Consider the following 230,686-nt stretch of genomic DNA (forward strand, 5'->3'; position numbering starts at 1 on the left):
AACATACCAAAAAGACTAAACAACCATGCCACACCTGCACCGATACCAACTAGTGTAAACATATTGAGATTCCAACTGATTATGCTACGATAAGCGCGCTCAAAGAACATCCAGGTGGCGTAGAAGACCACTGGCACCGATAAGACCAGTTGCACCCAATTCCACGATTTTTGATCCATTATATCGTACAATGGATTGTTAGGTATCATCTCACTCATCGCTATAATAAAAATAGGTAAGGTGAATCCTAGCGCTAACCAGAATTTATGAGCTAGTTTTTTATAAGTTTTCTCTTCTGCAGTAAGGTCTGGCTCCATAGGTACGAGATCCATACCACAGATAGGGCAGTCGCCAGCCTCATTCTCCACAACTTCTGGGTGCATAGGGCAGGTCCATTGCTCACTATTTGTAGCATTAAGATTTTGCTCTTCTACTAGATCCATTCCACAAACTGGACAGTCGCCTGATTGCTCATAGGTTTTATCACCTTCACAATGCATAGGACAGTAAAAAACACCTGTTCCATGACCATTTGTTGATTTCTTTTTTTCCTGTGAGTTTTCTACAGGTTGCTCACCTAATAAATGAATAGAGTAGTGGCTGCCTTCTTTTTGCATAGCAGCTTGCAACTTTTCTATAGAGATTTCTTGATCATATTCCAGAGTAGCTTCAGCATTTTCTAAGTTTACAGAAGCCGTGGTAACACCTTCTATTTTAGAAAGTGTTTGTTCTACATGATTGCGACAACCGTTGCAAGTCATGCCGTGTATGTGATAGGATTTTTTCATGAATTCAGTTTTATAAATGAATTACTGCATTAGATTATTTTAATCTATTCCTTTACTTAATTTCTCTTTGTACTATACCACATTTAAGCATCTGACTGCCATAATATGGATTGCGTATTTCTTTACTATCACTAAGCCAATTTGTCCCTCCATTATACATAGGACAGTGCTGCTCATAGAGAGGTTGTTCTGTACCAGTAATAGCAATCATATCTGTGATATTTTTACTTAATTCTTTAAAATACTCTCGTTGAGTTTTAATGTCTTTTTCAGAAATATGGATAGCGTTTTTAATAGCCTTACTCAACACTTCTTTTAGTCCATCTTGCTTATTTTCAATACTAATAGAATTATTGAAGTCATTTAATGAATTAGATAAGTATTCACTGTGAATAGTAGCTTTGTCTTTATCATCTTTTACTAAGGCGTCCTTCAAATTGAAGTAATTCTTTAAAATGTTTTCTGAGCTTATATTTTTCTCTGGTGTAGTCTCTTTACGCTCTGTTTCTACAGTTGCATTCTCTTCTGTTTTCTTGCAAGAAACAGTGAATATTAAGGTTGCTATAAGAGCTATTTTTACTAAGTTAATTTGTATTGTATTCAATTTATTTTCTTTTAAGTAGTGTAATAAATAAGAGTATAAAATTATCCTATTTATGAAGATTACTATATCATAATTATGGTTAGAATCTACATAATTTGGTCCAGTGGGTTTCTATCATTTTTTTGCAATTTCTTATAATCTGTAAGACTCATACCGGTTTCTGATTTAAACTGACGGCTCAAATGGTTAGAATTACTATAATTGAGTAGCTCACTTATCTCTGTAAAGTTATTTTCTTGTAGCTGTATCAACTCTTTTACCTTTTCCATTTTAAGTTTAATGAAGTATTTCTCAATCGTGATGTGTTCTTGACTAGAAAACAACTTACTTATTTTAGAATATTCTTTATTCAGCTTTTGTTCTAAAAACCTTGAAAGGGTAGAGTCTAACTGTAATGGTAGCTTTTTTAAAAGTTCTATTAATTCTTTTTTAATCTCTTCTACCAATTGTTTTTCTGGTGCGAGTAAAACCTCAAAACCGTTTTCTTCTATAACCTTAGTTATGCTTTTAAACTGCATCGAATCTGTTTCTTGATAGATGATAGAGCCTAATTCTATATGGAGCAGTTCTATACCTAATCGTCTTATATCGTTCTCTATTACTTTGATACAGCGATTACAAACCATGTTTTTGATGAATAACTTCTTTTCCATTGCTTAGTTCATTAAATAGTTAATCACAGCAGATTGTACGTAATAGTTCTCTATCGCATTTACTTGCTCTATTTGAAATTTTAATTTTAATTCTTGAATATCGAGAACGTCTTTAAAATCTATAGTTCCGGTTTCATAGTTTTTAATGAGAATTTCTTCGGCATCGCGAGCTTGTTTTAGGTTTTTATCTATAGTTTCATAAGCTATACGGGCTTGGTTGCGTTGTGATCTAGCTCTAGCAAAAGCCGTATTTAATACATTTAAACGTTCTTGTTTCTCAAACTCTATTTCTTGCTGTCGCAATTCATTTTGCTTAGAAATGGACTTGTATCGTTTATTAAATATAGGAATAGAAACAGTAACCATAGGCATAAAAACATCTTTACCATTATCTACGATATTTAAATCTGCTCGCTCGCTAACTGGCAAGTAATCAAATCCTACACCTATAGAAGGCAATCCCTCGCGCTTATTCAAAACTTCTGACTGTACCACAGATTCATATAGTTTGTCATACTTTAAAATTTCAGGATTCACATCTATAGCACTATCTACTAGTTCTATGTCTACTAGAGGCATGCTCATTACCTCAGTTATCTCTATAGTTTCTGTATCTTCTTTATTCAGTAAATTATTAAACAGCGACTGTGACGCTTTAAAATCTTCTTCTAGAATATCGATTTGTTGTTGTAATTCATTGATACGTATTTGTAGCCTCAATACATCTACAGCACTAGCTTTACCGACGGTTACAGATGTTAATGCTAGTTGCTCATATGCGTTTAAAAGCTGTATGTTTTTACCGAGTGCGGCTTGTTTTGCTCTTATGGAATACAGCTGGTAATAAGTCTGTGAGACAGATAGCGCCAGTTTACGCTTTGCAATGGTTATCTCCACATAATCAGCATCTGCTAGTGAGGTGGCATAGTTCTCTCTAGCGGTTATCGTGCCGAACCATGGCAACATCTGTTTCACACCTATACGTGCTCTTTGTGCACCGACACGTGTTTCTGTCTCGCTTACAAAATAGCCTAAACTTACCTCTGTATTAGGTATCCAGTCTGCCTCATTCACTTTCTCTTGCGATATATTATGTCGCATTTCAACGGCTCTTATTTCTAGATTATTAGCCTGTGCTTCTTTAATAAAAGTTTGTAATTGTTGCGCTTTCGCGAAAGCGGAAACCAAAAAAACATAAAAAACTATACTATTATATCTCATTTTTTGATCTTTTAAGTTGGTATTCTTTTTTCCAGCTATACAAAACCGGAACTAGAAAATAAGAGGTAACATCGATTATCATACCTCCAAAAATAGGGATGGCCATAGGTATCATAATATCGCTTCCTTTACCAGTAGAAGTAAGTACAGGCAGTAATGCGAGTATGGTCGTTACCGTGGTCATTAAACATGGTCTGATGCGTTTACCTGCCGCAAGTAAGGTGGCATTTCTTATTTCTTTTTTATCCGTAGGTTGCTCTTTATCAAATGTTTGTGTTAGATAAGTCGCCATAACCACACCGTCATCTGTTGCGATACCAAAAAGGGCAATAAATCCTACCCAAACGGCTACACTTAAGTGAATCGTTTTCATATTAAATAGATCGCGCATATTCTCACCGAAGAGGTTAAAGTTGAAAAACCAGTCCTGACCATACAACCATATCATGATAAAACCACCTGCAAAAGCTACGGCGATACCAGTAAAAACCATAAGTGATGTAGCGACAGATTTAAACTGAAAATAAAGAATGATAAAGATTATAATCAGGGCTAGTGGCACCACAACAGCTAGTGTTTTCTCAGCCCTTAACTGATTCTCATAAGTACCAGTAAAACTATAACTTATACCTTGTGGCACGATAAGATCACCGCTAGCGATGTGTTTTTGAATCAGCTCTTGAGCATTTTCGACCACATCAACTTCGGCAAAATTGCTTAATTTATCAAAGAGTACATATCCTATCAAGAAAGTATCTTCACTCTTAATAACCTGTGGTCCTTGCTCATATCGTATTTCTACAAACTCACTCAATGGTACCGGACTGCCTTTATCTACAGGGACATAAATACCTTTTAAATCTTCTGGTGTGGTTCTCAGTTCTCGAGGATAACGCACGCGCACCGCATAACGTTCTCGACCTTCTACCGTTTGTGTAAGTGGCATGCCACCGACAGCGACCTCTAGAATTTCTTGAACATCGCTCACTGATATACCATAACGGGCTAGTTGTTCTCTTTTTATATCGATGAGTAAATATGGTTTACCAACTATACGATCTGCAAAAACGGCTTGTTCCTTAACACCAGTGACTTGTTTTAGTATGCTCTCTAATTCTACACCAAATTTTTCTATCGTTTTTAAATCAGGCCCTTTTACCTTAATTCCCATAGGAGCACGCATACCAGTTTGTAACATAATAAGTCGCGTCTCGATAGGTTGCAACTTAGGCGCAGAGGTTACACCAGGTAATTTAGTAACCTTGATAATCTCGTTCCATATATCGTCAGGATTATTGATTTCTGGTCGCCAGTTGCGGTAGTACTCACCATCTTCATCTTCTATAAGGTCTTCTCTTTGAGCTGTTGTTCTTAGAACTGCACGATCATAACTTGCTCCTTTATCAATAGGTCGATTAGGGTTGATAATCAGTTGGTTATTTTTAAGAACATAAAAACCATCTTCATTTACTCGGTAACGCTGTCGTTCACCTTGTGCATTACGCATAAACTCAGACTTGTACTGAATCATGTTCTCGTACATAGAAAGCGGTGCAGGATCTAGTGCAGACTCTGTTCTACCAGATTTACCTACCACAGTTTCTATTTCTGGAATACTGGCTACAGCCATATCTAGCTGCTGTAACACACGTTTATTCTCTTCTACACCAGCATGAGGTAGGGAAGTGGGCATCAATAAAAAAGAGCCCTCATTAAGTGCCGGCATGAACTCCTTACTGGTATCACGCATTATCAAAACACCTAGCGTCAGTACGGTAAGTGGTATAATTAAAAACAATATTTTATTTGCGAGTGCCCATTTTAAAATATGCTCATAATATCTTCTTAGTAGTGTAAAAGCTCCTAAAAGTCCAAAACAAATAAGAGAAACAAATACTAAATTGAGTCCTATGTTGCGGTCAAATCCTAGAGGTCTCCAATAATTTGCTAATAAAAACACGATAGCGATGGCTGCTATGGCGATGTTTATGTAGTTAGCACGCTTTCGCGAAAGCGTACCCAACAAAGACCACAGTGCTACAATTGAAAAACCTATCAGTACTAGCCCTAACCAATAACCATAAACGATAGATGTGATACCTAAAAGTAATAAAAGTGCATTGATCACTAATTTGAATCGGTTTCCGATAGTAGTTTTTCTAAACAAAAACGCAGCAAACGGCGGTATTAAAAATAGGGCAACGATAAGAGATGCAGTAAGCGCCATGGTTTTAGTAAATGCGAGTGGGCGGAATAGTTTTCCCTCGGCACCTATCATGGTAAATACTGGTACAAAGCTAATTATGGTAGTTAAAACAGCAGTGAGTATCGCGCCAGAAACCTCTGATGTGGCGTTATAAATAACCTCATTAATAGTAAAAGGAGTACCATCTTCACTGACACGTAGTTTTTCATCATGTAGATGACGTATCATATTTTCGGCAAGTATGACGCCTACATCTACCATAGTACCTATCGCTATGGCTATACCAGAAAGTGCAACGATGTTTGCGTCTACATGAAACAATTTCATAGCTACAAAAACCATAAGAACGGCTACAGGCAATAAACCAGAGATAAGTATGGACGCTCGCAGATTAAACACCATGATTATAATGACTAAAATGGTAATTAATATCTCTATAGTAAGAGCCTCGCTCAAGGTATGTAAAGTCTCTTTAATCAATACAGTACGGTCGTAAAAAGGAACGATGGTAAGCTGTGAAACTCTACCGTCTGACAGGGTTTTAGTTGGTAATCCAGAACTAAGTTCTGCTATTTGGGCTTTTACATTATTGATAACCTCTAATGGATTTGCTCCATAACGTGCGATGACCACGCCGCCTACCACTTCGGCACCTTCTTTATCTAGAATACCGCGTCTAGCGGCTGGTCCTAAATGAACGTTTGCAATGTCTTTAATGCGCAACGATGTAAAACCTTTGGAATCCACAACAGCACTTTCTATATCGCTTATGGATTTTATATAACCTAGACCACGTACCAGATATTCTGCCTGATTAATCTCTAGAGTTTGCGCGCCTATATCTTTATTACTTTCCTTAACGGCTTTTACGACAGCAGCCATTGTAATATCGTACTGACGCATTTTTTCTGGATTGATATCTATTTGATATTCTTGTACATAACCGCCTATTGAGGCTACTTCAGAAACTCCACTAGCTGATGATAAACCGAATTTCACATAATAATCCTGTATGCTACGTAACTCGTGTAAATCCCAACCACCGGTAACATTACCGTCTTTATCACGACCTTCTAGAGTGTACCAAAAGATCTGTCCTAATCCAGTTGCATCTGGTCCTAAAGTAGGGTTAACGCCTTCTGGTAAGAGGTTAGACGGTAACGAATTGAGCTTTTCTAGAATGCGACTGCGTGACCAGTAAAACTCTGCATCTTCTTCAAATATGATGTAGATACTAGAGAAGCCGAACATAGAAGAACTACGTATGGTCTTTACTCCAGGAATACCTTGCAGTGAAGAGGTGAGTGGATAGGTGATTTGGTCTTCTATATCTTGTGGAGAACGACCTTCCCACTTTGTATAAACTATTTGCTGGTTCTCACCTATATCTGGAATAGCATCTACCGCTACAGGGTCAGATGGTAAGAAACCTAAATCCCAATTAAAAGGTGCGTTAATAGTACCCCAGCCCACAAATAGGCAAAGAAGTAATACAGCTATTAATTTGTTTTCTATAAGAAATTTAATCGCCTTATTAAGCATAAGTATTGATTATTAGAATGTTGAAAAGATATATGTCTAATAATGACACATGTATTTATAACCCAATACAGCAAAAGCAGTTTTGAGTTAGATTTTCAAAAAACTAATTAATCAGATTAAAAAAGACTGGTGCAGGACTTGCACATCTCGCTTAGGAATAGGAGGCGAGTAGGGAATAAAAGGAACCTCGAGTGAAGCAGTACTTTCAAAAACACTTAAATAAGAATAGGTAAATGAGGCAATGAACAATTGCTGATTAAAAGTGATTTTATCTAAAGATATTGTAAGATCTTCCTGACCTTGTTTGATCACTTCATGATCTGTACAACATGATTTTTTTTGAGCTGTAGGTAATTCACAATCTGCCATGACAGCCATAGCTTTTTCCATACCGCAAGATTTTACTTTACTTGCAAATGAAAAATCTACCAACGTATCTCCACAATAATGCATGTCCACAGTAAATGACATCGTAGTAAATAGAACTACGCAAGTCATAAATATGGCAAGTGCTTTATGTGTAAATTGTTTCATTATCACAAATTTACTCAATTTCTAACTATCATTAAGCCAATTAACAAATAGATAATAAATAAGCTGATTTGTTTTAAAATTGAAATCCTAGAATCGCATCGTAATGTAGATTGTAATGCTAATTAAATCATTTTTAATCTTACGATTAATAATCAAAGCTTATTATTTCTAAATAACGCGCTTATTACTGTTCTAGGGAAAAGTATTCTAGACATTACTGCTTACTATTATTAATATGATAGAAAGTGATTGTTTGCTAAATCAGATGGTTTAAATGTGAATGCTCATAATGGGTAACAAATAATAGTGGAGTATGAATTGAGAGAAGCAAGTTGTTAATTATTCTATTTGACATAATATATATTATGGTTCAAATTGAATAATTAGATGAAAGAGTGCTTTCTATACTTATTACTACCAGATTACCCTTGTTACTCTATTTATTAGAATTAAAAAATAAAGCCATTCATTTGGTTATTCTGTATTCTTATGCATTCAAAATAAAATACACGATTCTCAGAGACTTGAAATTAGTAAATTTTATAACTGGATTCGTTCCTGTAAAATCTCAATCAACTCATTAGAACCATATTTGTAAATATCTTTAATATCCAGCACGGTTATTTTATGCAGATTCATAGTTATTCATTGGATACATATTACTGATATAATCCTCTGCAGTTTTAGAACGATCTTTGTTTGCTGAACAGATAAACAATATATTTTTCATAGCTAAGAACTTTTTCGCATGCCAAATATATTTACTTCATATGGTGATCTGATTACAAAACGTTAGTTAATCGGATTTATATTTCTAGCATAACTACTATTGTAAACAAAAAAAAGGAGAATAATTTTCATTATTCTCCCTGGGGCTAATTCAGTATGTGATCTAATTCATATCAATAATACCAACAACTTCATAGGCTCTGGTCCCATCATATTGTATCTTTTCATAAAGCACATTTGCGTACTCATAATAAGTTTCACCATCTAGAACTACTTTCTCATAATCGTCTGGTAATTCATATACTATAGTTCCTATTTCAGGTTCTATTACTTCATATTCATTATCAACTTGAGTATAAAAAATTCCATTTACATTGTAATAATAATGGTTATTAAAACGTACTGTTCTATAATTAGCAGGTAATACATTTATTCTAAAACCAACTTTAGGCGCTATTACAATATATCGACCTCTAGACTGTGTATAATATTTATTATTAGAGTAATAATAATTTTGACCATTGTGACGCACTACTGTTCTATTAGGTACGTTTCTAACAGAAATCACTTTCTTTTTGGGTGTTTTATAAGTAACTCTATTGCTAGCTATTCTACCTTTAGTAGATCTACTAGGTGTCGTTACTGTTCTCGTTTTAGTAATCGTAGTGGTTGTTTTTCTATTGTCTTTTTTAATAGTAGTACTTCGCGATTGAGCATTGACTTGAACAGTCATTGCTAGTAAAAAAGCGATAGGAACAATATATATTTTAGTAATTGATTTCATGACTTTCTATTTATGTGATTAAACTTTGCTATACTTCACTTATATGACGCACATCAAGCAGAAAGGTTTAAAATACCCTATCACATACATTTGTTAAAATCTCCTATCACTATTAAAATATTTTCAGACCATTAGAAAAATTAGGCATAAAAAAAGGCACACTATTACGTGTACCTTTATTGTAAATAATAATGAAAATATTATTTCAGTAAACCTAGTAATCCTGTTAATTCTGTTAGGTTTAAACTAGAGTTATTATCCTTATCTAAAACATTGAAGTTTTCAGAAACAGATCCTATTGCCTCTGTAGAACTTATTGCCTCATCTTTATTTGCATCTAACAAAGTAAAAAGACTAGAAATTTGCTGTACTGTAGAGTTAGAACTTAAAGAACTTAACAATGTTGCCGCTTGCGATATGCTAGAAGTGTTCATATTCTTAACGCTGTTACAACTAGTCATTGATGCTACTACTATTATTGCTAATGCTACTTTTTTCATGATGTATTTTTATTTATAACCGTAAAGGTAATACCACACTTGATTCAAAACTAAACGAGAAATACATGTGTTTTAACAATCGTTAAAACACCTATTTAAAGGTTGTAATGCGTTTTTACAACTGCTTTTTAACTATTACAATAAAAGTTTTTCCATCCACTACTCCATTCCGTTCGCATCAACCATAGCTTAATAATTAGATTAAATTGATCTCATTTTACCCTTACTTTTAGGAGAGAATTTTTATGTTTTGATAAAATACATCGTTCATAATTCAATTATATGTTTACATTTGTGATGTAAACTTTAGGAGTAGCTATTAAATTAGTTTGAGAAAAATCCTTAGAACCTGATTTGGTTAATACCAACGTAGGGAAAAGTTATCAGCTTGTTGTATGCACAACACTGCACCTTTTCTATTCTCAAAACTTTTATCGTTTATAACATTACTCACATAAAGTAATTTATATCTCATGATAAACATAAAAGTAAATAACACTTTTCATAAAATTCAACCTAATAGCACTGTACAAATGGTACTCACCACACTCGCTATACCGGTTAATGGAATTGCTGTAGCTATAAATCAAGACATTATTACGAATACAGATTGGGATAAAAAAATCTTAATCGACGGCGATCAAATTCTTGTAATAACTGCCACTCAAGGTGGTTAGTTGTCATTCAACAACTTATAGCTACTCACCTCCTACACATCAAAAATCTAACCTACTGTAAGCATAATTACTCATAGTCCATAACCTTATTACCATGAAGAGCAAAGACACCGCACCCAAACAAGACGGAATAACTAGACATCCATTTCCTAATTCTACAAAAGTGTATGTACCAGGAAAAATCCATCCTCAAATCAAGGTTGCCATGCGAGAAATTGCATTGAGTGACACGATAGACTCGATGACCAAAAAGAAAACACCTAATGAACCAGTCACCGTTTACGACACTTCCGGTCCCTACACAGATCCTAATAAAGAAATCGATGTTCATAAAGGAATAGAAAGAATACGTGAACAATGGATTTTAGATAGAAACAACGTAGAGCAATTAGAAGAATTCTCATCAGAGTATTGCAACGCGCGTTTAAATGATAAAAGCCTGGATCACATGCGTTTCTCTTTATTAAAGAAACCATTAAGAGCCAAAAATGGTGAAAACGTTACCCAATTGCATTATGCCAAAAAAGGAATCATTACTCCAGAGATGGAATACATCGCCATACGTGAAAACCAGCGTATAGATGAGATGACCGAAATTAGAAAACAGCACAAAGGAGAACATTTTGGCGCTTCTATTCCAGATAAAATTACAGCAGAATTTGTACGCTCTGAAGTAGCAAGAGGTCGTGCCGTAATCCCTTCTAACATCAACCATCCAGAGGCCGAACCTATGATACTAGGTAGAAACTTCTTAGTAAAAATCAATGCAAACATTGGTAATTCTGCCGTGACCTCTTCTATAGAAGAAGAAGTAGAAAAAGCCGTTTGGGCATGTCGCTGGGGTGCAGATAATATTATGGATTTATCTACCGGAGAAAACATCCATGAAACTCGAGAGTGGATTATCCGTAATTCTCCTGTTCCTATAGGTACTGTACCTATATATCAGGCACTTGAAAAAGTAAATGGAGTTGCCGAAAATCTAACTTGGGAAATTTTCCGTGATACACTAATAGAACAAGCTGAGCAAGGTGTGGATTATTTTACCATACATGCTGGTGTATTACTGCGTTACATTCCTATGACCGCAAAACGTGTTACCGGTATCGTCTCTCGTGGCGGTTCTATCATGGCAAAATGGTGCTTGGCACATCATAAAGAAAGTTTTTTATACACCCATTTTGAAGACATTTGTGAGATCTTAAAACAATATGATGTTGCCTTCTCTCTAGGAGATGGATTACGTCCAGGTTCTGTGGCAGATGCTAATGACGAAGCTCAATTTGCAGAATTAGAAACCCTAGGTGAGTTAACCCAAATTGCTCGCAAGCACGAGGTGCAGTGTTTTATAGAAGGTCCAGGCCACGTACCTATGCACATGATTAAGGAGAATATGGAAAAGCAAATTGAGGTTTGTGATGAGGCTCCATTTTACACTCTAGGTCCTTTAACCACAGACATCGCACCAGGTTACGATCACATTACTTCAGGTATCGGTGCTGCTATGATTGGTTGGTTTGGTTGTGCTATGTTGTGCTACGTCACACCAAAGGAACACTTAGGTTTACCTAATAAAGAAGACGTGCGTGTAGGTGTTGTTACCTATAAACTGGCTGCCCATGCTGCAGATTTAGCCAAAGGTCATCCAGGTTCTCAACACCGTGATAATGCATTAAGTAAAGCACGTTTTGAATTTAGATGGTACGATCAATTTAATCTAGGTCTTGATCCAGAACGCGCCCTTGAATATCACGATGAAACCCTACCTGCCGATGGTGCAAAGGTGGCGCATTTCTGTTCTATGTGCGGTCCTAAATTCTGTTCTATGAAAATATCTCAAGAGGTTAGAGATTTTGCTGCCGTTAATGATATCGTGGATAACGAGGTCATCGCTAGAGGAATGGAAGAAAAATCTAAAGAGTTTAAAGAAAAAGGATCTGAGGTATATCTATAATATTTTAAGGGAGTTCCCACGCTTTAAACTAAAAAGCGTGGGCGGGCTTTCCGTTATATCTTTTGCCAAAAAAGCAAAAGGATGCCACTGCAATCCCTAACTCAAATAACACTTCTTAACTATGATAATTCTTATTGCTCCAGAAAATGATATTTCAAACGAAATTGAAATATTGAACCAGTTGTTTGAAGAAGGTTTAATGTATTATCACCTGAGAAAACCAGCAAAAAATTACCAAGAACACGTTGCATACATAAATATGATTGATAAGGAGTATCACAACAGAATTGTAGTGCATAATCATCATGAATTGATCAATGAGTTTAACTTAAAGGGAATTCATTTTCAGGAACAGAAAAGAATAGATCATATCGATACTCCTAGTCAGTACTTTAAAAATTTGAGCCTTTATGGAAAAACGATAAGCTCTTCTTTTCATGAATCAGAGGTTTTAGAGGCCTGTAAGTTTGAATTTGATTATCATTTATTAAGTCCTGTTTTCTCTTCTATTTCAAAACAAGGTTATGAAGGCCGCGGTTTTAATGTGAATTCCATCGATAAAACCATCATAGGCATGGGCGGTATAAATACAGAAACCATAGAAGAAACTTTGCAGTTAGGTTTTAAAGGTATAGGTGTTTTGGGCGGCGTGTGGAATACCGAAAATCCATTAGAGAGTTTTAAAAGAATTAAAAAGCAATTTGAGAAATCAAGCTTAAAATAGATACACTGATTGCGTTAAGGATAGAACGGCATGTCTGAGCTCTTTTTGTGATTTTTCTTCACAAAAAAGCGAGTAGTGATAGCCTGGTCCTTTAGGGAACGCCTTAATAATGAGTTGTGAACTCTAAAATAAGAAACCACGTGAACGATAAAAACTACATATTAACCATTGCAGGCTTAGATCCTTCTAGTGGTGCAGGAATTACCTCAGATTTAAAAACGTTTGAGGCACATAATTTTTACGGTTTATCAGTTTGTACGGCGGTAACTGTTCAAAACGATGTCTCATTTAAAAAATGTATTTGGATAGAAAGAGATGATATTTTAAACCAATTAGAAACGCTCTTAGAACGGTTTACCATAACAGCGGTGAAAATAGGAGTCGTTAAATCTTGGGATGTTTTATTAGAAATATTAACGGTTTTGAGAGCGTACAATTCTAGTATACTTATAGTTTTAGATCCCATTTTAAAAGCCAGTGCTGGATTTACTTTTCACGATTCTCAAAATCTACATGTACTTGAAAAAGTTTTAGAAAAGTGTGATTTTATAACTCCTAATTATGAGGAAATACAAGAGTTATTTCCAGATAAATCAATTGAGGATACTATAAAATTTATTACTCAAAGAACCAATATCTATTTAAAAGGTGGTCATAGAATGGATAAAAAAGGTTGGGATGAAGTGTATTATGATGTAGATAAAAAGCTGGTCCTACCTCCTATTTCTACCGGAGTTGTTTTTGAGAAACATGGTAGCGGTTGTGTTTTATCATCTGCTCTAGCGTCCTATTTATCAAAAGGTTTATCAATAGAAGAAGCCTGTACGAACACTAAACGATACATAGAACAATTTTTAACTTCTAACGAGACTTTATTAGGTACTCATAATTATGAAAATTCATGATCGATACATTACAATATATCACGCAAGGTATTGCACCGCAAGATCATGTAGAAAATATACGTAAAGCATGTTTAAATGGTATTACCTGGGTGCAATTGCGTATAAAAAATACAGAATATAGAACTGTTTTAAAAACAGCAATAGAAGCTAGAAAAATCACTAATGAATTTGGGGTTAAATTGATTATAAACGATCATTATAAAATCGCAAAAGAGGTACAAGCAGACGGCGTACATCTAGGTAAAACAGATACTTGTCCACTAATAGCACGTCAGTATTTAGGTAATGATTTTATCATAGGTGGTACAGCAAATACTCTAGAAGACTGCCGTATCCTTCTAGATAAAAAAGTGGATTATATAGGTTTAGGACCTTATCAGTTTACAGAAACTAAAAGGAATTTAAGTCCAGTTCTAGGTGTTAAGGGTTATCGAGATATAGTTAAAGAATTGAAAACCAAAACACCTATAATCGCTATAGGTGGTATTGCTATTAATGATGTAGCTCCTATTCTAAAAACAGGTGTTTATGGTATAGCTGTTTCTGGAGTGATAACGAGTAACATGTCTAGTATAAAAGAGTTTCAGGATGTTTTAAAGGCCACGTATTTACCAGAATAAACGTGCGAATAGAAAGTCAAAATTTTAAAAAGAAAAAATGAACAACCTACTAAAGATTGCCGATAAAGAATTTAGTTCTCGTTTATTTACAGGAACAGGAAAATTTAGCTCTTCACAAATAATGAAAGAGGCATTACTAGCTTCTCAAAGTGAATTGATAACCGTTGCTTTAAAAAGAGTCGATGTTCAAAATGAAAATGACGATATTCTATCTCATTTAAATCATAAACATATCAACTTACTGCCTAACACATCTGGAGTTAGAACTGCCAAAGAAGCCATTTTTGCTGCAAAATTATCTAGAGAAGCGTTAGGAACAAATTGGGTGAAATTAGAAATACATCCAGATCCAAGATATTTATTACCAGACCCTATAGAAACATTAAAAGCGGCAGAAGAATTAGTAAAGTTAGGTTTTGTCGTGATGCCTTACATTCATGCAGATCCTGTTTTGTGCAAACGTCTAGAAGATATAGGTGTGCAATGTGTCATGCCTCTAGGTGCTCCTATAGGAAGCAATAAAGGATTAAAAACTCAAGATTTTCTAGAGATAATTATAGAACAATCTAATGTGCCGGTAATAGTTGATGCTGGTATAGGCGCACCATCACATGCAGCATATGCGATGGAATTAGGTGCAGATGCTGTTCTAGTAAACACAGCGATTGCAGTATCTCAAGATCCAATTAAAATGGCTGTGGCTTTTAAAATGGCGGTTGAAGCTGGTAGAATGGCATACGAAGCAAAACTTGCACCTATAAGTAAAAAGGCTGCTGCAAGTAGTCCATTAACTAGTTTCTTAAATTAAAGTATGAGTCATTTTAAAGATTTATTTGACACCTATAATTGGGATATTACTCTAAAGAGCATTTATGATAAAACGGCTCTAGAGGTGAGCGCTGCTTTATCAAAAGATAAACTGGATATGGAAGATTTTAAAGCACTACTTTCTCCAGCCGCACAACCTTTTATTGAAGAGATGGCACAAAAAAGCCAACTCTTAACTAAAAAACGTTTTGGCAATACCATGCAAATGTACGTGCCTATGTATCTAAGTAATGAGTGTCAAAATATCTGTACCTATTGCGGATTTAGTATGACTAACAAAATCCCTAGAAGGACGTTAACCGATGCTGAAATTTTAAAAGAAGTAGCTTTTCTAAAAGCAAAAGGCTACGATCATATTTTATTGGTTACTGGAGAAGCAAATAGAACTGTAGGTGTTGAGTATTTAAAGAATGCTATTCAATTGATACGTGCTCAATTTTCAAATATTACTATTGAAGTCCAGCCTTTAGATCAAGATGAATATGAGTTGTTGGTAGAAAATGGGCTGTATGCAGTGCTCGTATATCAAGAGACTTATCACAGAGAGGAGTATAAAAAACACCATCCCAAAGGGAGAAAATCTAATTTTGATTATCGATTAGACACTCCAGACAGATTAGGGAAAGCTGGTATTCATAAAATAGGATTGGGTGCTTTATTTGGCCTAGAGGACTGGCGTGCCGATAGTTTTTTTACCGCTTTACATTTAAAATATTTACAGAAAACTTATTGGAAAACGAAGTACTCGATTTCTTTTCCAAGATTGCGACCACACTCTGGTGGTTTAGAACCTAAAGTAGAAATGACAGATGCCGATTTAGTCCAATTAATATGTGCTTTTAGGCTGTTTGATGAAGATATAGAGCTATCGATGTCTACCAGAGAAAGTGAGCTGTTTAGAGATCATATCGTAGAACTAGGTATTACATCTATTAGTGCAGAATCTAAGACCAATCCTGGTGGTTATTCTGTAGAGCCGCAATCATTAGAACAATTTGAAATATCTGATGAAAGAAGTACAGAAGAAATCGTTTCTATGCTTAAAAGTAAAGACCTAGAAGTGGTATGGAAAGATTGGGAACAATTTGAAAACGCATCAACATCATGAGTCTAACTAGAGAAGAGAGAAAACAATACGACCGTCACATATTACTTGATGAAATAGGCGAAAAAGGACAGCTGAAATTAAAAAAAGCGAGAGTCTTAGTCATAGGTGCAGGTGGATTAGGTTGTGCTATTTTACAATATCTAACTGCTGCAGGAGTCGGAACAATAGGTGTAATAGACGATGATGTGATAGAACAAAGCAATCTACAACGTCAGATTTTATATACTATAGATGATGTAGGAAAATCTAAAGCATTAACAGCAATAAAGCGTTTATCAAGGTTAAATCCATTTATTAATTTCCATCTATTTCAAGAAAAATTGAATTCAAAAAATGCGATTGAATTATTTAATGATTATGACATTATAGTAGATGGCAGTGATAATTTCCCTACTCGTTATCTAGCTAACGATGCAGCTGTAATAACTAATAAACCTCTAGTTTATGGAGCTATTTTTAAATTTGAAGGTCAAGTAAGTGTATTCAATTATAAAGGCAGTGCAACATATAGGTGTTTATATCCAACATCACCTGATCCAAAAGATTCACCTAATTGCTCAGAAATAGGTGTTCTAGGTGTGCTACCTGGAATTATAGGTAGTTTACAAGCCAATGAAGTTATTAAGATGGTGTGCGGCATAGGTAACGTGTTATCTAACCAACTATTAACCTATAATATGCTCACCATGCAACAAATGGTATTGACTTATAAAAAGAACACTTCTATAGAAATCAATGAATTAAATCCTGATTATAATTATGCTTGCGGTATAAAAGTCGATGATTATGGGATTACTAAAAATCAATTAAAAGCACTTCATGAAAATTATGATTTATTAGATGTAAGAGAACTTCATGAAAGAGAATTACATCATATAGGCGGTCACCATATACCATTAAGTGAGTTAGAAAAAAGAAGTTCAGAAATAACTACTGATCGAGACCTCGTAGTGTATTGTAAATCTGGAATACGCAGTAAAAAAGCCGTTCAAATACTGAAACAAATTGGGTTTAAAAACACATTGTTTTACCTGAACGACTCTATATTTTAATTTATTGATTTAAAAATGATTAACAGACATCAAGTAAACTACTTATTTATATAAATAATTATTTCAAATCATTTAACCATCTTGGGATTAATGATGGTTTAAGAATTCATAAAATCAATAATATCTTGTTCTATAATTTGTGGGTTTGCACCTTCACTACTTGCGACTAACGCTCCTACTGCACAAGCATAATTAATAGCTTTTTGTGGTAGATTTTCTTTAAGTAACTTACTGATTAAAGTTGCCAAAAAGGAATCTCCAGCACCTACGGTATCCACGACTTCTACTTGATAACCACTGTTATAATAGAAGCTATCATTATAATATAAAATAGCACCGTGACGTCCTTTTGTAACACAAATAGTTTTTGTGTTGGTAAAGTCTGCAATGAATTTAATATTCTGTTCTAAAGAGTGCGTTTTTGAGTCGAGCAACTCTCCTATTTCAAAAATCTCATCATCATTAAATTTAATGAAATTTGCTTGTTCCATTAAATGAGTTAAAACCTCTTTTGTGTAATATGGCTCTCTTAAGTTTACATCAAATATTTTATACGAAGCTATTTTTAAAAGCTCGTATAAGGTATGTCTAGACGTTTCATCTCTTGCAGCCAAACTACCGTAGATAAAAGCATCAGCGTTTTCGGTCAGTTTCTCGTTTTCTTCAGTCAACTGGATTTTATCCCAAGCTCTAGGATACATAATATCGTAAGAAGCAGAACCTTTCTGGTTAAGCATTACCTTTACTTTTCCTGTTTTTAACTCTTTATGAACTTGGATATGATCAGCATTTACACCTTGTTCTACTGTGTATTCTTTTATTTCGCTACCTTTTTTATCATCTCCTATACTGCTGATAACAGAAACTGAATTACCTAAAGATTGTAAACGCAAGGCAACGTTTAAGGGAGCTCCACCTATTTTTTTATGTGTAGGAAAAACGTCCCAAAGCACTTCACCATAACAAACTATATTCTTCATTTCCATCTGTTTAATTCTTAGCGTTTAAGTTGATCACAGATTGCTCTACTCCATTCTTTGTAATATCTTGATATGCTTTTGTAAATGCATCTTTAAAAATAGTAGAAGAAGATAAATTTCCAAAAATAGACTCTAGCGTTAAAAAGCTAGCAGGCTCTATAACAGAAGCAACAGCTTTTTCATGAAGCTGTGATTTCATCGCATCCTTTATTACTAATTCCTTTCCATTTTCATCCTTACCTAGACTATAAATAGCCCATGCTGCTACTACAAAAGCTGCAAGCTCCACCGATCCTTTTTCAACTAACTGTGCTTTTACAGTAGGTAAAATGAAGATGGGAAACTTTGCTGAACTCTCTGAACAAATACGATCGATTTGATCTTTAATGTTGATATTTCCAAAGCGTTCTATTAACGAGTCTTTATATTCTTTTAAATTAATCCCTTCTAGATCGCCTAATGTAGGAGTCACCTCTATATCCATATAGTTATGCAAAAATGTACTGATATTAGAGTTAGAAACAGACTCATCTATGGTATCATATCCTATTAATGCTCCCAGAATCCCTAACACAGAATGCCCTGCATTAAGCAAACTCAATTTCATTTTTTCGTAAGGTTCTACATTTTCTACAAATTGCGCACCTACAGTCTCCCATGCCGGTCTACCTTCTATAAAATCATCTTCTATGACCCATTGCTTAAAAGGTTCACAAACTACAGGCCATGCATCTTGTACCCCTGTGGTTTCTTTTAAATTAGTAATATCACTAGCAGCTGTTGCAGGAGTAATTCTATCTACCATTGCATTAGGGAAAGATACATGAGACTCTATCCAGTCTACTAACTCTGGAACTGCTTTAGCCACATAACTCAATAACATTCTTTTAGTCATGTGACCATTTCCTTGAATATTATCACATGACTGAATAGTACAACCTTTTAAACCACGCTCTTTTCTTAATTTTAATGCTTGTGTTAAATAACCAAATATTGTTTTAGGAGCATCAGGATTCTCTAAATCATGTTGTATGGATGGAGTACTAAAATCAAATTCTTTGGTAGCCTCATTATAATTATAACCACCTTCTGTAATGGTCAATGATATAATTTTAACCTCTGGACTGGCCATTTTTTCTATTACAGCAAGCGTATTCTCTGGTGCATAAAGATATTCTACTATAGAGCCTATAACTCTAGTAGTTTGTGTACCATCTAGTTCTTTAACTATTAATGTGTACAATCCATTTTGATTCTTTAAGGTTTGATAAATTTTAGTATCAAATTCTAGTAATGCAATTCCGCAAATTCCCCAGTCAGAAGCTGAAGGATCATGCAATAATTGATCGGTATAAAACGCTTCATGAGATCTGTGAAAACCACCTATACCTACATGTACAATTCCTGTTTTAACCTTTGTTCTATCGTATGTGGGTACAGCGATACTTTCTGAAATTTTTGAAAGGTTCACTGTATTAAGTTGATAATTTTTCATCTGAATAGTTTAATTATTTGCTTTCAAATCTTTGAAGTAAAACGGCAAATATGATAATCGCTCCTTTTACCACTTGTTGAGGATAAGAAGGAACATTTAATAGGTTAAGAATATTACTGATAAGTCCTAAAATTAGAACTCCCATAAGCGTATTTATAGCAGTACCTCTACCACCATTTAAGCTAGCACCACCTATAACTACTGCCGCAATAGCATCTAGCTCCCAAGACATTCCCATATTAGGAGATCCTAAATTTGTTCTAGAAGCAACTATAATAGCAGCTGTCGCAGCTAGCGCTCCAGATATAGCATAAACTAAAAACTTATATTTATTTACCTTAATACCTGATAATCGAGAAGCCTCTTCATTACTACCTATAGCTATGATCAAACGACCAAAAACATTATAACGAAGCATCACCATAGCAGCGATAACGATTAGAAAAAATACAATCGCAATATTAGGTACTCCTAACGTAGAATTGTTTGCAAAGTCAGACATAAAAACACCACCTGCCGTTTTAAAAGTTACTGGTGATCCTTTAGAATAAATAAAACCTAAACCTCTAGCTATAGTCATTAACGCTAGTGTGGCTACAAAAGGAGCCATTTTTTGATAGGCGACTAGATAACCTGAAATACTACCTAAACTAAAACCAATAACTATGGTTAGTAATATAGCTAGTGGCAAGACGACTAGATTAACCAATATGGCAAAAGTTACTGCCAGCAATGCGACCAGCGAGCCTACAGATAAATCAATACCACCAGTAAGAATTACGATTAACATACCGATACTAATAATACCTATTCCAGATACTTGCTTGAGTAAATTAGTAATATTTGCCGATGTGAAGAACACATCAGAAATTAATGCTGAAAATATAACGAGTAAAATAAAAATGAATACCGTATTATATTTGACTAAAAACTTAAGAATCCCACCAGGACTGCTCAGTTGTTCTTTTAATGTTAAAGCCATAACGTGAATTTTATATAGTTTGAGTTTGTTGTTTTAATCGTTTACCTATAGAGTAACGCAGTATATTTTCTTCTGTAAATTGGTCTTTTTGTAGCTCTCCATAAATAGTACCTTGATGCATCACTAGAATACGGTCTGAGATTCCCATAATCTCTGGCATGTCAGACGATATAACCACTACTCCTACTCCTTTTTTTGCCACTTCATTGATGAGATTATAGATTTCGATTTTTGCTCCGACATCTACACCACGAGTAGGCTCATCTATAAATATCACTTTACTATCGATACTCAGCCATTTTGCTAATGCCACTTTTTGTTGATTTCCACCACTTAAATTTTTAACGTTAACCTCAGAACTTGGTGTTTTAATGTTTAATTTTTCAATAAGGCCTAATACCTTTTTGTACTCGTTTTCTACATTAATAAAACCTAATTTACCAGAGATAGATTTAAAGCTCGTGACGCTTATATTACGTCTTATAGAAAGCGGTAAAAACACTCCTTCTTCCTTTCTATCTTCTGATACAAAACCTATTTGAAAAGCTGCAGCATCAACTGGAGATTTAGTTTTAATCTCTTTACCGTCTAGGATTAATGTTCCTGATTTCTTTTTATCTGCTCCAAAAATTAATTTTGCAGTTTCTGTTCTCCCACTACCACCTAAACCAGCAATTCCTAACACTTCTCCAGGTCGTACACAAAAAGAAACATCATGTACAATAGTATCTCTAGCTGTTAGGTTTTTAACTTGAAAAACAGGCTCGGTTCCTATTTCTACATTTCTAGCAGGAAATAAATCTTTTAAATCACGTCCTATCATTAATCTGATAATACCATCTGTATCGGTCTCTGATATAGGCATACTTCCTGTATCTACTCCATCTCTAAGAACTGTGACAGAGTCTGCTATTTTGATAATTTCGTCTAGATGGTGTGATATGTAAATGATAGAAATTCCTTTCTCTTTTAATCTAAACAGATTATCAAATAACTTTTTAGTATCGGTAGGATCAAATACCGTTGTTGGTTCGTCTAACACCAGTACTTTAGTGTCTTCTGAAAGTGCTTTTGCTATCTCGACCACTTGCTTTTGCACAATGCTTAGATCTCTCACTTTCGCGGAAGCGTCAATCGTAAAGCCTAATGAATCTAATAACTCTTGGGCATCTTTAGTGATCTTATCCCAATTCATCCAGAATTTGCTAGCACCTAGTTTGTGTAAATAAACATTTTCTGCTACCGAGAGATCGTTTACAAGAGATAGCTCTTGATAGACCACACTTATTCCTAAAACCTGACCTTCATGAGTGTTTTTAGGATTAATCTCTTGTCCATTTAAACGTACCGTACCGGTATCCTTGTGATGGACACCACTCAAAATCTTGATCAATGTCGATTTACCAGCGCCATTCTCTCCTAGTAAAGCATGGATCTCTCCTGGCTTTACTTTTAAATTCACATCTTTAAGAACAGACACCACACCAAAACTTTTTGATATTCCTGTCATTTCTAGACGATAGTCGTTTTCTGAATTTTTCATAACCATACTAGTTAGACATTAAAATAATGCATTGGGATTATAGTACTGCGCTGCATTTTCTTTGGTAATGAGCAATGGAACAGTAAAAGATTTTTTAGGGAAATCTCTTTTACCGTTCATGTATTCCATTGCGTATTTTACAGAGTTGATACCTATTTGAACTGGACTATTCATAGCTGTACAACCATAAAAGTCCGTTTCCATGATGTATTTAATGGCTTCTTTCTGACCATCTGCACCAGCGACTATTAAAATATCATCTGTTTTACCTGCTTGGGCTATAGCTTTTATGGCACCTAGAACACAAACATCTGATTCTGTTATTACTACGTTTACATCTGGATGAGCAACGAGAATGTCTTCCATAGCTTTTAAACCACCTGCATAAGACCATTCTGTATAAGCTTGTGTCTTTATATTAAGATCTATTTTACCTTGTGTTCTCAGTTGCTCTTCTGTAATACCTTGTAACAAGCCTTGTTTACGTGTTCTACCTACTGGGTTACCAGCGTTACCACTCAATAAAGCAATATTCATTTCTTTATTTCTCATTTCCTTTGCCAGCCACTCTCCAGCAAGTTCACCATTTGCTAGATTATTGGATTGTATGGTAGTTACAACGTTTGCGCTATCGTCTATAGAACTGTCTATAATAAACACAGGTATTCCAGCTTTAGTAGCGATGTTAGTGATCCCCACCAGTGCATCAGGATCCTTTGGATTTAACAATAAAGCATCTACACCTTTAGTAATAAGATCTTCGACAGCAGCTATTTGTTTAGTAATATCGTCCTGACCGTCGGCAGATAAGAATATCATTCCATTCTTCTCTGTAGTAGATTTAATACTTTGTAATAACGCCTGATAATATGGAGCATTTAAAGATGGTGTACAATAGCCTATTTTCTTACCTGTTAGATCCAGCTCACTATCAAAAATATCTCCTGTAGATTCCTGACTACTTGAATCTGTTGTGGTACCTGCATCTAGATGTTCTACACAGCTAGAAAAAGTCGTACAAAAAACGACCAATACTGCTGGTAAAAACAAGCTCTTAAAAGCAGACTTTAAGTTTATATTTTTCATGATTTAAATATTTGAATAAATAATAAATTCTTAGTATAAATTAATGATTTTCATTTTATTACTATAAATATAAGGACTATTTCACACTTTAAAACAGCGTGATATCCAGTTGTAAAACAGTTCTTTCTTGCTCAGGATTCCACATAGCTGTTACTGCCACAGGCACTTGATATTCTAGTACAGAAAACCTCTTGCTGTAGGTTGCACCTACATTAATAATATTACCTGAACTCTCTGTGTAGAAGGTTTTATCTGTAAAGAAAGACCAGGCACCACCAGCAAAAACAGATAAGTCAGCTGTCTCATTTTGCCATACTTTACTACTTACCTCAAAGTATTGCGTCCACGAGTTCTTTAAATTCCCATCTTCTTCTATCTCAAAATCTCCAGAACCACCATTTATAATAGTGGCTAGATATAATAAGGTATTAGGAGTTACATTATAACCGAAGTTGACATCTACAAAGTTGTACCCTTGCGTTCTATCATAACTCCAGTAACTTAATTCATCACCACGTTCTTCTACACCAGTATAGTTATTATGAGAAACAGCCTCTATAAAAAACCGATCAGAAAAACGGTATTTGGTATAAATAGAAAATTCTCTATAATAAGCGCTTTCATTCTCTCCAGTAGTAATGTTCTCTACATCTACAGAAGAAAAACTCGCACCACCCCAAACACCAAATGTAAATTTCTTATTTCTAGTATTGTATTCTAGACTCGTAGCAAACAGCGCACCTGGATGTACGACAAATCCATGCCAGGTATGCATGTTCTTTAAATGACCACTTATACTAAAAGGTTCATAACTGTCCATCTCATTATCTACCGTACTCATTTCTTTTTCTACCACTTCATTCTCTACGGTAGTAACATCTTGTGCTTGTACATTAAACACTCCTGCAAACAACATCATGCTTATAGAAACTAGAATAAAAGACCTTTTATAAAAGGATTGCTTTTTACACGCTTTCGTTTCCATCAATTGATTATTATCTAACATAATTAAGCTTTTTAATGAGACATATTTTATAAACGTCTTTTTTACGTTTGTTTTTCAAATGTATTACAATTAATGGATTAAACACTATAATATTTAAATATTTGTGTAGTATTTTATCACATAACTGCGTTATATTGATAAAATAGAGCGTAAAATGACAAAATCGTAAATTAAAAATTACCGTTTAAATGACGTTTAATAGCATTTCAAAAAAGATAATGTATATATTGCGATAACTTAGTCTTATAAATAACTTAAGAATATGAACTCAAAAAAAATAGATAACATATCGGTAGATTGTGTTGTTTTCGGCTATGATATAAATGCAAAATCATTAAACGTCTTATTGATTAAGCGTTATCTAGAATCAAAAACTACACAAGAGGTTCTTGTAAACGATCATGTTCTTACCGGTTACCATGTACATAAAGAAGAGACACTCGACCAGACCGCAACACGTGTTCTTAAAGAATTAACTGGACTTACAGACCAGTATAAAAAGCAATTTAAAGCATTTGGTAATCCAGATCGTTTAACTAGTAAGAAAGACTTGTTATGGATAGAAAACGAAGGTTTTAACTCTAGAACCATAACCATAGCCTATTATTTTCTATTAAAAACAGAAGATGTAGATCTTGAAAATAACCCATACAGTGCTACCTGGTTTCCTGTAACAGCATTGCCAGAACTAGGTTTTGACCATGAAAAGATAATTCTAGAAGCCTATAAAGATCTTAAAGTAAAATGCCTGTCAGAGCCTATTATCTTTAAATTATTACCAGATAAATTTACTATCAACGAGGTACAAGATCTCTACCAGTCTATATTAGGTATAGAAATAGACAACCGTAATTTCAGAAGAAAACTCATCAATAAAAAGTACATTATCGCACTAGATGAAAAACAAGTAGGTGTTTCTAAAAAACCAGCTCAACTTTACATGTTCAGTAAAGATGTCTATGATAAGGTATTTGAAAAAAATTACTTGATCAGCATTTAAAAACGAGTTATTAACACGCTTTTGTTATCATTTATTTAATCTTTTAACTTTTAAAAATATAAGGGCGCTGTAAATCTTTTATTTTTGTTTATTCCAAATAAGCACTAAACAGCCCATAATGATCCCCAAACTACATTACCGTTCTCAAGCAAGTTCTACCATAGACCACCTACAAAACATTCAAAAAGCATGTAGCTGTGGTGTAGAATTAGTACAACTGGACTTAGATCACATACCTGTAAAAGATCATTTGAACCTGGCCGAAGAGGTTATAAAAATAACCGCACATTTTCAAACCAGGCTAGTCATAAAGACCCATTATAAAATTGCACACGAGATTAAGGCAGACGGTATTTTTCTAGAACCTCAAGACCACAGCATTGAACATGCTAGAAATCATCTCTATACATGGCAAACGATAGGCGCTACAGCGCATACCTTGCAAGACTGTGAAAACCTTATATCTAAAGATGTAGATTACATCGCATTAGGACCATATAAAGCTATAAACGACTCTACTATAACACCTTTAGGAATAAATGGTTACACTGCAATAGTAGACACATTAGAAACCTCTACTCCTATTCTAGGTTACGGTAACGTCACCACAGAAGATGTAAACGATATACTTGAGACAGGAGTCTCTGGATTATTAGTTGCACAAGGTTTACATGCCGATTTTAACAGCATTAAAAAATTCAACCAACTCTTAGGAGCATCTGTGGTAGAGGAAATGCGCCATTCTTTTAAATAATTACTTCATACTCAAAGTACACAACACAGTTTTAAAAAGGTAATACCTTCTATGTATAGAATAAGGTAGTTAATAACCTGCCTAGTAATGACTATCCCATTTAATGACTTACTATTTTTACTATTAAGTAATAATCAGTAACTCATTAAATGTGCACTTCATTTATTTCATTTTATACCCATTAAAACAGCCGTATCCATTAACTTTGAATAGAAGATGAAATCCGTTGGGTTTTATGATATTACCTTAAAAGCAGATCTTATGAAAAATAGTATTTTTATTATAGGCATCCTGATACTTTGCGCCAGTTGTTCTACCTCAAAAATGACCACTGCCTCATGGAAATCAGACGATTTTGATAACCAGACCATCGATAAGATATTAGTATATGCTAATACCGATGACCAGAAACTGCAAAAAGAATTTGAAGACCAAACCGCCCAAATTCTAATCAAAGAAGGCATTTTTACCTATAAAATGCACGATATCTTTCCAGACATCGTCTATAAAGAAGTAAGAACCCAAGAAGAAATAGCTGCCTTTGTAGAAGACTGCAAAGAAAAACAAATCAGTAAAATTCTTTTTGCGACAAAAAAATCACAGACCGTAGATACCGTAATGAGTAAATCACTACACAATTACATGAACGGTTTACATACATTAAGTCTAGAGCGTTATAATGACGATGAGCCAGAGTACGACACAAAACAAGTAACTACCTATGTCATAGAAGCTGCGGTTTATGATATTAATGAACCGTCACAAAATGCTCCCATTGCAACCACCAGCGTTACCGCAACAGACCCAAAATCTTTAGATAAAATAAAAGACCAATTACTTAAATCTATTAAACAACTCTTTAATAAGTAAACCAGTCCCCCTTTTTCCATTTACTTAAAGCAATAGAACCCCTATATTTCTATGGGCGTTTCCCTAAAAAGGGTCCCGCTTTCCACTATATCTTTTGTTTTAAAAAGAAAAACAAAAGGATGCCGTTGCAATCGGTAACGCGAGTAGAAAAAAAGCAATCTATACACTAGATAGTAGATCTTATATAACCAGCAAAGTACCATAAAAATGAGCGACTCCTTACCCATTAGTATAGACACTATAGTAGTAAAAGATCTCGATGGTAACGTGCTAAATCTCATGCAAGAGCACAAAAACCAAGTGCAGTTATTACTTATCTATAACAATGACTGTCTAGGCTGCACAGGTCGCGCCATACCACTCGCCTATGAGTTTCAACTGCAATATCCCAGTATACAAGTAGCCGCTATACACAGCGATTTTAAAAAACGCGAGGGAAACAAAGAAAACATAAAAAGCATATTTACCACCGGCCAGATTCCCTTCCCTATTTACATAGACCAACACCACAAAGTCTACGACCAGTTTAAAGCAGAAGGCACACCACAGTGGTTATTAATTACCAAAACTGGTGATTTGTTCCGTTCTGTATTTGGATCACAGGATAACGCTAAGAACCGTTTGTTCTATGCATTGGAGAGTTTGGTGGGTTAACCCTTACGGTTTCCCGCAATAAAGCCAGATATTTTTCCCTCTTTCGCGAAAGCGGAACTGTAGAGAACAAAGAACTTTTAAAATTTTAAAATCTCTAAACTGCTAGAAGCAAACGACCTAAAGGGACGTGATTCAATTTGTGAATATCTATTCGGTTTTTTAAAGATTTGGGTTGTTGTGCTAGGGTATATTTGGCACCCATAAAAACAAAAAAGATGAGCGCAACCTGGTACGAATGTAAAGTGAAATATAGAAAATTTGATGAAGCGTCAGGAACACAAAAGATAAAGACAGAACCGTTTCTAGTAGATGCGATTTCTTATACAGAGGCTGAGAGTAGAATCACTCATGAAATGGCGGCTTACCTGCCAGAGAGTGAAGAGATTAAGATTACTAATATTAAGGTGGCAAACTTTGCAGAGATCCACCCTTTTGAGAATACGGATAGATGGTTCAAGTCGCGTGTGTCTCTTATCGCCTTTGACGAAGAAAGCGGTAAGGAACGTAAGACTAATTTATATTTACTAGTGCAAGCTAACGATGTAAAAGAGGCTTATGACAACACGGTAAGCACGATGGCAGACACGATGGGAGAATACACGATTCCTGCAATTTCAGAGTCGCCTATTATGGACGTATTTCCATATTTTACTGGAGAAGAGAATGATATGGAGCGCTTAAAGGCTTTTGTCGCATTAAAAGATTCTACTCCAGAACCGGTAGGAATTATCGATGCACAACTGGACCATGATGATGTTCTCGCTGCTGCCGAAGAGGAATAACTTATTCTATTTAAAATAGTATACCACATATGTAATTGCAGTATTTTATAAATTACTGATGTTTAAAATCCCTTAGAAATGAAAGAATCATTTTTAAGGGATTTTTTTTATGTAATTAGATCTTAAACACTCCATTATCAGGATAAGATAATCGTGATTTAATAGAGTCGCTATAAATAACCTTGTTAAAGAATGTGCTATCTATTTTATGATGCCTAATTTTGTACACTCTTTGAGGTTTTAGCGTTTTTATACCCTACGCTAGAATTATTAAAAACAGCCTTATTATGTATGCAAAACACTTTTTATACGATTATCTAATTGAGATGGGCATGTCGGTCACTTATGCTAGATATATCAATATGATCGCGCTACTTATCGCTTTATTGATAGTAGCATTACTCGTAGATTATATAGTGAAAAGAATTATTGTAAATCTGTTTACCCAGTTTACAATTAAGACTAAAACAAAGTTTGATAATTTCTTGGTTACTAACAAAGTACCCAAAAATGTGGCGCACATTATACCGCTTATTCTTGGTCTAGAGTTTATACCAGTAGTCTTTGCCGATTTTCCATATTTTGAGAATATGGTAGAAAAGGGTTTTAAGGTTTTTGCCATAATTCTTACCCTATGGATCGCACGTAGTTTATTGAGTGCACTCAAGGATTATTTTAAAACACTATCTAGATTAAAGGATAAACCTATAGATAGCTACATACAGGTATTTATGATTTTTGCTTGGGTAATCGGTATATTTTCTGCTTTTGCGATTATCACTGGTATAGAATTCATAAAATTCATGACCACACTGGGTGCGGCGTCTGCTATAATCATACTTGTTTTTAGAGATACGATATTAGGTTTTGTAGCCAGTATACAGGTTTCTATTAATGATATGGTGCGTATAAGCGACTGGATTACTTTTGAAAAATACGGTGCAGACGGTACGGTGGTAGAGATTAATCTATCTACGGTAAAGGTGCAAAACTTTGATAAAACCATTACAACTATTCCTACTTATGCGCTCATATCTGACTCGTTTAAAAACTGGCGAGGCATGGAAAACTCTCCTGGTAGACGTATAAAAAGAGCCTTAAACATTAAGTTAGATAGCATCACTTATCTATCTAAAGATGACGTAGATACCTTAAAAAAAATAGATCTAATTTCTAGTTATGTAGAAAAGCGCCAGGCAGATATCGACAGCTATAATGAGAAAAATAATATCAATAAAGAACTGCCCTTGAATGGACGCAATATGACTAACATAGGCGTTTTTAGAAAATACATAGAGACCTATATTGAGAACCATTCTGGTATCAATAAAGACATGATGATTATGGTGCGACAGCTCGCTCCTACTAGTCAGGGCATGCCGCTAGAGATCTATGCCTTCAGTAGTGATAAGAGATGGGAAAACTATGAATACATCATGGCAGACATCTTTGACCATACCATTGCAGCTGTTCCTTATTTTAATCTAGAACTCTTTGAAGAACCGAGTAATTCTAGTTTTAAGAATCTTAAACCGTTTTCTTAATTACAGTATAGCATATAGATTTTTGTGTGTTCCGCTTTCGCGAAAGCGGAATTTACATTCACACACCTAGACTTTATTACATCATTTTGATAATTCTTAAAGTGATGGCTGTATAGATTCTTACTTCTAGCATCACTCCTTTTCTATCATTTACTTGTCAGCACGCCACTAATATCTTGCTATAAGCTTATTTTAACATAATAGACCTCTTATTATAAAAGTTATGATAAACCCATGTTGAGATATTGTTAAACGGTATTCTTACGGCGTTCTTGTTGCCTATCTTTAAGAAAAGACAAGATATTATGAAAAAGGAAACCACAAAAACAGAAAAAGAATTAACCTACAATCCAGAAATAACGCAGCACGATAAAGATCTATTAAATCAGGACAATGCTAACTTGCACAGCGATAATAATGCAGACCAGCAACTCATCGATAGAAAAGAAAAAGTAGATTTTACAGGTGGTGATCTAGATATACCTGGTAGAACTGCAGCCCAAAAAGGCAACGGTACACCAGCCTTAAATGATGAGGAGAACAAATTACACAGTCAGGGCGGTGACCGTCATAATAATCTAGAAAGAGATGACGCTGCTAGATAGTAAACGTCCCTAATTTTTAAATAAAAAAAGCTTTCTACAGAGAACTGTTAGAAAGCTTTTTTATGCATTCGTATTAAAGCTATCTATACTATACTTAGTTTTTAATAAGGTCAAATGATAATTTAATACCTTGAATAATCATACCTGTACCTATTATCGCGATAATAAGTCCCATAATTTTACCAATTACAGATATTACGTTATTTCCTACTATTCTCACAATTAGATCACTCAATTTAAAGGTGAAATAAGTAAGCAAACTCATAAAACCAAAAATAGCGATCACTAAAATAATTTGTAACATCTCAACTTTAGACACAAAATTCATCGCGGTAACGATAGTACCGGGACCTGCAAGAATAGGAATAGCAAGTGGTGATACGGCTATGTTCTCATCTATGTTTACATTATCAATGCTTTTAACACTAGACTGCTTAGACTGCAGCATGTCAAAACCTATGAAGAATATCAAAATACCACCAGTAATTTTAAAGGCAGGAATACTGATGTTGAACAATTCAAAAATAAATTTACCTAGAAGAACAAACACGGTCACAATAATAAAAGCAATGATGTTTGCTCTTCTATTAATGTCGAGTTTTGTTTTTTTATCTGCTCCTTGAGTAAGCGATAAAAAAACGGTCATGTTAGATATAGGATTAGTTATCGCAAAAAAACCTGTAAATACAGTGATACAAAAGGTTATCATGTTATCCATACTATTAAATCTTAATTATTTCATGTCGTAAATACGAGGCGGCAATATTAGATATATTACCGCTAACTATAACACAATTAAGAGTTTATAATGCATTTTATGATATCAATTCAATTTGCCTATTTTACTTGAAGATACCACAATTTAAGAAGGAGTTTTAAGCCAATTCTTTCATTATTTCTGAAAATAACTCATAAGATCTTATTCGGTCATTTGTGTCATAAATATTAGTAACAGCAATTAATTCATCTACCCCAGTTTTTTCAATAAAGTCTTTTACTTGTGCTTTAACTTTACTCTTACTACCTATAAAAGAATACTTCAACATTTGATGTACTTGAGGATGTTTTAATAGCTCTCTAAATTCATCATTCATATCTGTCCCAGGTTGTACATAATCACGGTTACCAGTGAAGATTCCTACTATCATGCGTATTAATGAGGTGGACATTCTTTCTGCTTCTTCGTCAGTGTCTGCTATAATAATGTTGACACCTGCCATTACATAAGGTTTTTTTAGATCTTGTGATGGTGTAAACTCATTGCGATAGATCTGTATAGCCTCCATTAAATGAGTTGTAGCAAAATGACTTGCAAAAGCATAAGGCAACCCTTTTCTAGCCGCAAGGTGTGCACTGTCTGTACTAGAACCGAGTATATAAATAGGTACGTCTACACCTTCGGCAACGGTAGCTCTTACTTGCGCAGTGGCATTTTCTTTAGAAAAATAAGTTTGTATTTTTTCTAATTCGGATGGAAAAGAGTGCGCTGCCTGCATGAAATCAGATCGTATAGCTTGTGCGGTTTCTCTATCGGTACCTGGTGCTCTACCCAGTCCTAGATCTATACGATTAGGATATAAAGATGCTAGCGTGCCGAATTGCTCTGCAACGATAAGTGGCGAGTGATTGGGCAACATGATACCTCCAGAACCTACACGCAAAGTATTGGTACTTTGTGCTACATACCCTATCAATATAGATGTGGCACTACTAGCAATATTAGAAGCATTATGATGCTCTGCCAGCCAGTAGCGCGTATAACCGTATAATTCTGCATGTTGAGCCAGTCTCAAAGCATTGTTATAGGTTTCTTTAAGTGTATGACCTTGAGAAACTAATGCCAGGTCTAGAATGGAATATAAAACAGGTTTTGTATTCATAAAATATAAGTTGCTCAGTGATCAACTATCCAGTAAAAGAAATATTGTAATGTATCTATAAAACTAAAATCATTCTTATAAGAGGTATAAGCAAAATTAGGATTTCCAACTTACAATTTCTTCTAGTTCTCTTCTAGTTTTTGGGTGTTCTGGATCTGCTTTTCTATAACCGAATGCAGTCATAAATGATAAGCCATATTTATTGATATCTACACCAAATTTATCTTGTAATAAAGCCTCTGCTTTTTCTTGATGAAAACCTTCTATAGGACAAGAATCGATACCGATCAATGCTGCAGCAGTCATCATGTTACCTAATGCGATATAAGTCTGTTTTGACGACCAGTCGAATAATTTCTTATCTGTATTAAGGTTAAAATCACGTTCTTGAAATTCTCTATAAAACTTAGAATACATCTCCATCACATCTTCTGGCAGTTGCTTAACATCTTTCATCATACGTGTGATATAATCTGCATCATGTTTTATCATAGGTGCTTTCATACTTAGTCCTAAAACAAAATGACTAGCCGTATCTAATTTTAAAGGAGCACCCCAAGCCACAGGTTTTAATAATTCACGTAGCTCTTTATTTTGGACAACTATAAAATGCCATGGTTCAAAACCAAACGAACTAGGTGATAGTTGTGCGGTTTTAAGAATAAACTCCATATCTTCATTAGATACTATTTTAGAAGCATCAAATTCTTTTGTTGCATGTCTATAACGGAATGCGTTGAGTATTTCTTCTTTTGAAATGTTAGGTGCGTTCATGAATTTAAAATTTGCTATTTATACAGGCACAAAGATATTAGTACCAACAAGCTTAATTAAGGTATTAATAAAGGATATATAGGTACAAATCAAGGTTAATCACCTATATAATAGATAACCATAGAGGGAATTGATTAAATTTGATCAAAATACCAGATAAATGAATGTTATAGAAACATATAAACCTTTTGAAATACAAGAAATAGAATTAACAGAATGGAAGTCTCGCCCTGTTAAAAATAATTTCTTTGAACTGGTACTTATAAAATCTGGAGAAGGCACCCAATGCATTAATTACAACCTCTCACCTTATCATAAAAACAGCCTGTTTCTATTACCACCTTTGAAATGCCATTCTTTTACGGTAGAGAAACCTACCACATTTGTCTTTTTAAAATTTACAGATTCCTTTTTCAAGGATATAGGGAAAATTAATATTGATAGAAATGAATGGTTTAAAGAAGCATCTTTTATTCTATCTAATTATAATCAGTTGCCAGGTGATATAATTAAAGACGAAATAGATAGAAAACATCTCGAGAGTATTGTACAAATTATACTAGCCGAGTCGAGAAACTATGGATCTACTTCTATTAACCTAATAACTAGTTTAATGACTAGTATACTAGAAATTTTAATAAGAAATATAAAAAAAGGAACTTACAGCGAAGTTTCAGATAACACTACAGATCAAAGAATCACAAAAATGCTTAACTACATCAATGAGAACATTGATAAAACAGAACTTTTAAAAGTTGATCACCTCGCTAGTGTATTTATGATGTCACCTACCTATGTTAGTGAGTATTTTAAAAAACAAGTAAATATGTCCTTAAGAGAATATATTATTAAAGCAAAACTCAAACTTGTAGAGATACGTCTTCTTAACTCTAACTTTACACTTACTCAAATAGCAGATGATCTAGGTTTTACAGACATAAGCCATTTATCAAAAACCTTTAAACGTTATACAGGTATATCTATAAGAGAATTTAAAAGAAATGGCGAGTATATGTTGTTAAAACGAGCTCGATGTAATGGTTAAAAGACCTTTAAAAAAATCTATCTTATAAAATTTCAGTAAATTACAATTTTCCTGTAAATATTAAAAAAACCATATACAGAAATGGAAGTATGCTCAGGAATATCCAGAATGATTGCTTAGACAGCTTACGTTTATACCTATTCATTAACAAGCCTGTATTAACCAGTGACCAGAATACGGTAGCAAAAAGTATGATTATAGAAATAAGGTTTAATTTACCGTAGGTAAGAGTCCCCTCATAAGAAGGAGCTATATATCCACACACTGTACCCACAGATAAAATTAGTAGGATAAGAAGGGTAAGTTTCTTGAAAATATTAAGATTTTGAAACCAAGTCATTTATTAAATAAGTTAATTGAAAGATAAGTTTTGTTTAACAAAAGGTAAAAATATTTCATTCTTTTGAGAACATTTTACGGTTTCCCTCATTTAACAAAAAACTAGTTAAAAAACATCAAAATTCACCTTTCAACGTCTAATAATTTGTTAAAACGACCTGTGACACTTCTTTGAGTATGTAGAAATAAGTAAGAATTGACAAAATTCCCATCACAAAAATAGAATGACTTAAAAAAAAAAAACGAGAACCTATTACTAGATTCTCGTTTTCTAAAAAATATGTTTTGGAAAAACTACTCTCCTGGCATAGGTACTACAACACCATTTTCTGGTTGTGCATAGAATGCAGCTGGAGTTTCTACAAACTCAACATTTGTAATAGATGCTACACCTATCTCATTAGTATAACCTTCTTCTTTACTCCAGTTACGGAAAGACCATTTAGACGCAAATGGCACACCATCTACAACAGTAAGTTCTTCATATTTTGCAAAATGAGGCTCTTCTTCTGCAGCTTCAACACCTTTTCCATAACTAACAATGTATGCAACACCGTCAAGTACGTTTGTTTTAGGATCTTTATATACCACATACCAGTCTTCTGACGTGTCTCCTACTCCATTCTCAAAAGATAATCTAGAAGTTGGATATTGTGTATCTCCATAAGTAAGCATTTCTTCACTAGACCACTGTGTACCTGGATCATTTAATTTATAAGGCATGGCAAAGAAATAAGACCATGTAAAAATGTGAAATCTAGTCATAGGGTTTGCAGCTAACTCTTCATTACTTGCATATACCTTATCTCCATCAAAAACGATTACACTACCGTCTTTGTTATCTATGCGTACCATAGAACCATCTGTCTTTTGAGTAATTTTACCATCTAATAAAGTATTACCACCAAAGGCAACCGTAAAATCATAAGCTACCGCATCATTAGATAGAAAAGCTTCTTTCTTATGTGCTAATTCTATACTGTTAGTAAACGCTGTGATTTCTGATTGTGCTTCTGGCATCTCTGTAGTTGCAGCAGGTGCTTCAACCATTTCTTTTACCTCTTTTTCTTCTTTACAACTAGTAAGAATGCTTATAGCCGCTAGTAGGAATAAAACTTTTTTCATGGATATTATGTATTTGATTTATTTAAGAATACAAAAGACTAAGTTATTTGTCACATAATGAGCTATTAGGCTGTTAAACTTGTGCTAAGAAATATAGGCCGCTATGTGCATCTTAAATTTGGTCAACTGTATCAAAAAACTATCTTCGCGGCATGTGGATGTATTTAGGTCTTTTGGCCGCTTTATTTTTAGGCTTACATAACTTATGTAAGAAGCATGCCGTACAAGGAAATGAGGTTTTCCCTGTGTTATTAGGCACCATAACAGCTGGATTTCTTTTTATAGTACCGTTTTATATAGGTTCTATTTTCTATCCAGATATTACTAGAGAACTAGGTTTTTATATAGAAACTATTCCATGGACCACGCACGGTTTTATACTTATAAAATCTATGATCATGGCATCTTCCTGGATACTCGCTTACCAGGCATTAAAACACTTACCACTTACCATAGTCACTCCTATACGCTCTGCAGGGCCTTTTTTTACCTTTATAGGTGCCATTGTTATTTATAAAGAAGCACCTAACAACTGGCAGTGGTTGGGCTTTTTTATGATTATTCTATCGGTGATTATGTATTCACAAATAGGTAAAAAAGAAGGCATACATTTTAAAAGTAACAAATGGATTTTTGCCATAATAGGCGCTACTTTTCTAGGTGCATCTAGTGGTTTATATGATAAATTCCTGATTCAAGGGCTTTTACTCAATCCGCAAACGTTGCAATTCTGGTTCTGTTTTTACACCATATTAATATTGCTGGTTATATTATCCATAACGTGGTTTCCATATGCTAGTAAAAGAAAAGCTTTCAAATTTCGCTGGACCATTCCTGCAGTAGGAATCCTATTACAAACAGCAGACTACTTCTACTTTAAAGCACTTCAAGATCCAGATGCTTTGATCATGTTATTAAGTGCCATAAAACGCAGTCAGATAATCATAGCTGTTGTTTTGGGAGGTATTTTATTTAAAGAAAAGAATAAACGCAAAAAACTGATTCCTCTAGCAGGCATCATGATAGGCGTGTTTTTGATTTTGTATTCTTAGAAAGGTCTTTTGGCATTTTGTTTGTTCTATCCGTTTAAATCTAGTTAAATGAGCAACCTAACCAAATTATCCATAGCTTTTTTTATAGTATTATTTTATCCAGCACTTTGTCAAGCACAAAAAACTTTAGATAGTTTATTCTATAAGATTCCTTTAGAATCTAGTAGAGATTCTATTTATTCTTATTTGAAAAATAGTCAGTTCAAATCCTTTTCAAAAAATGAAACTATTCTTAGCAATGGCAAAGAAATCAAAATTTACTCTGGTTATAAAACAAATAAAAATTCATTAAGTGACTATCAAGAACTCTACTTGTCATCAGGAACTAGCAGCGTGGAAGGAGGCAAATTCATCAATAATTTACTTACTATAAAAACCTTATACTACTTCCCTACTAAAGCAAATGCAAGCGCTTTTTATAAAGATAAAACAGAATACCTCAGAGATATATTCTCAAACCCATCTTATTTCTATACAATGAGAGAAAACGATATTAATACAGGCTTTTATAATCGATTTATTAACGAGAAAAACAACATTGAAGTTCTTTTGAAATATCAAAATAAAGATGGTGAAATAGTAGTTGAATTAGAATATCAAAGACATGAGGGTAAACCTACTCTTCAAAAAAAGTATAGGCCTAAAGAATCATTAATAACAGAAAAGTTAGATAGAAAGGATGTTTATGAAATATTAACAGTAAGTGAAATTCCAAAAACAACTAAGTGTTTTACTAAAAATGATAATTCCATATTGTGTTTAAGAAAAAGTATTGCAAATCAAGTAAATCGAGATCTAGATATTTATAAGTTCCTACAAGGTGATCAAAGAAAAAAAGTTAACCTTAGTTTTATCATTAAAAGTAATGGTCAACTTATTAATATCAAAGTTCAACATCAAAATAAAGATCTCGTAGAAGCTATAAAACATAGCATTAATAAAATAACCATTGAAGAGCCTGCTTACAAAGATGGGAAAGCTGTTAATTTTTATCACTCGATGTCTTTAACGTACATAATTCAACATTAAAGAAAATTTCAATTAATCATGTTCCGCTTTCGCGAAAGCGTACACCATCACCATTATTTCTAAGCAAATACTGAGAACTTCAGTAAATTTGCATCATTAATTCAGACATTTATACCTATTAAAACATGATCAACAACATACCATGTCCTTCTTGTGCTACGCCTATACTTGTAAACACAGAAGAATTTTTAAAAGGCACCACTTTTGCATGTTCTAATTGTGATGTAAAGTTAGGCATAGAAGAAAAAACAGATTTAGATCAAGAGAAACTAGATCTATTCAAGAAGTTTACCAAAACTAAAAAGGAAAGAACGTCTGTCATTCCATGTCCAGATTGTGGTGCAGCCATTACCTTTTACGAGAGAGATTTAAAAAAAGGTGAAACCATCTCCTGCTCCAGTTGCAATGCTAGCGTTGCTTTATAACTTAAAAGAAACTGCGAGATTCTTAATTATGTTGAGAGTTTATTGTTCAAAACTCTCTTCTCGACCATCACTATGTAGTGCAAATCTGCCTTTAGTTCGATCATGTACTTGCTCTTGTTGAGGCCACGGCCAGCCACCGAATTGTGTCTCTTGATAATCTGCAAAGGCTTCTCTTATTTCTTGTTGTGTATTCATGACAAATGGCCCGTGCTGCGCCACCGGTTCATTAATAGGTTTACCCTGTAAAACAAGTATATAAGAGTCTGATGTGCTATTTGTTATCTCTAAATCTACAGCGGCATTTACTTCTATAGAGTGATTTTCATACACCGCAGTTCCAGCGATATGGATAGCTGTCCCACGATAATAATATAAAGTCCTTGTAGTTGTACTCGATTTTGCTTTGGGCAGTGTATAAGTTGCACCAGCTTCCATCTTTATAGTTACCACAAGCACTTCGTTATCTTCATGCGCTGCCCATGAATCTGGTGTAGGATCTAGCGCACGCAATTGATTGATCTCTCCAGCGATAAGATCTACCGTTGTGATTTTATCCTGACTATCTCTATAATTAATAGTCGGAATATTCTCTTTCCACAGCATTTTAAAATGTGGCGGCACCATTTTACTTGCTCGAGGTAAATTGAGCCATACTTGAAACATCTCTAGTGTATTCTCCTTATCTTCTTGTAATAAGGGAAACATCTCACTGTGTAATATACCTTTTCCGGCAGTCATCCATTGAACATCTCCTGCGCCAAAACGACCTGCACCACCTAATGAGTCAGAATGATCTACAAAACCTTCTTTATTTATAGTTATGGTTTCAAAACCACGATGTGGATGGTATGGGAAACCAGGCACATTACTACCATGGTACATTCTATAACCGTCTTTAATTGTAAAATCATTGCCTATATTTCTACCAGCTTTTTCTCTTTCAGGAACACCTAGATCTGCATTACCTGCCGGATAATAGTCTCTGTGATGAGCACAAAATAAGAATGGATCTTGCGTTTTCCATGGAAAACCTAGTGGTGAAATGTTTTTTATTACAGTAGACATATACGTTTCTATTATTTATCATCTTCATTAAAGACACGTAAAAATGGGCCAAAGAAATTTAAAAAACACTTATAGAATCCATAAAATTACAGAAGGTTTGTTGTGGTATTCGCTTTCGCGAAAGCGGAAACATAACATTATTAAATTTAAAATCAATTGTTAGCCGTTTACCAGAAAGAAATTACACTTAATAAAATAGACTTAAAATACTACCTCTCTAAAGAGGTTTTAATGAAATCCTCTTATCTTTGATATGGAATAAGATTTAATATTCTTAATGCAACAAATTAAACAACATCTTGAGGGCATCGCGCACATTACAGATAAGGATTGGGAATTCTTTATCTCAAAATTGACGCATCGATTAATACCTAAAAAGACTGTTTTTTTGGGTTTAAATGAGGTAGAAAATCACATTTCTTTTATTCAATCTGGTGTGGTGCGTCTTTTTATACCTAAGGATGATACAGAAAAGGAAATCACTTTTGGCTTTAGTTTTAAAAACCAATTTGTGAGTGCTTATGATTCTTTTCTTACCAGACAGCCTTCTTCTTATCAATTACAAGCACTTACAGAAACAAGTATTTTAAGCATTACCTACGACGATTTACAAGACGTTTACAAAAACACACAGATAGGAAATCTAATAGGTAGATTAACTGCAGAACGTCTTTTCTTACTTAAATCTAGTAGAGAACAAAATTTACTAAACCTCACAGCAGAAGAACGTTACCTTAAGCTATTTAAAGAAAGACCTGAGCTACTAAGAATTATGCCTCTCAAATATATAAGTTCTTATATAGGTGTAACCGCACAGGCTTTGAGCCGTATTAGAAAACGAATTTCTTGATCTAGGTTCATAGTTTAAGAACACAACTGCTTTTACCTTTGTAAAAAAAATAGATTATGGCAGTTATACTTCTAGTACTGGTACTATGGTACGGTGGGCTTTTCTTTCAATCCTTCTTTTTACATAGATATGCAGCGCATCAAGTTTTTACAATGTCTAAAACCATGGAACGCATCACTTTTGTACTTACATGGATTTTTCAAGGCTCTAGTTATCTAAGTGCTTATGGATATGGAATCATGCACAGAATGCATCATGCTTTTACAGACACAGAAAAAGATCCACACTCACCATCTTATGATGATAATATGTTTGCGATGATGTGGAAAACAAAGACTACGTATCAAGACATTAATAAAAATCGAGTTCCAGTTGAGGCTAGATTTACTAAGAATGTACCACAATGGAAAGCGTTTGACTCTTTTGCAAGTTCTCGTTTTTCTAGATTGTTATGGATCACGCTTTACATATTATTCTTTGCATACTTTGCTACAGCATGGTGGCAGTGGTTATTATTACCTATCACTTTTATGATGGCACCTATACATGGTGTGATTATCAACTGGTTCGGTCATATATATGGCTATGTTAACTTTAAAATGAAGAATACTAGTAAAAATCTTTTTAGATTTGATTTCTTAATGATGGGTGAAGGATATCACAATAATCACCATAAATATGCAAATAGAGCTAATTTTGGTGTGAAATGGTATGAAATTGATGTAACTTACCTCATTATTAGATTACTGAATACTGTAGGTATTATTCAATTAAAAAGAACAGGACATTAAAGCACAGCCCTTTTTTTTTTAAGAAGAGGAATCCTCTCTACGGTATCCAAACCTGTAGGGGGATTTTGTGCTTAAATTAAAGTTGACCGAGAGCAACCAGATCATTTACGTAATTCTTTAATCAGAATTGTGATTGCTTACTTACTAAAACCAAGCTCTTTTCAACTAAAAAAGCCAAGTCTAACGACTTGGCTTTTTAATTTAATAACGATATCTATAACTTCTTATCCTATTATATAAACAACAAAATAAGAGTAAGCACTAGCCCTGCTGCGGCAAATATGATTCCTTTTCTAAATATCTGAGTACCTGGCATGAACATCCAGAAGGCCGATATAACAAAGAATAAAAGCGATACACCAAAGAAAATATTAAGAAAGAACAATGGCTCTCCTGATTTTGCTTTATGAAAATGCGTCATTTTATCAAGTATGTAAGGAAGTTCTTTTTTTACAAAACTAGCTTCTCCAGTAATGCTATTATAACTACCACCTTTAAAGTAGTAAACGCCGGCTTCTTCCTTACTTATTTTAAGATTTTTGATTTTGAGAGCAGGTCCTACCTTATCCTTAGATAAACGAGCTTCTACTGTTTTCTCAATTTTAATTTCGTTCTTTAATGCATCTGTATCTCTGAAGATCAAAGCGACTCCACTAATAGCATAAACGGCCATGATTCCTGCCAAAAAGAAGCCTAAGTGCCTGTGTAATTCGCGCATTTTTTGAGATGTCTTTCTGCCCATAATAAAGTATTGTCTAGATTTATGTTAAATGACAAATCTAATGGACTAAAAAAGAAAATGACGCACTTTTTTATAAAAAAATATGGATCAAAAATAAATGAACCAAAAACAGCTCACAAAAATTATGAGTTAGTACCACTACTGTAATTATAGTATGCCTAGCATGAAATAGAATCGATGAAATACTCTTTGCGATACCTTATAACTACAGCCCATACAGACCACTGTAGACATATAAAAACAGTTGTTCACCCTGATACACAATTGATTAATAACTATTAAAATTTGTTTTCTCATAATCATTTACTAGTTAAAGTTTGAAAAAACAGATGAATTCGTAATTATTATACGAATAAATCAATAATTTGGTAACAACCTTTAAATCAATTATCAAATGAAAAAACTATCCTTATTAGTTCTATCCATTTTCATTTTTACAGCTTGTAATAATGAAGAGGCAGACTTTCAGGCAGAAACACCAGTAAGTAGTAAAACCCTCACCATTCAAGAAGTGAATCAATACATATCTGACCAGTTGCAACAATCTGGAGATGTAGACTGGACACATGCACCTGCAAACGTACTATACAGTGCCATAATGCATGGTGATGGTATTCTTAGTTTAGGTTATGGACAGCCAGGTGAGCATTTTGCACAAGTAAAAACAACAGACCTAATTGCAGCAAAACAAAACGCTATCTCTATTGCTGCTAATAAAGAAGGAATCAATAAAACAGAAGATTTCCTTATTGCCGATGATGAATTACTTAACTCTATTGAACTTAAAATCAATAATTTAGAAACTGTAATCGCTTTACAAGCTGCTAACAACATACGTTATATAGATCCTATAGGTTATGGTTTATATGTAGATCCTAATGGAGTCGTTTTAAAATCTAGTTCTGGCTGTGATCAAAGCGGACAAAGTATCAATAGCAATGACTATACAGTTATATCACCTAACGCATGGAAACCATGGAATTACAACATACACAACATAGACGATGCCTGGAATTATAGTACAGGTGCTGGTGTTACCGTAGGACTTATCGATACAGGAATAAGTGCAAATCAAAGATTATTAGGTAGTGATTTTAATGACGGCGCTTCTTCTGGACGTAGTATTCAAAAATTCGGAACCTTTATAGATTCTAACTGGTGGTGGAGCAATAATACAGATGGACCTAATGATCGTTGTGGTCATGGAACGACTATGGCGTCTACTATAGCCAGCCCACGTAATAATGACGCAATGCCAGTAGGTGTAGCTTATAACTCTAACATGGTAGCCTATCGCGGTACAGAAGATGTTCTTTTAAACGACTATCATGAACGTAAAGGTGTAAGTAACGCTCTCAAGGCTCTAGGTAACCGCAGCGATGTAAAAATAATCTCTATGTCTATAGGTTATGTATGGAGCATAGGTAATGTAAAAGATGCTGTAAAATATGCCTACTCTCGCAACAAGATGATAGTTGCCGCAGGTGGTACGTCTACATCACTTACTAGCTGGTACGGTGTTATTTTTCCTGCAAGTATGAGTGAGACAGTTGCCGTTACTGGATTAAAAGATAATGGATATAACCGTTGCGATATTTGTCATGAAGGTAGCGAGATAGATTTTACAATTATCATGCAACGTGCTAGTGACGAGTCTAGAACTGTACCTACTTTAGGGTTCAATAATGGGACACGTAAATACGTAGGTGGTAGCTCTGTCGCGACCGCTACAACGGCAGGAATCGCTGCGCTAATATGGAGCAAAAATCCTAGCTGGTCTAGAGAGCAAGTTTTAAATAAAATGAAGCAGTCTAGTGAGTTCTATCCTAGTCGTAATTCAAGATTTGGTTATGGAAATATAGATGCTTTACAAGCAGTTCAATAGATCAATTAATTATTAACTTAAAAGCCTTTATCTTATTGAAGATAAAGGCTTTTTGAATTTTAAAAACTAAGTATAGACATTGCCTATAGTACAAGAATATGTTAAATTACAGCGTGTCTAAGATCTCTTTTGGGTCGGCACGGAGCTTGTAATCTTCTTCTATAAAATGGTACTCAATAATACCATTTTTTCCTATTACATAAGTAGCTGCAAGAGGTAATTCTTGGCTAGCATTTCCCTGCGTTCCATCTAGATCAATACCGAATTTTTTATACAGTCCTTGTAGGTCTTCTGGAAGTGTAAAAACCAGATTCATGGCTCTAGCTAGTTCATTATTTTTATCAGTAAGAATGTCAAATGTGAGCTCATTCTTCTCGTGAGTAGTCATAGAATTATCTGGAGTCTCTGGAGTAATTGCGATAAGCCTCGCTCCTTTTTCTTCCATCTCTGGTAAAAAATGTTGCAGTGCTTTTAATTCTAGATTACAATAGGGACACCATCCACCACGGTAAAATGAAAGTACTACTTTGTCAGTTTTTAAAATCTCGTTGACATCTACCAGTTCGTTATTTTGATTAGGTAATTGAATTGCTGGTATTTTATCTCCTGTCTTCAGAGATTTAGAAACGATATGAGACGCTTTAAGCTCTTCAATACCCTTAGACATGATTTCTTGTGATTCTCCTGGATGACGTGATGCGCTACCTTCTGCTAGAGACTGTAATTGTGCTATAAGATTCATTTTATTTCCTTTTTTATGGTTACCCAATATTAAAAGATAAATCTCACAGAAGTGTATATTCCTAATTAAAGAAAACCTAAATTTTAGATTTTAGGCGGTAATAGTTGTGTAATCTTAATAAACACTCCTCGCTCCTATTTCTTATTGCGTTTTGCTTTGCGTGCTTTTTTCTCTCTGTATTCCTTAATACGTTGCGCTCTTGCAGACAGTTGTATGCTGTCATAAGACTCTGGCAGGTTATTCTCATACTCCTTCCAGTTTTTACGAGCCTTAAAGTAGTCAAATTCTATCGCCGCTTCTTGGTCTTCTAACTTATCGTCTGTAATGCTGTTTAATAAGATATCTTCTATGTAAAAGTCTTCTATAACAGCCTCAGGACTGTATTCTTCTTTTAACGAGATATCAAAAAGGCTCGCTGTTTTATCAAACCAGAAAGCACTCCAGCCACTACGCAGTCTTCTCAAAAGCGCATAAGCGGTGTCACCGGTCTGTCTATGAATGAGTTTTATGAGTATTTGTCCTTCGGTTTTTGTTAGTTTCTTAAGTTCGGCAGTAAATTCTTCTTCTATGTATTTTTCTACCATTTTAGAGTATTTCTTCTTTTGGTTTTTAGTCCTAAGAGAAGACAGTCGTTGATCTAGAACAGTAAGTCGTTCTGCCGCAAGTTTTGCATACGGCCACACTTTTAATACTTTACGTTTTAAAATCAGGTATTTAATTCGCTCGTATCTGCTCTCAAATTTTAGATCTTGTAAGAGAAGGACACTATTTAATTCTATCGCATTGATAGAATCTCCATCTACATAAAAATACTCGGCAGGAGATTTTATGATCGAGTCCTTTGATACAGGCTGTGGTGATGGTGTCTGTTGCGCTTTCGCGAAAGCGAGACCACAAAAAACCATTAATAAAACGATAACCTTATTCATCATATCCATTTACACACTAAAAGTATTCCAAAAATAAGAAACCCTATAATATACAAGCGTTTTTGAGCATAGATTATTATCTTCACGTTCTAAAATTTATCACATGGCTGAAAAAAGCATTTTAAATAAAAAATCTCTCGACTTTCTTGAAAAATACCTAAATACGGCCTCTCCTACTGGTTATGAATGGAACGGTCAAAAGGTGTGGATGGACTACTTGAAACCATATGTAGATGAGTTTATTACTGATAATTATGGTACCGCAGTAGGTGTTATTAATCCTGATGCAAAGTTTAAAGTCGTTATAGAAGGACATGCTGACGAGATCTCGTGGTATGTAAATTACATTACAGATGATGGTCTTATATACGTAGTGCGCAACGGTGGTTCTGACCATCAAATAGCACCATCTAAAAAGGTAAACATTCATACTAAGAAAGGAATTGTGACTGGAGTCTTCGGATGGCCGGCAATTCACACACGTTCTCGTGCCAAAGAACAACCGCCTAAACCTGACAACATCTTTATAGATACTGGTTGTGAGACTAAGGAAGAGGTGCTAGAACTAGGTGTAGATGTAGGTTGTGTAATCACGTATCCAGATGAGTTTTTTGTGTTGAACAAAAACAAATTTGTATGTCGTGCGCTAGATAACCGTATGGGTGGTTTTATGATAGCCGAGGTGGCTCGTTTATTAAAGGAAAATAAGCAAGAATTAGATTTCGGTCTATATGTAACTAATTCTGTACAAGAAGAGATAGGATTGCGTGGTGCAGAGATGATTACTCAAACCATAAAACCTAATGTTGCGATTGTTACCGATGTGACTCACGATACTACCACACCTATGATTGATAAAAAATCAAATGGTGATGCAGCTATAGGAAAAGGACCTGTCCTGGCCTATGCTCCTGCTATACAGAATAACCTGCGCAACCTAATTATGGACGCGGCAGATGCTAAGGATATCCCTTACCAGCGTCGTGCAACATCACGTTCTACTGGTACGGATACAGATGCCTTTGCTTATTCTAACGGTGGTGTACCTAGTGCGCTTATCTCATTACCTTTACGTTACATGCATACTACGGTAGAAATGGTACATAGAGATGACGTTGAGAATGTCATTAAGATGATTTATGAATCTTTATTGAAAATTGAGAACAATCATGATTTTAATTACTTCTCTAATAAGAATGAAGGTTTATACTAAATCATAAAAGATCTTTTAAGTAAATAATTACTTAAATAGATTGTAATTACAAATCCCTACTGGCGCTAGCCAGTAGGGATTTGTTTTTTAAGGAGTTAGAAAGTTAAGTATTGTGGTTAAATGTTGATAACTGTGCTTTCTATTATAATTAGATTACCGTAGTTTTAAGGCTTGTTAATTAATTATAAAATTAATTAACTCTGCGAAACCCTATCAGTATGATTGAATCCATAAGACATTTTTTTAATTTACTATTTGATAATTCTAGATCTTGGACATTCAGAGCTGCTGCCGGAATTTCAATTATCGGTTTTCTAATTTTAACGGATCTAGTATTAAATTTCACTTATAACCTACATACAAATAACAAAATAAATCAATTAGAAAAAATACAAACTATCAAAAAAGAATATAAAACTGATTCATTGAAACTTCAAAAAATCATTCTTTTAGAAAATATAATAATTGATAAAGAACATTACACTGAGTTTATAAATCGTAATTTATCATATATAAATATCCAAACAGATATAAAAAACGAAAATAGAAATGAGATAATACTTGCATCTGAATCACCTTACTCTCTATTTTGGATGTCATTCTCATCAAATTATTTGATAGCAATAATATTACCTTTTTTAATTTTCTTACCGCTTTACAACAAAGAAAGCAGAAGCGGTAAAGGAATTTTAGGGTGGTTTGCTTCGTTAATAATGATAGGATTAATGACAGTTTTAATTACTTGGATTTCATATCAAATTCCATTGATTTGGAATAATCCAGTTTATAATTACATTCTGAACTTTTTAATACACACAATTTTTTGGTTCACAATCATCAAGTTTAGTTCAAATAAAAAAAATGACACAAATTAACCCTGATTAATATCTTAAAATAAGAAATTATACAATAACAAGACATGCTGTTTTGTTTCGATTCTGTAAAAGGATTGGTAAATTAACTAACACTATTTTAAATTAACACTTCACTACCCAAAAATGAAACCCTTACTCCTATTACTATTTATATCCAACTTTGCTTGTGCTCAATACTGGGGCGGCCAAGAAATTAAAGAAAGTCAATTGGAAAATTGGATTCCAAAATTTGTATTAAAATATGCCGGTTCTTATCATTTTGGTGAAAGTGAAAGTGAATCTGAATTACATTTATATTTCAGTAGAGATGTTATCATAGGTCAGGTGCATAATGCCTATTGGGAAGAAAAAAAGGTATTATCTCGCAAGCGTAATTTTATCAATCTTACTCATATCGAAATAGACAAGAAAGGGAATTTTACCAGCGACCAGTATCATGGTAAGTTTGTGACTTTTACTAATGAGTCTGGAGAGGTCTACAAAGCCTTAAAAATAGATAACCCATGGACCAGTTGGATAGAAGACAGCGCATATGAAATAGGAACCAAAACAAGGTTAGTTTTTGAAAACATCTATTACGGTAACTATCCAAAATCTTCTTACAGAAAATTAGAACCCAATGAATTGAAAAAGATGTCTAAAAATGAGTTGGCCATTATGCGAAATGAAATATATGCTCGATATGGGTATATCTTTATTAAAAATGGCAAGATGGATCAATATTTCAGAAAGCAAGACTGGTACCATGCAGAGCATAAGAATGTAGATCGCTTTTTGAATGAAATTGAAATATATAATATTCAATTAATTAAGAGTCTGGAATAGGGATATAAAATACCAATAACCAGAATTCAATAAAACAATTCCATACCAACCACTCTATTATGAAAACCACCCAACTAAGATATTTATTCACATTTTGTATTCTATTAATAGCAGTACAAAATGGTATCTCTCAAAATATTTACGATAACAAATTAGGAGATTGTGATACCTCAAGATTTGGACTAGAAAGTAAAGTAGAACAGGCAAAAATAGAAGACTCTAAAATCATAGATGCTATTAAGAACAGCCTTAATGAAAAAGCTTTTCAAAAACTAAGAGGTGTATTAAAATTACAAATTATCGTCTATACTGATGGCTCTTCTTGTCTATTCAGTTATGAGAATGAGACCAATTTAAAAGCAAGTGAGTTAGATATAGACTACATAAAAACTGCTGTAGATACTGATTTAGTATGGAATAAAGTAGAAGAAAATGTAACCGCCTTAATAGAAATGAATTTTAAAAAGCGTAAAACAGTAATTAGAAGAATGGGGATTCATGGCGATCTAGGATGGCATATACTTAAAAAGTAAAACATGCCTTTTCTAGGACAGCAAGGGTTTGGGATATTATTAGATCGCTTTATAGAATTCTCTAGTATTAGTGGTCTTGTGGGCGGTTCTTTACTCTTTTTTTGTGCGGTGACTCTTTGGGTTTTTGAGAATGACCTAATGATTAACATACTGCTCATATCAGGTATAATCATAGGGTTATCATTAATATTATGTAAGTTTCTTGAAAAAAGTAAAGATCAAGACCTTCCCTAGTTCTAAGATTGTTTGATTTCTTTAAAGAACTTGTTATAATTCTAATATAGATTTAATCAAGTCGTTATTTAGTATCTCATCAATAATTTTTGATGCCTGTATAGGTGTTTGTGCAGGGTGGCTTTGAAATACTCTCTTATTCAACTCTTCTACCGTATCTGTAAATGGTATTGCTGTATTTTTAGACATCTCTTTTATAGTAGACTTAAATCTCGTGTTAAAATTAAGATTATCAGGATCTACCTTTCCTTCTTTAATGTAACCTCTCATTTTTTTAGAACATCTACAAGGGTTCTTCACATTAACGAGACCACACTTTTTATTCATCCAGTTGTATAGCTCCTGCCTGGTTCTCATTAATTTGATTCTAAAGTTACCTGGTGTAATACCTAAAATCTCACCACCTAGATTATGATCTATATCAAACATTTCTCCTAGGATGTAAATCATGCGTTGTTCCTTAGATAAACAGAGCAACATACCTGTAGTACAATTAATTCTTATCTCTTCAATAGAATCTTTAAATTCCTTTTGTTCTTGGTCGTTTAATTCAAAACTAGGTACAGAATCTATAGAGTTAAAATAACTCTCAAAGCTCACTAATTTTAATTTTGTATTTTGTTTTTTACTATTCAAAAAATGGTTCACGGTAATGCGGTACAACCATGTAGTAAATTTACTTTTACCTTTAAATTGAGAAAGAACCGTAATTACCTTTATAAAAACCTCTTGAGTTAAATCTTCAGCATCTTGTGTATTACCAGCCATTTTAAGAGCTAGATTATATACAAACATCTGGTGTCTAATAATTAAGCCTTGTAACGCTTTTTTATCTCCATCTATCGATAGTTCTACAAGTTGTGTATCGGTATAGTCGGAATAATTACCTGATAAAAGATCCTTCATAATTTGAATTTTAAAAGCCTCATTTCAAACAAATTGAAACAAGGCTTAATTTAAGAAATAATAAATTCTCTACAATTATATAGAGTTAATTCCACCTTGTACAGCAATTTCTTCACCGATGATATAAGAAGAATCATCAGATGCTAAAAACAATACTGCTTTTGCTACCTCTTCTGGATCGCCAAAACGCTTTAAAGCTGTTTGTGCTGTAATAGCCTCTGCAGCTCCAGTAAGAACATCATCTGGTAAACCGATTTTACCCCAAAATGGAGTACCGATAGGTCCAGGACTTACTGCATTCACTCGTATTCCTCTAGGAGCAAGCTCTGCAGACGCAACACGTACCACAGATCTAAGAGCTGCTTTACTAGCACTTAATAAACTACTACCACCGAAACCAACTTCGTTTAAATAAGAAGTAGTCATAATAACAGACGCCTTATCATTTAAGCTTTTGATACCTTTTTGTAAAGTGAAGTAAGAACCTTTAAAGTTCACATCCATCATATCATCAAAAAAAGCTTCATCAGTATCTTCTACAGGAGCCAGTTTTCCTTTACCTACATTTACAAATAGAGTATCTACTCCACCAAATTTTGATGTTGTTTCAGAAAACAATCTTTCTAAATCTGCGTGATTTGTTACATCTCCTTTAACAGCATGACTGTTTGGACCTAGCTGTTCTACAGCAGCATCTAGCGCCTCTTGACCTCTACTGAAGATAACTACTTTAGCGCCATTATTAATAAATTCTTGAGCCGTTGCAAGACCTATTCCACTTGCTCCACCTGTAATTACTGCTACTTTACCTTCTAATTTTCCCATTGTTCTATTTTTTTTAAATATTTTAAACATATTAATAGTGTATCTATAACTTGGACAACAGATAAATGGACGTGTTACAAAACTATTTTTAAAACAATGATTAAAGACAATAGATGATTCTAAAAATATGTAAGATAGAATGCTATTCTCACTGGCTTGTAAAAGAGACTAACCATTGCTCAACATATGACTATCATTACATTCTATAACTTAAAGGAGAAATTAAAAAACTGAATTCTAAGTCATTTATTTAAGAATAAAAAAGTGGCAAATTATATTTAATAATTTTAAAAACTATCTGAATAAAAAGTAGATTTAATGTTATTCACTCTATTAATTGACGCAAATCTAGCCTTGCGTGATGAGCTTATTAAAAAAGCTAGGTTGAATAAGGATATAAAAGATTAATTATGGGCAAATGAGGTTAAAGAATTTGGAATTATTTTTTATAACATGCACTTTATCGTAAAAAAATAAAAATATCTAGTTATTAAAATATTCTTGTATATCTTTTAACTTCATTAAAGTATTTCTTTTGACGAAAAAGCTACTCCTTATCTTACTAATATTTTGCTATAGCGCATCTACTTTTTCTCAAAACAGTACAAGTAAGGTTGCAGATAGTGTGAACGTTTTAATTTCCTTATCTAAGAATAAAAATATAAGTGGTAACTATAAAGATGGATTGAAATTTGCAACTTCAGCAGTGCAACATGCAAATAAAACTACGGATAAACTATTGCAAGCACGGGCTTATGTGAGTCTAGCTAACACCTATCAAGCCATTAATGATAGTGATAATGCAAAAGAGTATTACCAAATAGCACTAGACAAAAAAACAGATGACTATTTTGTAAATGTAGCCTCACTTAATGGATTAGGTAATATATATTCAATAGATAAGAGTACAGCAGATAAAGCTGCAGGTTATTTTGAAAGATCGATATCATACACTCTAGAAGCAGGAAAAAATGAACATTCATTTTACACCTACTATAACATAGCTGGTATGTATTTAAATTTTAAAAATCCAGACAAAGCATATCCTTTTATTCTTAAAGCTAATGAGCTACTACCTAGAATTGAAAAAGAAAACCCTTTGCATCCATTATTGCAAAATTTAAACTTTGCTATTTATCACAACCAAAAAAGAGATCATAGCCTTGCACTTAAATATATTAATAAAGCTCTTAAAATAGCAGAAGAACATGCGCTTAATAAAGAACTCATAGATATATATGATTTCAAAAGCGAAATACATGAAGCGTTAGGAGCTTATGACCTGGCCTTAGCAAGTCTTAAGAAAATGCATTATTATAAAGATCTAGACTTTAATACAGAAAAAAGTCTTCAGGTAGAAGAAGTAACAGCAGATTTTAAGGTTAATGAATTTAAAGAAAAAGCTGAAGCCTCTCAATTAAAGGCTAATTTTATTACCGTAGTGGGAATCGGTACGTTACTATTTCTAAGTACTTCCTTTCTTATTTTTTACAACTATAAGAAGCAATTGTCTTATCAAAAACTTGAAAAAAAGAATAAAGCACTTGTACGAGCTAAGAATGAAGCTGAACATGCTAATAAATTAACATCAGACCTATTAATAAATATTAGCCACGATTTAAGAACACCGTTGTATGGAATTATGGGTATTACCGGAATGCTTATTGAAAACCCATCAATAATAAATACAAAAAAAGGGCTTTTAAATTCTCTAAAATTTTCTGGAGACCATTTAAAAGTCGTTATAAATAATATTCTTAAAATTAAGGAGGTAGAATCTAATAAAATCAGTTTAAAAGTAGCTAAAACCAATTTACACGATTTATTAAGAAACATAGTAAATTCATTAAATTATCTAGCCGATCAACAAGAAACTCAATTAACACTTGATATTTCAGATGACATATTAGAACACTATATTATAGATGGTAATAGTCTATCAGAAGTAATCACTAAACTCATTGATAATGCTATAAAGCATACTACAAATGGTGCTGTTACCTTTTCCATAAAATTGATAAATAAAGAGGCTACAAAGCATTATATTGAATTTAAAGTTTCTGACACAGGATCAGGGATTTCAAAAGAGGATCTGTCTATAATTTTTGATAATTTTAATCAAGGTAATCTAGAAGAAAATACTTCTTATGGAATAGGTTTAGGACTACCCATTGTAAAGTCTCTAATAAAGATGATGGGCAGCAAATTATATGTTAAGAGTGATGTAGGTATAGGATCTGAATTCTCTTTTATACTAGAATGTGAAGTTCCAAATGGAGAAACCGCACGATATACTAGTACAGAACATAAAAGTCTACAAATATTAGTTGTCGAGGATAATAAAATCAATCAAATAGTAACTCAAAAACTAATAAATTTGCTAGGGCATGACTGTACCATTGCCATCAACGGACAAGAAGCTCTAAAAGAATTTAACAGTAACTATTTTGACTTAATCCTAATGGATCTCAACATGCCTATTATGAATGGGTTTGAAGCCTCAAAAGCAATTACTACACAAAACAAAAATATTCCAATAATAGCGTTAACAGCATTACAAATCAGTGAAGTAAAAGAGCGATGCAATAATGTTGGAATACTAGATATTATCAATAAACCTATAGATAAAGAAACTTTAAAAGCTATTATACAGAGTGTTTACAGTTAACATACCTAAACGATAACTTTTAAATTACAAAAATTATAAATCAATACTCGTTGTATCATTAGCTTCATTTATTCTTGTGATAATTCTAGACAGATTGATTCAAACTCTTAAATTTACAGCCTGATAGTAAATGATAGAATTACATTGCAAGAAGAATTAAAACAGCATAGAAACCAGTGTTATACTTGCATGAGGCCAGTAAGCACTTGCATTTGTGACTTTATCAAACCGTTAACAACTAATACTCGTTTTGTTATCTTAATGCACCCTAAAGAGTATAAGAAACAGAAAAACGGTACCGGTCACATGACCCACCTACAACTAGAGAATGCAGAAATCATAGTAGGTGTTGATTTTAATAAGCATCAACGTGTTAATGAAATTCTTTCAGATCAAAATAACGCTTCTTTCCTACTCTATCCTGGTAAACAAAGTTTCAACTTATCCACCAGTAATAGTACAGAAATGAATGATTTTATGGGACAGCATCCCTATCTATTTATATTAGATGGTACCTGGCCCTGTGCTCGTAAAATGCTTAAACTGAGTAAGAACTTACAACAGCTTAAAAGAGTGAGCTTCGACAATACTATTAAATCAAAGTTTATCATCAAGCAGCAACCAGAACCTCTATGCTTAAGTACGATTGAATCTGTTTACACAGTAATTAATTTGCTTAAAACTAACAATTTAGAAAATTGTGATACGAGTAAGTTTCTCGTTCCGTTTGAAAAAATGATTGAATATCAAATGGAATATTTCCTTAACCCAAATAGTAAGAACTATTCTCGAACAGCAAGCAAAAAGATCGCTCCTAAAAATCAATACAAAAAGAATACACAAAGAAGTACTATTCTAGAGTCGTAGTTTTCAACAAGAAATTTATAATACAAATACTTCTTTTTACTCATTAAAAACTAAACCAATTTAGGACACTGCCTTTAGAATACATAGTACTAACTCAAATATCGAGTAATACAAAACACTATAAGAGATAGATGTTTAATTCGCTTTCGCGAAAGCGATAACACATTACCACATAGGCAATTGTATTATACTTGTCTATTGTAGTACTTTAAGAATTTTAATAAGTTGTATATTTTCTCATAATATCTAAAACCTTAACAAATGAAAAAGAACATTTTATCGTTACTAACTCTCTTTGCCATTTTTCCAGTTATACAAGCACAAGAAATCCCCTTAGAACAATTAGAAACACAATCGATTAGTAATTCTAAGATGAATTCTAAATCTATTTTAGAAAATGAAATAGAAGGAATTCATGTGGATCACGTCGCTTTAGGAGATGAGAAAACTCAAGTAGATACATACCAAGAAGGTTATAGAACCATTTATTTATTCATGAAAGGATCAGGAAAAGTCATTGCGGCAGATAAAAGCTATGAAATTGTGCCTGAGACTATATTTTTACCTAATGCTATTGATCATATTAAAATAGAAACGACACCTAGTGAAACGTTGCACTATTTAAAGATAACCAGTAAATTAACGGATCAAGATATAATGGACTTAAAAGAATTCCCTAAAGAGAATACTGAAAATGTATATTATGCAAAATTCACCGATTGTAAATCTTATACAGAGCCTATTAAAAGTCCTAATACAGTAAGTCGTACTATTTTACCTAATAAAATTATTCCTAGAATAGCTATGGGAACCGTGCAAACTACTGGTCCTGATAAAGTAGGTGCTCATGAACACCCTATGTTAGAACAATTATTCTTAGGTTTAACTGATAATGATTGTACCGTGTATGCAGACGATGCTCAAGTAGATTTTCCAGAATACTCTGTTTTACACATTCCTCTAGGCTCCAGCCACTCTGTAACAGTAGAAGAAGATAAAGTTTTATATTATGTGTGGATGGACTTTTTTAAAGATAAGAAAGGTGAAGAATGGTTAAAAACTCACAATCAAGATGAGGATAAGGACCACAAAAAAAAGAAGTAAGATTCTATTATTTTGTTTTAATTAAAAAATCTCCCAAAAACAACAAGTTGTTTTTGGGAGATTTTTTTAATCTGAGATATCTATAACTAATTATCTTACAAATAGCTGTACTCTATCTACTGGTGTAGAGTTAGAAGGAAGACCTCCATTCCAGGAGTTAACACTACCTATAGAATAAAACCAGTTACCACTGTTAACTGTTCCATCTAGATAGGTATTACCACCAGATGATTCAAGTCCACCCCATCCATTGTTAGTCATAGAAATATTTATAGGTGTGTAACCAGTTACAGGACTTGTACTAGATGCTCCACTTCTAGGGTCAAATGTTTGGCTCCAGTGATTAGTTAAATTTAACGTTGGGTAATGCAATCTAAATTCATAACCTGCTGCAGATTTGACTTCATCTAGTTTGCTTAAAATAGAATATTTGTTTGTGGATAATCCTGGAGAGGCTACATTAAACTCATTTGCTTGAGCATCATTTGAAAAATAACCTCCAGCTGTATTATGAGCAAATACTAAAGTCCAACCACCGCCATCGTTAGTCATATCACAATAACAATCATAAGATGGGTTACTACCAGCACCATCAGGATCTATCGTATAAACACCGTCAGTTCTAGCGCCAGCATTATAATAAGCGAGACAGGATTCAAACACATTAGTCACAGTAGTACTTGCATTACAACTAGCGCCGCGCCCCATTAAGGTAACTGTAAAATTATCTGTTTGTTCATTTATAGGAGTACCAGTACCGTTTAATGTAATCGTATTTAAACCTATAGAAGTAAATGCTCCAGATGCAGAAAAGCTATATCCATTCACAGTATTGGTAGTAATGGTATAAGGTTCTATCACATTAACAAATACGTCTACCGTTAGTGTATTACTAGGATTTAAAGGACTTCCCGCTTGGTAACCTCCATTTATACTAGTAGAAGAACAATCTAATGAGTTAATAGGCATTTCTCCTAAACATCCAGACCAAGAAGAGCCTTTATAGTATTGAAAACAATTACTGTCTAGATTATAAATAAAAAGACCTTCGGCAGGAGATAGAATATTATCCCTTTGTACTTCAGTCATTCTAGGTAATAAAACACCTTGATCTGTAGATTCTATATGTAATGCACTAGAAGCATCTGGAGCCGCAGTTCCTATACCTACTTGTGAAAAACCAACATTAAAACTAATCAGAACAATTATTAATACGCAATGAAACTTGAGCATAGAATTTAACTTAATATTAATAGTATTACCCTACAATTATAAGTCATTAAATCATTTAACTTTAGATAATTAATAAGAAATTTTAATAATAATCAGATTCCTTCATGCAACCACTTATAAACCGTTTTAAATAGTATAAATTATGCTGTATTTAATCGATAAATGCAGTATTTACACGTATTAACAAAGCAGCATGTACTTATTTTAAACGCTTTTGTTTCATTAAAGAGCTCCATATTTAAATTAAAATTAAACACTATATACCTACTTAGATGTTCTAGAACGCAACAAGTGTTTTACCTTTGTAGGAAGAACTTATTTTATGTCCCTTACCCATCGCATACTTTTTGAAGACAATCATCTTATAGCGATTAATAAACAATCTGGTGATCTAGTTCAAGGAGATAAAACTGGAGATGAAATACTGCCAGATTTAATTAAAGACTATATCGCAAAGAAATATGATAAACCAGGCGCTGTATTTTTAGGCGTTGTACATAGGCTAGATAGACCTACTAGTGGTGTAGTGATATTTGCTCGTACCTCAAAAGCATTGCCTAGAATGAATAAACTTTTTTCTGAGCATAAAACAGAAAAAACTTACTGGGCGATTATAGAAGGTAAAGCTCCTAATAAAACCGCTCGACTAGAGCATTACCTCGTGCGCAATCCTAAACAGAATAAAAGTTATGCTCACGACCACGAAGTGCCTAATTCAAAAAAGGCTGTACTTTCCTATACTGTAATTAAAGAATTAGATCGTTACACCTTATTAGAAGTTAAATTAGAAACTGGTAGACACCACCAAATAAGATCTCAATTAAGCAAGATAGGTTGTGTTATCAAAGGTGATTTAAAATATGGAGCAAAACGCAGCAACAAAGATGGCAGCATACACCTACATGCTAGGTTTTTAGAATTTATCCATCCGGTAAAAAAAGAAGCTGTAAAAATTACCGCACCAGTAAATGTTAAAGACCCTATCTGGAAAGCTGTTTCAAAGCTTTAATTCTTATGTTTTCTTAATAGTTAACATTTTACGTTGATTATTACTTAGCTTTACTTTTCATAGTCACAAAATATGAATGCAAAGCAACTCCATAAATCACAACTAGACTTTTTTAAAACTCGTAAAACGGTAGATGTATCTTATCGCATTAAGAGTTTACAGCTTCTCAAAAAAGCCATAGAAAGTCGAGAAAAAGAGATCTATAAAGCACTTGCAACCGATCTTTCTAAGAGTGAATTTGAAGCTTTTCTTACCGAGTACAATGTTATCTTAGGAGAACTTAAAAGCTACATTAAGAAAACTCGTAAACTATCTCAACCTAAAAAGGTTAGACCTTCTATACTCAACTTTCCATCTAGGTCTAGAAGATATCCAGAACCTTATGGTAATACATTAATTATCTCACCGTGGAACTATCCATTTCAACTCGCATTAGGCCCATTAATAGGTGCGGTAGCTGCTGGTAACACAGTGGTGTTAAAACCGAGCGAATTCACCACTGCTACCTCTCAATTATTAAGTGATATTATAGAAGAAGCTTTTGTAAAAGAGCATGTTTGTGTTGCTCTAGGTGATGCTACCGTAGCACAAGAATTAACTGCTTTGCCATGGAATTACATCTTTTTTACAGGTAGTCCGGCCGTAGGTAAAAAAATATATCAGGCCGCGGCAAAACACCTCACTCCTGTGACTCTAGAATTAGGTGGTAAAAATCCATGTGTCATAGATAGTACTGCGCATTTAAAAGTTGCTGCAAAACGTATCGTCTGGGCAAAATTCTTAAATGCAGGACAGACTTGCATTGCTCCAGATTACTTACTCGTGCACAAAGATGTAAAAGAAGAACTGGTGGGTGAGATTAAAAAACAAATTCATCAATTCTTTGGAGCCGATGTAAAAAGCTCTCCAGACCTGCCTAGAATCATAAGAAACGATCAGTTTGATAGACTCATGGAAATGTTAGAAAATGAAACTATTCTACAAGGTGGTGATAATGACAGGGCATCGTTATACCTCACTCCTACTTTGATAGATGAGCCTAGTCGTGAGAGTAAGGTGATGCAACAAGAAATTTTTGGTCCTATTTTACCTGTCATCAGTTATGAAAACAAAGAAGACCTTGAACAGTGGATAGATAGTTATGAAAAACCTCTAGGTGCTTATTGTTTTACCAGCAATTCTAAATTTGAGAAATGGTTTTTGAACAGATTTTCCTTTGGCGGTGGTGTTATCAACGACAGTATCGTTCAGTTTATAAATGACCGCCTTCCCTTTGGTGGCGTCGGTAACAGTGGTATGGGATCGTACCATGGAGAAAAAACGTTTGAAACTTTTTCACATTATAAGAGTGTTGTACATCGTGGCACCTGGATAGATTTACCTTTAAAATATGCACCATATCAAGGGAAATTGAAAACTATAAAAAAATTACTTCAGTGGTTATAATCTTAATCGCAGCATTCACAAAATGGTCATAAAGTGTCGTTAAGATGTTGTTAGCACGCTTTCGCGAAAGCGGAACCACAACTATCTTTAAGGAAAAAAGACATGATTAAGGAAGGGTCTATGGTAAAGTGGAAATGGGGAAACGGTACCGCAACAGGTAAAGTAGAGTCTACGTTTTCTAAGAAAGTAACGAGAAAGATCGATGGAAATGAAGTCACTAGAAATGGTGAAGAAGGAAACAAAGCTCTTTATATTAAACAGGAAGATGGTGATAGTGTTTTAAAACTAGAAAGTGAAGTAGAACGTGCCGATTAATCATTTTAAATGACTAAATTTAACAATTTAATATTCCCATTTTGGATCTATCTTTAATTACATCACAACAATTGCTAGCGTCTAGCGCACAAAGCCTTTTGGGCTTGCTATTTATAGCGAGTTTTTTTGTGGTCGCCTGGTTGTGGTTTTTAAAAAGTCAACGCTCAAATACCGACGCTCCTAAGAGCTCTGTTTCTATAAAAATAGATAGAAACGGAAAATATAGATACGAAGCAGTACCTAATTCTGGTAATAGCAATCTTAAATTTTGGATTAAAATAATTATTGCAATTATGGCACTTGCTTTTTTATGGATTCCTATAAAATCGTTTATCAATCCGCAGTATTAAATTATGGCACAGTTAATTAAAATTTACGAGGATAATCCTAATCAAAAAGAACTAGAACGTATAGTTAAAGCAATGCGCGCTGGTGCTCTAGTTATATATCCTACAGATACTGTCTATGGTCTAGGGTGTGATATTACTAATAAACCTGCCTTAGAAAAAATTGCTAGAATTAAAGGTGTGAAACTAGAAAAGGCTAACTTTTCTTTTATCTGTGAAGACTTAAGTAATCTAAGTGATTATGTAAGCCAGATAGACTCTCATACTTTTAAAATATTAAAGCGCAACCTGCCAGGTCCTTATACCTTTATTTTACCAGGTAATAACAATTTACCGACTGTTTTTAAGAAAAAGAAAACGGTAGGAATACGTGTGCCGGATAATAATATTGCTATAGAATTAGTAAAACTATTAGGCAATCCTATTATCTCTACTTCTATTAAAGATGAAGATGAAGTGGTAGAATACACTACAGACCCTAGTCTTATTGCAGAGAAATGGGATAACCTAGTGGACTATGTTATAGATGGCGGTTATGGTGGTAACATAGGTTCTACTATCGTAGACCTTACTGAAGATGAGCCAATAATCATACGTGAAGGAAAAGGATCTATAGATTTATAAACCTTGATTTCTAGATTTCATAAGACAGAGTTTTATACTAGTATTCTAATTTTTGCGATTAGCATTATTACTTATATGTATGTTTTATCAGAAACTATACATTTAAGAGAGTCTACAATGGATATCAATATTCATGACACCTATTACCTTTTTTCTTCTATTGATTTCTTTACTCTATTCTTATTTTCGGAATTATTTCAAGTTTGATAATTTTTATTTTAAGCTTGAAAAAATTTAAAGCTTTTTCATTACTATCATTAATATTTACAGTTTGTTTTTCTTTATTTGTCTATTCTACTTTATCAAATTTTGTATACTCAACAATTTATTTGCCTGATCTTCCAAAACGGTATTACATAAATACAGTTTTTCCAGAAGAAAATAACTTTAGGTTACTTATTATCATCTCTTTACTTATCTCTTTTCTTTCTTTATTGATTTTAATAGTTTGTAAACTCCTGAGAGTTAAAAAGAAGGTTAATTAATTCCTGTTTACTTTACTCACAAAGCTTTCTTATTTCACACTTTCTTATTAGAATGGTATCTATTTAATCTCTAATTTTAGAAGAAATAAAAACACTATAATAATGTCTTATTTAGAAAAAGAAACTGCACAACAAGATGCTAACGTAAGTATCTATTTTGAAGATCACGGTAGCGGACAACCTATAATTTTAATACATGGATGGCCTTTAAGTGGCGCACAATGGGAATATCAAGTACCTGTACTAGTAGATGCTGGTTATCGTGTAATTACTTATGACCGTAGAGGTTTTGGTCGTTCTTCTAGACCATATAATGGTTATGATTATAACACTATGGCTAGCGACCTACATGACTTAATTGAACAATTAGATCTAGATAACGTTATTCTTGCTGGTTTTTCTATGGCAGGTGGTGAGCTGGCTCAATATGTAGATACTTATGGAACTAGTAAAATAGATAAATTGATCTTTATAAGCTCTATCGCTCCTTACCTACTCAAAACAGATGACAACCCTAGCGGTGCTCCTGACGAGGTATTTAAAGGAATGGAAGATAATGTGAGAAAAGATCGAGCTGGATTCTTAAAAGGTTTTGGTAATGGGTTTGTGAACTATGACGATAATAAAGATCGCATTTCTCAAGGTCAGCTGGACTATAATTTCCAGATAGCAGCTGGTGCAAGTCCTAAAGGCTCGCTGGATTGCATCAACGCATTCGGTAGAACAGATCTTCGTCAGGCACTAGAAAAAATAGATGTCCCTACCCTATTTATACATGGTGATGCCGATAATATTGTACCTATAGAACCTAGTTCTAAACAAGGACACGAGATAGTAAAAGACTCAAAATTAGAAATTATCAAAGGTGCTCCACATGGACTTTATGTTACTCATAAAGGAGAACTTAATCAACTGCTATTAGATTTTATCAAATAACATTTTTTAAAAATCTAAAACTTCATAGCGCTCTAGAGATTTTTCTAGAGCGTTTATTTTTTGCTCTATTTTATTGAAAAAACGTGCACGCTCTTTAGAATTAGAATGTGATAAGGAAGTAGCCTGTTTCAACTGGTGTTTAAAATATCCTTCAATGCGGTGCAACATATTACTAGCCGTAAATCTTATGTAACCCAACATGGTCATAGTGACAAAGCCAGCCACAGGCTTGCCATGCTTATAAGCAATAGAATTATTGGTCATTATTAATAATTCATGATAGTGTATGTCATAACGATCTGTAAGCAGTTCTTTTTGCTTTAAAGCAATTAGGTTTTTAATGTCTTTACACAATATTCTAGCGTCTTCTAGTCGTAACATTCCTGCGGTAAGAAAATAATCGATCTGCTTGAGACTGCTAGTTACTGTAGTATCATTCCATATTTCACACACCTCAAATCGTTCAATGAGTTGTGCTATTTCCTTCATCGCCGACTTCATTTCCATAGTCAGGTGAAAGTTCTCATATTTAGTTTCCATAAATGTAGGATCCATAAGTTGCAACCACACATAAATTTTAAACCTAGCCAGTTCACTATTATCAAAATGATGGTACACAGGAATATCCTTTGCACTGTACTCAAAACGCACACCATCTTTACCTAGTTGCGTGAGGTTCTTGACTGTTTCTACTAGATATTCTTCCATACTCTTAATAGAATTCACATGAGTAGTAGCCTCGCCTAGTGCACTTAATTTTACATCTTGCACCATGATATTATCCAGTGAGAACTGCCCTGTTTTTGCCAGTTCCATAGCTTCATCTGCTGTTAATTTTGCTTTACCTTGAATACGTCTATAGGCAGCATCATAACTTATATCTAAGACATTTGCTACTTGTTGTATAAAAGATGTTTGGTCAGTTACGCTTTCGCGAAAGCGATTAATAATTAAGTCTTGTTTTTTCATTTTGCGTTATTCACAAATTAAAAGTACGAAATACTTATTTAACGCAAATCTTGTTTTAAAAAACACAATAGATTTGGAATATAATAAAAAAACTACCTATTATGAATATTCCTAAAGTGCTCATTCTATTCCGTTTATTACTTGCTCCCATTATTTTAGGACTTGCCTATTTTATAGGTGACGATTCTAAAACAACCATAATAGTGCTCATGTATCTAGGGTTGATCTCTGACATTCTAGATGGTATAGTAGCAAGAAAACAAGGTGTTTCCAGTACTAGTTTAAGAAGAATGGATAGTCAGACAGATATGGTGTTTTGGCTTTCTATAGGATTTGCCACGTGGATACTCTATCCACAACTTATTGCAAATAATTACGTTTCTATATATGTAATTCTTGCTATGGAGATTGCATGCTACGTGATAAGTCTGGTTAAATTTAAAAAGGAAACTTGTACACATGCATTTCTATCAAAATTGTGGGGTATTACTTTACTCGTTGCTTTTACATCGTTGATAGGTTTTAATCATTCAGGAATTCCCTTTGCACTAGCTATAGTCATGGGACTTATATCGCATATAGATAGAATACTTATCACTATCATACTTCCTAAATGGACGCATGATATACCGAGTGCATACCATGCTTACTTGATAAGAAAGGGTATCGATTTTAAAAGAAATGATTTATTAAACGGCTAACTAAAACCTATAATTATGAAAAACCTAGTACAACAATATTATGCCATATTTGAAGAAAAGGTATCTACTACTACATTTACACAACTGTGGATTATGCTACAAAAAAATATAGGCACAAGTTACTTAGACTTAAAGCTAGACGAATTGTGCAACACAAAGAGAAAACAATTACTCTCTTTAATGCCTAGCCACATAAAGGTAGGAAAAGAGTCGGTTTTGAGTATTCAATTAACCAATTCTAAAATTGAAGAATTGAGAATGGTTTTATTAACCTCTGGACTTTCTTTACTTAAATTAATTAGAATACCTGTAACTATGAAAGAGCAAGAACTCGCGATACCACCACAAATAATGAGAGATCTATTCTAGAGTTTCTGCTTGCAGTTCTCCTAAGAACTCGTAGAATTCTTCTTTAAATCGTTCATGCTTCTGACCAGTTGCCAGTCCATTATAACCGGTGTGTATACGTCTCACTTTACCAGATTTATCTATATAAATACTGGTAGGGTATGATAATACATGGTTAAGCATTGGCAACTTTTCATTTGCTGTTTTCTTATCTGTAGAACCATATTGAGCTAATAAAATAGGATACGTAACGTTCTCTGCCTTAATCAGTCTTTTTATAGATTGCATAGCAGCTTTTTCGGTAGGTGCATATTCAAATGCTAAACCTATAAATTTTACATTAGGGTTTTGAGAGTTGATATATTCTTGAAAAAATCTAGTCTCTTCTAGACAGTTAGGACACCAGCTACCTAATAACTGCACTACAACAACCTGATCTTTAAATTCTGCATCTTGTAAGCTAACTTGCTTTCCATTTACATCTTTAAAACTAAAATCTACAGAATCATACCCTTCTTTTAAATAAGTAAGCGTTGTAGCATCTGGTAGATTATAATCGTTATTAAGAACTGCAGTAAATGGTTCTTTCCAGTGATTACCACTATAAAAATATCCTTCTAGAACACTGTCTTTTACAGCTGCTTCAAATAGAAAAGCATGAGCACCGTCAAAAGTGGATAACTTTAAAGTATCATTTAACACAGCACCTTCAAGAAATCTATAATCTCCTGTAGTAGTTTCAAAAGTACCTGTTACATTATTTCCTTCTTGAGTAAAAACACCTTTTGCAATGTAACGATCTGACTCACTGTCTGGACTGAAAACAGTTTCATAGCTACCAGATAAAAAGGAAGATGTTGTAGCATCTTCAATCGACGCAAAACGATAATCTTTTCCTGCAGTCATTGTAAATGGTACTACTCTATCTAGACTAGGTTTAACGTGTTCTCCTGTTATTAACTCATTAGATTGAAATTTACCTTTAAAGTATCCTTCAAAAACTGGAGGTTTTATAAAAATAGAGTCTCCTTCTATGGTGATCTCTGTAACGATAATTTCTTCATTTGCATTAAACATCGTTAAGGTATGGTCTTCATTTACCTTTAATTGTACCGGTAATTCTTTGTCATTACCTAAATCAAAGGTTAGTCTCCAGTTGCCAGGAGATAATGATAAAGCTACGGCTTGGGTAGACTCTTCTTTACAAGAGGAAAGTAGTATAACGAGCGAAAGAAATAGTAATTTTTTCATACTGCAAGTTTATTGCATAATTATCACGTAATTATTACGATTCAATTTATTAATATTTATTTAGTAAATCGGCTATATTTTAAGAACTTCGCCACATGGAGCATCGACACTTTTTAATCTACAAACCTTATAAAATGCTTAGTCAGTTTATGACTAACGACAGGCATCAAAAAAACAAGAAGTTTTTAGGAGAGCTATTTGATTTCCCGACAGATAGCATGGCTGTAGGCAGATTAGATGAAACTAGTGAAGGCCTATTAATGATTACTACAGACGGCAAATTAAGCAGTCATATTAATAAACACGGTAAGGTAGAAAAAGAATACTATGCACAGGTAGATGGTATTATTACAAAAGAGGCAATTGAAAAAATGACCTCAGGAATCGAGATAAGCATAAATGGCTCTATTTACTTAACCAAAGAATGTCAGGCAAAAATAGTAGTACAAACCCCTGATTTACCAGCAACGTTACAACGTGTACGAGACGATCGCCACGGTCCTACTTCTTGGGTTTCTGTGACTTTAAAAGAAGGAAAATTTAGACAGGTACGTAAGATGTGCGCTGCAGTAGGATTTCCTGTATTGCGACTTGCTCGTGTACGCATAGGAGCATTTACCTTAGAAAATCTTAATAAAAAAACTGTTGTGGAAATTACCGACCTATTATAGTTTTCCTAACGAGAGGATCTACTTCTTTCCATGGATTTGTAATTGATCTCCATTCAGAAACAGTGTTTTTTAATCCATTCATAGCCATTGCAGTAGATTTTATTTCATAACTCAAATTGGGATCAAATCGCATATTACCACCACATTCCCAATAACCTATTTCAAAATTGCCTTGATAGGGCTTCAAATAAGTTCTATACATTTCTCCTTTTGAATTTCTTATAGTAACCTCATACCAGACCTTATAACTCAAGAGAAAATAATTAGGCTCCAAGCCTACCAAAAGTGTAAAACCTATTGAAGATGATTGCTTTAATTCCTTTGCACCTACTATCTCTTTGTAATCTAAATGTAAATCTTTGTGTACACTATAATCCTTTGCAGAGTCTACAATAAAAAATTTACCTTTCCATCTTTTTTTTTCAAACCATTCATCAGGTAAGTCAGGAAATTTTTCATCATTATATTTAAACTGAGAATAAAAAAAATACTTGGTTCCCATTTTTAATGGACAGTCAGGCTTTAATAGTATTTGAGCATGTAAATTTATTCTTGTAGAATCAAAAATAAGTAGGTCGATTATTTCACCTTGTTCAGATCTCAAGGAGTAATCAAAATTATTAATAGAAAATAGGCTCTTCTCAGTTTCCATTCCATTTTGTAGCATAAATAATTGATCTACATCAATATTATGATTTTCAGGAAATAACTGTGTAGTACTTATTCCGCACTCCATTCCTAAAGATAAAAATGGAATAAAAAATAAAATTACTACTAAAGCCTTACTCATTCTTCAAAATAATCAAAGTAGCTTTTACACCAGACGCAAGGTTCCATATGTTTTGTTGTACTACTTTACCTTTAGTATCCATCACTTTAAACTCTGCTGTGTTGGGACCAGAAGACCCTTGGTTTAAGGCTTCAATTTCTATTTTATTGAATCCATCTTTAAGAGGTATACTAACTCCTTGATAGACATTTCTTAGGTATATTTTTTCCACAAGAATCTTATCATCTTGCCATATACGCACTAGATCTCCATCTTCAAATTGGTGATCTCTACAAACAAGCCTAAGTAATTTCTCACCGGTTCTTATTTCGCCTAGAAAAGTATCACTTCTAAAACCTGCACCTACCGGAGCATCTTTTTTAAATTTTTGCTTTTGATACTTAATACCTGGATCTACAAGATCGGTCTCTTGACGCATTTTGATCTCATTATTTTCTTTGGGTCTGGTATATGTTTTCGTCTCCTTCTTTTCTGGAAACAACATAGAACCTCCTGTAGTAGTTTGCGGTACTGGTTCTATAGTACGTGGAGCTGTGTTAGGAATCTCTTGTGCAAAAGAATACCCTGTAGATAAAATAAATATGAATGCAATAACCTTTCTCATACCTGCAAGTTATCAAATTCCCTGCCTAAAATGATCACAGAGAAGTTATTTTAAGTTAAAATGTCGTGATAACTCGTTGTTTTTAAGCAAGATTTAAACAAATGAAATTTATTATTAATTATCTATTCTGGTTACGCTTTCGCGAAAGCGTAACCTAAAACAGAAAAATTATAGCTTTTAAATTTTAATCTAATCGCTTGATTTTGGCACCTATTGCACGCAGTCTGCTATCTATGTTTTGATAACCACGATCGATTTGTTCAATGTTGTGGATGGTACTTGTCCCTTTTGCACTTAAAGCAGCGATAAGTAAAGAAATACCAGCTCTAATATCTGGGCTAGTCATAGTGGTAGCCTTTAATTGAGATTCAAAATCATAACCTATTACACTCGCTCTATGTGGATCGCAAAGAATAATTTTTGCTCCCATATCGATCAATTTATCCACAAAGAATAAACGACTTTCAAACATTTTCTGGTGTATCAATACACTACCTCTAGCCTGTGTTGCCACTACTAGAACGATACTCAATAAATCTGGAGTAAAACCTGGCCATGGAGCGTCAGAAATGGTAAGAATAGAACCATCGATGTAATTCTGGATTTCATAACCATCATTGTGTGCAGGAATAAAAATATCATCTCCACGACGTTCTATAGTAATTCCTAGTTTTCTGAAAGTTGCTGGAATGATACCCAACTCGTCATAAGCTACATTTTTGATGGTAACCTCTGACTTAGTCATCGCAGCAAGACCTATCCAGCTACCTATTTCAATCATATCAGGTAGAATGCGGTGTGTTGTACCACCTAATTTTTCCACACCTTCTATTATCAGCATGTTAGAACCTATACCAGAGATATTTGCACCCATGCGCACTAGCATGTTACATAGTTGCTGTAAATAAGGCTCACATGCAGCGTTGTAAATAGTTGTTTTTCCTTTGGCAAGAACTGCTGCCATAACAATATTTGCTGTACCTGTAACTGATGCCTCATCTAGTAGCATATACGCTCCATGAAGCTCGTCTGCCTCTACACCATAGAAATATTCTTCTTTGTTGTATCTGAATTTTGCTCCTAGTTTAATGAAACCTTCAAAGTGTGTGTCTAGACGACGACGTCCTATTTTATCACCACCTGGACGTGGAATATATCCTTTTCCAAAACGTGCTAATAATGGACCTACTAACATGATAGAACCACGTAGTCCACGACCTTGTATTTTATACTCTTCGGACTGTAACCAGTCTAGATTTATATTATCTGCTTGAAAAGTGTAAGATTCTGGACCATTTTTAGTCACTTTTACACCTAGGTTATTCAATAAAGCAATCAGTTTATTAACGTCGATAATGTTCGGAACATTATTAATCTCTACTGGCTGGTCTGTTAGTAAAACGGCACAAAGTATTTGAAGTGCTTCATTTTTAGCTCCTTGTGGTTGTATATCACCTTTTAATTGATGTCCACCTTCTATTATAAATGTTCCCATGTATTTCTTTAATTGTAATTTTTAAAAATAACGAACTCGCCGAAGTTTTTAAAACATTATGAAGGTTATAATTCATAATTAATGAACATGCTAGATTCTTACCTTAATATCTATTTTAAAAGCGGTTTATATCTCTTAAAATAGTATAGAATTATATTTTACATTTGTTACCAACCAAATCCAACCTTAGTGAAAACCATTACCTTATCCATTGCCTTTTTACTTACGGCTTTATTCTCAATAGCTCAAGTAGAAACGGGAATTGCACCCAACTGGCTAGAAAAAGTAACTTACAGCCCTACTCCAGATGTTAATTATGATGATTTAAATCAAGGAACCTTAACCTTACTTTCCGATCACCAAGTAAACATACCTAAACAGGAGTCCTATACAAAATATGCTACTAAAATATTTGAAAATGTAGGCGTACAACAAGCATCTACCATAAATGTAAGTTATGACCCTAAGTATCAAACCTTAAAATTCCATTCTATAAAAGTCCTTAGAGATGGAGAAGTTATCGATAAATTAAAGCCGGATAATTTTCAATTAATGCGCCGTGAATCTGATGCAGAAAATTATATGTACGACGGTACAATGTCTGCCGTTATGAATATATCTGACGTTAGGTCAGATGATATAGTGGAATACAGTTATACTATTAAAGGTTTTAACCCTATTCATAAAAACAAATTTTCTGACTCTTATTACCTCAATAGTTATGAACCTATAGGTAAAATGTCTATCACATTACTATCAGAAAATGAGTTACATATTAAAGGTATCAACAACCCTAGTGAGCCACAAATCACTACTGTTAATGGTTTAAAAAAATACCACTGGAATAATGAAAACACAAAAACAGTTACTTATGAAGATTACAGTCCTAACTGGAAAATAGATTACCAACTAGTAATTGTTAGTGATTATGATTCATGGAAAGACGTGGTAAAATGGGGAATAGATACTTTTACCTTAAAAGAAAAACCAAATAAAGAATTATTAAAAACAATTAATAACATCAAACAAGAAAATTCTACTGATGGAGAGAAAATAGCTGCTACTTTAAATTTTGTTCAAGATGATATCAGGTATCTAGGTCTTGAAGACGGTATAGGAGCCTATAAACCTTTTATGCCTAATCAGGTCATTGAGCAGCGCTTTGGTGACTGTAAAGATAAAAGTTTACTCATGTCTTCTATGCTCAATGAAATGGGAATAGAAGCCTATCCTATGTTAGTTAGTAGTTTTTTAAAGCAATCTATCACAGAGTTTCTTCCATCACCTATTTTCTTTGATCACTGTGTAGTAAAAGTTATTGATGCTGCAGGAACAGATTTATACTATGACCCTACCATTAGTAATCAAGGTGGTGTTTATGATAAAACACATTTCCCAGATTACCAGTATGGACTGGTTATTAAACCAGAAAACACAGACTTAGATCAAATTACGAGTCATTCTAAGAACACTGTAGAGGTTTATGATGTCTATGAACTAGAAGAAACTGGCAAAGGAGCTACTTTAAAAGTTAAAACTGTCTTCTATGACTATGAGGCAGATGCTATGCGAGGATACTTTAAAAACAATAGTATCAATACGATAACCAAAGAGTATAAAAACTATTATTCTAACTATTATTACAATATTGAGTCTACTAAAAAACCAGAGTTTAAAGACGATTTAGAGCTCAATAAATTTGAAGTAACCGAAGAATACAAGATCGATAGTCTATGGAGACCTATGCCAGAAAAAGAAGGTTATATCATGGCACATTTTACACCTTCTAGCATAGAAGGTATTTTATATACTCCTAATAAGGAAGAGCGCAATGATCCTTTAGATTTATATTACCCATCAACTAAGCAACATAAAATCAAAGTGATATTAGGCTCTCGATGGGATGTGAATAACGAGCAAGAAGAATTTAACTGTACTGCTTTTGACTATAAATGGGATGTAAAATATAACAAGCGTAAAAACGAAATAGACCTTACCTACTTATTGAAGTACAAAAAAGACCATATCAACCCATCTGAATTTAAGGAATATTCAAAACAAGTAAATAAAGTAAATGAAACCCTAGGTTACCAGATATACATCCCTTCTAGCATGGCTGTAGGAAATAGTTTCATTAATAAAGCTAGTAAATCTTCTAATACAGTAGAGACTTTTATGATCATGCTTTTAGTTCTATTTGTAATCATTGTTATCATCTTATTAATAGTCTGGTACAGTCAGCGTAATAAGAAACATATCGACCCTTTTTATTAATATTAACCCTTTACATTTTTCGACTATTCATTCTGTATAAATAATAAATAGAAAAATATCTGATTAAGTACAAACTTAAAAAGGCTGAAAACTATACCGTATAGTTTTCAGCCTTTTTATATATCAACTATTTAAAGTTCGTAGTAATTAAATTACTTAATACTGCTCCTCATCATTAGGAAAATCTACAGCCTTAACATCCTTAACGTAATTAGCAACAGCATTACCCATCTCTTCATAAAGATTTAAATAGCGTCGTAAAAAACGTGGGTTAAACTCATGTGTCATACCGAACATGTCGTGAGATACAAGAACCTGTCCATCTACACCAGCGCCTGCCCCTATACCTATTACAGGAATAGTAAGCTGCTCTGCTACCTTTTGTGCAAGTGCAGCAGGTACCTTTTCTAATACTAGAGCAAAACAACCCCATCTTTCTAACGCTAGCGCATCTTGTACTAGTTTTTCAGCCTCTTCAGCTTCTTTAGCTCTTACCGTGTACGTACCAAATTTATAAATAGATTGTGGCGTTAGACCTAGATGTCCCATAACCGGTATACCAGCATGTAGAATACGTTTAATAGATTCTTTTACCTCGCTACCACCTTCTAACTTCACACTATGGCCACCACTCTCTTTCATAATACGTATCGCACTACGTAAAGCCTCTTTAGGGTCACTTTGATAACTACCGAATGGTAAATCTACCACAACCAGTGCACGCTCCACAGCTCTCACCACACTACTCGCATGATAAATCATCTGGTCCAGCGTTATAGGTAACGTAGTCTCATGTCCAGCCATTACATTACTCGCACTATCACCTACCAGAATAACATCTATACCAGCACTATCGATAATCTTTGCCATGGTATAGTCATAAGCCGTTAACATCGAGATCTTCTCGTTGTTTGCTTTCATTTCAGTAAGTGATTTTACAGTCACTCTTTTATATTGCTTCTTTGCAGTAGACATAAAACTTGTTTTAAGTGTAGCAAAAGTACTAATATTACAGCTCAATTAAATTGTAAGATTATGAGACATCTATTTATTATTGTTTTCGTTCTCGCTTTCGCGAAAGCTAACTCTCAAAAAACTGTACCACAAGACACTACACAAGTAGAAATTAAAGAAGAAATAAAAACACCTACCGCTGTAGATGCCGTAAAAAGCTTTTTTAAGAATTTTCATGCCCGCGATACTACCGCATTGAAAGAATCGATGCTTCTAGATATCCAACTCACGTCTATGACCATAAAAGGAGAAGAACGTAAAATAAGTACTACAGGAACCTCTCTTTTCTTAAAAAATCTAGCCGCAATACCAGACAGCATTCCATTTGAAGAGCGACTTATCGAGCTTAGTTATGACAGCGATTCTCAAATAGCGACCGTTACCGCTACCTATGAGTTCTATTATAATGAATTTCTATCCCACATAGGTACAAATAAGTTCACGCTGTTTTTTATAGACGACAAATGGGTGATCGTAGGTATTGCTGATACTCGTATTTATGGGTCGTAGATAAATTTAAACTTAAACCTAAACTTAAGTTGAAGCTGAAAATTACTTTGCAAACAGATTCAAGGCTTCATTCCTTAGAACATTTTGTAAAGCTCTTTTATTACTTGCAGCAATGCGCATTGCAAATGCTCAGATAGTTCAAACGTATCACAGATGCGCTCGACTTAGTAAAAATTAAAAATGTATTTATGATTGATTAATTTCAGGAGGTAATTATAAAAATATCTAAATACAGTATTTCCCTTCAGATGAAGGGAAAAAAGTTAAGTAGCTTGCTACTAACGAAAAGGGTTTGACACGTTGCTTGTTGATAATCCAAGTGCTTTAACTTCACAACCCAAACAATCTTTATTTCTTAATAAACTTCAAGGTTTCCTGACCTTGATCGCTTTTTACAACAAGAAAATAAACACCTTGATTTAATTTTGCAATAGAAATAGGTGCTTCAAAATCAGTTGTTGACTCATCATATTGAGATTGCAGCCTTCCTTGGACATCATATATCACAAGCGAATTAATCGTGAAAGAAGCATCAAGACTTATAAAGTCTTGAGATGGATTAGGAGATAGTAAGATGCTATTTTCAGAATGTTCATCCACACTTGCGGTATTTGAAATAGTTACTGTCTCTGTATTCGTGATTATAGGAAAGTTGAAGTCAAAATAGATTTCGGCTGTGTTATCAAAGCTATCACCTACTGCTAGCGTATTCAATGTTTTGATTTTGAATAGTACATAACCATCATTAGTCGCATCGTTAAAATCTAAGTTGATGTCGTCAAAGTGAAATTCTATTTCGTTACCGTTTGTAATGCTCGCATAATACTCATGACTAGAACTGAGCGGTACAAAACTATCTAAATCAAACTTTGAAGTATCAATGACATCTTTAACTCTTACATTGATGGCACGTGCCGTACCAGTATTTTCAAAACGTATCATATAATCCAAGTACTCGCCTATCATGTCTGGCTCTATCCTATTGCCTTGTAGACAAGTTTTATCATTAGGATCGTAGCTGTTCACAAGGGTTTGATACAATTGATCCGTATTATTTAATAAATTCACGTCTGCTCCAGTAAGATAAGTCGATGCGCTGAAATTTATAACATCTCCTCCATTAAGCGGAAAAGTAGGATGCGTAGGCGGATTTAAATTGAAACTTATTTCATAGGTTAAGCTTTGTAAAGGCTGTAAAGAATAATCCCAGCTCAAACTATTTGCGGTTGAAGCGGTAACCGAAGGAACGGCTGTCAATAGATTCATTACATCGTTAGGATAAGTAAATAGAAGAGCATCTGAAACAGGTACTGTTCCTTGGTTCATTACTGTAATTTCATAACTAACATCAAATCCTGGTCTTGCTTGAAACAATGGTATAATACTTACCGCAATATCTTCCTCTATAGCTGTAGGTGTTAAACAAAAGTCTTGTGTAGCACTATTTGTAGCATTAGGAAAATTAATGGTTGCAGACGCTGGTAAAGCCGAAATACTGGAATTTAAAAACACACTGCTTACATTGAATATACCATCAGGAACGTAAAGTGTATAATCACCATTTACATCAGTAACCGCATAAAAATCAATTCCTGAAGAAGCATCTGTAGCAGTAATTAGTAAACCGGTAGCTCCAGGATCTGAAGTCGTACAGCCATTCAAATCAATGTCATAAGAAACATTTCCTGAGATAGAATTATAATTTCCAGGAACTAATAATGGACCAACAAATGTAGACGACTCACTACCGCAAATAGATCTCACATAAAATTCATATTGAACACCAGGAGTTAAACCTGATATAATCATATTGTTTGCCGCTGTGGCAATTATAACTCCGCCAGAACCTTGTGTATAGGGAGCAACACCGAATTCAACTTCCCATAATGTGGCTGATCCAGTACTCTGCCAGTTCAATTGGACAGAAGTACCTGTAAAATTTGAGTACTCAAATTGAGTTGCTGGTATACACTGAGATTGTGTAAATTGAAATCCGAACGTAATAAGAACTAAAAGGAAAAATCTAGACATGGTGGTTGTTTAATTGTTTTTAAAGATAAGAAATCATTTCACAATCAATCTATTAGAAATAAAAAAAGCGCAAATCATAAGATTTGCGCTTTTTAAAATTTAATAATATCTGTTACTGATTCCCTAAAATGATAGGTAAACCACCGCTCTCGCCACCACCTACAACGATGACTTTAGAATTAGGAGATTCAGCTAGTTTTAAAGTTGCCTCGATTCCTTTTTCTGTAAGAATCTTATCTGTTAAAGAGGCGCTTAAAATTTTGTTTGCAACCGCTTTACCTTCGGCATCAATCTTTTGTCTTTGAGCTTCTTTTGTTGCTCTAGCAAGTCTGAACTCGTATTCTAACGCTTCTTGTTCTTGTTCTAGTTTACGCTCGATAGCGGCCTTAATTTTAGCTGGTAATGTAACATCCTTTACAAGAACTTCACTTACTATAATGTATTGAGAAGCGAGTTTATTTTGTACTTCTTCTAGAATTTCGTTTTGTATCACATCGCGCTTACTAGAGTACAATTGTTCTGGTGTGTAACGTCCTACCACACTTCTTGCAGCAGCACTTATACCTGGTATTAAGATATCGTCTTTGTAAGTACGACCCTTTTCTTGATGTAAATAAGGTAATTTTAAATACTCTGGCTTATACCATACCGTTGCATCTACCGTTACTTCTAGTCCATTTACAGATAGAACTTTCATTTGATCAGAAACAGAAAGTTGTCTTACTGGATAAATAATCATATCATTCCATGGGGCAATGATATGAAAACCTTCTCCATAAGTATTCTCTCTATCGATACCACTATTTAAAGTTTGAAACAAAACTCCTGCCTGCCCAGATTCTATTACTACCGAACTTTTAATAATGACGATAATAAGTAATACAACGCCTGCTAATGCAAACACTACTGCCTTGGGTAATTTTTCCATAATTCTATTTTTTTAAACTAATCCGTTATATTTTCTTAAAAACCATTCTAAACCGAGCAATAATAGGATAATACCTAGTAAATACTGCCAGTCTATGAGGCTGCTCTGTTTAATCGTTGCTCTCTCGATGGTTTGTAATAAAGGGTCGTTATTTAATTTATTAATTAACTGATTAACTTGTCCTTGATACATCACGTTAGACGGACCGACTAATTTTTTCATACCAGCATCGCTAGCATTTACTTGTTGTTTTTCTATATCGTATTCTAGAATACTAAAAGAGCCCGACCTAGATAATTGATCATTTTCTACTTTTACCGTAAATGTGTAATCACCAGCATTTAAACCACTTAAATCTACCGAGTACGAGTTACCACTCAATACAAATGGTCTTGTGACACTTTCCTTAGATTCCTTATTTTTTAAAACTATATTTAAGATTCCATTATCTTCAAACTCATAGTTTTTATCTAGGTATTGAGCATTAATTTCTATCGCTTTATTCTGATAATAAAATGTCTCATAAGTAACCTCTAGTCTATTGCGTTTTTTATTACTCGCAAGGTATTGCACCTGACTGCTCACAAGATCATCAAAGTTTTTAAAGTCTTTATTATTTAAAAAACTTTGAGCTCTCCACCTCCATAAACCACTTGCTAGAGTCACCGCATGTTTAGTTTCTCCATTTTCATACGTAAACCATATAGGTTGTGTAGTCGCAATACTACCTATTTGCTTATAGAAAAGAACATCTATATTAGTATTAAATTTAATATCACCGAATGGTACCGCCACAGGTGGATAATCTTCAAAATTGAGTTGATCTAAATTAAATGTTGCGTAAGAATCATTGAGTATAGGTTGTGCGTCATCATACTCGTTATCTGTTTCTATTTGAAATGCTTTATTATTAGCATTGAGATAACCTAAATCTGGATCTGGTCCAGTAATTACCCAAGTATTTTTATTCAATGCAGCTTGTTGTGAGTACGCTTTCGCGAAAGCGGAACCTACACCATACATCACAACCAAATTATAATCATTAAGATCATAAGATTGAGATGTGTTTTTAATAGTCACTTTACGTTGCTGGTTAGACTCAATAGCCTTTTTTAAATTACCGATATCAGGATGCATGATATCACTTAATATCAACACATTAGTTTGTTGATCGATCACCTCTACGGCAAAGCTGCGGTAATTATTCTTAGTATTTTTTTCACTAGATAGTGTTGCAATGGCAGCAACCATAGACTGTGTCCCTACTGAAGTACTGGTCAAATTAAAACTAGCAATAGCAGACCTGTGCGTAGCATCAAAGTTAAACGACTCTTTATATAAGGTCTTATTTCCTTGAGTAATGGTAAAATTGCGTGTCACATTTTCATTTCCTTGATAAGAGATAAACACCTCTACTGGGAACTCGTTATCTAGATAAGAATATCTATTAACGTTTATGTTGGTAATTTGTAAATCGGCATATTGGGTGGTATCACCGTAAATAATAGGATATAAACTAGTCTTAGCATCTAACTTAGAGTATTCATAGCTGTTACCGGTAGTCTGGTTACCATCGGTAAGTACCACTATAGCTTTATTTCTATTTTTGAATAGTTCTTGTGGTTGTGTAATAGCTTTACCTAAATCGGTATCAGCCTTATTAAATCCTAAGGAGTCTATGGGTTTTATATCTTCAGAAAATTGGAAAACCTGAATATCAAATTTGGATTGTAGATCTTCATTTTCTAGTAATAGATCGAGATCATTTTTAATCGTGCTTTTAGCTTCTAAATAATCTACAGATTTAGAATCGTCTACCATAACGATAAGTTGTGGTAATAAAGACTCATAAGTTTTTGAGTCAAATCGAGGGGCAATAAATAACAATAGAATACAAAAAACCGTGAGAAAGCGCAATAACGCAAACCACGGTTTTTTCTTAGTATTCTTAGTCTTACTTATGTAACCGTATTGAAAAAGAGCTATTAAGGCAGCTACTACTGCAGCAATAATCATTAAAATTACGGTCATGAAATAATTCTTTTATTATGTTAGCATTCCGCCATCCACGTTAAGTGTCTGACCTGTAACGTATGCAGATAAATCACTAGCTAGAAAAACACAAGCGTTTGCAACGTCTTCTGGAGTACCACCACGTTTAAGTGGAATGGCATCTCTCCAGCTTTGTACTGTTTCTTCATTAAGAGCACCAGTCATTTCAGTTTCTATAAATCCTGGGGCTATCGAGTTACAACGTATATTACGAGAACCTAATTCTAGTGCTACAGATTTACTAAAACCTATGATACCAGCTTTACTGGCAGCATAGTTAGTCTGTCCAGCATTACCTTTGACACCTACTACACTACTCATGTTAATAATGCTACCTTTACGTTGCTTTAACATGGTACGTTGTACAGCTTTAGTCATGTTAAAAACAGACTTAAGATTTACTTCTATCACTTTATCAAAGTCGTCTTCACTAATTCTCATTAATAAATTATCCTTAGTGATACCTGCGTTATTGATAAGTACATCTATACTATCAAAATCTTTACTAACAGCATCTACTAATTCTTGAGATTGTGTAAAATCGGCAGCGTTACTTTTGTACGCTTTTGCCTTTACACCAGCAGCAGTAAGTTCTTTTTCTAATTCTAGAGCTGGACCTTCAGAACTGGCATATGTGAAAGCTATATTTGCGCCATGTTGTGCAAATACTTGTGCAATCCCTTTACCTATACCACGACTGGCACCGGTAATGATTACGTTTTTACCTTCTAATAATTTCATAAGTAGTTGGTTTAATATAAAAAGCCAAAATAATTATTATCCACGAAATGAATAATAATTATTCTGGCTCAATAAAATTTATGCTAAAACTTCAGCAACTTTTTTACCTATTTCAGCTGGAGAATCTACTACGTGGATTCCACATTCTTTCATAATAGCTTTTTTAGCTTGAGCAGTATCTTCAGAACCACCTACTATAGCACCAGCGTGTCCCATAGTACGACCTGCAGGAGCAGTTTCACCAGCAATAAAACCTATAACAGGTTTTTTGTTACCAGTTTCTTTGATCCATTTTGCAGCATCAGCTTCTAACTGTCCACCTATTTCACCTATCATAACGATAGCTTCAGTTTCTGGGTCATTCATGAAAAGCTCTACAGCTTCTTTAGTCGTAGTACCTATGATTGGGTCACCACCTATACCTATAGCAGTAGAAATACCATAACCTTGTTTTACAACCTGGTCAGATGCTTCATAAGTAAGTGTACCTGATTTAGAAACGATACCTACTTTTCCTTTTTTGAATACAAAACCTGGCATGATACCTACTTTTGCTTCACCTGGAGTAATTACACCTGGACAGTTAGGACCTACTAAACGACAATTTTTATCTTTAATATAATCTGCAGCTTTAACCATATCTGCTACTGGAATACCTTCAGTAATTGTAATAATTACTTTAATTCCTGCATCAGCAGCTTCTTTAATAGCATCAGCTGCAAAAGCTGGCGGTACAAAGATGATTGTTACATCTGCTCCTGCTTTCTCAACAGCTTCTTGTACGGTGTTAAAAACTGGTTTTCCTAAATGTTCTTGTCCTCCTTTACCTGGAGTAACACCACCTACTACATTCGTTCCATAGTCGATCATCTGACCTGCGTGGAATGTACCTTCACTACCAGTGAAACCTTGTACTATTATTTTAGAATCTTTGTTTACTAAAACGCTCATTTATATATATTTAAGTTGAGTTTCTATTTATATTTTATTAACTAGTATGACTAGTCTGGTATACTTCTATGATTTTATTTTCTGAAAGCCTAAAGATAGAGATAAAATAGCCTACTGGTATTTCTTCTTGAGGATTTTCTAGTGTTTTTACGAACACTGTAAATCGAGCCACTACTTCGTCCTTTTCACTTAACAAATGTGACACCTCAGATCTTGTACTTACATAAGAAGAAGATACTGCTTCTGTAAGTCTTAGATAATCTTTATAATCAAATTCTCTATATCCAGAACTGGCGTGCCAGTGCATGATAAAATCTGGATGTATGAATTCGCCAAATTCTTTGGGATCTACAAAAACATCTGAATCTAAAAAGCCTTTTACTATTTTCTTAGCTGCTGCTGACATCTATTTATTTTTGATAAAGTTAGGTAACATTCTTATAGCAGCCAGCTCTCTAAACTTTACTTTAGCATTTGAAGCTGGTGAGCCGAAAAGTACATCACCTGGTTGAACATCTTTTGAGACACCACTTTGTGCCATTATCTCGCATCCTTTGCCTAATCGTATGTCACTACGTATACCTACCTGACCCCATATTTTGACTTCATCTTCTATCACCACACAACCAGAAATACCGGTCTGACTGGCTACTAGAACATGCTTACCTAATGTGGTATCATGACCTATATGTACTTGGTTATCGATTTTACTTCCATAACCTATAGTAGTATCACCACTGACACCACGATCTATAGTACATAAACCACCTATTTCTACATGATCATCTATGACCACGCGTCCATTACTTAGTAGTTTATCATAACCTTCTGGTCTACGTTTGTAATAGAAAGCATCTGCTCCTAAAACTGTTCCAGAATGTATAATAACATTATCTCCTATAATACATCTATCATTTATCGACACATTACTGTGTATGATACAGTTTTTACCTACTACAACATCGTTACCTAAAAAGGCATTAGGCTGCACAATCGTTCCTTCTCCTATAATAGGTGGATTGGATTCCGCTTTCGCGAAAGCCGAAAAAGGAGCAAAATATTGTGTTAACTTATTAAAATCTCTAAACGGATCGTCAGAAATAAGTAAAGCCTTACCGTCTGGGCAGTCTACTTCTTTGTTAATTAATACTATGGTAGCCGCACTTTCTAGCGCCTTATCATAGTATTTAGGGTGATCCACAAAAACAATATCACCAGCTGTAACCACGTGAATTTCATTCATACCTTGAACAGGAAATGAAGCATCACCGACGTATTTACAATCGATGATTGTAGCAATTTCAGAAAGCGGATATGTTTTAGTGAACTTCACTTATTTTTTCATTCTTTCGTGATAGTTCCCTTTTTCAGTATCAATTCTAATGATGTCACCTTCGTTGATAAAAAGTGGTACCATAACCTCTGCTCCAGTTTCTACTGTTGCAGGTTTTGATGCATTAGTAGCTGTGTTACCTTTTAAACCAGGCTCTGTAGCTGTTACCTCCAACACTACATATTGAGGCATGTCTACAGATAATGGAGAATCATCTTCTGTATTGATTTGAATTTTAACAACCTCACCTTCTTTAAGTAAACCAGGCGCATCTAGTACAGATTCTTGAAGCTGTATTTGCTCATAAGTCTCTGTATTCATGAAGTGATATCCTTCTTGATCTTGATAAAGAAATTGAAAAGCTTGTGTTTCTACACGTATATCTTCAATCTTGTGTCCTGCAGAAAAAGTATTATCTATAACCTTACCTGTGGTGATAGATTTTAATTTTGTTCTTACAAAAGCAGGTCCTTTTCCAGGTTTTACATGAAGAAACTCTACTATTTTATAAATATCGTGATTATAATGAATACATAATCCCTTTCTAATGTCGCTTGTACTTGCCATATCTTATTGTTTGCTGATGTATCCTCTCATGATACCTCGCTTTGTGTTTTTAATAAATTCTAATATTTCATCACGCTCTGGAGTTGCGCTCATCTCTGCCTCAATGATTTCTACACCTTGGGAGACGTTATAATTTTTTTGATATAAAATTCTGTAAATATCTTGAATTTCGCGTATTTTTTCAAGGTCAAACCCTCTTCTACGCAATCCTACAGAATTGATACCCACATAACTTAAAGGTTCACGACCTGCTTTTACAAATGGTGGTACATCTTTACGTACCAAAGAACCACCTGTTACAAAGGCATGACTACCTATCTGACAGAATTGTTGCACTGCTGCCATACCTGCTAATACAACATAGTCTCCTACAGTAATATGTCCTGCTAGAGTACTGTTGTTAGAAAATATACAGTTATCACCTACGATACAATCATGAGCAATATGGCAATATGCCATAATCCAACAATTCTTACCGATTACGGTTTTCATTCTATCTGAAGTACCTCTATTAATAGTAACACACTCTCTAATAGTAGTGTTATCTCCTATTATTGTTACTGTATCTTCATCTTCAAACTTCTTGTCCTGAGGGATGGCACTTATTACGGCACCAGGAAAAATACTTACATTTTTCCCAATACGAGCACCTTCCATTATGGTCACGTTTGATCCTATCCATGTGCCTTCACCTATAACTACATCGTTATGAATGGTAGTAAAAGGCTCTATGACTACATTTTTGGCGATTTTAGCGCCTGGATGTACGTATGCTAGTGGTTGATTCATTATTTAACTTTTGAAATTTGTGCCATCAACTCAGCCTCGGCACAAAGAATACCATTTGCATAAGCATAAGCTTGCATGTGACAAATACCTCTTCTTATAGGAGATATTAAATCACATTTAAATATAAGTGTATCACCAGGAGATACTTTTCTTTTAAACTTAACATTATCCATTTTCATAAAGAAAGTTAGATAGTTCTCTGGATCTGGTACGGTACTTAAAACTAAAATACCACCAGTTTGTGCCATTGCTTCTACTATAAGAACACCTGGCATAACTGGTTGTCCTGGAAAGTGTCCTACGAAGAATGGCTCATTCATCGTTACATTTTTTAAACCTACAACATGACTGTCCGATAGTTCAAAAATCTTATCGATTAAAAGAAATGGTGGTCTATGTGGTAAAACCTCCATTATTTTTACAACATCCATAAGTGGTTCTTGATTGATATCCACTTGTGGCACGTTATCTTTAATATCTTTTTTAATGATTTTAGCTAACTTTTTGGCAAATTGAGTATTCACAAAATGTCCAGGTTTAGTAGCTATTACCTTACCTCTAATTCTATAACCGGTAAGAGCAAGATCACCTATCACATCAAGTAATTTATGACGTGCCGCTTCATTAGGATGATGCAGTTCTAGGTTATCTAGAATTCCATTAGGTCTAATGGTAATGTTATCTTTATTAAATGCTTTTTTAAGGCTCTCTGTAGTTTTTTCAGAAAGTTCTTTATCTACATAAACGATAGCATTGTTAAGATCGCCACCTTTTATAAGACCATGTTCTAAAAGCATTTCTATTTCATGAAGAAAACTAAATGTTCTAGAACTAGAGATTTCTTCTTTAAAATCTGAAATTTTGTTTAGAGTCGCATTTTGAGTACCTAATACTTTAGTACCAAAATCAACCATAGCTGTAATCTGGTAAGAGTCTGAAGGCATGATCATGATCTCGCTCCCAGTCTCTTCATCTTTATAAGAGATGATGTCTTTGATTACATATTCTTCTCTAAATTGCTCTTGTTCAATTTTACCTGCTTTTTCTAGAGCTTCAATAAAGAATTTTGAAGAACCATCCATAATAGGTGGTTCACTACTGTCTATCTCTATTAAACAGTTATCTATTTCTAGACCTACTAATGCCGCCAGTACATGTTCACAAGTGTTTATTTGCACACCTCTTTTATCTAGTGTAGTACCTCTTTTAGTATCTGTCACGTATGCTGCAGATGCTTCAATAATGGGACTTCCTTCTAGATCTACACGTTGAAATGCATAACCATGATTCTCTGGGGCTGCCTTAAAAACTAACGTTACTTCTTTACCTGTGTGTAATCCTACACCAGATAAGGTCACTTCATTTTTAATCGTGGTCTGCTTAAATTCTGTTACCGTCATTTATGCTATTATTTTTTTTCAAGAGTTGAAATTCTTGATTCTATTTTTCTAAAATTCTTAAATAAAACGTAAGACCTATTCCAGTCACCAAAATCAAATGCTGGCGAACCTTGTACGGTCTCTCCTTCTTTTAATCTTCTGCCTATACCGCTTTGCGCCTGTATATTTACAAAGTCTTCTATAACTATGTGTCCAGCTATACCTACCTGACCACCTATTTTACAATTCTTACCTATTTTAGTAGAACCTGCTATACCGGTTTGTGCTGCGATCACTGTATTCTCACCTATCTCTACATTGTGCGCTACCTGAATTTGATTATCCAGCTTTACACCTGCTTTTATAATAGTACTTCCTAAAGTAGCTCTATCTATAGTAGTAAGAGCACCCACGTCTACGTTATCTTCTAAAACAACATTCCCTATTTGAGGTACTTTTTTAAAAGTACCATCTTTATTAGGTGCGAAACCAAAACCATCTGCGCCTATAACGCAACCTGAATTTATCACCACATTCTTACCCATTACTGTGTCAGACATAATGTTTGCACCTGCATGGATAATAGAATTATCACCTATAGTCACGCTGCTACCTATATTAACGTTAGAAAATATCTTTACATTATCACCGATTTTGACATTTGCGCCTACGTAACTAAAAGCCGCAAGATACAAGCCATCACCATAAGTTGCCGTTTCATCAATAAAACTAGGTTGTTCAATGCCTTGTTTATTCATTTTGGCCATTTGGTAAAACTCTAAAAGTTTTGAAAATGCATTATAGGAGTCCTCCACCCTTATCAAAGAACATGATACAGGTTGCTCTACAATAAAGTCTTTATTAACTATTACTGCACTCGCTTCTGTCGTATATAAGTAAGGTGTATACTTTGCATTTGATAAAAAGCTCAAACTACCAGTGGTACCTTCTTCTATTTTGGACAGTTTACTGACCTCTACACTTGAATCACCTTCAATAGTTCCTTCAAGGATTTCGGCTATTTGTTTAATGTTAAATTTCATTACCGCAAAAGTACTAATTTATATCAATCTTGTAGCTTAGGATAGCAACAGTAATATTTTCTTACTTCTTTAAGTAATGCTTTAAAGCTATCTTCTTTACCAGCCTTGATTAATTCTGTCAATTTTCCTTTTTTATTTAATATTTGAATAGGTTTCGCTTTCGCGTAAGCGAGATTAACAACAACACCAGAGAAAACAAAATAAGACGCTTCATGCGCAGAAAGATTGCGATAGGACATCAGGTTTTTAAGATGTTTAGCAACCTTGTTTTCTGAAATAGGCTTATTACTGAATTTAATTTTTAACAATTGTCTGTTTAAAATCATATGACAAAGTTCACTAAGAACAAAATCTTCATGATCTTTACCCAATTTCAATGTTGCAATAATATCAGAATCGTCGAGTGAAGCAAATCTTTCTAGATCATTTGTATTATTTACAAAATCTACCTGATCCGTTTTAATGAAGTATTCTAGATTTTTAGGCAGCTCTACCGGTATATTCTTTTCAATCAACTCTTTGATACGTTTAATAACAGATTGTAATAAATGCTCTGCTCCTATACCTGTCTTGTGAAGATACACCTGCCAGTACATTAATCTACGTCCTGATAAAAAGTTCTCTACACTATAAAGTCCCTTTTCTTCTACCACTAACTGGTCATTCACAACGTTTAACATGGTTATTAATCGCTGGCTATTTATATTACCCTCGGCAACACCTGTATAAAAACTATCCCTTTTGAGATAGTCTAGCCTATCCATGTCTAGCTGACTAGAAATTAATTCTAACATAAAAGGACGATGATATTCTCCCTTAAATATTTGAATAGCAAGAGTTAAACTACCGTTAAATTCATTATTCAAATGATTCATGAAATAGGACGACAATTCTTCATGAGTGACACCATTAACTATTTGATATTCTAGTGCGTGAGAAAATGGCCCATGTCCTATGTCATGCAATAAAATGGCTTTATAGAGCGCGTCTTCCTCTGCATCTGATATCTCAACAGACTTAGATCTAAGTACTTGTACTGCTTTTTGCATAAGATGCATACAGCCCAGTGCATGATGAAATCTAGTATGGTGCGCACCTGGGTAAACCAAGTAACTTAACCCCATTTGTGTTATCCTGCGCAAGCGCTGAAAGTAGGGATGCTCTACTATTTTAAAGATCTCTTCTGAAGGAATCGAAATAAATCCGTAAATAGGATCGTTTAATATTTTAAGTTTGTTCTGTAGTTTCAAAGGAACAGCTATTTAAACACAAATATAATAATATGGCAGAGATCAAAATACTATGGGTAGACGATGAAGTTGATTTACTCAAACCTCATATAATATTTTTAGAGAAAAAAGGATATACTATAGACACAAGAGTCAGTGGTACTGAAGCGTTAGAAGCGATAGAAGAAAATAGATATGATTTAATTTTTCTAGATGAAAATATGCCTGGTCTTACTGGATTGGAGACTTTACATGAAATAAAAGAGAAGCAAGCGCAACTTCCTGTCATCATGATCACTAAAAGTGAAGAAGAATATATCATGGAAGAAGCAATAGGTTCTAAAATTGCAGATTATTTGATTAAGCCTGTAAACCCTAATCAAATATTACTTGCCGTTAAGAAGAATCTAGATCATTCTAGACTGGTTAACGATAAAACAACCAGCGACTACCAGAGAGAATTCCGTAAGATAGCTATGAACATGTCCATGATTAATAGTTATGAAGAATGGGTACAATTGTATCAAAGATTAATTTATTGGGAAATAGAACTGGAAGATGTAGATGATTCTGGAATGTTCGACATACTAACTGCTCAGAAGAACGAGGCAAATCAGCAGTTCTGTAAATTTATTGATAAGAACTATCCAGACTGGTTTGATGGTCATGAGAGTAACCCTACCTTGAGTCATGATTTGTTTAAAAAGAGAGTTGTTCCACATCTTAAAGAAAAAGAGCCGGTTTTACTGGTAGTAGTGGATAACCTGAGGTACGATCAATTTAAGGTTTTTGAAAATTTAATTAATAACCATTACAAAAAACTGGAAGAGGAAGCCTACTGCTCTATTCTACCTACCGCTACTCAATATGCTAGAAATGCTATTTTTTCTGGATTAATGCCAGAAGACATGAAAAAACGTCATCCAGACTTATGGCTAGACGATACAGATGATGGCGGAAAAAACATGCATGAGAACGCTTTTCTTATCGCACAATTAAAAAGACTAGGCTTAAACATTAAGCACCAATACCACAAAATAACTAATGAAAACAATGGTCGCAAACTAGCAGATAACTTTAAGTCTCAAAAAGACAACGACCTAACTGTGGTCGTTTATAATTTTGTAGACATGCTATCTCATTCTAAAACAGAGATGGAAGTAATTAAAGAGTTAGCAAGTAATGATAAGAGTTACCGCTCATTAACATTGAGCTGGTTTAAAAACTCTCCCCTACTAGATATTATACAAAGAGGACAAGAATTAGGTTTTAAACTTATTCTTACTACCGACCACGGTACTATTAATGTAACTTCACCTAGCAAAGTTATAGGTGATAAGAATACAAGTTTGAATTTAAGGTATAAAACAGGTCGTAGTTTATCCTATGAATCAAAAGACGTACTAGCCGCAACAGACCCTAGCTCTATCAAGCTACCTAAAATAAATATGAGCAGCAGTTTCATTTTTGCTAAAGGTGATTTATTCTTTGCCTATCCTAATAACTATAACCATTATGTAAGTTATTATAGAAACACTTATCAGCATGGTGGTGTTTCACTAGAAGAGATGTTGATACCGTTTGCTGTTTATGAACCTAGATAGAAGAAAATGAAATATAAATTAGAAGAAATAGATCGTATCGCACGAGAGATTTTAAAAAGATCAAAATCAAAAGTAATTTTATTTGACGCACCTATGGGAGCAGGTAAAACTACATTGATAAAATCCGTTTGTCGAGAGCTAGGTGTAGAGGGAGAAATCACCTCTCCGACCTTTAGTATCGTTAATCAGCACTCTGGAAGAGAAAATAAAATTTATCATTTTGATTTATATCGAATAGAAAATACTAATCAATTGTTTGATATCGGTTTTGAAGATTATCTAGAAAATGATGCATTTTGTCTGATCGAATGGCCAGAAATATCGATTTCATTATTATCTGATTATCAGAAGGTAAAAATAAATATATTAGACCCTGAGACTAGAGAAATCACTTTTATTGATTAAAAAACTGTTAAAACAATGTAACTTTCGTAAGTAATTAACTACCCCTTTCATCTAAAATAGGTGTTAGATAGAATAAAAAAGTGATTGAACGAAAAAACAAAAAAAAGCTATTACCTTTTTGGATATCGTTTGTAAATTGCTGTCACTTATTTACTTAAACCCTACATTATGAACAACAAGTCAATCAAAGCGTTAGCATTATTAGCAATTTTCAGTGTTTCTCTAGCTGGTGCAGCTGTACAGTTTCAACCAGAATCAACTAAAGAAACTAAATCGAAAAAAATCGAAAGAAGTTACATGGCCAAATTTAAAGTTCCTAAGCACGGATAAAATTTAATTTGGATCATAAGTATAAAGCTCACTACATTTACTTGCAGTGAGCTTTTTAAATTTAACACATTTATGTCCATAAAGAAAACATTTCAAAGAGGTAAAGGTAGCATTGCTGTAGGTAGTATGGTAGCGATAAGTATGGCTATTTTACCTTATGCTTTCTACTATTATGAGGCTCTACCAGACTGGTTATGGGATTTAAGTTTCTTTAAAGCATTATCAAAATCATTTGATGGTAATAGATTAATGGCATCATGGACATTTTTTCAAAAACTAGTACCTTTAGTATTATTACTTCTTTGGTTTTTAACTTGTAAACACTGGTGGTATCATACTATATTAATACCTATTAGCTTATACGTGTTCCAAATTTATAGTCTTTTAGATTTTTCAAATAATTATATAGACTCTGGAGAACTTTACTTTGTAGTCCCAGTTGTTATTTTTTCTCTGTCCTTGACATATTTAGCACGTTTAAAAATATTCGATAAAATACATGGTATCGATATAAGTGAAATAGAAGAAAGTGTCAAAAAACCTAGTGATCGCTGGTTCAAATAATAAATAATTTATTCTCATGCCTACTATCTCTACACCTTTTACTAAGGACCAACTCATACCGCAGGAAGAACGTCTTGAAATTAAGCGTACTAAAAAGGAGTTGTTTATAGGTATACCGAAGGAAACGCAACATCAAGAAAAAAGAATATGCTTAACTCCTGATGCCGTTGCCGCTATTTGTGCACATGGACATCGTATTATCATAGAAAAAGGAGCTGGAACTGCTAGTAATTTCTCTGACAAAGATTATAGCAACGCCGGAGCAAAAATCACTACAGATACCGCAAAAGTATTCTCCTGCCCTACTATTTTAAAGGTAGCACCTCCATCTCTAGAAGAGATAAAATTAATGAAACCGCAAACGGTTTTAATATCTGCTTTACAATTAAAAACACGCGATCAAAATTACTTTAATAAACTAGCTGAAAAGAAGATAACAGCTCTAGCCTATGAATTTATAACAGATGATGAAGGCAGATTTACTGCAGTTAATGCATTAAGTGAAATATCTGGTATCGCCTCGATTCTTCTAGCGTCAGAGCTTTTATCTACAGGAGAAAATAGTACAGGTCATCTCTTTGGCAATATTACAGGTGTACCGCCCGTAGACGTCGTAATACTGGGTGCTGGTGTAGTAGGAGAATTTGCTGCTAGAACTGCCTTAGGATTAGGCGCTAGTGTAAAATTATTTGATAATTCTATATCTAAGTTACGTAACGTACAAAATAATATAAGCCAGCAGCTTTACACATCTACTATACAGCCTAAGTATCTTTCTAAAGCGTTAAGACGTTGCGATGTTGCCATAGGAGCATTAAGCGGCGAGAATAGAACACCAGTGGTCGTATCCCAACCTATGGTAGAAAACATGAAAAAAGGTGCCATAATTATAGATGTAAGTATAGATATGGGAGGTTGTTTTGAGACCAGTGAAATTACTAGTCATGCACAACCTACCTTTAACAAATTAGGCGTTACTCATTACTGTGTTCCTAATATTCCCGCTAGATACTCAAAAACAGCCAGCATTGCGTTAAGTAACATATTCACACCGTATATACTCAACATGGCAGACGATGGCGGTATAGAGCATGCCATACGTATGGATAAAGGTCTTAAATGTGGTATTTATCTATATCACGGTATTGTAACTAATAAATCTGTAGGTGAATGGTATAATTTGCCATATAGCGACGTAAATTTGTTGATCTTTTAAACGAAGTATGAAATTTATACAAAGACTTGGATTTTACGGTGGTGGTTTTGCTATAGGAATAGTATTCTTACTCTTTTTTCTAACAGGAAAACGCACACAATGTACCTGGTTACCAGAAGATCGTGTTATCAACGACATACGTAAAAAGAATGCCATAAGATTCTCTCCAGAAATACGCACAATGTTAACCGATCGTAAACTAGATACACTTACCATTCAACTAATTTTAAAATATGGTAAAGTAGATTTTTCTAAATCAAATACCGATACCATACCCTGTAATTTCTACCACATCTCTGGTAGAGAAGAACTAGCAAACACTAGTTTATGGGTTAGAAATTGTGAACGATTTGTAAGAGTAGAAAAAGTTCTTAGTCAGTAAATGAATTAAGACTAAGAAATTCCTCTTCTTTTCATTTCTTGTTTTATTAAAGTAAGCTCTCTACCAGTCTGCCCTGCTACAGAGGTGTTTTCTTGTGCTCTTCTTATTAAGTAAGGCATCACATCTTCTATAGGACCGAATGGCAATATCTTAAACGTATTATGACCCAAAGCCGCAAGATTAAAGGTTAAGTTATCACTCATACCGTATAACTGACCGAACCACACATCTGTAGTATTAGGTTCAATTTCGTTCTCTGTGAGCACCTTCATAGCGTTTAAAGTACTCAGCTCATTATGAGTACCTATGCATAATTTAATAACATCTAGTCTATCTAGAATAAAATGCATCACGTTATTAAACATCTCGTCAGTTGCTTCTTTACTTTCACAAATAGGACTAGGATAGTTTTCCTGAGCAGCTCTATGACGTTCTTTTTCCATATAAGCACCACGTACTATTTTTGCCCCTACTATGTAATTATGAGCCTTTGCATGTTCATAAAGCTCCATAATATACTCTAATCTATCATGACGGTAACACTGCACTGTATTATAGATATAAGCTTTACCATGGTTATATTTTTGCATCATCTCACCGATCAACTCATCTGCTGCATCCTGCATCCATGTTTCTTCACCGTCAAAAAGTAAAGAAATATCATTATCCACCGCTGTTTTACACAATAAATCTACTCGGTTATATATGCGCTCCCACTCGGCTTGTTCATCTGGAGTTAGTACTTGATTCTCTGTTATTTTTTGCCATATGTAAAAACGTCCTATTCCAGTAGGCTTTACTACTTCAAAGGGTAAGGCATTATTCTCACTAGCCATATGAATTAAGGTAAGCTTCTTCCCTACCACTGCGTCAAAATCGGCCTCGTTCTCTTTTCCTTCTACAGAATAATCTAGAATTGAACTCACCCCTTTTTCAAACATTTTACCAACTAAAGGCATACACTCTTCGTCTGTCGTACCACCGCAAAATTGTTGAAAAACAGTATCTCGTATAATACCTTTTACAGGTAAGTGCCATTTTAAGGCAAGCATGGTGGCCTTAGAACCCAAATTCACTAACCAGGGTTTTGACATAGAACTGAATATAAAATGTGCTTTCTTTAGATCTTTATCAGATTTTAAAGAAAAGGCATTTGCCGTATTGTTAAAAGGATTTTCATTCATGTGGCAAATATAATTCCGAAATCGATTTAGTTAATCATATAGATGGTACTTTTGATAATTCTTAGTAAAGAGATTAAATAATTATTTATATTTCGCTTTCGCGAAAGCGGAATCACCACAATATCACAATACTATCATTAAATGAATTCTATAACAAACTCATCTTACAGCATACATTTTAAGGAAGAATCTTATATACAACTCAATAAATTTATAGCAAAGAAGAAACCTAGCTGTATTTTTATTCTTGTAGACGAGAATACGATGCAAAATTGCTATCCGGTTTTAATGCCTCAAATAGAAACTGAAGCACGTATAGAAATCATAGAAGTAGATGCTGGTGAAGAATTTAAAAACATAGAAACATGCACTGGTGTATGGAACGCAATGATAGAACTGGGCTGCGATAGAAATAGTCTAATGATTAATTTAGGTGGTGGCGTCATTACAGACCTAGGTGGTTTTATAGCCGCAACTATTAAAAGAGGGATTTCTTTTATTCACATACCTACTACTGTTTTAGGAATGGTAGATGCAGCTATAGGTGGAAAAAATGGTGTGGACATAGGACATCTTAAAAATCAAATAGGTGTTATTGTACCACCAGTTATGACTTTAATAGATTCTACTTATTTAAATACTCTGGATAATAGACAGTTGCTCAATGGTTCTATCGAGATGTTTAAACACGGACTCATTGCAGACCGTGATTACTGGAAAAACATGAAAGACGTAGGTGCAGATTATTATTCTGTAACGTTTGATAAACTTATCCATCAAAGTGCAGTTATTAAAAGTGATGTAGTAAAAAGCGACCCTTTTGAAAAAGGACCACGCAAAGCACTTAATTATGGTCATACTATAGGTCACGCTATAGAATCTTTCTGTTTATCGAGTGATAGTCATGACTCTCTATTACATGGAGAAGCGATTGCAGCTGGACTGTATCTAGAATCTTACCTAAGTAATTTACACGCAGGCCTGTCTGACACGGATTTTGCCGAAATTGGAGACTGGTATAAAAGGCTGAAAATGAATCTTAACTTTAGCCCGCAGGATATTGAGAACATGCTAGAGTTAATGACTCATGATAAAAAGAATGTAAATGGCGAGATACGTTTTGTTCTTATAGACACAATAGGTTCTTTTATAACCGACCAGACAGTACCAGAAATAGATGTTATCAAAAGTTTCAGCCTGCTCTAAAGTTTAACAATAACTTCATTTTACAGCTTAGTAAATTATCAAAAATGATATAATTTAGATTTACCTAAAATGATATGGTAATGAGAAATATTATTGTTGATTATAAAAAACTAACTCCAGAGCTTCTTGCTTTACTTGTAGAGAAATACCCTGATGGCTATGGTGATGACGATGTGATTACTTTTAAGAATCATAAATATGAAACCATAGAAGCTGTAGAAGTTCTTACAGAAGATACCAAGTATCTCGTAAAGATTTCAAAACGTTTATCCATGCAAATGGAATCCTTTGACGAAGAAGACTATTCTGATAGAGAGATGTCAGACCCTGATGCGTTACCAGAAATAACCGCTGACGATCTTAAAAAAGTTGAAGAAAACCTCTAAAAATTATTTAATAAAAAAGATCTCTTTTTATTAGATTTGGAAAACTAATTCTAAAATGGAGAATAAAAAACATTATAGAAAATCTTTACTGATCATAATTCTATTTAGTTTTTTATTAGGTAGCCTTTTTTACATGAGTGATATCAATTTTCAATTAGAATACTTCAATTGGAAACAATATATGGGTATGATGTTCATTATGGGTGTTCCTATTACTATAACCGGAATCATTACTATCTATATGTCTAGAAAAGCATTGATAAATAGAAAACAAGATGACACTATTAAATAGCTAGTAATTTTCTTAAATGATTAGAACGCATAAAAAATCCCCTTAAGGCTATCGCTTTAAGGGGATTTTTAATAATATCTATATGATAATTACTTAGCTAGTACAGCCTGTACTTTATCTGCAGCTTCTTGAAATTCAACAGCACTCTGTACATCCATACCACTGTTGTCTATTAATTCCTTAGCGATTTCTGCATTAGTACCTTGTAATCTCACGATCAATGGTACATTCATAGCATCACCCATATTTTTATAAGCATCTACGATACCTTGCGCTACACGGTCACATCTTACAATACCACCAAAGATATTTACAAGAATAGCCTCTACTTTATCATCTTTAAGAATGATACGGAAAGCTTCTTCAACACGTTTAGCATCTGCAGTACCACCTACATCTAAGAAGTTTGCAGGTTCTCCACCAGCTTGTTTGATAAGGTCCATTGTTGCCATAGCAAGTCCAGCACCATTTACCATACAACCTACGTTACCATCTAGATCTACGTAGTTTAATCCTACCTCTCTAGCTTCTACTTCCGTTGCATTTTCTTCTCTAACATCTCTTAATGCCTCAAGATCTTTGTGACGGAATAAAGCATTTTCATCTAGAGTGATTTTACAATCTACTGCGATGATAGTATTATTAGAAGCTTTAAGAACTGGGTTGATTTCAAACAAAGCAGAATCTGACCCTAAGTAAGCATTGTATAAAGAGTTAACAAACTTTGTCATTTCTTTAAACGCTTTACCGCTTAATCCTAAGTTAAAAGCAATACGTCTTGCTTGAAAACCTTGAAGACCATGTGCAGGATCGATAGTTTCTGTAAAGATTAAATGCGGAGTTTCCTCAGCTACAGTTTCTATATCCATTCCACCTTCTGTAGAATACATGATCATATTTTTACCTTGTCCACGATCTAAAAGTACAGACATATAGAATTCTTCTATTTCTGCCTCTCCTGGTTCGTATACATCTTCTGCAACAAGAACTTGGTGAACTCTTTTACCTTCAGCCGTAGTCTGAGGAGTAACAAGGTCCATTCCTATAATCTGTCCAGAGATTTCTTTTACTTGATCAAGGTTTTTTGCTAGCTTTACACCACCACCTTTACCACGTCCACCTGCGTGTACTTGTGCTTTGATAACGTGCCATCCAGTACCAGTTTCTTCAGTTAATTCTTTTGCAGCAGCTACTGCCTCGTCTGCAGTTGTTGCTACTTTACCTCTTTGTATAGTTACACCATAACTAGCGAGAATTTCTTTTCCTTGATATTCGTGAAGATTCATAAATGTTCTTTAATGTTCAATTTAAGTCTAGCAAAAGTAAGAAAGTGAACCTTGAATTTGAAACAAATCCTTCTAAAAGAATTCTTATTTTATAGATATTCCTCAATTATGCACAAGTATCTTATAATAAATGGAATTTTTAAGAAAATATTGACTTTTAATTCCTCTAGTCTATTACTTTTGTGGGCTTAATTTTTTAACATGAATAATCAAGATTTATTAAACATAGCCCGAGAACACGGTAGTCCGGTTTATGTCTATGATGCAGAGGTCATTGTAGCACAGTATCAACGTTTAGTTTCTGCCTTTGATAAGGCTAAGAATCTAAGAATACATTATGCTGTAAAAGCGCTGTCTAACATCTCTATCTTGAAACTTTTTAAACAGTTAGGCGCTGGACTCGATACCGTGAGTCTACAAGAGGTAGAATTAGGTCTGGCCGCTGGTGTAGACCCTAAGAAAATTATTTTTACTCCTAACGGTGTATCACTAGAAGAAATAGAAAAGGTTGCAGAAAAAGGTGTACAAATAAACATCGATAACCTTTCTATACTAGAACAATTCGGTTCTAAACATCCTAACACACCAGTTTGTGTAAGGATAAATCCACACGTTATGGCTGGTGGAAATGCAAATATTTCTGTGGGTCACATCGATAGTAAATTTGGTATATCCATTCATCAAATACCACACATCCTACGTATAGTAGAAAACACAGGTATGAATGTAAATGGTGTGCACATGCATACTGGTAGCGATATTCTAGATATAGGTGTATTTCTATATGCAACAGAAATTCTTTTTGAAACTGCTGCAAAATTTAAGGATTTAGAATTCATAGATTTTGGTAGTGGATTTAAAGTACCTTATAAAGAAGGTGATGTTTCTACAGATATTGAAGATCTAGGAGCTCAATTAAGTGAGCGTTTTAATAAATTTTGTAAAGAATACGGCCGTGATATTACCATGGCTTTTGAACCAGGAAAGTTTTTAGTTAGTGAATCTGGTCAGTTTCTTGCACAGGTCAATGTTGTAAAACAAACCACATCTACTGTCTTTGCAGGGATAGACTCTGGATTTAATCATTTAATAAGACCTATGTTATATGGTTCTTACCATGGTATAAGAAATATTTCTAACCCAGATGGTAAGAATAGATTCTACAGCATTGTGGGATATATTTGTGAAACAGACACATTTGCAAACAACCGCCAGATATCTGAAATTACTGAAGGTGATATTCTTTCATTCTCTAACGCTGGTGCTTATTGTTACTCCATGGCTAGTAATTACAACTCTAGATATAGACCTGCCGAGGTACTTTGGTACAATGGTAAATCACACGTTATTAGAGAGCGTGAGACCATGGCAGACATTCTGAAAGGACAGGTTCAGGTTAACTTTGAAGAATCTGTTACAGAATAACGTTACAGTTTCATTTATACTATTAAAGCTCGGTTCATAGAATCGAGCTTTTTTTGTGTTCCGCTTTCGCGAAAGCGGAATTATAACAACTAAAATTCAATTAAATACATACCAAATCGCACTACCTTTTAAAAGTTTGTATAAAAAAAGTCTGTGTTATTGTAAACACAGACCTTTTAATTCATCAAGCGAGTTAATCGTTTATTTAATAATTACCTTTTTAGTAACTACTCCTAGATTGGTATTCATTTTTATAAGATAATTACCACTAGCTATTTGTGATACATCCAATTTAAGGACACCCACTTTTCCAGTCATGTCATATGTTCTCACTTGCTGGCCCAGCATATTGATTAAGTATAAATCACTTATTTCTATTTCTACAGGCTTTTTAATGTGCACCTCAGTAACATGATTAGGAGTAAACACCACAAGATCTGTTTCATCTAGTTGTTCTAATTCATTGCTCAAAGTTTCTGGTAATGTAAACACTACAGAAAACCTGTCTTCATAAATACCAGCAGTTAATACCGGACTTGTGTAATCGCCGTTCATTAAGTTTACATACGTATTTAAAACATTATCCCTAATAAAAATATTTTGAGTAGGTAATACATTAAGTAAGTCATCTATGGTAATACTAAAGTTACTATCATCTTTTAATTTAATAAATAACGGTAACTCTGCTCCGTTCTCAATAGATGGCACTCCTTGTATGGTAAGTTTATCTGTGTTTACTATCCAGGACATATCATCTATTTGCTCATCTAACAGTCTACCATCATAACCTCTATCTACTTGATAAGTAGTCAAAGAATCTACCGTAAGCAATAGCTGTCTGTGAATTAAGTTAGAAGAGTCAAAACCTAATCTTATCTTTAATCTAGTATCTCTTGATGTGTTGATAGCACCATCGCTAAGAATAGGGTCACTACCTGGTGCAGCTACAAATATACTCTCTCCGTCAGATTCTTTTTCAAATTCTCGTTGGCCGTTTCTAAATCTAATTTGTCCACCATCGTTAATACCAGTTACAAAGAACCCCTGACCTACTGGTATGTATCGTTTAGGCAATTTAGTCGGGACACCACCTTGATTTACATCTGGATTAGAAGTTCCAAAAGTCGCATTACCTACACCTCCAGAATAGTTATAAGTGGCATAACCACCTTGATAACTGGCTAAAATATGAGTGTTACCACCCCAATGTTCCCAAAAATAAACTGTTCCATCTGTATCTGGATTATCTGAAATAAAATCATGAGCATCCAAAGCACTAGGATATGGATTACCGATTAAATAATCATTTCCACTATCTATGTCAAGGTTTATATCTCCATTATTAGGCTTACCTACAAAAATGTAATTTTGCGTAGAACCTGAGGCTCCGGTTCCTTTCATAGTCCAACCTTCTCCTGCTAGCTGTATCACTGTAGGACCAGCATACTCCCAGTTTGCATAGGTATTACTAGTAGTATTACCATATTTATACAACCATCTACCTGAAATGGTAGCAGCAACTGATGCGGTACCAGGTGCACCATCTCTAACTCCTGTACCAGTAAAGGTTATATCTCTAGGATTATCGATTAAAGTACCATCTTTAAGAACACTAGCAATATCAAAACCATTATTGTTAACTCCATCAGTAATAATACTCACTGGTGATGTCCAATAGTTATAATCATACGTATTAGAGGTACCTTGTTGATCTATTTCTATCTTACCTGTAGTAGATGGTATCAAATCACTATCTGTACTTTGAACTAGTTGAGACTCTCCTTGTAAATCGATAAAGCCATCTAAAGTCAAAATATGAGAAACAATTATTGCTCTATCATTATCTGTAGATAACTTACCTGTACTGCTTACATCTAATCCTAGAAACTTATAGTTCTTATTATCGGCAACCATTTCATGATCTACTTCTACTATATTCCAATTAATTACTTTGTTAACGCCATTAATAACTCTTCTTGCACCTGGTACAAAATTAACACTACCATTAACCCAACTACTATCATTATTCCAATTACCGTCTGTAGCAGTAATATATGGTAATGGCGCTGTTTGCTCATTAATACTAAAATTATCTGGCTGTATTAAACTACCTCTATGTCCATTACCAGACGCATCATTTAAGTGAGTACCTATATAAGTATTCATATTAAAATAAGCCTCTAGATCTGTCCATAACATACCAGAGATATCATTTCTAGTTATAGTTTCTGGTATGACAGAACCTTTTATCCCTGTGCCGCTTTTCTCTAGTTCCTGATTCATTATAAAGCGTAATTCTCTTTGAGTAATACTATTTGAAAATATTCTAATTTCATCTAGACTACCTGAAAAATTATCTACGATAGTATTCTTATCTACATATCTAGATCCGATACAAAATCTTGAATCATTATTTATAGGACTAAGAATATCTTGAGTAATGTCTAAAACGCCATCTATATAAATGTTTGCTGTGCTTCCTGCATAGGTAAAGGTTACATATCTCCATACATTGTTAGAAAGTGCTGTATTTGACATTATGGTAGAAACACCATTATGCGTCATAGCAACACGATTATCATCAGTAAGATAGAAATGATACCCATCTACACCGTTTGCTCTTTTAGAAACAATGGTTTTATTAGTATTACTATCGTTAGACCCATTAGTATTAACCCAAGCAGATATAGAATAATTACCAGTAAATTCAACCTCGTCATCCATTGCTACATAATCATCAGAACCGTCGAACAAGATATCTCTAGGCTCAATTACTTCATGCGCTACACCGAATTTCACGAATTTCACATCATCAAAATCATGATAAGCCTCTTGATTTGCGCCTACAGTCTTTAAAAACTTAGTTTCAATATTTGTGGTAAAATCTTTATCGTCTGCAATAATCATAACATAAGCATCATTACCAACTAATGCCGGTAAAGAAGCTAAACCTGCAGTGGAAACAGAAATTTTAACCTCTGGTATATCGTTAGCATTTTGTGAAATTTCCTTAAACTTCCAGGTACGTTCTGTTACATCTGTAAATGTAGTTACTAGGCTAGGACCCAAATTTACTTCTAGAGGACTAGGTAAAGCACTTAACGTAGATAAAGTACTACCCCACATTAAGAAATCTCCACTATCCTGAAAAGTATTAGGATTATTATTATTTGTGTCATAGATATCACCTAACCCTATAGTAATAAACGTATTTGGGTCTACACTTTTAGCCTGCTTCTGGTTTAATAAAGAACAAGAATCAAAACCTATTCCAGCAACATTATAAGTAAATCCATTATCTGTACTAGCATTCCACAAAGAATTACCATCAGAATCAAAATATGCTCCAGGTACGTGAGGCAAACCTATAGCCGCAACTGGAAACAAGCCCAATGTAATTCCATATTTTACCGCTAGATAAGACTCTAAGCGTCTTCTATCTATATCTGATTTACGTTCTGAAAATGACATTATTTCTAACACATCTCCGGTAAAACTAGGTCCAAAAAATTCAGATCTACCTATCCAATATCTAGAGTTAAGTATATCAGAAAATTTAGCCTTATTAACTTCTTGCATTAATGCTGGACTCAAGGTCGTACCTAAATCTACACCGTCTAAAAACAGATCCATACCATCTCCTGCCGCATTAAGTCTTGCGTTAAATATTACAGGTCGATCATAATTTAAAGCTGGATGAATTATGGCTCTACCATACCCAGTATTAGCTCCTTGATTATACGCTGCGATATCTGGTGTCTGGTTTCCCATACCATCAGTAAATCTAACACTAGTATTATTAATGGAAACACCAGTAATATCTTCACTACCTATGTCTTCAAGATAATCATCCCCTAGAAACACATCTTCAGTAGGTCTAGATGCATTGATTCCTGCGGTAGGATTAATAACTATATAAATATCTCTGTTATAAAAACCAGATTTACCAAACATGGAATTAGAACCATCAAAAGATACAACAGGATTGAAATTTACGTTTTTTGTAGGATTATCGTTATAAGTAGGTCTCTCCACACCTGTAGCCGTAGCACTAGTCCACTCACTACTAATATTTGCTGCAGGGTCTAATGAAGAAATATTTGTCCACTGATCTATTTTATCACCGTCATTCAATCCTGTTAGAGTTCTAGTATTTAACCATAACTCAAGATTCTGACCTATTCCTAATCCACAATCTGAATAATTTTTTGTCAACTTATTGAATCCAGTAATTTTAAAATTATCAAATGCAAAACCATCTACTAAATAAGATGTATTATCTGCAGCAAAATAAAATTTAAATCTAATATTATTTTTATCATCAAAACCTTGTGAAGGTAAGTCGATGGACGCAGTTACCCATCCTCCACTATTTACCGTCCATCCACCAAATCCAGGTAAGACACCATTATCTCTTGATATGTACCAATTAGTCGCTTCGTCATTTTCTTTACCCAAGGTTTGATATGTAACACCGCCATCAGTACTATATAAGAGGGTTACGCCCTCTTGTCTAGAATTAAAAACCTCTAAATACATATCAAAGGACAAAGTCAACTTGTCATAACCAGTTAAATCAATGACAGGAGAAATAGCTTCAGCACGATCATTTGGTTCAAAAGTTCTATTAGATGAAAATGTTTTTTGTAAAAAAAAATATTGTCCAGCTCCAAAAGCTGTTAGGTCTGCACCTCTTACCCAGTTTCCATTTGGCGCTGTATTAGTTTCAGTCCATGCATTGTCTCCTAACCCTGTAGTAAAATCTGCATTAAAAACAGTGATTTGTCCATATGCAGGCATAGTAAGAATTATTATCAATCCTAGTAGAAATTTTTTCTTTTTATTGAGTAATTTTTTAATCATATCCCTATACTTTTAAGTACGACAACAAGTATAAATAATCGATGTAATACAAAAAAGCTTTTCATTATGCTATGCATACATAATAATTAACTATGTTTCATAATCTACTGTATCACAGATACATGAGTTAAACATAATTTTAAAAAATCAGATTAAGACACGTTTTTTATCGGTAAAATGAATATTAGTTAAGTTTTTAAACGATAAAATCTAGTATTATTCTTCCTTATTTCAGTTAATAAACAGAACGTATGACCTTTAAAACGTTAAGTGAACGACATAACGTTATAATTATCGATGAAATACATAGTGATTAATAGATTATAAATATAAATCTATGATTAATCAGAATTATTCTTTAAATCGATCCATTTAGAAAGATATTTGTAACGAGAATTTGAATGAAAATTTAGCATTTTTATAAAAAAATCATCCTTACTTGATAAAGCATTATTAACATTTGTTAAACTAGATATTTTAAATAATAACGCTTTCGCGAAAGCGGAATGGGAATAATTATTTTCTAAAATCTTTGAAGAACTATCGCTTAACTCTTGCCATTTTCTAAGATTTTGATACAAGCTTATCACTTTACCTACATAAGCATCTATATCGTCCTCGGTAAAACCAAATTCTTGCTTACCATTAAACATTCCTTCGGCTGCTATTTGTGACATTGCTACTGGTGTAGCGGCATGCAAAGCGTCAAATATCTTACCCTTCAAACCTGCACCAAAACGTAATGGAGCTAATAACAATCGATATTCCTGCAGTGTTTTAATAGCATTTGTTGCAAAACCTTTAACTATAAAACCTTGCTTAAGGTTGTGTAATTGTTCTATGCTTTGATTTTGATAAGCACCGTAAATATGTACTTCTACATCTGGTAATTGCTTTCTAATCTGTGGCCATATCTCAGTTTTAAGATACAAGATAGAATCATAATTAGGTTGATGGAGAGAATTACCTATCATCACAAAATTAGATCTCTCGTTAAAAGATTTAGGTAAAGAGATTTTTAATTTATCATCCTTATATAAGAAAGGAATGTAAACTAGTTTATTTACCGGTATGTCAAAACTGTTTATCAAAACATCATGCTCTACCTTTGATATGATTATACTAAGATCACAGCGATAAATAGCTGCAATTTCTCTTATGGCAGCATCATTATAAAAACTAACATCAGTCCCGTTTTTAACAGCTACTTCCCTAGCCTTTCTTAAAAAATGTAAATCTTCTGTATCTAGAATATGTAAAGTATCTGGACTGTTATCTTTTACTCGCCAGCTGTATTGCTCTTCGGTCATGAAGCGATCATATAACACTATATCAGGTCTTAATTCCTTTATATATTGATCAAAACTAGAGTCATTAAGCAAGATCTCTTTTTCAATAATATCTAAGGCTCCTAAATCTACAGAATATGCCGATTTAAATCCTGCGCAACTAAAAATAACTTGATAACCATCTTCTTGAAAAACCTCTAGTAACTGTAGTATTCTATATCCTGCAGCAGTGGTTTGCGGTTCTGGCCAGTTTTTACCTATTACTAGTAGTTTTTTCATTTTACAAAGTTAGTTCTTAAGGAGAACTAGTGCGATAAAAGTTAAAATGTATATTTTCAAATTTACATTCTAGAGCTCAAAATCAATGAAATAACGATTTCTATTCTTTATTGTTGAAAAGCAAGCTACCTAAAAGAAGATTATTGATAAAAATCCGCTGTAAAATATTTACTTTAGCGTTTTAAAATCATAAAGATTCCATGGGTAAAATAATTGCTATAGCAAATCAAAAAGGTGGCGTAGGTAAAACAACTACAGCAGTTAATCTTGCAGCATGTCTAGGAGTATTAGAAAAGAAAGTATTGTTAATAGATGCAGATCCGCAGGCTAATGCTACTTCTGGACTAGGCTTAGACGTTGAAGAAATAGAACAAGGTACTTACCAACTTATTGAAAACTCTGTCCCTGCCGCAGACCTAGTGTTACAAACAGAATCTCCTAATGTAGATATTATACCTGCTCATATAGATCTAGTGGCTATAGAAATAGAACTAGTAGACAAAGAGAGTCGTGAATACATGATGCGTACAGCACTTGCTAGCATTCAAGATAACTATGACTATATTATTATAGACTGTGCTCCTTCACTAGGATTATTAACTTTAAATGCCCTTACTGCTAGTAATTCTGTTCTTATACCTATTCAATGTGAATACTTTGCACTAGAAGGTCTAGGTAAATTATTAAACACAGTAAAAAGTGTACAGAAAATCCATAATACAAATTTAGATATAGAAGGTCTATTACTAACTATGTACGACAGCAGGTTAAGGCTTTCTAATCAGGTAGTAGAAGAAGTAAATCAACATTTTGAAGGATTAACTTTTAAGACAATCATTCAACGTAATGTGCGTTTAAGTGAAGCACCTTCTTATGGTGAGAGCATTATTAATTATGACGCATCTAGTAAAGGATCTGAGAATTACCTGAGCCTTGCTAATGAACTTATACAGAAAAACGCTTAAGCAAAATGGCCAAAGCAACTAAAAAACAAGCGCTAGGAAGAGGATTATCTGCTCTTTTAAAAGACCCTAGCAACGATATTAAATCTACTGCAGATAAAAATGCAGATAAGATAGTAGGTAACGTGATCGATCTTCCATTGAAGGATATCGACATGAACCCTTTTCAACCTAGAACTAGTTTTAATGAAGAGCAACTTAAAGAGCTGGCTTCTTCTATTAAAGAACTAGGTGTTATACAACCTATTACAGTACGTAAGAAAGGTTTTGGTAAATATGAACTAGTTTCTGGAGAACGTAGATGTCGTGCCTCTAAGTTATTAGGACTAGAAACTGTACCAGCATATGTACGCCTAGCAAACGATCAAGAATCACTAGAAATGGCACTGGTAGAAAATATCCAGCGTCAGGATTTAGATCCTATTGAAATAGCTCTTTCTTATCAAAGATTAATTGAAGAAATAGATCTTACACAAGAGCAAATGAGTGAGCGTGTAGGAAAATCTAGAAGTGCTATTGCAAACTACTTGCGCCTTTTAAAGTTAGACCCTATCATTCAGACAGGTATGAGAGATGGTTTTATCTCTATGGGACATGGACGTGCTTTAATCACTATAGACAGTCTGGACCAACAGCTAGATATATATCAAAAGGTATTGAGCGATGGTCTTTCTGTAAGAGAAACTGAAAAAATGGTTAAGGAGTCTAAAACGGACTCGCTTCCGAGAAAGCAGACTAAAACGAAGTCGCTGCCAGAAAATATCTCTCAAAAAACATCTGAGCTTAATTCTTTACTAGACACAAAAGTTACTACGACTATGTCAAGCAGTGGTAAAGGAAAAATTACTATTAACTATGCTTCTAAAGCAGACTTTGAACGCATTGTAAAGTTAATCAATGAGTAAATACATAATTTACATAATACTTTTTATAGGCCTTGCTGGATTTGCACAAACACAGCCAGATCCTAACCCTAATTTTGGTCCCTTGCTAGTGGCACAGGATAGTGTTGCCACTGTATATGATGCAAACCGACCTGCAAAAGCTGCTTTTTATAGCGCTATTGTTCCAGGTTTAGGTCAGGCATACAATAAGAAGTATTGGAAAGTACCTCTTGCCCTAGCTGCAGTAGGTATTCCTATTTATGTGTATACAGTTAATGATAAAGAATACAATCGTTTAAGAGATGCTTTTAGAATACGTCTGGCAGGTGGTACAAATGATGAGTTCTCTAATGCAGACGGAACTCCCATAATAACTACAGAAGGGCTAGAAAGAGCGCAAAGAACCTCACAACGTAATAAAGAATTAAGCCTTTTAATTACAGCAGGTCTATATGTATTGCAAATAATTGATGCAAACGTAGACGGGCATTTGAGCCAGTTTAGTGTAGATCGTAATTTAACTTTTCTACCTTATATGGATTACAACACACTAGCCATAGGTAACACCTACGGATTTAATCTCACCTATAATTTTTAATATGAAAATTGCATTATTAGGATATGGTAAAATGGGTAAAACCATTGAAAAAATAGCTCTAGAAAGAGGACATACTGTGGTTACTAGAATAGGTCGCAATGACTCTATGGAAGACATCACAAAGGCAGATGTTATTATAGAGTTTACTAGTCCAGAAAGCGTAATGAATAACCTCAAATATCTTATTCCTACTCAAATACCTATTATTTGCGGTACTACTGGGTGGAATGAAAATTTAGGCGAGGTAACTGATATGATTAAAGAACATAAATCAAGTATGGTTTATGCGTCTAACTTTAGTCTAGGAGTTAATATTTTCTTTGAACTTAATAAAAAACTTGCCGCAATGATGAGTCAGTTCAAAGAATATGATGTTAAGATGCAAGAAATCCATCATACGGAAAAGAAAGATGCGCCTAGTGGTACGGCTATAACTTTATTTGAAGGACTAGCAAAAAGCGTAAGCAAAGAAAACTGGCATTTAGGAACAGATCTCAAAGAAGATTCTGTTTCAATTGAAGCTTTGAGAGAAGAAGATGTCAAAGGAACTCACAGCGTTATCTATCAAAACGAAATAGATAGTATAGAAATAACTCACACCGCACATACTAGAGATGGTTTTGCATTAGGTAGTGTTATAGCTGCAGAGTGGATTATTAATAAAAAAGGAATTTACACCATGAAAGATGTTTTAGGGTTATAATAATCTCTACAACTATCTATCATACTACAATATAACAATATGAATTGGACAGAATGGTTAATCGTATTTATCTTAATCCAGTTAATTCACGGATTAGGAACCTGGAAAATGTATGTCGCTGCAGGTTTTAAAGCATGGCAAGCATTTGTACCTGTATATAATGCGGTTACATTAATGAAAATAATGAATAGACCATGGTGGTGGACTATTTTACTTTTCTTACCGGTAGTAAACCTTTTAATGTTTATAGTTATATGGGTAGATACCTTGAGGTCCTTTGGTTACAATAAAGCGATAGATACGACTCTAGGAGTGGTGACTTTTGGTTTTTATATCTATTACATCAACTACACGCAACCACTTAATTATATACATGATAGAAGTTTAGACCCTAGAACTAGTGCTGGAGAATGGACTAATTCTATTCTATTTGCAGTAATAGCAGCAACTATAGTTCACACCTATGTAATGCAACCATTTATTATTCCTACTTCTTCATTAGAAAAAACATTGCTTACAGGTGATTTCCTTTTTGTAAGTAAATTCCATTACGGTGCTAGATTACCTATGACTCCTATCGCCGCACCTATGGTACACGATACCATTCCTGTGTTAGGAGTAAAAAGCTATCTAGCAAGACCACAGTTACCATACACTAGAATACCTGGTTTTCAAAAAATAGAACGCAATGACATCGTGGTATTTAACTATCCTACAGATACCATTAATTCTTATCCTAACGACGATGGTAAATACCATTACAAACCTATTGATAAGAAATCTAATTATGTAAAGAGATGTGTTGCTATAGCTGGTGATACCATGTCTATGAAAGATGGTGTTATATACATTAATGGTGAAGAACTTATTTTACCAGAACGTGCCAGACCACAGCATATTTATAGCGTAATCACAACAAGATTAGATCTTATGGCAGATCAAGCTTATATGATCGAGAAATATGATATAACTGAAAACATATATCAGCCAGATAGAGATGTTAATCCTAACAAACTACAATTAACAGCAACAGATAAAGCCATCGAGCAGCTTACTAAAGATGGTATTATCACGTCTGCCGAAATGCGTAATCAAGAACTAGCAACACCTTATCGCAAAGATTTAAGAGACCGCAATGACATATCTACTATATACAATAAGCCCAATGCTTTTCCATATGATGGTAGATTATCTAACAATAATGATGACCGCGATCCATTTTTAATTCCTGCCGAAGGTATGACCGTAGACATAGACTACAAAAACATCTCTTACTTTGAGAGAATCATTGAAGTTTATGAAGGTAGTGAGATGAATATCTTTAACGATATAACTCTTAAAGGAAATAAAGTGTTACTAAATGGCCAGCCTCTTACCTCTTATACATTTAAGCAAGATTATTACTGGCTCATGGGTGATAATCGTGATAATAGTCTAGATAGTAGATTCTGGGGTTATGTACCATTTAATCACGTAGTTGGTAAACCAGTATTTGTGTGGATGAGTTATGACGGTAATAAATCATTTACGTCTGCATTTAGGTTTGAAAGAATGTTTACTACAGTAAATGGATCTGGACAGCCTACTTCTTACTTAGTTTATTTCTTAGTAATATTAGGTGGTTACTTTGTGGTTAAAAAGATCATGAGTAATAAGAAGAAGAATCAGGAAAACTCTTAATAATCTATGGCTATGAATGATTTGATTATTCATCCCTCCTACTTTGTGGATGTCATTACACTCATTCATATACATCATGCTCAGAATATTATTCTCGAGCAGCAGGATAGTTATGTAAAACAAACTTATAGAAACAGATGTTATATTGCTGCAGCAAATGGTAAACTAGCACTTAACATTCCTATTGTTCATCAAAAAAAAGGACATTCTGTACTGTACAGTTCGATAGAAATAGATAATTCACAAGCCTGGGCTTCTACGCATTTAAAGAGTATAAAGAGTGCTTATTACAGTAGTCCCTATTTTGAATATTATCAAGACGACCTAGAAGAATTATTTAAGGAAATACCATCTTCATTATTAGAGTGGAATATAAAAACCCTTCATTTTTTGATGCACCATCTTCAAATAGATCGCACTATAAATAGAGTTGTTAATTATGAGGATAACGCACTTGCAAAAAGACTCATTACGGCCAAAGGTGATGCCTTATTTCAACTAGACTCATACATTCAGGTATTTCAAGAAAAGCATGGTTTTACACAACCATTAAGTGGCTTAGATCTATTATTTAATCTAGGACCTGCAGCTGGTAGATATCTTAAAAAACAATACCATAAATTATAAATGGATAACAGTCTAGCAAGATTTAAAAACTTTTATAGCACTGCTACCCTATGGTCAGGAACATTATTAGGCCTTGATCAATTTCATTTCTCCAGTCTCAAATTTGACCATTTAAAAGAGAAAGATTCTATTGATTTACCTATAATACCTCAAAAAACAGTTTTAGGTAAAAGAGCTGAACATTTTTTTAAATTCTGTATTGAGCAGTCTAGTAACTATAACTTACTAGTGTCCAATCAACAAGTTTTTAAAGGTAAAATTACCATAGGTGAACTGGATTACATCGTACAAGAAAAACGCAGTAAACAAATTATTCATGTAGAATTAGTTTACAAATTTTATATCTATGATATCGATAAAGATGTACGTGATAAAGACCCAATAAGACAAGAGCTTAGTAAGTATCAAGGGCCTAATGGAAAGGATAATTTAGTCCGTAAAATCGACCACCTTAAAAACCACCAGTTACCCTTACTTTACAATGAGCATACACAAGATATATTAGATCAATTTGACCTGGACGTTCATAAAATGCATCAGGAGGTCTGTTTTATAGCGCATGTGTTTATTCCTCATAGGCTATGGAATCATTCCTTTAAGTACATTAATAAAGCTAGTATTGTGGGATATTACTTTAAGTATTCCGCTTTCGCGAAAGCGGAAACATCAAACATCTATTTCTTACCTAAAAAGTATGAGTGGAAAATGAAACCTCAAGAGTTAGAGGAATCTTTTACATTTCTTCAAATTTTAGAACTAACTACAGCCAGTCTATCACGTGGATTTGCACCGTTAATATGGATGCAATTAGAAGACAGCACCTTTGAGCGATTCTTTGTGATAAAGTAAAACTCGCTGCATAGAGTTCTACTATATTTTAATCACTCACACCTATTTGTGATTTCATAAACACATTTTAACTCAATATTCAAAACATGAGTTGTTATGTCTAACTACCTTTATATCATCATAAAACCATAAAATAGTCTTCTATATTTTTAATTAATCTTAGAATTCAAATCGATAGTGGTAAAGTAGCGTCTTCTATTAGATGTCAGTGATATAATGTTTAAAAAACTAAAATAACCAAGAAATGAATTATTTAAATTTTGATTTAGAAAAAGCAAAAAACACCAGTAAAGAACTTAATATACTCCTAGCAGATTATCACCTATACTACCAGAAATTGAGAAATTACCACTGGAATATAGTAGGTCGTTCTTTCTTTGATCTTCATGTAAAATTTGAAGAAATGTACAACGACGCGATTTTAAAAATTGATGAAGTTGCAGAGCGTATATTGACCTTAAGATACCAACCTACTTCTAACTACAGTGATTATTTAAAATTATCTAACTTAAAAGAAACTAAGTCAGAACTTACCGATATAGAAATGGTGAACAACCTGATTGAAGATCATGGAAGTATTCTTACACAAATGGCAAAAGTGGTAGAAACTGCCGGAGAATGTGAAGACGAGGGTACTATTGATTTAATAGGCGCTTATATCAGAGAGTTAGAAACTACAACGTGGATGTTAGACGCATGGAGAATGAATACAGAGAGTACTAGAAAGTCTGTATAACTCTCAATTAACACATAAAAAAGTCCCTTTTTATTGCAAAAAGGGACTTTTTTATGTTTAAGAATTAGTTTCTTCTTCTTCTATTATTGTTGTTATTATTATTACTGCGACCACCTTTTTTATGATGACGATGGTTTTTATTACTAACACGATTACTACTCGTGTTACGGTAAATCAAAGACTTAGATTCTAGAAGATCTTCTTCTTTGGCAGCAAGGTTAATCTCTCCATTACTTAATTCAAACAAATGTTTGAAAATAACAGCATCATCTACAGAGTCTTTATTCCAGTTAAGGAAAGATTTCTTCATGTGATTTGCTATTATATAACTTAAAGCCTCTCGCTTCTCTCCTTTCTCCCATCCTAAAGCGATGTTAATCATGCTCTGGATATTATTTCCATAAAACCTATAACGAGGTCTTTTTTGAGGATAAGTCATTCTCGCTGGTCTCGCTGCAAGAACTTCCTTATCTGGAATAGGATAAGGTGAGTCTACATCTAGATCAAAATTTGCAATTACAAATAATTGATCCCACAGTTTATGTTGAAAATCTGCTACATCTCTTAAATGTGGATTTAGATTTCCCATCACACCTATAATGGCAGTTGCCATACGGTTGCGTTCTTCCTTAGTTTCTAGCGCTCTACAGTGCTCAACTAGTTTTTGAATATGTCTTCCATATTCAGGTATAACGAGCTGGTTACGCTCTGTATTATATTCTAGTGATGATATCAAATTGAAAATGTATTACTTGTTGTGAAGTGTTGCAAAATACATAAAAAGTTGTAATTAATCTACTTAAAGTGATATAACACCTTCTACAGTACTTACCTCTTTGTATTTTTCTATAACAGCATCAGGATCTTTTAACTTTACCATGATAGAAACACTTGTATAAGTTCCTTTACTAGATTCTTTAGTTTTAATCACAGCACCTGTATTATCAAATATATCTTCTATCTCTTTAATTTGCGTCCCTTGAGACGGAACTATAAATTTATATAGATATTTTGCTGGCCATGAACTGGTATCAGCAAGTTGTAGTTTCAACTTTGCGTAAAATTCTTCAGATTTTTTTCCTTCCATCATATCGATGCAAATATAATTCATGATAGACACGATTACTAAGCATAGATTTAGTTATTTTGTACTTTATGGAAAAGTTGAAAAGAATCTTAATAATAGGTGGTCCAGGATCTGGTAAAACTAGTGTCCTTAAAACGATAGAACTTAATGGTTTTAAAGTCCATCATGAAATATCTAGAGAAGTAACCGCAAAGGCTCAAGAAGAAGGCATCGATCAATTATTTTTAACAGACCCTTTTGCTTTTAGTAATCAACTACTTGCTGGCCGTATCATTCAATATAACGAGGCAGTAAATGGAATAAACTTTTATGACAGAGGCATTCCAGACGTACCTTCTTATCATGTATTTACCGGTGATGATATCCCAGATGAATACATGACTGCATGTGACGACCACAGGTACGACCAGGTGTTTTTTCTACCACCATGGGAAGAAATCTATGAAAGCGATGCAGAGCGTTATGAAAGCTATGAAGAAGCGGTCGTATTAGGTGATATTCTTAAACGCTTTTACACTAAATTAAACTATACTCTTATAGAAGTGCCTAAACTAGACATAGAAGGCAGGTTTAACTTTATAAAGAACCATTTATAATATTGATCAACAAATCGTTAGACATATTAAACACGGTTTACGGTTATGAGAACTTTAAACCTTTACAAAAGGACATAATCTCTAACGTATTAGATGGTAAAGACACGCTTGCTCTATTACCTACAGCTGGCGGTAAATCTATTTGTTATCAAATACCAGGCATACAATTAGATGGAATATGTATAGTTATTTCGCCTCTTGTTGCATTGATAAAAGACCAGGTAGACCAACTTAAAAAACGCAATATAAAAGCGGTAGGTATTACAGGTGGTATATCCTATCAAGATCTAGATAATGTTTTAGATAACTGTATTTATGGCAGTTATGATTTTCTATACTTAAGTCCAGAGCGTTTACAGCAGTCATTAGTAAAAGAACGCATTCTTAAAATGAATGTGAACCTTATCGCTGTGGATGAGGCACACTGTATTAGTGAATGGGGACATGATTTTAGACCTGCATATCGAGAGATACATATATTAAAAGAATTACATCCCAGAGTACCTGTTATAGCTGTTACCGCTACAGCAACTCCTACCGTAGAAAAAGATATTATAGAAACCCTAGAATTTGATAATTATAGAGTTTTTAAATCTAGTTATGAGCGAAGTAATATAGATTATCATATCCATAAAACTGGTGATAAAAGAAGCTCACTCAATAGTTTTTATGCGACACATCCAGGTAGTAGCATTACCTATGTAAGAAGTAGAAAAAATGCTGTAGAATACACGCAACAGCTGCTACATAATGGTATTACAGCAGGATTTTACCACGGCGGTTTAAACAATAAGTTAAGAGCAAAAACATCAGATCAATGGCTTCATAATCAGTTGCAAGTCATGGTAGCGACTAACGCCTTCGGTATGGGAATAGATAAACCAGACGTGCGTACTGTAGTCCATATGCAATTACCAGATAGTATAGAAAGTTACTATCAAGAAACAGGTAGAGCCGGTAGAGATGGATTACCTAGCATAGCCTACAGCATTTATAATCGCAACGACCTCGAGCATGCTTATAATCAGTTTATAAAATCACAGCCTACTCCTACTTACCTCAAGTTTATATACCGCAAATTATCTAATTATTTGAGAATAGCACTAGGAGAAGGTGAACAAGAAACACATCCTTTATCATTTTCACAATTTTGCAGTACCTATCAATTAAACGGTATGCAAGCCTACAGCGCATTAACCGCATTAGAGCGATTTAGTGTCATAAGTCTTTCTCAAGGTTACCATAGACGGTCTAGTGTCCGCTTTCGCGAAAGCGGAAAACAAATCATGTACTTTGCTCAAAACAGGCCTGTCGTTAATGCTATCATACAGTCCATATTGCGCACCTATGGTAGTAGTGCAAATCAGGTCCTACAAATCAATGCAGCATTAATTGCAACGAGAAGTAATACTAGTGAGAACGAAGTTTACGAGACCTTACAATTATTACATGATCAAGAATTAATAGAAGCCACTATTACTAACACAGATCTACAAATAACCTATTTAATACCTAGAGATGACGAGCGAGTAATCAACAGTTTTTCTAAAGAACTAGAACGACAGAATGAATTGCGACTGGATAAGTTAAAAGCACTCGTAAGATTGATAACTAATACAGACACCTGTATTAATAGTATGTTACTAGCTTATTTTGGAGAAAAACCAACCTCTAACTGTGGTAAATGTAGCAACTGTTTAAAAGATAAATCACTTACATCTATACCACAAAAAGTATGGCATGTTTTACAAAAAGAACCTCTAGATATAGTAGAGATAGAACGACTTATTAAACAGCCCAAATCAATAATCATAACAGAAATAAAATCATTATTAGAAAGCGGTAAAGTAACCGTAACTAATGATAATAAATACCTATTAAATGGATAAATCATTGAGAATTGTATTTTTTGGAACTCCAGAATTTGCAACTGGAGTTTTAGATACTTTAAATAAATCACACCATACTATAGTAGCTGTAGTTACCGCGCCAGATAAACCTGCCGGTAGAGGTAGAAAAATTAACCAAAGTGACGTAAAAAAGTACGCCGTAGAAAACGAGCTACCAGTTTTACAACCTACTAATTTAAAATCAGAAGATTTTTTAAAAGAATTAGCATCTTACAATGCAGACCTGCAGGTTATTGTAGCTTTTAGAATGTTACCACAGGCCGTGTGGAAAATGCCAGAACTAGGTACCTTTAATCTACATGCTAGTTTATTACCTCAATATCGAGGTGCTGCACCTATAAATTGGGCTATTATCAACCAAGAAAAGAAAACTGGTGTCACCACTTTCTTTATCGATGAAAAAATAGATACCGGTGCTATCATTGCAAATCAAGAAACTGATATAGCACCACTAGAAGATGTAGGCTCACTTTATGGCCGTTTAATGGCTATGGGTGCTTCATTAAGTTTAGAAACAGTAAATAATATAGCGGCAGGAACCATAACTACTACTATACAAAAAGACTCGCAGGACTTAAAAGATGCACCAAAATTAAATAACAGCAATACTTTAATTGATTTTAAACAACCTGCAAGCACAGTAGATGCACTTGTAAGAGGTTTATATCCATATCCTGTTGCAAAGGCAACCTTAATTAATAAAGAAGCTATGGTGGTTAAGATTCATAAATCTACCGTAATAGAAAAAGACCATAAAATGACTCCTGGTAGTTTTGTAATAGAAGAAGGAAAAATGGTGATAGCATGTGGTAAATACATGATAGAGATAGATGAGATACAAATACCTAATAAAAAGCGTATGAAAGTAAAAGATCTACTCAATGGATATACATTTGATCCTGATGCTAGATTTGACGTGGCTTAAGCGCATTTACCTTCTAAAAGCATATAGTTATTAACAATCTGTCGGTTTTATGAACAAATCATCGAGTTTTACGCTCTAATCCTTGTGTGGTCGCATATTCCGTATAAATTTGTTTCACGTTTTAGTTTAACCAACATTAATTTAAATTCAATTATGAACAAGACAGATTTAATCGAAGGAATGGCAGAGCATGCTGGAATTTCAAAAGCAGCAGCAAAAAAAGCATTAGAATCATTTTTAGGAAATGTAGAACAGTCTCTTAAAAAAGGAGATAGAGTATCTCTAGTAGGATTCGGTTCTTTCTCAGTTTCTAAAAGAGCTGCACGTGAAGGTAGAAACCCACAAACTGGTAAAACTATTAAGATCGCTGCAAAGAAAGTTGTAAAATTCAAAGCAGGTAGTGATTTACAAAAAGCTGTAAACTAATTTTAAATTAGTTTAAACATTTAAAAGTCCCGACTTAACTAGTTTAAGCTCGGGACTTTTCTTTTTAACCTACTTTTTTGATTAATTATCACTAGATACATTCTAAATTGATAAAATTAGTAGGAAATTGGTAAATTTTTATTAAGTTTATTTTAACTAATTAAACTCTATGAAAAATGTAATTCCAGAAAAAGGAAATCTTTTGGTTTCAGAACCGTCTGTTATCGGTGATGATTCATTCTCAAGGTCGGTTATATTACTTACTGAGTTTAATACAGAAGGTGTGGTGGGTTTTATACTTAATAAACCACTAGACTGTACTCTTGATCAATTGATACCTGAAATCTCATTAAAACTAGAAGTCTATCAGGGCGGCCCAGTAGAAACAGATAATCTATATTTCTTACACAACATTCCAGACCTTATACCAGAATCTCATTTAATAGAAGATGGTATATACTGGGGCGGTGATTTTCACGCTGTAAGTGATCTTTTAAAAAAAGGGATTATTACTGGTGAAGAAATAAAGTTCTTTCTAGGCTATTCTGGTTGGGAACGCTCTCAACTAGAAAATGAATTAGACTCTCATTCTTGGGTAGTGGTAGAAAATACAGACAGTAAAGACCTACTATCTGACAATATGCATGATATCTGGAAGAAGAAAATGAAAAACCTAGGTGGTGCTTATGAATTATGGTCTAACGCGCCAGAAAACCCTTCTTACAATTAATGAAAGAAGGTGTCGTTAAGTAATTCTGTTAATTCATTTGCCGTATCCAGGCTATATTCTTTTTTACGATATTTAGTAATGCTTTGAACACCTTTAACCATATTAGTAACAAAGATTTCATCTGCTCTTTGTAATTCAAATGGTGTGATAGTTTCTTCTACAAATTGATAATTAAGCATTTTCTTAAGTTGCTTAATTATTTGAGCTCTCATTATTCCTGTTAAACAACCATCAGAAATAGGTGGTGTTTTAATGACATCACCTTTACGTAAGAATACATTTCCAGATATGGCCTCTACAATCATTTTATTTTGATTGAGTAATAACAAATCATCATAGCTATTCTCTTTGGCAAAAATACCAGCTAGAATATTGATCGCTTTATTAGTAGATTTCAAATTGCTAAGCATAGACGCATAGACTAGATGATCTTTGAATAAGTCTACCTCTTTCTTTCCATCATTTATGTATGCATGTTCTAATGGAGTACAAGAAATAGAATAGTTAACACCGAGATCTTCTGGCGTGTAAAGTCCACCAGATTTTCTCCAAATTGTGATTCTTACTCTAGCGTGATTTTTTTCTAGACCTTCGTTAGTTAAAAGTTCTAAAATACTTTCTTCTAAAAACTCTGGTGTAAAAAAATCCGGAATATCCATACGCAAAATGCGCATGCTAGACATTAATCTAAAATAATGATCTTCAAATAATAATGCTACGCCATTATAACATCTTAATGTTTCAAACACACCATCACCATAAAAGGTACCTCTATTATCAAAAGGAATTAATGCGTCTTGTTCTTCTAAAAATTCTTGATTAACTATTACCATAAAAAAAAGCCCTGTATTTCAGGGCTCAAAATTAATTCTTAATTATCTATTATCTGGATCCTATGACCTTTTTTAGAGCACTAATTTGATTTTCCCAGAACATTTTTTGTTCTTCTACCTCGTCATCATCATCACCGAAATCAGTAATCATTAAGGAAACATCTTTAGTTATTTCATCAACTTGAATTCTGAGTTCAAAGAACTTTTCAGTATCCTCATCATAATCCCATTGAAAACGAGCTCTTTCTCCCGCTACTCTTTTAATTATTTTTGCTACTTCCTCTTGTCCGTCCCAAATAAATTTGAAATATTCTCCACGACTATTTACATTATCAGCAAACCATTCAGACATTCCAGAAGGAGTCGCAACGTGTTGATATAATAAAGTAGGTGAAGCTTGTATAGGAAACTCTAGGTCAAATTTGATTGGTTCTTGCATTTAATAAACTTTTGTGGCAATATAAGGCTTAATTTGTTTCATTAAAAAACAAATTAATCTAAATTTTTAATGAATAACATTTGGATTTCAAAAATTAATTAATGTATATTTGCAGCCGCTTAAAAACGGTAACGTAATTAAGTAAAATGGCGTGGTAGCTCAGTTGGTTAGAGCGCAGCACTCATAATGCTGAGGTCGGCGGATCGTGCCCGCCCCACGCTACAAATCCCTTACTATTTTTAGTAAGGGATTTTTTTATTTATATACTCTTCTTCCCTACTTAATTTTACCAGCAACTAGATTAGATTTTAGACTTCCTACAATTAAAAAAGAATTTTAAAGTTGAACATTACAACATTTACCTATTGATAAAATAAATTAAATACTTAAATATGGTTATCAATACATTGTTTCTTTAAGATTCTTCCACTCCTATTTAATACATACCTCATCATAGCATCAATTTAGATCAATATCTCTTTTTACATATGTTAACCTCCTAAAAAGAATCTATATTTTATCATAAATTCCATTTAACAGTGTATAGTTCTAACAATTAGTACATTTAAACCGATTAAACAACAATTTATCGATACAACCGTACTACTAACATTCGACGAATGGTAAAATAAATGGGTAATTCATCGATATTATTGCTAAAATACGATTTATATCGATAAATGACATTTAAATTCGTGTACCCTGAATTCAATTTTAAGTACACATGAAAAAAATTACCCAACCTGAACAAAACTATTCTCTTGTATTTATTTTATTCTTTCTAATAAGCGTTTCTAGCATAGCACAAACTAGTAGAGTCACTCTGGATATCAATTGGCCCACAAATTCTGGTCAAAATTACGTATTGGTGTATGATCCAGCTGGAACTGAATTAGGTAGATACTGTAATCCTACTAACTGTTATAACGGAGCCAATAGATCATACTCAACGACTATCGACTTTGGGTGCCTTCCTGACGCAAACAATTATAGAATTAGACTTTTTGATAGATTCAATAACGGATGGGGAACCAGCTCTGTTACTGTGAATTCTGGCGGAAGCCCTGTTTTAACTTCTACAATAACTGGTGGTCAAAGTGGCGCGTCCTTTTTCTTCAATGTTTCTGGTGGTGGTTGTGGTGCACCTACTCCAGAAATAGATATCATAGGTAACGGATTAAGCATTTCTAATAATGACAGCACTCCAGATACTGCAGACTCGACCGACTTCGGTATTGCAGATGGATCAACTTCCTTATCAAAAACATTTACTATTGAAAATACTGGAACTGGACCACTTACCTTGTCAGGAGCTCCTGTAACCATTAGTGGTGTTAATGCTGGAGACTTTGCTGTAACATCACAACCTTTAAATAGTATACCTGCAGGATCTTCTAGTGATTTTACCATTGAATTCTCGCGTAGCGTTCCTGGATTAAGTCACGCCACCATAGAATTAAATTCTAATGATGCTGATGAAGGTACTTACAACTTTAGTATAACAGCTAGCTCTGCTGGACCAGTATCTACTCTTTATTATGAAAATTTTGATGCTGGGACTGGTGGATGGACTTCTACTTCTATTAGTGGTTTTGAATTTAGCCTTGGTACCGTTTTTAATGAAAAAGGTGAAGGAGATTATTGGTATACTGATAACTGGAACAACTTCCCTTCTAACGCTAGCGCTACCGTAACGAGCCCTATAATATCCACATTAGGTTATACAGATTTAAAATTCTGGATAGATTTCAGGACTAATACTAACGACGGTGATGACGGTATGAGAGTACAATATAGTAGTAATGGTGGTGCTACCTGGAATACTTTGGGGACAGATTCATCTGGCGAGAACTGGTATAATTCTGGAGATGTAGATGGTTTTGCAAATAATGCAGACGGCTGGACTGGTGATAATTCAAATTTAGATAACTCATTAAGTAGATTTGAAGAAGCTAGCCATGACCTACCTACTATTGCAGCTAATAATCCTAATTTGAGATTTAGAATAGCATTTGCAAGTGATGGTTCTAATACAGATGATGGGGTCCTTTTTGACAATATTATTATTACTGGACGCAAAATTATTACAGACACCGCACCTGACGGTCCAGCAGATGTTAACGATAATCTTACTCTGTGGTTAAGATCACAAGATATTGCATCTACCGACGGTACTCTGTTGCCATTATGGGAGGATCAAGCTCTCGATAACGATGCATTTGAAGTCCCTGCCAGCGCACCTGTTTTTGCTAATAACGTCACCAACAATATTAACTTTAACTCTACTGTTGCATTTGATAGATCTCAACAACAACATTTAAGAGGTAAAGGAGGTTTTAACTCTAACGATTACTGGATAGTGGTTAGAAGTACCATAGATATGACAGGAGCGCTAGCTGGTGAGACCATGTTACTAGGCGCAAAATATGCACCTATTAATCCAGCAAAAGATCCTTCTGGATTAGGATGGGGACCTGTATCTGCTCGTTATGATGATGAGGTGATTGCTCATAGTGTTGGAACAGTATCTGAAAATGACCCAGCAGATGGTAGTTATGGAAGAGCACTATCTGATGCTTCAGGAACTTTTGATGATGTACATATTCTGAATGTGAAAAACAACCCTGCAAATAACCAAACTGAAATTTATTTAAACGGTCGTAAAATCGATAATCAGACAGGTGTAACACAAGTGACAAGACAGACATTAAATTTTAGTGGTTTTTCAAATAAACCTTTTTATATAGCTGCTGGTAGATATCAATTAAACGGTCTTCCTTTTGAAACACACCTCAACGGTGAGATTACAGAAGTTTTCAGTTATCGCGATAGAAAGTCAGAATTAGTACAACAAAGAATCTATTCATATCTAGCTATTAAAAATGGGGTTTCTCTTCATCAACCTAGTAGTACACTAGATGATCATAGAGCTGACTGGGATTATCTAGATTCTGATGATAATGTTATATGGGATTATAGCTCAAACACACAATTTAATTATGATGTTGCTGCCATAGCTCGCGACGATAAATCTGAATTATTTCAAAAACAATCTAAAAGCGAGAACTCTACAAGTATAGTAGCAATAGGTCTAGATAAGGTGGAAGATTTAGGTTCTCAAAATTTAGAAGTATTTGAAAATGACAAGGACTTCCTTTTCTGGGGACACAATGGTCAGGATTTGAACGCATATGCTACAGTTATAAATCACGACTTAGGAATTGCAAATTCGGTATCTACTAGTCTCACCAGGGTAAATCGCATATGGAAAATAGAAGAAAAGACTGCTACTGACATTGCTACAACAGAAGTAAGAGTAGCTACTTCTGATTTTTCAGGTTTACCAGCACTAACCGCCAATAGAGAATATGTATTAATAGTAGCAGACGATGCTAATTTCACAACTAACCTAGAAACTCGATTTTTCTCCAATGATGGGTCTTATGAAAGAGCGTCATATAATTTTGACGGAATCAAATACTTCACATTAGGTATTACCGATGTAAAATATGACGATAGAAGTGTTTCTTTTGATGGTGTAGACGACCATATCATCATCGATAATCCACAAGGTTTAGGTAGTAACTTCTCTGCAAGTGCGTGGGTACTTAGTGCAGGACTCAACAGTACTAATACAGAAAGAACTATCGTTGCAAAAAGAGCAGATGGTACTGGTTTTCAATTATCTCTTAAGAATGACAACCGTATTTCCCTAAGATGGAATGGAAGTACCTTACAAGAAATGGTATCTAATACTGCTTTGAGTGATGGTGTATGGAGACATATAGGTTTCTCTTATGATGGGACTACTGCAAAAATTTATATAGATGGTGTTGTAGATATTCAAGAACCCTTCTCTACTCCTTTACCAGATGGAAACCTATTAGGCATAGGTGCTAGAATAGATGAAGATGAAACTGCTCATGATCATTTTAATGGAGAAATAGACGAAATTAGAATGTGGGATATTGCACTAAGTCAAAATCAAATACGATTTATCATGAACCAAGAGCTACAAGAAAATTCAAATCTTGTTGCTGGTAAAACCATACCTACTACCATTACTAAGAATGATATATCTGGATTAAACTGGAATGATCTTACTGCTTACTATAGTATGAACAGCTTTATAGGAACAGCATTAAATGATGAGTCAGTAAACAAAGGATATGGTAGAATGGCAAATGAAAATTATTTTGAATTAAGAAATCAAACGGCGCCATTACCTTACATCAGTGGTGCTGATGGAGTATGGGAAAATACTTCTAGTTGGGAAAACGGCTCTCTTCTCTATACACCTGGTAGTACGAGAGTAATAAATGGAGTCGTTGAAAAGATAAATTGGAACATTGTTAGGACTAAAGACGAAGTAACTATTTCTAATACAGATATAATTCTATTAGGCTTATTTGTAGAAAGTAAAGAAATGAACGTAGATAATGATCATGGTTTAACCATAACTCATGTTCTAGATCTTCAAAGCTCTATAGATTTAAAAGGAGAATCACAATTAGTACAATTAACTAACAGTGATTTATTAGAATCTACAACAGGTTATATAGAAAGAGATCAACAAGGAACAGGTATAACATATGATTATAATTACTGGAGTTCTCCTGTAAGCATTACAACTGTTAACAGCAACAATAATGGATATACTCTAGATAACGTACTTAAAGACGGTACTCTAGTAAATACCCCACGAGATCTCAATTGGACAGGAACTGGAGTAAGAGATGGTATTCCTGGAGACGCTACAACAGCAGCAACTATTTCTGGTAGATGGTTATATAAATACAGTAATTTAACCAGTAATACTTATTCTAACTGGCAGTATGCCGGACCTAATGGGGCTATTAACTCAGGAGAAGGATGGACTATGAAGGGAACAGGATCTGCTACAGAACAGAATTATGTATTTGTAGGTAAACCTAATAATGGAGATATAGATCTTCCTATTAATGCTGGTAATGATTACTTAATAGGTAATCCCTACCCTAGCGCACTAGATGCACATGAATTTATATCAGATAATCCTAATCTAGATGGTACCTTATACTTTTGGGAACACTGGGGTGGAAACACACACATACTAGCTAGATACCAAGGTGGATATGCGATGTACAACTACTCTGGTGGTGTTGCAAATGCAACGATAGGAACCTCTAATCCTGATGTGAACCAAGGAGGTATTCCTACTAAACGTCCAGAACGTTTTGTACCTGTAGCGCAAGGTTTCTTTGTAACAGGTATAACAGACGGTACCATAAGATTTAGAAATGACCAAAGAAACTTTGTAACAGAAGCCTCAGGTAATAGTTTATTTGTCGCTGCACCTGGAGCAAGTTCTGGTAACGTGGCTTATGATGATTACAACGGTATTAATGACCCTAGACCTAAGATAAGATTAGGTTTTGATAGTCCTAGTACGATTCACAGACAGCTATTACTTACCATAGATGCAAATGCTTCTATGAGTTATGATAATGCTTTCGACGGTGTTCAAATAGATGAACAAATAGATGACATGGCATTTATTTTAGGAAATCAAAACCTTTCCATTCAAGGAATTAATGCTATGGATCCTCTCGTAGAATTACCTCTTATGGTAAAACTAGATGCCGCAGGAAGTATTACTATAAAACTAGATGATATTAAAAATGTAGAATCAACGCAAAAAATATTCTTGAAAGACGCTGTATTAAATACCTATACTGATTTAATGAATGGAGATTACCACAGCCCGATCCTTGCTGCTGGTGTAAACTCTACACGTTACTCTATAGTATTTAACGATCCAGTAACTTTGAGTAATGAAGATGTTGTATTACAAGAAAATGATCTTATCGTTTACACGCCTGCAGGTACAGAAACTCTCAATGTAAAGAAAGGACAAGAGATTCTAGTAGAAACTTTAACCCTTACTAACATGTTAGGACAGCAAGTAAAAACATGGGACGTTACCGCCCAGGATGGTATCATATCCGTGCCAGTAGCTAACCTAGCAAGCGGTAATTACATCATTGTACTAGACACTAACTTTGGTTTACAATCTCGCAAAGTGATTATTAAATAAAGAAATAGCCTGCTATATAATGACAAAAGCCTTTGATTAATTTCAAAGGCTTTTGTTTATATAAAAAATTTACTATTTTAAGAAAGTCTAGAGATAATCTCTTCTGGAGTTAATTGTAGTTGTTCACCACTAGCCATATTCTTCAAATTTAGCTTTCCATCATTTATTTCATTCTCACCAGCTAGAATCACATAAGGTATGGCATTACGGTCTGCATAGCTCATTTGTTTCTTCATTTTTGCACTATCTGGATAGAGCTCTGTTTTAATTCCGCTTTCGCGAAAGCGAGATAACCATCCAGCACAATATTGCGCTTCAGACTTACCGAAGTTAATAAACAACACCTCTACTCCTGCTCTAACAGAGTCTGGGAATAGATTTAATTGTTCTATCACTAAATAAATACGGTCCAGTCCAAAACTGATACCTACACCACTCACATCTTTTAAACCAAATATACCAGTAAGATCATCATAACGACCACCACCGCCTATACTTCCCATAGCAACACCTTCTGGCGCGGCAACTTCAAAAATACAGCCTGTGTAATAATTAAGTCCACGTGCAAGTGTGATGTCTAGATCTAGAACGGCACTTTTTAATGGCATTTGAGTGATAGAGGAATTTATAAATTCTAATTCTTCAATACCCTTAAGCCCTATTTCAGAATCTTTAAGCAATTCCTTCATGCTTGCAATCTTCTCTGCATAGCTACCGGTAAGTGAAAAAACAGGATCTAAAAGATCGATCGCTTTTTGATCGATTCCCTTGGAAAGCATCTCTTCTTGTACCTTCTCCTTACCTATCTTATCTAGTTTATCTAGAGCTACAGTAAAATCTATCAACTTATCCTCAGCTCCCATCACCTCTGCAATACCAGCAAGAACTTTACGGTTGTTTATTTTTATAGTGCACGCTTTAAGATCTAGATCTGTAAAAACGGCATCATATAATTGTACCAGTTCTACTTCTTGTAATAAAGAATTACTTCCTACCACGTCTGCATCACATTGTGTAAACTCTCTAAAACGCCCTTTCTGTGGTCTATCTGCACGCCATACATTTTGCATTTGGTAACGCTTAAATGGGAATGTGATATCATTTTGATGTTGTACTACATACCTAGCAAATGGTACGGTAAGATCATAACGCAGTGCTTTTTCAGAAATTTGAGAAGTCAGCTGGTTTTCTTTTCCTGTTTCTAAAAGTTCTGGACTAGCTTTTTTAAGATACTCACCACTATTTAAAATTTTAAATATAAGACGGTCACCTTCTTCTCCATATTTACCCATTAAGGTATCAGAGTTCTCAAAACTAGGTGTTTCTATAGGCATGAATCCATACAACTCAAAATGATGCTGAATTTTATTCATGATGTACTGTCTGCGCTGTACTTCTAGTGGACTAAAATCTCTTGTACCTTTAGGAATGGATGGTTTCTTTGCCATAATAATATTTAAGAATGCAAATATAAACAGTTATCTCATGCTTGTTCATAAACTAATTTTAATAAAAAGATAATTTATACCTAGATCTTGTAACTTTCTATCGATTTATAAGTCTTACTTCCATGTTAGGATTACTACGCCAAAATATAAGCATCGCACAACAGAGCATTAAAGGCCAGTTGTTGCGTACCATACTTACCATTATCATTATAGCCATAGGTATAACTGCCCTAGTAGGTATACTTAGTTCTGTAAATGCATTATCCTCTACCCTTTCCAATGGATTTTCTGGAATAGGGACTAATACGTTTTACATACAGCGGTATGCACAAACTTTTCAACGACGTGGTGGTAACAAGCGTACTGTTGTTAATCCTATTATAACTTATAGAGAGGTTAAGGAATTTGAAGAATTATATGATCCAGCTTATACACAGGTAGGACTTTCTTTTCAGGCCACTAGCGCCGCAGAGGTAAAAAGTGAAGACCGTAAAACAAAACCTAACGTAATCGTTGCAGGCGTTAACGAGCATTATGCAGAAAATGCAGGGATTAAACTAGGAGAAGGACGTATGTTCTCTTCTCTAGATATTAAAAACAAATCAAAAGTCTGTATCATAGGTAGTGATATGGAAGAAGAACTTTTTCAAGGTTTTAACCCTATAGGAAAGACATTAAGTATAAGAGGTAATAAATTTACTGTAGTAGGTATTCTAGAAGCAAAGGGTTCTACCTTTGGTAACAATGTTGATTTACGTGTATTAATACCTATCGATGTTGCCCGTGGTATTTACACCTCTCCTAACATTAATTATGATTTAAGTGTTAAGGTGTTTGATCAGAATCTTATGGATACTGCAAAGGATCAGGCTCTTGTTCTTATGCGTAATATTAGAGGTCTATCTCCTGTAGAGTCTACTAACTTTGGTGTTATACAAAGTGACCAATTAATGAGTCAGTTAGATGATCTAAAAGGTATTTTAAATTTTGCCGCTATTATAATAAGTGTCATTACCATCTTTGGCTCTTCTATTGCATTAATGAATATCATGCTGGTTTCTGTAACAGAGCGTACCAGGGAAATAGGTGTAAGAAAAGCTCTAGGTGCAAAACGTAGTACCATCTCATGGCAATTTTTTATTGAGACCTTTTTAATAAGTCAGTATGGTAGCTTTTTAGGTATTTTACTAGGTATGTTAATAGGTTTTCTAGTCTCTTCTGGATTTGAAATACCGTTTGAAATACCGTGGAGTGCGATTATTGCAGCAACCATAGTATCAATCGCCATAGCTATAGCATCTGGTCTTATACCTGCTATTAAAGCTGCAAGACTTGACCCTATCGAGTCATTGCGTTATGAATAACATTATTACAACCTATTATAAATCTCCTGTAGGTGAATTAATTCTAGGCGTCTATAAAGATCAATTGTGCCTAGGAGACTGGCGCTACAGAAAACAACGCAACCAGATAGACACTCGTGTTCAAAGTATTTTAAACTCTAACTATAAAGAAGGGCAACACTCACTTCTAGATATTACTATAAAACAATTAGACCTCTATTTTAAAGGCGATCTTCAAATATTTGATATACCGCTTTTACTTCTCGGTACAGATTTTCAAAAAAAGGTATGGAAATCTCTACAGACTATTCCTTATGGAGAAACTTGTAGTTATGTTACGCTTTCGCGAAAGCTGAATAACGAAAAAGCTATACGTGCAGTAGCAGGTGCAAATGGAGCAAATGCCATTTCTATAATTATACCATGTCACCGCATTATAGGTGCAGATGGATCGTTAACTGGATATGCAGGTGGGTTACCTGCCAAAAAAAAACTCCTTCACATGGAAGGAGTTGATTTATCAAATGGGCAACAAAGCCTATTTTAAATTTCTAATCTTCTTTAGAAGTTTTCTTTACAAATTGCGTTAATAAAACCACTTGTGTAGGCCCTACCTTACCTTCTATCTGGTTTGCGTTATCATGCACTAAAGAGATATTACGTACCGCTGTACCTCGCTTTGCGATAAGACTAGAACCTTTAACCGGTAAATCTTTAATGATTACGATACTATCACCTCTTTGAAGGATATTTCCATTCACATCTTTATGAATGATTTTAGGACCACGGTGTATACCATCCTCGGCCCATTGTTTAGTACTGTCTTCTAGATACATCATATCAATAAGGTCTACAGGCCATCCATGAGGTCTTAATTGATCTAACATACGGTAAACAACTACTTGTACAGCAGGTACTGGACTCCACATAGAGTCATTAAGCGCTCGCCAGTGATTTGCGTCTACTAGAGATTCATCTTCTAATTGTGTTCTACAAGTCTCACAAGCTAGAATAGCTGTGTCTTTAACATTCTTAGGAGAATCTGGTACTTGATAAGTATCGAGGTTAACCTTTACTTCTAGTGTATCTGTTGCAGCACAAAGCTCACAAGCGTTTCCTGATCGGTCTTCTAACTGTTTACGTAAATCTGACATAGCTATTTTTTGGTATTTGCAATATTACATATTCTCTGAGAGGTACACCTATTTATAGTAAGGTTAATTACCTTGTTTTTAATCTTAATATACATGAAATAGTACTGACTTTGTAGGATCTTAAAAAATGAGACGATAAAATACCTTTTAATAGGTAATCCTTAATAACTCCCTTTTTAATATATTTAAATTTTAAAACATCAAATAGAAAGTTCTTAAATGCGTTTTAAGAAATGAAAACCAAATTTATTCCCATGCAAAAATTGTTATCGCTCTTACTATTTTGTACCATTACTTTTACCGCACAAGCCCAAGACGACACTATTTCTGAACAGATTAAAACAGAAAGAGATGTTGAACTTAATAAACTACAGAAGGAATTAAATAATAACCAATTCAAAATCACTAATTTAACCGAGCAATTATCGCAAATAAGTGGTAAACAATATGGTCGCAAATTAGACTTGCAAGAACAGATACAGAAGGAACTAGATAACCGAATTAAAATACTAGAAGAAAGTCCTAAAGTAAAGATTAAATCTAACGGACAACTTGCTTTTACTGAACTTATCAAAATTCAAAAAGATATACAACCTGCAAAGTTATATTTATCCTCAAATGGGTTTTATACCAAACTAGGTAAATTTGATAATCTACAAGGCTACTCAGAATTTACAGCATGGAAGTCTGAGTATGATAAATGGTATGTAAAGAAAAAAGGAGACAACGCTACACTCGATTTTATTAATAGAACCGTCTCTTTGATAAGTGATTCTACTAATGACATCCCACTTTTTGGTTCTATTTCACAGTCGGTAACCTCTGGAATCACATTAATTTTATCACAGTTAAAAGGTAGAGACAAAGACCTTATAGAAAAAACACCGAGAGTTTTAATGCTCTTAAACTCTATTGGTCAATTTGAATCTGAAAAATCTATACTCGACAATGAATGGAAAACTATAGACAGCGAGTTAAAAGAACTACAGTCAGAATATGAAGCGCTAGTAGATAAGCAAATTGCTTTTTACAATATAGATAGAACTAAGTACAAGACTTTCCTAACAGCCACTCTAGACTCAGATATCGATGCTTTTAAGTTGTACAGTAGAGATAAAATATTATTGAAATTAAATACCTTAGAAAACGGTAATAATCAAAACTGGATGGGTAATGTAGAAACTTACATGTACCAGGTACAATCTATAAGAATACGCTTTGGAGAGCTTACTGGTCGCATGCTCAACAATATTGAGAAGTATGAAAAGCTATTTATTAAATTCTCTAATGAAGATAATTTCTCCAAAGAATTTGTAAAAAGAGCCAAAGAATTAAGAGAGGACTTAAAACTTGTAAAAGAAAATTTTATCTTACAATTTAAGCCTACTAAATACATTGAAGACTCTGCAGTGATGTATATTAAGAGATAAGATAAACGTACTTATTGCATTATTTGTGGTAATTCCGCTTTCGCGAAAGCGGAACAGTAAAACAACTTCTCGTTATTTAAAGATTAATAAGCATCATGTCTATCATAAAAACGATGGGCATGAGCTTTTATATAATATTTGAAAAGATCTTGTATAGAATGCACCACTTCTGGATAAACTATTCCAGACGTTTCATTACAGTAAATTTTTGCCACATGTGTCGTTAATACTAAAGAATTTAATGAATTTGCAGTTACGTATCTCGAGAAGTAACCATTTCCTTCAAAAACATCGTTTATCTTACACACTATTTTTTGATCTATAGGTAACGACATTCCATCTAAAATATCCTGCCATTGCGTTATAGCGGTGCCATACTTTTCTTTATCTACATTACTAGTACCTATGTTAAAAACAGGCACTACTCTATCCCATCTCTTATAATTATAAGAATGTAAATCATAAAAAACCGTACTCCCGAATAGTTCTTCTAGCTTTACCATAAGGGTGAGCACTACTTTATAAAAATTATCATGTTTACGGATGGATCTATCATGTTGATCTGAATTTAACGGTTTTCTCCAAACATTTTTTCCCCAAGCTGTTTCATAAATAGCATCTTGTGGGTGTCTGTTTAAGTCATACTCAAATCTACTATCTAGAGCTATTAAAGTTATAGGTAAACCAGCTATCATCTGCCCAGTACTAGGGTCTTCTTCATACCAGCGCTCCTGAATATTGAGTAAGCAATTATCTCTCAAATCTTGTGAAAAATGATGGCCGTTATTAATCGCAGCACAAGCATATGGTACGTAGTCATCTATCTTTATTGAAAAAGAATAATCATCTACTACGGCATGGAATATTTCTTCGTTTTCAATTCGTTCTATGATTTCAAGAATAGATAATTTAACCATGTAATGAGATGCTATGAGGGTTTTAAATATATATTAACTAATAAATGGTCTCACTTTTACAAAAAAGCAACAGACCGATAAATAATGATATAAGTAAAATTAACCCTTTTAAGGATTTGTTTTCATAAGACGCATTAAATCTAAGAAGGAATTAACATAATTCATGAATAATCATTTCTTTCTCATAAAATACGATTAGAAAAAAGAATTTGGGTTAATTACCTAATACTTCTATGTTGTCTATGTAAAAGAATTCATCACCAGCCCAATTTTGAAATTGAACTCTTATCACTAAAGAAGAACCACTTAAACCGGTAAAAACAACGGTGTCATTTGGGAAATATGGAGCACTACCAGCACCACCGCTTACATAATAAGGTAGCAATGTATGATTTGCATTACCATTACCGTTAAAGTCAGTTATGGTAACAAAAGGACCATTATCTACTGAATAAGATACGTTGACATAGTCATTTACCATATTGGTATCGTCAGTTGCATGTAGAGAGGGATTATATTCTAGTGTACCTGATCCACTAATGTCTAGGCTAAAAGAAATATTTGAATACCCAGTAATATCTATAGACTGCGTATCAAACTGTATAGGTCCATTAGTATCATTTGCTTCTAAAACACCAGATTGAGTTTCTACATAATCTGATGACGCTAGGCTCCCCAAAACATCATTGAGAATCCATTTAGACACTGACGAAGGATAATCACCTGAACCACCAGAACTATTAATACCTGTGCCATCTACATAACTTTCAAAGTCTTCAGAATAAAGTATGACTGGGTCTAAATTTAAACAGTTGATTTTTTGCCACACATTTTGAATTCCGTCATAAATTTCTAAACAACGAACTCCACTAGGGTACGTCACAAAAAGTAGAGTACCTTCTGACTCAATAGTCGTTAAAACTAAATTTTTCTGTGCTTCTAGTATGCTCGGAATTAACAAACCGCCAAAATTGATGGTGTTATTACTATCAATATCTAAGACAGTTGAAGGGTGAGGTGAATCTGTATTCACTCCAACCTGAGCTGAGATTATGAAAGGTATAAGGATAAAAAGAGTTTTAAAATATTTCATTATTGATAAAGTCTAAAGTTATCAAAAGCGGCAAGGTCACTACCACCATTAAATCTACCGTACATAACAACACTAAAGGTGGTCACTGTCGCAGGAATATTAACAGTAATCGTTCCTTGTAAGTCAGTATCACAACCAGCGCAAATATTTATCTCACCCTGACTTACTCCATCATAAAATAACTCGTAGCCATATCGGTCTGCTCCAGCGTTTAAATCTTGTGATTCATAATCAAAACTAAAAATAGGATTAATTGCGCCAGAAACATCTACATCTGCAAATGTTAATGTATGTAGAAAACTACCACCTCCATTAGTATTATCAAGGTCCCGCATACCCCAGAAATTATTATTTAAAGTAGATATAGAGGTCATAGAATTTACAATATCCCAGACATCCTCACCCACATGATATGCAGTAGGAGAAACGGTGTATCCCCAATTAACATTAGAGTCAAAATCTTGATTCATTTCCACAAATAATGGTATCTCATCATCAATTATTGTAAATGTAGTAGAAGCATTAGTGCCTATCTCTGCACTTATTCCTCCACTTATATTTTGTAAATCTAAGATTACAGTTTCATCTCCCTCTGACAATAAATCATTAGTAATAAAAAAATCAACTTGTTGAGAGCTAGAACTACCAGCAGGAAAGATTAAGGTTATAGGAAAGGTCAATGACGTACCTAGTCCATCAGTATCATAATCAGTACCGTTAACAGCAGTTGAAGATCCATTTAAAACAACCTCTACTGATGTAGCTGTCATACTAGACGGATTTATTATATCCACATCTATAGAACCTACAAGTCCGTCTTCAGTCTCAGAATAAGCAATACTATTAAATTGAACCTGAGTAGCACTATCGTCATCGTTCATTGTAATAGTATGAGATGCATTAGTACCTATTATCGTATTAATTCCTCCTGACTGATTCTGCATATCAAGAATCAAAATTTCATCTATAGCATTTTCATCATCTGCATAGGAGTATACATCAAAGCTTATCGTTGTTGCACCTGCTGGTACAGTAACCGTAAAAGGATAAGAAGTTACAGTATTGCTATTATTATCTATGTCATAATCGACACCTAATATACCTATCGTACTACTAGAATTAAGGTTCAGTTCTACAACAGTATCTACAGAAGGACTTGGGTTTATTACATTTACAGTAATAGTAGTGACATCATCTTCTAACAAATTAGTAGATACAGATGCAAAATCAATTTCTGTCTGTTTAAATTCAATCTCTCTATAATCACTTAACGTTTCTACACCAGGACTAGCTCCAGAACTTGCATAAGGAGTAATACCTAAAGCGATAAAGAAACCACCATCTGCAGCTACAGTTGTATAATTAAGACTAGTAGCACCAACTATAGCAACCTGATTAGTTCCACTCACGTCATCTGCACGATACCATTGAAAGACAGAACCTGATTCTGAATCATTTTCTCCATCACTGTAAGAATAACTACCATTTAAACTTTCACCTACTTCTAAAACTCCTGTATAATCAACACTCGATGCTTCTGGCACTTCATTCATACAGTACCAATTCATCCATTGACTTCTTGTTTCATCAAATATCTGAACGCAACGTATGTTTCCATCCTTAAGATATATCATCAAACCGTCAGGTATAGGTGTTGCTATAGTTGCTCTTTGAGCGATGGTAACAGTCGGTAATTTTAAACCTCCATAAACACCACTTTCTATTTCAGAATTAATATCTAGAACAGCGGCTAGATCTGGAGTTGCGGTACCTATTCCTACCTGTGCCATTAATAAATGAGACAGTAATAAGGTACTAATTAGTATTAATCTATTCATTCTATGCGCTTTAAGAACTATAAATATAGCTTTTAAAACTCAATAATACATGAACTATATGTTACCTTATTAATAAATAATTAACAGAGCGTTAACAAAAATACTAAGAGGATACTTCGTCTAGATGATCATCCCAATCTTTTACTTTAGGTTTACCAAATTTACCAAGTGACTTTGCTACTACTGACGCGACTGTTGCGTCACCAGTGACATTTACTGTTGTACGCAACATGTCGAGAGGTCTATCTACTGCAAAAATTAATGCTAAAGCAACTGGTAATAAGTCGCTAGGGAAATCAATTGATTCTAGCACGATTACTAACATAACCATTCCAGCACCTGGTACGGCAGCACTACCTATAGAAGCTAGCAAGGCAGTTAAGACAATTGTTAACTGTGCACTCAAAGATAGATCAATACCCAAGGCCTGACACACAAATACGGCTGCAACTGCCTGATAAAGACTCGTACCATCCATATTAATGGTGGCTCCTACCGGTAGCACAAAACTAGCAACCTCTTTCTCCACACCCATATGCTCTTCTACACGTTCCATAGTAACTGGTAATGTAGCCGCACTCGAACTAGTTGAAAAGGCAAGTAATTGTGCTGGTGCAATTTGTTTTAAGAACCACAATGGAGATTTTTTAACGTAAAGCGCAAAAATCACACAGTACACCACTATCATTAATACTAGACCAGCCACTACAGTAAGTGCATAATAAAGTAAAGCAAGAAGCACCTCTGGATCGTCTGACGTTACTACTACTGTCGCTAATAATGCAAATACAGCAAATGGAGCAAAAAGCATGATAAGATCTACCATTTTAAGAACAACATCATTTAAACTATCAAAAAAGTCTTTTAATGGTTGTGCTCTTTTCTCTCCTATTAATAGCATAGAAATCCCTAAGAATATTGCAAAGAAAATTACTTGCAACATGAGACTATTGTTAGACATCGCAGCAACGGCATTGCTAGGTACCATATCAACCAGCGCTTGCAATGGCCCAGCATCTTTTTGAGCTGCAGCAGTCGCTAGTTTTCCTTGAATATTTGAATTACCCTCATACGTAGCACTCAGATTGTCTATAGTTTGTTGAGAAATTCCTTCTCCTGGTTCAAAAACGTTTACCAACACAAGACCTATAGAAATAGCTATTACCGTGGTTGCAATATATATAACCACAGTACGCAATCCCATATTACGGAATTTTGCAATATCCTTAAGGTCGGATATTCCTTTTATAAGAGATGCCAGAATTAATGGTACAGCTATTAATTTAAGAAGGTTGACAAAGATTTTACCAAAAGGTTCTATCCAGTCACCTACGAACTCTTTTCCCCAATCCACTTGAGTCATTACAAACCCAAATGCGATTCCGAGAATCATTCCTATTAATATCTGCCAGTGTAATGCTAATTTCTTCATGTAAAGACGTCTTCTTTTTTTCTATGTGGTGTAATATACTTAAAGTTTTTGTGGTGTTTCCGCTTTCGCGAAAGCGAAACTAAAACTATCTTAATCTAACAATTTGATTATCTGCTTTCTAAGCAAAATAACGAGTAGTCCTATGAGTAAATAAAAAATATCATAGGTAATGTCATAAGTGACTGATCCTGAATAAAAGTCGTTTAAATATAAATCGTTAGTGCTGTGGGAAACATCACTTTGAAACTTTTTAAATACCCAATGCAAGAAATCTGGAAGTACATCAATGATATTCATCATTCCCAAAGTGAACAAAATCACTTCAAATATTTTTTCTGTTTTCACAGCTCCTAGTGTGATCTGTGTAGTATCAAAACCTTTATCCAATTTTAAAACAGTTATAAGCTGGTCTACAAACACAAAAAAAACAAAGTAAATAGCTATACTGACTAACAATAAGGATGCAGCCATTAATAAAATACTCATTGTGTTTTCACTTTCTATAATAGGAAATACTAATGAAAACAAACTGATAAACACGTAGAATAAACTTACTACCCCTATACTTTTAAATACTAATCTAAATAAATCTCGTACCGACATATTAAATTTTTGATGTACGTGCTCTCAAAAAATGATCTGCAAGAACTAAGGCTGCCATAGCTTCTACAATAACTACAGCTCTAGGCACCACACATGGGTCGTGCCTACCTTTACCTTGCATCTCTACTATATCACCATTAGAATTAATGGTTTCTTGTGATTGCATAATAGTTGCTACTGGTTTAAAAGCTACTCTAAAATAGATGTCCATACCATTAGAAATACCACCTTGTATACCACCACTTAAATTAGTTTTGGTCGTACCGTCTGTATTATAGAGGTCGTTATGCTCACTACCTTTCATTTTTGCACCGCAAAAACCACTACCGTACTCAAAACCTTTTACCGCATTTATGGATAGCATCGCTTTTCCTAAATCTGCATGTAGTTTATCAAAGGCTGGTTCTCCTAATCCTGCCGGTACTCCTTGCACAACGCAAGTTATAGTACCACCTATGGTATCTCCTTCTTTTCTTATTTGGAGTATTCTTTCTTCCATAGCTTTTGCAGTAACTGGGTCTGCACAGCGTACGATATTGTTTTCAATTTCTGAAAAGTCAAGTGCTTGATAAGGTTTATCAATAAAAATATCACCTACACTACTAGTAAAAGCTGTCACTTTAATTTGTGAAAGCATTTGTTTTGCGATAGCACCTGCTACTACTCTACTAGCCGTTTCTCTAGCACTGCTGCGACCACCACCGCGATAATCACGATGTCCATATTTATCTTCATACACCTTATCTGCATGACTAGGTCTAAAAGTATCTTTTATATGGGAATAGTCTTTTGATTTTTGGTTCTCATTTACAATCTGAAAACCTATAGGAGTTCCTGTAGTTTTCCCTTCAAATATTCCCGAATAAAACTGCACCGTATCGCTTTCTTTGCGTTGTGTAACAATTTTACTTTGTCCTGGTTTGCGTCTATCTAGATCGTATTGAATTGCTTCTAGATCTATATCTATTCCTGCTGGGCAACCATCTATAACACCACCTATTGCAGCGCCATGTGATTCTCCATATGTTGTAACGGTAAAGTTTTTACCAAAGGTATTTCCTGCCATGTGAGCAAATATAATGCATCAATAGCATTAGCTTTGTAGGTAACATTCAATTTTACATGTAAAATATCTTTATGAAAAACATTCTATTTATAATTGTCGCTGCGATACTTCTACTACCGTCTTGTAAATCTAAAAAAGTAGCAACAGTAAATGAGGTTGTATTTTCTAATTATTCAAAGGCAAAAATGGCTTTATCTTCAGGAGAAGTTGATTTAGGTACAGATCTTATAGACAAAGCCATTCAAGAAAATAACCCAACAGAATTAGAAGAATTGTATTACCTAAGAGGTTTTATCTTACACGCTTATGGTAAAACTGAAGACGCTAGAACTTATTATCAAAAGGTTTTAGACATAAATACCACTTATTCCTCTTACTCTAAAAAAGCACAAATACTTCTAGACCTAACTTATGAAGAAGAAGCTTATAAAAAATCAAAGATGGAAGAAGATGAAAAAGAAAGCAACCATGATGATAAACCTATAAATATTGAAGATTTTCAAGTGATAGAAAAACAACCTAGGTTTGAAAGTTGTCCAGATACTACAAATACAGAAATTCAACGATGTACTAATCGCACATTACAAAGACACATAAGTAGGAATTATGACAGTTCTATAGGAAAACAATTTGGAGTCCAAAAAAGAACAAGAACCTATGTACTATACTCGGTTAATGAAGAAGGTATAATATCACACGTAAGAGCACGAGGTTCTAACAAATTCTTAGCTTTGGAAGCAAAAAGAGTCGTTTATAGCATCCCTAAAATGATACCTGGTTTACAAAAAGGAGAACCTGTGTCGGTGCCATATAGCATACCAGTGACCTACGCACCTTATTAATTAAGATAAACAGTTAATAAATTAGGATGAAAACCACATGAAATAAAAGCTACACTACTTTTAACTTAATGCTTGCTAAATCTAATATATTTGAAAAAAAATAATAGAAAATGAAAAAAATACTTATAATCGCAACGCTTCTAGTAGGATCAATAGGTTATGCTCAAAGCTCATCCTTAGAAGCATTATCGATCGACAACGTTGATCAAGCACCATTATTTGATAACTGTAAAATAGAAGATTCTAAAAACTGTTTTTCAACTAGCATTACAAGTTTTATCAATAAAAACATTAATAAAGATCTTGCTAAACAAAGTAACCTTTTAGGAAAGCAACGAGTTGTATCTCAATTTTCAATAAATGAAGAAGGTCGTATAGAAGGTATTTCTTCTGTGTCTACTCAAGACATTTTGAAAAAAGAAATGAGTCGTGTTTTAAACATGTTGCCTACTTTAAAGCCTGCTATGAAAAATGGTAAAGCAGTAACGGTAAGTTATAGTGTACCAGTAGAGTTTGCTTCAAAACTAGACTTCCCCATCTCAGCTCCTAATCCTAATAAAGTTCAAAACAACTAATTATGTTCAACAAAATCCTATTTGCTTTTTGCTTAATAGCTTTCATATCATGTGATTCTAGCGATGATAATGACGGCAACATGACTAACACAGACTTTAATTATTTTCCACTGTCTGTTACAAATACATGGGATTTTGAAATAACAACAGGTACAGACACACCTTCTAACGAATCCCTTACGGTAGAGACAGTCTCTGGTACAGAGTTCACACTTACATCAGATCCCACTGATCCTGCAGGATTCATGACACGTATTTTAAGTGGTGGAGCTTTAAAGGATGAAAACGGTACTTTAATAGGCAATGGAAACATTGACTTCGGCTTACAAGGTTTAAGTAATTTTAATGTAGCTATTGTAAATGGTACCTTATATGATCAAAATGCAAACGTTAACACTGAGCTGTTCTCAACAACTGGTACTACCTCACAAACAGTAGATGTTTATGATCTAGATATCACGTATCAAGTTAGAACTGTACAACAGGCAGATGTAGCTCAAATGGTAGTAGAAGGTGTTACTTATAGCGATATTATACACTCACAACTTATTATCAACGCAACAATATCTACAGATGTAACAATAGGTAATTTTACTCAACAAGTACCTTTATTAGATCCTCAAGACGTTATAGTTGTAGATAATTACTGGTCAAAGGACATAGGTTTAATAAAATCAGATAATCAACTAGATTATGAATTAAGAGATTATTCAACTTTAGGTCTTACGTTACCAGTACCACAAAGTGCTAGTATTTTAACAACTCAAAATTTAACGACTTACACAGTTCAATAAATCAGTTAATTTTTATAAAAAAGTGCTTTTGTCGATAAAAGACAAAAGCACTTTTTTTATGCTTTATAAGAAAAGATTAAGTAGGAAATTGATATAAAGCAAAAAACGTCCTTACAATTAAGTAAGAACGTTTTTGTGAGCCCGATAGGATTCGAACCTATGACCGCCTCCTTAGAAGGGAGGTGCTCTATCCAGCTGAGCTACGAGCCCTAATGCTTAAATTATCTCTAAGCGGTTGCAAATATAATACTATTTTATAAAGTGCAACAATAAAAATGAAAAATAAAAATGACTTAATTCGCATAGGTTAATAACTACTTGAATTACTTAATTTTGCATCTATGAATTTTTTGAAAAATATTTTTACGTTAGTGCTATTATTGGCTGTTTCCAGTCTTTATTCGCAAAATTTCAAGCCAGATTCTTATACAGCTGTAGATGTAGAAGAAATGAATACATGGCAATTACTTAAATACGATGGTCTTAATGCACTTAATGGTGTTGGTTACTCTTATCTGAGACCTTTTAATTGGCAAAAAAATGACTTCTATAGAGCTGGAGCCACTGGATTATTAGTTGGTGGTCTTTATACATTTGATAATGAGTCCAGCGATTATTTTAGAAGACAAGAAAAGGATGTACCAGAATTGATCAAAGATTTTGGTTGGTATTTTGGTAGTCCGCAAAACAATTATGGTGTTACTGCTGGTATTTATGCTTACGGATTAATAACTAAAGACCCAGAATGGAGACGTACTGGTGTCTTAATGATATCTAGCGCAACAGCTGGTGGACTTTTACAACAAATATTAAAGACATTAACAGGAAGAGCTAGACCAGAAACGGATCTAGGGAGAAATGAATTTAGACCATTTTCAGGAGAGTCTGGTTTTAGATCATTTCCATCTGGGCACACTGTACTTGCATTTACCACAGCTTATGCCCTAGCAAAACATTTTGATAATCCATTTGTAAAAGCTGGTATTTATACGGTAGGTCTCATATCGCCAGTATCTAGATTATGGGCAGGAGCACACTTTTTAACAGACGTAGTTCTTAGTATGGCTATTACTATTGCTACTGTAGAAGCTGTAGACAGGTACTTAGATACTAGAAATGGTTATGGTGAGAAAAGGTACGGTACAGGTAAAACTGGCCAGAATCCAAAAAAAATGGTGTTTAACATAACAGCCACCACGAACACTTTAGGTGTAACTTTAAATTTTTAAACGTTTAACATCTCAATTATTTAGTTAAACGATTTTGGATTAACTTTGAATCATATATCAATATTATGGCGCCATATAGAGTTTTTGAAGAGTATAACATTAAGATCACCGAAGAGATTCAGGACAAGTATCGCGACGTTATTAAAGAAATAGGAGAAGATGTAACTCGAGAAGGGCTTGTTAAAACTCCAGAAAGAGCTGCCAAAGCAATGCAGTTTCTAACGTCTGGTTATGATATAGACCCAGCTGAAATCCTTAAAGGAGCTATGTTTGCAGAGGATTACAACGACATGGTAATCATTAAAGATATAGAGTTATATTCTTTATGCGAGCACCACATGCTGCCTTTCTTTGGTAAAGCACACATCGCTTATATACCTAATGGACATATCGTAGGGCTTTCTAAGATACCTCGTATAGTAGACGTGTTTGCACGTAGATTACAAGTTCAAGAAAGACTTACTCACGACATATTAGAGTGCATAGATAAAACATTAAAGCCGCAAGGAGTAGCTGTAGTTATAGAAGCTTCTCATATGTGTATGATGATGCGCGGCGTACAAAAACAAAACAGCGTTACCACCACTAGTGGTTTCAGAGGCCAATTTGAAAAAGTAGAAACACGTAGCGAGTTTATGAACCTAATTAGCTCAAAATTACACTAAAACCTCTTTTTGGAACGTTATTTGACTATACACTAGTATTAAATTCAAATATATGTTTCAATCAAAACGTTCAAAATTAATTGCTAGTATTGTATTAGACCTAATTGGTATGGCATCTGTACCACTAGGGTTTACTGAAATACTGGATTTAGGTTGGGCACCCATTGCAGGTTATTTAATGACCAAATTATATCCAGGTAAATCTGGAGTAACAGCTGGGGTACTTACAACCATAGAAGAATTAATGCCAGGTATGGACGTGATTCCATCATTTACCATAATGTGGTGTTATACTTACCTGATCAAATCAGGTGTAGAAAAAGAAGAAAACGTCATAGATGTAGATCATTCATAAAAAAAAAGCTCCATAAAGGAGCTTTTTTTTATTTTACACTGCGAGCTCTTTAAAGCCATCCATTAATTTCTTAATCTTAGGATCTATAATCACCTGACAGTATCGTTGATCACGATTATTATTGTAATAATCATTATGCCCTTCTTCGGCTAGATAAAACTCAGTTGCAGGTGCTATTTCAGTAACAATAGGATCGTCAAATGTAGAAGATGCATCGAGTTCTCTAACCAGCTCTTTAGCTATTTTCTCTTGCTCTTCATTTACATATAGAATAGCACTTCTATATTGTGTACCTACATCATATTGTTGCCTATTTAAAGTAGTAGGATCATGAGTAGCCATAAATACTTGTAATAATTCTTTAAATGAAACTATATCATTGTTATAAGTTATTTCAATAGCCTCTGCATGACCAGTTCTTCCCTGCATCACCTCTCTATATGGAGGGTTTTTAATAAAACCACCACAAAAACCAGATCGCACCTGCTCCACTCCTTTCACTCTTTGAAAAACGGCTTCGGTACACCAAAAACATCCACCTGCTAAAATCGCTTTTTCCATCATCCTTTTTTTATTTACAATTTACAACCGAGAGCTCAATTTTTACTTTAATTAACAAGTCTTTAATGAATTCATTTTTTGTAGTCCTTAGATTTGCTTTTTGTTTAAATTTTATGAGTAAAATTCATTATTTTTTCTTTGCAATCCTTTTTTATTCCGCTTTCGCGAAAGCGCAATCATCTACAGCAACCTCAGACTCTCTAGTAGTTAAGAGAAAAACGTACCATGCCACAAGGGTTACAACTACACCTGTTATTGATGGGAATCCATTTGAAAGTTTTTGGGACCCTATTCCTGTAGGAAATAATTTTATAATGACAGAACCTACTAATGGTTTAAAGGAAAGAGATACTCATAAGACAGAGTTTAAAATAGCCTACGATGATAACGCTTTATATGTTGCTGGCTTTTTATATGATAATGATGCACAAAATATTGCGAGACAGTTCTCTCAAAGAGATGATGTAAACGCACAAGCAGACCTTTTTGGATTCTTTATAAATACCTATAACAATCAGATTAACCAGACTAGGTTTTATGCAACTAGTGCAAACGCTCTAGGTGATGCCATTGCCGAGGGAGATCGTGAGGATTTTAGTTACAACGTAGTTTTTCAATCAGAAACGAGTATTAATGAACGTGGATGGTATGTAGAAATGAAAATCCCTTATCGCACCCTACGTTTTCCAGAGGTAGATATTCAAAACTGGAGTTTTCAAATATTTAGAAAAATACGTTCTATTAATGAAGAATACACTTATAACTTTCTAGACATAACAAAAGGTGTAGGCACACAATATGATGCTTTACTTACTGGTGTAGAAAAAATCGATCCGCCGTTGAGGTTAAACTTGTATCCTTATGCTTCTATTATTCACGATAATTTTGATGGTAATTCTACCACAGAATACAGCGCTGGAATGGACCTTAAATACGGTATAAATGATGCCTTTACCCTAGATGCGACACTTATCCCTGACTTTGGACAGGTTGCGTTTGATCAGGTAAGGCTTAATTTAGGACCATTTGAACAAGCCTTTGGGGAGAACAGAGCATTTTTTAATGAAGGTACAGACCTTTTTAATAAAGGAGGCATATTCTTCTCACGTAGAATAGGAAAAAGACCTAGTGGATCTGGCAATCTAAATTTACAAGAAGATGAGTCTGTGGTTGAAAACCCTAGTAAAGCACAATTGCTTAACGCTATCAAAATTACAGGAAGAACTAAAGGTAGACTAGGTGTAGGTTTTCTAAATGCCATTACCGAAAAAACTGAAGCCATAGTAAACAACGATCTCGACGGTACTACTCGTAAAGTGGTAACAGAGGCGCTTACTAACTATAACATGTTAGTACTGGACCAACAGTTCAGTGCAAATAGCTCTATCTCTCTAGCTAATGCGAGCACCATAAGAAATGGAAGTTTTACTGATGCAAACGTGACCGCTATTGTCCTAAATCACAACGATAAAAAAGCAGCAAATAATTATGGTACTGAGTTAAAAATGAGCAATCGTTTTACACCTACCGGAACAGATACAGGTTATCAAGCTCAAGCTACATGGGAACGCACAACTGGTAAATGGAGGCCCTTTTTAGGTTATTATTATACCGGTAAAAACTGGGATCCTAACGACCTAGGTATAAACTTTGAAACCAACTCTAGCATTTTTGCAGGGAATCTAGATTACGTTCAATTTACCCCACAAGGTATTTTTAACAGATATGAATTAAGAACGAGAGTTAGACACCGTAGACAGGCCAGTCCAGATTTACATTTAAACAGTCAGCTTACCTTTAACCCTTTCTTTTTCACACGTGAGCGTCTTGCCTTCGGTGCTACATTTGATATTACAACTAGAAATTTAAATCAATTTGAATCTAGAATTCCAGATCAAATTGTGCGTTATAATTCTTCTTACTATACAAGCGGTTTTATCTCTACAGATTATCGTAAGAAACTCGCACTAGATATGAGCATATCTAGATTTAAAAGATTTAACGACCTAGAACACAGTTATGATTTTGATCTAAGTCCTAGGTATAGATTCTCTGACAAATTTTTACTTATCTATAATTTTAATTGGGATAAGAGCGATAATAGATTAAGCTATGTAACCATAGATAACGATCAGGCCATAATGAGTAGAAGAAACACACACTCTGTGGAAAATAGAATTTCAGGGACGTATAACTTTAATAACAAGCAAGCATTGAGTCTTTCTTTTAGAAATTTCTGGTCTAAGGCTAGATTTAATCGTGATTTTCTAGAACTACAATCAGACGGTACAAGTGAAGAAAGCGATTATGCTCTAGACGAAGGTGTAAATCCAGATGCAAATTTTAATATTTGGAATCTAGATCTATCCTATTCTTGGAGATTTGCACCTGGTAGTGAAGCTACATTATTATACCGCAATAGTATCTTTAATCAAAATGATCAAGGAACCATTTCTTATCAAGAAAGTCTAGACGATTTATTAAAGCAACCTACTAGAAATAATGTATCGTTGAGAGTTACGTATTTCTTAGACTTTAATAATGCAAAAAAATGGTTTAAAGCATAAAAATCCATTACTTTGTACTTATGATTAAAGCAACACAGATTTATAAAAGTTTTGGAGATTTACAAGTATTAAAAGGTGTAGATCTAGAGATAAAAACAGGAGAGATAGCTAGTGTTGTAGGTAGCTCTGGTGCAGGTAAAACAACACTACTGCACATATTAGGTACACTAGAACAACCAGATTTTAAACCAGGTAGTAGCCTAGAAATAGACGGCACTGACATTATAAAATTAAAAGGAAAACAACTCAGTAAATTTAGAAATAATTCTCTAGGCTTTATATTTCAATTTCATCAATTATTACCAGAGTTTACGGCATTGGAGAACGTATGCATTCCAGCATATATAGCAAATACCGATAAGGCTGCCGCAGAGAAAAGAGCCAAAGAACTTCTATCCTATTTAAAACTATCTGATAGATTTAATCATAAACCTGGAGCACTTTCTGGTGGTGAACAACAACGCGTGGCAGTAGCTAGAGCGTTGATCAATAATCCTAAAGTTATTTTTGCAGACGAGCCTACAGGTAATCTAGACAGTGCAACTGCAAATGATCTTCACCAACTCATATTTCAACTGAGAGAAGAATTTAATCAGACTTTTGTAATCGTCACACATAACGATGAACTTGCAAACCTTGCAGATCGTAAACTAGTAATGAGCGATGGTAAATTTTTATAAATGAATCGTAAAGAACTTAAAGAATTTCTAGATATAAAAGTCGAGCAATACAACACGCCAGATTTTATACCGCACGATCCTATTCAAATTCCTCATCTTTTTACCGATAAGAAAGATATAGAAATTGCTGGCTTTTTAGTCGCTACCATCGCATGGGGAAATCGTAAATCCATAATCAACAATTCTAACAAATTGATGGAATTGATGGATCATTCTCCAGCAGATTTTATAAAGAATCATGAAGAAAATGATCTCGATAGATTTGACGGTTTTGTCCACCGCACTTTTAATAGTGAGGACTGCAAGACCTTTATGCGATCTCTACAACATATTGAGAGTAAGTATGATGGTTTAGAGCACGCTTTCGCGAAAGCGTATCTAGAACAAAACAATTTACAAAAAGCCATCTCACAATTTAAAACCATCTTCTTTGAGGTAGATCATTTGCAACGTACACAAAAACACGTGAGTGATCCCATGAAAAATAGCAGTGCAAAAAGGATCAACATGTACCTGAGATGGATGGTTAGAAAAGATAACGCAGGTGTTGATTTTGGGATCTGGGATTCTATACCTATGAGCGCACTTTCATTACCACTAGATGTACACACTGGTAATGTAGCTCGTAAACTCAAGTTATTGAAACGCAAACAAAACGACGCAAAATCTGTCGCAGAGTTAGATAAAGTATTGCGCAAGTTTGATCCAGTAGATCCTATAAAATATGATTTTGCATTATTCGGCCTAGGAGCATTTAAAGAATTGTAGGAAAAAAGAATTTATTTTCATCATATTTTTAATTAATAAGACTAACTTTGATGGAATCTGTTTAATCTAATCATATGGTAACTGCTCCTTTACATCCTAAAGAAGATGAACGTATTGCATATTTGGAGTCGTTTCATATAGAAACAGATCGTGAAAAAGTACTGGACGAATTAACCGAACTAGCCTGTAAACTTACTAAGGTACCTAAAAGCCTTATCTCTATAGTAGATAAAAACGAGGTGTGGTTTAAATCACAAAATGGTTTAAAATTAGACAGTACTCCTAGAGAATTAAGTTTCTGCTCTCATGCCACAAGTATGGATGACGATAACTTTTTTTACATAGAAGACGCTAGTAAACATAAAGATTTTAAAGACCATCCTTATGTTAATGTAGAAAATGGAGTTAAATTTTATGCCGGTGTACAACTTAAAGATAGCAACAACTTACCACTAGGTACTCTTTGCGTTCTAGATGATAAACCTCATAGTCTAGATGATTCTCAAAAACAGTCCTTAATCATGATAGCAGATCTGGTTATGAGACAGCTAGAACTCAACAAACGCAATACTGATCTCTCAGAAAAAACTCGATTATTAGAAGAGAATAACGAGATGCTTAGAAATTTTGCTCACGTAGTTTCTCACGACATGAAAATGCCACTTGCAAATATGATACTTACTAGTGATGTGATGTCTCATAAATACAGCGATATTTTAGATGCAGATGGTAAGCGATATTTGAAAACGATAAAAGACTCTGCTTTTTCTATGAGTCATTATGTAGATAATATATTGAGCCATTATGAAAGTGATCAACTAGCTATAGAAGAAAAAGATCAATTTGATATTTACTCCATTATTGAAAAAGTAGAAGAGTTGCTAGGTCGTAAAGATGATATTCAAATAGTATTTCCAGAAGATAATCTGGTTATATATAGTAATAGTGCTGCCATAGAACAAATACTTCTTAACCTTATAGGCAATAGTATTAAGTACAACAACAGTGACCTTATAAAAATTCAAATTCTAGCTACAGAAACGCCTAAATATTATCGTGTTGCTGTAAAGGATAACGGTATAGGGATTCCTAAGGATAAGCAAAAAGACATCTTTAAATTATTCACTACTCTTAATAAAACAGACCGTAGTGGTAAAAAAGGTAATGGTATAGGGCTTTCTACTGTTAAATTACTAGTCGATAAACTAGGCGGTGTTATTAAATGTGATTCTCAAATTAACTGTGGAACTACCTTTATATTTACCGTAAGAAAATAGAGGCTTTTTTAAGCAAAGGCAGTATCTTTGATATTGCAATTTCTATAGATGTTATTTAAAAACCCAATAATTCTTTACGGCCTATTTTTTCTAATAGTTCCTATTATTGTTCATCTTTTTCAACTGAGAAAATTCAGTAAAGTCTCTTTTACTAATGTTGCTTTTCTTAAACCGCTTATTTCTCAGACTAGAAAAAGTCGTCAACTTAAAAAATGGCTTACTTTACTAGCTAGATGTGCTGCTGTTGCTTGTATAGTTATAGCATTTGCCCAACCTTTTTTACCTGGTAGTAAAACTGCTACACAAGAAAAACAGACTGCTATCTACCTAGATAACTCCTACTCCATGCAGTTAAATGGAAAAAATGGAGAGTTATATAAAAATGCAACCAGCCAGCTATTAGAAAAATTACCTGCAGACAAAGTCTTTACACTTTTTACTAATGATAAGGTATTTGCACATACTAACAGACAGCAAATTACTAACGAGTTGCTTAGTAACAACTACTCTAGCACTGTCCTTTCATTTGATCAAATACAGCTTAAGGCTGCTTCTTTACTAGACGATAAAAACGCGGTCAAGGAAATAATTCTTATATCTGATTTTCAAAACAGTACGGCAACTGATTTTCCTGACACACTTAAAAATGTAAAAAGAGAACTGGTTAAATTAGAACCTCAAGAAATCAATAATATTTCTATAGACACTGCATTTATAGTTAGCCAGGCTAGTAACAGTATTAAAATACAAGTAGACCTTAGATCTAATTATAAAATAGAGCAACCAGTTACCGTATCTCTAGATAACAATAACATTCTACTAGCAAAAACATCTACCGTATTAGAAAATAATAAAGGGACTGTGATTTTTGAAATTGAAGCTAATGAGCCTATTACAGGAAGAATATATCTAGAAGATCAAGGTCTTACATTTGATAATGAACTTTTTATAAGCACCGGTCCTAAAAAGAAAATCAAGGTATTGAGCATCAATGGTGCCGACTCTAATTTTTTAGACAGACTGTATAGTGATGAGCAATTTGATTACACCAGTGTTAAGGAAAGAGATATCAACTATAATTTAATTAAAGAACAGAACATCGTTATTCTTAATGAAGTAATCAATGTACCAGCTAGTCTAAGTAAAGAGATCAACTCATTAACTAACAAAGGTGGCTATCTAGTACTAATACCGTCAGATAAAGCAACGGCTAATTATACTTCTATAGGTTTACCTGGTATAGAGTTTAATGAGATTTCAAAAAAAATAACCACCATTAATTTTAATCATCCATTATTTAAAGGTGTTTTTAATAAACGTATATCTAACTTTCAATATCCTAATGTAAATAGTGTCCTAAAAAGTACTAACGCACTAGACCCTATTTTAAAGTATGGAGATGGCAGTAGCTTTTTATATAAAAATCAAAATACTTATGTATTTACTACTAGCTTAAATGTAGAGAACAGTAATTTTCAAAACTCTCCACTTATTGTTCCTGTTTTTTACAACATGGCTATTAACGCGTTACCAGTCCCACAACTGTACTATGAACTAGATAATAATAATGAGATTGCTATTAATATCGCTGTTAATCAAGATGATATTTTGAATCTTTCTAATGAGTCTACTCAAATCATACCTAGACAGCAAGCGTATGATAATTATGTTTTACTTACCGCTGGTAAAGAACTATCACTTTCTGGTAATTACAATGTGACGGTTAAAAATGAAAACATTTCTACCTTAAGTTTTAACACAGCTAGGGCAGAAAATGAACTAAAATATTACTCTGATGCAGATTTAGGTAACAACCTATCAGAATCTATAGACGATTTGCTGTATAAGCTCAATCAAGAAGAGAATATTCTTTCCTTGTGGAAATACTTTGTTATGGGAGCATTATTCTTCCTTATTTGTGAACTATTGATATTAAAGTTTGTAAAATGATATTATTAAAGAACGCTACAATTATAGACGCTACTTCTACCCTAAATGGTAAAAAGCGAGATGTCCTTATCAAAAATGGTAAGATTGAAAAAATAGCATCGTCTATAGAAAATAGTGACGCAAAAATCATTCAAAAAGACAACCTACATCTTTCTATAGGATGGATAGATACTAGTGTGAGTTTAGGAGAACCAGGATTTGAAGAAAGACAGACACTCAAAAATGGTATCAAGGCTGCCGCTGCAGGTGGTTTTACAACTATAATGCTCAACCCAAACAATCAGCCTAATCCACAAGATCAATCTGGTGTCATGTATTTAAAAAATGTTACGGCAAATCAAGCAGTGAGCATTTTACCTGTAGGGTCTTTTACACTTCATCAAGATGGAGAACACCTTGCAGAATTGTATGATATGCAAAAAGCAGGAGCCGTTTCATTTTATGACTACAAACATGAGGTGACTAATGCAAATCTTCTTAAAGTAGGACTTCAATACACTTCTTCTTTTAACGGTGTCGTACAGTCTTATCCTCAAAATAAAGACATTGCTGGAAAAGGAATGGTAAATGAAGACTTAGTAAGTACCAACCTAGGTCTCAAATCCATGCCCAGTCTAGCCGAAGAGTTACAAATAGCCCGAGATTTGAGAATAGCAGCCTATACAAAAGGTAGATTGCACATCCCTACCGTAAGTACTACCGAAGGTTTAAAACTAATCAAGGAATATAAAAAGTCTTCTAAAAATGTAAGCTGTAGTGTTTCCATACATCATCTTACTTTATCCAGTAATGAATTAGAAAGCTTTGATGCCAACTTCAAATTACAACCACCACTAAGAGATGATAAAGAAGTAAAGCAACTACAGAAATTCCTTAATTCTGACGTGATAGATGTAGTGACCAGCGACCACATGCCGCTAACTATAGAACATAAAGATCTAGAATTTGATAGAGCAACTGCAGGTACAATTGGAATGGAAAGTGCCTTTGGCGCTTTAAATAACTTAATTGCCACAGATAAAGCTGTAGAATTATTAACTAACGGTTATGCGGTCTTTAATCAAAATAGACCACAAATAGAAGAAGGACAGATAGCAAACCTTACTATTTTTGAACCAGATACGAGTTATACCTTTGAAAAAAGCAACATTATATCTACATCAAAAAACTCGGCTTTTTTAGGTAAAACTATGAAAGGAAAAGTAATAGGAATTATCAATAATAAAAAAGCCCTCTGGAATGAGTAAAAACCCACCAGCAAAAAATCTAGCGATACTAGCTTATGCCAGCGCTATATTTCTATACATTCATTTTATAGTATTCGTTGCCGTTTTCGGAATTGCCGTTATTCTTAATTACAATAAAGGAAACAAATTTACCAGCTTTCATATTAGACAAATGTTCGGTATAGGGATTATTGCAGTAATCATTTCTGTATTTTCTGGAGCCATACCAGAAGACCAACTATTACTACCGTTAATTATCATAACCATGATGGTTTTACTAGCACTATTAGGTCTAGTAAGCGCATTGCGCAATCAACAAGATTTATTACCATACATAGGAAAGTACTTCCAAGAATGGTTCAACTTTATTAAATAAAAACAGTGAATACTTCTCTTACTTTACAACATATCACACGTCCTGCACGCAAAGAAAACGCTCCTTTACTCCTACTACTTCATGGTTATGGTAGTAATGAAGAAGATCTATTCTCATTTGCGCCAGAGATAAGTGAAGATATTTTTATAGTATCTGCACGCGCACCATATGACATGCAACCACAAGGCGCCGCGTGGTATGCCATTAATTTTGACGCTGCTGGTGGTAAATTTAGTGATAACGATCAGGCTAGAGAGAGCATGATGAAAATCAATACTTTTCTAGAAGAATTAAAAACAACCTACTCTATCGACCCTAATAATATGAACGTGTTAGGCTTTAGTCAGGGCGCGATACTTTCTTATGGACTCAGCCTTTCCCAACCAGGCTTATTCCGCAATGTTGTGGCGATGAGTGGTTATATTAATGAAGATATTATTGCAGGTAGAGATGGATTAGGAGTACGCTTTCGCGAAAGCGAGATCAAAACCAACTATTTCATATCACATGGAACCGTAGATCAAGTTGTGCCTTATGAATGGGCAAAAAAAGCACCATTGCTTATGGAGGAAATAGGTGCGGAATATGTTTTTAAAGACTACCCAATAGGTCACGGTGTTTCTAGAGATAATTTCTATGACATGAAGGAGTGGCTCGAAACTAGAATTTTGAAAAGTTAAGTGATAATTACTAAAAGCAATGAGATATTGAGATGACCGAATTTAAAGCAACAGGAAATAAAAATGATAAATTAAAATGGGTTATCTATATCGTATTAGGTATAAGCCTTTTAATATTTATTTTTAAATATCCTGAATGGCATCTTATCTTCAAACTTATAATTTCAATTCCTATAATAATTAATTTATTATTTGATTTTTCTTATTTAAATAAAGAAAAGCATATCATATCTGAATTGAATTTTACCGATACCGAAATTGTAATTAGAGAAAAAAAATCAATTACCATTAAATATTCTGATTTAAAGTACTCAATTAGAAAAAGGAAGTTCGATAAACAAAAAACAGAAATTGAATTAAAAGCTAAAAAGTTTTTAAAATACAAAACGATAGGCAGGATACATATTAAGAATTGGGACCATATATTTCAAATTGAAAAAGAACTAGAAAATAATCGCGTCTTAAGAACTGAATGGAAACCTAAGACCCTTTGGGGTAAATATTGGGGCATTTTTATTGACTTACTTTTCTTTGCAACCGGGCAAGATGATCTAGGAATGCTTGAATATCAAGAACGTTCTGAAAAGGAAGCTACAGAAAACCCCATTGAAAAAGAAAACAATTTTTAAAATTTAACAATGAACAATTCCATAAAATCACGTCAGCAAATTCTAGATAAATTAGGAATTGTTTCACTTAACGATATGCAGCAACAGGCGCATAGCGCAATCACAAACCACAGAGATACTGTGATTATCTCTCCTACTGGTACTGGAAAAACCCTAGCGTTTTTACTGCCAGTTATAGAGTTATTAAATCCATCGATTACAGAAGTACAAGCCTTAATTCTGGTACCTTCTCGTGAGCTTGCTATACAAATAGAGCAAGTTATAAGAGAAATGGGAACTGGTTATAAAGCAAATGCTATCTATGGAGGCCGTGCTGGAGCAAAGGACAGAGAAGATTTATCACATACTCCTGCCATTCTAGTAGGAACTCCTGGTAGAATAGCCGACCATTTACGACGTGAGACTTTCGACCCATCTTTTATCAAAACGTTGATTCTAGACGAATTTGATAAATCTCTTGAGACCGGTTTTGAAAAAGAGATGAAAGAAATAGTATACGCACTACCTCATATAGGGCGTAACATATTAACTTCTGCAACTTTTAAAGCTGAGGTACCTTCATTTGTCGGTCTACAAGATCCACAGGTTTTAAAATTTGAAAAGAAAACCGATAGTGTTCTACAAATTAAAACTCTAGCATCTGATTCTAAAAATAGATTCTTAAATCTAGAACAAATCATTGCTCGTACTAATAAAGGTAACGGTATTATATTCTGCAATTTTAAGGATTCTATTGAAGAGGTAAGCGAATTTCTTAATGGAAAAAACATATCTCACTCTGTATTTTATGGTGGTCTAGAGCAAAGAGACCGTGAACGTGCTTTGATAAAATTTAGAAATGGTACGCACCAGTTATTACTAGCAACAGATCTTGCGGCTCGTGGTATCGATGTACCAGAATTAGATTTTATTATCCACTTTGAATTGCCTTTTCACAAAGAAGAGTTTACACATAGAAACGGTCGTACCGCTAGAATGCATGCAGACGGTACCGCTTATATCTTACACAATAAGAAATATAAACTACCAGATTACATAGAAAATAGTACTCCATTAGAATATTCAGAACGCTTAAAAGTAGACCAAGTACAAAAATGGGAAACCCTATTTATTTCTGGTGGTAGAAAGGATAAAATATCAAAAGGAGATATTGCAGGTTTATTCTTTAAACAAGGTAATCTAGATAAAAATGAGTTGGGTAATATCGAGTTGAAACAGGACTGTGCTTTTGTAGCCGTTCCTTTTGAAAAAGCATACCAACTTTGTCAAGATCTAAATAATTCTAAAATTAAGAAGCGTAAAGTGCGTATTTATAGGCTGGTTTAAAAGATCTAATAGATAACCATATTTAATTAGTACTGAGAAAACGGATTTGTAAATAGTAAGTCAAAACAATTAAAAACACTCCCATAAATCCATTGTGGAATCTATCTAGTGCTACAATTCTTTTTTTGATTCTAAAAAGACGTAAGAAATTATCGAGTATCGATGGTAATCCCTTATAAGTAGCGTAAAAAAAATACAAACTGAATAGAATAAAAAGTATCTGTAAAAGTCTGTAATTCATAAATGGATTTTAAATACCTACCTACTTCCTATTTCTATCATACAAAACTGAAGATACCGTTTCCATGGTTACATTTTTATCTACGTCAAAGTCGTAGCGTATAAGCACATCACCCCAGCGATCGTTATCAGTAAAGTTAGCCAGTACCCATTTATGATTGATAAATTTTGTGTCTATAATTCTAAAACCACGACCTTGTCCTTCATATGGTACCAAAGGGTTGCCATTAGGTTTTACGTTTAGATCTAAAAGCTCTTCACCTATTATATATTCCACCTCTTCTGGTGTAAGTCCTATGTTGTATAAGTAATTCTCAGCTTCTGGGTTTCCTTTAAGAGAAAAAACAGAATTCTCATAATCTACTTTGTACGGTACAGACTCTGCTTCTTTTCTAGCTTGGTCTTTTTTATAAACCTCAGTTCTCAGACTTTTTACTTGACTTTCTAGTTTTTCTTGATACTTTCTACCATTTACATAGATAACTAGTGCTATAAGTGACGCAAAGATGAACAGGTATAAATAAATGCTTTTTTTCAATGTGATATAATTTGAAGGTTATCGTATGCCAAAAATACATTTTCAGGAAGTGTTTTCTCTACTTCTTCATGAAAACCTAAGTGATGGCTTATGTGTGTAAAGTAAGTACGTTTAGGTTGCAATTCCCTTACTAATTCTAATGCTTCTTCTAGATTAAGATGTGTTGCATGCTCTTCTTCTCTCAACATATTGAGAATAAGAACGTCTAGATTTTTAAGTTTCGCTTTTTCGCCTTGAGCGATAGTCTTAACATCTGTCATGTAAGCAAAATTGCCTATTCTAAATCCATGAACAGGTATATATCCATGGTCTGCAAGAACTGGCGTTACCTGAATACCATCTATAAGGAAAGGCTCATTTTCAAATTCATGAACATCTAGGGTTGCTACACCTGGATATTTATTTACCGTAGTAAAAATATAACTGAAACGCTCTTGCAACGCTTTATGAACGCGTGCTGTCATGTGGCATTGTAAATTACCTTGTCTAAAATAAAAAGGTCTTAAATCATCTAGCCCAGCGGTATGGTCTGCATGTTCATGAGTAAAAAGCAGTGCGTCTATACTAGAAATACCTTGAGTAAGCATTTGCTGACGGAAATCTGGACCACAATCTATTATAAATCGTTTATCATTTACCTCTACCATCGCACTTACCCTAAGACGCTTGTCCTTAGAATCATTACTTAAACACACTGGATGTGAGCTACCTATAACAGGAATACCTTGTGAAGTACCTGTTCCTAAAACCGTAATTTTTACTTCCATAATTGTTTTATAAAAGTATTGATATTTTTTCATTTAAGTACGGCTGTTTGCTACCTTTGTGAGAACAGCAAAAGATATATAATGGGAATTACCTTACCAGGAGATCATGATTTTGAATCAGTTCCGTCTATAAAGAATAAAGTTTTAAGAATTAACCTGAACCGTAACATTTACGGAACCTTTGCTGAAATAGGCGCTGGACAGGAAACCGTACGACAGTTTTTTAGAGCTGGTGGTGCCTCTGGTACTATTGCAAAAGCGATGAGTGCTTATGATAAGGACTTTTCTGACTCCATTTATGGTGTACAAGATGACGGCCGTTATGTAACAGAATCTCGTTTAAAGAAGATGTTACAACACGAGTCTAATCTTATAGAAGAAAGACTATCGAGAGAAAAACATCCAGAAAAATTATTCTTTACCTATGCAAATACGGTAGCAACTATAGATTTTGCAAAGCGTTATTTAGGTCACGGATGGGTAGGAATAAGATTCCAAGCCTCTCCAGAAGAAGAGTATTCTGAGATTATTCTTCATGTTCGTTTTAAAGAACGTGATGCACGTCTACAACAAATAACACTAGGTATTTTAGGTACTAACCTTATATATGGTGCTTTTTATAAGCACGATAACCCTAGAAAATTATTAGAATATTTATACGATCATATCGATAAGGATAAGATTGAGATAGATATGATTAACTTTTCTGGCCCACGATTTAAGCAAGTTGATAATCGTTTAATGAGTTTACAACTTCTTAAACACGGTATGACAGAGGCGGTAATGTTCGGCCCAGATGGTAATAATATTTTAAGTGCGCGTATTCTTTATAAAAAGAATGTACTGGCGTTGCGTGGTAGTTTCCGCCCGGTGACTAAGGTGAACATGGATATGTTTGAAACCGCACGTCGCAGATTCTTAAAATCTGGAACTGTAAAAGAAGAAAATGTAGAAACCATTTTTGAAATTACTCTTTCTAACTTAAGGTCTCAAGGAGAAATAGATGAAGAAGATTTCATGCACAGAGCAGAATTGTTATGTTCTCTAGGACAAACAGTTATGATATCTAACTTTAAGGAATACTATAAGCTAGTAGAATACTTTAATAACTATACAAAAGCACGTATAGGACTGGTAATGGGTGTTAATAATCTAGTAGAAATATTTGATACAAAATACTACACTCATTTAAGTGGTGGTATTCTAGAGGCCTTTGGAAAACTATTCTTTAAAGACCTGAGAGTATACTTATACCCTATGCTAGATAAAGAAACTGGCGAACTTACTACCAGTGAAAATCTAAAAGTACACCCACGTATGAAGGAACTTTATAAGTTCTTTAAATACAACGGTAAACTTAAAGATCTAGAAGACTACAATCCTGAAATACTTCACATATTCTCTAGAGAAGTATTGCGCATGATAGATGCAAATGAAGACGGATGGAAAGAAATGCTTCCTGAAGGTATACCAGCATTGATGGAAAAAGAGAACCTCTTTGGCTGCAACAATAAAGTAACTTCTCATAAAGATACCGACTCTCACGTAGAAGACGCACCTTTATAGTACAAGTAACTTTTAAATATAAACCCCAAATGGTTGATGAAATTCAACTATTTGGGGTTTTATTATTTTAATGAAACTACATTAATAAGTTATTAGCCTTATAAAATCTGAGCTGCGTGATCTTTAGTTTTCACTTTACCTATCACATCGGTAATCACGCCATTTTCATCAATAACAAAAGTAGTGCGGTGAATACCGTCGTATTCTTTACCCATAAACTTTTTAGGTCCCCAAACTTGAAATGCGTTTAACAACTTGTGATCTTCGTCTGCAAGAAGGTCATAGGGTAGTTCATATTTAGTTTGAAAATTCTTCTGTCTCTTAGGACTGTCTGCACTTGCTCCTAGTATTTCATAACCGCTTGCGCGAAAACGATCTACATTATCCCTTAAATTACACGCCTCGGCCGTGCAACCTGGCGTACTTGCTTTAGGGTAGAAGAATAAAACCAATTTCTTACCTGAGAAGTCAGACAAAGAAACTGTTTTCTCATCTTGATTAATAACCGAAAAATCTGGAGCCTTATCTCCTACTTTTAATGAAGTCATATCGTATTTTTGAATGAATTAAAGCATAAAGATAGGAATGAACAAATCAGAAAAAGTTGAATTTATCATAAATAAATTAGCAGAGTTATATCCAGAAATTCCTATACCGCTAGATCACACGAGCCCTTATACCTTATTAATAGCGGTTTTAATGAGTGCTCAAAGTACAGATGTACGTGTTAATCAAATAACTCCACTCCTATTTGACCGTGCAGATAATCCTTATGATATGGTAAAATTATCTGTCGACGAGATACGTGAGATCATAAAACCAGTAGGACTATCACCTATGAAAGCAAAAGGCATACATGGACTGTCTCAAATTTTAATTGATAAACACAATGGTATAGTACCTAGAACTTATGAAGAGCTAGAAGAATTCCCTGCAGTAGGACATAAAACTGCAGCTGTTGTTATGGCACAATCCTTTGGGATCCCTACATTTCCAGTAGACACACACATTCACCGATTAATGTACCGCTGGAATCTTACGAACGGTAAAAACGTAGTCCAAACAGAAAAAGATGCTAAACGTCTCTTCCCAGAAGAAGTATGGAACGACCTACATCTCCAAATTATCTGGTACGGTCGTGAATATAGTCCCGCTCGCGGTTGGGATCTAGAAAAAGATATCATCACAAAAACTGTTGGTAGAAAGACTGTTCTTGATGAGTATTATAAGAAGTTGAAGAAGTGATGTATAAAAACATATTTTTCACTTTCTTTCCCAAAGTATATTTAGTCTTCTTAGCTTTTGGAATAAGTTTAATCTGGTATCAACATGGTCAGGAAGATATCGGAAAGGTGATTGTTTTTGTTATTTTATTACTGGTATTTTATAAAATAGGTATTGTTATTCATGAACTAGGTCACCTATTAGCGGCTTATATGGTTAACTTAACTCCTAAGAGACTTATATTAGGGCGAGGTCATGAAGTTTTAAGATTTAATAGATCTGGAGTAATGTATCAACTGAATTCAAATTTAAACTCTGGGATTGTTTTATCGGTATATAAAAATCTTGATTTTTACAAAATAAAGAATGTGATTTATGCTTTTGGTGGTCCGGGCATCAATTTAATTATAACCGCGATTATTTTATTCTTCTACGGATTCAAATTTCCAGAATATTTAATTGATGTGAGCATATGGCATTTATTTGCTCTTTCTAATTTCATACTAGCTGTAATAAATCTAATTCCGATTTCATCAAATAGTTTAATTGGTGAAACTAGTTCTGATGGGCTAAGTATAATTCAAGTGATTTTCAATAAAAGACCTAAAGATCTAGGTGCCATAAATGAATATATTCAACTTTTAGATGCTCAAGAATTGTTGGCAACAAATAAATTTAAAGAAGCATTAGAGCTGTACAATTTACATCTAGCAAAATACAAGAATGACGCTATCTTCAATTTAAACAGATCAATAGCATATTTTAATCTTAAAGAAATTGATACAGCAATTGAAATCTTAGAAGAAAACAAATCAAATATTACGGAAATAGAAAATGACTTGCAAAAAGCTTTATTTTACAATGCACTTGCTTGGTTTCACTTAATTAATGATGAATCAACAAAAGCAGATGAATATTCTAAACTTGCCATTAATATAACTTCTGAAAACACTTATATTAAAGGAACGAGGAGTCAAGTTTTACTTTCTCTAGGCAATTACAAAGATGTTGAATCTATCGTTAAAAGTAACTTTAATAAGGATTACACAAACTCAGCTACTTTAAGTGCAGCTACTTGCTTGTACGAAGTAAATTACTATAAGAAACACTTCAATAATTCAAAAATGTATCTAACATTTATTGAGAAAAATAAGGAACATATGAACTTTGACATAGAAATATTGTTTGAACAAGCGAAATGTAGAGTAAATCAATTTGACAATAATAAATAGTCCTAAACTAGCGCTCTCCTATCTCTATGATCAAAGTAAAATCAAAGTCACCTATCATCTCTTTACCAACTTAAAAGTAAAATTCTCCTGCAGCAGTCTATTTAATTTGTCGATATGATCTAAAAAGAAAAAAAACACCCTTTGCCTATCGGCATTTCCCTCAAGGGAAAATCATAATCTCTAGCTATAGTAAAAGGTAAATGTAATGCCAAAACCACCGTTTTCACTACGAGGAAAAATAAGAATGGGGTGTTTCCAATATTTAAATTAAATTTTGGTGAAAAAAAACACCCTTTGCCTATCGGCATTTCCCTCAAGGGAAAATCATAATCACTAGCTATAGTAAAATTAAATGCAATGCCTAAACTATCGTTTTCATTTAGAGAAAATAAGAGTTGGATGTTTGGTATATAGATATATACCTACAAAGCAATTACCTACCTCACTTTCGCGAAAGCGAAAACACGACAAATAAAAAAATCCACTTTCAAAAAATTGAAAATGGATTTTTCTGTTTTTAAAACAAAAGCTAGCACTAGGCTCATAATGCTAGTTGTTAAATGTCTCAAACGTCATATTCTTGTATTGAGTAACATTTAATGCTTTGGAGAAACTGAGTAAAAAGTTGATAGTTTCTTTTTTGGGTCCTGTTGGTTTCACTGGTTCAGGTAATGATTCATTGTAAAGTTTTGCCATGTGCAAGTAAGTTTATTTTTGAATTAAACGCACTTTTCAAAACTATATTATAAGAAATGACCAGAAAATGTTAATTATCTTGTTAATACGATATTATGCTTATCAATAACTTTACGTAAGTTAATTAACGCATATCGCATTCTCCCTAAGGCTGTGTTGATACTCACGTCTGTAGAGGCCGCTATTTCTTTAAAGGACATCTCTTTAAAGATGCGCATGGTAAGTACTTCTTTTTGATCTTCTGGCAGTTCTTCTACCAGACGTCTTACGTCTTCATGTACCTGACTGGTAATCATGTCAAATTCCATGCTCTCTTCTCCATCGCTTATTACATCAAAAATATCAAAGTCATTACGAGATTGAAATTTAGGCATGCGTTTATTGCGACGGAAATGGTCGATGACTAGATTATGCGCAATACGCATCACCCAAGGAAGAAATTTACCTTCTTCATTGTACTTACCTTTTTTAAGGGTACGTATTACTTTTATAAATGTATCTTGAAATATATCTTCAGTAATGTCGCGATCCATTACTTTAGAAAAAATAAAACTGTATATTCTTTGCTTGTGACGTACGATAAGAGTTTCTAATCCCTTTTCATTACCTTCCATATACTGCCTTACCAACGCAGCATCTTGTACATTTTCTAATTTCATATTATAACAACTTAAGTGACCTCAGATAGAGCCTTAGATCAGATTTTTTAAAGTAGTGTTATAGTATAAGCAGTATGTTTAGAAATTGTTACCGGGATAAATATACCAACATTTATTCCACAAATACAAAAAGTGACAACATTTTTTAACATTTTTATTGCAATAAACGATTTTTTGAAGGACAAAGTCCCTCTTATCTTTGTAGTTATGCCAGAAACAAAATTGTTTGCCGATATAGACCAGTTAAGCCCTAAAGAGAATATTCTTATTAAAGGCGCACAACTACACAACTTAAAAGATTTAGATGCTGTTATCCCTAGAAATAAACTCGTTGTAATAACCGGTTTATCTGGTAGCGGTAAGTCTTCTCTAGCTTTTGACACGCTATATGCAGAAGGTCAACGTCGTTATGTAGAAAGTCTTTCTTCTTATGCAAGACAATTTTTAGGTCGTTTAAATAAGCCTAAAGTAGAATATATTAAAGGTATTGCACCTGCCATCGCTATTGAGCAAAAGGTAAATTCTACTAACCCTAGATCTACCGTAGGAACTACTACTGAGATTTATGATTATTTAAAATTATTATTTGCTCGTATAGGACGTACCTACTCACCTATCTCTGGTGACGAGGTGAAAAAAGACACTGTAACAGACGTTGTTAATTATGTAAAACAACAGGACGAAGGTTCTAAATTGCTATTAACTACCAGACTTATAGTTAAAGGTAAACGTGATATTGCTGCACAACTGCAGGTACTCTTACAACAAGGTTTTACACGTATAAAAATAAACGACAGCGTCCATAGAATAGACGAAGAAGATTTGACTTATTCTAAAAAAGACGAAGTAAAAATAGTCATAGACCGTATAATTGTACGAGATAATGAAGATTTCTATAATCGACTAGCAGACGCTATTGATACTGCTTTCTTTGAAGGAAAAGGAGTTGCCTTTATAGAACACATGGACGGCAGCAAAGTGCGCGAGTTTACTAATAAATTTGAACTAGACGGCATAGAATTTCTAGAACCTAATCCGCATTTGTTTAGTTTTAATAATCCTTATGGCGCCTGTCCTAGATGTGAGGGTTATGGAGATGTAATAGGTATAGATGCAGACCTGGTGATTCCTAACACCGCACTATCTATATATGAACAGGCTGTTTTCCCATGGCGTGGTGATAGCATGTCTTTTTATAACAACCAGCTTATAAACAGCGCTAGCAAGTTTGACTTCCCTATTCACAGACCATGGTTTGAGCTTACTGAAAAGCAAAAACGACTGGTCTGGGATGGAAACAAATACTTTGAAGGTATTCATTCCTTTTTTGAAGAACTAGAAGCAAAAGCTTACAAGATCCAGAATCGTGTCATGTTATCTCGATACCGTGGCAAGACTAAATGTAGCAACTGTAATGGCGCTAGATTAAGAAAAGAAGCTGACTATGTAAAAATAGCTGACACTACCATAACAGATCTGGTAACGTTACCTATTAAAGAGTTGGTCTTATTCTTTAAAGATTTACAATTAAACGATCACGATCAACAAATTGCAAAACGTTTACTTATTGAGATCAATAATAGACTTGCTTTTTTATCTGACGTGGGGCTAGATTACTTAACCCTTAATCGTAAATCTAATAGTCTTTCTGGTGGAGAATCTCAACGTATCAATCTAGCGACATCATTAGGTAGTAGTCTGGTAGGTAGTATGTATATTCTGGACGAACCTAGTATAGGACTGCATCCACGAGACACAAAACGATTGATTAAAGTACTCAAGAATTTACGTGATTTAGGGAATACGGTCATCGTCGTGGAGCATGATGAAGAAATAATGCAAGCCGCAGACCAAATTATAGATATAGGTCCAGAGGCTGGTACTCATGGTGGTGAAGTGGTTGCTGCAGGAACACTGGACGAGATCTTAAAATCTGACAGTCTTACTGCAAAGTATTTGAATGGATCTATGGAGATTCCGCTTCCGCGAAAGCGAAGACCTAACAAGTATTATATAGATATAAAAGGTGCGAGACAGAATAACCTGCAGAATATAGATGTGCGTTTCCCACTAGGTGTTTTAACTATGGTAACCGGTGTTTCTGGTAGTGGAAAATCAACTCTGGTAAAACAAATTCTATATCCAGCAATCTTAAAAAAACTAGGTGGTTATGGAAAAAAAGCAGGACAATTTACAGAGATATCTGGTAAGTTTGAAAACGTAAAAACGGTAGAATTTATAGATCAAAACCCTATAGGTCGCAGCTCTAGATCTAATCCTGTAACCTATATAAAAGCTTATGATGACATACGTAATCTATTTGCAAATGAGAAAGTTGCAAAAATAAGAAACTATAAGCCTAAACACTTTTCTTTTAACGTAGATGGCGGTAGATGTGAAACTTGTAAAGGAGATGGTGAAGTAACTATCGAGATGCAATTCATGGCAGATGTTACTCTTAAATGTGAAACCTGTAATGGAAAACGTTTTAAGAAAGAGATTCTAGAAGTGAAGTTTTTTGATAAGAATATAGATGATGTTCTCAACTTAACTATTAACGATGCAATAGCGTTTTTTAACACCAATAAAGAAGCTAAAATCACAAGAAAACTACAACCTTTACAGGACGTAGGATTAGGATATGTAACCTTAGGACAAAGCTCTTCTACCCTATCTGGTGGAGAAGCTCAACGTATTAAGTTAGCTAGTTTTTTAGTAAAAGGAACTACTAGTGATAAAACCTTATTCATCTTTGACGAGCCTACTACTGGACTTCATTTCCATGATATCAATAAATTATTAGATAGTTTTAATGCATTAATAGAAAAGGGACACTCTGTAATTGTGATAGAACACAACATGGATCTGGTAAAATGTGCTGACTATGTTATAGACCTAGGTCCAGAAGGCGGTAAACTAGGTGGTAAATTAGTCGCCGCAGGAACACCTGAAGAAGTGGCTAAGATTAAAGACAGCTATACCGCTCCTTACCTGGCAGAAAAATTATAATTAAACAGACTCTCGCGCTATATAAATGAGTGCGATTTATTCAGTTTAAACTTATTACATTTGATTAAGTCTGCATTCTAAAGTCATATTCATGAGAAAACCTAATATAAGATTGCGTCGTAAAGCGACACCTAAGTCTAGAACTAACGTATTCCAGCCACCTGGAACCATTTCTTATGTAGGAGAAGATAGGACTGGCGAAGTTAGCGCAGAGACTATTCTGTATGATGAGACCCATTTTTCTAAGCAAAATGGTATATTCTTAGATCAATTAAAGGAAAATCGTGTTAATTGGTTTAATGTAGATGGAGTACATGATATCGCTATATTAGAAAAGATAGGTAGTAAATTTCATTTACACCATTTACTACTAGAAGACATAGCAAACACTACGCAACGTCCTAAAACTGAATTTTACGGAAACTATATATATCAATGCATTAAGATGATTTCTTATGATGCAGAGAATCATGAACTTAATGAAGAACAAGTAAGCTTGATACTTACTGAAGACGCTGTTATTACTTTTCAAGAGAAGACAGGAGATGTATTTGAAAACATCAGAGACCGCATAGAAAACAGTCGTGGTCGCATAAGATCTGTTAAAAGCGATTATTTATTCTATGCTCTTATAGACAGTATAATAGATCACTACTTCATAGCTGTTGAACAAATAGGAGAATATCTCGATCAACTAGAAGACGAAATTTTTGATAACCCTCAAAAAGATTCCCTGAATAAAGCACAAAAGAATAAAAGGATGCTGCTTCAATTGCGTCGTGCTATTTTTCCTTTAAGAGAATCTATTTCTAGGTTGCTTAAAGAAGACAGCGCCCTGATAGAATCTAAAACACATGCTTATTTTCAAGATGCCTATGATCACTGTATTCAAATTATAGAAACCGTAGAATCTTATAGAGAAATAAATGCTGGATTACGTGACATGTACCTATCTAGTGTAAGTCATAAGATGAATCAAATCATGCAGGTACTTACTATTATGTCTTCTATATTTATACCACTTACTTTTCTAGCAGGTATTTATGGAATGAATCTACCTGACATGCCAGAAATGGGATGGGAAAATGCTTATAGTTATTTCTGGATTGCTTGTGGAGTCATATTCTTCTCATTACTGGGCTTTTTTAAGTGGAAAAAATGGCTTTAGACTTATTTAAATCTGTAAAATCTGTTTTTGCAGCCTTCATCCTACTCTTAATTTTAAGTTGTGAAAATCAACCACAAGAAATAGAGATTGCTTTAAACGACATTTCTTTAAGCGGTAACACAATTGCAGTAGGGTTCGATAATGAACCAACTAGAAGTTCCCAAATAATACCGATACAAGACAAAATCTATAAATATGTCGATGCACCTTCTGGTTTAAATTTTAGAGATGCGCCTAAGGGGAAATTACTTGGCAAATTTCCTGATAATTATAGATTAGAAATTCTTGAAATGACAGATGTTTCCAGCATTGTTAAAGATGGGAATAAAGAAATCTCTGGCACATGGGTAAAGGTTACCACTGGTCGTGTAATGGGTTATGTATTTGATGGTTTTTTATCAGATAACTATAAAGAGATAGCATATGAAAACAACATTAATGATCTCTCTATTCTCACCATGGATAGTTATCAAAAGAAGAATGATGAAACTATTCCATTTATATCCTTGACAGACGGTTATTGGTCTAATCGTTTTCCTAAAGTTCTAGAAGAATATCAAAATGAATCGAGCATAAATAATGACGAAAAGCAAAACGAAATCTATTACCATATAAAAGGTGAAGAAAGAATTACTTTTTTAAACAATAGAGAGATAGACGAATCAGATTTTTTATTCATTTATAACTATCAAACAGATCAATTAAAACAATTTAAAGTAAAAGATGTACCTCTTTTTACTCATGAAAGTATTTATGGTGGTGGTGATTATCTTACCGGTTTTAACCTAGAAGGATTAATAGAAACTAACAACTACTCCTATTATAATTCTTTTGCACATGTAGGCAAAGAAAACCCCTTCCTGACAAATTCATTAAGTAGCATCAATTGGAAAGCTATAAATACAAGCAAAGTGCCTAAAATCGAATTGGCCTATGGAGAATTTTTTAAATCTACTCAATACGATATAAAAGTAGCCTATCACTATGTAATAGATAACAACGATTACTACTACACACGTAATAGCTTTGACAATGGAACTTACACGGCAGACTACATATTTGCATTATCTCCATCTAAACAGGTCCTATACATGACAGAAGTAACTGACAGTGAAAGTCACAGTCCTTCTCTTTACCTTGAAGAAAACATGGAACTGCCAAAAGAGCCGAATCATTACGCTGGCAGATTATTTAAAGATAAACCACCTGTTATTTTCGGACTTTACTATACTAGTTTTGGTTGTCCATTTATCGCATTTTTAGACGATAAAGAACGTATTATTTATATACAATGTGATAATAGACATTAAAGGTTAAAGAAATAAATCATTATTGATAATGAAAGACCTCAAATTTTTAGAATATGACAATAAACGTAAAAATATATTATGCGCGCATAACACTTTGGCACAGGTATTGCTTTATTAGTTATGAAGGTTAACAAGAGTAATTTTCAAAAAGTTTTTTGGTTGGTTAGTAAGAATTCCTGAGTTGTCATCTTGATAGCTCGGGATTCTTCATTTTATGACAATTTGTATTTTATGTCCAAAACAAATCCATACCAATAACCATTTAAATAATAACTACTTTTGATATATGAAGCAAATAATCACCATAACCTTACTCCTATTATTTATAAGCTGTAAAACAGATTCAAAAAAACCTGTCGTAGAAAAATCTGTAAAAACTGAAGAGGTAAAGAAAGAACTTATTTTTCCTGATGACTTTTTAGGCATTTATAAAGGTAATCTAGTAAACACAACCAGTAATGGATTAGAAGATATTCCCATGGAATTTCATTTACTTGCTACAACTGACAGTTTAAAATATGATTATAAAATATTTTACGGTACAGAACGAGAAGAAAGAGCCTACACTCTTATACAAACAGGAAATAAGAATATCTATGAGCTAGACGAGAACAATGGTATTATTTTGCCTATAGCACAATCACGCAACACCTTATTTAGTACCTATGAAGTGGCTGGTAATTTAATAAACAATAGTGAGGTATTTTATAAAGACCGTATGGACTTTATGATAACCATGTCTAGCTTAGAAAACAAAGAAGAAACAGGAGAATCTGCTGGTTATAAAGTAAACAGTTATCCTATTTTAGTCATGCAGCAGGCTACACTTTATAAAGTCGAAGTTGAGTTACATAATGGTAAGTAATATTTAATGACGTAGAATTGAACTTGATCTTTTGAAGATTAATATTTTAAAAGCAAAATTAAAGTTAGATTTTTAGCATTATAAATTTATTAACCATAGAAAAATTAAAACATGACTAACTATAGAGCATGGGCATTTAGATTATTTTTATATCTAGTCATTATAAATATAATTGCAACCATAATTGTAATAAATAATGATTTTACTATTATAAATAAACTTTCAAACATTTTAAATATTACATCTATTCTAGCTATGTTTTTTTTATTTACTGGAATAATTCTCACCATAATTATGGTTATTAAAAAAGAAGCAAAGGACTATAAATATTATGTTTCTGTAATCGGTTATCCTTTATTGATTTTATTTCACTTATCGTCGTTGCTATAAATTCATGAAACTCTACTAAAATATTAACCATAAAAAAAAGTCCTGTTAACACAGGACTTTTTTTTATAAATATAATCAAGTTATCGCTTATGCAAACGCAGCAGCAACACTAGCACTTAATCTTTTATAAACACCACTATCTAGACGCTCACGTATACCTTCAAAGGCAGTTAACGTCTCTTCTATGTCTGCCATAGTGTGTGATGCAGTAGGAATTAACCTCAATAAGATTAACCCTTTAGGTATAACTGGATATACAACTATAGAACAAAAGACACCAAAGTTTTCACGTAAATCTTTTACTAGAGCCATAGCTTCAGGAATACTACCTTTAAGATAAACTGGTGTTACACACGATTGTGTAGTACCTATATCAAAACCACGATCTTTAAGTCCACTCTGTAATGCATTTACGTTTTCCCATAGCTTTTCTTTAAGCTCTGGCATAGTACGTAACATATCTAGACGTTTCAATGCTCCTACTACAAGTTGTGATTGTAGAGACTTTGCAAACATTTGAGAACGTAAATTGTATTTTAAGTAATCAATTATTTCTTTATCAGCTGCAATAAAAGCGCCCGTACTAGCAAGAGATTTTGCAAATGTTGCAAAATACACATCTATTTGATCTTGTACACCTTGCTCTTCACCTGCTCCAGCACCAGTTTTACCTAGTGTACCAAAACCGTGAGCATCATCTACAAACAGTCTAAAGTTGTACTTTTCTTTAAGAGCTACTATTTCTTTTAATTTTCCTTGCTCTCCACGCATACCAAAAACACCTTCAGAAATCACAAGAATTCCTCCACCAGTTTGTTCTGCTATTTTAGTAGCACGTTGAAGGTTCTTCTCGATGCTTTCTAAATCATTATGCTTATAAGTAAAACGCTTACCATGATGTAAACGTACACCATCAATAATACACGCGTGTGCATCTACATCGTAAACTATAACGTCATCTTTAGAAACTAAAGCGTCTACAGTAGACACCATTCCTTGATAACCAAAATTCAATAAATAAGCAGCTTCTTTGTCTACAAATTCTGCAAGCTCATTTTGTAGTTGTTCATGAAGATCAGTATGACCACTCATCATACGTGCTCCCATAGGGTAAGCACTTCCATACTCAGCACCAGCCTCTGCATCTACCTTTCTTACCTCTGGATGATTTGCTAATCCTAAATAATCGTTAACACTCCAAGTAATTACTTCTCTACCGTTAAATTGCATACGGTTAGAAATAGGTCCTTCTAACTTAGGAAACACAAAATATCCTTCAGCTACACTCGCCCATTTCCCTAGCGGTCCTTTGTCCTTGTATATTTTATCAAATAAATCTTTCATATCACTAATTAAGCTCACAAAGATACGACTTTCGCAGCAATTCATCTATAGATTATGCATGCATAGTATTTTGTGATTTGTTAATAATGTGTTGAAGAATATACAGTTAGAAGTGGATCTCGCTTTCGCGAAAGCGTAATAAAAAATAAAACCCTAATCGTTTATAGATTAGGGTTTTAAATTATAAAATATTAAAAAGACTACTTAATGTACTCTATATGTTGTTGATCTGCAGTAGATTTTGAATCAAAAAAGCCTTGATCTTGCATCCACTCATCATTATAAATTTTACTCATGTAACGAGATCCGTGATCTGGAAAAATAATTACCACATTAGAATTCTCATCAAAAACACCTTCGGCAGCTAGTTGTTTAGTTGCTTGTAATGCAGCACCACTTGTATACCCTACAAATAGACCTTCAGTTTGGGATATAAAACGTGCCGTATGAGCAGCCTCTTCATCCTTCACCTTTGTAAAACTATCGATAGCATCAAAATCTGTCGCAGTTGGGATTAAGTTTTTACCTAATCCTTCTATACGGTAAGGATAAATTTCATCCTTATCAAATTCTTGAGTTTCATGATATTTTTTAAGAACACTACCGTAAGCATCAACTCCTAAGATTTGAATATCAGGATTTTGTTCTTTTAAAAAACGTGCCGTACCAGATATAGTACCACCTGTACCACTACAGGCTACTAGATGTGTAATCTCTCCAGCAGTCTGGTTCCATATTTCTGGACCAGTAGATAAGTAATGAGCCTCCATATTCAACTCATTAAAATACTGATTGATATAGATGCTGTTCTTAATTTCATCATGCAAGCGCTTTGCTACTTGATAATAACTACGTGGGTCGTCTGCACTTACATTTGCTGGACACACATAAACTTTGGCACCCATAGACTTTAACATGTCTATTTTATCTGCACTAGATTTTGAACTTACTGCTAGAATACAGTCGTATCCTTTTATGCGGCTTACCATTGCGATACTAAAACCTGTATTACCAGATGTTGTTTCTATTATAGTATCTCCAGGTTTAAGAATTCCCTTGCGCTCTGCCTCTTCAATAATATGAAGAGCGATACGATCTTTTGAAGAATGTCCTGGATTGAAAGCCTCTACTTTGGCGTAATAATTACCTGGAAAATTTTCTACTGTTTTAGAAAGTTTTATAAGAGGTGTCTCTCCTATTAATTCCAGTACATTATTGTACGCTTTGATATTGTCGCTCATATATAGGGTTTTGTTAAGAACCTGTACTGCGTTAGACTACAATTTTAGGAAAAGGTTGCATCCTAACTTTACAGAACCTGCTCTTTTGCACTTTAAATTTTAGCACAAAAACTTTGCAAATTTACACAAAAAAAAACTAGTTGTTAATATTTTCTAAATCTAATAAAAAAGCAAAATCTATAGCAACCTCTTTTAAAGCATCATATCGCCCTGATGCTCCACTATGACCACTAGAAAGATCTGTTTTAAATAACAATAAATGATCGTCCTTTTTAAGTTCTCTTAGCTTTGCAACCCATTTTGCAGGTTCCCAGTACTGTACTTGTGAGTCGTGGTAACCTGTTGTTACTAACATGTTAGGATATGACTGCGCAATCACTTGATCATATGGAGAGTAGCTTAACATATACTCATAACTATCTTTATTATTAGGATTTCCCCACTCGTCATACTCACCTGTAGTAAGTGGTATACTGTCATCTAACATGGTAGTTACTACGTCTACAAATGGTACCGCACTTAAAATACCGTTATAAAGTCCTGGTGCCATATTAATAATTGCTCCCATAAGAAGCCCTCCTGCACTACCGCCTGAAGCGTATAAGTGTTGTGAAGTTGTATATTTTTCTTCTATTAAAAATTTACTACAGGCTATAAAATCTGTAAAAGTATTGCGCTTTTCAAACATTTTACCTGTTTCATACCATTCACGCCCTAGATATTCTCCACCACGTATGTGTGCGATAGCAAATACAAAACCACGGTCTAATAAACTTAATCTGGATATTGAAAAATAAGGATCTATCGTACTTCCATAACTACCGTATCCATATTGCAATAAAGGATTACCGTCTGGATTTTTCTTATCTTTTCTGTACACTAAACTGATAGGCACTTTTACACCATCTACTGCAGTAGCCCATACACGCTCAGACACATAGTTATCTGGATTAAAGTTAGGGTCTTCTATAGGTTGTGTTTTAAGTACTATTTCTTCTCTAGTTTCCATATCAAACTCTATAACCGACGGTGGTGTGGTCATAGAATTATAATTGTAACGCAATTTATTAGTCTTAAACTGAAAGTTTGCACTGGTAAAAGCAGTGTATGTCTCGTTGTTAAAGGGTAGGAAATAATCTACTGTATTATCCCATGCTTTAATTCTTATGCGATTTAAACCATTAAAACGGTCAGATATAACAAAGTAATTCTCAAAAAGGTCAAAATCTTCTAGAAGCACCTCTGGATCATGAGCAATAAAATCTACCCAATTCTCCATTTGCGGTGTCTCGATAGCGGTTTTCATGATTTTAAAGTTAGTCGCCTCATCTTTATTAGTCATAATATAGAAGCTGTCTTTGTAATGAGACACACTATATTCCATTTCTGGCAGGCGCTCTTGTACTAACTTAAACTCACTATCTGGCTGGTCTGCATCGATAAATCGTACCTCGTCAGATAACGTAGCAGATGATTTGATCATGATAAAGCGCTCTGACATGGTTTTGTAAACAAAGCAATTAAAGATCTCGTCCTTTTCCTCAAATATCAATTGGTTAGACGCAGCTGGTGTACCTATTTGATATTTATAAATTTTATCGGCGCGCAGTGTTTGCTGGTCCTTGCGAGTAAAGAATAATGTTTTATTATCATTTGCCCACACAGATCCACCTGTTGTTAATTCTAGATAATCTTCAAAAATCTCACCGGTCTCCAGATTCTTAATGTAAATGGTGTACTCACGACGTCCTTTAGTGTCTACTCCATAGGCTACTAATTTATTATCGGGAGAAATATTCATAGAGGTAAGTTTATAATACTCATTCCCTACTGCCATTTCATTTACATTAAAAAGCAACTCTTGTTCTTCACTGCCGTCTTTACGTCTGTAATAGTATGGATAACTCTCGCCAGTTTCCATCTTACTGATATACCAGTATCCATTTAATAAATAAGGCACAGACTCGTCGTCTTCTTTTATACGGCCTTTGATTTCATTAAAAAGATCGTCCTTTAATTGATTTGTATGTGCAGTACTGGCATCATAATAATCATTTTCTTTTTTTAAATAATCGATAACTTCTGGAGCATCACGCTCTGTCATCCAGTGGTAATTATCTATTCTTTGATGTCCATGAATGTCATGAACGTGAGATATTTTCTTTGCAATCGGAGCTTTATGAGCCATATAAATCTTAAAATTAAAAAGCATTGCAAGATATAAAATAGCTTTCCATTTGCTACTATAGTTAGTAGAGAGTTATTTTTGTTCTCGCTTTCGCGAAAGCGGAACTACAACAAACATTTTACACATTTAATTAAAAAAGATAAATTATGTTCGGAGATATGATGGGAATGATGGGGAAACTGAAGGAGACCCAAGCAAAAGTAGAAGAAACTAAAAATAGAATGAATACTGTTCTTATAGATGAGCAATCTAGTGATGGCTTATTAAAAGTAACGGTAACTGCTAGTCGTCAGATTAAAAATGTAACTGTCGATCCAGAACTTTTGGAAGATAAAGAGCAACTAGAAGATTATCTAGTTATGGTAACCAACAAAGCACTTGCAAGAGCTGAAGAAATTTATGAGGCCGAAGTTGCAGCAGTTGCCAAAGATGGTATGCCTAACATACCTGGAATGGATATGTTTAAATAATTCTCTGAATCTTACGGAATAAAAAAAGGGCTGTTCTCTTAATAAGAACAGCCCTTTTTATGTGAATTATAAATTGATTAATTAACAATCAATTGTTTACTCGTTGTAATACCTGATGCATTTTTAATTTGCAAGATGTAATTACCTACTTTTAAATTATTACCTAAATCTAATTGAGCCTCGTTGTTAGACGCATCGATCTCATTCCAGTTAATAATTTGCTGACCTAACATATTATATAATGAAGCAGATTTTATAGTCTCTACACCAGTACCTGATATATAAATAGTCTTATTTGCAGAAGTAGGATTAGGATATATAGTAAATTCTACCATATCAAGCTCTTCTAAAGAAAGGACTGCATTTGAGAACTTAATTTCAAATCTATTTGCGGCACTAGAAGCAGCATCTGTAGACTGTATAGAATAATTATAGATATTATTACCATCGTTTAATAAAGTGTACGACCCTAAGAAATTATCTTTTAAGTATACTGGTAAACCTACTGTAGTTACATCTAGAGATAATGCATAGTCTACTGATCTATAGGTTACTATATCTAGAAAAAGTGTTTCATTATCTTGAGGTGTAAAACGATTTTCAATACTTAATTTATCAGTTCCATTCATAAAACTAAGAGTTTCATCTAGGTTGCTGAATTTTATAGCATCATTACCATCCACACCGTTAGAGCTAGCTGGGTCAAATCTTACCACTACTCCATCACGAGCAGACATACCGTTTTGCAACTCTGTTTGCTCATACAGTTGAACAGATATAGAACCTGTAGTGGCACTGTTTCTTGCGCTATTAGAAAAACCAGCCGTTATATCTTTATCAGATTCTGTAAAAGAAACACTTGCTACACCATCTGCTAGTGTAGAAATAAAGAATGACGTGTTAGGTTGTAAATACTTATCCATAAGAGAACTAGCGTTATTTGAGCTATTTGCACTTACATCTACGGTAACATAAGCACCTCTAGTATTGATAGCTGGGTCCCATAAATATACAAATGAACTGCTCACGTTATTGGAAGCAGCTAGCACAGTACTTAAATCTACTGGTGCCTGGTATGGATTACCTACAAAGTTAAACTCTCCTGCTACGGCGCTTAAACTAGCGTCAGTTACATTTCCTGTAACTAGATTACCTGTTGCAGTAAGAGTAGTATTAGAAGGTGTTGCAGCATTATTTGTTAAATCTACTGTTCTATCACCTCTCACTAACATACGGTATGCTTTACCAGCAACTAACCCTAGTGTAGAAGTGTTTGCAATAGCCTCCCATTGTTGACCTGTATTATTATACGTAAATAATGAAGGAGCACCAGAACTAGTCATGTCAAAACCATTTGCTCCAGTATCAGAACCTGTAATATGTGTTCCAGCACCACTAGTTAGACCAGAGTCGTTTTGCCAGTTATCTGCTATACTGTTTGCTGTAGTTAAGGATGGGCTCAAGAATCTAAAAGATCTTTTTGCAGGTACATAATGCTCTACAGCAAAGTTACCAGTTATAGATCCATTTACTGGTCCTACATAAGCCGTGCCTGTAGCGTTACTAGTAAGCAACATCATATTTGCAGGGTTTACAGTTAAATTATCATTTACAGTAAGTAAATTATTTATTGATACATCAGTATTAACCGCAAGTACATTATCTACTATTAAATTATTTAGACCAAAGCTGTTACCACTAATTGATTGACTAGAAGTTCCTGACACAGATAAAGTTCCTTGAGAACCAATAAAAGTTCCATCTACTTGTAAGTTTTCTCTCAAATCAATTCCTGTAGTACCTAAATCTAGCGTTGCACCAGTTTGAACAGTAACATTATTAAATAAAGACATTGCAGTTAAACTTGCAGTACCATTCATTACTGTAACATCTTCTGCCTGATATTCAGAACCGCTTGGGTCATAAGGTGCCCAAGAATTATTGTAAATAAAGTTAATGTCTTCACCAGCATTAGCCGTTACATCATTAAAACTTGATATAGTTTCTATAATCCATTCTGATGCCGTCCAGGTATCGTTAGCCTCTGAAACAGTAATTTTTCTTATTGCACGTGAATTAGAATAATCCCAAGCCTGCCCACTTCCATTCTGACCTAGTACACCATAAATATCAATTACTTCATCTGCACCGTTGAACAATACATAAGCGTCATTTCCATCTCCATTAATAACATTGTATTCTGTTAAATCTGGAGTAAAAGAACCTCCTTGTCTACCAATAGTATAATATTGCCCAGGTTGCAGTGTAGCTGTTATATCAACATTATTACCTGTAGAAGAACCTCCATCATATGCGATTCCTAAATAGTAGCCTTCAGCATTAAGATCTACTGATGCAGTACCATAATTGAAAATTTCTACATAACCTTCATTTATACCATTAGAACCGGTACTAACAACTTCTGTAATTATAATAGTTGGATCTAGAGAAATGGTAGTTGTTGCATCTGCTAGAGGTCCATTTGGTGTAGTTAGATAATCTATATCATCAGCAACATTAGAATAAGCTGTAATTTGAAAATAGTAAGTTACTGTCTCGTCTAGGTCATTCCATGTATAAGCTTCTTCTCCGTTATTTACAGTTACTAGTCCATTACCATCTGTTAGATCCATGTCTATAACTGGTGACACACCATCAGTGAAAGTTGGAAAATTTCCAGCAGTAGTACTTATTGCTATAGCATAACCGTCTGCTAGGTTAGGACCAGCAACATCATTCCATGCCAGATTAATATCATTACCATTATTAACTGCTGTAAAATTAGTAACTTGTGTAGAAGGTTCTGGAAAAACTTGATATTCAAATTTAAACACAGCACCAGGATTTGCAACACCTAGAGAAGATGTCCCTGAAGGTCCTGAAGTAGAACCACCACTATCAGTTACCGCATAAATAGTATTACCATCTGCAGAAATAGCAATATCTCTATATCTATCTATGGATGAGTGAAACTCAATAAGGTCTGTTGTTATATTATTAGATGCATCGACACCATAACGGTAAAGAGCTCCTTTTTTAAGTGTAGGAATGATTAAATTTTTAGAGAAAGGTAAGTTACCATTACCCTCATACACATCAATACTTGAAGGTGCTACAGTAGGCCATGTTAAAAAGCCTCCTTGTGGCACAGCAGTAACTGTACTACCATAAGTTGCTATAGGTCCTTGAAAATCTACTGGTAAGGGAAAATCTGTCTCTTTATTTGTAAGTGCTCCAGAAGGGCAATCATTATTTCCTGTCCATGAGCAACCAGCTGCAGATCCTTTAATACATTGCTCATAACCTAGGTCATCACGTTCACCTACGATAAGTGGCCATCCATAATTTTTACCTCCTACTAGAACATGAACCTCGTCATCTACTCTATCTCCATGCTCGGATTGAAATAAAGTTCCGTTACTATCAAAAACAATTCCCTGTGCATTTCTATGTCCATAAGTAAAAATATGAGATTGTACCTTATCAGAATCTGGGCGCATAGTATCCGCATTATTTGGTACTGGCGAATTAGAAAATGGATTACCAGCACTACCATCAGGTACAGCAAATGGGTAAAATTTAGGATTATCAACTGGAATCGTTCCATCTAAGTTAATACGTAATGATTTCCCTTTATAGGCTGACCAATCATTTGCATTAACCGCAGCTTGTGTAGGTAATGCTTGTGACTGTACTAACTGACAGAAATTTTGAAATTGATTTGCTCCTAAATCACCAGATGTGTAATAAATTTTAAGGTCTGGCCCTATTTTCATTCTACCAGAATTATGATCATTACTAGCATCCATTCCTTGGATGAGTACATTAGAAGTACCATCACTAATAGTTCCTGTAGTAGATGTGTTAGGTACTAATGTATTCGTTGAATTATCATATTCAAATCGTTCTATTCTTAAACTGCGATCTCTACCGTATGGAGATGAAGTATTAGAATATGTATAAGCTAGGTAAACATAATTATTAGTCGTAGTCGTTATATCTGTATAAAGATCTGGATGTATAGCCATTCCCATAAGACCATCTTGTCCAGCTGCGCTATACACCTCATTATGAAGGTCTAACATTACGGTTTTTGCACCAGTATTAGGATCTATACGCACCACGCGTTCTCCGTTAGTAGCATCTGATGTATTATCTAGCGCTGCTCTTTCTGTAATCCACAAAAAGCCATCAGGTCCATAAGTAATTTCATTAGGATAAGAAACTAACTGATCCATGTTAGCCAACTTTGTAACTGTCCAGTTTCTACCGTTAGTTTCAGGATTTTGTGCTAGAGAAAAAATACTCCAACAAAATGCTAATACGAGTAAAGTTTTATTCATGATTTTATTTTAATTGATTAGGGGAATTGAAAAAAAAACTGCTTTTGTTTTTACTTACAAAAGCAGTTTTCAAATTAATACTGTTTAGTTTACTATGATCTTTACAGATTTTTTAGTTCCTTTTACATCTATCTCAACAAGGTAAATGCCTGAAGAAACTTGTGGGATGTAAATACCGTTTTGTATGTTGGTAAGTTCGCTTTCGCGGAAGCTGAATAATGATTTACCTGAAAGGTCATATACATTCATTGCACTTACAGATTCTTGTAAATGATCTACATAAATCTTACCATCATTATTTAAATAATAAATATCTATTTGTTCTAAAGTCTCCTCGTCTAAGCCTAAAGTTCTTTGTTCAAAGACGATTTCAAATCTAGAACTGTTTTTACCATCTGCAGAAAGTGTGAAGTAATATTCTCCATTTCTTAAATCATGATAAGTATTAGTCTCGTTATCTCTTAAATATAGTTCTTGAGATGCAGAAATGTTAGCAATCTCCTTTGCACTTATCTTGTAATTAACTGTAGAAATTCCATGAACAGTTAATGGTACTACCTTAGAAGGTGTAATTTGATCAAAAGATCTTATTACAAAGTTTTTACCATTAAAAGAGGTGTACATATCTGTATCTCTTAAAGCTTCAAACATAGCTCCATCATATCCATAATCTACTCCATCGGTAAGAAAATCTGCAAAACCTAAAACGATCTCTTTGGACGCTCCATTATCAGCTTCTAACTCTAATCTTAATATATCAATAGTCTCATCTTGATAATCAGATCTATCTGCTGTAGGTTGTGGTGAACCTGGTGCGCTTACAAATATACTTTCTCCTAAACTTTCTTGTTTAAAGACACGTTGCCCATTGTTAAAGTTCAATGTACCATTATCTGTTAGAGTTACAAAGAATCCTTGAGATACTGGTAAGAAAAATGTAGGGACTACTGTACCTACAGTTGTACCTCCTAAAGCTCCACTTCCTGCAATTTGTGTTGCATTTACTGTTGCCATTTTTGTTATAGTTGCATAACCACCTTCATAATTTGCTAGTATATGGTCGGTACTACCGAATTGATCCCATAAGTAAACGGCACCATCTATAACACTTGCATTATCATCTATAAATGTACGTGCATCGATCGCACTAGGATAAGGATTACCTAATAATGAAGTAGTTAGATCTACAGCTGGATCACCATCGGTATCTATTGCTGTAATATTTATAGAACCGTTGTTAGGTTTACCTTCAAATAAATATTCTTGATCACCTACTGCTCCTGCCCCTTTCTGACTCCATCCATGACCTGCATCTATAGGACTAGTACCATCTATTCTAAACCAGTCTGCATATGAAACTCCATTATTAAAAGTATGTAACCATCTACCACTTATCGTTGTAGGTATTGTTACAGGTGGTGTTCTTACTCCTACACCAGTAATATTAATAAAGCCATCTGCATCTTGTAACATACCTAAATTAAAAGTATTGTTATTACTAGTTGTATTTTCAACTCCTACAGGAGAACTCCAGTAATTGTAACTAAACACATCACTTTTACCTTCTTGCCATCTCTTTAAACGACCAGCACTTGAAACATCTAAATCACTATCAATGGTTTGTACTAGTTGCGCATCTCCTTCTAGGTCTATTAAACCATTAAGAATTACATACCATTCATTCTCTAAATAATTACCATCTTCGACCAAAACAGAAGCTGCAGCGTCTACTACAACACCTACTGTAGATATACTAACATCTAGTGTCGTTTCATGTCCTACTTTAATAATGGTGTAATCGTAGTTTTCAATATCTGCTGGATCCCATACTACGGTCTGTACAAAAGTTGCGTTATCAGATAACAATCCATCTTGAGCGGTAACATAAGGAATAGGTGCTGTTTGTGGCACTATCTTCTTCACATTATACATTCTTATATCTGTATTACTTGCAGCATCAAATACGATATCACCTTCTATACTGGCAAAGTCATAATAAACAGCAATATCATTCCATAAAACACTTGTGTTCTTAGGTAAGATCTTACCAGTAACTAGTGTTCCATTGGCTTCTATTTCTTGGTACATAAGTCTTCTTACATCAGCAATGTCAACACCTTTGTTGAATACTCTAATTTCATCCAAGAATCCTCTATAATAATTAGAAGATCCAGCCGTAGCTGAATTACCTACTGTAAAAGGACTACCAGATGCATTTGATAAAGCAGCGCCTCCTGTAGCGATAGTAGCTTCTTCTACACCATTAATAAATAGTTTAAGATCTGTAGCCGTATATGTTGCTGAAATATTTACCCACTTAGTATTTGAAATAGTACCAGGAGAAGAAACTGTATAAGTGTTACCACCTGCATCGATAGCAGTTACTATTACCCTACTCGCACTATCTAGAGAAATATTAAAATTCTCTTCTCCCATCACGGTTACATTTGTACCTGTATTTTCTGCAAGAGCCCATGCCATAATAGTAGAACTACTTAGGCCAGCTGTTACAGGTGCAGGAGTTTGTAAGTAATCATTTCTACCGTCAAAGAATATGGATAAATCATCATCTAGATCTATAGGCGCACCATAAATACCTGTATCAAAGTCGTTGTTTCCATCATAAACTCCATCTCTATCGGTGTCTACGCTGCCATCTACTCTACCATCACCATCACCATCCTGACCTGCGTAATAGGAATTATCAATATCGCTACCGTTAGATAGGTCATTTAAATTATCATTACTATCTACATCTATATAATCTGGCAAACCATCATTGTCAGTATCTAGAGGTAGAACAAAATTCATTGTTCCATGATCTTCACCATCTGCATCATCATCATTATAATCTATAGTACCTAGTAATCCATCACCATCAAATTCATCAGTATCAACACCTGAGATTGCATCTGTACCTTCACCTATTCCATCGCCGTTAACATCTAGATCTCCTAAACCGTCATATTCTAAAACATCAAATATTCCATCATTATCACTATCTAGATCAAGATAATCTGGCACACCATCTCCATCGCTGTCTCTAGGCGTATAAGTTTCATAAGCGTCATGTAAACCATTACCATCAACATCTACCCAAACAACTTCTAGAGTTGTTCCATCTTCATCGCTATCTAATACAGCTAACCCTGCAGGCTGTCCTATTTCATAAACATTAGGAATACCATCGTTATCATTATCAAGATCTATAACGTCTGCAACACCGTCACCATCAAGGTCACAAAGAGTTTGTGTAATTTTAATATCATCTAGAGCTAGATCATTTCCTAAACCTCCTGGAGAATTATTCACCATTTGTATGATAAAATCACTATCTGCTAGAGTTACTGTTGTGTTAAACTGTATCCACTGAGACAAAGAACCACAACCGTTGTGAGAACCGTCTGTACAACGTTCTACATCTCCCGCATTATAAGAATCAAGTAAAACCGACTTATCAGAATTGAAGAAATTAACTGTTACGTTAGGTAGAATTCTTGGTAGTTCAGTTCCAGGAAAATCAGAATCTTGTCTATCTATGTTCAATGCCCAAAACTCATAAAATATAGGAGCACCTGGTACCGTACCTACTATCTCTGTTTCATAAAAAACTCCTGGATCTACATCTGCATTAAATATTGCCATTCTACCATTTACATCACCCACTGTATGATCTTCTCCATAATACCAAACATCTTCTGACCAAGTAGAAACATCTGGACCAGAAGGACCTATATTCGTTGAACTATTATTGTCACTAATAGAATAATGAACAGTATAGTTACCATCCCCTAGATTTACTTCAGTATCACATTCATTAGGCCCTTGAACTATCGTACCATCTTCATAACAATAAGTTGTAGTAACACCTGGAGTAGAACCATCTATAGTAACCCTATTAGTACCAGCACCAAATGTTTCATTTAAGAAAATTACATCTGCTGTTGTGCTTAATGGACTCAATAAACATGCATTTTGTTCATCTACATCTCTTATACCATCATTATCATCATCTACATCTACATTATCTGGCACACCATCTCCATCTGTATCTGGATAAATTTGTGCACCTTCTCCTTGAATCGCAAATATGAATGGATTTTCATTAGAATCATCACTACTTATTTCTATAGTACCGTTATGCTGTCCTATAGTTCTAGGTGTATATCTTATTTGAAAAGTTTCTGTAGCCCCTGGTATTAAAATCGTACCTGGTACCGGAGTATTTTCTAAAGTAAAAGAACTATGAGATCCTGTACCAAAAGTAATGGGTCCTACTAATCCTAAAGTCAAATCACTAGAACCATTATTAGTAATTACAAATGTATGCACATCATCACCTATGTTACTATCTACAACTCCATAGTTAGTACCATCTGCTAGAGTTGTTGTAGTACTATTATGCGTGATGGCCACAGCATTCCCTGACAATGATATATTTGCTCCCGCAACAGGTAAGATATCGATTACATAATCTTCAAATTCTTCAGAATTACCTGAAGTTGTACCACACGACTCAACACTAGCCCAATACCTTCTACTACCTATACGTAATATTTTTCTACCTGTAGTAGCTGACGTTGGTATAGTAATAGTCCTTACCGCATAAGGACTTGCTTCCGTTCCACCGGTGCCATTGGTTGCATAAATATTGTCTCCTGCATCATTAAAATCACCATTACCGTTAAAATCTATAAAAGCTGCCCAACCAGACTGTCCGTTTCCGTTAAAAACATCTAAATCGATTGTATAATTATTACCTGGTATCATATCAGCAGGTGGTAAATTTATATAATTACCATAACCACCGTCATCACCAGTTGCATTATCTATGTTTTGAGATTCTCCAGAGATTTGAACTCTTGTTATATAATGTCTTTCCCAAGGTTCACGAGCATCTGAGTCAGAACTTGGCGTACAAACATTAGGAGCTACAGTAACATTTACAGTAGCTGTCTCACAATTATTTAATGTATCACAAATTTGGTAATCAAAACTATCGGTCCCGATAAAACCAGTTACTGGAACATAAATAAAATTCCCATCTGTACTCTCTACAACAGTACCACCGTTTGCAGTCGTTAAAGGCAAGGTACCTGTTGAAATACTATAATCATCTAAATCACCTCCGTTGGTAGTACCTATAAAATCATTAAGACTTACATCTACTGTATTTGCAGGAGAGGACACACTATTATAAGCAACGTCTAATGTATCATCGTTAGCTTGTGGTAATGCTGGTCCTAAAATATTAATGGTGTAATCTTCTACCTCTGATTGATCATCAGACAAACATGGATTTGTATTAATATAATAACTACGTGACTCTATACGTAAACGGTGAGGCCCAACAACCGTACTAGGATCTATATAAAGTGAATATGTAAAAGTTGAAGTTTCATTTCCTGTAGAATGATAAATTAATTCTCCTGCATCATCAAAATCGTCATCATCATTAAAATCGATAAAAATATTGTACTGTGAATTATTAATTCTATGATTTTGACCAGCTCCTACGCCTATTCCTATGTATAAATTATTAGTACTTCCTAAAGCCAAATCTATAGAGAGAGAACTAAAATCAGAATATCCAGGAGTAATGATATTATTAAATGAGCTTCCATTATTAGTTACAGACCCCAAGCTAAAATCGTTAATAAAATAATCTTGAGGGTTTATACTTGTTGGCACACAATACTGCCCTACAGACAAATAACCTGACAGCAATAAACTCAAAAAGAGAAAAATACTCTTTAAGTTTATACTTTTATTACTATTCATAATACTTTGAGGGTAGAGGGCTTTCATAATACGTTTTGTTAACGATTTATCATAATGCAAATTTAACACCTACACTCTGTTATTTATTTGAATTTTAACAATTGCTACACAATATCGATTAAACACCTGATTAACAGTTAAAAAACACGTTTACACACTTAACAAGGATACACTTTATCGATTATTAAGACTGCAACTATGTAATTGATCGAATTTTTACACTTTTATATATAATTTTTCCTACAATAATGTAACATTTTAACAAAAAAAAGCCTCGCGAGTAGCGAGGCTTAACATTTTATAAAGACTTTTTTAAGACTTTATACTGTACTATAGATTAGGAATAACTAGTTCCTGACCTGGGTGTATCACATCTGGATTATCTAGTAAACCAGTATTTGCTTCAAAGATTTGCTTGTACTTCATTGGGTCTTTAAAATAATGCTTTGCAATAAGACTTAATGACTCACCACTCTTTACAGTGTGCTTTGTATAAATAGAATCATCGGCAACTTGAATATCAGCCATAAGGTCTGCTGGGTTATCACCACCTACCTTTTTAATCTCGTCCCATAATAAATCCTTATCATATGGAGTTGCTGCTGTACCTCTTATTTCAATTTTATCACCATTCACCTGTACATCACCATCTTGAATACTTAGTTTTTCTCCTAAGTCTAGTACGCTTTGATATTTTGCTTTTACCATTGTATATTTTTGTTTTAGTTAATAATGTTAAAGTTAAGGATATTAATCGTTATTTCTAAATTTGTACCGATAAATAGATTTACATCGGTAAAATACACAAATAACCTACTAACTGTATTTATTCCGCTTTCGCGAAAGCGAAACTAAACGAACACCTCTCCTACTCTTACTCCTTCATAGTAGTATAGACGTTATTCACGTCATCATCCTCATCTAGTTTATCTAGAAGTTTATCGATATCTGCGCGCTGCTCTTCGGTTACTTCTTTTTCTATAGTAGAAATGTATTCAAAATCTGAACTTAAGATTTCTATATTAAGTTCTTCCAGTCCTTTTTGTAGCGTACCATAATTTTGAAAATCTCCATAAATCATAATTCCATCTACAGAGTTGCTGTCTTCTTCATCCTTTTCATCAAAGAATAACTCTTCGGCACCGAAGTCTATTAACTCCAATTCTAATTCTTCTAGGTCTTGACCTTCGGCAGGGATTCTAAAATGACATTTATGGTCAAACATAAATTCCACAGATCCTGATGTACCTAGGTTACCATCACTTTTTGTAAAATGACTGCGCACATTTGCTACCGTTCTGTTATTATTATCTGTAGACGTTTCTACCAGTACAGCAATACCATGTGGTGCATAACCTTCAAAAAGTACGGTCTCAAAATTTGCAGTATCCTTATCAGTTGCTTTTTTAATCGCACGCTCTACATTTACCTTAGGCATGTTTACCGCCTTAGCATTTTGTATAACAGCACGCAGGCGAGAGTTAGAATCTGGATCTGGCCCACCTTCTTTTACAGCAATAACTATGTCTTTACCTATTCTAGTAAATGCCTTAGACATTGCACTCCATCTTTTCATTTTACGCGCCTTGCGAAATTCAAATGCTCTACCCATTTCTATTTAATTTTTAATAAGTTGTAAATATAAAATCTTGCAGCTATGTTTACAACCATAAATATCAAAAAGCAGCAATAAAACTGCTGCTTTTTGATATTTTATTATTCTATTGAGTCTCTAATTAATTCTTATATATAATAAGGACAGTCCTTTTAATAAAACGCTTTATCATTATCCTGCACGATGTGGTACATGAGTCTGTAAAAAATTAGCGCTTATTTCTCTCCACTCTTTGTAAAAAGTTTTTCTCCACACATTTGCCTCATGGATTGCCGTATTATATGCATCTGTTTTTGCCATAATGTTCTCTCTAGAACCAGTCTGGGCATCTTCCTTAATAACCTCTATAGGTTTAAGGTCTACCGTTACTTGTGTATTTAATTTTTCATTGTACTTAACCAGCGCTTTGTACAAACTGTCATCTGTACTGTAAGAATTAAATCTATCTAGTTGCGTAGTGTCATATAGTTTTGATTTTAAATTCTCTACATCATTACGATAGCTAGTAATATCCTTTTCATTTAAGCCCTGCCAGAAATTTCTCTCTGCTTGTTGCAAACTAGAAAATGCCAGCTGCAGCTCGTTATAATAATCATAAACCATAATAGTCTGTTTCATATTAAGAGCCAGTTCACTCGTGTTTTCTTTAATGATTAAATCGTGTTTATTTCCATAAACAGCAACCGCATCATTATAGTCGGCTCTTAACTTATACACCGCCTTTCTTATATTTTGTATAATTTGCAATTGATTTGTAGTAACCTTACTAACATCTTTATTCTTTAAAAGCGCTAGTAAGTCTTCTTTTACAATAGCCTGATTACCTTCTAGATAATTAATCATCGCTAGTTTTAAATCTGAATCAAAAGCCTTTACCTTTTTCACCTTTGTAATACTATTGCGTATGGTGTTTTCTAGTTTTTTACGCTTTCCTTTTATGGCGATATCATCCTTAGAAAAAGTATACAGTCGCATGTAATCCCATACACTGGTGACTACCTTTTCATTTTGACCATCTATAAAGGTAAGGTAGGATTTTGCATCGTTAAAATTTTGCGCTCTTACGTCGTTTGCCATAAAAACCAGCAATACAAAGAGGTAGCTTAATTTAAAAATGGATTTTTTAGGTAATTTCATGAATTGTGTTAACAATAATTAATAGAATAAATTATAATTTCAGAACAATAGTTGCGTTCTTTATGCTGTGATCTGATTTTAAACTAGCAATTTCTATACCGATATAGCACTGTTGGATTTCAGTTTCGCTTTCGCGAAAGCGAGAACACCAAAAAAACCAATAATCAAAACTAACCCAAAAAACCAATTAAATGAAAAAAGTATGGATTCCTTACTTAGGAGCACTTGCGCTTACCATAGCCGCATGTGGACCTAAAGTAACCGACAACAAGACAAACACCCCACCACCACCGCCTCCACCACCAACTTTACAAGTTCCTGCAGTTGCTGGAATGACAGAAGCCATACCTATGGATCCTAGTGTGCGCATGGGGACATTACCTAACGGTCTTACTTATTATGTAAAAAACAACGGTAAACCAGAAGATAAAGTAGAATTAAGACTTGCTATCAACGCAGGATCTGTTCTAGAAGATGACGACCAGCAAGGTCTTGCGCATTTTATGGAACACATGAATTTTAATGGTACGAACCATTTTGAGAAAAATGAATTAGTAGATTATCTACAAGGAATAGGTGTCAAATTCGGTGCAGATTTAAATGCTTACACCAGTTTTGACGAGACTGTTTACATTCTTCCTATACCTAGTGACGACCCAGAAAAGCTAGAACAAGGTTTTACTATTATAGAAGACTGGGCTGGCGGTGCAAAACTAGAAACAGATGCTATTAATGACGAGCGTGGTGTGGTACTAGAAGAATCACGTACTGGTAAAGGTGCGTCAGATAGAATGAATAAGGTTACTATACCGGTACAGTTCTATAATTCAAAATATGCCGATAGATTACCGATAGGAAAAGATGAAATTCTTAAAAACTTTAAACCTGAGGTTTTAAAAAGATTTTACAAAGACTGGTACCGTCCAGATCTTATGGCAGTAGTTGCTGTGGGAGATCTAGATGTTGCTGTTATGGAGCAAAAGATCAAAGATCATTTTACTAAAATTCCTAAACCAGTAAATCCTAGAAAACGTCCTGTAATAGAATTACCTAATCACCCAGATACAAAGGTGGCTATCGCACAGGATAAAGAAGCAACATTTGCCAGTGTAAACATATCTTACAAGGATAAAATAGCCTCTACTCCTACTCTTACGGTAGGTGATTATAGAGATGACCTAGTGAATGGGCTTTTCTCTTTTATGATAAACAACAGGTTACAAGAACTGACACAAAAGCCTAATCCGCCGTTTATATTTGGTTCTAGTAGTTACGGTGGTACAGTAGCTAGAAACAAGAATGCTTATTCGTCGTTTGCTGGTAGTGCACCAGATGGACAACTTGCGGCTTTAAAAGCATTATTAGAAGAAAATCAACGAGTGAAGTTATACGGTTTTGGTCAGGCAGAACTTGATCGTGCAAAACAAGCTTATGGTTCTTTCTTTGATTCTTATTACAAAGACAGAGATAAACTAGAAAGCAGTCGTATAGTAGGACAGTATGTACAAAGTTATTTTTCTAAAGAAGCAGTACCAAGCATCGAGTGGAATTATAATAAGACTATGGAATTACTTCCTGGTATTAATGTAGAAGAAGTAAATGCAAAAATTAACGATTACATCCATGATGATAACCGTACTATCGTTTTTACTGGTCCTACCACAGACACTCCACCTACAGAGGCGCAAGTGCTTAAAGTAGTAAGTGAAGTTGCAGCTACTAAAGTTGCTCCATATGAAGATACAGAAGTAAGAGAGAGTTTAATTGAAAAACTACCTGCTGCAGGAAGTATTTCTAAGACTACATCTAACGATAAAGTAGGTACAACTACCTACACATTAAGCAATGGTGCTACAGTAACTATAAAACCTACTGACTTTAAAAATGACGAGATCCTTATGAGCGCCTTTAGTTATGGTGGTACAAGTTTATACAGTGATGAAGATGCAAAGAAAACTGGACTAGCAAATGGTGGTTTAACACAAGCTGGTGTTGCTGGTATGTCTCAAACAGATATGTCCAAGTTTTTGACTGGTAAATTAGTAAATGTATCGCCACGTATAGGTTCTCTTACAGAGAGTTTTAGAGGTAGCGCTACCCCTAAAGACCTAGAAGTAATGTTTCAATTGATTCATTTATACTTTACCGATTTAAATAAAGATGACGAAGCTTTTGCTAGTTTTATCTCTAAGCAAAAATCTTTTATAGGTCGCATGATGTCAGACCCTAACACTTACTTCAGTAACGAGATTAATAAAATACGTTACGGTTCTAACCCTCGTTACACAGGCTTCCCAACTGAAGAAAAATTTGACGAAGCAGACTATGATCTAGCTTATAAATTATATCAAGAACGCTTTGCAGACGCTGGTGATTTTCACTTTTATCTAGTAGGAAATGTAGATAAAGCACAAGTAGAAGAATTCTCTAAGAAATACATCGCTAGTTTACCTGGTTTAAATTCTAACGAGAGTTACAAAGTAAACGACTGGAGAGAAGCAAAAGGTACACGCAAGAAAGTGGTTAAAAAAGGTACTGATGACAAGAGTAGCGTGAGAATAAACTGGAGTTATGAAGTACCAGCTTATAGCGCACAAGAAAACCTTGCTGTAGATGCACTAGGAGAAGCTCTTACCATTAAGATTATAGAAACACTACGTGAGAAAGAAGGTGGTATCTATTCTGGTGGTGCACGTGGCTCTTTGAGAAAAACACCTTATCCAGCATTTAGTTTTGGTATCTCGTTCCCTTGTGGACCAGATAACGTAGATAAACTAGTAGATGCAACCATGAATGAAATCGATCTTATCAAAAAGAACGGACCTTCAGAAAAAGACTTGAACAAAGTAAAAGAAGGTTATTTACTAGACTATAAGGAAACGGTAAAAACTAACCGTTACTGGTTAAGCGTTCTTGTAGATGCAGACGAAGATAAAAAGGATATCAATAAAGTATTAGAATATGAAAAAGCTGTAAACGCACTTACCGCAAAAGATATTCAAGATGCTGCAAACAAATATCTTACAAAAGATTACTTCTTAGCCATCCTAAAACCAGAGGATAAATAAGAACCAATTCTTAAAATTTAAAAGCCCATTTCAATTACTTGAAATGGGCTTTTTTTATGCTTAAAAAATACTACCAAAACCCTTCCCTAACCCTAAAGGATAGGTTTCTACTCATTCATTTATAAAAAATAGTACAAATCATTTTCCGCACCCTTTAGGGTTGGGGAACGGAAAATTTCAAGTCCTTTTTTCCACACCCTTCAGGGTTGGGGAACGGAAAATTCAAAGAAACCCTTCCCTAACCCTAAAGGGTAGGTTTCTATTTATTCATTTATAAAAAAAGTACAAATTATATTCCGCACCCTTTAGGGTTGGGGAACGGAAAATTTCAAGTCCTTTTTCCCGCACCTTTCAGGTTTGGGGAAAAGAAAATCGCAAATCATTTTCTGCATCCTTCAGGGTTTGGGAACGGAAAATTCTCAAAACAAGCCACAAAAAAACCGTCTAGAAAAATTCTAGACGGTTATCATATATAGTACAATGCTATATAAAAAGAATATTACTTCTCTTCTTTAAGCTTTGCTTCTTTCTTTAATTTTCTCTTTTCTAACAATGCTCCTGTAATCCAAAAAGGAATTACAAATGTTGTTAAAAATATCATTAACCAAAATCCTAAAGTTAGAATTCCTAAAAATGCTAAAAAGCCTAAGTATTGATCAAAATCGAACATGGTATCTCTTGTTTGCTGCAAAGATAAAGACTTGAACTTAATTATGAAAAAACTACACAGCATTTATTAACAAAAAACTGTTTATAACAGCCCTTATTCTATTAATTACTGGAATTAGTCAGGTTAGAGCGTTTATAATTCCGCTTTCGCGCAAGCGGCACCTCCATCCTACTTGTTATTATTATCTATAATGAGATGGTAAAACAACCCTCAAGTTTTATATTTGTGAAAAATTCAACCACAATGGAATATAGAATAGAAAAAGATACGATGGGACAAGTAGAAGTCCCTGCAGATAAACTTTGGGGTGCGCAAACGCAGCGTTCTCGCATGAATTTTAAAATAGGTGCTGCTGGTAGCATGCCACTAGAAATTGTATATGGTTTTGCCTACCTTAAGAAAGCCGCTGCTTACACTAACCATGACCTAGGTGTTCTTACAGAAGAAAAACGTGATCTTATCGCACAGGTTTGTGACGAGATTCTAGAAGGTAAACATGACGACCAGTTTCCACTTGTGATATGGCAAACAGGTTCTGGTACACAGTCTAATATGAATGTGAACGAGGTGATCGCAAACCGCGCACACCAACTAGCTGGTAAAACAGTAGGTGAAGGTGAGAAAACCATACAGCCTAATGACGACGTGAATAAATCACAATCCTCTAACGATACCTTCCCTACAGGAATGCACATCGCCTGTTATAAGAAAGTGGTAGAAAACACCATTCCTGGTATCAAGCAATTGCGCAACACATTACACAACAAGTCTATAGAATTTACCGATGTGGTAAAAATAGGTCGTACGCACCTTATGGATGCGACTCCATTAACACTAGGACAGGAATTTTCTGGTTACGTTTCTCAACTGGACCATGGAATTATCGCACTAGAAAACACACTAGCACATTTAAGTCAGCTAGCACTAGGTGGTACTGCCGTAGGTACAGGATTAAACACACCACTAGGATATGATGTAAAAGTAGCTGAGTATATCGCACAGTTTACAGAATTGCCATTTATAACAGCACATAATAAATTTGAAGCTCTTGCAGCACACGATGCTCTAGTAGAGACTCACGGTGCATTAAAACAAGTAGCCGTATCACTTAATAAAATTGCACACGATATAAGAATGCTTGCTAGTGGACCACGTAGTGGTATCGGTGAGTTAATCATCCCTGCAAACGAGCCAGGTAGTTCTATCATGCCAGGTAAAGTAAACCCTACTCAGGCAGAGGCTATTACTATGGTATGTGCTCGCGTTATGGGTAACGACACTACAGTTACTGTAGGTGGTATGCAAGGTCACTTTGAATTAAACGTATTTAAACCAGTTATGGCTGCTGCGGTTCTAGAAAGCGCACAGTTAATAGGTGACGCGTGTAGAAGTTTTGACGAGAATTGTGCCGTAGGAATTGAGCCTAACAAAGAAACGATCAAGTCTTTACTAGACAACTCATTAATGCTAGTAACTGCTTTAAACACTAAAATAGGATACTATAAAGCTGCAGAAATTGCTAACAAGGCGCACGAAGAGGGAACTACCCTTAAGGCTGCTGCCCTAGCTCTAGAATATGTAACGTCTGAGGAATTTGACGAATGGGTAAAACCAGAAGACATGGTAGGTCACAGATAATATCTGTCTTACTCAAAACAGTTAAAAGCCACTTCAATTCATGAAGTGGCTTTTTTTTTTATGTGGTTCGGTTTCGCTTTCGCGAAAGACAGACACACACCACCACTACCCTAACCTCCTAATTGATTCACCTCATTAAGGGAAACCGTAAATAAGAGATTAGAAATTTATTTAAATTGCTGGGGTTATTATTGTCAATGAAAATCAATACAGAATGATGAAATTATAATATGCTGTATAGTGTAGGTTAGCTATAAAACGCTTGTAACGTACTAGACATGATTCTAAAATTGTTTTGTAATTTCACTGTAATAACTTAATCAAAAACCATATACAGCTTAAGAAATACTTTACTAGTATTATATCCTAGGTTGTTACAACCATTTAGATAAAATGAAATTGTTTAAATCACATCGATTAGAAGAAATTAGTTCAGGTAATAATTTCATGACTAAAATTAAAAATGAAAAAAGATCAACTTTTTTTATTCACTATAGTTGTGAAAGTTTTGAAAATTTAGATGGTTATACTCCACGTATTGCATCAATATCTCTAATGAATTTTGAATCATTACAAATAATTTCATTTTCGATCCACCTTGAAGCACAAATTCAAGGGTTTAACTTTAAAGAATTAAATAATAAGCAGTTAGATTTATGTGAAAAAGGCATGTTGAAAAATTACTTTAATTTTCTAAAAAAAAATAATTCTTCAAATTTTGTACATTGGTTAATGAACACTCCTACATACGGTTTTGAAGCTATCAAGAATAGATACAAAATTTTAAAAGGTAACCCTGTAGATTTAAACGATAACATAAAAATTAACCTTTCCGAAATCCTATGTTTAATTTATGGTTATAACTATGAAGTGGATAAGCCAGATGGAAGATTAATTCATTTATGTGAACGTAACAATATATCTCCGTTAGGTTTATTGAAAGGTCGAGAAGAAGCTGAACTTTTTAAACAAAGAGATTGGTTAAAACTAAGTAATTCCACTAACGCAAAAGTAAAAAGTCTTCTTTATATTGTTAGAAAGCACTACAAGAAAGAATTAAAAACTAACTCTAACATTGTTGAAAAATACGGACTGACAATGAGAGGATTAGAGGAGTTAAAAGATAACAGTTATATATTGAAAACTATCTGGTGGTTAATTATACTATTTATAGGGTTTTACCTTAGAGATTTGTATAATGCAGTAAAGAGCATTGGATAAAAAATTATGAAATTAAATAAAACTCCCAAGACCTATCAAATAACTTAGATTCAGATTTATAAAAATGACTGATTTATTTATCACGAAATAGAAACTTGGGCAATTTCACCTAATTATTGGAAAGAATTAGAAGCAAAAAAAACATTACAGCATTTAAAAAATATTAGAATGAGAATGGAAATAATTTTAAATTCACTCAAAGTATAGATTTCAATTTATTCGAATATATTACTACAGCTTCGGAAAATTAAGTGAAAGATACGGTTGCAAAAAAAACAAAAACATTTAATGAAATCAATACTTATAATTTCTTTATTACTATCAACATACTGCTTTTCTCAAAAAACCTATTCTTTTGATTATTTAGTACGTTACGAATTTACTATTCATAAAGACTCTATTGAAAAAACTGTGGTAAGACAATATCTTACCAATTCAAAGAAAAACAACTATGTAGCTGTAGTGACAGATTTGGACAGTCTTAATTATCAAATGGATTTTAAAGATGAAAATGGATTGACTTTTAATGTCAATTTTTTAAAATCTGATTTAAACAATGCAGAAACCATTAATGTTGATTGTAGATACGTGAAACAATATTTAAGCAATCACAAAGATCTTATTAAGAATCACAAATATTTGAATATGAATGATACTTTATTAGAGAAAGAAACTTTAAATAGATATAAACTGATCTCTACAAAGGATAGAAAAAGAAAACCAGCAGAAGTATTGTTTATTATAGAAAATAATACAGACTTTCATTTGCCTATTCTCTATAATCCTTTAAATTTTCAAGAATGGAAAAGCGAAAAGAGCATACCTAATGGTATTTTTAAAGAAAGGCTAGTATACGATCACCAAAAAAATATCAAAGTCCACGAAAAACTAGTTGGTTATCACAAAATAGATAAGAAAATAATTATTGATCTAGAATGTGATTACACTACAGACAAATAAACAACCTTCTTCAAAACCTACCACCATGAAAAAATTAATCTTTACCCTACTAGTAATCATAGCTGTTCAAACAAGTAACGCACAAAGCTCCCAACTTACTGAAGACCAATTTAGAGAAAAAGTAAGTACTGAATTCCAAACTAGTTATAATAAAGCACTCACCTCTCTTGAAAATTCAATGGATTATGATATGTTCAAAAAGAACGAGCAATGGAGTGTTTACGAGTTTGATAATAAAAGAATATTTAAAATAGAATCTAAAAAGAATAACACCACTTTTATAGAAACGTATTATGAAGTAGATGGCCAATTGCGCTATGCTCAGGAAAAAGAAATCAGCTTTATAAACACACCAGATACTATAGAATGGAACTGTAAATATTTCTTAGAAAATGGCGCTATAAAAACCATCATGTCTCTAGGCCATGGAAAAACAGAAAGAGACGACTGGGATTCTAACGAGATATTAACTTTATATCAAAAGAGAAAAGCTTTATTAAAATAATCAGAGAAATATAAACACAAACCGCAAATACCCCACAAAAATAAGGGTACCATATTAAATAAAACTACTTTAATCAAAACCACCCCTAAAATTATAGGGGTATTACTTTCATTATATATAAAAAAGTTACAAATTACGCTCGTAACTTAAAGTTTAAAAAAAATGATTGTCGGTATTCCAAAAGAGATTAAAAACAATGAAAGCAGGGTCGGTATGACACCTGGCGGAGTTTATGAATTGGTTAAAAAGAAACACACCGTTTATGTGCAATCAAATGCTGGAGAAGGCAGCGGCTTTTTAAATTCTGATTACTTAAAAGCAGGTGCGATTATTCTAGATTCTATCGGTGAAGTGTATGCAATTAGTGAAATGATTGTAAAAGTAAAAGAACCTATCGCTGAAGAATACGACTTGATTCAAGAAGGTCAAATACTTTTTACCTATTTCCACTTTGCCTCTAGTGAGCCGTTAACAAAGGCTATGATTAAGGCAAAAGCTATTTGCATTGCCTATGAAACTGTAGAAGATACAGACGGTACACTACCATTATTAACTCCTATGTCAGAGGTAGCTGGTAGACTAGCTATTCAACAAGGTGCAAAATACTTAGAAAAACCAGTAAAAGGTCGTGGTGTTCTTTTAGGTGGTGTTCCTGGAGTAGCACCTGGTAAAGTACTGGTCTTAGGTGCTGGAATAGTAGGTATACAAGCTGCAAAAATGGCTGCAGGACTTGGAGCACATGTCACCATGTTAGATATCAACATGAAACGTTTACGCTATGTAAATGACGTCATGCCTCCACATGTGGTTACTGAATTCTCTAACGAATTCAACATTAGAAAACACATTAAAACTCATGATTTAATCATAGGTGGTGTATTACTTAAAGGTGCCAAAGCTCCTAACCTTATCACACGCGACATGCTCAAAGAAATGCGCCCAGGGACTGTAATCGTAGATGTAGCAGTAGATCAAGGTGGTTGTGTAGAAACTACCAGACCTACCACTCATGAAGATCCTGTATATATTATAGATGACGTGGTGCATTACTCTGTTGCAAACATGCCTGGTGCAGTACCATTTACGTCTACTATGGCACTGACTAATGTAACTTTACCCTACGTTCTAAAAATAGCAAATCTAGGCTGGGAAACAGCATGCGATTCTAACCCTAGTCTTAAAAAAGGACTAAATATCATATCTGGAACTATCGTTTACCAAGAAATTAAAGAGGCCTTTAATTGGAATTAATCAGTCATTAAAAAATAGAAATAGAGAGTATATTAAAGAAATCTAAATCTTAAAAAAAACGGTAAACAGATGCGTCCATCTGTTTACCGTTTTATAATTATAAAATCACACTTCCTTCTATCTTGCTTATAACAGCATTTGCAGCTGCTTTACCATTTAACATCGCAGCGTTAAGTGATCCATTACTCAATTGATCTCCAGCTAGAAAAACACTATCTGTAAGTTGTGTTTCTGACGCATTCATGCAATAATTTAAAGAATCTAGTTGTGGCAATGCTTTCTTTATATGATACAGTTTTACCAGTTCATTTGCCTTAATATGAGTCTCTTCCCTTAGTTCTTTTACCACACGCTCTGTAAGTTGCTGGTCAGATAAATGATGCTTTTTAATAACAGAAACGCTTATGATATTCCTGTGGTTATCAAAAACATCATTTAAAAAATGAAAGTTATTAATCAGCACATCGTCATTTGCTACCAGTCCTATAATAGCCTGATCTAATCCTGTATGATCGGTTTCAAAATACAATACAGTAACTTGATGCCACAGCATGTTTTCATTAGGTAAATTAGGTACTAAATCTCCTGCTGGTGTTGCCACTATAGTGTAATCTGACATTATTTTCTCACCATTCTCTAGAGAGATCTCATTACCTACCACAGCCGTTACTTTTTGTTTAAGATGCATAGAATCTTCAGGTAATTGAGCAGCCAGTTGTTCTGGTATAGCCTTAATACCGCCTGCAGGTATGGTTGCATTTCCTTCTGTAAACATTTTAAAGACAAATTCAAACATGCGACTACTCGTTGCTAGCTCTGTCTCTAAGAATATACCTGTATAAAAAGGAGTAAAGAAACTAGCAATCATCTTGTTAGAAAATCCATAATTCTCTAGATAGATTTTTGTGGTAGTCTCAGGACTAGTAAATATATCTTGTAGTGACTTTTGTTTCAGCTTTCGCGAAAGCGAGTACACCAACCATTTATCTTTTAAAGATCCCACACCAGCCGTAATCGTGCTCCACAAGAAACTACTATCTCTAGTAGGATCGCCTAGTTTATGAGTTTTACCATCTTTAAATATTAAGGAACCTGGCACAAATTTGCGCAATTTTAGAGCCTCAATATCTAGAAATTCATTCACCGCAGGATACCCATCTAGCATCACTTGAAAACCGTGATCTAATATCAATCCAGAAGTTACATCACTGCTTACACGACCACCGACAAATGAATTTGCGTCATAAACAGTTGCTTTATATCCAGCGTTATGCAATGTAACAGCTGCAGTAAGACCGCTTACTCCAGCGCCTATAATAGTAATATGTGGTTGGTTATCATTCATGATGTAAAAATAGTATAGAGTTTTATAATCTAAAGGATTTAATTAATGCTTAACAAAAAGAATTTTACTACAGACTATCTTTACTGTAAACCCAATTTTATGCTATTGCAAGATCAAGTAGAAGACATTAATATTTCTGATAGAATTACTAACACTACGTATTCTTATTATGAAAATTTCATCGATTTTCTACCACGGCTGGCTCTAGGTCTCGCTATTATCATATTGGGCGTTTTAATCGCTAGTTTTTTGGGTAGGTTTACCACATCTAGCGTGATACGTAGGACTAAAGATCCTTTGATGAGTCGTTTTTTAGGTAAGGCGATACGCTTTGTATTTATCATCATTTTTATAATGCTCGCATTGAGAGCTGCAGGATTAGGTGATATAAGCGCCGGTATTCTTGCGACAGCTGGTGCTAGTGCCGTAGTTCTAGGGTTTGCCTTTAAAGATATAGGACAGAATTTTATAGCTGGTGTAATTCTTAGTTTTAACAGACCATTTGACGTAAATGATACGGTAGAAATCGGGAATAACTTTGGTCGTGTAAAAGCACTAGAATTTAGATATACAAAGCTTAAAACCTTTGACGGTAAAGATGTTTACATCCCTAATTCAGATGTGATAACGCAACCGGTAACTAATTATACAGAAGACGGTTTTTACCGTTGGGATTTTGTGGTAGGTGTAGATTATGACGATGATATTAACGAGGCAAAACAAAGCATCATGGACGCTTTAAACGCAGACCCTAAAGTTGTGACTGACGAAGATCATGTAAGTTATGTCATAGAAGACGAGCTAGCGACCAGCACCGTAAATCTTAAAGTGTTCTTTTGGGTAGACACCTTAGACTTTGGACGCGTTGCAAACACCACACGTGGCCGCGTGATAGGAAATGTAAAAAGAGCTTTAATGCAAAAAGGCTTCTATTTACCAGCAGATATTCAAGAAATCAAGCTGTATGGTCGTGATTCTGAACTACCTTTGTCACTTCAAGATAAACGTGTAAAAAAAGATGCTTAAAACATTCAAATATCTAGCTATAGTAGAAGGTTACTCCTTTTTATTCATCCTTTTTATAACCATGCCTCTTAAATATTCAGGTGGTATATTACTACCTAATAAAATTATGGGAATGGCACATGGTTTCTTATTTATAAGTTATGTAGCTGTAGCCATAGTTATAAGCCAGTTGTATAAATGGGATTTTAAAAAACTACTTGTAGTTCTCGCCATGTCTGTAGTTCCTTTTGGAACTTTCTGGATGAAGGAAACCTATCTAGAAGAAGATTTTAAAAACGCTGCTTAGTCTATTCAAAACCTTTCTTCTTCATACGTTCGTGCTGGTATTCTACCTCAGTTTTACCGTGTGCAAGTGGTTTACCGTCCTCACCTAGATTTACTAGAATTATATTTTCTATAGTAATAATGGTGTCATAGGTCATTTTATTACGCACCACACATTTTAAATCGATAGAACTTTTACCAAATTTATTTACCTCTAGTCCTATCTCTACTATGTCACCAGTTTTTGCACTGGCTACAAAGTTGATTTCACTCATGTATTTAGTCACCACTTTTTGATTCTCGATTTGTATGATCGCATAAAGTGCTGCCTCTTCATCAATCCATTCTAATAATCTACCGCCGAAAAGCGTCCCATTAGGATTTAAATCTTCTGGCTTGATCCATTTTCTAGTATGAAAATTCATATTGTATAGGTTTATATTCAAAGATACATTTGATCTGCTTTAAAAACCTATTTTTGTACTATGAAACACATCTCTAGCCCTAATAATGCCGTTATACGACACGTAGAACAACTGCAACGTAAAAGTAAAGCTCGTAAAAAAGAAGGCCTTTTTATCATAGAAGGACAGCGCGAGATCTTACTAGCTACTAGAGGTAAATTTATCATGGAACAGATCTTAGTTTGCGGCCCTATCCTACTCGATACGAGTACGTTTACAGCACAAGATGTGTACTCAAAATTAGAGATCCATCAGTCACCAGAAATTATATCTGTCACGCAAGAAGTCTATGAAAAGATGGCTTATCGCAGTGGTACAGAAGGTTGTATCGCTTTCGCGAAAGCGAGATCCCAACAATTAAATGATCTAGAACTAACCGACACACCATTAATCCTTATTGCCGAATCTACGGAGAAACCAGGTAATCTAGGCGCTCTATTAAGAACTGCCGATGCTGCCAAAGTAGATGCCGTGATCATAGCAAACCCTACGGCAGATCTTTATAATCCAAACGTTATACGCTCTAGCGTGGGCTGTCTATTTACCATTCCTACTGCTGTGTGCAGCACAAAAGAATTGATAGGTTTCTTAAGTGATAAAAATATCGATTTATATGCCGCGACTTTGCAAAGTAGCGAGCGTTATGACCGGATAGATTATAGAAATGCCAGCGCCATAGCCGTAGGTACTGAAGCCACAGGACTATCAGAAGAAATGAGAGCCGCTGCAAAGGCAAACATCATTATACCTATGTCTGGCGAGATAGACTCCATGAATGTGTCTGTAAGTGCAGCAATCATGATTTTTGAGGCAAAAAGACAACGAGATTTTAAATAAGAATTTGACCTTACTTTTATGACACCAGCTACTGTATTTTATATCATTATAGGGATTCTTATTTTTGATTTTTTATTAGAACGTATTTTAGGTTTTCTCAACTACACCTGGTATTCAAAGCCTGTACCACAAGAACTTACTGATGTTTATGATGCAGCAGAGTATGATAAATCTCAAGAATACAAGAAGACCAATTTTAAATTTGGTTTGTTATCCAGTACTTTCTCCTTTATCGGTATGCTGTTGTTTTTATTCTTTAAAGGTTTTGCTATAGTAGATGAGATTGCACGGTCTTATGCGCAAAATGAAATCGTCGTGGCTCTATTCTTTTTTGGGATTATCATGCTGGCTAGTGAGATCATTTCGCTGCCTTTTTCCATCTACTCTACCTTTGTGATAGAAGAAAAATTTGGATTTAATAAAACTACCGTAAAGACCTTCATTCTAGATAAATTAAAGGGTTATGTACTTACTGCCGTTTTAGGCGGCGCTATTCTATCCTTAATTATCCTTTGTTATAACTGGGCTGGTGATAATTTCTGGTGGTATGTATGGATATTGATATTTGTGATATCGCTGTTTATGAATATGTTTTATGCAAAACTATTTGTGCCGCTTTTCAATAAACAATCACCCTTAGAAGATGGCGATTTAAAAAATAAAATAAGCGACTATGCAGCAACAGTAGGTTTTCAACTAGACAAGATTTTTGTGATAGATGGTAGTAAAAGATCTACTAAGGCCAATGCTTATTTCAGCGGTTTCGGTAGTGAGAAACGTGTGACGTTGTACGATACCTTAATAGAACAATTAACTGAAGAAGAAATAGTGGCAGTGCTTGCTCATGAAGTAGGTCATTATAAAAGAAAACATATTATTTATAACCTTATCGCTGGTACGCTCACCACTGGTTTTACCTTGTGGTTATTTTCTCTATTTGTAGACAGTGCCTTACTTTCTGAAGCGCTAGGAGTTGCTATTCCTTCTTTTCATATAGGTTTAATCGCTTTTGGCTTGTTGTATTCTCCTATATCTACATTAACCAGTATCATCATGAATTTGCTATCTAGGAGATTTGAATATCAAGCAGATTATTATGCAAAAAGCACTTTTAAAAAAGAACCATTAATAAGCGGTTTAAAAACACTTTCTAAAACTAGTTTAAGCAATTTAACTCCGCATCCTGCTTATGTATGGTTTCATTATTCCCACCCTAGTTTACAACAGCGTATTACTGCCATGAAAAGCGATGTCGTTTATTAAATAATTCTATTTATCACCACACAAAACTAACAGCTCCTTTCCTTAGTTAAGGAAAGGTGGGCAAATCGCAGCGCAGCTCAGATTTGGTCGGAAAGGTTGTGCTGTGTTTTTAATAATCTAGTTGGTGAAATAAGTTCTAAGTCTTGTGCAACTTTCTAGCACCGCATCAACCACTCCGAGGTTTTTGCAAAACCCCACCTCGCCTATTCTTAGGCGAGGAGCCTTCTTGCTTTTTTGAATACTATTATAATCTTTACTTTAATAATAAATCTGTAAAAAGGAAGTACAAAAAGCTCCTTTCCTTAGTTAAGGAAAGGTGGGCAAATCGAAGCGCAGCGTAGATTTGGTCGGAAAGGTTGTGCGGTGTTTTTAATAATCTAGTTGCTAGAATATGTTATAAGTTTTATGCAACTTTCCAGCACCGCATCAACCACTCCGAGGTTTTTGCAAAACCCCACCTCGCCTATTCTTAGGCGAGGAGCCTTCTTGCTTTTTTGAATACTATTATAATCTTTACTTTAATAATAAATCTGTAAAAAGGAAGTACAAAAAGCTCCTTTCCTTAGTTAAGGAAAGGTGGGCAAATCGAAGCGCAGCGTAGATTTGGTCGGAAAGGTTGTGCGGTGTTTTTAATAATCTAGTTGCTAGAATATGTTATAAGTTTTATGCAACTTTCCAGCACCGCATCAACCACTCCGAGGTTTTTGCAAAACCCCACCTCGCCTAGTCTTAGGCGAGGTGCTTTCTTACTTTTTTGATAAGTAAATAGTTGACAATTAAATAACAAATCTGTAAAAAGGAAGTACAAAAAGCTCCTTTCCTTAGTTAAGGAAAGGTGGGCAAATCGCAGCGCAGCGTAGATTTGGTCGGAAAGGTTGTGCGGTGTTTTTAATAATCCAGTTGGTGGAATAAGTTCTAAGTCTTGTGCAACTTTCCAGCACCGCATCAACCACTCCGAGGTTTTTGCAAAACCCCACCTCGCCTATTCTTAGGCAAGGAGCCTTCTTGCTTTTTTGAATACTATTATAATCTTTACTTTAATAACAAATCTGTAAAAAGGAAGTACAAAAAGCTCCTTTCCTTAGTTAAGGAAAGGTCGGCAAATCGCAGCGCAGCGTAGATTTGGTCGGAAAGGTTGTGCGGTGTTTTTAATAATCTAGTTGCTGGAATATGTTCTAAATCCAGTGCAACTTTCTAGCACCGCATCAACCACTCCGAGGTTTTTGCAAAACCTCACCTCGCCTATTCTTAGGCGAGGAGCTTTCTTGCTATTTTGATAAGTAAATAGTTGACTCTTAAATAATAAAACTCAAAACTAACAGCTCCTTTCCTTAGTTAAGGAAAGGTGGGCAAACCGCAGCGCAGCGTAGATTTGGTCGGAAAGGTTGTGCGGTGTTTTTAATAATCTAGTTGCTAGAATATGTTATAAGTTTTATGCAACTTTCCAGCACCGCATCAACCACTCCGAGGTTTTTGCAAAACCCCACCTCGCCTAGTCTTAGGCGAGGTGCTTTCTTACTTTTTTGATAAGTAAATAGTTGACAATTAAATAACAAATCTGTAAAAAGGAAGTACAAAAAGCTCCTTTCCTTAGTTAAGGAAAGGTGGGCAAATCGCAGCGCAGCGTAGATTTGGTCGGAAAGGTTGCGCGGTGTTTTTAATAATCCAGTTGCTAGAATAAGTTCTAAGTCTTGTGCAAGTTTCCAACACCGCATCAACCACTCCGAGGTTTTTGCAAAACCCCACCTCGCCTATTCTTAGGCGAGGAGCTTTCTTGCTTTTTTTATAGGTAAATAGTTTCTGGAATAAGCTCTAAGTCTTGTGCAACTTTCTAGCACCGCATCAACCACTCCGAGGTTTTTGCAAAACCCCACCTCGCCTAGTCTTAGGCAAGGAGCTTTCTTGCTTTTTTGAATACTATTATAATTTTACTTTAATAATAAAACTGTAAAAAGGAAGTACAAAAAGCTCCTTTCCTTAGTTAAGGAAAGGTGGGCAAATCGCAGCGCAGCGTAGATTTGATCGGAAAGGTTGTGCGATGTTTTTTATAATCTAGTTGCTGGAATATGTTCTAAATCCAGTGCAACTTTCCAGCACCGCATCAACCACTCCGAGGTTTTTGCAAAACCCCAACTCGCCTATTCTTAGGCAAGGAGTTTTTTAAGGTAAAGAGTATGAGAATCTTATTTTTAATTTCAACAAATAATTAACGGTATGGTGTGCGGTATTGCTGTAATTTAAACGCATGAAAACATTTGATCTCCTACTCTATTTTACCATCGTGTCATTTGTATTTTTTGGCATTACTTGCTTGTTCTCATCGCACATGAGGTTAGAATTTACCAGATTCGGATTGAGTATGTTGCAACGCTTATTAACTGGCGTTCTTCAACTTATAGGTGCCGCAGGTTTAATAGTAGGTATTTTTAATACGTACATAGGTATCGCAGCATCTGCAGGGTTGAGTTTATTGATGCTGGCTGGTTTTATGGTACGTGTAAAGATCAAAGACGGCGTTTATAAATCGTCGCCGGCTTTAATCTTTATGGTACTTTGTGGTATAATTTGCTATAAATTTATAGACATGCTCTAGATAAATATGATCGCTAGAGATAGTAGTAAAAATATTGCTGCTGGTACAGACTTTTTGATAGGGTCATTAATCTTAAAATGCATGACAATCGCCCCTAACATAAGAAGTGCAATACCTATGGCCCCAGTATATTCTACGGCTTTATAATAAATAGAAATCAGTATTAAAACAGCAAAAAGACATTTCAACGTCCCTACTATAATCATGGCATTTTTTGATAAACCATAAGCAGCAAATTCTTCTTGCATGCTGCTCGCGTTTCCACCTCGCCATGGTGTCGATTTATCGCGATTGATAAGCCATACCTTTAGTATGCTTAAACCGACTACTAATTTGATAAGTACTTCTGTGATTTCAATGAATTCCATGGTTGTTATTTTAGATAAAAATAATTACCGAATTCTTATGATATTAAAATATAATCTTAATAAGTATTTATTTAACAAGTGATTGTATGATTATTCCGCTTTCGCGAAAGCGTAACACTAACTATCTTAAAATTATTTAACAGACTGCTCTTCTAGAATAAGAATAGCAAATTTCTCACATGCGGTAAAGGTCTCCATGATGTGGTCCATAGTCGTGCGTGGATTTATCAAACACATGCGTAAAACGACCTGATTATTGAGCACGGTAGTCACTAGCAAAGATTCTTTGGACTGTATGATACGTTTAGAAATCTCTTGATTAAGAGCATCTATTTGCGCATCGTTTAAATCTAGTTCTATAGGGTTATACCTAAAGTTGATAATGGCAAGCGTGGCAGGAGAAACCACTTCCCATTTACTGCTTTTTCTAAGCATGGTTTCTACATCTTCGGCTATGTTGATGTTGTAACTTACGGCTTTTCTAAAAGCTTCTAATCCAAAGGTTTTTAGTGACATATAAAACTTGAGCGCTCTAAAACGTCTGGTAAGCTGGATACCGTGGTCGTAAAAATTAATCTCTGATGTGTTTCCTTCTATATCTCTTAAATACTCTGGTTTTTCTACAAATGTATCGTGCAACCACTTGCTTTTGCGCACTAGTAAACAACCCATCTCATAAGGTTGGTACAGCCATTTATGCGGATCTATGGTAAGAGAATCTGCTTTTTCAATTCCTTTTAATGCTTTGCTGCCTTTTTGAGATAACATCGCTGCACCACCATATGCTCCATCGATGTGAAACCATAGTTTTTCTTTCTTGCAGATCACACCTATTTCTTCTAGCGGATCTACCGTACCGGTGTTAGTCGTACCAGCAGATGCGATAATGCAAAAGGGTTGTAAACCACTTAAACGGTCTTTAGAAATCGCATTTTTAAGTTTATTAAGAGCCATTTTAAACTCTCCATCGGTTGGGATAATGCGTATTTGCTCTTTCTTAAAACCTATTACACGTATCGCTTTTACATTAGAAGAATGCGCCTGGTCAGACATGTAGATAACGGCTTTAGAAAAGTCGTCGCCACACATTTGTCTTCTTGCAGTAACTAGTGCAGTAAGGTTTGCCATAGAGCCACCGCTGGTAAAAATACCACCACCTTTTTTTGCAGGGAATTTAAAAAGTTTAAGCAACCAGTTCATGGTTACGATCTCTAACTCTGCCGCAGCAGGAGACGCTGCCCAACCACCAGAAAATATATTAAAACCTGTCGCAAGCGTGTCTGCCATGACGCTTACATAATTACTAGGTCCTGGAACAAAAGAATAAGATTTAGGGTGCGAGACTATGTTACTATTAGGCAAGACATGTTGGGTCACAAAGTCTAGAACCTGGTCTGGATCGCTAGGTAAATTAGGTACATCTTCTTGAAAGATATCGTCCATCTCCTTGCGGCTAGCTATTGCTACTGGACTTTTATCATTTTGTGTTGTAAAATGATCTACTAGAGTATCAATCACCTTATAACCGTAGGCTCTCATCTCTTCTTTACTCAATTCTAATTTATGCAAATTATCCATCTGTGTTGCTCCCTTTTAACGCTGCAAAATTACAAGTAATAGCTTATACAATAGGCATGAAAACAGCACGAATAACTGAATCGTACGCTTTCTCAATGAATGAAAAAATAGGCGTACGGATTATCATTTTTTGTAAAACAAGCTTAGATAATTGTTCTTAAAATTTAAGTTTCCTTATGGAATTGATGATTGTAAAATCTAGAGATTAAATTATTTTCAAATAATTATAGTTGATGATAACTTTTTAAGGATAAGAAAGTGCTTATATAAAAGCATTTCTTATCCTTAAAGTTATGTGGAATAGTATAAGGTAACACTTACCAAATATGGAATTTAAGCAAGTTTTTTAAGCGTCTCTATGATCTCTTGTGGTTCTGAGCGTGTTCTATAATCGGCATTTACATAATTCCATTTTACGATACCGTCAGTTCCCAATATGAAAGTAGCTGGAATAGGTAAAACACTCGCGTTACCGTTATTGATCTTCTTTAAATCTAGACCGCGATCTACTCTCATGTGTTCCATTAAGAATTCTGGCACTTCCCAAGCGACACCATATTGTGAGGCAACTTGCGCATCCTGATCTGACAGTACGGTAAAGTCCATTTTACTAATCTCGTTCTCTGTCAACGATCCATCTGGCACTTCTGGGCTTATGGCTATTAATTGTGCACCTAGTTCGTGAATATCGCCTAGTCTGTCTTGTAATGCTCTTAACTGTAAGTTACAATAAGGACACCAGCTACCACGATAGAACGTGATCACAACTGGTCCTTTTTTTAATAAGCCTGCTAACTCTACGGATGCTCCTTGAGCATTAGGCAATTCAAATACTGGAGCTTTCTCCCCTATTTTTATGGCGTGTTTACCTAGTTCAAACTCTTTGGCATTTTCAATAATCGCATCTACGCCTTTCATAAATTCAGGGTTGTTTTTTCTACCCATGGCTATTTTAGCGTCTGTTAATTCTCTTAATGTGCTCATTGTATTAGTTTTTGATTCTAGGCAACTATTTATTCTATTTTATCGCTCAGAATAATTTTGAATATTATGTGCAAATTATAAAATTCTACTTTAGAACAAGTGCCATTAACAGAATCTTTAATCTATGTTCTAGTGGCTTAATTCACAATTGCTTTTTTCTTTTTATAGTTTCTTCCGTACCATAATAACACTCCTGTAACAGGTAAACTTGCTACTATTAAACTAACTAAAAAAGCAATAATTTTACCTACTATACCACCTATGGCACCTATGTGAATGTCATAATTCATTCTCTGAATTTTATCTGCCACATCAGCATTTTCATATTTTCCAAAAACACTAGGTGTCTCTAATTCTTCTAAAGTATTTTGATCAAAGAAACGAAAATCAGAATCATAGAATAAGCCTTCACTATTTGATACTTCTACATAAATGCTCTCTTGAGCAGAATTAGGATAATGCAATTCAAAACCTTCAGCTTGAGGATTTTCTTTTAATAATTTTACTATTAAATTATCCATAGGAACGACATTGTTATCTGTTAACTGATTGCCTTTATTTTCTGGAATAATAAAACGAGCTTCTTTTTCTCCTCCAGTAGAAATATAGACCACGTACTTTAACCAATCATAGGACATCATGGATCCTGTAAAAGCGATAATTAATGCAAGCGAACTTATATAAAAACCTACCACCGTATGTAGGTCAAAGTTTTTTCTTTTCCATCGAGTGGTTTTTTTCCAATCAAATTTAACGCGTTGTTTAAGATTTTTACGCTTTTTAGGAACCCACAAAAAGAATCCTGAAATTATTATTAAAATAAAAATTAGGATGGACACTCCTACAACTTGCTCTCCTATCTCTTTAGGCAACCACAGACGCATATGGCCTTCTAGTATAAAGGCAAAAAAACCAGTCATATGATTATCAACTTGAATTACTTTACCTGTATATGGATTTAAAAACACACTTTGATAAAACTCTGGTTCTGCATCATAAAAAATAACTTCTATCGCATCATCATCTTTTTTAAACATTGTGCCGTGCACTGTATTTTCAGGAAAAACTTGTTCTGCATAGGTTTTTGCCTCAGTAGGTGTTAATATCGCTTTGTTTTGAGGTGTTACCTTTTTATAATCATCATATAGACTTTCTATCTCTTCTCTAAAAGTCCAGCAACAACCGGTTATCGCGACTAGAAAAACCACAAGACCTGTTGCAAGGCCTAGAATTTTATGCAATTGAAAAATGAATTTTTTAAATGACATGGACTTAAATTTATAAAGAGCAACTTCTTAGTATAGAAGTTGCTCTTATTAAATAATTAATTAAAATTGGTAAGAAATATTTGCTAGTAATGCTCTAGGCATTTGAGGATTAATGGTAGTCCATCCTGTATAATATTCTTTATTGAGAGCATTATTTAGTTTTAGGCTCACACGATATTTATCTGCTTGATAAAACACAGATGTATTAAAAATGGTATAACTAGGTAAGATAAATTCTCCTGTAGATAGATAGTTGATTGCAAAACGCTCACTAGCTCCATTAAAACCTAAACCTATTCCGAAACCATCTAAACTACCTTGTTGAAATTCATAGTTTGCCCAAAAATTATATAATGTTTCTGGTCCAGCTTCTAATGGTCTGCGATTTAATATTTCAAGATTATCTGTTTCTGTGGTTTCACTATCATTATTACTATAACCTGCTCTAATGTTTAATCCTTTGATTGGGTTTGCATTAACTTCTATTTCTAAACCTTTGCTTACCACTTCACCACCTTGAATTTTATTAAAAGGAGAAGATGGATCTGTAATGACACGATCTTTAACTTTGATGTCATAATAACTAATGGTCGCGTTTAAACGGTTATTGAAAAAATTAGTTTTGATACCAAATTCTAATTGATTTGCTTCTTCAGGATCAAAAGTTTGCAATGTTTGTGGACCTGTTCCTGGATCTCCTACTAATTGAGGTGCAACGTTTGTAAATCCATTTTGGTAATTTCCAAAAACAGATAATTTATCTTTTATAGGTTGGAAAACTAAACCAAACTTTGGAGATAATGTAGTTTGATCATAATCATCATCTGCATTAGCAATGTCACCTTCGTTGTCAAATCTATCTAGACGTAATCCTACCATCGCAGAAAGATTATCAGTTATATCGAGAACATCAGACATATAAATACTGTAAATACTATATCTAGATTTAAGATTACCTACTCCTTGCGTTGCTAGTGCCGCATCTACAGCCGATGTAGAAAGTGGATATGCCGTATCTTCTACAGAAGCTGTAAACGGATTATCACCATTTGAACCACCATCTGGTGTTATATTTCCATAAAAGGCAAAACCGGTGTTGTTATTTGTTTCAGTAGCATTTAAGTAATCTAGACCTATTACCATTCTATTTCTTAAAGATGCTATTTCAAAATCTCCAATGAAATTTTGTTGAATATCAGTAGTATGAGTGTTTGCATTTTGTTTACTGATAAATCTTGAAAAGGTATCTCCTTCTAGAATACCAAAATCAAACAGATAAGAATAATAACCAGTAGTCGATGTAGAACTTTTAGACAGTAAAGTTTGTGATTGCCATGTGTCCGATAATTTGTAATCCATCTCTACTCTATAATTTTGAGTAGGGTTTTCTAGAGTTAGATCGTTGCTTGTAAAGGATAGCTTATTATTATATCCTAACTCATCTAAATTAGAAGATGCAGATGGCGCACTTCTATTTAAGAATAAAAAGGTAGGGTTTGTTTGTTCTGCCTGAGTGATTTCTCCATAGAAAGAGAATGATAGTCTATTATTTACTTTGTAAGATAAAGATGGGGCAACAAAAAATGATTTTCTAAAACCAGCATCTTGAAAACTTTGCTCTGTGGTGTAAGCGGTATTAATTCTAAAGTATAGATCATCTTCCTTGCTCAAAGCTGTGTTGTAATCACCTACTATTTGATTAAGTCCATAACTACCTGATGTAAAAGAAAGCTCTCCACCTGTACCTACATATGGTTTTTTAGTCACTACATTGATAAGACCACCATAAGAACTTACTGCATTACCAAATAAGGTTGCAGACGGTCCTTTTAAAACCTCGATACGCTCAATGTTTGCAGGGTTAATAGTACCATTAGTTAAACCTGGTAATCCATTAACTAGTTGAGGCTGTACAGAAAAACCACGTAGTGCATAATAACCTGCTCCATCACCACCACGACCTGTAGATGCCCATAAACGCTCTACTCCTGTTGCATTTTTCAAAGCATCATCAAAATTTGTTACTACCTGTGATTCTAGTAATTCATTTGTTATGGTGCTGTATACTTGTGTATTTTCGATATCTTTTAAAGGAAGCTTTGAAACATAAGCGGTTTTCTTTCTAGAAAACTTATTGCGGCGTTCTCCTTCTATGACGACAGCATTTAAAATCTCGTTTCCTTCATACAATGTGATAGTTTTAAGTTGAACGTTTTGATTATTTGTGATAGAAACAAGAACTTCTTTAGTTTTAAAACCTATGTATGAAATAGAAAGCACATAATCTCCATTTTGAAGCTGGTCTATTTCAAAAGCTCCATTTTGATCTGTTTGTACACCTATCGAGGTATTTTTTATGGCAACATTCACTCCTAAAAGTGCTTCTTGAGTTTGATCTGTTACGGTTCCTGTTATGCTTACCTCTTGCGCAAAAATGACATTAGTAAATACTAATAAGGTTAAAATAGTCAGTAAGTTTTTCATTATTTTTATTTAGACTTAATATAGATAGTTAATTTTCGGCAAAAGTATCTACCAATATCGGACTGACCAAATTATTTATATTAAATCTAAATAAAGAGTTAAAAGAGCTTGATTATAAGAACTCTAATTTTAAAAAAGTACTGAGAAGGAACTTAAAAACCACATGAATGCCTTGCATAGGGGCCTATTTGATTCTAGAAAAAAAGCTCAAAGAATCGTGATGCGACTCTTTGAGCTTAGAATAAATTTATAGTGTAAAATTACTTGCCTAACTTAATTTGGAATTTTGTGGCAGTAAATGCTGCTTGTAAACCTCTTAGATTAGAATTAGACTTGTTCTTTTCAAACAGATTTTCTAGATATTCTATTTGGGTATCTAGATCTTCTTTTTGAAAAATTTGATATTTTAAAAGAATCAAGTTGGCCATTATTTGATCAGCAACACTGAGACCTTCTTGCTTTAAATATTCCTCTATTGAACTACGTACCTCAGTATCATTATCTGCTAACTCGTCAAATAAAAATGCGTTTGCTAAGTCTGATTTATTCATACTTAAATAATCGTTCTCACTAGACATATCCTTTCTATAGGTCATTTTATCACCGTTAAGAAAATACCATCTGGTATAGGAATCATTTGATGTTTTGATTTCTTTTTCAAATCTCTTATCCCTAGCCGTCCAGTTCGTAAAAGCAACTAAGAGTTCTGTACCATCTTCTTTCTTTAAAATGGCAAAACGAATCAAGTAGTTGTTTTCACCAGGTTTTTCAATTTCTATATCTAGATTATTATCTATAGAAACGTATGTTTTAAGAGCTGTAAGAATAGATGACACTTCTTCAGGGGTTGCATCAGGAAAGAGATTTTCTCTTAAAAACAAATCGATATAAAGGTAATGTGTCAGATAGAAATCATCCATTTTTAGATAATTTGCCTCTTCTAGATGGTCTGTTTTAATAGTGATCTTCTCAGATTGTGCATATCCTAAATTTAAGAATAGAACAAATAGTAAAAAAGTAAAGGTTTTCATTTGTGTTGGTTGATTTTGAGGTTGGGTGGTTGTAAAAATACTCTATAGTTCTAGGGCATTAATTTTGTTGTGGTTTACTCCTATGGTTACCAGTTACAAACTGGCATTAGCGGCTTTGTATACTAGAGCCAGCAGGTAAATAACTATCTATAAGATGTTACTCATAGTTATTTTTCCGATTCAACTTGTAATTGATTTCTAATATACTCGTTGATTTCAGATTTGTTAACTCCTAGATGAATTTCAATTGCTTTGTAATAATCTTCATCATTTGTCCCGCTTGACATAAACTCTCTCAATAAGTTCCAACCGCCTTTATCCATTATTTTTTTCGCTATAAGTCCACCCAAAACATAATGATAAGAAGTTTCGTTATCTAAATTTGTTAGTTTGAGCATCTCATTAAGATTGATTTGTAAATTATTTTGTAAATATTGATTTGTTTTTTTGATATGCCATTTTAAGCTTTTTCCTCGGCTTCCGCCCAAGAATGTTGCAATACCCTCGGAAACCCATAAATGTTTATTTGGAAAATGCTTATCTATTAGAACGTGAAATACTTCATGCGGATAAAATTCTCCTAAACCGCTACAAAAAACTTGATTTTCTGTTGCTTGACCACGAGGTGTTGACTCTCCTCCCATTCCAATGTAGTAATCTATACCTTTTAGGTTTTGAATATAATCATAATCAGCAGCAAAGTAGTACTCGAATGGTTCAGGTAATACATTTAACTTACTGCAAACATGATTTATAAAATCATTTAACTTTTTGGCCTTCTCAATATCAAACTTATGATTTATTGGGTAATAAAAATCAACAATTCCAACAGTTGAAAAATTCCAATTCATTTTTTCATAACTCAACCAATTATATAATTTATATTTTCCATGTTCTCTTTTAGCTATATAGTTGACAATCGCTAAAACATACGGGACACCATCCTCTTTGCAATAAGAAAATTGAGCTTTAATTTTACAAATGCCATTTTTAAATTTTATGCTCAAAATATGCACTGGAAAACCCATATAAAGTGAAGGTTGAAACTCACTTTCAAGAAAATCATAGTTTTTAAGTTTTTCCTGTTCCTCATTATTCCAATAAAGATTTTTTTCCTGTTTTTCAGGGTTGGAGGACATGTAATTCTCAATTAACATCATTACTTCCTTAGTCTCTACATCAGTAGTGTCGACGATGTGATTATAACTAACGTTTTGAGCTGAGATGCTAAACGTTATGAAATGTATGATTATAAATATCAGGATTCTTTTCATATAATGTTTGCTAACTTTTAAAAACATGACTCGTAACATGTAAAGTAGAAAATTATTTTTGGATTGCGCACTAACCAGGTTTTTAAATTTTATTATCTAAAATAGTAATTTAATTTGTGATTTGCTCCTATGATTACCAATTGCAAACTGACACTAGCAGCTTTGTATACTAGTGCCGGCAAGGGGAAATTTGCTTGTTTTTTTTCACCATAGTTCTTTGTTGTGCGTGCGTTTATTACTTAGCAAAAAAGATTGTATGTATTGAAACTAAAATATAAATAAGACTAAAAATCATAGGGATGTACATCTCTAATTTTGTTAAAGGTAAATATTTTTTTATGTTATTACCTTCACCCAACTCTATCCATTCGGCAGACCAAGGACTACTAGGTAATTTAGTCGATAATTTTCTTAAAATTGAATATTTTGCAGTATTTAAATCACGATATGATTTCACTAACCACCACCAAATTAAATTCATTACTAAGAGACTTAATAATGGAAAAAGAATAAGCCAATTAGGTTGTATTAATTCAATTTTTTCAAAAACAAAACCGATGGCACCTAACATCGTAGTATTTAATGTAAGAAAAAATACATTTGCTAAATTACGTCTTGAACTTACTCTATCTATCATTTCAACATATAGTTTATATTGTTCTAAGAGATGAGATAAATATAGCCCTTTTTCACTTTTGTAGTCTGAGCTTTCCTCAATATTGTTCCACATTTTATTTTTAGTTTAATGTTTTTCGTTTTCGTAAATGTGCTATAACGTTTATATATTGTTTGTTATGTGTTTCAAACGACTGATTTAGTAGAATTACCAGTCAATAAAGACCACAAGAACTGTCATAAGTAGGCTAGAAGCCAATAATAAATTGTGCCTTAGCTTTTATTTAGCGTAACTTCTAATTGCAGCTATAATACTTTCTGTATTCCACTTTACATCAACTATTGAGCGACTATAAACTTCAGAACTAATTCTTTCTCTTCCTCTAGGAATAACTCCAACAATTGGAATATTATTCTTTTTGGCAGTTTCTAACTCCCAAATCATCCATTCACTGTGAGATGCATAAATACCTGCTAAACCTAAAATTATATCTGAATTTAAAATTTTCTGTTTTAAAACAGATTTTACATAAGGTGCACTTTGAGAGTTTATTGGAACGTTTTTAGAAGCTTCCATAAATTCAACTTTAAAGTATCCTCTTGCGTTTAATAGGTTTTGTAAAGCTTCTAATTCATCTGTGTGTGCCCAGGAATGACTGATAAATATTTTATAATCTTTTGCCATATTAGTTGTTTAAATTATTGATGTGTTCCACTGATTTTTCAAATGTTTCTATTTCCCATTTAGCTTCTGATTTACTTTCAAATAGTTCTCGAAATTTATTATAGTCATCTTGCTTTTCAGTTGCAAGAGAGCAAATAGCCATTGTTGCATAAATCCATTTTATATCATTACGGTTTTCAAAGTCTTCTTCGTCAAATATGTCGTAAACGATTTTAATGATAGATTCTCGTGTCTTTTTGGCTTCTATTTTATAATATATTTTTTCCTCTCCATCTGGAAGTTCCTTTGATTTAATATCAAGGCAAAGAGCATAATTTTCTCCATTGTAATAATCTGATAACACTTTAAAACCCTTTCCATAAGATTCAATTGCTCGATTTAGATATTCTATGTCATTATCTAAAAGCCAAAGTCTTTTATAAATTGCTCCAACTATTCCTAATGTTTCAGGATCATTAGTTATTTTGTTTTCAGGTTCAAGTACTGAAATTATATTGAGTGCATCATTTAAAGCAGTTCTTTCTGATGGTAATTTTGATTTATAGGTACAGAGTGCTAATTGTTGCACGAAAAAAGGTTCGTTTTCTACCCTCTTTCTTGCTTTGTCCCATAACTTCGAAGCTTCCTCAAAATTGTCTTGAGTCATTTCATATTTAGCTCTTTCAACGAGTGCGAAAATATGTTTGTCTTTATCAGCTAATTCCTTTATTAATTCCAAATAATCTTCATTGGGTAGAATATGTGGTTGAGCAGATTGTATAAATTCAAACATTGGACTATCTACTGCTTTTGATTTTTCAAGACCTGATATTAAATTCTCTAAATGTTTAACACACCTTTTCGCTTCATCAACACCAATGTCATCTCCCATATGTTTGTAGTGGAAAATTTTGCTATGATTTAAGTCAAAAGGAATTGAACCATCTTCATCTCGCATAATTATTGTCGAGTATGGTTTTGCTGCATGTCTTATTCCAAGTTCATAAAGTGCATTTGGATTGAATGTTGTGATATCTGCTATTACTAAATCTGCGTGAATTAGTAGACTATACATACTTCTATCTATTATTCCAGATTCAGCAACTTCATCTCCTCTTATACATTCGTAACCACTTTTTTCAACTGCTGGTTTTATTATGTTCTTGTAAGTTTTATCAAGGTCATACGTTTTTGAAGCCAAATAGTCTGTCTTCTTTCCATATCCCATAATTACAAAACAAATTTTCTTCATAGTTCGGTTTTTTCTTAAATGACGCACAACGTGTTTGTATATGGTTTGTTGCGTGGTTTAGCACATAATTTAGCAAATAAAAACCGACTAGAAAATCCGCGAGGATTTTCGTAAGTAGGCTAGAACTAGCAATAAACTATATACGGTACTGGCAATAGTTATTTTATTTTTTCAATTATTGCTTTAGAGTTAAATCCTATGATTTCATCAGCAGATTTTTCTAAATATTTTGGAATACTATTTGTATTCCATGGTCTTACAGCAATAATTTTTTTGCCAAGAGATTTTGCAATTTCCACCTCTTTTTTTATCCAATATTTATTTGAATAATCACCACCTAAGACTAATAAACACCTACTGTATAATAATTGATTTGTAATTTTACTTTCAATTTCCTTTTCATTTTTTAAATCCTCTGCTTTGTCTATTGAAATACTATGATTGTAATAATCAAATCCTTGGTTTTCAAAACCTTTTATTAAATTATTGTAATCTTTATTATGTTTCCAAGAGTGACTTATAAATATACGTGGTTTTCTTTTTTTTCTTTTTTCTATATAATCATCTTCTTCATTTAATTCATTCCCAATTAAATAATCAATTAATTTTGATATTAGATGTGCAAAAAGTAAAATTCCTCCAATTGATATTATTAAAGGAAGCCAAGATTGTTTATTTTGATTGTTATTTTGCATTTAGTTCTTTTAAAATTTGATTTGAATGAAATGCCAGTTCCTTGTGTTTATTTAGGATTTGAGGTTTTTTACCTCTAGAGTTTGGAATTCTAACACAACATATTTTTTTGTTAAAATTATTTGCTAATTCAACTTCTAATTTTATCCAATCATGATTATGTGTATTGTCTCCAACTAAAACTAATAATATGGCACAACCTTTAATTTTATTTTTCAAGATATCTTTGATTTCCTTTTCACCTTTGACTCTTTGATCTTCATTTTCATAAGTAAATAAGTAACCATCCATAAGTCCTTTTTCTTGCCATTTAAGCATTTTATTTAAATAAGAATTATCTTCAAATACATGGCTAACAAAAATTGATTTCATAATAATAAATTTAGTGTGATTTTTAATTCCTAAAACTAATAGTAGTAAAGAATAAATTTAGAGTTGTTTATAAACTTTATTTTCTTCTTTGCGCCAACCAAAGAGTATGCTCTCTTGATATTGCATTTTCGGATGAAACACAAGCCGAATTTTTAAATTTTACTAATTATTTTATTTTCGGGAATTTGTCAAATTTAAAAATTTGGCGACTTTCCAAATATGCCCAAACCATCGATTTAGCAATGACTTGCGCTATTTTTCATATAACTGTTAGGCACAGTTACTCTCTTTCAATATCTTCTCGGATGTCTCCTAATTTTTTTTTCATCCAATACGCAGGAACTTTTTCTTTTAATGATTTTAATATTTCGTCATCATCTAATCCTGCAGAAATTAGCATTTTTATTCTATTGTGTGCCTCTTCTTGTGATATATAATTATTGCCTCTTCTTTTTCTCGTATCATTATTACTAGATGAATGGTCACTCTCGGTTTCTATTCTTCTTAATCGTCTATCAACATTTCTAATTGTACTTAAAACATCTCCTAATACTTCGTTTTCAGTTCTTTCAATTTTAACTTCTTCATCACTAGTTGATTTCATTATAGTTTTAAAGTCTTTTTCAAATTGTGACCAATAAGTATCAAAAACGTTTTGTAGAATACTTTCTCTTAGTGAATTATCTAAAGAATTATTTAAGGTCCTAGCTAGTTGATACAAACCTTCTTTATCTGGAAAAGTATGATTGAATTGAGCTAATGGATCTGATATGTCATTAGGCTCTAGGTCAATTAAGAAAGTACACACCTTGTTTGATGATAGTCCTTTAGCTAGTGCACCTGATTCGAATAATATCCAAGGTTTATTTAAATTAGCTTTAGTTAAACAAACTATTCCTATTTTGGTAGTTGCTAGTTGGTCTGTAATTTCCGAAAACCATAATGCTCCTCTATCAATATCTTTGCTTGACATCCAAGGGTCAGCAGCTTGAAGTACACATTCCAGCCAATTATTTAATAATTCCGCTACTTGTCTACTTCTATTTCCTGACCAACTTATAAATACTTTCATATGTTTCTTTTAATTGTGCCTAACGTTAATATATAAGCAATCTACTAAAAAACCATATACTGACCCTACTGTATAGGCTGTATATGAGAACTTTTATCAAGAATGCGTTGCATTGCGGTTTTGGTTGTATATGAGAACTTTTTAAAATTAAACGTTTAATAACAGTTAATGCTTATTTTTTAATCATAACAAATTTTCCCACTACTGCTCTATTTCTATAACAACCGTAAATCTAGGACTACCTGGAGAATGATCTTTACGGTATCCCGTAATGGTGGTTTATTTTTTTGGTATTCTTTTCTGTTCTTTACCTAGGTAACTATGCACGGTCGCTACTATCTAGTGGTGTGGCAGTTATGGTGCTCTACTAGGTTTTTATTTGTTTGTTGTTGGGCATAAAAAAAACCAGCGTATGGGCTGGTTTTTTATGGAGTTTATATATTGTGGTGGTGTTGGTTTTTATTCCGCTTTCGCGAAAGCGGAACCCTTATCCTACTTTTTATATTACATGAAATTGTTCTTTTTCTTTTTACTTTTAAACAAGCCTGGCAGCTGGTTATAATCTAAGAAGTACTGCACTTTTAAGGATATGGTGTGGTTAATGGGCTGGTCAAATAGGGTATTAAAACTGCTATTGAAATTTTCCATAGCCTGTGCGTCTCTATTAAATAACTGGTTTCTATACAGTGCGGTCATGAAGCTGCCTGGGGCAAACTGCCAGGAATAACTGAGGTCAAAATTCCAGGTACTGAAGTTGATATTAGGATCGCTAGGTAATGTGCTGGCGGTATATCCTGTGGTGCGGTCTAGGCGGCCGTTTTCTTTAAGGGAAAAAAGGCTGTCGTCATATTCTACAATACCCCAATAGTGTCGCAAGGTAAGGGAAAGTGTGTGGTAGGGATTAAAATTATAGCTGGCGTTAAGGGTTTGCTCTATTTCTATACGGTCGCGATCGCCAAAGATGACGTCTTCTCCTACCTGGGTGACGTAGCCTCTATTTGCTTTATAATATTCTCTATCAAAGAAATAACTGAGTACAAATTTATCATTAAATCGCATGCGTGGCCCAAAACCAAACCAGTAGTTGAGGTAGTTTCTATCTTTTTCTACAAAGCCTTCTATCCCACCGTTTGCGCTTATGGCTAGTTTTTTATTATCGTTAGAATTGAACCATATATTTGAGTTGGCTAGATTTTTAGTGATAAAGAAACTGCCTTCTTTTCTAGGTTCAAAATAATCGTATTGTTTGCCTGGCGAGAGGCTTAAACTGAAGCCGTAGTTATTAAGTGTGGTTGTGGTACCGTCTATATTACCGCCTAGTTCTAGTCCTGTAAAGGTGCCAGGATTTGCCAGTCTGGTGTAATCTACATAGGTATTTACATAGATGTTGTTCCATTTTCCTTTTGGTTTAAAGGTGCGGTAGGTGGCGTTGATACCAAAGTCGTTAAAGTTGTTTCTGAACTGAAGTCCGAGGTCGTTGATGTCATACTTAGCGTCTGCATAGCTGTGGTCAAAGTTATAACGCCAGTTGCCGCTTATGGTTTGTGCTCTAAAAAAGGTGCTGTAACCAGACTGTGTGCCGGTCTCTAGGTTTAAATGGCTCATTTTTACCTGACCTTGTATGTTATAGGTATTGGTTTTATTTACAATATCTGCAAAGAGTGCGGTAACGTTTGCATCTCTAAAACCGCCGTTGCGTGTGGTGTTGGTATTTATGATACCGGCGCTGGAGTTTTTATTGAATTGCTGGTCTACGACTATGATGTTATAGTTAGTAAGCGGTTCTACGAGTTCTTCTCTACGTGTGCCGGCTATGGTGTTTTCTATGGTGGCATAGGTCTTATCTGTAATGCTATTAAAGAGTCCGATGCCCAGACCGTTTTTAGTCCTACCAGATACTTTTAATGCATTGAGCACTTTTACGGTTTCTGGATAGTCTATGACCTCTTCTGTACTGCTGGTGCTAGGAAATGCAGATGGTGCGCTACCGACACGTCTAGAAAAAAAGAGGTTTGCTTTACTGAATAGGTCTACACCTTCTGTAAAGAACTGTCGTTGCTCTGAAAAGGTTTGCTCAAAGGGTCCTAAATTAAGAGAGACGTCATCAAATCCTGCCTGACTGAAGTCTGGAATAAGGGTCGCGTCTAGGGTAAAGTTTTCGGTAATGCCGTATTTAACGTCTAGTCCTGCGTTAAAATCGGTCTGTGTGTTGCCGTCAAAACTGCGGCTTACTCCAGAGACAAATGGGTAAAAGGCAAGTCTTACTGGTGGTTTTAGGTTTTTGAGTCCTTTTAACTCGCCGTGGTAGAGTCCTATGTTTCCCTTAGTTGGGTCCAGCTCGTTCCAGGTGTATTGTGAGTTATCTCTTCTAAACCTGCGGTGGAACTGTATGCCCCATGTCTCTACGTTTTTATTATCAAATCGCAGGCAGCGGTATGGGATTTTCATTTCTAGAGACCAGCCGTCTTCATTGATTTGTACAGCACTACTCCACACCGCATTCCAGCCGAAATCTTCTCCTATACTGGGATTTGCGATCGCGTCTGCCTGTGTGCCCGATGCAAATACAAAGAACTCGGTGTCGTTTTGTGCGTCGTTATTGGGGTTTACTACAAAGCCAAAGAAGTCTGATTGTGCAAAGTTATCTCTGCTAGAGAATTGTTTTGCGATTTTTGAAGGATCGTCATACAAATATGCCGATACATAAATGGCGGTGTCGTCATAGACCATTTTTACAATGGTTTTATTGTGTACCGAATCTGGAACACCCATGGTAGGTCTAAACTGAATGAAGTCTTTGGCTTCTTGTGCGTTTTGCCAAATGTCTTCGGTTAATTTTCCGTCTATTTTTATGGATGTTGTTGTTTTTTCTATTTGCAGACTTTTATTGATTTGAGCAAAAGAAAGTGTGGTAAAAAGCAACAGTAAAATTGTAGGAATGTAATTTTTCATTATCTGATTAGGTTAGCTTTTTAAGGACGTCTGGTTTTAATCGATGTTACAGTTTAATGCTTCCTTTTATCTTAAATGTCTATAATTTCGGTAGGATACCGCGCTATTTGTAGGGATATTCTGTTATAATTATCATTTGTTCAAAAAAGTAACAGGAATAAACGTTAAAAGCGTAACAAAATGAATTCTAATACTCTATAAATAATCTTTATTTGTAGGAATAATTTTTTTATTCCAATAATGATAAGCGCCCCTATTCTCGATAATGAATCAAAGAGACAAGCAGCTGTAGAAAAATACCGCTTGCTGGACACCATGCCTGAGGATAGTTATGATAATATCACTTCTATAATCGCTAGTGTCTGTGATGCTCCTATATCTTTAATTACTCTAGTAGATAAAGCTAGAAATTTTATAAAATCTGGTCACGGAGTGGATATTACAGAGTCTGAGCGAGACATCTCTTTTTGTGGTCACGCTATAGCTAGTGACGATGATATCATGATCGTTAACGATGCACGTGAAGATGTGCGTTTTAAGGATAATCCACTACTTACCGATTTTAAAGCTATTTTTTATGCCGGTGTACCTCTAGTAGATGCAAACGGTTATAAACTAGGTACATTATGTGTTTATGACAGCAAACCAAGAACACTAGTTGCACACCAGATAAAAGCTCTCAAAGCTATGGGCAAGCAGGTAATGCATCTTTTTGAAGAGCGTTACAAGACTTTTAAACTTCTTGCCATGCAGGAAGAACTAGAAGAGCGCAATGAAGAGTTAAAAGACTTTGCTGGAATAGTATCTCACGATTTAAAAGCACCGTTATCTAACATAATAATGATAACTAAACTTTTAAAAGAAAGCGAGAAAAACCTATCACAACAGTCCATAGATTATCTAGGTTATCTGAGAGATAGCTCTAATAATATGAGTCGTTATATAGATGGTATTTTACAGTTTTACAGCAGTAACGAACTGGTTACCGAAGAATATGATAGCGTTAGTTATGTAGACACTATAGAAGACGTAATCGCCATGACGGTAAAAGATGATCATATAAAGATCAATTACATACCAGAATATGACACCACGTTATTAACTCATGAGGTTGCTTTAAAGCAAATTTTAATGAATTTAATGACTAATGCGATAAAGTATAATGATAAAGAAGAAACCCTTATAAATATTAACCTAGAAGAAAATAAGGAAGAATATATAATTACTATAAGAGATAACGGTAGTGGTATTGCTCCAGAGAATTTGAAATCCATATTTAAGCTGTTTTATATCGCTACACAAGAAGATCGCAACGGTAAACAAGGTACAGGAATAGGACTGGCAACTGTTGCTAGATTAATAGACCACATGCAAGGTAAAATTACTGTAGATTCTCAACTAGGAGAATGGACTGAATTTAAAATAACCTTACCTAGAAAAGGAACTCTAGAAACTGCCTAAACTTCTTTAATTCCAAATAAAAAGTCCGTAATGTTATACGTATAGCATTACGGACTTTTTTAATATTAGACGAAATAGAATTAGACTTTAGTCCCGTCTTTTCTATATTCTACGTCCATATTTTTTCCTTTTTGTTTAAATTCTATATCGTAGAATTCCCCTTGTGTAGCACTCATAACATGCTCTGCTTCTTGTATGGTTCTATCAGGAAATTCTCTTTCTATTGCTTTTTGTATCGCTTTAGGGATTTCTTTGTCTTTGATAGAATTTTCTGTTTCTCTCCAAGTACCGTCTGCATGAAAATCTGCACGGTATTTCTCTCCATCTTTTTTAAAATGAGCTTCCCAATAGCCATGGTCGTCTAGTTCAAAATCTGGATCGTTTTCTCCTGGATATTTTGTTTCAAAAGCTTCTAGTACTACTTGAGGCACCTCGTTTGAAGACTGGGTCTGACAACTAGCACTAATCGAAATAAATAATAACGTAAATAATATACCTGTAAGTCTCATAATTATCTGTTTTTAATAAATTTACAGATAGATACACACACTTCTACTTAATACTGTATTAATATGTGTTATGAGATGTTAAAATAACAATAGAATTCTTACCAGCTTATAGGTCTGTAATCCTTCAAAAATTTACCACACCAGTGCTTACCAGTATTGATACCATCAAATAATGGATCCATAACACGTGCTGCACCATCTACTATATCTAGTGGCGGCTGGAAATCGTGAACTTCTTGTTTCTTTTTAGACAGCTGTACAGGATCCTCATCTGTAACCCAGCCCGTATCTACCGCATTCATGTAAATACCATCTTTAGCCAGTGTGCCTGCTGCGGTATGCGTTAACATGTTAAGAGCAGCTTTGGCCATGTTAGTATGTGGATGGCGGTCTTCTTTGTGAAAGGTATGGAACTTCCCTTCCATCGCACTCACGTTTATGATGTGTTTTTTACCTGTATTATCTTTCTTCATAATTTCAGAAAGACGGTTACAAAGTACGAACGGAGCAACAGAATTCACTAGCTGTACCTCTATCATCTCGGTAGTTTCTATCTCTCCTAGTTTTAATCGCCAGCTATTGGTTTTTCTTAAATCCACTTGCTGTAAATCTGCATCGAGTTCACCTTCTGGAAAAACCTCTTGTGTTACCAGTGCTTTGTCAAAACTATACGGTATTTGAGATAATTTTGCACTTGCTCTTAAACCTATACCAGGTTCTGGACCGTGCCATGTTACCGGCATATTTTTATTAGGCGATGCGCCTGGAGTTAATTCTTGTAACTCATGTAAACATTTGTAATGATCTGTAAGCGTTTCTTGTGCAAATACAGGTAATTGCTCAAAAGTCAACTCTTCATTAGGCATTAAATGTGCATAAAATCCAGACGGTCTTCTTACTGTTTGCGCAGCGTTATTGATAAGAATATCCAGACGGTCGTATTTCTGTTCTATATAATTACAAAAAATCTCTACACTAGGTATGTGACGTAAATCCAACCCATGAATATGTAAATTGTGTCCCCATTCTTTAAAATCTTCTTCTTTAGAAAATCGCAAAGCACTATCATGTGGGAAACGAGTAGTTGCAATAACTGTTGCACCACCACGCAATAACATTAAGGTAATGTGGTATCCTATTTTAAGCCTAGAACCGGTAATAATGGCTACTTGCCCTTTTACATCGGCATTTTGAAAACGTTTTGCATAATTAAAATCACCACAGTCGGTACACATCTGGTCATAGAAATGATGCAGTTTTGTAAACATGGTTTTACATACATAACAATTGCGAGGTGATTCTAGCTCGCCAGTTTCTTTTTGAGAAAGGTCTGCAGCGGCTAGTAATTTAGGAGCAGTAAAGATGGCATCTTCACGTGCACTTCTTATTCCTGTTTCTTTACGAGCATGTTTATCTCGTTCTATTTGTTTTCTTTTGGCAGCTTTTTTAGCATCCTTTTTACCGCGCTTGTATTCTTCACGAGTCGGTCTGGATAATTTACCTGCCGCTTTCATTAACGCGACACGCTGCTCCTCTGGTAACGCAAATACACTTTTAGGATCTTCAATAAACTTATTAAGTGTTTGAATACATGCTTCTATTTCTTGTATAGAAGTGTTTTCATTTTCTTGAGTTTTGTCCGTATTCATAGTGCATTTTTCTGTGTGCAAATTTAATGGTTATCACAACAATATGGAGCCCTATTTATCAGGATAATAGAAAGAATGGTTGTGTAGGTTCCGCTTTCGCGAAAGCGGAAACAAAATCAATTTAAGTAGACCAGTTAAAATCTGTAATTTACTATAGAAATTAGTGTGTTTACCTGTTTTTAGGAGAAGGCTTGATGTCATCTTTACCTCTCTTTCTACTATTGATAAAATACACACCGGTAATCATAATCGCAGCAGCAATCAAGGATTGTGTGGTTACTTCTTCGTCCAAGAAATACCAACCTAGCAATAGAGCTACTACAGGATTTACATAAGAAGAGGTTGCCACTTTTTCTGTAGAGATATTCTTTAAAAGGAAATTAAATGCCGTAAAAGCCGCAATACTACCGAAAATAATAAGGCAAGCTAAAGCGATATAGGTAGGCTCTTGCCACGTCATAGGAGAAGACCAAGACTCGCTAAAAGCAAAACTAGCAATAGCCAGTATGACACTAGCCGCTATCATTTGATAACCAGTCGAGACAAAGAAATTAGTAGGTACATCAGCTTTGGCGACAAATAAACTACCTGCACTCCAACTTAAAATACAACTGATAATCATGACAATACCAGTAATAGCGCCTTCTTTGGTCGTTATTTCATTCTGACTAATTAAGATGTACATACCTACTAGCCCTAGAACAACACCTATAACAGATTTTGCTTGCAATGCTTTGCGTTGCACGAGTCGCATAAGTAACAGAATAAATAAGGGTTGCAATGCGGCAATAAGTGCTGCAAAACCTGTGTCCACATATTTTAATGCCCAAACAAAGACACCGTTACCATAACTAAGAAAAAGAAAACCTGCTAGTGTACAATTGAAAAATTGTTTTCTAGTAATGCTAAGACTGTACCCTAGCAATTTTGCTATTATAAAAATAAGAATACCTGCAAGTGAAAATCGGATACTAGCAAGCATAAATGGTGGCAACTCGGTCACCGCCATTTTATTCCATAAATAGGTAGATCCCCAAAATACATAAGTGGAGAAAAAAGCAAGACCTATTAAAGCAGTTTTTCTATTCATGGAAACAAAGCTAATTCAATAATCGGTATTGAACAGATAAGTATCTATTAATGTTATCAAAAAAAAGGGCATAAAAAAAACCCATCTAAATTAGATGGGTTTTGTAAGAAATTTAAAGAATCGAATTAGTCGATTACTCTAACATTAACGGCGTTTAAACCTTTTTTTCCTTCTTTAAGTTCGAATTCAACTTTGTCACCTTCACGGATCTCGTCGATTAAACCTGTTACGTGTGCAAAATGTTCCTGACCTGATCCTTCTTCTGTGATAAATCCAAATCCTTTTGCGTCATTGAAAAATTTTACTGTACCTGTACTCATTTGTAATAATTTAAATTAATAATACTTCTTATTTGATTTCAAAAGCCGTGCCACAAGAGTATTCACCATGGAAAAGCTCGTTACAATCAGACAATAGAATAAAAAACTAAATAAGAAATCTCACTAATCTTTATGACCACATGTTCCAATCATACAGCAAAAATAATCTTTTTAATCAATGTAAAGCAATAAAAACATGAAATAGATTTAAAATTAGTAAAATAATAACAATAGAAACGACAAGCACCTCAACAACAGCTATTTAATTACTCTGTAAAAGGTAACAAATGTGTATAAAAAAATAGCCATATCTCTATGGATATGGCTATTTATTAAAGTCTAAAATTTTAAAATCTTAAGCTTGTTGCTCTTCGTCTTTTTTAGACTTGCGGTATAAGTACGTTTCAAAGATATTACGCTTTGCAAATCTGTAACGGTTGTCTGCATTTATAAGTTTTTTGAAGATTTTTACATCTACTCCAAAATATTCATAAGTACTACCATCTGTAAAAACTACTTCTAGTACACGTCCTTTGTGGTCAAAGTCTTTTATACCAGTGTTAGAAATCGTTTCTTTATATTCTGCTAGGTTAGCTTCCTTAGTTTCTGGAGCAATACTAACAAGAAAGTGGTAACCATCGATAATCGTTCTACTCATTACCTCTGCCTCTTCTTTCTTATCATCACCTTCCTGAAATTTATCAGGGTGCCATTCTTTAACTAGGTTACGGTAACTTTTTTTAAGTGCTTTAAGTTCAATGTCCTTTTCTACGTTGAACATTTTCTTATACTGATTAATACGCTTCATGTGCTCCTCTTTTTTAAGGCGGCGCAAAAATACATCTTTAATCTAGATGGAAAACATTAAAAACTAGAATTCTACAATTCCTTTTTAGGTAAAGTAGGCAGTTGTTGATTTTTAGTAGGCTTAACGACAAATGGTGTGAACCAGTCCCAAGTAATTCCTATCTTAAAACGAGCAAAATCGTCTAAAAAACGATAGTTATAATCGTCACGACCCACAGAAAACTGTACGAGAATACCTAAATCGCTATCCCATGGGTATAAAATACCGCTGGTTTCTGACCTATAAGGAGCACTGGATGGGTGTGAACCTATGGTATAATTAAATTGCTGACTAAGGGTGTACCTCATCTTTTTGAGATGTGAAGTAAATTCATAACCGAATTCTAACTGGTGACGTCCTAAAATATCTATGTCTTCTGGATTATATCCTCCAAAATCTGCAAAACCTAAAAACTTATCGTGATACAATTGATAAGTAGCTGTAAAAGAATGAATTTTTTGAGGAATATTATCTCCGTTAAATGTATTGAGGCGGTAGTTAAAACTAAATCTTGTTAGGTTAGTTGAGAAATTACCTCCACTTCTATTGAGTAATTCTGCAAGATCTGTATCGTCTGTAAAACTGTTATACAATGCTATACTCTCTTCAGAATTATCATCAAACTCGGTACTAAAAGCGCTACCTGCTTGTCCATTACTGTAATGCCCAGACTCCACAGCAACAGTAAGGAAGTTATCATCATTAGTTTTAATAATTTTTTGCCATCCCAGTAATACTTTATAACTAGGGGTTTTTACTGGTTTAGACTCTTCATTATAGATTCTAAATTGAGGTTGAAAAGATAAATACACCGCATCACCATTTGTTATGGTATCTTTATTAAGCGCTTTTCTTAAATCGTTATACAGACTGTAATAAACGACTGGTCTAGCCTCTAATAAAATCTCTTCGTATTCATTATTACCCAAACCTACAGACAGGTCTGGTCGTATAGCGATAGGGTAATATTCTTTAAATCCACTAATCTCATCTTGTTGACCATAAGAAATGAAACTAGTTAAAATTAAAGCAATTAGTAAAATTTTATTCATAATTCAGTTTTTGGGGATAGAAAAATTAAAGCGTGTAAATTTAGTCAATGAAAGAGGCTTATTGCTATCTTTTAAAATGCTATTAACATTAACCTCAACAAAATCTCAATATCATTTATGAATAAAAAAAAAGATTCAGTCTTCATGAAAGCAGAATCTTTTAAATACGTTATAAAATCTATTTTTTTGCAAGTCTGCGCAATGCGACCCATTGTTTAAGCATTTCTCTAGAATCTACTGCTGGATATCCTAAAACGGTTTGTCCTGCTTTAACATCATTCATCACACCACTACCAGCGCCTATAGTTGCACCAGACTCAATAACTGTATGGTCTTTAATACTGGCACTACCACCTATGATAACACCATCACCTAGTGTAACAGAACCTGCAAGACCACTATGACCAGCCATTATACAAGATCTACCTAAGATACAATTGTGTGCTATTTGAACCAGGTTATCGATTTTACAACCATCACCTACTATGGTAGAATTGAATTTTGCACGATCTACACAAGAATTTGCACCTATCTCCACTCCATTTCCTATTACCACGTTACCTATGTGTGGTATTTTAACCAGGCCACGACCATCGTCTGCTGGGCGGTAACCAAAACCATCTGCTCCTATACTCACATTAGTATGAAAAATGCACTGCGCACCTATTTGAGAACGCTCTCTAATAACCGTACCAGACCAGACTACTGTTTGTGGACCTATCGTGGTGTCGTCAAAAACACTAACATTGTGGTACAATACCACTCCATCTCCCAAGACTACATTTTTACCTATGTAACAATGTGCGCCTATTTTTACACCTTTACCTACAGTTGCTGTTTTATCAACTACTGCTGTTGCATGAATATCGGTATCAAAAGCAGGTGTCTCTGGTTGAAAAGCTTCTAACAATCTCGCCATAGCAAGATCTGCATTTTTAACTTTAACAAAAGCACGATTATCTCCAGGCTGCAATTCTATATTATCATTAATAATAGCGACTGACGCATTTGAATCTGCCCAGAATTTTGCATATTTCTTATTTCCTATAAAAGTAAGATCGCTATTTGAGGCATTTCTTATCTCGTTAACACCTGTTACAGCATGAGTTGTGTTGCCTACTTGTTCTCCTTTTAGGATCTCGTTAATTTGTTCTACAGTAAATGAATGCATAAATAGTTAGTTGTTAAGTGGTAAATCTAAGTATTTATAAAAGAAAAGTAGCACTGTGTGCAGAAACAAGGCATAAAAAAAGACCGTACAAAACGGTCTTTTTAAACTTAATTATTTTTAAATCTCTTATTTCTTCAAAGATTCCATATCAATAACAAAACGGTATTTTACATCATTCTTTTGTACTCTTTCAAAAGCTGTATTGATCTCGTCCATATTGATCATTTCTATATCAGACACAATATTGTGTTCTCCACAAAAGTCTAACATTTCTTGAGTTTCTTTGATACCACCTATTAAAGAACCAGCAACTCTTTTTCTACCTAGAATCACACTACCACCATGCATAGGCTCTAACGGCTCTATCGCACCTACCATACACATAGTAGAATCACGTTTAAGTAAATGTAAATAAGGATTGATATCGTGTTTTACTGGAACTGTATTAAGAATAAAATCAAAGGTTCCTTTATGTGCTGCCATAGCATCACTATCCTTAGAGATAAGAACACCATCTGCTCCTAGACGCTTAGCATCGTCTGCCTTACCAGGAGAAGTAGTAATCATAATCGTTTCTGCACCCATAGCAGCTGCAAACTTAATACCCATGTGACCTAAACCACCTAGACCTACAACACCTACTTTATCACCTTTCTTGACTTTCCAGTGGTTAAGCGGTGAGAATGTAGTAATTCCAGCACATAATAAAGGTGCGGCAGCTCTTGCGTCTAGATTTTCTGGAACTCTTAGTACAAATTCTTCTCTAACTGTAATACTTGTAGAATAGCCACCAAAAGTATGATCACTATCTGCTCCACCTATTTTATCCTTACCGTTATACGTACCTACCATACCGTTATCACAGAATTGCTCTAGGTCATCTTTACACGCACTACACGTCTGACAAGAGTCTACCATGCAACCTACACCTACTAGATCACCTACTTTATAACTAGAAACACCGTTCCCTATTTGAGAAACCTTTCCTATAATTTCATGACCAGGTACGATAGGGTATTTTGCATTACCCCAGTCATTTTGTTTTGCATGTATATCACTATGACATACACCACAGTAAAGTATATCGATTTTTACATCATTTTCATTAAGATCACGACGTTTAATAGTCATTTCCTTTAAATCTGCATCCTTATTTACTGCTCCGTACGCTTTTACTTCTTGCATTTTTTATTGTTTAAATACCTCCTTATCGGTTCTGGTATTGTGGTTATTATTTAGTTTTGCAAAACTAGCCAGAAATACGTTTTAAATGGGTTAATAACGCGTTAAAGCATTAGTTTTTTGCTATTAAAATTTATGAAAATTCCGCTTTCGCGAAAGCGGAACACATCTAACTACACTCTTCTACTGTATCTTTACCTACTTAATACAAATTTATGCTACACATAGTTCTCATAGAGCCAGAAATTCATACCAATACTGGTAATATAGGTCGTTTAAGTCTGGCTACAGGTTCTCACTTGCACCTAGTAAAACCATTAGGTTTTGAACTAAGCGATTCTAGATTAAAAAGAGCAGGACTGGATTACTGGCAACATATAGAATTGAGCATCTATGAAAATGCTGATGAGTTTTTTGAGAAAAACAAAGATCGATCTATGGCATTTTTGAGCAGTCATGGAACTAAGGATTATACCGATATACCATTTGAAGAAGGAACGATGATTATCTTCGGGAAAGAGTCTAAAGGTTTATCAAGTGATATTACTGATAGATTTAAAGATCATTTATATAAAATCCCACAATACAGCGAGCATATACGCAGTATTAACCTAGCAAATGCGGTAGCTGTTATTACTTATGAAGGTTTGCGCCAATTGCGATAAATAAAAAACCCAACCATTTCTGGTTGGGTTAAATTTTAAAATTGGTAAGCGTCTATTGGTTAGATTCCATTTGCGCTTCTCTTCTCATCTCTTCTCCTGCTACTATTCCTATCTCTACTCTTCTGTTTTGCGCTCTACCTTCAGCAGTTTCATTAGTTGCTTTAGGAGAAGCCTCACCGCTGTAAGTCATCGCTATTCTATCGCTAGAAATACCATGTGTGGCTAAATAGTCCCTAACACTCGCAGCTCTTTTTCTAGACAATTCAAGGTTGTAATCTTCGGCACCCTGACTATCTGTATGACCTGCAACCAGCACCTCTGTACCAGGATACTTGTTCATTACATCTAACAGCTTATTAAGAGTAGTTTGTGAGTTTGCATTCAATAACGACTGATTTGTAGCAAACTTTACTCCACTACCTTCATCAAAAGTTACTACTATTCCTTCTCCTACTCTTTCTACATCTGCACCTGGTAAACTAGCTTCTATTTCTTTAGCCTGCTTATCCATATTGCGACCTATTAAGTTACCAGCGATACCACCTATTGCAGCACCTACTACAGCACCTTCAGTCTGGTTATCTCCATCGCCTACATTATTTCCTATAATTAAACCTAGAATAGTACCACCTGCAGCACCGATTACGGTACCTTTTTGCTGACTATTGCTATTTTTAACTGCTCCACAACTTACTAATAAAGCAGCTGCGATTACTATTGTGATTATATTTGATTTCATAATTTTAGTTTTAATAATTGTTTTTGACAAAATTCATATTTACATAAACCGTCTCTCCATTTACACTAGCCGGTATACTCCAGGTCATGTTAGATTCATTTGCCCTGGTAATTTCTAGTTGATAGCCCGCATTAGATTCTGATTTATATTTTGTGTCTGTTATTTTAAGTAACAAATCTCCTTTTATCATTTCTTTACTGCCTGGTACATCCCATATAAAATATCTTTCACCTGTTGAACAATTTGCATTATTGATGTTGTATGTACCTCTATTATTGTTAGCTACAAAGTTCCAATTGCTACCCTCAAAACAACTAGCAGCAACATCTTGCAATAGCGTAGATTTAAATTCTCCTACACCATCATAAGTAACACTCTCTATAATCCAATTACCATCTATAACTCGTGTAGTCTGTTTTACCGCATTAGTTGTAGAACAACTGGTAATCGCAAAAACTACAAGCAACACTAAAAACAAAATCTTCTTCATAACTATTAATTTTATACGATATTATCATTTATATAATATGACATGAGTTATAAAGTTCTTAATTAACAAAATTTACCAATAGACTTAACAGAATCCGATCGAAATCAAAAAAAAATCCAACCATAAATGGTTGGATTTTTTAAATCTAAACTTGGCTTACTCTTATTTTAGGGAAATCTTTCTTTTAGGCTGTGGTAATGCTTCTTCCTTCTTAGGAAGCGTTATCAATAAAACGCCATTGTTATATGAAGCATCTATATCATTTTGATTTACCGTTTCTGGTAAGTTAAAACTTCTTTTAAATGATTTCTTACCAAATTCTCTTCTCGTAAATTTAAGAGCAGCGTCTTCTTCTATTTTTTCTACTTGTGAAGCAATAGTAAGAACATCTTTATCTACTTCTATCTGTACCTCATCTTTTGAAAAACCTGGGATACTTAATTCTAATAGATAACTCTCTTCTCTCTCTGCTACATTAATCGATGGTACGAAAGATTTTGCAGTCTCTGTTGTACCTCCTAAATAATCGTTTTTAAACATTTCATCAATAAGTGATGGTAACCAATTGTTTGCTGTTGTATGTGCTAATTTCATAATACTAATTTTTAATTGTTATGATTCAGCTTATTCAAACAGGATACCAAACAATAAAAGCGACACAATGTCGCTTTTACATGGTTTAGCAATGACTAAATGTCATTAATTACTATTTCTTAGGTGTATTTGCATCAATTCTGACGGTGGTATTTCTCCATGTGGATATTTAAGCATGGTTTGCAGTAATGCATCTACAGTCGTTTTTCTAAATCCGTATTGTAAAGCTACTTCATGTAATAGTTGTAATTCTAACTCATCTACATGACCATCAATATGCATCATTAACATCATTCTATGAAAATGAACTATACGCTTAGTATAATCCTTAGGCGGCATAGTTGTTAACTCTTCTGGATGGTTAATCATATAATCGATCTCTTCTTCACTTAAATCCATACGTTTTCCTACCGATGTTATAAAGCTCACCTCTTCTTTCTTTAGATGGTTATCTGCATGTGCCATTAGGATTAACTCGCTTATAATGTGTCTCTTTTCTTCTGTAGTGTAGGTCATGTGATATGATAATAATATGTGAAAATACATATTTATTAGGATTAACTTAACCACATTACTCTTACTTTTAAGAATATGAATTCGATTTTTATAAGACTCAAGTCCTTTTTCAACACAATTACTGGTAGTATTGCGTTTTACCCATCTTTTTATGCTGTAAGTGCTATTTTATTCGGTTTATTCATGAAATGGGCCGAAGAAATGAATGTTTCCAAAGCTTTTCAAGAGGTTTTCCCATCTTTAATCATTAACGATGTAGATACAGCAAGAAGCATTTTAACCACTTTAATAGCTGGTGGTATCTCTATGTTAGTCTTTACCTTTTCTATGGTGATGCTTTTATTGAGCCAGGCCGCGGCTAACTACTCACCTCGTGTTCTACCCAATTTAATATCTAATAGAAAACACCAGTTTATTCTTGGGGCATTTCTAGCAACCATTCTATATAATATAATAACAGTGATAGGTATAGATCCATCTGGTAGCGACTACCATCTTCCAGGACTATCGGTATTGATAGGTATTATAAGTGCCTTTGTAGCACTAGCAGCTTTTGTTTACTTTATTCACAGTATTTCTTCTAGCATACAAATCAATAATATACTAGAAAACATATATAATAAATCTAGTAAACGACTACAGATTCTTATAGAACAACAATCATCACAAGACCAATTTCCTAATACTAGTAAATGGTACACGTACCCAACTAACAGAAGTGGTACCATACAAAACATAAGTGTAGAAGGTTTGAAAAAATCATGTGAGACTTGTAAAACTAAATTTGAAATGCTCACCACCAAAGGGAAATACATTCTAGAAGGAGAAGCTCTTTTTAAATCTGAAATAGAATTAAGTTATACACAATTAACTGAAGTGCATAAAAATTTTAATTATTCAGAATCTGAATTAGTAAGTGATAACTACGCCTTAGGATTTAAACAAATTACAGAGATAGGTATTAAAGCCATGTCACCAGGTATAAATGATCCAGGGACTGCTATAGACACCATTGATTACCTAACTGACTTAGTGCGTTTAAGAATGCTCAAAAAAGATCACAACATTGTACTTAATGAGGATAAAGATGCTCTTATAATGTTAAACACCACAAAATTTGAAGATCTTATCTATGATATTTTTGCGTCTTACCGCAAGTATTGTAAAGAAGACTTATCTGTAATGGGTAAACTGCTGCAATTATTCTCTCTTTGCATGGGTAGAGAAACCTGTGAACAGTCTTACTACACTACATTACACTTACAGGCACAATTACTTATTCACGATGCCGAAGAATCTATTTCAAATTCTCACGATCTCGATCGATTAAAAACACAATTTGAATCCATAGAAACTCAATACCATCAATTATCTAGTAATTGATCTATTAAGTAAGTATCCATTTAAAGCCTTATCCATGTTTGGGTTCTATAAAATATAGCGATATACCCTCGTACTTTTAACCGGTTAGGATTATCATCATCCAGCCATATTTTACAGGTATATGTTTTACCATTTTCTGGATCTAGAATATCACCTCCCTTATATACGTCTCCTTTTTTATTAAGACCCTGTATAATTTCTAGTCCTAGAATCGGTGCATCTTTCTGTTCTCCTTCACAGTTGATACATAATGCATTTTTAGGCGCATTCTTATCTAGTATTTTAGCAACTTTTCCATAGATCTTTCCATCTCTTTCATAGATTTCTACATGAGCTTTTACCACGCCAGATTCATCGTCTATGGTTTTCCATGTACCTGTAACTTGTTGTGCATCCGCTTTCGCGAAAG

Annotated in this window: 211 protein-coding genes, 2 tRNA genes and 1 riboswitch (2 of these 214 running past the window's edge); of the genes, 108 read left to right on the forward strand and 105 right to left on the reverse strand. The window is 34.2% G+C overall.

Going from position 1 to position 230,686, the window contains the following annotated elements; translation table 11 throughout:
- The 8 genes from ACJJVJ_RS01650 to ACJJVJ_RS01685 form a co-directional block, all read right to left on the reverse strand.
- On the reverse strand, nt 1-788 hold the beginning of the coding sequence (locus ACJJVJ_RS01650) for a heavy metal translocating P-type ATPase (RefSeq protein WP_405368506.1). 1,717 nt of this gene lie to the left of the window's left edge; only the first 788 of its 2,505 coding nucleotides appear in the window; it begins with the start codon at nt 786-788; its stop codon lies off the left edge, out of view.
- 52 nt (nt 789-840) lie between these two features.
- Nucleotides 841-1,392: a DUF3347 domain-containing protein gene (locus ACJJVJ_RS01655; RefSeq protein WP_405368508.1), complete on the reverse strand. Its 552-nt coding sequence runs from the start codon at nt 1,390-1,392 to the stop codon at nt 841-843.
- An 86-nt stretch (nt 1,393-1,478) separates the two neighbouring features.
- Entirely contained in the window at nt 1,479-2,045 is a 567-nt protein-coding gene (locus ACJJVJ_RS01660; protein ID WP_405368510.1) for a helix-turn-helix domain-containing protein, read from the reverse strand.
- A gap of 3 nt (nt 2,046-2,048) precedes the next feature.
- Nucleotides 2,049-3,266: a TolC family protein gene (locus ACJJVJ_RS01665; RefSeq protein ID WP_405368512.1), complete on the reverse strand. Its 1,218-nt coding sequence runs from the start codon at nt 3,264-3,266 to the stop codon at nt 2,049-2,051.
- The gene (locus tag ACJJVJ_RS01670; protein WP_405368514.1) at nt 3,256-7,014 is read right to left on the reverse strand and encodes an efflux RND transporter permease subunit; all 3,759 of its coding nucleotides are present in this window, start codon (nt 7,012-7,014) and stop codon (nt 3,256-3,258) included. The genes ACJJVJ_RS01665 and ACJJVJ_RS01670 overlap by 11 nt, the downstream gene beginning before the upstream one ends.
- Nucleotides 7,015-7,125: 111 nt before the next feature.
- Nucleotides 7,126-7,548 (reverse strand): HYC_CC_PP family protein, encoded by a 423-nt coding sequence (locus ACJJVJ_RS01675; protein WP_405368516.1) that lies wholly within the window; start codon nt 7,546-7,548, stop codon nt 7,126-7,128.
- Nucleotides 7,549-8,440: 892 nt separating this feature from the next.
- Nucleotides 8,441-9,061: a DUF6515 family protein gene (locus ACJJVJ_RS01680; protein ID WP_405368518.1), complete on the reverse strand. Its 621-nt coding sequence runs from the start codon at nt 9,059-9,061 to the stop codon at nt 8,441-8,443.
- 200 nt (nt 9,062-9,261) lie between these two features.
- Entirely contained in the window at nt 9,262-9,561 is a 300-nt protein-coding gene (locus tag ACJJVJ_RS01685; protein WP_104514854.1) for a hypothetical protein, read from the reverse strand.
- Between the two features lie 298 nt (nt 9,562-9,859).
- A riboswitch (TPP riboswitch) is annotated at nt 9,860-9,954 on the forward strand.
- Between the two features lie 80 nt (nt 9,955-10,034).
- On the opposite strand from ACJJVJ_RS01685, the gene thiS reads away from it, so the two are divergent.
- The 8 genes from thiS to moeB all read left to right on the forward strand — a co-directional run bounded on the left by thiS (nt 10,035) and on the right by moeB (nt 17,429).
- On the forward strand, nt 10,035-10,238 hold the full coding sequence (gene thiS / locus ACJJVJ_RS01690; protein ID WP_405368521.1) for a sulfur carrier protein ThiS: 204 nt from the start codon (nt 10,035-10,037) through the stop codon (nt 10,236-10,238).
- Nucleotides 10,239-10,332: 94 nt separating this feature from the next.
- The gene (thiC, locus tag ACJJVJ_RS01695; protein WP_405368523.1) at nt 10,333-12,192 is read left to right on the forward strand and encodes a phosphomethylpyrimidine synthase ThiC; all 1,860 of its coding nucleotides are present in this window, start codon (nt 10,333-10,335) and stop codon (nt 12,190-12,192) included.
- 121 nt (nt 12,193-12,313) lie between these two features.
- Nucleotides 12,314-12,916: a thiamine phosphate synthase gene (locus ACJJVJ_RS01700; protein WP_405368524.1), complete on the forward strand. Its 603-nt coding sequence runs from the start codon at nt 12,314-12,316 to the stop codon at nt 12,914-12,916.
- Between the two features lie 140 nt (nt 12,917-13,056).
- Nucleotides 13,057-13,821, forward strand: coding sequence for a hydroxymethylpyrimidine/phosphomethylpyrimidine kinase (locus ACJJVJ_RS01705; RefSeq protein WP_405368526.1), 765 nt, complete (start codon nt 13,057-13,059; stop codon nt 13,819-13,821).
- Nucleotides 13,818-14,441 (forward strand): thiamine phosphate synthase, encoded by a 624-nt coding sequence (gene thiE / locus ACJJVJ_RS01710; protein WP_405368528.1) that lies wholly within the window; start codon nt 13,818-13,820, stop codon nt 14,439-14,441. The genes ACJJVJ_RS01705 and thiE overlap by 4 nt, the downstream gene beginning before the upstream one ends.
- Before the next feature lie 37 nt (nt 14,442-14,478).
- The gene (locus ACJJVJ_RS01715; RefSeq protein ID WP_405368529.1) at nt 14,479-15,249 is read left to right on the forward strand and encodes a thiazole synthase; all 771 of its coding nucleotides are present in this window, start codon (nt 14,479-14,481) and stop codon (nt 15,247-15,249) included.
- 3 nt (nt 15,250-15,252) lie between these two features.
- Nucleotides 15,253-16,377 (forward strand): 2-iminoacetate synthase ThiH, encoded by a 1,125-nt coding sequence (gene thiH, locus ACJJVJ_RS01720; protein WP_405368531.1) that lies wholly within the window; start codon nt 15,253-15,255, stop codon nt 16,375-16,377.
- Nucleotides 16,374-17,429: a molybdopterin-synthase adenylyltransferase MoeB gene (gene moeB / locus ACJJVJ_RS01725; RefSeq protein ID WP_405368533.1), complete on the forward strand. Its 1,056-nt coding sequence runs from the start codon at nt 16,374-16,376 to the stop codon at nt 17,427-17,429. The genes thiH and moeB overlap by 4 nt, the downstream gene beginning before the upstream one ends.
- 98 nt (nt 17,430-17,527) lie before the next feature.
- On the opposite strand, the gene ACJJVJ_RS01730 is transcribed toward moeB, so the two are convergent.
- The 6 genes from ACJJVJ_RS01730 to ACJJVJ_RS01755 all read right to left on the reverse strand — a co-directional run bounded on the left by ACJJVJ_RS01730 (nt 17,528) and on the right by ACJJVJ_RS01755 (nt 24,521).
- Nucleotides 17,528-18,409, reverse strand: a complete 882-nt coding sequence (locus ACJJVJ_RS01730) for a carbohydrate kinase (RefSeq protein WP_405368535.1) — start codon at nt 18,407-18,409, stop codon at nt 17,528-17,530.
- 10 nt (nt 18,410-18,419) lie between these two features.
- Nucleotides 18,420-19,904, reverse strand: coding sequence for a mannitol dehydrogenase family protein (locus tag ACJJVJ_RS01735; RefSeq protein ID WP_405368537.1), 1,485 nt, complete (start codon nt 19,902-19,904; stop codon nt 18,420-18,422).
- Between the two features lie 13 nt (nt 19,905-19,917).
- Entirely contained in the window at nt 19,918-20,886 is a 969-nt protein-coding gene (locus ACJJVJ_RS01740; RefSeq protein ID WP_104514862.1) for an ABC transporter permease, read from the reverse strand.
- A 10-nt stretch (nt 20,887-20,896) separates the two neighbouring features.
- Nucleotides 20,897-22,429 carry a sugar ABC transporter ATP-binding protein gene (locus ACJJVJ_RS01745; RefSeq protein WP_405368539.1) on the reverse strand — a complete coding sequence of 511 codons (1,533 nt, stop codon included), beginning with the start codon at nt 22,427-22,429 and terminating at the stop codon, nt 20,897-20,899.
- Between the two features lie 18 nt (nt 22,430-22,447).
- A complete protein-coding gene (locus ACJJVJ_RS01750) occupies nt 22,448-23,515 on the reverse strand; it encodes a substrate-binding domain-containing protein (RefSeq protein ID WP_405368540.1) in 1,068 nt (355 codons plus the stop codon).
- A gap of 88 nt (nt 23,516-23,603) precedes the next feature.
- The gene (locus tag ACJJVJ_RS01755) at nt 23,604-24,521 is read right to left on the reverse strand and encodes a hypothetical protein (protein ID WP_405368542.1); all 918 of its coding nucleotides are present in this window, start codon (nt 24,519-24,521) and stop codon (nt 23,604-23,606) included.
- Nucleotides 24,522-24,783: 262 nt separating this feature from the next.
- Between ACJJVJ_RS01755 and ACJJVJ_RS01760 the strand changes: the two genes are divergently transcribed.
- From ACJJVJ_RS01760 to ACJJVJ_RS01790, 7 genes are all read left to right on the forward strand, one after another.
- Entirely contained in the window at nt 24,784-25,521 is a 738-nt protein-coding gene (locus ACJJVJ_RS01760) for an NrtR DNA-binding winged helix domain-containing protein (RefSeq protein WP_104514865.1), read from the forward strand.
- A 118-nt stretch (nt 25,522-25,639) separates the two neighbouring features.
- A complete protein-coding gene (locus tag ACJJVJ_RS01765; RefSeq protein WP_405368544.1) occupies nt 25,640-26,275 on the forward strand; it encodes a thiamine phosphate synthase in 636 nt (211 codons plus the stop codon).
- A gap of 261 nt (nt 26,276-26,536) precedes the next feature.
- Nucleotides 26,537-27,145, forward strand: coding sequence for a hypothetical protein (locus ACJJVJ_RS01770; RefSeq protein WP_405368546.1), 609 nt, complete (start codon nt 26,537-26,539; stop codon nt 27,143-27,145).
- 207 nt (nt 27,146-27,352) lie between these two features.
- The gene (locus ACJJVJ_RS01775; protein WP_405368548.1) at nt 27,353-27,799 is read left to right on the forward strand and encodes a TlpA family protein disulfide reductase; all 447 of its coding nucleotides are present in this window, start codon (nt 27,353-27,355) and stop codon (nt 27,797-27,799) included.
- Nucleotides 27,800-28,014: 215 nt separating this feature from the next.
- Nucleotides 28,015-28,581, forward strand: coding sequence for a DUF4494 domain-containing protein (locus ACJJVJ_RS01780; protein WP_104514870.1), 567 nt, complete (start codon nt 28,015-28,017; stop codon nt 28,579-28,581).
- A 287-nt stretch (nt 28,582-28,868) separates the two neighbouring features.
- On the forward strand, nt 28,869-30,125 hold the full coding sequence (locus ACJJVJ_RS01785) for a mechanosensitive ion channel family protein (protein ID WP_405368551.1): 1,257 nt from the start codon (nt 28,869-28,871) through the stop codon (nt 30,123-30,125).
- 305 nt (nt 30,126-30,430) lie between these two features.
- Nucleotides 30,431-30,730, forward strand: a complete 300-nt coding sequence (locus tag ACJJVJ_RS01790) for a hypothetical protein (RefSeq protein WP_104514872.1) — start codon at nt 30,431-30,433, stop codon at nt 30,728-30,730.
- A 94-nt stretch (nt 30,731-30,824) separates the two neighbouring features.
- On the opposite strand, the gene ACJJVJ_RS01795 is transcribed toward ACJJVJ_RS01790, so the two are convergent.
- From ACJJVJ_RS01795 to ACJJVJ_RS01805, 3 genes are all read right to left on the reverse strand, one after another.
- Nucleotides 30,825-31,448, reverse strand: a complete 624-nt coding sequence (locus ACJJVJ_RS01795) for a MarC family protein (protein WP_405368553.1) — start codon at nt 31,446-31,448, stop codon at nt 30,825-30,827.
- Between the two features lie 157 nt (nt 31,449-31,605).
- A complete protein-coding gene (locus ACJJVJ_RS01800; protein ID WP_405368555.1) occupies nt 31,606-32,610 on the reverse strand; it encodes an LLM class flavin-dependent oxidoreductase in 1,005 nt (334 codons plus the stop codon).
- 96 nt (nt 32,611-32,706) lie between these two features.
- Complete coding sequence (locus tag ACJJVJ_RS01805) at nt 32,707-33,384, reverse strand: NAD(P)H-dependent oxidoreductase (protein WP_405368557.1); 678 nt, start codon at nt 33,382-33,384, stop codon at nt 32,707-32,709.
- Between the two features lie 160 nt (nt 33,385-33,544).
- Here ACJJVJ_RS01805 and ACJJVJ_RS01810 point away from each other — a divergent pair, with 160 nt between their 5' ends.
- Nucleotides 33,545-34,429 (forward strand): AraC family transcriptional regulator, encoded by an 885-nt coding sequence (locus tag ACJJVJ_RS01810; protein ID WP_405368559.1) that lies wholly within the window; start codon nt 33,545-33,547, stop codon nt 34,427-34,429.
- A gap of 40 nt (nt 34,430-34,469) precedes the next feature.
- On the opposite strand, the gene ACJJVJ_RS01815 is transcribed toward ACJJVJ_RS01810, so the two are convergent.
- Together ACJJVJ_RS01815 and ACJJVJ_RS01820 are read right to left on the reverse strand one after the other, a co-directional pair.
- Nucleotides 34,470-34,769, reverse strand: coding sequence for a hypothetical protein (locus ACJJVJ_RS01815; protein WP_104514877.1), 300 nt, complete (start codon nt 34,767-34,769; stop codon nt 34,470-34,472).
- Nucleotides 34,770-35,062: 293 nt separating this feature from the next.
- Nucleotides 35,063-35,893: a DUF6503 family protein gene (locus tag ACJJVJ_RS01820; protein WP_405368561.1), complete on the reverse strand. Its 831-nt coding sequence runs from the start codon at nt 35,891-35,893 to the stop codon at nt 35,063-35,065.
- A 152-nt stretch (nt 35,894-36,045) separates the two neighbouring features.
- On the opposite strand from ACJJVJ_RS01820, the gene ACJJVJ_RS01825 reads away from it, so the two are divergent.
- The 3 genes from ACJJVJ_RS01825 to ACJJVJ_RS01835 all read left to right on the forward strand — a co-directional run bounded on the left by ACJJVJ_RS01825 (nt 36,046) and on the right by ACJJVJ_RS01835 (nt 38,399).
- Complete coding sequence (locus ACJJVJ_RS01825) at nt 36,046-36,945, forward strand: EamA family transporter (RefSeq protein WP_405368563.1); 900 nt, start codon at nt 36,046-36,048, stop codon at nt 36,943-36,945.
- Nucleotides 36,946-36,993: 48 nt separating this feature from the next.
- Complete coding sequence (locus ACJJVJ_RS01830) at nt 36,994-37,974, forward strand: hypothetical protein (protein ID WP_405368565.1); 981 nt, start codon at nt 36,994-36,996, stop codon at nt 37,972-37,974.
- Between the two features lie 125 nt (nt 37,975-38,099).
- Nucleotides 38,100-38,399, forward strand: a complete 300-nt coding sequence (locus tag ACJJVJ_RS01835) for a hypothetical protein (RefSeq protein WP_405368567.1) — start codon at nt 38,100-38,102, stop codon at nt 38,397-38,399.
- A gap of 39 nt (nt 38,400-38,438) precedes the next feature.
- Here ACJJVJ_RS01835 and ACJJVJ_RS01840 read toward each other — a convergent pair whose 3' ends face one another.
- Nucleotides 38,439-39,464, reverse strand: a complete 1,026-nt coding sequence (locus ACJJVJ_RS01840) for a pirin family protein (protein WP_405368569.1) — start codon at nt 39,462-39,464, stop codon at nt 38,439-38,441.
- 277 nt (nt 39,465-39,741) lie between these two features.
- Between ACJJVJ_RS01840 and ACJJVJ_RS01845 the strand changes: the two genes are divergently transcribed.
- Together ACJJVJ_RS01845 and ACJJVJ_RS01850 are read left to right on the forward strand one after the other, a co-directional pair.
- The gene (locus tag ACJJVJ_RS01845; RefSeq protein ID WP_104514882.1) at nt 39,742-40,314 is read left to right on the forward strand and encodes a Crp/Fnr family transcriptional regulator; all 573 of its coding nucleotides are present in this window, start codon (nt 39,742-39,744) and stop codon (nt 40,312-40,314) included.
- A 56-nt stretch (nt 40,315-40,370) separates the two neighbouring features.
- On the forward strand, nt 40,371-41,105 hold the full coding sequence (locus ACJJVJ_RS01850) for an acyl-CoA desaturase (protein ID WP_104514883.1): 735 nt from the start codon (nt 40,371-40,373) through the stop codon (nt 41,103-41,105).
- A gap of 232 nt (nt 41,106-41,337) precedes the next feature.
- On the opposite strand, the gene ACJJVJ_RS01855 is transcribed toward ACJJVJ_RS01850, so the two are convergent.
- Complete coding sequence (locus ACJJVJ_RS01855) at nt 41,338-41,847, reverse strand: PepSY domain-containing protein (RefSeq protein WP_104514884.1); 510 nt, start codon at nt 41,845-41,847, stop codon at nt 41,338-41,340.
- Between the two features lie 394 nt (nt 41,848-42,241).
- On the opposite strand from ACJJVJ_RS01855, the gene ACJJVJ_RS01860 reads away from it, so the two are divergent.
- Complete coding sequence (locus ACJJVJ_RS01860; protein ID WP_405368571.1) at nt 42,242-43,732, forward strand: S8 family serine peptidase; 1,491 nt, start codon at nt 42,242-42,244, stop codon at nt 43,730-43,732.
- A 106-nt stretch (nt 43,733-43,838) separates the two neighbouring features.
- Here ACJJVJ_RS01860 and ACJJVJ_RS01865 read toward each other — a convergent pair whose 3' ends face one another.
- Both ACJJVJ_RS01865 and ACJJVJ_RS01870 read right to left on the reverse strand, forming a co-directional pair.
- Complete coding sequence (locus ACJJVJ_RS01865; RefSeq protein ID WP_405368573.1) at nt 43,839-44,474, reverse strand: peroxiredoxin-like family protein; 636 nt, start codon at nt 44,472-44,474, stop codon at nt 43,839-43,841.
- A gap of 134 nt (nt 44,475-44,608) precedes the next feature.
- Complete coding sequence (locus tag ACJJVJ_RS01870) at nt 44,609-45,403, reverse strand: DUF4294 domain-containing protein (RefSeq protein ID WP_245890645.1); 795 nt, start codon at nt 45,401-45,403, stop codon at nt 44,609-44,611.
- A gap of 103 nt (nt 45,404-45,506) precedes the next feature.
- Here ACJJVJ_RS01870 and ACJJVJ_RS01875 point away from each other — a divergent pair, with 103 nt between their 5' ends.
- The 5 genes from ACJJVJ_RS01875 to ACJJVJ_RS01895 all read left to right on the forward strand — a co-directional run bounded on the left by ACJJVJ_RS01875 (nt 45,507) and on the right by ACJJVJ_RS01895 (nt 49,083).
- Nucleotides 45,507-46,616: a M42 family metallopeptidase gene (locus ACJJVJ_RS01875; RefSeq protein WP_104514887.1), complete on the forward strand. Its 1,110-nt coding sequence runs from the start codon at nt 45,507-45,509 to the stop codon at nt 46,614-46,616.
- Nucleotides 46,617-46,834: 218 nt separating this feature from the next.
- Entirely contained in the window at nt 46,835-47,491 is a 657-nt protein-coding gene (locus ACJJVJ_RS01880; protein ID WP_405368576.1) for a hypothetical protein, read from the forward strand.
- Nucleotides 47,492-47,614: 123 nt separating this feature from the next.
- Nucleotides 47,615-48,316, forward strand: a complete 702-nt coding sequence (locus ACJJVJ_RS01885; RefSeq protein ID WP_405368578.1) for a YARHG domain-containing protein — start codon at nt 47,615-47,617, stop codon at nt 48,314-48,316.
- 59 nt (nt 48,317-48,375) lie between these two features.
- The gene (locus ACJJVJ_RS01890; RefSeq protein WP_405368580.1) at nt 48,376-48,849 is read left to right on the forward strand and encodes a hypothetical protein; all 474 of its coding nucleotides are present in this window, start codon (nt 48,376-48,378) and stop codon (nt 48,847-48,849) included.
- A 3-nt stretch (nt 48,850-48,852) separates the two neighbouring features.
- Entirely contained in the window at nt 48,853-49,083 is a 231-nt protein-coding gene (locus ACJJVJ_RS01895; protein ID WP_405368582.1) for a hypothetical protein, read from the forward strand.
- A gap of 33 nt (nt 49,084-49,116) precedes the next feature.
- On the opposite strand, the gene ACJJVJ_RS01900 is transcribed toward ACJJVJ_RS01895, so the two are convergent.
- Nucleotides 49,117-49,989, reverse strand: coding sequence for an RNA polymerase sigma factor (locus ACJJVJ_RS01900; RefSeq protein ID WP_405368584.1), 873 nt, complete (start codon nt 49,987-49,989; stop codon nt 49,117-49,119).
- 75 nt (nt 49,990-50,064) lie between these two features.
- On the reverse strand, nt 50,065-50,814 hold the full coding sequence (locus ACJJVJ_RS01905) for an SDR family oxidoreductase (RefSeq protein ID WP_405368586.1): 750 nt from the start codon (nt 50,812-50,814) through the stop codon (nt 50,065-50,067).
- Nucleotides 50,815-51,349: 535 nt separating this feature from the next.
- Here ACJJVJ_RS01905 and ACJJVJ_RS01910 point away from each other — a divergent pair.
- The 3 genes from ACJJVJ_RS01910 (at nt 51,350) to ACJJVJ_RS01920 (ending at nt 55,453) form a co-directional block, all read left to right on the forward strand.
- Nucleotides 51,350-53,482, forward strand: coding sequence for a response regulator (locus tag ACJJVJ_RS01910; RefSeq protein ID WP_405368588.1), 2,133 nt, complete (start codon nt 51,350-51,352; stop codon nt 53,480-53,482).
- A 144-nt stretch (nt 53,483-53,626) separates the two neighbouring features.
- A complete protein-coding gene (locus ACJJVJ_RS01915; RefSeq protein ID WP_405368590.1) occupies nt 53,627-54,349 on the forward strand; it encodes a tRNA-uridine aminocarboxypropyltransferase in 723 nt (240 codons plus the stop codon).
- A gap of 261 nt (nt 54,350-54,610) precedes the next feature.
- A complete protein-coding gene (locus ACJJVJ_RS01920) occupies nt 54,611-55,453 on the forward strand; it encodes a hypothetical protein (RefSeq protein WP_405368592.1) in 843 nt (280 codons plus the stop codon).
- A gap of 90 nt (nt 55,454-55,543) precedes the next feature.
- Here the strand turns inward: ACJJVJ_RS01920 and ACJJVJ_RS01925 are convergent, their stop codons facing one another.
- Nucleotides 55,544-56,686, reverse strand: coding sequence for a fibrinogen-like YCDxxxxGGGW domain-containing protein (locus tag ACJJVJ_RS01925; RefSeq protein ID WP_405368594.1), 1,143 nt, complete (start codon nt 56,684-56,686; stop codon nt 55,544-55,546).
- Between the two features lie 322 nt (nt 56,687-57,008).
- Here ACJJVJ_RS01925 and ACJJVJ_RS01930 point away from each other — a divergent pair, with 322 nt between their 5' ends.
- The 6 genes from ACJJVJ_RS01930 to ACJJVJ_RS01955 all read left to right on the forward strand — a co-directional run bounded on the left by ACJJVJ_RS01930 (nt 57,009) and on the right by ACJJVJ_RS01955 (nt 61,848).
- The gene (locus ACJJVJ_RS01930) at nt 57,009-57,695 is read left to right on the forward strand and encodes an RluA family pseudouridine synthase (protein ID WP_405368596.1); all 687 of its coding nucleotides are present in this window, start codon (nt 57,009-57,011) and stop codon (nt 57,693-57,695) included.
- 72 nt (nt 57,696-57,767) lie between these two features.
- A complete protein-coding gene (locus tag ACJJVJ_RS01935; protein WP_405368597.1) occupies nt 57,768-59,141 on the forward strand; it encodes an aldehyde dehydrogenase in 1,374 nt (457 codons plus the stop codon).
- A gap of 102 nt (nt 59,142-59,243) precedes the next feature.
- Entirely contained in the window at nt 59,244-59,456 is a 213-nt protein-coding gene (locus ACJJVJ_RS01940; protein WP_405368599.1) for a DUF2945 domain-containing protein, read from the forward strand.
- Between the two features lie 41 nt (nt 59,457-59,497).
- Nucleotides 59,498-59,806: a hypothetical protein gene (locus ACJJVJ_RS01945; protein ID WP_405368601.1), complete on the forward strand. Its 309-nt coding sequence runs from the start codon at nt 59,498-59,500 to the stop codon at nt 59,804-59,806.
- A 3-nt stretch (nt 59,807-59,809) separates the two neighbouring features.
- Nucleotides 59,810-60,427, forward strand: coding sequence for an L-threonylcarbamoyladenylate synthase (locus ACJJVJ_RS01950; RefSeq protein ID WP_104514901.1), 618 nt, complete (start codon nt 59,810-59,812; stop codon nt 60,425-60,427).
- 587 nt (nt 60,428-61,014) lie between these two features.
- A complete protein-coding gene (locus ACJJVJ_RS01955; RefSeq protein ID WP_405368604.1) occupies nt 61,015-61,848 on the forward strand; it encodes an alpha/beta fold hydrolase in 834 nt (277 codons plus the stop codon).
- Between the two features lie 6 nt (nt 61,849-61,854).
- Here ACJJVJ_RS01955 and ACJJVJ_RS01960 read toward each other — a convergent pair whose 3' ends face one another.
- Complete coding sequence (locus ACJJVJ_RS01960; RefSeq protein ID WP_405368606.1) at nt 61,855-62,817, reverse strand: hypothetical protein; 963 nt, start codon at nt 62,815-62,817, stop codon at nt 61,855-61,857.
- A gap of 101 nt (nt 62,818-62,918) precedes the next feature.
- Here ACJJVJ_RS01960 and ACJJVJ_RS01965 point away from each other — a divergent pair, with 101 nt between their 5' ends.
- The gene (locus ACJJVJ_RS01965) at nt 62,919-63,518 is read left to right on the forward strand and encodes a CDP-alcohol phosphatidyltransferase family protein (protein ID WP_405368608.1); all 600 of its coding nucleotides are present in this window, start codon (nt 62,919-62,921) and stop codon (nt 63,516-63,518) included.
- A 15-nt stretch (nt 63,519-63,533) separates the two neighbouring features.
- Nucleotides 63,534-63,887, forward strand: a complete 354-nt coding sequence (locus tag ACJJVJ_RS01970) for a hypothetical protein (RefSeq protein WP_405368610.1) — start codon at nt 63,534-63,536, stop codon at nt 63,885-63,887.
- Here the strand turns inward: ACJJVJ_RS01970 and ACJJVJ_RS01975 are convergent.
- The gene (locus ACJJVJ_RS01975) at nt 63,879-65,117 is read right to left on the reverse strand and encodes a TlpA disulfide reductase family protein (RefSeq protein WP_405368611.1); all 1,239 of its coding nucleotides are present in this window, start codon (nt 65,115-65,117) and stop codon (nt 63,879-63,881) included. The genes ACJJVJ_RS01970 and ACJJVJ_RS01975 overlap by 9 nt on opposite strands.
- 95 nt (nt 65,118-65,212) lie before the next feature.
- On the opposite strand from ACJJVJ_RS01975, the gene ACJJVJ_RS01980 reads away from it, so the two are divergent.
- The gene (locus tag ACJJVJ_RS01980; RefSeq protein ID WP_405368613.1) at nt 65,213-65,788 is read left to right on the forward strand and encodes a pseudouridine synthase; all 576 of its coding nucleotides are present in this window, start codon (nt 65,213-65,215) and stop codon (nt 65,786-65,788) included.
- Here the strand turns inward: ACJJVJ_RS01980 and ACJJVJ_RS01985 are convergent.
- From ACJJVJ_RS01985 to murA, 3 genes are all read right to left on the reverse strand, one after another.
- Entirely contained in the window at nt 65,772-66,578 is an 807-nt protein-coding gene (locus ACJJVJ_RS01985) for a hypothetical protein (protein ID WP_405368615.1), read from the reverse strand. The two genes, ACJJVJ_RS01980 and ACJJVJ_RS01985, sit on opposite strands and share 17 nt — an antisense overlap.
- Complete coding sequence (locus ACJJVJ_RS01990) at nt 66,571-67,182, reverse strand: hypothetical protein (RefSeq protein WP_104514909.1); 612 nt, start codon at nt 67,180-67,182, stop codon at nt 66,571-66,573. The genes ACJJVJ_RS01985 and ACJJVJ_RS01990 overlap by 8 nt, the downstream gene beginning before the upstream one ends.
- A gap of 184 nt (nt 67,183-67,366) precedes the next feature.
- Nucleotides 67,367-68,677 (reverse strand): UDP-N-acetylglucosamine 1-carboxyvinyltransferase, encoded by a 1,311-nt coding sequence (gene murA, locus ACJJVJ_RS01995; RefSeq protein ID WP_104514910.1) that lies wholly within the window; start codon nt 68,675-68,677, stop codon nt 67,367-67,369.
- Nucleotides 68,678-68,866: 189 nt separating this feature from the next.
- Between murA and ACJJVJ_RS02000 the strand changes: the two genes are divergently transcribed.
- Entirely contained in the window at nt 68,867-70,951 is a 2,085-nt protein-coding gene (locus ACJJVJ_RS02000; RefSeq protein ID WP_405368617.1) for a DUF3857 domain-containing transglutaminase family protein, read from the forward strand.
- 156 nt (nt 70,952-71,107) lie between these two features.
- Here ACJJVJ_RS02000 and panB read toward each other — a convergent pair whose 3' ends face one another.
- Complete coding sequence (gene panB / locus ACJJVJ_RS02005) at nt 71,108-71,926, reverse strand: 3-methyl-2-oxobutanoate hydroxymethyltransferase (RefSeq protein ID WP_104514916.1); 819 nt, start codon at nt 71,924-71,926, stop codon at nt 71,108-71,110.
- A 60-nt stretch (nt 71,927-71,986) separates the two neighbouring features.
- Here panB and ACJJVJ_RS02010 point away from each other — a divergent pair, with 60 nt between their 5' ends.
- The gene (locus tag ACJJVJ_RS02010) at nt 71,987-72,475 is read left to right on the forward strand and encodes a hypothetical protein (RefSeq protein WP_405368619.1); all 489 of its coding nucleotides are present in this window, start codon (nt 71,987-71,989) and stop codon (nt 72,473-72,475) included.
- 348 nt (nt 72,476-72,823) lie between these two features.
- Here ACJJVJ_RS02010 and ACJJVJ_RS02015 read toward each other — a convergent pair whose 3' ends face one another.
- From ACJJVJ_RS02015 to ACJJVJ_RS02070, 12 genes are all read right to left on the reverse strand, one after another.
- The gene (locus ACJJVJ_RS02015; protein WP_405368620.1) at nt 72,824-74,506 is read right to left on the reverse strand and encodes a T9SS type A sorting domain-containing protein; all 1,683 of its coding nucleotides are present in this window, start codon (nt 74,504-74,506) and stop codon (nt 72,824-72,826) included.
- Nucleotides 74,507-74,618: 112 nt separating this feature from the next.
- A complete protein-coding gene (locus ACJJVJ_RS02020; protein WP_405368622.1) occupies nt 74,619-75,434 on the reverse strand; it encodes a prohibitin family protein in 816 nt (271 codons plus the stop codon).
- 12 nt (nt 75,435-75,446) lie between these two features.
- Nucleotides 75,447-77,465: a hypothetical protein gene (locus ACJJVJ_RS02025; protein WP_104514920.1), complete on the reverse strand. Its 2,019-nt coding sequence runs from the start codon at nt 77,463-77,465 to the stop codon at nt 75,447-75,449.
- 15 nt (nt 77,466-77,480) lie between these two features.
- Nucleotides 77,481-78,227, reverse strand: coding sequence for a 3-oxoacyl-[acyl-carrier-protein] reductase (fabG, locus tag ACJJVJ_RS02030; RefSeq protein ID WP_104514921.1), 747 nt, complete (start codon nt 78,225-78,227; stop codon nt 77,481-77,483).
- A gap of 78 nt (nt 78,228-78,305) precedes the next feature.
- Nucleotides 78,306-79,178 (reverse strand): succinate--CoA ligase subunit alpha, encoded by an 873-nt coding sequence (gene sucD / locus ACJJVJ_RS02035; RefSeq protein WP_104514922.1) that lies wholly within the window; start codon nt 79,176-79,178, stop codon nt 78,306-78,308.
- Nucleotides 79,179-79,215: 37 nt separating this feature from the next.
- Complete coding sequence (locus ACJJVJ_RS02040; protein WP_104514923.1) at nt 79,216-79,584, reverse strand: nuclear transport factor 2 family protein; 369 nt, start codon at nt 79,582-79,584, stop codon at nt 79,216-79,218.
- A complete protein-coding gene (locus ACJJVJ_RS02045) occupies nt 79,585-80,511 on the reverse strand; it encodes an LpxD N-terminal domain-containing protein (protein WP_405368624.1) in 927 nt (308 codons plus the stop codon). It lies immediately after the preceding gene.
- Nucleotides 80,512-81,078, reverse strand: coding sequence for an elongation factor P (efp, locus tag ACJJVJ_RS02050; RefSeq protein ID WP_405368626.1), 567 nt, complete (start codon nt 81,076-81,078; stop codon nt 80,512-80,514). It abuts the gene before it with no gap.
- A gap of 3 nt (nt 81,079-81,081) precedes the next feature.
- Nucleotides 81,082-81,867 carry an acyl-ACP--UDP-N-acetylglucosamine O-acyltransferase gene (lpxA, locus tag ACJJVJ_RS02055; protein WP_104514926.1) on the reverse strand — a complete coding sequence of 262 codons (786 nt, stop codon included), beginning with the start codon at nt 81,865-81,867 and terminating at the stop codon, nt 81,082-81,084.
- Complete coding sequence (locus tag ACJJVJ_RS02060) at nt 81,867-83,267, reverse strand: bifunctional UDP-3-O-[3-hydroxymyristoyl] N-acetylglucosamine deacetylase/3-hydroxyacyl-ACP dehydratase (RefSeq protein ID WP_104514927.1); 1,401 nt, start codon at nt 83,265-83,267, stop codon at nt 81,867-81,869. Before ACJJVJ_RS02060 ends, lpxA begins: the two co-directional genes overlap by 1 nt.
- A gap of 8 nt (nt 83,268-83,275) precedes the next feature.
- Nucleotides 83,276-84,289: a UDP-3-O-(3-hydroxymyristoyl)glucosamine N-acyltransferase gene (gene lpxD / locus ACJJVJ_RS02065; protein ID WP_405368628.1), complete on the reverse strand. Its 1,014-nt coding sequence runs from the start codon at nt 84,287-84,289 to the stop codon at nt 83,276-83,278.
- Between the two features lie 23 nt (nt 84,290-84,312).
- Nucleotides 84,313-85,539: an HD domain-containing protein gene (locus ACJJVJ_RS02070; protein WP_104514929.1), complete on the reverse strand. Its 1,227-nt coding sequence runs from the start codon at nt 85,537-85,539 to the stop codon at nt 84,313-84,315.
- A gap of 32 nt (nt 85,540-85,571) precedes the next feature.
- On the opposite strand from ACJJVJ_RS02070, the gene ACJJVJ_RS02075 reads away from it, so the two are divergent.
- The 6 genes from ACJJVJ_RS02075 (at nt 85,572) to ACJJVJ_RS02100 (ending at nt 90,019) form a co-directional block, all read left to right on the forward strand.
- The gene (locus tag ACJJVJ_RS02075; protein WP_405368630.1) at nt 85,572-87,122 is read left to right on the forward strand and encodes a response regulator; all 1,551 of its coding nucleotides are present in this window, start codon (nt 85,572-85,574) and stop codon (nt 87,120-87,122) included.
- A 6-nt stretch (nt 87,123-87,128) separates the two neighbouring features.
- Nucleotides 87,129-87,527 (forward strand): tRNA (adenosine(37)-N6)-threonylcarbamoyltransferase complex ATPase subunit type 1 TsaE, encoded by a 399-nt coding sequence (gene tsaE, locus ACJJVJ_RS02080; protein WP_405368631.1) that lies wholly within the window; start codon nt 87,129-87,131, stop codon nt 87,525-87,527.
- Between the two features lie 168 nt (nt 87,528-87,695).
- On the forward strand, nt 87,696-87,857 hold the full coding sequence (locus tag ACJJVJ_RS02085; protein WP_405368633.1) for a hypothetical protein: 162 nt from the start codon (nt 87,696-87,698) through the stop codon (nt 87,855-87,857).
- A 72-nt stretch (nt 87,858-87,929) separates the two neighbouring features.
- Complete coding sequence (locus ACJJVJ_RS02090; RefSeq protein WP_405368635.1) at nt 87,930-88,421, forward strand: hypothetical protein; 492 nt, start codon at nt 87,930-87,932, stop codon at nt 88,419-88,421.
- A 16-nt stretch (nt 88,422-88,437) separates the two neighbouring features.
- Nucleotides 88,438-89,637, forward strand: a complete 1,200-nt coding sequence (locus ACJJVJ_RS02095; protein ID WP_104514933.1) for an alanine dehydrogenase — start codon at nt 88,438-88,440, stop codon at nt 89,635-89,637.
- A gap of 7 nt (nt 89,638-89,644) precedes the next feature.
- The gene (locus tag ACJJVJ_RS02100; protein ID WP_104514934.1) at nt 89,645-90,019 is read left to right on the forward strand and encodes a hypothetical protein; all 375 of its coding nucleotides are present in this window, start codon (nt 89,645-89,647) and stop codon (nt 90,017-90,019) included.
- A gap of 11 nt (nt 90,020-90,030) precedes the next feature.
- Here the strand turns inward: ACJJVJ_RS02100 and ACJJVJ_RS02105 are convergent, their stop codons facing one another.
- The gene (locus ACJJVJ_RS02105; RefSeq protein ID WP_104514935.1) at nt 90,031-91,203 is read right to left on the reverse strand and encodes a proline dehydrogenase family protein; all 1,173 of its coding nucleotides are present in this window, start codon (nt 91,201-91,203) and stop codon (nt 90,031-90,033) included.
- A 141-nt stretch (nt 91,204-91,344) separates the two neighbouring features.
- On the opposite strand from ACJJVJ_RS02105, the gene aroB reads away from it, so the two are divergent.
- From aroB to ACJJVJ_RS02120, 3 genes are all read left to right on the forward strand, one after another.
- Nucleotides 91,345-92,409 (forward strand): 3-dehydroquinate synthase, encoded by a 1,065-nt coding sequence (gene aroB / locus ACJJVJ_RS02110; protein WP_405368637.1) that lies wholly within the window; start codon nt 91,345-91,347, stop codon nt 92,407-92,409.
- An 80-nt stretch (nt 92,410-92,489) separates the two neighbouring features.
- The gene (locus tag ACJJVJ_RS02115; RefSeq protein WP_405368639.1) at nt 92,490-92,795 is read left to right on the forward strand and encodes a hypothetical protein; all 306 of its coding nucleotides are present in this window, start codon (nt 92,490-92,492) and stop codon (nt 92,793-92,795) included.
- A gap of 55 nt (nt 92,796-92,850) precedes the next feature.
- A complete protein-coding gene (locus ACJJVJ_RS02120; RefSeq protein WP_405368640.1) occupies nt 92,851-93,087 on the forward strand; it encodes a hypothetical protein in 237 nt (78 codons plus the stop codon).
- A gap of 89 nt (nt 93,088-93,176) precedes the next feature.
- Here the strand turns inward: ACJJVJ_RS02120 and sucC are convergent, their stop codons facing one another.
- Nucleotides 93,177-94,373 carry an ADP-forming succinate--CoA ligase subunit beta gene (sucC, locus tag ACJJVJ_RS02125; protein ID WP_104514939.1) on the reverse strand — a complete coding sequence of 399 codons (1,197 nt, stop codon included), beginning with the start codon at nt 94,371-94,373 and terminating at the stop codon, nt 93,177-93,179.
- 201 nt (nt 94,374-94,574) lie between these two features.
- Here sucC and lysA point away from each other — a divergent pair, with 201 nt between their 5' ends.
- On the forward strand, nt 94,575-95,798 hold the full coding sequence (gene lysA, locus ACJJVJ_RS02130; protein ID WP_405368642.1) for a diaminopimelate decarboxylase: 1,224 nt from the start codon (nt 94,575-94,577) through the stop codon (nt 95,796-95,798).
- A 201-nt stretch (nt 95,799-95,999) separates the two neighbouring features.
- On the opposite strand, the gene ACJJVJ_RS02135 is transcribed toward lysA, so the two are convergent.
- Nucleotides 96,000-100,661: a LamG-like jellyroll fold domain-containing protein gene (locus ACJJVJ_RS02135; RefSeq protein ID WP_405368644.1), complete on the reverse strand. Its 4,662-nt coding sequence runs from the start codon at nt 100,659-100,661 to the stop codon at nt 96,000-96,002.
- 341 nt (nt 100,662-101,002) lie between these two features.
- On the reverse strand, nt 101,003-102,229 hold the full coding sequence (locus ACJJVJ_RS02140) for a glycosyltransferase (RefSeq protein ID WP_405368646.1): 1,227 nt from the start codon (nt 102,227-102,229) through the stop codon (nt 101,003-101,005).
- 200 nt (nt 102,230-102,429) lie between these two features.
- Between ACJJVJ_RS02140 and ACJJVJ_RS02145 the strand changes: the two genes are divergently transcribed.
- The 8 genes from ACJJVJ_RS02145 to ACJJVJ_RS02180 all read left to right on the forward strand — a co-directional run bounded on the left by ACJJVJ_RS02145 (nt 102,430) and on the right by ACJJVJ_RS02180 (nt 109,268).
- Nucleotides 102,430-103,194: a ParA family protein gene (locus tag ACJJVJ_RS02145; RefSeq protein WP_104514943.1), complete on the forward strand. Its 765-nt coding sequence runs from the start codon at nt 102,430-102,432 to the stop codon at nt 103,192-103,194.
- Nucleotides 103,195-103,199: 5 nt separating this feature from the next.
- Nucleotides 103,200-104,096, forward strand: a complete 897-nt coding sequence (locus ACJJVJ_RS02150; RefSeq protein ID WP_405368648.1) for a ParB/RepB/Spo0J family partition protein — start codon at nt 103,200-103,202, stop codon at nt 104,094-104,096.
- Nucleotides 104,089-104,673, forward strand: coding sequence for a DUF5683 domain-containing protein (locus ACJJVJ_RS02155; protein WP_405368650.1), 585 nt, complete (start codon nt 104,089-104,091; stop codon nt 104,671-104,673). Before ACJJVJ_RS02150 ends, ACJJVJ_RS02155 begins: the two co-directional genes overlap by 8 nt.
- Before the next feature lies 1 nt (nt 104,674).
- On the forward strand, nt 104,675-105,376 hold the full coding sequence (gene dapB, locus ACJJVJ_RS02160) for a 4-hydroxy-tetrahydrodipicolinate reductase (RefSeq protein WP_405368652.1): 702 nt from the start codon (nt 104,675-104,677) through the stop codon (nt 105,374-105,376).
- A gap of 39 nt (nt 105,377-105,415) precedes the next feature.
- Nucleotides 105,416-107,056, forward strand: a complete 1,641-nt coding sequence (gene lepB, locus ACJJVJ_RS02165; RefSeq protein ID WP_405368654.1) for a signal peptidase I — start codon at nt 105,416-105,418, stop codon at nt 107,054-107,056.
- A 12-nt stretch (nt 107,057-107,068) separates the two neighbouring features.
- The gene (locus ACJJVJ_RS02170) at nt 107,069-107,683 is read left to right on the forward strand and encodes a WbqC family protein (RefSeq protein ID WP_405368656.1); all 615 of its coding nucleotides are present in this window, start codon (nt 107,069-107,071) and stop codon (nt 107,681-107,683) included.
- On the forward strand, nt 107,684-108,532 hold the full coding sequence (locus tag ACJJVJ_RS02175; protein WP_405368658.1) for a DUF1853 family protein: 849 nt from the start codon (nt 107,684-107,686) through the stop codon (nt 108,530-108,532).
- Nucleotides 108,533-108,776: 244 nt separating this feature from the next.
- Nucleotides 108,777-109,268, forward strand: a complete 492-nt coding sequence (locus ACJJVJ_RS02180) for a Dps family protein (protein WP_104514948.1) — start codon at nt 108,777-108,779, stop codon at nt 109,266-109,268.
- A 64-nt stretch (nt 109,269-109,332) separates the two neighbouring features.
- Here ACJJVJ_RS02180 and ACJJVJ_RS02185 read toward each other — a convergent pair whose 3' ends face one another.
- Both ACJJVJ_RS02185 and ACJJVJ_RS02190 read right to left on the reverse strand, forming a co-directional pair.
- Nucleotides 109,333-110,004: a DUF4290 domain-containing protein gene (locus ACJJVJ_RS02185; RefSeq protein ID WP_104514949.1), complete on the reverse strand. Its 672-nt coding sequence runs from the start codon at nt 110,002-110,004 to the stop codon at nt 109,333-109,335.
- Nucleotides 110,005-110,067: 63 nt separating this feature from the next.
- Nucleotides 110,068-110,355: a DUF493 family protein gene (locus tag ACJJVJ_RS02190; protein ID WP_104514950.1), complete on the reverse strand. Its 288-nt coding sequence runs from the start codon at nt 110,353-110,355 to the stop codon at nt 110,068-110,070.
- A gap of 68 nt (nt 110,356-110,423) precedes the next feature.
- On the opposite strand from ACJJVJ_RS02190, the gene ACJJVJ_RS02195 reads away from it, so the two are divergent.
- The 5 genes from ACJJVJ_RS02195 (at nt 110,424) to ACJJVJ_RS02215 (ending at nt 114,942) form a co-directional block, all read left to right on the forward strand.
- On the forward strand, nt 110,424-110,951 hold the full coding sequence (locus ACJJVJ_RS02195) for an AAA family ATPase (RefSeq protein WP_405368661.1): 528 nt from the start codon (nt 110,424-110,426) through the stop codon (nt 110,949-110,951).
- Between the two features lie 2 nt (nt 110,952-110,953).
- Nucleotides 110,954-112,840, forward strand: coding sequence for an ATP-dependent DNA helicase RecQ (locus ACJJVJ_RS02200; RefSeq protein WP_405368663.1), 1,887 nt, complete (start codon nt 110,954-110,956; stop codon nt 112,838-112,840).
- Nucleotides 112,833-113,786: a methionyl-tRNA formyltransferase gene (fmt, locus tag ACJJVJ_RS02205; protein ID WP_405368665.1), complete on the forward strand. Its 954-nt coding sequence runs from the start codon at nt 112,833-112,835 to the stop codon at nt 113,784-113,786. Before ACJJVJ_RS02200 ends, fmt begins: the two co-directional genes overlap by 8 nt.
- A gap of 153 nt (nt 113,787-113,939) precedes the next feature.
- Nucleotides 113,940-114,212 (forward strand): HU family DNA-binding protein, encoded by a 273-nt coding sequence (locus ACJJVJ_RS02210; RefSeq protein WP_104514954.1) that lies wholly within the window; start codon nt 113,940-113,942, stop codon nt 114,210-114,212.
- 169 nt (nt 114,213-114,381) lie between these two features.
- On the forward strand, nt 114,382-114,942 hold the full coding sequence (locus tag ACJJVJ_RS02215) for a YqgE/AlgH family protein (RefSeq protein ID WP_104514955.1): 561 nt from the start codon (nt 114,382-114,384) through the stop codon (nt 114,940-114,942).
- Here the strand turns inward: ACJJVJ_RS02215 and ACJJVJ_RS02220 are convergent.
- Together ACJJVJ_RS02220 and ACJJVJ_RS02225 are read right to left on the reverse strand one after the other, a co-directional pair.
- Nucleotides 114,939-115,775: an aminotransferase class IV gene (locus ACJJVJ_RS02220; RefSeq protein WP_405368667.1), complete on the reverse strand. Its 837-nt coding sequence runs from the start codon at nt 115,773-115,775 to the stop codon at nt 114,939-114,941. The two genes, ACJJVJ_RS02215 and ACJJVJ_RS02220, sit on opposite strands and share 4 nt — an antisense overlap.
- A 49-nt stretch (nt 115,776-115,824) precedes the next feature.
- A complete protein-coding gene (locus ACJJVJ_RS02225; RefSeq protein ID WP_104514957.1) occupies nt 115,825-116,214 on the reverse strand; it encodes an START-like domain-containing protein in 390 nt (129 codons plus the stop codon).
- Between the two features lie 148 nt (nt 116,215-116,362).
- On the opposite strand from ACJJVJ_RS02225, the gene ACJJVJ_RS02230 reads away from it, so the two are divergent.
- Together ACJJVJ_RS02230 and ACJJVJ_RS02235 are read left to right on the forward strand one after the other, a co-directional pair.
- A tRNA-Met gene (locus tag ACJJVJ_RS02230) sits at nt 116,363-116,436 on the forward strand.
- A 502-nt stretch (nt 116,437-116,938) separates the two neighbouring features.
- Nucleotides 116,939-122,290: a LamG-like jellyroll fold domain-containing protein gene (locus tag ACJJVJ_RS02235; protein ID WP_405368670.1), complete on the forward strand. Its 5,352-nt coding sequence runs from the start codon at nt 116,939-116,941 to the stop codon at nt 122,288-122,290.
- Between the two features lie 77 nt (nt 122,291-122,367).
- Here ACJJVJ_RS02235 and hisS read toward each other — a convergent pair whose 3' ends face one another.
- Nucleotides 122,368-123,738 (reverse strand): histidine--tRNA ligase, encoded by a 1,371-nt coding sequence (gene hisS, locus ACJJVJ_RS02240; RefSeq protein WP_405368672.1) that lies wholly within the window; start codon nt 123,736-123,738, stop codon nt 122,368-122,370.
- Between the two features lie 122 nt (nt 123,739-123,860).
- Here hisS and ACJJVJ_RS02245 point away from each other — a divergent pair, with 122 nt between their 5' ends.
- Both ACJJVJ_RS02245 and ACJJVJ_RS02250 read left to right on the forward strand, forming a co-directional pair.
- Nucleotides 123,861-125,102 (forward strand): ABC transporter permease, encoded by a 1,242-nt coding sequence (locus tag ACJJVJ_RS02245; RefSeq protein ID WP_104514960.1) that lies wholly within the window; start codon nt 123,861-123,863, stop codon nt 125,100-125,102.
- Nucleotides 125,095-125,628 (forward strand): methylated-DNA--[protein]-cysteine S-methyltransferase, encoded by a 534-nt coding sequence (locus ACJJVJ_RS02250; RefSeq protein ID WP_405368674.1) that lies wholly within the window; start codon nt 125,095-125,097, stop codon nt 125,626-125,628. The genes ACJJVJ_RS02245 and ACJJVJ_RS02250 overlap by 8 nt, the downstream gene beginning before the upstream one ends.
- Before the next feature lie 4 nt (nt 125,629-125,632).
- Here the strand turns inward: ACJJVJ_RS02250 and ACJJVJ_RS02255 are convergent, their stop codons facing one another.
- Entirely contained in the window at nt 125,633-126,235 is a 603-nt protein-coding gene (locus ACJJVJ_RS02255; RefSeq protein WP_104514962.1) for an alkylphosphonate utilization protein, read from the reverse strand.
- Between the two features lie 254 nt (nt 126,236-126,489).
- Here ACJJVJ_RS02255 and ACJJVJ_RS02260 point away from each other — a divergent pair, with 254 nt between their 5' ends.
- Complete coding sequence (locus tag ACJJVJ_RS02260; RefSeq protein WP_405368676.1) at nt 126,490-127,665, forward strand: hypothetical protein; 1,176 nt, start codon at nt 126,490-126,492, stop codon at nt 127,663-127,665.
- A gap of 83 nt (nt 127,666-127,748) precedes the next feature.
- Here the strand turns inward: ACJJVJ_RS02260 and ACJJVJ_RS02265 are convergent, their stop codons facing one another.
- From ACJJVJ_RS02265 to aroC, 6 genes are all read right to left on the reverse strand, one after another.
- On the reverse strand, nt 127,749-128,582 hold the full coding sequence (locus ACJJVJ_RS02265; RefSeq protein ID WP_405368678.1) for an N-formylglutamate amidohydrolase: 834 nt from the start codon (nt 128,580-128,582) through the stop codon (nt 127,749-127,751).
- A 214-nt stretch (nt 128,583-128,796) separates the two neighbouring features.
- Nucleotides 128,797-129,675 carry a hypothetical protein gene (locus ACJJVJ_RS02270; RefSeq protein WP_405368680.1) on the reverse strand — a complete coding sequence of 293 codons (879 nt, stop codon included), beginning with the start codon at nt 129,673-129,675 and terminating at the stop codon, nt 128,797-128,799.
- Nucleotides 129,675-131,513: a hypothetical protein gene (locus ACJJVJ_RS02275; protein ID WP_405368682.1), complete on the reverse strand. Its 1,839-nt coding sequence runs from the start codon at nt 131,511-131,513 to the stop codon at nt 129,675-129,677. The genes ACJJVJ_RS02270 and ACJJVJ_RS02275 overlap by 1 nt, the downstream gene beginning before the upstream one ends.
- Before the next feature lie 103 nt (nt 131,514-131,616).
- Entirely contained in the window at nt 131,617-132,945 is a 1,329-nt protein-coding gene (locus ACJJVJ_RS02280; protein ID WP_405368684.1) for a dicarboxylate/amino acid:cation symporter, read from the reverse strand.
- A 90-nt stretch (nt 132,946-133,035) separates the two neighbouring features.
- Nucleotides 133,036-133,548, reverse strand: coding sequence for a hypothetical protein (locus ACJJVJ_RS02285; RefSeq protein WP_405368686.1), 513 nt, complete (start codon nt 133,546-133,548; stop codon nt 133,036-133,038).
- Nucleotide 133,549: 1 nt separating this feature from the next.
- A complete protein-coding gene (aroC, locus tag ACJJVJ_RS02290) occupies nt 133,550-134,614 on the reverse strand; it encodes a chorismate synthase (protein ID WP_405368688.1) in 1,065 nt (354 codons plus the stop codon).
- Nucleotides 134,615-134,685: 71 nt separating this feature from the next.
- Between aroC and ACJJVJ_RS02295 the strand changes: the two genes are divergently transcribed.
- The 3 genes from ACJJVJ_RS02295 (at nt 134,686) to ACJJVJ_RS02305 (ending at nt 136,825) form a co-directional block, all read left to right on the forward strand.
- On the forward strand, nt 134,686-135,456 hold the full coding sequence (locus ACJJVJ_RS02295; protein ID WP_405368690.1) for a tetratricopeptide repeat protein: 771 nt from the start codon (nt 134,686-134,688) through the stop codon (nt 135,454-135,456).
- A 110-nt stretch (nt 135,457-135,566) separates the two neighbouring features.
- The gene (locus ACJJVJ_RS02300) at nt 135,567-136,031 is read left to right on the forward strand and encodes an energy transducer TonB (protein ID WP_405368692.1); all 465 of its coding nucleotides are present in this window, start codon (nt 135,567-135,569) and stop codon (nt 136,029-136,031) included.
- Nucleotides 136,032-136,033: 2 nt separating this feature from the next.
- Nucleotides 136,034-136,825 (forward strand): chorismate synthase, encoded by a 792-nt coding sequence (locus ACJJVJ_RS02305; protein WP_405368694.1) that lies wholly within the window; start codon nt 136,034-136,036, stop codon nt 136,823-136,825.
- A 136-nt stretch (nt 136,826-136,961) separates the two neighbouring features.
- On the opposite strand, the gene ACJJVJ_RS02310 is transcribed toward ACJJVJ_RS02305, so the two are convergent.
- A tRNA-Arg gene (locus ACJJVJ_RS02310) sits at nt 136,962-137,035 on the reverse strand.
- A gap of 131 nt (nt 137,036-137,166) precedes the next feature.
- Between ACJJVJ_RS02310 and ACJJVJ_RS02315 the strand changes: the two genes are divergently transcribed.
- From ACJJVJ_RS02315 to ACJJVJ_RS02325, 3 genes are all read left to right on the forward strand, one after another.
- Complete coding sequence (locus ACJJVJ_RS02315) at nt 137,167-138,054, forward strand: phosphatase PAP2 family protein (RefSeq protein ID WP_405368696.1); 888 nt, start codon at nt 137,167-137,169, stop codon at nt 138,052-138,054.
- 65 nt (nt 138,055-138,119) lie between these two features.
- A complete protein-coding gene (gene folE / locus ACJJVJ_RS02320) occupies nt 138,120-138,719 on the forward strand; it encodes a GTP cyclohydrolase I FolE (protein ID WP_104514974.1) in 600 nt (199 codons plus the stop codon).
- A gap of 52 nt (nt 138,720-138,771) precedes the next feature.
- On the forward strand, nt 138,772-139,074 hold the full coding sequence (locus ACJJVJ_RS02325; RefSeq protein WP_104514975.1) for a hypothetical protein: 303 nt from the start codon (nt 138,772-138,774) through the stop codon (nt 139,072-139,074).
- A gap of 33 nt (nt 139,075-139,107) precedes the next feature.
- Here ACJJVJ_RS02325 and msrA read toward each other — a convergent pair whose 3' ends face one another.
- Complete coding sequence (msrA, locus tag ACJJVJ_RS02330) at nt 139,108-139,635, reverse strand: peptide-methionine (S)-S-oxide reductase MsrA (protein ID WP_405368698.1); 528 nt, start codon at nt 139,633-139,635, stop codon at nt 139,108-139,110.
- 113 nt (nt 139,636-139,748) lie between these two features.
- On the opposite strand from msrA, the gene ACJJVJ_RS02335 reads away from it, so the two are divergent.
- From ACJJVJ_RS02335 to ACJJVJ_RS02380, 10 genes are all read left to right on the forward strand, one after another.
- Entirely contained in the window at nt 139,749-142,202 is a 2,454-nt protein-coding gene (locus ACJJVJ_RS02335) for a DUF5916 domain-containing protein (protein ID WP_405368700.1), read from the forward strand.
- A 20-nt stretch (nt 142,203-142,222) separates the two neighbouring features.
- Nucleotides 142,223-142,882 carry an ABC transporter ATP-binding protein gene (locus tag ACJJVJ_RS02340; RefSeq protein WP_405368702.1) on the forward strand — a complete coding sequence of 220 codons (660 nt, stop codon included), beginning with the start codon at nt 142,223-142,225 and terminating at the stop codon, nt 142,880-142,882.
- Nucleotides 142,883-143,650 carry a TIGR02757 family protein gene (locus ACJJVJ_RS02345; protein WP_405368704.1) on the forward strand — a complete coding sequence of 256 codons (768 nt, stop codon included), beginning with the start codon at nt 142,883-142,885 and terminating at the stop codon, nt 143,648-143,650.
- A 74-nt stretch (nt 143,651-143,724) separates the two neighbouring features.
- Nucleotides 143,725-144,927, forward strand: a complete 1,203-nt coding sequence (locus ACJJVJ_RS02350) for an ATP-binding protein (protein WP_405368705.1) — start codon at nt 143,725-143,727, stop codon at nt 144,925-144,927.
- A 48-nt stretch (nt 144,928-144,975) separates the two neighbouring features.
- Nucleotides 144,976-146,877 carry a vWA domain-containing protein gene (locus ACJJVJ_RS02355; RefSeq protein WP_405368707.1) on the forward strand — a complete coding sequence of 634 codons (1,902 nt, stop codon included), beginning with the start codon at nt 144,976-144,978 and terminating at the stop codon, nt 146,875-146,877.
- Entirely contained in the window at nt 146,874-148,124 is a 1,251-nt protein-coding gene (locus ACJJVJ_RS02360) for a dihydroorotase (protein ID WP_405368709.1), read from the forward strand. Before ACJJVJ_RS02355 ends, ACJJVJ_RS02360 begins: the two co-directional genes overlap by 4 nt.
- Nucleotides 148,117-148,479, forward strand: coding sequence for a hypothetical protein (locus ACJJVJ_RS02365; RefSeq protein WP_405368711.1), 363 nt, complete (start codon nt 148,117-148,119; stop codon nt 148,477-148,479). Before ACJJVJ_RS02360 ends, ACJJVJ_RS02365 begins: the two co-directional genes overlap by 8 nt.
- A 5-nt stretch (nt 148,480-148,484) precedes the next feature.
- The gene (locus tag ACJJVJ_RS02370; RefSeq protein WP_405368713.1) at nt 148,485-149,159 is read left to right on the forward strand and encodes an alpha/beta hydrolase; all 675 of its coding nucleotides are present in this window, start codon (nt 148,485-148,487) and stop codon (nt 149,157-149,159) included.
- Between the two features lie 32 nt (nt 149,160-149,191).
- The gene (locus tag ACJJVJ_RS02375; RefSeq protein ID WP_405368715.1) at nt 149,192-149,788 is read left to right on the forward strand and encodes a hypothetical protein; all 597 of its coding nucleotides are present in this window, start codon (nt 149,192-149,194) and stop codon (nt 149,786-149,788) included.
- Between the two features lie 9 nt (nt 149,789-149,797).
- On the forward strand, nt 149,798-151,114 hold the full coding sequence (locus tag ACJJVJ_RS02380; protein ID WP_405368717.1) for a DEAD/DEAH box helicase: 1,317 nt from the start codon (nt 149,798-149,800) through the stop codon (nt 151,112-151,114).
- Nucleotides 151,115-151,376: 262 nt separating this feature from the next.
- Here ACJJVJ_RS02380 and ACJJVJ_RS02385 read toward each other — a convergent pair whose 3' ends face one another.
- Complete coding sequence (locus tag ACJJVJ_RS02385) at nt 151,377-151,892, reverse strand: hypothetical protein (protein WP_104514987.1); 516 nt, start codon at nt 151,890-151,892, stop codon at nt 151,377-151,379.
- Nucleotides 151,889-152,659 carry an MBL fold metallo-hydrolase gene (locus tag ACJJVJ_RS02390; RefSeq protein WP_405368719.1) on the reverse strand — a complete coding sequence of 257 codons (771 nt, stop codon included), beginning with the start codon at nt 152,657-152,659 and terminating at the stop codon, nt 151,889-151,891. The genes ACJJVJ_RS02385 and ACJJVJ_RS02390 overlap by 4 nt, the downstream gene beginning before the upstream one ends.
- A gap of 81 nt (nt 152,660-152,740) precedes the next feature.
- On the opposite strand from ACJJVJ_RS02390, the gene ACJJVJ_RS02395 reads away from it, so the two are divergent.
- The gene (locus ACJJVJ_RS02395; RefSeq protein ID WP_104514988.1) at nt 152,741-154,225 is read left to right on the forward strand and encodes a nicotinate-nucleotide adenylyltransferase; all 1,485 of its coding nucleotides are present in this window, start codon (nt 152,741-152,743) and stop codon (nt 154,223-154,225) included.
- Between the two features lie 98 nt (nt 154,226-154,323).
- Here ACJJVJ_RS02395 and bcp read toward each other — a convergent pair whose 3' ends face one another.
- Complete coding sequence (gene bcp, locus ACJJVJ_RS02400; RefSeq protein WP_104514989.1) at nt 154,324-154,773, reverse strand: thioredoxin-dependent thiol peroxidase; 450 nt, start codon at nt 154,771-154,773, stop codon at nt 154,324-154,326.
- Between the two features lie 37 nt (nt 154,774-154,810).
- On the opposite strand from bcp, the gene nth reads away from it, so the two are divergent.
- Together nth and ACJJVJ_RS02410 are read left to right on the forward strand one after the other, a co-directional pair.
- A complete protein-coding gene (gene nth, locus ACJJVJ_RS02405; RefSeq protein ID WP_348115789.1) occupies nt 154,811-155,470 on the forward strand; it encodes an endonuclease III in 660 nt (219 codons plus the stop codon).
- Nucleotides 155,470-156,681: a site-2 protease family protein gene (locus ACJJVJ_RS02410; protein WP_405368722.1), complete on the forward strand. Its 1,212-nt coding sequence runs from the start codon at nt 155,470-155,472 to the stop codon at nt 156,679-156,681. Before nth ends, ACJJVJ_RS02410 begins: the two co-directional genes overlap by 1 nt.
- Before the next feature lie 549 nt (nt 156,682-157,230).
- Here the strand turns inward: ACJJVJ_RS02410 and ACJJVJ_RS02415 are convergent.
- Both ACJJVJ_RS02415 and ACJJVJ_RS02420 read right to left on the reverse strand, forming a co-directional pair.
- Nucleotides 157,231-157,377: a hypothetical protein gene (locus tag ACJJVJ_RS02415; protein ID WP_405368724.1), complete on the reverse strand. Its 147-nt coding sequence runs from the start codon at nt 157,375-157,377 to the stop codon at nt 157,231-157,233.
- Nucleotides 157,378-157,451: 74 nt separating this feature from the next.
- Nucleotides 157,452-158,036, reverse strand: coding sequence for an RNA polymerase sigma factor (locus ACJJVJ_RS02420; protein ID WP_104514992.1), 585 nt, complete (start codon nt 158,034-158,036; stop codon nt 157,452-157,454).
- A gap of 207 nt (nt 158,037-158,243) precedes the next feature.
- Here ACJJVJ_RS02420 and uvrA point away from each other — a divergent pair, with 207 nt between their 5' ends.
- The 5 genes from uvrA (at nt 158,244) to ACJJVJ_RS02445 (ending at nt 164,778) form a co-directional block, all read left to right on the forward strand.
- Complete coding sequence (gene uvrA / locus ACJJVJ_RS02425; protein WP_405368726.1) at nt 158,244-161,045, forward strand: excinuclease ABC subunit UvrA; 2,802 nt, start codon at nt 158,244-158,246, stop codon at nt 161,043-161,045.
- Nucleotides 161,046-161,136: 91 nt separating this feature from the next.
- Complete coding sequence (gene corA, locus ACJJVJ_RS02430; RefSeq protein ID WP_104514993.1) at nt 161,137-162,213, forward strand: magnesium/cobalt transporter CorA; 1,077 nt, start codon at nt 161,137-161,139, stop codon at nt 162,211-162,213.
- Nucleotides 162,204-163,523: a hypothetical protein gene (locus ACJJVJ_RS02435; protein ID WP_405368728.1), complete on the forward strand. Its 1,320-nt coding sequence runs from the start codon at nt 162,204-162,206 to the stop codon at nt 163,521-163,523. Before corA ends, ACJJVJ_RS02435 begins: the two co-directional genes overlap by 10 nt.
- 286 nt (nt 163,524-163,809) lie before the next feature.
- Complete coding sequence (locus tag ACJJVJ_RS02440) at nt 163,810-164,388, forward strand: hypothetical protein (protein ID WP_405368729.1); 579 nt, start codon at nt 163,810-163,812, stop codon at nt 164,386-164,388.
- A 111-nt stretch (nt 164,389-164,499) separates the two neighbouring features.
- Nucleotides 164,500-164,778, forward strand: a complete 279-nt coding sequence (locus ACJJVJ_RS02445; RefSeq protein ID WP_146080373.1) for a hypothetical protein — start codon at nt 164,500-164,502, stop codon at nt 164,776-164,778.
- Between the two features lie 87 nt (nt 164,779-164,865).
- On the opposite strand, the gene ACJJVJ_RS02450 is transcribed toward ACJJVJ_RS02445, so the two are convergent.
- The 3 genes from ACJJVJ_RS02450 to ACJJVJ_RS02460 form a co-directional block, all read right to left on the reverse strand.
- Nucleotides 164,866-166,122, reverse strand: coding sequence for an aminotransferase class I/II-fold pyridoxal phosphate-dependent enzyme (locus ACJJVJ_RS02450; RefSeq protein ID WP_104514996.1), 1,257 nt, complete (start codon nt 166,120-166,122; stop codon nt 164,866-164,868).
- Between the two features lie 200 nt (nt 166,123-166,322).
- On the reverse strand, nt 166,323-167,363 hold the full coding sequence (locus ACJJVJ_RS02455) for a PLP-dependent cysteine synthase family protein (protein WP_104514997.1): 1,041 nt from the start codon (nt 167,361-167,363) through the stop codon (nt 166,323-166,325).
- Between the two features lie 136 nt (nt 167,364-167,499).
- Nucleotides 167,500-169,551 (reverse strand): S9 family peptidase, encoded by a 2,052-nt coding sequence (locus ACJJVJ_RS02460; RefSeq protein WP_405368731.1) that lies wholly within the window; start codon nt 169,549-169,551, stop codon nt 167,500-167,502.
- A 146-nt stretch (nt 169,552-169,697) separates the two neighbouring features.
- Here ACJJVJ_RS02460 and ACJJVJ_RS02465 point away from each other — a divergent pair, with 146 nt between their 5' ends.
- Nucleotides 169,698-170,021, forward strand: a complete 324-nt coding sequence (locus ACJJVJ_RS02465) for a YbaB/EbfC family nucleoid-associated protein (protein WP_405368733.1) — start codon at nt 169,698-169,700, stop codon at nt 170,019-170,021.
- A gap of 77 nt (nt 170,022-170,098) precedes the next feature.
- Here ACJJVJ_RS02465 and ACJJVJ_RS02470 read toward each other — a convergent pair whose 3' ends face one another.
- From ACJJVJ_RS02470 to ACJJVJ_RS02490, 5 genes are all read right to left on the reverse strand, one after another.
- A complete protein-coding gene (locus ACJJVJ_RS02470; protein WP_405368734.1) occupies nt 170,099-174,364 on the reverse strand; it encodes a PQQ-dependent sugar dehydrogenase in 4,266 nt (1,421 codons plus the stop codon).
- Nucleotides 174,365-174,448: 84 nt separating this feature from the next.
- Entirely contained in the window at nt 174,449-180,172 is a 5,724-nt protein-coding gene (locus ACJJVJ_RS02475; protein WP_405368735.1) for a GEVED domain-containing protein, read from the reverse strand.
- Between the two features lie 303 nt (nt 180,173-180,475).
- On the reverse strand, nt 180,476-180,853 hold the full coding sequence (locus ACJJVJ_RS02480) for a LysM peptidoglycan-binding domain-containing protein (protein WP_104515001.1): 378 nt from the start codon (nt 180,851-180,853) through the stop codon (nt 180,476-180,478).
- Between the two features lie 166 nt (nt 180,854-181,019).
- Entirely contained in the window at nt 181,020-181,757 is a 738-nt protein-coding gene (locus tag ACJJVJ_RS02485; protein WP_104515002.1) for a YebC/PmpR family DNA-binding transcriptional regulator, read from the reverse strand.
- A gap of 174 nt (nt 181,758-181,931) precedes the next feature.
- Nucleotides 181,932-182,897 carry a hypothetical protein gene (locus ACJJVJ_RS02490; RefSeq protein WP_405368736.1) on the reverse strand — a complete coding sequence of 322 codons (966 nt, stop codon included), beginning with the start codon at nt 182,895-182,897 and terminating at the stop codon, nt 181,932-181,934.
- Nucleotides 182,898-183,088: 191 nt separating this feature from the next.
- On the opposite strand from ACJJVJ_RS02490, the gene ACJJVJ_RS02495 reads away from it, so the two are divergent.
- A complete protein-coding gene (locus ACJJVJ_RS02495) occupies nt 183,089-185,965 on the forward strand; it encodes a M16 family metallopeptidase (RefSeq protein WP_405368738.1) in 2,877 nt (958 codons plus the stop codon).
- 499 nt (nt 185,966-186,464) lie between these two features.
- Here ACJJVJ_RS02495 and ACJJVJ_RS02500 read toward each other — a convergent pair whose 3' ends face one another.
- A complete protein-coding gene (locus ACJJVJ_RS02500; RefSeq protein ID WP_170034537.1) occupies nt 186,465-186,635 on the reverse strand; it encodes a hypothetical protein in 171 nt (56 codons plus the stop codon).
- Between the two features lie 243 nt (nt 186,636-186,878).
- On the opposite strand from ACJJVJ_RS02500, the gene fumC reads away from it, so the two are divergent.
- From fumC to ald, 5 genes are all read left to right on the forward strand, one after another.
- The gene (gene fumC, locus ACJJVJ_RS02505) at nt 186,879-188,273 is read left to right on the forward strand and encodes a class II fumarate hydratase (protein WP_405368740.1); all 1,395 of its coding nucleotides are present in this window, start codon (nt 186,879-186,881) and stop codon (nt 188,271-188,273) included.
- Nucleotides 188,274-188,720: 447 nt separating this feature from the next.
- Nucleotides 188,721-189,494 carry a hypothetical protein gene (locus ACJJVJ_RS02510; RefSeq protein WP_405368742.1) on the forward strand — a complete coding sequence of 258 codons (774 nt, stop codon included), beginning with the start codon at nt 188,721-188,723 and terminating at the stop codon, nt 189,492-189,494.
- A gap of 288 nt (nt 189,495-189,782) precedes the next feature.
- A complete protein-coding gene (locus tag ACJJVJ_RS02515) occupies nt 189,783-190,454 on the forward strand; it encodes a hypothetical protein (protein WP_405368744.1) in 672 nt (223 codons plus the stop codon).
- 25 nt (nt 190,455-190,479) lie between these two features.
- Nucleotides 190,480-190,959, forward strand: a complete 480-nt coding sequence (locus ACJJVJ_RS02520) for a hypothetical protein (protein ID WP_405368746.1) — start codon at nt 190,480-190,482, stop codon at nt 190,957-190,959.
- 162 nt (nt 190,960-191,121) lie between these two features.
- Complete coding sequence (gene ald / locus ACJJVJ_RS02525; RefSeq protein WP_104515007.1) at nt 191,122-192,210, forward strand: alanine dehydrogenase; 1,089 nt, start codon at nt 191,122-191,124, stop codon at nt 192,208-192,210.
- Nucleotides 192,211-192,307: 97 nt separating this feature from the next.
- Here the strand turns inward: ald and ACJJVJ_RS02530 are convergent, their stop codons facing one another.
- Complete coding sequence (locus ACJJVJ_RS02530) at nt 192,308-193,555, reverse strand: protoporphyrinogen/coproporphyrinogen oxidase (protein ID WP_405368748.1); 1,248 nt, start codon at nt 193,553-193,555, stop codon at nt 192,308-192,310.
- A 99-nt stretch (nt 193,556-193,654) separates the two neighbouring features.
- Here ACJJVJ_RS02530 and ACJJVJ_RS02535 point away from each other — a divergent pair, with 99 nt between their 5' ends.
- Nucleotides 193,655-194,581 carry a mechanosensitive ion channel family protein gene (locus tag ACJJVJ_RS02535; protein ID WP_405368750.1) on the forward strand — a complete coding sequence of 309 codons (927 nt, stop codon included), beginning with the start codon at nt 193,655-193,657 and terminating at the stop codon, nt 194,579-194,581.
- On the forward strand, nt 194,574-194,867 hold the full coding sequence (locus tag ACJJVJ_RS02540; protein ID WP_405368752.1) for a DUF3817 domain-containing protein: 294 nt from the start codon (nt 194,574-194,576) through the stop codon (nt 194,865-194,867). Before ACJJVJ_RS02535 ends, ACJJVJ_RS02540 begins: the two co-directional genes overlap by 8 nt.
- 1 nt (nt 194,868) lies before the next feature.
- On the opposite strand, the gene ACJJVJ_RS02545 is transcribed toward ACJJVJ_RS02540, so the two are convergent.
- The gene (locus tag ACJJVJ_RS02545) at nt 194,869-195,270 is read right to left on the reverse strand and encodes an acyl-CoA thioesterase (protein WP_405368754.1); all 402 of its coding nucleotides are present in this window, start codon (nt 195,268-195,270) and stop codon (nt 194,869-194,871) included.
- Nucleotides 195,271-195,330: 60 nt separating this feature from the next.
- On the opposite strand from ACJJVJ_RS02545, the gene ACJJVJ_RS02550 reads away from it, so the two are divergent.
- From ACJJVJ_RS02550 to ACJJVJ_RS02560, 3 genes are all read left to right on the forward strand, one after another.
- On the forward strand, nt 195,331-196,146 hold the full coding sequence (locus ACJJVJ_RS02550; protein WP_405368756.1) for a TrmH family RNA methyltransferase: 816 nt from the start codon (nt 195,331-195,333) through the stop codon (nt 196,144-196,146).
- A gap of 18 nt (nt 196,147-196,164) precedes the next feature.
- Nucleotides 196,165-197,409 carry a M48 family metallopeptidase gene (locus ACJJVJ_RS02555; protein WP_405368758.1) on the forward strand — a complete coding sequence of 415 codons (1,245 nt, stop codon included), beginning with the start codon at nt 196,165-196,167 and terminating at the stop codon, nt 197,407-197,409.
- Between the two features lie 2,245 nt (nt 197,410-199,654).
- Nucleotides 199,655-200,002: a DoxX family protein gene (locus tag ACJJVJ_RS02560; RefSeq protein WP_104515013.1), complete on the forward strand. Its 348-nt coding sequence runs from the start codon at nt 199,655-199,657 to the stop codon at nt 200,000-200,002.
- Here ACJJVJ_RS02560 and ACJJVJ_RS02565 read toward each other — a convergent pair.
- The 14 genes from ACJJVJ_RS02565 to ACJJVJ_RS02630 form a co-directional block, all read right to left on the reverse strand.
- Nucleotides 199,999-200,370 (reverse strand): DoxX family protein, encoded by a 372-nt coding sequence (locus ACJJVJ_RS02565; protein WP_405368761.1) that lies wholly within the window; start codon nt 200,368-200,370, stop codon nt 199,999-200,001. The two genes, ACJJVJ_RS02560 and ACJJVJ_RS02565, sit on opposite strands and share 4 nt — an antisense overlap.
- A 132-nt stretch (nt 200,371-200,502) precedes the next feature.
- Entirely contained in the window at nt 200,503-201,948 is a 1,446-nt protein-coding gene (locus tag ACJJVJ_RS02570) for a pyridoxal phosphate-dependent decarboxylase family protein (protein WP_405368763.1), read from the reverse strand.
- A gap of 333 nt (nt 201,949-202,281) precedes the next feature.
- Entirely contained in the window at nt 202,282-202,932 is a 651-nt protein-coding gene (locus tag ACJJVJ_RS02575) for a peroxiredoxin-like family protein (RefSeq protein ID WP_405368765.1), read from the reverse strand.
- 137 nt (nt 202,933-203,069) lie between these two features.
- A complete protein-coding gene (locus ACJJVJ_RS02580; RefSeq protein WP_405368767.1) occupies nt 203,070-204,200 on the reverse strand; it encodes a PepSY-associated TM helix domain-containing protein in 1,131 nt (376 codons plus the stop codon).
- A gap of 60 nt (nt 204,201-204,260) precedes the next feature.
- Nucleotides 204,261-206,684 (reverse strand): TonB-dependent siderophore receptor, encoded by a 2,424-nt coding sequence (locus ACJJVJ_RS02585; protein ID WP_405368769.1) that lies wholly within the window; start codon nt 206,682-206,684, stop codon nt 204,261-204,263.
- A 260-nt stretch (nt 206,685-206,944) separates the two neighbouring features.
- On the reverse strand, nt 206,945-207,715 hold the full coding sequence (locus tag ACJJVJ_RS02590) for a hypothetical protein (protein WP_405368770.1): 771 nt from the start codon (nt 207,713-207,715) through the stop codon (nt 206,945-206,947).
- A gap of 167 nt (nt 207,716-207,882) precedes the next feature.
- The gene (locus tag ACJJVJ_RS02595) at nt 207,883-208,854 is read right to left on the reverse strand and encodes a hypothetical protein (protein ID WP_405368771.1); all 972 of its coding nucleotides are present in this window, start codon (nt 208,852-208,854) and stop codon (nt 207,883-207,885) included.
- Nucleotides 208,855-209,224: 370 nt separating this feature from the next.
- Nucleotides 209,225-209,719: a hypothetical protein gene (locus ACJJVJ_RS02600; protein WP_405368772.1), complete on the reverse strand. Its 495-nt coding sequence runs from the start codon at nt 209,717-209,719 to the stop codon at nt 209,225-209,227.
- A 165-nt stretch (nt 209,720-209,884) separates the two neighbouring features.
- On the reverse strand, nt 209,885-210,289 hold the full coding sequence (locus tag ACJJVJ_RS02605) for a TIR domain-containing protein (protein WP_405368774.1): 405 nt from the start codon (nt 210,287-210,289) through the stop codon (nt 209,885-209,887).
- A 1-nt stretch (nt 210,290) separates the two neighbouring features.
- The gene (locus ACJJVJ_RS02610) at nt 210,291-211,520 is read right to left on the reverse strand and encodes a TRAFs-binding domain-containing protein (RefSeq protein ID WP_405368776.1); all 1,230 of its coding nucleotides are present in this window, start codon (nt 211,518-211,520) and stop codon (nt 210,291-210,293) included.
- A 158-nt stretch (nt 211,521-211,678) separates the two neighbouring features.
- A complete protein-coding gene (locus ACJJVJ_RS02615; protein ID WP_405368778.1) occupies nt 211,679-212,215 on the reverse strand; it encodes a TIR domain-containing protein in 537 nt (178 codons plus the stop codon).
- Entirely contained in the window at nt 212,205-212,585 is a 381-nt protein-coding gene (locus tag ACJJVJ_RS02620) for a TIR domain-containing protein (RefSeq protein WP_405368779.1), read from the reverse strand. Before ACJJVJ_RS02620 ends, ACJJVJ_RS02615 begins: the two co-directional genes overlap by 11 nt.
- Nucleotides 212,586-212,865: 280 nt before the next feature.
- On the reverse strand, nt 212,866-213,657 hold the full coding sequence (locus ACJJVJ_RS02625; RefSeq protein WP_405368781.1) for a TIR domain-containing protein: 792 nt from the start codon (nt 213,655-213,657) through the stop codon (nt 212,866-212,868).
- Between the two features lie 504 nt (nt 213,658-214,161).
- Nucleotides 214,162-216,609, reverse strand: a complete 2,448-nt coding sequence (locus ACJJVJ_RS02630) for a DUF5916 domain-containing protein (RefSeq protein WP_405368782.1) — start codon at nt 216,607-216,609, stop codon at nt 214,162-214,164.
- A 240-nt stretch (nt 216,610-216,849) separates the two neighbouring features.
- Here ACJJVJ_RS02630 and ACJJVJ_RS02635 point away from each other — a divergent pair, with 240 nt between their 5' ends.
- Nucleotides 216,850-218,070: an ATP-binding protein gene (locus ACJJVJ_RS02635; protein WP_405368784.1), complete on the forward strand. Its 1,221-nt coding sequence runs from the start codon at nt 216,850-216,852 to the stop codon at nt 218,068-218,070.
- Between the two features lie 80 nt (nt 218,071-218,150).
- Here ACJJVJ_RS02635 and ACJJVJ_RS02640 read toward each other — a convergent pair whose 3' ends face one another.
- The 8 genes from ACJJVJ_RS02640 to ACJJVJ_RS02675 form a co-directional block, all read right to left on the reverse strand.
- Complete coding sequence (locus tag ACJJVJ_RS02640; RefSeq protein ID WP_405368786.1) at nt 218,151-218,579, reverse strand: PepSY-like domain-containing protein; 429 nt, start codon at nt 218,577-218,579, stop codon at nt 218,151-218,153.
- Between the two features lie 98 nt (nt 218,580-218,677).
- A complete protein-coding gene (locus tag ACJJVJ_RS02645; RefSeq protein WP_405368788.1) occupies nt 218,678-220,228 on the reverse strand; it encodes an SDR family NAD(P)-dependent oxidoreductase in 1,551 nt (516 codons plus the stop codon).
- Between the two features lie 169 nt (nt 220,229-220,397).
- A complete protein-coding gene (locus tag ACJJVJ_RS02650; RefSeq protein ID WP_405368790.1) occupies nt 220,398-221,318 on the reverse strand; it encodes an EamA family transporter in 921 nt (306 codons plus the stop codon).
- A gap of 125 nt (nt 221,319-221,443) precedes the next feature.
- On the reverse strand, nt 221,444-221,638 hold the full coding sequence (locus tag ACJJVJ_RS02655) for a cold-shock protein (protein ID WP_015363839.1): 195 nt from the start codon (nt 221,636-221,638) through the stop codon (nt 221,444-221,446).
- Between the two features lie 355 nt (nt 221,639-221,993).
- On the reverse strand, nt 221,994-222,446 hold the full coding sequence (locus ACJJVJ_RS02660) for a KTSC domain-containing protein (RefSeq protein ID WP_405368793.1): 453 nt from the start codon (nt 222,444-222,446) through the stop codon (nt 221,994-221,996).
- 71 nt (nt 222,447-222,517) lie between these two features.
- Nucleotides 222,518-223,537 carry a hypothetical protein gene (locus ACJJVJ_RS02665; RefSeq protein WP_405368795.1) on the reverse strand — a complete coding sequence of 340 codons (1,020 nt, stop codon included), beginning with the start codon at nt 223,535-223,537 and terminating at the stop codon, nt 222,518-222,520.
- 178 nt (nt 223,538-223,715) lie between these two features.
- Nucleotides 223,716-224,708, reverse strand: a complete 993-nt coding sequence (gene lpxD, locus ACJJVJ_RS02670; RefSeq protein WP_405368797.1) for a UDP-3-O-(3-hydroxymyristoyl)glucosamine N-acyltransferase — start codon at nt 224,706-224,708, stop codon at nt 223,716-223,718.
- Between the two features lie 126 nt (nt 224,709-224,834).
- Complete coding sequence (locus tag ACJJVJ_RS02675) at nt 224,835-225,893, reverse strand: NAD(P)-dependent alcohol dehydrogenase (protein WP_405368798.1); 1,059 nt, start codon at nt 225,891-225,893, stop codon at nt 224,835-224,837.
- A gap of 212 nt (nt 225,894-226,105) precedes the next feature.
- Here ACJJVJ_RS02675 and ACJJVJ_RS02680 point away from each other — a divergent pair, with 212 nt between their 5' ends.
- Nucleotides 226,106-226,555, forward strand: coding sequence for a tRNA (cytidine(34)-2'-O)-methyltransferase (locus tag ACJJVJ_RS02680; RefSeq protein WP_405368800.1), 450 nt, complete (start codon nt 226,106-226,108; stop codon nt 226,553-226,555).
- Nucleotides 226,556-226,607: 52 nt separating this feature from the next.
- Here ACJJVJ_RS02680 and ACJJVJ_RS02685 read toward each other — a convergent pair whose 3' ends face one another.
- The 4 genes from ACJJVJ_RS02685 to ACJJVJ_RS02700 form a co-directional block, all read right to left on the reverse strand.
- Nucleotides 226,608-227,294: an OmpA family protein gene (locus tag ACJJVJ_RS02685; RefSeq protein WP_405368802.1), complete on the reverse strand. Its 687-nt coding sequence runs from the start codon at nt 227,292-227,294 to the stop codon at nt 226,608-226,610.
- 10 nt (nt 227,295-227,304) lie between these two features.
- On the reverse strand, nt 227,305-227,784 hold the full coding sequence (locus ACJJVJ_RS02690; protein WP_405368804.1) for a lipocalin family protein: 480 nt from the start codon (nt 227,782-227,784) through the stop codon (nt 227,305-227,307).
- Nucleotides 227,785-227,946: 162 nt separating this feature from the next.
- A complete protein-coding gene (locus tag ACJJVJ_RS02695) occupies nt 227,947-228,378 on the reverse strand; it encodes an Hsp20/alpha crystallin family protein (RefSeq protein WP_104515041.1) in 432 nt (143 codons plus the stop codon).
- A gap of 105 nt (nt 228,379-228,483) precedes the next feature.
- Nucleotides 228,484-228,924: a TerB family tellurite resistance protein gene (locus ACJJVJ_RS02700; RefSeq protein ID WP_146080375.1), complete on the reverse strand. Its 441-nt coding sequence runs from the start codon at nt 228,922-228,924 to the stop codon at nt 228,484-228,486.
- A gap of 45 nt (nt 228,925-228,969) precedes the next feature.
- On the opposite strand from ACJJVJ_RS02700, the gene ACJJVJ_RS02705 reads away from it, so the two are divergent.
- Nucleotides 228,970-230,277, forward strand: a complete 1,308-nt coding sequence (locus tag ACJJVJ_RS02705; protein ID WP_405368806.1) for a DUF2254 domain-containing protein — start codon at nt 228,970-228,972, stop codon at nt 230,275-230,277.
- 20 nt (nt 230,278-230,297) lie between these two features.
- Here ACJJVJ_RS02705 and ACJJVJ_RS02710 read toward each other — a convergent pair whose 3' ends face one another.
- A protein-coding gene (locus ACJJVJ_RS02710) for a DUF2147 domain-containing protein (protein ID WP_405368808.1) crosses the window boundary here: on the reverse strand, nt 230,298-230,686 show its 3' portion. 37 nt of this gene lie beyond the right edge of the window; only the last 389 of its 426 coding nucleotides appear in the window; the start codon falls outside the window, past its right edge — the gene reads right to left on this strand; the stop codon is at nt 230,298-230,300.

The organism is Nonlabens sp. Asnod2-A12, assembly GCF_045063745.1.
Lineage (GTDB): Bacteria > Bacteroidota > Bacteroidia > Flavobacteriales > Flavobacteriaceae > Nonlabens > Nonlabens xylanidelens.

Coding starts and splice junctions, on each gene's coding strand:
- ACJJVJ_RS02575 (WP_405368765.1), bottom strand. CDS start 202,932: ATGAGCACATTAAGAGAATTAACAGACGCTAAAATAGCCATGGGTAGA.
- ACJJVJ_RS02115 (WP_405368639.1), top strand. CDS start 92,490: ATGAGAAATATTATTGTTGATTATAAAAAACTAACTCCAGAGCTTCTT.
- ACJJVJ_RS02365 (WP_405368711.1), top strand. CDS start 148,117: ATGAGTAAAAACCCACCAGCAAAAAATCTAGCGATACTAGCTTATGCC.
- ACJJVJ_RS02380 (WP_405368717.1), top strand. CDS start 149,798: ATGAACAATTCCATAAAATCACGTCAGCAAATTCTAGATAAATTAGGA.
- ACJJVJ_RS01750 (WP_405368540.1), bottom strand. CDS start 23,515: ATGAAAAATATAAACTTAAAGTCTGCTTTTAAGAGCTTGTTTTTACCA.
- ACJJVJ_RS02280 (WP_405368684.1), bottom strand. CDS start 132,945: ATGAAGAAATTAGCATTACACTGGCAGATATTAATAGGAATGATTCTC.
- ACJJVJ_RS02175 (WP_405368658.1), top strand. CDS start 107,684: ATGGATAACAGTCTAGCAAGATTTAAAAACTTTTATAGCACTGCTACC.
- lpxD (WP_405368797.1), bottom strand. CDS start 224,708: ATGCATTCATTTACTGTAGAACAAATTAACGAGATCCTAAAAGGAGAA.
- ACJJVJ_RS02220 (WP_405368667.1), bottom strand. CDS start 115,775: ATGGTAATAGTTAATCAAGAATTTTTAGAAGAACAAGACGCATTAATT.
- ACJJVJ_RS02085 (WP_405368633.1), top strand. CDS start 87,696: ATGAACAACAAGTCAATCAAAGCGTTAGCATTATTAGCAATTTTCAGT.
- ACJJVJ_RS02315 (WP_405368696.1), top strand. CDS start 137,167: ATGAATTTTTTGAAAAATATTTTTACGTTAGTGCTATTATTGGCTGTT.
- ACJJVJ_RS01850 (WP_104514883.1), top strand. CDS start 40,371: ATGGCAGTTATACTTCTAGTACTGGTACTATGGTACGGTGGGCTTTTC.
- ACJJVJ_RS01955 (WP_405368604.1), top strand. CDS start 61,015: ATGTCTTATTTAGAAAAAGAAACTGCACAACAAGATGCTAACGTAAGT.
- ACJJVJ_RS02580 (WP_405368767.1), bottom strand. CDS start 204,200: ATGTCATTTAAAAAATTCATTTTTCAATTGCATAAAATTCTAGGCCTT.
- ACJJVJ_RS02500 (WP_170034537.1), bottom strand. CDS start 186,635: ATGTTCGATTTTGATCAATACTTAGGCTTTTTAGCATTTTTAGGAATT.
- panB (WP_104514916.1), bottom strand. CDS start 71,926: ATGTCTACTGCAAAGAAGCAATATAAAAGAGTGACTGTAAAATCACTT.
- ACJJVJ_RS02590 (WP_405368770.1), bottom strand. CDS start 207,715: ATGAAAACCTTTACTTTTTTACTATTTGTTCTATTCTTAAATTTAGGA.
- ACJJVJ_RS02625 (WP_405368781.1), bottom strand. CDS start 213,657: ATGAAAGTATTTATAAGTTGGTCAGGAAATAGAAGTAGACAAGTAGCG.
- ACJJVJ_RS01785 (WP_405368551.1), top strand. CDS start 28,869: ATGTATGCAAAACACTTTTTATACGATTATCTAATTGAGATGGGCATG.
- ACJJVJ_RS02360 (WP_405368709.1), top strand. CDS start 146,874: ATGATATTATTAAAGAACGCTACAATTATAGACGCTACTTCTACCCTA.
- ACJJVJ_RS02195 (WP_405368661.1), top strand. CDS start 110,424: ATGGAAAAGTTGAAAAGAATCTTAATAATAGGTGGTCCAGGATCTGGT.
- ACJJVJ_RS02285 (WP_405368686.1), bottom strand. CDS start 133,548: ATGTCGGTACGAGATTTATTTAGATTAGTATTTAAAAGTATAGGGGTA.
- ACJJVJ_RS02345 (WP_405368704.1), top strand. CDS start 142,883: ATGAATCGTAAAGAACTTAAAGAATTTCTAGATATAAAAGTCGAGCAA.
- ACJJVJ_RS02025 (WP_104514920.1), bottom strand. CDS start 77,465: ATGACCGTAATTTTAATGATTATTGCTGCAGTAGTAGCTGCCTTAATA.
- ACJJVJ_RS01800 (WP_405368555.1), bottom strand. CDS start 32,610: ATGAATACAAAACCTGTTTTATATTCCATTCTAGACCTGGCATTAGTT.
- ACJJVJ_RS02615 (WP_405368778.1), bottom strand. CDS start 212,215: ATGCAAAATAACAATCAAAATAAACAATCTTGGCTTCCTTTAATAATA.
- ACJJVJ_RS02295 (WP_405368690.1), top strand. CDS start 134,686: ATGAAAAACATTCTATTTATAATTGTCGCTGCGATACTTCTACTACCG.
- ACJJVJ_RS01820 (WP_405368561.1), bottom strand. CDS start 35,893: ATGAAAAAAGTTTTATTCCTACTAGCGGCTATAAGCATTCTTACTAGT.
- thiS (WP_405368521.1), top strand. CDS start 10,035: ATGATAAACATAAAAGTAAATAACACTTTTCATAAAATTCAACCTAAT.
- lpxA (WP_104514926.1), bottom strand. CDS start 81,867: ATGAATCAACCACTAGCATACGTACATCCAGGCGCTAAAATCGCCAAA.
- ACJJVJ_RS01865 (WP_405368573.1), bottom strand. CDS start 44,474: ATGAATCTTATAGCACAATTACAGTCTCTAGCAGAAGGTAGCGCATCA.
- fmt (WP_405368665.1), top strand. CDS start 112,833: ATGGATAAATCATTGAGAATTGTATTTTTTGGAACTCCAGAATTTGCA.
- dapB (WP_405368652.1), top strand. CDS start 104,675: ATGAAAATTGCATTATTAGGATATGGTAAAATGGGTAAAACCATTGAA.
- ACJJVJ_RS02225 (WP_104514957.1), bottom strand. CDS start 116,214: ATGCAAGAACCAATCAAATTTGACCTAGAGTTTCCTATACAAGCTTCA.
- lepB (WP_405368654.1), top strand. CDS start 105,416: ATGAATTGGACAGAATGGTTAATCGTATTTATCTTAATCCAGTTAATT.
- ACJJVJ_RS02355 (WP_405368707.1), top strand. CDS start 144,976: ATGTTATTTAAAAACCCAATAATTCTTTACGGCCTATTTTTTCTAATA.
- ACJJVJ_RS01815 (WP_104514877.1), bottom strand. CDS start 34,769: ATGACTTGGTTTCAAAATCTTAATATTTTCAAGAAACTTACCCTTCTT.
- ACJJVJ_RS01860 (WP_405368571.1), top strand. CDS start 42,242: ATGAAAAAACTATCCTTATTAGTTCTATCCATTTTCATTTTTACAGCT.
- ACJJVJ_RS02305 (WP_405368694.1), top strand. CDS start 136,034: ATGTTCAACAAAATCCTATTTGCTTTTTGCTTAATAGCTTTCATATCA.
- tsaE (WP_405368631.1), top strand. CDS start 87,129: ATGAAATATAAATTAGAAGAAATAGATCGTATCGCACGAGAGATTTTA.
- corA (WP_104514993.1), top strand. CDS start 161,137: ATGAGAAAACCTAATATAAGATTGCGTCGTAAAGCGACACCTAAGTCT.
- ACJJVJ_RS02465 (WP_405368733.1), top strand. CDS start 169,698: ATGTTCGGAGATATGATGGGAATGATGGGGAAACTGAAGGAGACCCAA.
- msrA (WP_405368698.1), bottom strand. CDS start 139,635: ATGGAAAAAGCGATTTTAGCAGGTGGATGTTTTTGGTGTACCGAAGCC.
- ACJJVJ_RS01890 (WP_405368580.1), top strand. CDS start 48,376: ATGAAAACCACCCAACTAAGATATTTATTCACATTTTGTATTCTATTA.
- ACJJVJ_RS02270 (WP_405368680.1), bottom strand. CDS start 129,675: ATGAAATATTTTAAAACTCTTTTTATCCTTATACCTTTCATAATCTCA.
- murA (WP_104514910.1), bottom strand. CDS start 68,677: ATGGGAACATTTATAATAGAAGGTGGACATCAATTAAAAGGTGATATA.
- ACJJVJ_RS02520 (WP_405368746.1), top strand. CDS start 190,480: ATGAAAAAATTAATCTTTACCCTACTAGTAATCATAGCTGTTCAAACA.
- ACJJVJ_RS02475 (WP_405368735.1), bottom strand. CDS start 180,172: ATGAAAGCCCTCTACCCTCAAAGTATTATGAATAGTAATAAAAGTATA.
- ACJJVJ_RS02560 (WP_104515013.1), top strand. CDS start 199,655: ATGAAAACATTTGATCTCCTACTCTATTTTACCATCGTGTCATTTGTA.
- ACJJVJ_RS01665 (WP_405368512.1), bottom strand. CDS start 3,266: ATGAGATATAATAGTATAGTTTTTTATGTTTTTTTGGTTTCCGCTTTC.
- ACJJVJ_RS01735 (WP_405368537.1), bottom strand. CDS start 19,904: ATGAAAAATTATCAACTTAATACAGTGAACCTTTCAAAAATTTCAGAA.
- ACJJVJ_RS01825 (WP_405368563.1), top strand. CDS start 36,046: ATGTGGATGTATTTAGGTCTTTTGGCCGCTTTATTTTTAGGCTTACAT.
- ACJJVJ_RS01840 (WP_405368569.1), bottom strand. CDS start 39,464: ATGTCTACTGTAATAAAAAACATTTCACCACTAGGTTTTCCATGGAAA.
- ACJJVJ_RS02040 (WP_104514923.1), bottom strand. CDS start 79,584: ATGTCAGCAGCAGCTAAGAAAATAGTAAAAGGCTTTTTAGATTCAGAT.
- fumC (WP_405368740.1), top strand. CDS start 186,879: ATGGAATATAGAATAGAAAAAGATACGATGGGACAAGTAGAAGTCCCT.
- ACJJVJ_RS02095 (WP_104514933.1), top strand. CDS start 88,438: ATGCCTACTATCTCTACACCTTTTACTAAGGACCAACTCATACCGCAG.
- ACJJVJ_RS01730 (WP_405368535.1), bottom strand. CDS start 18,409: ATGAAGAATATAGTTTGTTATGGTGAAGTGCTTTGGGACGTTTTTCCT.
- ACJJVJ_RS02610 (WP_405368776.1), bottom strand. CDS start 211,520: ATGAAGAAAATTTGTTTTGTAATTATGGGATATGGAAAGAAGACAGAC.
- ACJJVJ_RS02700 (WP_146080375.1), bottom strand. CDS start 228,924: ATGTATTTTCACATATTATTATCATATCACATGACCTACACTACAGAA.
- sucD (WP_104514922.1), bottom strand. CDS start 79,178: ATGAGCGTTTTAGTAAACAAAGATTCTAAAATAATAGTACAAGGTTTC.
- ACJJVJ_RS02600 (WP_405368772.1), bottom strand. CDS start 209,719: ATGTGGAACAATATTGAGGAAAGCTCAGACTACAAAAGTGAAAAAGGG.
- ACJJVJ_RS02395 (WP_104514988.1), top strand. CDS start 152,741: ATGGGAATTACCTTACCAGGAGATCATGATTTTGAATCAGTTCCGTCT.
- ACJJVJ_RS01975 (WP_405368611.1), bottom strand. CDS start 65,117: ATGAAAAAATTACTATTTCTTTCGCTCGTTATACTACTTTCCTCTTGT.
- ACJJVJ_RS01700 (WP_405368524.1), top strand. CDS start 12,314: ATGATAATTCTTATTGCTCCAGAAAATGATATTTCAAACGAAATTGAA.
- ACJJVJ_RS02480 (WP_104515001.1), bottom strand. CDS start 180,853: ATGGTAAAAGCAAAATATCAAAGCGTACTAGACTTAGGAGAAAAACTA.
- ACJJVJ_RS02250 (WP_405368674.1), top strand. CDS start 125,095: ATGAATAACATTATTACAACCTATTATAAATCTCCTGTAGGTGAATTA.
- ACJJVJ_RS02595 (WP_405368771.1), bottom strand. CDS start 208,854: ATGTCCTCCAACCCTGAAAAACAGGAAAAAAATCTTTATTGGAATAAT.
- ACJJVJ_RS02105 (WP_104514935.1), bottom strand. CDS start 91,203: ATGAATGAAAATCCTTTTAACAATACGGCAAATGCCTTTTCTTTAAAA.
- ACJJVJ_RS02350 (WP_405368705.1), top strand. CDS start 143,725: ATGGTAACTGCTCCTTTACATCCTAAAGAAGATGAACGTATTGCATAT.
- ACJJVJ_RS02565 (WP_405368761.1), bottom strand. CDS start 200,370: ATGGAATTCATTGAAATCACAGAAGTACTTATCAAATTAGTAGTCGGT.
- ACJJVJ_RS02640 (WP_405368786.1), bottom strand. CDS start 218,579: ATGAGACTTACAGGTATATTATTTACGTTATTATTTATTTCGATTAGT.
- ACJJVJ_RS01770 (WP_405368546.1), top strand. CDS start 26,537: ATGAAAAATAGTATTTTTATTATAGGCATCCTGATACTTTGCGCCAGT.
- ACJJVJ_RS02435 (WP_405368728.1), top strand. CDS start 162,204: ATGGCTTTAGACTTATTTAAATCTGTAAAATCTGTTTTTGCAGCCTTC.
- ACJJVJ_RS01790 (WP_104514872.1), top strand. CDS start 30,431: ATGAAAAAGGAAACCACAAAAACAGAAAAAGAATTAACCTACAATCCA.
- ACJJVJ_RS02180 (WP_104514948.1), top strand. CDS start 108,777: ATGAATTATTTAAATTTTGATTTAGAAAAAGCAAAAAACACCAGTAAA.
- thiH (WP_405368531.1), top strand. CDS start 15,253: ATGAGTCATTTTAAAGATTTATTTGACACCTATAATTGGGATATTACT.
- ACJJVJ_RS02075 (WP_405368630.1), top strand. CDS start 85,572: ATGGCAGAGATCAAAATACTATGGGTAGACGATGAAGTTGATTTACTC.
- ACJJVJ_RS02515 (WP_405368744.1), top strand. CDS start 189,783: ATGAAATCAATACTTATAATTTCTTTATTACTATCAACATACTGCTTT.
- ACJJVJ_RS01765 (WP_405368544.1), top strand. CDS start 25,640: ATGATCCCCAAACTACATTACCGTTCTCAAGCAAGTTCTACCATAGAC.
- ACJJVJ_RS01745 (WP_405368539.1), bottom strand. CDS start 22,429: ATGAAAAATTCAGAAAACGACTATCGTCTAGAAATGACAGGAATATCA.
- uvrA (WP_405368726.1), top strand. CDS start 158,244: ATGCCAGAAACAAAATTGTTTGCCGATATAGACCAGTTAAGCCCTAAA.
- aroB (WP_405368637.1), top strand. CDS start 91,345: ATGAATTCTATAACAAACTCATCTTACAGCATACATTTTAAGGAAGAA.
- ACJJVJ_RS02190 (WP_104514950.1), bottom strand. CDS start 110,355: ATGGAAGGAAAAAAATCTGAAGAATTTTACGCAAAGTTGAAACTACAA.
- ACJJVJ_RS02210 (WP_104514954.1), top strand. CDS start 113,940: ATGAACAAGACAGATTTAATCGAAGGAATGGCAGAGCATGCTGGAATT.
- ACJJVJ_RS02150 (WP_405368648.1), top strand. CDS start 103,200: ATGGCCAAAGCAACTAAAAAACAAGCGCTAGGAAGAGGATTATCTGCT.
- ACJJVJ_RS01755 (WP_405368542.1), bottom strand. CDS start 24,521: ATGTTAGATAATAATCAATTGATGGAAACGAAAGCGTGTAAAAAGCAA.
- aroC (WP_405368688.1), bottom strand. CDS start 134,614: ATGGCAGGAAATACCTTTGGTAAAAACTTTACCGTTACAACATATGGA.
- ACJJVJ_RS02275 (WP_405368682.1), bottom strand. CDS start 131,513: ATGAATAGATTAATACTAATTAGTACCTTATTACTGTCTCATTTATTA.
- ACJJVJ_RS02655 (WP_015363839.1), bottom strand. CDS start 221,638: ATGAGTACAGGTACAGTAAAATTTTTCAATGACGCAAAAGGATTTGGA.
- ACJJVJ_RS01880 (WP_405368576.1), top strand. CDS start 46,835: ATGATTGAATCCATAAGACATTTTTTTAATTTACTATTTGATAATTCT.
- ACJJVJ_RS01905 (WP_405368586.1), bottom strand. CDS start 50,814: ATGGGAAAATTAGAAGGTAAAGTAGCAGTAATTACAGGTGGAGCAAGT.
- ACJJVJ_RS01930 (WP_405368596.1), top strand. CDS start 57,009: ATGTCCCTTACCCATCGCATACTTTTTGAAGACAATCATCTTATAGCG.
- bcp (WP_104514989.1), bottom strand. CDS start 154,773: ATGACTTCATTAAAAGTAGGAGATAAGGCTCCAGATTTTTCGGTTATT.
- ACJJVJ_RS01760 (WP_104514865.1), top strand. CDS start 24,784: ATGAACTCAAAAAAAATAGATAACATATCGGTAGATTGTGTTGTTTTC.
- ACJJVJ_RS02690 (WP_405368804.1), bottom strand. CDS start 227,784: ATGAAGAAGATTTTGTTTTTAGTGTTGCTTGTAGTTTTTGCGATTACC.
- ACJJVJ_RS02660 (WP_405368793.1), bottom strand. CDS start 222,446: ATGAAGCGTATTAATCAGTATAAGAAAATGTTCAACGTAGAAAAGGAC.
- ACJJVJ_RS01875 (WP_104514887.1), top strand. CDS start 45,507: ATGGCTGAAAAAAGCATTTTAAATAAAAAATCTCTCGACTTTCTTGAA.
- ACJJVJ_RS02695 (WP_104515041.1), bottom strand. CDS start 228,378: ATGAAATTAGCACATACAACAGCAAACAATTGGTTACCATCACTTATT.
- ACJJVJ_RS01810 (WP_405368559.1), top strand. CDS start 33,545: ATGAATGTTATAGAAACATATAAACCTTTTGAAATACAAGAAATAGAA.
- ACJJVJ_RS01780 (WP_104514870.1), top strand. CDS start 28,015: ATGAGCGCAACCTGGTACGAATGTAAAGTGAAATATAGAAAATTTGAT.
- ACJJVJ_RS01795 (WP_405368553.1), bottom strand. CDS start 31,448: ATGGATAACATGATAACCTTTTGTATCACTGTATTTACAGGTTTTTTT.
- ACJJVJ_RS02235 (WP_405368670.1), top strand. CDS start 116,939: ATGAAAAAAATTACCCAACCTGAACAAAACTATTCTCTTGTATTTATT.
- ACJJVJ_RS02650 (WP_405368790.1), bottom strand. CDS start 221,318: ATGAATAGAAAAACTGCTTTAATAGGTCTTGCTTTTTTCTCCACTTAT.
- ACJJVJ_RS01845 (WP_104514882.1), top strand. CDS start 39,742: ATGCAACAAATTAAACAACATCTTGAGGGCATCGCGCACATTACAGAT.
- ACJJVJ_RS01980 (WP_405368613.1), top strand. CDS start 65,213: ATGGAGCATCGACACTTTTTAATCTACAAACCTTATAAAATGCTTAGT.
- ACJJVJ_RS01990 (WP_104514909.1), bottom strand. CDS start 67,182: ATGAGAAAGGTTATTGCATTCATATTTATTTTATCTACAGGGTATTCT.
- lysA (WP_405368642.1), top strand. CDS start 94,575: ATGAATAATCAAGATTTATTAAACATAGCCCGAGAACACGGTAGTCCG.
- ACJJVJ_RS02620 (WP_405368779.1), bottom strand. CDS start 212,585: ATGAAATCAATTTTTGTTAGCCATGTATTTGAAGATAATTCTTATTTA.
- ACJJVJ_RS02680 (WP_405368800.1), top strand. CDS start 226,106: ATGCTACACATAGTTCTCATAGAGCCAGAAATTCATACCAATACTGGT.
- ACJJVJ_RS02390 (WP_405368719.1), bottom strand. CDS start 152,659: ATGGAAGTAAAAATTACGGTTTTAGGAACAGGTACTTCACAAGGTATT.
- ACJJVJ_RS01835 (WP_405368567.1), top strand. CDS start 38,100: ATGATCAACAACATACCATGTCCTTCTTGTGCTACGCCTATACTTGTA.
- lpxD (WP_405368628.1), bottom strand. CDS start 84,289: ATGAAATTTAACATTAAACAAATAGCCGAAATCCTTGAAGGAACTATT.
- ACJJVJ_RS02300 (WP_405368692.1), top strand. CDS start 135,567: ATGAAAAAAATACTTATAATCGCAACGCTTCTAGTAGGATCAATAGGT.
- ACJJVJ_RS01925 (WP_405368594.1), bottom strand. CDS start 56,686: ATGCTCAAGTTTCATTGCGTATTAATAATTGTTCTGATTAGTTTTAAT.
- ACJJVJ_RS01830 (WP_405368565.1), top strand. CDS start 36,994: ATGAGCAACCTAACCAAATTATCCATAGCTTTTTTTATAGTATTATTT.
- ACJJVJ_RS01950 (WP_104514901.1), top strand. CDS start 59,810: ATGGCACAGTTAATTAAAATTTACGAGGATAATCCTAATCAAAAAGAA.
- ACJJVJ_RS02255 (WP_104514962.1), bottom strand. CDS start 126,235: ATGTCAGATTTACGTAAACAGTTAGAAGACCGATCAGGAAACGCTTGT.
- ACJJVJ_RS02605 (WP_405368774.1), bottom strand. CDS start 210,289: ATGGCAAAAGATTATAAAATATTTATCAGTCATTCCTGGGCACACACA.
- ACJJVJ_RS02060 (WP_104514927.1), bottom strand. CDS start 83,267: ATGACGGTAACAGAATTTAAGCAGACCACGATTAAAAATGAAGTGACC.
- ACJJVJ_RS02340 (WP_405368702.1), top strand. CDS start 142,223: ATGATTAAAGCAACACAGATTTATAAAAGTTTTGGAGATTTACAAGTA.
- thiE (WP_405368528.1), top strand. CDS start 13,818: ATGATCGATACATTACAATATATCACGCAAGGTATTGCACCGCAAGAT.
- ACJJVJ_RS02495 (WP_405368738.1), top strand. CDS start 183,089: ATGAAAAAAGTATGGATTCCTTACTTAGGAGCACTTGCGCTTACCATA.
- ACJJVJ_RS01775 (WP_405368548.1), top strand. CDS start 27,353: ATGAGCGACTCCTTACCCATTAGTATAGACACTATAGTAGTAAAAGAT.
- ACJJVJ_RS02510 (WP_405368742.1), top strand. CDS start 188,721: ATGACTAAAATTAAAAATGAAAAAAGATCAACTTTTTTTATTCACTAT.
- ACJJVJ_RS02215 (WP_104514955.1), top strand. CDS start 114,382: ATGAAAAATGTAATTCCAGAAAAAGGAAATCTTTTGGTTTCAGAACCG.
- ACJJVJ_RS02335 (WP_405368700.1), top strand. CDS start 139,749: ATGAGTAAAATTCATTATTTTTTCTTTGCAATCCTTTTTTATTCCGCT.
- ACJJVJ_RS01805 (WP_405368557.1), bottom strand. CDS start 33,384: ATGAACGCACCTAACATTTCAAAAGAAGAAATACTCAACGCATTCCGT.
- nth (WP_348115789.1), top strand. CDS start 154,811: ATGAACAAATCAGAAAAAGTTGAATTTATCATAAATAAATTAGCAGAG.
- ACJJVJ_RS01920 (WP_405368592.1), top strand. CDS start 54,611: ATGAAAAAGAACATTTTATCGTTACTAACTCTCTTTGCCATTTTTCCA.
- folE (WP_104514974.1), top strand. CDS start 138,120: ATGGCGCCATATAGAGTTTTTGAAGAGTATAACATTAAGATCACCGAA.
- ACJJVJ_RS02410 (WP_405368722.1), top strand. CDS start 155,470: ATGTATAAAAACATATTTTTCACTTTCTTTCCCAAAGTATATTTAGTC.
- ACJJVJ_RS02645 (WP_405368788.1), bottom strand. CDS start 220,228: ATGAATACGGACAAAACTCAAGAAAATGAAAACACTTCTATACAAGAA.
- ACJJVJ_RS02325 (WP_104514975.1), top strand. CDS start 138,772: ATGTTTCAATCAAAACGTTCAAAATTAATTGCTAGTATTGTATTAGAC.
- ACJJVJ_RS01715 (WP_405368529.1), top strand. CDS start 14,479: ATGAACAACCTACTAAAGATTGCCGATAAAGAATTTAGTTCTCGTTTA.
- fabG (WP_104514921.1), bottom strand. CDS start 78,227: ATGAAATTATTAGAAGGTAAAAACGTAATCATTACCGGTGCCAGTCGT.
- ACJJVJ_RS02440 (WP_405368729.1), top strand. CDS start 163,810: ATGAAGCAAATAATCACCATAACCTTACTCCTATTATTTATAAGCTGT.
- ACJJVJ_RS02155 (WP_405368650.1), top strand. CDS start 104,089: ATGAGTAAATACATAATTTACATAATACTTTTTATAGGCCTTGCTGGA.
- ACJJVJ_RS02550 (WP_405368756.1), top strand. CDS start 195,331: ATGAAACACATCTCTAGCCCTAATAATGCCGTTATACGACACGTAGAA.
- ACJJVJ_RS02450 (WP_104514996.1), bottom strand. CDS start 166,122: ATGAAAGATTTATTTGATAAAATATACAAGGACAAAGGACCGCTAGGG.
- ACJJVJ_RS02675 (WP_405368798.1), bottom strand. CDS start 225,893: ATGCAAGAAGTAAAAGCGTACGGAGCAGTAAATAAGGATGCAGATTTA.
- ACJJVJ_RS02705 (WP_405368806.1), top strand. CDS start 228,970: ATGAATTCGATTTTTATAAGACTCAAGTCCTTTTTCAACACAATTACT.
- ACJJVJ_RS01670 (WP_405368514.1), bottom strand. CDS start 7,014: ATGCTTAATAAGGCGATTAAATTTCTTATAGAAAACAAATTAATAGCT.
- thiC (WP_405368523.1), top strand. CDS start 10,333: ATGAAGAGCAAAGACACCGCACCCAAACAAGACGGAATAACTAGACAT.
- ACJJVJ_RS02015 (WP_405368620.1), bottom strand. CDS start 74,506: ATGTCTAGATTTTTCCTTTTAGTTCTTATTACGTTCGGATTTCAATTT.
- ACJJVJ_RS01895 (WP_405368582.1), top strand. CDS start 48,853: ATGCCTTTTCTAGGACAGCAAGGGTTTGGGATATTATTAGATCGCTTT.
- ACJJVJ_RS01900 (WP_405368584.1), bottom strand. CDS start 49,989: ATGAAGGATCTTTTATCAGGTAATTATTCCGACTATACCGATACACAA.
- ACJJVJ_RS02530 (WP_405368748.1), bottom strand. CDS start 193,555: ATGAATGATAACCAACCACATATTACTATTATAGGCGCTGGAGTAAGC.
- ACJJVJ_RS02585 (WP_405368769.1), bottom strand. CDS start 206,684: ATGAAAAACTTACTGACTATTTTAACCTTATTAGTATTTACTAATGTC.
- ACJJVJ_RS01960 (WP_405368606.1), bottom strand. CDS start 62,817: ATGAAAAAACAAGACTTAATTATTAATCGCTTTCGCGAAAGCGTAACT.
- ACJJVJ_RS02120 (WP_405368640.1), top strand. CDS start 92,851: ATGGAGAATAAAAAACATTATAGAAAATCTTTACTGATCATAATTCTA.
- ACJJVJ_RS02245 (WP_104514960.1), top strand. CDS start 123,861: ATGTTAGGATTACTACGCCAAAATATAAGCATCGCACAACAGAGCATT.
- ACJJVJ_RS02540 (WP_405368752.1), top strand. CDS start 194,574: ATGCTTAAAACATTCAAATATCTAGCTATAGTAGAAGGTTACTCCTTT.
- moeB (WP_405368533.1), top strand. CDS start 16,374: ATGAGTCTAACTAGAGAAGAGAGAAAACAATACGACCGTCACATATTA.
- ACJJVJ_RS02170 (WP_405368656.1), top strand. CDS start 107,069: ATGAATGATTTGATTATTCATCCCTCCTACTTTGTGGATGTCATTACA.
- ACJJVJ_RS02455 (WP_104514997.1), bottom strand. CDS start 167,363: ATGAGCGACAATATCAAAGCGTACAATAATGTACTGGAATTAATAGGA.
- ACJJVJ_RS02490 (WP_405368736.1), bottom strand. CDS start 182,897: ATGAAATTACCTAAAAAATCCATTTTTAAATTAAGCTACCTCTTTGTA.
- ACJJVJ_RS02545 (WP_405368754.1), bottom strand. CDS start 195,270: ATGAATTTTCATACTAGAAAATGGATCAAGCCAGAAGATTTAAATCCT.
- ACJJVJ_RS02260 (WP_405368676.1), top strand. CDS start 126,490: ATGCAAAAATTGTTATCGCTCTTACTATTTTGTACCATTACTTTTACC.
- ACJJVJ_RS02485 (WP_104515002.1), bottom strand. CDS start 181,757: ATGGGTAGAGCATTTGAATTTCGCAAGGCGCGTAAAATGAAAAGATGG.
- ACJJVJ_RS02460 (WP_405368731.1), bottom strand. CDS start 169,551: ATGGCTCATAAAGCTCCGATTGCAAAGAAAATATCTCACGTTCATGAC.
- ACJJVJ_RS02090 (WP_405368635.1), top strand. CDS start 87,930: ATGTCCATAAAGAAAACATTTCAAAGAGGTAAAGGTAGCATTGCTGTA.
- ACJJVJ_RS01660 (WP_405368510.1), bottom strand. CDS start 2,045: ATGGAAAAGAAGTTATTCATCAAAAACATGGTTTGTAATCGCTGTATC.
- ACJJVJ_RS01855 (WP_104514884.1), bottom strand. CDS start 41,847: ATGGGCAGAAAGACATCTCAAAAAATGCGCGAATTACACAGGCACTTA.
- ACJJVJ_RS01675 (WP_405368516.1), bottom strand. CDS start 7,548: ATGAAACAATTTACACATAAAGCACTTGCCATATTTATGACTTGCGTA.
- ACJJVJ_RS02420 (WP_104514992.1), bottom strand. CDS start 158,036: ATGAAATTAGAAAATGTACAAGATGCTGCGTTGGTAAGGCAGTATATG.
- ACJJVJ_RS02010 (WP_405368619.1), top strand. CDS start 71,987: ATGAGACATCTATTTATTATTGTTTTCGTTCTCGCTTTCGCGAAAGCT.
- ACJJVJ_RS02445 (WP_146080373.1), top strand. CDS start 164,500: ATGACTAACTATAGAGCATGGGCATTTAGATTATTTTTATATCTAGTC.
- ACJJVJ_RS01870 (WP_245890645.1), bottom strand. CDS start 45,403: ATGAATAAGGTTATCGTTTTATTAATGGTTTTTTGTGGTCTCGCTTTC.
- ACJJVJ_RS02555 (WP_405368758.1), top strand. CDS start 196,165: ATGACACCAGCTACTGTATTTTATATCATTATAGGGATTCTTATTTTT.
- ACJJVJ_RS01885 (WP_405368578.1), top strand. CDS start 47,615: ATGAAACCCTTACTCCTATTACTATTTATATCCAACTTTGCTTGTGCT.
- sucC (WP_104514939.1), bottom strand. CDS start 94,373: ATGAATCTTCACGAATATCAAGGAAAAGAAATTCTCGCTAGTTATGGT.
- ACJJVJ_RS02265 (WP_405368678.1), bottom strand. CDS start 128,582: ATGGTTAAATTATCTATTCTTGAAATCATAGAACGAATTGAAAACGAA.
- ACJJVJ_RS01970 (WP_405368610.1), top strand. CDS start 63,534: ATGAAAAACCTAGTACAACAATATTATGCCATATTTGAAGAAAAGGTA.
- ACJJVJ_RS02145 (WP_104514943.1), top strand. CDS start 102,430: ATGGGTAAAATAATTGCTATAGCAAATCAAAAAGGTGGCGTAGGTAAA.
- ACJJVJ_RS02020 (WP_405368622.1), bottom strand. CDS start 75,434: ATGGAAAAATTACCCAAGGCAGTAGTGTTTGCATTAGCAGGCGTTGTA.
- ACJJVJ_RS01985 (WP_405368615.1), bottom strand. CDS start 66,578: ATGAGTAAGGCTTTAGTAGTAATTTTATTTTTTATTCCATTTTTATCT.
- ACJJVJ_RS01940 (WP_405368599.1), top strand. CDS start 59,244: ATGATTAAGGAAGGGTCTATGGTAAAGTGGAAATGGGGAAACGGTACC.
- ACJJVJ_RS02685 (WP_405368802.1), bottom strand. CDS start 227,294: ATGAAATCAAATATAATCACAATAGTAATCGCAGCTGCTTTATTAGTA.
- ACJJVJ_RS01685 (WP_104514854.1), bottom strand. CDS start 9,561: ATGAAAAAAGTAGCATTAGCAATAATAGTAGTAGCATCAATGACTAGT.
- efp (WP_405368626.1), bottom strand. CDS start 81,078: ATGGCAAGTACAAGCGACATTAGAAAGGGATTATGTATTCATTATAAT.
- ACJJVJ_RS02630 (WP_405368782.1), bottom strand. CDS start 216,609: ATGAAAAATTACATTCCTACAATTTTACTGTTGCTTTTTACCACACTT.
- hisS (WP_405368672.1), bottom strand. CDS start 123,738: ATGGCAAAGAAACCATCCATTCCTAAAGGTACAAGAGATTTTAGTCCA.
- ACJJVJ_RS02415 (WP_405368724.1), bottom strand. CDS start 157,377: ATGGCAAAACTTTACAATGAATCATTACCTGAACCAGTGAAACCAACA.
- ACJJVJ_RS02135 (WP_405368644.1), bottom strand. CDS start 100,661: ATGATTAAAAAATTACTCAATAAAAAGAAAAAATTTCTACTAGGATTG.
- ACJJVJ_RS02635 (WP_405368784.1), top strand. CDS start 216,850: ATGATAAGCGCCCCTATTCTCGATAATGAATCAAAGAGACAAGCAGCT.
- ACJJVJ_RS02665 (WP_405368795.1), bottom strand. CDS start 223,537: ATGAATAAAATTTTACTAATTGCTTTAATTTTAACTAGTTTCATTTCT.
- ACJJVJ_RS02375 (WP_405368715.1), top strand. CDS start 149,192: ATGACCGAATTTAAAGCAACAGGAAATAAAAATGATAAATTAAAATGG.
- ACJJVJ_RS01740 (WP_104514862.1), bottom strand. CDS start 20,886: ATGGCTTTAACATTAAAAGAACAACTGAGCAGTCCTGGTGGGATTCTT.
- ACJJVJ_RS01935 (WP_405368597.1), top strand. CDS start 57,768: ATGAATGCAAAGCAACTCCATAAATCACAACTAGACTTTTTTAAAACT.
- ACJJVJ_RS01965 (WP_405368608.1), top strand. CDS start 62,919: ATGAATATTCCTAAAGTGCTCATTCTATTCCGTTTATTACTTGCTCCC.
- ACJJVJ_RS01680 (WP_405368518.1), bottom strand. CDS start 9,061: ATGAAATCAATTACTAAAATATATATTGTTCCTATCGCTTTTTTACTA.
- ACJJVJ_RS02570 (WP_405368763.1), bottom strand. CDS start 201,948: ATGGATAATTTGCATAAATTAGAATTGAGTAAAGAAGAGATGAGAGCC.
- ACJJVJ_RS02535 (WP_405368750.1), top strand. CDS start 193,655: ATGCTATTGCAAGATCAAGTAGAAGACATTAATATTTCTGATAGAATT.
- ald (WP_104515007.1), top strand. CDS start 191,122: ATGATTGTCGGTATTCCAAAAGAGATTAAAAACAATGAAAGCAGGGTC.
- ACJJVJ_RS02470 (WP_405368734.1), bottom strand. CDS start 174,364: ATGAATAAAACTTTACTCGTATTAGCATTTTGTTGGAGTATTTTTTCT.
- ACJJVJ_RS02100 (WP_104514934.1), top strand. CDS start 89,645: ATGAAATTTATACAAAGACTTGGATTTTACGGTGGTGGTTTTGCTATA.
- ACJJVJ_RS02140 (WP_405368646.1), bottom strand. CDS start 102,229: ATGAAAAAACTACTAGTAATAGGTAAAAACTGGCCAGAACCGCAAACC.